Consider the following 168,798-nt stretch of genomic DNA (forward strand, 5'->3'; position numbering starts at 1 on the left):
GCGAGCTTCTGCCCGGCCTCGCGGATGGCGTCGACGTCGACAGTGTTGGCCACTGGCCCTCTCCCCTCGTCAGCCGCGCAGCCGGCGCAGCGGGTCGTTGAGATCCACCCCGAACTGCTGGAACCACTCCTCCGGGGTCACCTTGCCCGCCTCGGCCCGCCGGACCAGGTCGGAGCCGCCGAGCATCTCCTCCAGCAGCTCGCGCTGGCGCTCGGCGTGCGCCTCGTACGCGGCGTCGACGGCGGCCTGGAGCGACTCGGCGAGGCTGAAGCTGTCCAGCCGCATCGCCCGCGCGTTGATCTCGATGTCGCCGACCTTCATGTCACCGTCGACCGTCACCTGGACCAGGCCGTCCGGGCTCTCCCCGGTGACCCGCAGCTCGGCGCGCTGCCGCTGGAAGTCCGCGAGCCTGCGCTGCTGCTCCTGGGCCTGACGCAGGATGCCCTCGAGGCCGGCCGCGCCCATGCCGCCGGGCGTCCACGATGTGCTCAAAACGGTCCTCTCGTCGGCTGCGACGCTCGTGCCGCAGGTTACCGGATCCCCGCACGCCGGTCGGTCCCGCCGACCCGGCCGCTGCGCGAGCCCCTCAGACCGGCTCCGCCCAGGCGGTCTGGATGAGCTGCTGACCGTCGCGCCGGCGCACCAGCGTGCCCCGGCCCGGGGGCTGCGGGCTCGGCCGCAGCGTGCCGAAGACCGCGCCCTCCTCCCGGTTGCCGGACATCAGCAGGCCGGGCTGGTCCAGCTCGCGCAGGCGTTGCAGGACCGGCTCGTAGAGCGCCCGGGCGACGCCACCCACCCGCCGGGTGACGATCAGGTGCAGGCCGATGTCGCGCGCCTGGGGCAGCAACTCGTGCAGCGCGCTGAGCGGGTTGCTGCCGCCCGAGGCGACCAGGTCGTAGTCGTCGACCAGGATGTAGAGGTCCGGCCCCTTCCACCAGCTGCGGTCGCGCAGCTGCGCGGTGGTGACGTCCGGGCCGGGCAGCCGGTTGGACAGGGCGCTGCGGATCGAGCCGAGCCCCTTCGCGAACACCTGGTTCGACGGGGCGTAGTCGAGCAGGTGGTCGCCCTCGACCGCGCCGAGCAGGCCGCGCCGGTAGTCGGCGATGACCAGCCGTGCCTGCGCCGGCGTGTAGCGCTCCGTGATGCCCCGCGCGATCAGCCGCAGCAGGTTGGTCTTGCCGCACTCGGCGTCGCCGAAGACCGTCAGGTGCGGCTCGTTGACGAAGTCGAGGTGGACCGGGGCCAGCGCCGACTCGTTGACGCCGATCGGCAGGCCCGGGGCCGACCGGTCCACGATGCGCATCAGCTCGCCGACGGGCAGCTTGCGCGGCAGCAGCCGCACCTTCGGGGCCGGCCGACCGGTCCAGGCCGACGCGACGTGCCGGGACAGGGCGATGGACGCCTCGGTCAGGTCGTCGATGTCCCGGCGCCCGTCGATCCGGGAGATCGCGGTGAGGAAGTGCAGCTTGTCGCGGGTCAGGCCGCGCCCCGGCGAACCGGTCGGCACGTTCGCCGCCGCCCGCCGGTCGATCTCCGACTCGTTGGGGTCGCCGAGGCGCAGCTCCAGCTTCGTGCCGAGCAGGTCGCGCATGTTGATCCGGATCTCGGCCCACCGCACGGCCGTCAGTACCACGTGCACGCCGAAGCCCAGGCCCCGGTTGGCCAGGGTGGTGATGGTCTGCTCCAGCTCCTCGTACTCCTGGCGCAGGGTGTTCCAGCCGTCGACGACGAGGAAGACGTCGCCGAACGGGTCGTCGGCGAACTCGCCGGCCGCCCGGCGACGGCGGTAGCTCGCCACCGAGTCGATGCCGTGCTGGGCGAAGCGCGTCTCGCGCTCGTCGAGGACGGCCACCACCTCGGCCACCGTCCGACGGACCGCCTCGGTGTCGCGCCGCCCCGCCACGCCGGCCGTGTGCGGCAGCCCGTCCAGGCTGCGCAGCGCGCCACCGCCGAAGTCGAGGCAGTAGAACTGCACCTCGCGGGGGGTGTGGGTGAGCGCCAGCGAGGCGAGCATCGAGCGCAGCATCGTGCTCTTGCCGCTGAGCGAGGCGCCGACGATCACCACGTTGCCGCCCGCGCCGGCCAGGTCCACCAGCATCGGGTCGCGGCGCTGCTCGTACGGCCGGTCCACGACGCCCACCGGAGCGGCCAGCCGCCCGCGCCCGCCCCACGAGGCGGTGCAGAGCCCGAACTTCGGGTCGACGCTCAGCGGCGGCAGCAGCTCGCCCAGCCCGGGCGGCTCCGCCAGCGGCGGCAGCCACACCTGGTGCGCGGGGCGGCCCCGCCCCTTGAGCCGGTCGATCAGCACGTCCAGCATCGCCACGACCTTGCCGTCGGCGGGCTGCTCCGGCTCGGGCTCCGTGGCCACCGGCAGCGTCGGGTTCTGCACCGGTACGAAGTCCACCCCGTACCGGACGATCCGGCGCTGCACCAGCGCCCGGGACGACGCGGCGGCCTGCCCCGGCGCCCGGTACGGCCCGGACACGTACGCGGCCCGGAACCGCAGCATGGTGCTGGTGTCGGTCTTCAGGTAGCCGTGTCCGGGGGCGTTGGGCAGCTCGTACGCGTCCGGCACGCCGAGCACGATCCGGCTCTCCACCGCCGAGAAGGTGCGCAGGCCGACCCGGTACGACAGGTGGGTGTCCAGGCCGCGCAGCTTGCCCTCCTCCAGCCGCTGGCTGGCCAGCAGCAGGTGCACGCCGAGCGACCGGCCGAGCCGGCCGATCATCACGAAGAGGTCGATGAAGTCGGGCTTCGCGGCGAGCAGCTCGCTGAACTCGTCACAGATGATCAGCAGGCTGGGCATCGGTTCGAGCGGCTCGCCGGCCGCCCGGGCCTTCTCGTAGTCGTACCGGGAGACGTAGTTCCCGGCGGCCCGCAGCACCTCCTGGCGGCGGGTCATCTCGCCGGCCAGCGCGTCGCGCATGCGGTCGACCAGCGGCAGCTCGTCGGCCAGGTTGGTGATCACCGCGCTGGTGTGCGGCAGCGCGTCCAGCGAGGCGAAGGTGGCACCGCCCTTGAAGTCGACCAGGACGAAGTTCAGCTCCTCGGAGGAGTGCGTCACGGCCAGCGCGCCGACGATCGTACGCAGCAGCTCGCTCTTGCCGGAACCGGTCGCGCCGATGATCAGGCCGTGCGGACCCATGCCCTCGTGCGCGGACTCCTTGAAGTCCAGCTCCACCACGTTGCCGTCCGGTCCGACGCCGAGCGGGATGCGCAGCCGGTCGCGGTGGCTGCGCGGGCGCCAGGTCTGCTGCACGTCGACAGTCGCGGCGTCCCCGACGCCGAGCAGGTCGGGCAGCTCCATGCTGCGCGCCAGCGGCTCCTCCGACGTGGTCTGCTGCTGGGAGAGCCGGTAGGGGGCGATCTGCCGGGCCAGCCCCTCGGCGGCGGCCGCGGTGAGCCGGTCCGGCCGGCCGAGCCGGGACGAGGAGGCGCCGCGGACCAGTTCGAGGGAGCTGCCGTCGCCCACGTCGAGGCAGAGCAGCCAGCGGCCGGCGTCGCGGGGCACGGTGCCGGAGAGGTCGATCACGGTCGCCCCGAGCAGCCCCGGTCCCATGAGTTGGCAGGTCGCCGAGACCTCGCCGCCGTCGACCACCACCACGAGGTGCGCCGCGGTGGTCAGCGGCTTCGCCTCGGGGGCGAACCGGGGCCGGCCGGCCAGCTCACCGGCGAGCGCCTCCTCGGCCTCCGCGAGACTGGCGAAGACCATCCGGCGGGCGCCCGCGGCGTCGGTGCGGGCCGTGTGGTGGTTGTGCGGCAGCCACTTCACCCAGTCCCAGGCCGGCTGCCGGTCCGGCGCGGCGACGACGGCGACGACCAGGTCGTCGGGGGCGTGGAAGGTGGCGAGCTGGCCCAGCGCCGCCCGCGTCAGGTCGAGCACCGGCTCCCGGTCGCCGCGCAGCACCACCCGGCTGAACGCCCGCACCGAGAGCGCGGTCGGCAGGTCCGGCACGGTCGAGTGGGCGCGGACGAAGCGGCGCAGCGCGATGGCGCTCATCGGCTCCAGGTCCTCGACCGGCTTGGTCTCCGGGGGAACGATCTCCACGGCGAGGCGCTGCGGGCCGGTGGCGATCCGGGTCTCGCCGAAGTCGTCCTCGGTGATCCGCCGCTCCCAGAGCCGGCGCGAGGCGGCGATCGACCAGAGCGCGTCCGGCTCCGGGTGCCGCCACGCCATCGCGGCCCGCTGCTGCTCGGCGGCGCGCCGGGTGCGCTTGCGCATCTGGGCCAGGTAGCGCATGTAGTCGCGCCGGTCGGCGTTCAGCTCGGCCTTGTCGTTGTTGCCGTGGCTCAGTGACCCGATCGCCATGCCCAGCATGGACACGCCGAAGAGGCCACCGGCGATGTAGGTCATCGTGCCGCCGCCCCGGCCGGCGTAGAGGAACGCCATCGCGCCCACGCCGCAGACCATGGGCAGGATCATCAGGAGCTGCCCCATCCCGCGCGGGGTCGGCTCGGGCAGTTCCGGAGGCGACTCCAGCAGCACCTCGCCTCGCGGCAGCGCTGGCCCCGGCTGACGCGGGAGCCGGCGGAACACCACCGTGCTCACGGCTGTCTCCTCCCAGAAGCGGCCCTGATGAAGTTCGGCGAGCGACCGGAGTCGTCGGGTGGGCATCGTACGTGCCCGCCATCGTAGGTAATCTCCCGTGGGCGTCAGGAGCCCGTGCGTCGGCACCGCCGGCCCAGGGGCGATCGTAGAGAGCGCGAGGAGGCCACTGTGGCGACGAAGACGGCGACCGGCGGCCTGAGCCGGATCACCATCGTGGCGCCCCGCACCCGGATGGATCTCGCGCTGCCGTCGGACGTACCCCTCGCCGACCTGCTGCCGACCCTGCTCCGCTACGCGGGCGAGGACCTCGCCGACGAGGGGGTGCGGCACGGCGGCTGGAGCCTGGCCCGGCTCGGCGGCCAGCCGCTGGACGGCGGCCGCACGGCCACGCAGCTCGGCGTCCGCGACGGCGAGGTGCTCTACTTCAACCCCCGGTCGGCAACCGCGCCGGAGATCGTTTTCGACGACGTGGTCGACGCCGTGGCCACCGCCACCAACCAGCGCCCGGGCGCCTGGCAGGTCGGCACCACCCGTTCCTTCGCGGTGCTCTTCGCCGCGGCGGCGCTCGGCGCCGGCGCGGTGGCGGCGCTCTTCACGGGGCCGCCGCAGCTGCCCGGCGCGCTGGCCGCGCTGGTGGTCGCGGTCGCCCTGGTGGTCAGCGCGGCCGTGCTGTCCCGGGCCGCCGCCGACAGCGCGACCGGGTCGGTGCTCGCGGCAGTCGGTCTGGCGTACGCGGGCGTCGGCGGCCTGCTGCTGCTCGCCGGCGACCGCCCGCTGACCGGGCTGGCCGCCCCGCACGTGCTCCTCGCCGCGACGGCGGTGGTGGTCTGCGCGGCGGTTGCCGCGCTGGCCGTGGGCGACCGTCTTCCGCTCTTCTTCGGCGCGGTCGCGGTCGCCGCCGGCACCGGCTTCGGCGCGCTGGTCAGCCTGGCGTTCGACACCGACGCGCCGGCCGCCGCCGCGGTCGTCGCCGCCGTCGCGTTCGGCGCGGTGCCGGCGCTGCCGATGGCCGCGTACCGGCTGGCCCGGCTGCCGGTCCCGTCCATCCCGACCGGCCCCGACGACCTGAAGACCGACACCGAGTCGGTGGACGGCCGGCAGGTCCTCCAGCTCAGCGAGCGGGCCGACGAGTTCCTGACCGGCCTGCTCTGGACGGTGTCGCTGCTGGTGCTCGGCGCCCAGGTGGTGCTCGCGCTCGACGGCAGCCTGCCGGCGGTGCTGCTCTGCCTGGTGCTGGCGCTGCTGTCGCTGCTGCGGGCCCGGCCGTTCCTCGGTCGCGCCCAGCGCACCCCGGTGCTCTTCGCCGGCACGGCGGGGCTCGCCCTGACCGCCGCGGCGACCTTCGGCGGCGGCTCGACGGCGGTCCGCCTCGGCCTTATCCTCGGCGGGCTCGTGCTCGCGGCCGTGGTCAGCCTGATCTACGGCCTCACCGTGGCCGGGAAGCGCATCTCCCCGGTCTGGGGCCGGCTGCTCGACATCGTGGAGATCATGCTGATCATCGCGCTGGTCCCGCTCGCCGTCTGGGTCGTCGGCCTCTACGGCTGGATCGTCAACCTCCGCCCCTGACCCGCCCTGCCCGGGGGGGGGCCGCGCGGGCCGCGCGGGCCGCGCGGTGGGGGCCGCGGATCAGTCGGTCGCCTGCAGGGTGCTGACGGTGGTGGCGGCCGGAGCGGTGGCGTAGACCCCCGGGGCGTGCTCGCCGTCCACGGGGCGGGCCGGGGCGCCGCACCGGCGGGACACCTCCAGCACGGTCTTCTCCAGTGCCTGCACGTGGTCGTCGGGCGCCGCCACCCGGAGCATCGGCGGGGCGACCCGGCCGCCCGGCAGCACCACGGCGGCCAGGGTGTGCGACGGGGCGGAGGTGGCCGTCACCGCGTCCACGATCGGGCCGAACGGCGCGCCGGCCCGGGGCCGCAGGGCCAGGCAACGCTGCGTCCAGCCGCCGCCGCGCAGCCCGGTCCAGGTCTCAGAGGGCGGGGTCGGGGCCAGGTCCAGCCCGGCGGCCGAGACCACCGCCGCGCGCAGCTCCTCGCGGCTGAGCGGCTGGTGGGCGAGGCCGGCAGCGGTCAACGCCTTGCCCAGGCGGCCGATCCCGGCGGAGAGCGTGCGGTGCACGCCGGGCATGCCCCCGCCCCGGCTGACCGTCTCGACCCGGGCGTCGCGCACCGAGAGCCGCAGCGCCACCCAGACGGTCCGGTGGGCGGCCGGCGGCGCTCCCGGCGACGGATACCAGACCAGGGTGTGGGAGACCACCTGGGCCCGGGTGACCGGGCCGGTGAAGTCGGCGAGCACGCGCAGCGCCCGGTCCACCACCGACGCGTCCACCGAGCCGGCGGGCGCCCCGGCACGGCCCTGGAGCGCCACCGCCGCGAACCAGCCCTGCGCGTCCTGCCCGATGCCGAGCCGGGTGCCACGGTCGGTGAGCTCCGTCACGGTCAGCTCGGGGGCGAGGGCCGCCAGCCTGGGGTCGGCCCCGCCGCCGGCCGCGACGCTGCCCTTGGCCGCCTCCCGGCGGCGCCGCATCCGCCGGCGCAGCAGCAGGTCCTCGTACCACCAACGGCCGCCCCGGCGGGCGAAGGCCGCGACCGCCACCAGCAGCGACAGCAGCCCGACGACGGCGGCCAGCCAGACCGGCCCGCCCAGCGCCGCCCAGGCGGCCAGGGCGCAGAGCTCCAGCACCACGAGCTGCCCCACCGCGACCGGCCCGATCCGACCGCGGTCGCGCCGGTCGGCCGGTACGACCGGCCGCCGGGCGACGCCGGACGGCTGCGGTGCCGGACGACCGGGTGGCGCCTGAACCTGCGTCATCGCTGACAGTCCTCTCTGGACGGCGGAGCGTCCGCCGGATCGGGTCGGGCGCTGGTCACGTTGACCCGTCGACGGCCCCTTATCGTAGGGAAGCCCGCGACACCGACTCGGACCTGCTCGTCGCGGACCCACCCCGGCCGGAGGTAAGTCATGCGGACCCGCCGCGATCAGGTGCAGGCGTACCGCTTCGTCACCCGCCGGATCGTCTCGGCGCTGCTGTCGGGCGACCCGGAGACCAGCAACCTGCCGATGCGGCGGCTGGGCATGGCCGTCTTCGGCAGCACGATCGCCGCGGCCGTGGTGCTCGGCGGTGTCGGCGCGTACGGGCAGTTCACGGGCAACAAGGCGCCGCTGGAGCCGAACACCCTGGTCATCGAGCGGGAGACCGGGGCGACGTACGTCTTCGTCGACGGGCAGCTGCATCCCACCCTCAACTACGCCTCCGCCCGACTGATCATCAACGAGCCGGCCCCGCAGGTGCGCACGATGTCCCAGGCGTCGATCCGCGACCGGCCCCGCGGGCGTACGGTCGGCATCGTCGGCGCCCCGGACGCGCTGCCCGACAAGAAGTCCCTGACGGGCCTGCCCTGGTCCGTCTGCGACGTCCCCGACCCGGCCGACCCCCGCAACTCCGGCACCCGGGTGGTGATCGACCGTCCGCTGCCCGGTGGCGTGCCGCTGGGCGACCGGGCCGTGCTGGTGGAGGCCGACGGCCAGCGGCACCTGCTCACCGCGGACACCCGGTTGCAGGTGACCGGTGGCGACTCCGCGCTCGCGGCGCTGCGGATGGCCAACGCGCCCCGGCTGCGCGTGGGGCAGCAGTTGCTCAACGCCGTGCCGGCCGGGCCGGTCCTGCGCGAGCCGGCCATCGCCGGCGCGGACGAGGCGAGCACCCTGACCGAGCGCCCGGCCAGGGTCGGTCAGGTCTTCCGGGCGGCGGGGCAGCACTACGTGCTCACCAGGGAGGGCCTCTCCGCGATCGGGGAGATGAGCGCGCTGCTGCTGCTGCGCGACGGCGGCCAGGTCACCGAGATCACCCCCGCGCAGGCCGGCAGGCTCCTGACCGACCAGCGGGCGGAGGAGGCCGGGATGCCGCAGGCCCTGCCCGCGCTGCACCCGGTCACCACGGGCCGGACGGTCGTCTGCGCGACCTACCGGGCCGGCGCCGCCGGCGGCCCGCCCACCACCACGCTGGAGATCTTCGACCGGGTACCGCCGGAGCTGGCCGGCGCGGCGCCCGGCGCGGTGCCGGTGCGGCAGACCGCGCGGGACGGCGTGCGCACCGCCCAGGGCGTCCTGCTGCCCGGGGGCAAGGGCGTGCTGGTGCAGGCCATGCCCGGGGCCGGCGAGAGCGGCACGGCCGCCCCCGGTGCCACCGTCTACCTGATCAACGTCCTCGGGGTCCGGTACCCGCTCGGTGTCGGCGCCATGTCGGCGCTCGGCTACGAGGGGGTGCGGCCGCTGGCGGTGCCGGCGTCGCTGCTGGCCCTGGTGCCCACCGGGCCGACGCTGTCGCGCGACGACGCGCTCTCGCACTTCGCCCCCGGCCCCGCGCCCTCGGCCCAGCCGGCCCGCCCGGCGCGGCCGACGGGCGGCCCGGCCACCCCGTCGGGAGCGCCGGCGACGCCCACCGGCGGACCGGCGTCGGACGCACCGGTTTCGCCCGGCGCGTCCTCCCCCACCGCCAACGCGGAGGGCTGAGTTCGCACGGTCGGATCCGTGCCGGCGGCGGGTCGCCCGAGTCGCACCGGTCGACTAGCCTGACCCTGCCAACGGTTATCGACGATGACTACGGGGATGCTGCCATGACCGGGCGCACGACAGTCGATTTGATGTCCCTGGAGGACTTCCACCAGAAGTTGGCCAGCCGGCTGACCGAGGCGGAGAAGGCGTTGCGGAAGCTGAGCACGGAGATGCAGTGCCGGCCTCCCGCGCTGGGCTCGTTCGCCGACGCCACCCAGAACGCCCGCCGCTACTCCGACATCCACCAGTCCTACGTGGACCAGGTCGACCGGCTGCGCGCCGCCGTCAAGGCCGCGCAGAGCGCCACTGCGACGATCCTGGCCAACTACCGCACCGCGGAGGAGCGCAACGCGGCCAACGCGACCGACATCGCCGCGGCGCTGACCGGGGTGGACGACGCGTTGAAGCGGAAGGAGGAACCGCGTGTCTGAGTACACCCAGCGCTACGAGCCACTCAGTCACCAGCAGCTCTACGACGGCGTGATGGCCGGTCAGCCGGGCCAGGTCGACGGCGTCGCCGCTCAGTGGACCGCGCTCAAGGGCATGCTCGACGGGCTGTCCCGCGAGCTCAGCGGCGACCTCGACAAGCTGGCCAACACCTGGACGGGCTCGGCCTCACAGGAGTTCCAGCGCCGCCTGACGCTCGTCACCGACTACGCCGACAAGCTCGGCGAGGGCATGGCGGACGTGAGCCGGGGCCTGACCCTGATGGCCGCCGACCTGCGCACCGCGCGCGAGCAGGCGGAGAGCCCGGAAGAGACCGACGACCACGACAAGGCCGCCGCGGGCGCGGTCAAGGGCGCGATGTTCGGCGTCCCGGGCGCGCTGGTCGGCGGGCTGCTTGGCCACCAGCAGGACAAGGCGGAGCAGGAGAAGGCCCACCAGCGCATGGTCAAGGTGGTGGCCGAGCTGGCCGCCGGCTACGACCTCTCCGCCTACGGCCGCATCGTCCCGCCGCCGTCGCCGGACCCGGACACCCCGGGCGCGACCAGCCGCGACTCCACGACGACGCCGCGCAGGGCCCCCGACTCCACCACCCCGACGGCCGCGCCGACCACCAGCGGCCTCGCCGGGAAGCCCGGCGGCGCCACCGTCGCGGCCCCCGGCACGCCGAGCTCCGGGCCGGGCGGCGGCGAATCCGGGACGCTCGTCCCGGGCGCGGTCGGCGGCGGGCATCCGAACAGCGGCACGGTCGGCGGCACCCCGGGGGGCGTGGCCGCGGGCACCTCGCTCGCCGGCGCCGCGCTGCTCACCGGCACCGTCGCCGGTACGGGTGGCCCGGGTGGCACCTCGACGGCCTCGGCCGGTGGCGGTCCGGGCCTCCAGTTCGGCCCGCAGGGCGGCGGGGCTGCCGGCGGCGTGCTCGGCACCGGTGCCCTCGCCGGTTCGGCCGGCAACGCGCCGACCTCCTCGGTCCGCACCGCCGGCGGCAGTCCGACGGCGGACAACCGGTCCGCGACGGGGATGGGCCGGCGCTTCGACGGCACCCGGGACGCGGCGCGCCAGGGCATGGCCGGCGCGGGTGACCGGGCGGCCAGCGGGGCGGGGCGCCCGGGCGGCGCCCGAGGCGCGGCCGGCGGGGCCAACCGTCCCGGCGTCCTCGGCGCGGGGCAGGGGCCGCACGACGACGACAACGCCGACGGCCGGATGACCTGGCTGACGGAGGACGACATGGTCTGGGGCAACGGCGCGGACGCCGCTCCGCCCGTGGTCGGCGCCGACGGCTGACGCGGACCCGCACGACGACGGCCCATCCGGTGGTTCGCCCGCCGGGTGGGCCGTCGCACGTCCGGCCCGCCGCCCGGTGCCGGTCCAGGGCGCCGCCCCCGCGCGGTCCACTACGGACTTCGTGGCGCCGGTCACCGGATCCGGGCCGTCGCCGCGCTGCGCGGGCCGGGCACGGGCGGTAGGTTGGACGGGTGTCGTCCGTAGCGTCCGACCCGTTCTGGTCGGTCACGCTGCGCTCGCTACGCGAGCTGACCCGGCTGGCGGTCGCCGCGCTGGTGCTCGCCGTCGGCCTCGGCGGCGCGAGCGTCGCGCCGGCCCCGGCACCCTCCCCCGCCGCCCTCGGCCAGGCCGCGAGCGCCCGCGCCGCGCAGCCGCTGCCGCACCCGGCGCCGGCGGTCGAGCGGCTCACCGACGCCGCGGCCCCGCCGAAGGTCCGGCGGACCGACGCCCCGGCCGGCATCTCCGTCGTCCCGGCCGTCCGGCCGCACGTTCCGGCCCACGACCCCGGCCGCGGCGTCCCCGCCCGGCGCGGTCCGCCCACCGCCTGACCCGCCGGCTCCGCGTCCGCGGGCGCCAGTCCGCCCGACCGCTCTCGGCGGCGGCGCCGCTGCGCCCGCACCGGGCGCCGTGGGCGTCGTCCCCCGGCTCCGCCGGGCGGCCTCGCCGCGCCTGGCGCCGGAGGCGGCCACCGCCGCGGTACGCCCCGCGCCCACGATGCCCCACCGGCCCGTCCACCCGGGCCCGACCACGAAATCCCCTCGACCGACCGCGAGGTGCCGACCATGCAAACCGTGCTCTCCTTCGTACTGCCGGATGTCCCCCGGGCCGCCGTGATCTGGCTGAGCCTGCTCGGCGTCGTCGCCGTCACCGTGGCCGGCCTGCTGCTGCGCCCCGGCCGGCTCCGCTTCGACCCCGGCGCGCGGATCCGGCGCGCCGCGATGCCGAGCGAGCTGGAACGGGCCGAGGAGGCGCGCGACCGCTCCCGGTACGCGGAGGAGGTCGCGGTGGCCGCCGAACGAGCCGCCGCCACCGCCGCGCGGCTGCGGTCGGAGTGGCTGGCGGCCCAGGAGGAGGTGGAGACGGCCTGGCAGTCGTACGAGGCCGCCGAGGCGGACGTCCGCCGGCTCGCCGGCGCCGAGGCGATGCCCCTTCCGCGTACCGTCCGGACGCCCGCCGAGTACGCCGAGCGCGAGCGCTTCCTGCACCGGGCCGCGCTCGACGCGTACTGGCGCAAGGAGCTGTCGGTGGAGCAGCTCAGCGACGTCTTCGCGCACCGCGGCGGCTGGGACCCCCGACTGCACCCGGTCGAGCAGGAGCTGGTGCTGCGCAGGGCGGTACGCGACAACCTGCTCGCCCGGCAGCGGGCGGCCCGGGAGCGGGAGCAGGCCGCGTGGCGGGCCGCCGAGACCGCCGCCGAGGCGGCACGCAGCCTCCGGGACGAGGCGTTCGCCGCGGTCAGTCCTCCCTCGCGGGAGTCGCAGTCGCTGTTGCCGCTGATCGAAGCCGCCACGACCGAGCAGACCCGCGAGTTCCCGGCGGTCTCCGGCCGGGAGGCGCCGTCGGTGGCCCGGGGCCGGGCCGCCGTCCCCGCGTACTGACCGTCGGGCGGAACGGGTCCCGCTGGGCTAGCGTGGCGGTATGTCCAGGCAGGCGTGGGTCCTCGTCGGGGTCGTGGCCGTCGTCACGCTGGTCGGCGCGGTGGTGCTGGCCGTCCGGGTGATCCGCACCCGCCGGCTGCTCGGCACCCTCGGGGTCAGCGGCAAGGTCGCCTTCTACGGGGCGCTGCTCTACACCGTCCTGCCGATCGACCTGCTGCCCGACCCGATCTACCTGGACGACATGGCGGTGCTGACCGGCGCGCTGCTCTATCTCGGCCGGCTGGTCCGGCAGCGGCGCGCCGGGAGCCCTCCGGCGGCCGGCCTGCCGGACGTGCCGTCCGGTTCCGACCGGGCCCGCCGCCCCGTGCCGTGACCGGCACGGCGATGACGGGGCGATGACATGGCGGGAGACCACCGGCTGGCACCGGACGACGAGCGGGTCACCGCGTTCTGCCGCGAGCGGCACCTGGCCACCTTGACCACCCTCCGGCCGGACGGCACGCCGCACGTCGTACCGGTGGGGGTCACCTTCGACGCGACAGCGGGTCTGGCCCGGGTGATCACCGGCGGCGGGTCCCGCAAGGCACGGCACGTCGCCGCCGCCGGCCCCGGGGGCGCCCCGGTGGCCGTCTGCCACGTCGACGGGCGGCGCTGGCTCACCATCGAGGGGCGGGCGGTCGTGCGCTCCGACGGGCCCGCCGTCGCCGAGGCCGAGCGCCGGTACGCCGAGCGCTACCGTCCGCCCCGCCCGAATCCGGACCGGGTGGTCATCGAGATCGCGGTGACGCGCCTGCTCGGAAGTCTGTGACGGCCTGACCGGTTCGTACCGCCGACGCCCGGCGGCGCGCCGCGCCCCCTGCGGTCCCCCCTGGCCGGTTCGACGGCACCGCCGCGCCTTCGACGGCACCGCCGCGCCGGTGGCGTCGTGACGCGTGGCACCCGCGCCCCGGAATCCCGCCGCGCGTGCCGCCGTTGCACCTCGTCGTGCGGCCGGTACGCCCGGCCGAGGGCCCGGAATGCCCGCCGGCGAACCGCCGTTGCATCTCCGGGTACGCCCGCGCGCCGAGCGCGGCCGGCCGACGAATCCCCGAGCCGAGCGCCTTTCCCGGTGCTTGCGCCCCCGGTCCCCCCGGAGGCGTCAACCCCCGATTGGAGCCCGACCATGAACCCGATCGTGCAGAAGAGCGGCCTCTCCGTCGCCGGCCTGCTGGTGGCCGGCGGCTGTCTCACCGTGCCGGCCGTGGCCGCCGAGGCGGCACCGGCGGCGACCGCCCCCGTCGGCTCCGGATACGTCGGCCGGGACGGCCACCCGGGCCGCGCCGACCGGCGCGCCGAGCGCGTGCTGGGCGTCGAGTACCAGGCGCAGCCGAACTTCTACTACTGCGGGCCCGCCGCGACCCGGATCGCCCTGTCCGCGCTGGGCAGGCCCCTTCCGCAGGACGAGGTCGCGAGGCGGCTCGGCACCACCGAGGCCGGCACCGACTCGGCCCTGGACATCACCCGGGTGCTGAACGAGCTGACCGGCGGGAAGTACCGGACGACCGAGATCCCGGGGCCGGTGGCCAAGCCCGAGCAGGTCGAGCGGCTGCGCTCCGACGCCGTCGCGGCGCTCGACCAGGGCCGGCCGGTGGTGGCCAACATCAAGGGCACCGCCGTCGACACCGCCGGCAGCCCGCACTCGTACGAGGGCGGGCACTACCTGACCCTGGTGGGCTACCGGGACGGTGGCGCGCTGCTCCGGGTCGCCGACCCCGCCGCCCCGGAGGGCGAGTACTGGATGACGCTGGAGAAGGTCGCGAACTGGGTCGCCGAGCGCGGCTACTCCTCCTGACACCCGAAACCGACACCGACGGCAGGGGCCGGTCCTCCGTGCGGAGGGCCGGCCCCGCGCCCGTACGGCGACACCGGGGGATTCGACGGGCGCCTCGGGGGTACCAGAGCCACACAACCGACCGTTCCGCAACCGGTAGGGGCCGACATGACCAAGACAGAGCACAGCGCCGGTCAGGACGTCGTCGACGTCCTGACCGCGGACCACCGAGAGGTCGAGGCGCTCTTCGTACAGCTGGAGAGCCGGCAGGGCACCCCCGAGCACCGCCGGCAGCTGGCTGACGTGATGATCGCCGAGCTGATCCGGCACGCGGTCGCCGAGGAGATGTACGTCTACCCGACCGCCCGCAAGGCGCTGCCCGACGGCGACGAGATCGCCGAGCACGAGATCTCCGAGCACTCCGACGCCGAGCGGACCATGAAGCAGCTGGAGTCGCTCGACCCGTCCGACCCGCGCTTCGACGAGCTGCTAGCGCACCTGACCAGCACGATCCGGCACCACGTCCAGGACGAGGAGTCGGACCTCTTCCCCCGCCTGCGTGCCGCGGTCGCCCGGGAGGAGATGGTCGAGCTGGCCGAGAAGGTGGAGGCGGCCAAGAAGTCGGCCCCGACCCGGCCGCACCCGGCCGCGCCGGACCGGCCGCCCGCCAACAAGCTGCTCAACCCCGGCGCCGGCCTCGTGGACCGGCTGCGGGACGCGCTCAGCGGCCGCGCCACCTCGATGTCGGAGCTGCGCGAGAAGCAGCACTGACCCCCCGCGCCGCCGGTGGGCCGCGCCTCAGCGGGCGGGACCACCGGCGGCGCGGACCGACCTAGGGCTGCGGCGCGATCCGGCGCAGGCTGTCCGCCTCGGACACGATGACGGCCTCCATCGGGCAGGAGTCCGCCGCGTCCATCAGCGCGTCGTCCGGTGCCACCCGTTCGGCCACCGGGCGGGACAGGCCGCCCACCAGCACGAAGTGCTTCGGCGCGGTGCCCGCGCAGATCCCCGAGCCGATGCAGCGGGTCGGGTCGACGTGCACCCGCCACTGTTCACTCGTCGCGCTCACCGGGTCACCAGCTCACCGGCAGGGCGAGCAGGCCCCGGACCAGCAGGCCGCTCTTCCACGGCAGCTCCGATTCCGGTACGGCCAGCCGCAGGTTGGGCGTACGGCCGATCAGGGTCTCCAGGACGACCTGGAGTTCCATCCGGGCGAGCTGCGCGCCGACACAGTGGTGCACCCCGTGCCCGAAGCCGAGGTGGGGGTTGGCCTGGCGGGTCAGGTCGAGCCGGTCCGGCTCGGGAAAGACCGTCTCGTCGCGGTTGGCCGACGCGATCGACACCACCACCGGTTCGCCGGCGTGGACCAGTACGCCGCCGAGTTCGACGTCCTCGAGCGCGTAGCGGGCGAAGGCCGAGGACGCGCCGAGCGGCACGAACCGCATGAGCTCTTCCACCGCCGCCGGCACCAGGCTCGGCTCCGCCGTGAGCCGCTCCCACTCGTCGGGGTGGGTGAGTAGCACGTACACGAAGTTGGGGATCTGGGTCACGGTTGTCTCGTGCCCGGCCGCGAGCAGCCCGGCGGCCAGCCGGACCACCTCTTCCTCCGCGAGCCGGTCGTCCGCGTCGCGGGCCCGGACCATCGCGCCGAGCAGGTCGTCCGTGGGCCGCTGTCGACGCAGGGCGATCAGCTCGCCCATGTACGCGAACAGGTTGTCGATGTACTCCTGGGCCCGTTCGGGGCTGAGCGAGGTGGTCGACACGATCGCCTCGGACCAGGTGTGGAACCGGTCCTGGTCGGCCACCGGGACGCCGAGCAGGTCGCAGATGACCCGGATCGGCAGCGGGGTGGCCAGGTGCTCCACCATGTCGGCCGGTGGGCCGGCGGCGAGCATGCCGTCGACCAGTTCCTCGGCCACCTCCCTGGTGCGGGGGCGCAGCTCCTCCACGCGCCGGGCGGTGAACGCCTTCGCCACCAGCCGCCGCAGCCGGGTGTGCTCCGGCGGGTCCATCGACAGGATCCCGCCCTCCTGCCGCCGGGACGAGTTGCGCGGCTCGTCCCGGGTCACCGAGGCGGCCCGGCTGAACCGGGGATCGCCGAGCACCGTACGCACGTCGGTGTGCCGGGTGGCCAGCCACGCCGGCTCGCCGAACGGCATCCGGATCCGGGCGAGTGGTTCCTCCCGGCGCAGCCGGGCGTAGCGCGGATCGAGGTTGAGCCGATCGGGGTCGCTGAACGGGTAGCGCTGGGGGGCGGTCGTCTCGGGCGCCTCGGTCACCGGCTGACTTCCTCTCGTCACGGCACCCAGGAGGGGGCACCGGTCCGGTCGGGGGAGACTCGACGTTGAGTCATGTTCCGACTGCGGATAGTAGCGAGATTGGTCGATGCTTGCCAGCGGTCGGCGTCGATCCGTCAGAAAGCACGATCCCGGGCCACCGGTCTCGGCGACCCGGGAGTACCGGCGGCGTCAGCGAATCTGGTCGCCCTCGCCGGTGCGCGCCTGGGCCTGGTCGACGCCCTTGTCGATCTGCTCGTCGTACTTGCCGCCGGTGCGCTGGTCGACCGTGTCGCCGCCCTTCTCCATGCCCTGGTCGACCTGCTTGTCGTGCTTGTCGGCGAAGTCCTTGGCCTTGTCCATGAAGTCGCTCATCGCGGGGTCCTCCTCGAATGGGATCTGATCTTTGACTTCCCCCGGGTGGGGGGCGCAAACGCGACCGGACAGCCGACCGGCCGGAGCCGGCAAACGGTCGAACGGCACCGCGACGCCCGGCGTGCCCATCTAGCGTGAGAGGGGACGCGGGTGTCGGAGGGAGCGCGACCGGGTACCGACTCGCCGGAGATCGAGGAGGGCCGAAGTGGTCGCAGACGGTGCCGGGCAGACGCCCGAGGGGACGACGGGCCGGGGCGCGGGCCCCCGGCAGGCATGGACCGCGCTTCCCTGGCTGATCCGCTCGGCGGTGGTGTGGAGCGCCTGCCTGGTGGTGATCGTCGCCGGGCTGTACCTGCTGGGAAGGATCGCGGTCCTGCTCGCCCCGCTGGCCATCGCCCTCGCCGCCACGATCTTCCTCACCGCGCTGCTCGACCCGGTGCAGCTCGCGCTGCGCCGGCTGCGGCTGCCCGCCGCGCTGGCCGCCCTGCTCACGGTGCTGCTCCTGCTCGGCGTGCTGGTCGGCGTCGGCGCGATGGTCTGGAACCTGACCGCCAACCAGTTCGGCGAGCTGAGCCAGGAACTGGGGCAGGGCCTGCAACGGACCAGGGATTTCGTGACCTCCACGCTGCCGGTCAGCGACCAGCAGCTCGACCGGCTGCTCGACCAGGCCCGGCGGGGCGTCGGGGAGGGATCGGTCGACCCGGTGTCCGGCGCCCGGACGGCCGCCGAGGTGCTCGGCTCGGCGCTGCTGGCCCTCGTGCTGCTCTTCTTCCTGCTCAAGGACGGACGGTCCATGTGGCACTGGACGCTGTCCCGGATGACCGGGCCGAACCGGCCGGTGACCGCCGAGGCGGGACGGGAGGGCTGGCGGACGCTCGGCGCGTACAGCCGGGGCACCATGTTGATCGCCGCGATCGACGCGATCGGCATCGGCCTGGCGCTGGTCGTGCTCCGGGTGCCGCTGGCCTTCCCGCTGGCGTTGATCACGTTCTTCGGCGGCTTCATCCCGATCATCGGCGCGACCGTCGCCGGGGCGGTGGCGGTACTTGTCGCGCTCGCGGCGAAGGGACCGGTGACCGCGCTGCTCGTGCTGGCCGCCGTCATAGCGGTGCAGCAGATGGAGGGCAACCTGCTGGAGCCACTGATCATGAAGCGCCAGGTGCGCCTGCACCCGGCGGTGATCCTGGTGGCGGTCACCGCCGGCACCCTGATCGCCGGCATCGCCGGCGCATTCGTCTCGGTGCCGATCACCGCCGTCGTCTGGCGGATCATCGACACCGTCCAGCAGCACCGTGAGCGCCCCACCGCGCCGCCGCCCCCACCGGAGCCGGCCGGGCAGCCTGGGTGAGCCGGAGCAGCCCGGGGTGCCGCCCTCAGCGGGGCCCGGCGAGGTGGGTGGTGAACCAGCCGGCGGCCCGGTGGGCGACCTGCTCCAGGGTGCCGGGTTCCTCGAAGAGGTGGGTGGCGCCGGGAACCAACGTCAGCTCGGCCGTGCCCGGGAGCGCGGCGCGCGCCTGCTCGTTGAGCACGATCACCTGCTCGTCCAGGCCGCCGACCAGCAACAGGGTGGGCGCGCGCACCTGATCGAGGGCCGGGCCGGCCAGGTCGGGACGGCCGCCCCGGGAGACCACCGCGCCGACGAGATCCGGTCGGGCCGCCGCCGCCACCAGGGCGGCGGCGGCCCCGGTGCTGGCCCCGAAGAGCCCGATCGGCACCGCGCCGAAGGGCCGCTCCGCCGCCAGCCAGTCCACGATCGCGGCCAGCCGGCCGGCGAGCAGGCGGATGTCGAAGCGCAGCTCGGCGGTCCGGGCGTCCATCCGGTCCTCGGCCGGGGTCAGCAGGTCGACCAGCACCGTGCCGAGGGCGTTGCGGTTGAGCACGTGCGCCACGGCCGTGTTGCGCGGGCTGTGCCGGGAACTGCCGCTGCCGTGCGCGAAGAGCACCACGCCGGCCGGCTCCGCCGGGACCAGCAGGTCGGCGGGGAGTTCGGCCTCCCCCGCCGGGATCGCCACCGCGCTGCTGCGCACGTCCATGCCGCCTCCGTACGTCCTCGGGTCGTACCCCTCCGGTCCGCATACCCGTCCCCGGCGGCGGCAAGCGGCCCGGCGTTTGTCGCCGGGGGGCCCGGGTAGGCGGCGGGTGACCGCAGACCGTACCGGCGCAACCGCGCCCCGACGGATCGCGAGGATCGCCATGGCGCAGCAGCAGGGTGAGTCCCGGCCGCAGAGCACCGACCGGGAGCGGCGGGAACAGGACAGCGAACGCGGACGCGACTGGGCGGACGACGCGGCCCAGGCGCGTACGGCCGACGATCCGCGGGCGACGGCGCCCCGCGACGCCGCCGGCCGTCCGTCACAGGGCAAGCCGCTCTGACCGGCACCGCCGGCCCGCCGTGACGAACGCGGGCCGGCGGCCCGTCACGGTGCGCTCTCCGGCAGGCGGAGCAGGGGTGCCCGGCCCGGGGCCTGCTCCGGGACCGGCCCGGTGACCTCCGCCGGCGGGATCGGCATCGTCACCGGCCGCGCGCAGGTGACCCGGACCCGCTCGCCGTGGTGGCGCAGCTCCAGCACGTCCTCGGGGTCGCCGTGGCCCAGCGAGTACGTGGTCTCGTCCGGTCCGACGTCCACCTTCAGCCGCATCCCGCGCCACTGGAGCGAGAACTCCAGCCGTCCGAGCCGGCTGGAGAGCCTGGGCGCGAAGGACAGGTTGCCGTCGTGGTCGCGCAGCCCGCCGAACCCGGCCACCAGTGCGATCCAGGCCCCGGCGAGCGAGGCCATGTGCACCCCGTCGCGGGTGTTCTCGTTGAGGTCGTGCAGGTCCATCAGCGCGGCCTCGCGCAGGTAGACGTGCGCCAGCTCCGGGTGGCCCACCTCGGCGGCCAGCACCGCCTGGGTGCACGCCGACAGCGACGAGTCCCGCACCGTGCGGCGCTCGTAGTAGAGGAAGTTGCGCAGCTTCTGCTCCGGCGTGAACGCGTCGCCCCGCCAGTGCATGGCCAGGACCAGGTCCGCCTGCTTGATTACCTGCTTGCGGTAGAGGTCGAAGTACGGATAGTGCAGCAGCAGGGGGTACTTCTCCGGCGGGGTGCGCGCGAAGTCCCACTCCTGGAGCCGGGTGAAGCCCTCGACCTGCTCGTGGACGTCGATCTCCTCGTCGTACGGGATGTGCATGGCGGCCGCCGCGTCCCGCCAGGCCGCCGCCTCCTCGTCGGTGACGCCCAGGTGGAACGCCTCGTCCCGGTAGCGCATCACCGCCTCCGCGGCGGCGATCAGGTTCCGCTGCGCCATCAGGTTGGTGTAGATGTTGTCGTTCTTCACCGCCGTGTACTCGTCGGGGCCGGTTACCCCGTCGATGTGGAACTGGCCGTGCCGGTCGTGGTGGCCCAGCGACCGCCACAGCCGGGCGGTCTCCACCAGCAGCTCCAGCCCGATCTCGCGTTCCAGCTCGGTGTCCTGGGTGACCTGCACGTAGCGCCGCAGCGCGTCGGCGACGCCGGCGGCGATGTGGAAGGCCGCGGTGCCGGCCGGCCAGTACCCCGACGACTCCGGTCCCTCGATGGTGCGCCAGGGGAACGCCGCCCCCTCCAGGTTGAGCGTCCGGGCCCGCTCGTGCGCCGCGGCCAGGGTGCCGTGCCGCCAGTGCAGCGCGTCCCGCACGGCGGCCGGGTGGGTGTAGGTGAGCACCGGCAGGACGAACATCTCGGTGTCCCAGAACGCGTGCCCGTCGTACCCCGGGCCGGTCAGCCCCTTCGCGGCGATGGGCCGCCGCTCCGCCCGGGCGCCCGCCTGCAGGACGTGGAACATGCCGAACCGGACGGCCTGCTGGATCTCGGGGTCGCCCTCCACCACCACGTCGGCGGTGTCCCAGAACTCGTCGAGGTATTCGCGCTGCTCGCGGCGGAGCCCGTCCCAGCCGTCGAGCCGCGCCCCCGTCAGGGCAGCCTCGACCTGGTCGCGCATCGCCGGCAGCGACCGGCGGCTCGACCAGCCGTACGCCAGGTACTTGACCACGCGCAGCGTCTCGCCGGGCTGGAGCACGCACCCGATCGTGGTACGCACCCAGTCCTCGTACCCCTCGGACTGGCTGGTCGTGCGCCCCGGGGCGTACACCTCGTGCTCCATGGCGGCGGCCACCCGCAGCCCGGAGACCTTGGTCCGGTGGATCAGCAGCCCGCCGTCGGCGGTGGTGAGTTCCTCCTCGGCCTGCAACGGCGACTCCAGCACGGCCGCCACCCGCGGGTCCTTGCTCTGCGCGGGCAGCGTCTCGTTGGCCACCAGCTCCGATTGCAGGATCAGCCGCAGCGGGCCGTCCACCGCCTCGACCTCGTAGTTGATCGCGGCGACGGCGCGCTGGGTGAACGAGACGAGCCGGGTGCTGCGGACCTTGATCTCGCGGCCGGCCGGGGAGCGCCAGTGCAGCTCCCGGTGCAGGGTGCCGGCGCGCAGGTCGAGGACCCGCTCGTGGGCGAGGAGTTCGCCGTAGCGGACGTCGAGCGGTTCGTCGTCGACCAGCAGGCGGATCAGCTTGCCGTTGGTCACGTTGACGACGGTCTGGCCGGACTCGGGAAAGCCGAAGCCGGCCTCCGCGTACGGCAGCGGGCGCAGCTCGTAGAAGGAGTTGAGGTAGGTGCCGGGCAGGCCGTGCGGCTCGCCCTCGTCGAGGTTGCCGCGGAGCCCGACGTGCCCGTTGGAGAGCGCGAAGACCGACTCGGACTGGGCCAGTACGTCCATGTCCAGCCGGGTCTCCCGGACGTGCCACGGCTCGACCGGATAGGCGCGCTCCCGGATCACGCGGGCCGCCCGGCGTCGAGCAGGTCGGCGAGGTCGGTGACCACGACGTCGGCGCCGTGGGCGCGCAGCTCGGCGGCCTGGCCGACCCGGTCGACGCCGACCACGTAGCCGAATCCGCCGGCCCGCCCGGCGGCCACCCCGGCCAGCGCGTCCTCGAAGACGACGGCGTTCGCCGGGTCGACCCCGAGCAGCGCGGCCCCGGCCAGGAACGTGTCCGGGTGAGGCTTGCCCCGCAGCCCCTCGGCCCGGGCGACCAGCCCGTCGACCCGGGCCTCCAGCAGGGGTTCCAGGCCGGCCGCGGCCACCACCTCCCGGCCGTTCGCGCTGGCCGTGACGACCGCGCGGCGCAGGCCCGCGGCGGCCGCGGCCTTCAGGTAGGTGACCGAGCCGGGGTAGACGTCCACGCCGTGCACGCGCAGCCGCTCCAGCAGCAGCACGTTCTTGCTGTTGCCGACGCCGTTGACGGTCTCGGCGCCCGGCGGGTCGTCGGGTGCCCCCTCGGGCAGCACGATCCCGCGGGAGGCGAGGAACGTGCGCACCCCGTCGGCGCGGGGCCGGCCGTCGACGTACCGGTTGTAGTCCGGCCCGGGGTCGAAGGGGCGGAAGGGCTCACCGGTCGCGGCGGCGCGTCGACTCAGGAAGGCGTCGAACGTCTCGGCCCAGGCGGCGTTGTGCACCCGGGCGGTCTGCGTCAGCACACCGTCCAGATCGAAGAGGCAGGCGGTCACGTGAGCAGGTAGGCCCAGCACAGCTACGAACCTATCCAAACCTCCCCGCCCGCAAACCGCTTTCGGCCGGCTGTGCCGGCGGTTCAGTTCGGGCGCAGCGTCCAGACCACGGTCATCTCGCCGGTCGGCTTGCCCGCCTCGGTGGCGATCGCGACGACGACCGGGAACTCCGGCCGCCCGCCGGCCGCCAGCTCCGCGACCACCTCCGCCGGCGGCCGGCCGAGCCGCGCGGTGGCCAGCACCGGGCCCATGGCCAGCTTGCGGTACGCGATCTCGGCCCGTACCGCCAGCGGCGTGGCCCGGTCGAGCTGCGGCCCGAACGCGGCCAGCACGACCGCGCCGGAGGCGGTCTCGCCGAGGGTGAACATGGCTCCGGCGTGCGGGCCGCCGACGTGGTTGTGGGTGGCCGGCGAGTCGGGCAGCCGCACGGTCACCCGCACCCCGCCCTGCGCCTCCGGGGCCACCTCGACGAATTCGATGCCGAGCGTACGGGCGAACGGCACGGCTTCCAGGATGCCGGCCGCCACCTGGCGCGAGTCGATTGTCATGGCCCGACGTTACTAGCCGGTAACTTCGCCGGCAACCCCGCCCGGCGGGTGGGAACCGGGCCGGTCAGCGCCAGCCGACGTCGATCCGGTCGCCGCGCTCGTCGAAGAAGTGCAGCGCGTCCATGCGTACGGAGACGGCCAACGCGTGACCGGCGGAGACCGCGGGGTACGGCGCGAGCCGGACCGCGAGTTCGGCCGGGCGGCGGTGGTGCCGGCCCGGGTCGTTCAGCACGCTGGTGCGGGCCCCGGTGGTCGGGGCGGCGGCGGCCTCCTCCGCGGCGCGTCCGGTCAGCCGCTGCATGACCTGCCCGAAGCGGCGCAGGCCACGCTGGCCGCTCGGCGCGTCGACCCGGGTGCCCATCTCGTCCACGACGATCGCGGTGGCCCCGATGTCGAGGAAGGCCAGCGACTCGTGGCCGTGGTGTTCGAGGTAGCGGATCCGGCCGTGCAGCACGGGGCCCTGGGTGTCCGGGGCGACCGGGGTGAGCGCCTCGGCCCGCATCCCGACCACGATCCGCTCGCCGTGGTAGTGCGCGACCGCCCGGCTCCGGATGTCGTCCCAGGGCAGGTAGAGCGCCTGGTCGCCGAGGGTGAGCGTGACGTAGCGGTCCAGGTGGACGTAGACGGACGCCTCCAGCAGGTTCATCCGCGGGCTGCCGAGGAACGCGGCCACGTAGAGGGTCGCGGGGCGGCCGTAGACCTGGGTGGGGGTGCCGACGTCCTGGAGGACGCCCTTGCGCATGATGGCGACCCGGTCGGCCATGGTGAGCGCCTCGGCCTGGTCGTGCGTGACGTAGATGGTGGTGACGCCCAGCTCCCGGGTCAGGCCGGAGATCTCCGCCCGCAGCTCGGCCCGGAGCCCGCTGTCGAGGTTGGAGAGCGGCTCGTCCATCAGGAACAGCCCGGGGCGGCGGACGATCGCCCGGCCCATCGCGACCCGCTGGCGCTGCCCGCCGGAGAGCTGGCTGGGCTTGCGGCCGAGCACGTCGCCGATGCCCAGCGCGCTCGCCACGTCGGTGACCCGCTCGCCGCGCGGCTCGGGCTCCAGCCCGGCCAGCCGGAGCGGGAAGGCGATGTTGTCGCCGACGGTCATGTGCGGGTAGAGCGCGAAGTCCTGGAAGACCATCGCGATCCTCCGGTCGCGCGGCGGCAGGTCGTTGGCGAGTTCGCCGTCGAGCATCACCGCGCCCGACGTCGGGTCCTCCAGCCCGGCGACCATCCTCAGCACCGTGGACTTCCCGCAGCCCGACGGGCCGAGCAGCACCATGAACTCGCCGTCGTCGACGTCGAGGTTGACGCTGTCGACGGCGAGGGTGCCGTCCCTGAAGACCTTGGTGACATCCTTGAGCGCGACGGTGGTCACCGTGCCCTCCCCCCAGCTCGTCGACCGAACCCCGAATGACTGTGACCAGGATCATGCGATCCGCACATCGGGTAAACGTTCCATGTTCGGCTTGTGTCGGCCCTGTGACGCCGCCGGGCGGGCGACACGGTGGGTCAGCGGACCCCTCCGCCCTCCCGCGACCGGGGCGACCAGCCCGCCTCGGGCTCCTCGCCGAGGAAGACCCGCCGGACCACCCGCTCGGCGGCGTGGCCGTCGTCGAGCGCGCAGAACCGGGCCCGGAACCGCTGCCGGGCCTTGCGCGCCGTCTCCGAGTCGACCTCGCCGGCGCGGAACAGGTCGAGCAGGTCGGCGAAGTCGGTGGCCACCGCGCCCGGCGGCTCCGCAGTCACGTCGAAGTAGACCCCGCGCGCCAACCGGTACGCCTCCCAGTCGGGGGCGTAGACGACGATCGGCCGGTCGAGCACCGCGTAGTCGAACATCGCCGAGGAGTAGTCCGTGATCAGCACGTCCGCCACGAGGTAGAGCTCCTCGACGCGCGGGTGGTCGCTGACGTCGCGTACCCGGTCGCCCTCCGGGTGCCGGGCGGGCCGGTCCCGGTCGTGGAAGTAGTGGCTGCGCATCATCAGCCGGCCGGCCGGGCCGAGCACGTCGAGCAGCCGCTCCGGGTCGAACGGCGGCCGGTAGCCGGGCAGGTGCTCCCGGTGCGTCGGGGCGTACAGGACGACCTGCTCGCCGGGCCCGAGGCCGAACCCGGCGCGCAGCCCGCGCACCTCCTCCTCGGTCGCGGTGACCAGCCGGTCGTTGCGCGGGTAGCCGACCTCCAGCGTGGTGTACGAGGCCGGGTAGGCGCGCTCCCACATCTGGCTGGAGAAGCTGTTCGCGCTGACGCTGTAGTCCCACCGGTCCACCCGGCGCAGCAGCCCGGCGAAGTCCATCCCTACCGCGCCGATCGGGTACCGCTGCTGGTCCAGCCCCATCACCTTCACCGGGGTGCCGTGGTGGGTCTGCACGTGCACCGTGCCCGGCCGCTTGCGGACGTGGTCCGGGAAGTTGACGTTGTTCACCAGCCACCGCGCCCGCGCCAGCGCCCGGTAGTACGCGGGCGTCCCGGCGACGACGTGCTCGACGCCCTCGGGGACCGTGTGCACGCGGTCCCGCCGGACGATCCACACCCCGCGGACCTCCGGCGCGAGCCGCCGGGCCGCCTCGAAGATCGCGGCCGGGTTGTCCGAGTAGCCCCGGTACCAGTAGGCGGCGTAGACGGCCAGCCCCGGGTCGACCGGGCCGCGAAGCTCGGCCCGGTAGTACTCGCGCAGCACGGTGTCCCGGGCCAGCCGGGCCGCGCGCCGGACCCGGGGCGCGACCCGCCGCCTCGTGCCGCGGGCGGTGCGCCGGGCCGCGTCCCGCGCCCGGTACGCGGTGCGCAGCGCGCTGAACGTACGCCAGCGGCCGGCGGCCACCAGGCGGTGCTTGAGCCCCTCCGCGCCCCGCGGCGCCGGGTATCCGCCGGGCGGCAGCCAACGCGCGTGGTCGGCGGTGATCTGGGCGAAGAAGGCGGGCCGCAGCCCGGGCGCGATCCGCTCGCCGTTGCCGAGCACGGTCAGGTAGTGCCAGACCATCCGCTCGAAGACCGCCGGGCGCAGATCGTCGACGGCCGGGCCCCAGGAGTCCATCAGCCGGAACACCCGGTGCCACTGGTCGAACACCTCGAAGTGCCGGTCGCCACGGGTGCGCGTGATCGCGCCGGCCCGGCGCTGCCGGTAGTTGACGCAGACCCGGTCCAGCACGCCGATCCGCCCGGCGGCCATCAGCACCGGGTAGCTGAACGAGACGTCCTCGTACCAGCCGGGGGCGAAGCGCAGCCCCTCGTCGAGCAGGAACTCCCGGCGGACCAGCCGGTTCCAGGCGGTGTGCAGCAGCCGCATGGTCTCGGGCCGGTCCCGCAGCCGGAAGGTCTCCTCGCCGGGCGGCTCCGGAAAGACCTCCGTCATCGCGCTGCGGCTGGCGGCGTTGTTCCAGTGCGTCCGGACGTGGTCGACGAGGAGCACGTCGGGCCGGGTCGCACGCAGGCGCTCGGCGACCTCGACCAGGCAGTCCGGGGTGAGCCAGTCGTCGCCGTCGACGAACCAGACGTACTCGCCGACGGCCCGGTCCAGCCCGATGTTGCGGGCCGGACCGAGCCCGACGTTCTCCGTCAGCCGGACCGCGCGCATCCGCGGGTCCCGGGCCGCGTACTCGGCGAGGATCTCGCCGCTGTCGTCCGGCGAGCAGTCGTCGACGCCGATCACCTCGATGTCGGCGACCGGCTGGCCGAGGATGGAGTCCAGGCACTCGCGCAGGTAGCCCTGCACCCGGAAGGCCGGCACGACGAAGCTGATCAGTGTCATCGGCCGGCCCCTCCGTCAGCCCGGCGAGCGACCTCCCGCGCCGGCCAGGCCCACCGACGCCCGCGCGGCGCGGGCGGGCAGGACGACCCAGGCGAGGGCGACACTCCCCACGAAAACCATGAGAAGGTACGTACCGAGTGTAGCCATCCCGATACCCGCAATTCCGGCGATCGCGGCCAGGGCCAGCAGCACCGACCGCCCGTCCCAGCCCAGCGTGGCGTCGTGCAGCGGCGGGGCGACCTGCCGCTTCTCCAGCCGCGCGGTCAGGTCGTAGTGGTGCAGGGTCAGCACGAAGACGTACCCGAAGACCAGCCACGGTGGCACGTCGCCGACCACCCCCACCGCCACCGCGAAGAGGAACTCGCCGGCCCGCAACGCGGCCGGCACGAGCCAGTCCAGCGGCCCGGTGTGCGCCGTGCCGGCCCCGAGCCCGCCGGCCAGCAGCACCACCAACGCGACCGGCACCGCCCAGCGCAGGCCCTCCGCCCCCCCGCCGTCCAGGCTGAGCAGCGCCGCCAGCAGCAGCGCCGCCGGGCCCAGCGCCGCGACGATCGCCAGGGCCAGCGGCCCCGCCGGGCGGAACGCCGGCAGGAGCCGGGCCAGCGGGCCGTCGTCGCGGTGCAGGGTGGCGTCGACCGTGTCGAGCACCGGCACCCGCATCCAGCGGGCCCGCAGCGTGCGCAGCGCCCCGGTGTACGCGAACGCCAGCACCCCCCAGGCCAGCACCGCGTACAGGCTGACCAGCGGCCCGAACAGCGCCACGGTCAGCGCGATCAGCGCCCACCGCTCCCCGATCGGGAAGACCACCGTCCGCTTCAGCCAGTACGACACGGAGCCCGTGTCGGCCTGCACCCGGTTGGACGCGGCGTTGAGCTTGTCGCCGATGCCGCCGCCGGCGGTGCCGACCGACTTCGGCCGCCGGGCCGCCTCGTCGTGCAGCACGCCGTACCAGGTGTCCGTCATGTGCCGCACGGTCTGCAGCGTGATCGCGGCGATCGCCAGCGCCCAGCCGTAGCGGAAGCCGGCCTGCGTGGCCCCGTAGCCGAGGCCGGCGTAGACCACGTACTCCTTCGCCCGGTCGGCCATCGTGTCCAGCCAGCCGCCCCAGGCGCTGAAGTGCCGGGTGTAGCGGGCGACCTGGCCGTCCACGCAGTCCAGCACGAAACCGAGGTAGAGCAGCACCGCCCCGACGACCAGCGCCGGCCGGCCGCCGACACCGAAGAGCACGGCTGCGGCCACCGCGAAGGCCACCGAGATCATCGTGACGGCGGTGGGGCCGAGCCCGAGCCGGGCCGACGCCTTCGTCACGTACGGCGACCAGGTGCTGACGAAGAAGGTGGTGAAGAAGTCGTCGCGTTCCTTGACCGAGAGCCTCAGCTCGGCGCGGTCCTCGTCGACGGCGGCCACGGCCGCCTCCGCGGCGGCCAGCCCCGCCGGATCGGCCACCCGGTGCGCGACGAGCAGGCGTACGCGCTGGGCGAAGGTCAACGCGCCGAGCCCGGTGAGGCCGGCGAAGAGCCGGTCCACCGCGGGCCCGGCCGACGCCGCGCCGGCGGGCACCACCCGGGCGGCGGCCGCTCGGGCGGCGGCGGCGAGCGACGGCAGGTCGTCGACGCCGACCCGCAGCGCGCCGCCGAAGACCCCGGTGGCCCCGCCGTCCAGCCGCTCCGCCGGCCCGGCGTCGACCACCTGGCCGCGCTCCTCGCGGACGGCCGTGCGCCCGTCGCCGGGCGGGTCGGTGAGCACCAGCGCCACCGTCGGCCCGACCGGGCTGGTGGCCAGGTGCCGCAGGACGGCGGTGTGCGCGACCAGGTCGGCGCCGGTGACGAGGACCGGGCCGGTGGCCGCGTCGACCAGCGCGGCCAGCTCGTCCAGGTCGGCGGCGTGGCGCACCTCGTCCGCCCCGGCCCGGTGGAGCTGGCCGGTGAGCCGGTCGACGAGGCGCTCGCCCGAGCTGGTGGGCAGGCTCGCGGCCGGGGCGTCGGCGGCGAGCACGATCGCGAGCGTCACCGCGGGACCGCGGTGTGGTACGCGTCGAGCGCCTCGGCGATCGTCCCGTCGACGCTCAGCCGGCCCCCGTCGAGGTACAACCCCCGACGGCAGAACCGGGTCAGGTCCTTTTCGTTGTGTGACACCAGCACCAGAGTGCGCCCCTCCCCGAGCAGACGGTCGATCGTCGCATAACACTTCTTTCGGAACTCCGCGTCCCCGACCGCCGTCACCTCGTCCATGAGCAGGATCGGGTGCGGCAGGTGCGAGATGATCGCGAAGCCGAGCCGGACCTTCATGCCGGACGAGTAGTGCCGCACCGACGTGTCGATGGCGCGCTCCACCTGCTCACCGGCGAACGAGACGATGTCGTCGAAGTGCCGCCTGAGGTAGCCCGACGAGAGCCCGTGCAGTCCCCCGACCAGGTACAGGTTCTCCCGCCCGGTGAGGTCGTTGGAGAACCCGGCGGAGAGCTCCAGCAGCGGCGCGACGTCGCCACGCACCGTGATCCGGCCCTCGTCGGGGATCAGCACGCCGGCGATCAGCCGCAGCAGCGTGCTCTTGCCGGTGCCGTTGCGGCCGATCACGCCGACGGTCTCCCCCGCCGCCACGGAGAAGGACACGTCGCGCAACGGCCAGAACCGGCCGTCCGCGGCACCCCGCCGGCCGCGGTGGATGAACAGCTCCCGCAGCCGCAGCTGCCGCCGCCGGTTGCGGACGAACCGGATGCCCAGTCCCCGCGCCTCGATGATCGCGTCGGCCATCGTCACAGTTCCTTGAGCACGGCGGGTTCGAGCCGGCGGAACGACCACCAGCCGACGAGGAGCACCAGCAGGCTGACGCCGACGGTGGAGGCGAGCAGGCGCGGGTCGGGGAACTCGTCCGGGTACCAGACCGCGTGGTGCAGCTGGAAGATGCCGACCAGCGGGTTCAGCTCGTAGCCGACCTTCAGCCAGCCCGGCAGGTCCGCGTCCCGCACCAGGCTCAGCGGGTAGATGATCGGCGTGGCGTAGAAGAGCACCCGGATGACCAGCCGCATGAAGCGCTCGACGTCGCGCATCAGCACGTTGGCCGCCGAGAGCAGCAGCGCCAGCCCGACCAGCAGGACGGCCTGCACCGCCACCGCGAGCGGCAGGGCCAGCAGCGACCAGCCCGGCTCGATCCGGCCGTACGCGGCGTAGCCGACGGCGACGGCGACCAGGATCGGCAGGCCGGCGGCGTACTCGGCGAAGCGGCCGGTGACCCGGCCGATCGGGAAGACCTGCCGCGGCACGTTCATCGTCGTGATCAGGCGGGACTGGCCGGTCAGCGCGTTGGTCGCCTCGCTCAGCGCCGAGCTGGTCCACATCCAGGCGAAGATCCCGGTGATCAGGAACAGCGGGTACGAGTCGGCCGCCTCACCCAGGTGGCGGGTGGTGTCGCGGGAGTAGAGGACGCCGAAGACGAACCAGTAGATCGCCCCCATGCCGAGGGGTTCGATCAACGACCAGAGGTAGCCGAGCACGGACTGCTGGTACTTCACCGCGAGGTCGCGCCGGACCAGGATGCGCAGGGAGTTGCGGTGCGACCACAACGCCGCGACGCCAGAGGTCACCGCCGCCTCCCGCCTCACCGGACGGACGACAGGTTAGCAGTCGGTGAACGAGGGCCCTCTCAGCACTCGATCACGTTGACGGCCAGGCCGCCGCGCGCCGTCTCCTTGTACTTCACCTTCATGTCCGCGCCGGTCTCGCGCATGGTCTTGATGACCTTGTCGAGCGACACGTGGTGCACCCCGTCGCCGCGCAACGCCAGCCGGGCGGCCGTGATCGCCTTGATGCTAGCCACCGCGTTCCGCTCGATGCAGGGGATCTGCACCAGGCCCCCGACCGGATCGCAGGTCAGACCGAGGTTGTGCTCCATGCCGATCTCGGCGGCGTTCTCCACCTGCGCGGGGCTGCCGCCCAGCGCCTCGGCCAGCCCCGCGGCGGCCATCGAGCAGGCCGAACCCACCTCGCCCTGGCAGCCCACCTCGGCGCCGGAGATCGACGCGTTCTCCTTGAACAGCACGCCGATGGCGCCCGCCGCCAGCAGGAACCGGACCACCCCCTCGTCGGAGGCGCCCGGCACGAACCGGGTGTAGTAGTGCAGCACCGCCGGGATGATCCCCGCCGCCCCGTTGGTCGGCGCGGTGACGACCCGGCCGCCGGCCGCGTTCTCCTCGTTGACGGCGAGCGCGAAGAGGGTCACCCAGTCCATCGCCCGCAGCGGGTCGGCGGAATCGGACTCCGTCGCCAGGCTGCGGCGCAGCTCAGCGGCGCGGCGGCGGACCTTCAGGCCGCCGGGGAGCACCCCGTCGCGCGAGCAGCCCCGCTCGACGCACTCCCGCATCACCCGCCAGATCTCCAGCAGGCCGGCGCGCACCTCGCCCTCGCCGCGCCAGGAGAGCTCGTTGGCGAGCATCACGTCGCTGATCGACAGCCCCGTCGACGCGGTGACGCCGAGCAGTTGCGCGCCGGTCAGGAACGGGTGGCGCACCCGGGTGGCGTCCGGCTTGATCCGGTCCGCCCCGGCCGCCGCCTCGTCCACCACGAACCCGCCGCCGACCGAGTAGTACGTCCGCGCGCGCAGCTCCGCGCCGCTGTCGTCGTACGCGACGAAGGTCATCCCGTTGGGGTGGTACGGCAGCGACCGCCGCCGGTGCAGCACCAGGTCACGGCCGGGGTCGAAGTCGATCTCGTGCGCGTCCAGCAGGGCCAGCCGGCGCTCGGCGCGGATCCGGGTGATCCGCGCGTCGACCGCGTCGGTGTCCACCGTCTCCGGGGCCTCACCGGCCAGCCCGAGCAGGACCGCCCGGTCGCTGCCGTGGCCGTGCCCGGTGGCGCCCAGCGAGCCGAAGAGTTCGGCCTGCACCCGTACCGTGTCGGCCAGCAACCCGTCGGCCTTCAGCCCGGCGACGAAGGTGCGGGCGGCCCGCATCGGCCCGACCGTGTGTGAGCTGGACGGCCCGATGCCGACGCTGAAGAGGTCGAAAACGCTGATCATGAGTGCACTTCCTCGCCGTCGTCCCCTCGTGGGGGTCCGGCCCGGTCGTGGCCGGCCCGGTGCGGGCGGCCGTGCGGCACCCGGGGTGTGGGTGTCCGACCGGCGAGCCTACCCGCCCGACCCGACGCCCGCCCGCGTTCCGGACGGTCGGCGGTGCCGGCGGGCCGGCGGCTCGCCCCGGAGCCTCGCCCGCGGAGGAGTCGCGGCAGCGGCACGCGGGTAACCACCTACGGGTGAAACGCGCGCCGATCCTCCTCGCGACCGAGGGCGGGGTGGCCGCCCCTTTCTACCGTTGAGGGCAGACGCGGCGAACGCCGCAGAGTGGGAGTACGACGATGAGTCGCAAACTGGTCCGGCCCCGTCAGGGGCGCATGATCGCCGGTGTCTGCGCCGGCCTGGCCCAGCGTTACGGCAGGTCTGCCGGCTTCATCCGGCTGCTGTTCCTGCTGTCGCTGCTGCTGCCCGGCACCCAGGTGATCGTCTACCTGGTCCTCTGGCTCCTGATGCCGAACGAGGATCGCCACGCCGTTCGCTACTGACCTGTCCGCCCGCCGTCACCTCGGCCGGGATCGCGGCGCCCGCCCCGTTCACCGGGGCGGGCGTCGTCGCGTTCTTCCGGGACGGCCGTCAGGGGGCGGTGTAGGTGACGGTGACCTTCTCGTAGCCGAGGGAGCGGAGCAGCCCTTCGAGCATCTTGCGGGTGTTCTCCTCGGCCCGCTGGGTCAGGCCGCTGTCCCGCGCCGCGGTGGTGATCCGCTCCTCGGCGAGCTGGTAGACCTGCTGCTGGCGGTTGGGGTCGCCCTTCACCAGCTCGCCGACCCGGTTGAGCAGGCCCCGCTCCTCGGCGAAGACGTAGCTCTTCTCCAGGTCGAGGTTGGTCTTGCCGAGCTGCGGCGCCGGCAGCCTGATCTCCACCGACTTGCCGTCGGCCGACTCGACCACGGCCCCTTCCGAGATCTTGGTGAAGTCCACGTACGCCTCGACGCTGCCCGCCCCGACGAAGAGGGTGCGCTGGCTGAGCAGCCAGTCGGGCACGTTGCGCCGGTCGTTCTGGAGATCGACGACCACCTGGAAGTTGCCCTCCGCCGCGACGTAGCGGCTCAGATCCTGGATCGACTTCAGCAGCGGGGGCTGACTGCGGTCGGTCTGCTCCTTGGCGAACGGGTTGCGGAAGTCGGGCAGCAGACCGGTGGCCTGCACCCCGAGCAGCACGACCACCGCCATCGCCGCCGCGCCGAGCACCCAGAGCAGGCCACGGGCGGGCCCGCCCCCCGGCTGTGGCGCACCCGGCGCCGGCTCGGATGTGACGTCTGACCGATCCCGGAGCGCCTCGGCGGTCGGGTAGCCGGGGAACTCCCTCGTGGGCTCGTTGATCTCACCGTCGCGGGCCATGGCCCTCACCGTCCTCGTCAGACACGTCGTCTTGCATTGACGGTACGGCTCCCGTACGACAGCCGCTCGGCGAGCGGCGCAACCGGGCGCGGGCGCCCCGCACCGGAGGCGGACCCGCAGGTCAGGACGGTGCCGACGGCCGGTGGCGCCCGCTCACTCGATCGGCCCGGAGAGGACGAGCACCCGGGCGTGGATCTGGTTGCGCTGCTGGAGCGCCGCCCGCAGGGCGCGGTGCAGGCCGTCCTCCAGGTAGAGCCCGCCGTTCCACTGCACGACGTGCGGGAAGAGGTCGCCGTAGAAGGTGGAGTCCTCGGCGAGGAGCTTGTCGAGCGCCAGCTCGCGCTTGGTGGTGATCAGCTGGTCCAGGCGCAGCGGCCTCGGCGGGATCTCCGCCCACTGCTTGAGCGTCAGGTTGTGCTCCGGGTAGGGACGCCCGTCCCGGACCGCTCTGAAGATCACGACGGCACGCTCCCCTCCCCCTGGCCCGGCCGGCCCAGGAAACCGGTCGGGGTCGCGGCGCGACCCCGCGACCTGCGGCACCGTTGGCCGTGCCAGCGTAGCCGCCCGCGCCCCGCCGCGTTCTGCTCCCTGATGTCAGTTTCGCTACCCGGCGTCCCGTTCACAACCGGACGAAAACCACGGTTCGGTCAGCTCCACCGCCCGCGCCGGACGACCTCGCCCATCGGGCGGCGTCCCCGGCGCAGCGACGGTGACCGGTGGTCGGAGGCACGATAGCCCACCGTGACCGCCCCGACGGGCGCGTACTCCGCCGGCACCCCGAACGCCTCCCGGTACGCGTCGAGCCGCTGCGGGGGGATGCCGAAGAAGCAGGCCCCCAGCCCTTCGTCCACCGCGGTCAGCAGCATCAGCAGGGCGGCGAAGCCGGTGTCGACGTACCAGTAGGGCACCGGCCAGCGCTCCTCCGCCCGGTCCGCCCACCCCTTGTCGGGTTCCGCGTACCGCTCCAGGTAGGCCGAGCGGTTCGCGTGCGGGACGACGATCAGCGGTGCCCGGCGCATCCCGGCCAGCCACCGCTCCCGGCCGCCGCCGCCCGGGGTGGCCGCCGCCCAGAACCGCTCCCGGTCCTCCGGCGCCTCCAGCACCAGGAACCCCCAGCCCTGGGCGAAGCCGGCCGACGGCGCCCGGACGGCGTGGTCGAGCAGCCGCTCCACCACGTCGGGCGGGACCGGGCGGTCCGGGTCGTAGTTGCGCACCATCCGGCGCCGCCGGACCACCTCGCCGAACTCCACGTGCTCCCCCGCTCAGGCCCCGGGCCGTACGCCCCAGACGCCCCGCCAGGTCGCGCCCGGCTTCAGCGTCACCACGTCCCGCCCCGAGCGGAACGCGTCCGGCGGACAGGTCATCGGCTCCACCGCCACCGAACGGCGTCGCCGCTCGCCGGTGAGGGCGTCGCCGGTGAACACCTGCCACCAGCCGAACTCCCGGTCGGCCCAGATCCGCACGCCCGTGGTGCCGTCGGGGGCGACCAGGCTGACCGCCGAGCCCCCGTCGTCGTCGCGGATCACGTCGCCGAAGGTGAGGTCGAGCCGGGCGGCGCCGATCCGGCGTGGGCTGGTCCAGTCGTACTCGGTGCCGGCGACGGGGGTCACCCCCATCGGCAGCAGCCGCCCGTCCGCCTGCACCCGGGTCCGGGCCGGCAGCCGCATCGACAGGTCGTCCACCGCCACCCCGGGCACCCGCAGGTACGGGTGCACGGCGAAACCGAACGGCGCGGGCTCGGTGCCGAGGTTCGTCGCCTCGTGCTCCGCGCGCAGCCCGTCCGGGCCGACGCTCCACCGGGTCCGCAGCCGCAGCGGCCACGGGTAGCCGGGCTGCGGCGGCAGGTCGTAGCCGACCGTCACCGCGTCGGGCGACCGGTCCACCAGCCGCCACGGCACCCAGTTGACCAGGCCGTGGATGGCCACCCCCCGGTCCGGCTCGCTGAGCGGGAGCTGCAACGACTGCTCCCCGAAGGTGTAGCGCCCGTCGCGGATCCGGTTCGGCCAGGGGGCGAGCACCTGCCCGGCGCAGCCGGGGCAGATCTCGTCGACGTCGTACCCGTCGAGATGGTCGGTTCCGTCGTGCCGGTATGTCCGGATCCCACCGCCCACCTCCACGATGACGGCCTCGTGGCCGGCGGCGGAAATGGTCCACTGGGCGCCCGAGGGCGGACGCTGGTCGGGGGTGTCCATGCGGGGGACCCTAACGGTTCCGGCCCCGCCGTCGCTCGCCTCGGGCACGGCTGTCACGGGCGCTCGGCGCCGGGGGCCGCCGCCCGGTAGCGCAGCAGCACGGGGAACGCCACCGCGAGCAGCACCGCGAGCGCCGCGGAGAGCAGCCCGCCGCCCACCCAGGCGACACCGCCGCCGAAGCCGGCCGCGACCGCACCGGCCCGCAGGTCGCCCAGGCGCGGCCCGCCGGCGATCACCACCGTGTTGACGCCCATCAGCCGCCCGCGCATCCGGTCCGGCGCGTAGACCAGCAGCATCGACTGCCGCAGGACCGCGCTGACCAGGTCCGCCGCCCCGGCCACGGCGAGCAGCAGCACCATCAGCCAGAGCTGCCCGGCGAGCCCGGCCGCCGCCACCGCCAGCCCCCAGCCGACCACCGCCGCGACCAGCACCAGCCCCTGCCGGCGCAGCCGCCCGATCCAGCCGGAGGTCAGCCCGCCGAGCATCGCGCCCGCCGCGATCGCGCTGTAGAGCCAGCCGACCGCCGCGCCGCCGCCGAAGCGGGACTCGGCGATCTCCGGGAAGAGCGCGCGGGGCATCGCCAGCACCATCGCGATCAGGTCGATGACGAAGGAGAGCAGCAGCACCGGCGTGGTGGCCAGGTAGCGCAGCCCGTCGACGATGCTGGCCAGCCCGGCCCGCCGGGGGGTGGCGGCCGCGTCCGGGTCCGGCTCCGGCGGCATGGCCGGCAGCTTCGCGGTGGCCCAGACGGCGACCGTGTAGAGCACCGCGTCGGCGGCGTACGCGATCGGCAGGCCGAGGTCGGTGCCCCACCACGCGAAGATCAGGCCGGCGACCAGCGGGCCGAAGACCGAGGCGGCCGTGTAGGTGGTGAAGTTCAGGGTGGTCGCCGCCGGCACCAGCTCCGCCGGCACCAACCGGGGCAGGATCGCGTTGCGGGTGGGCGAGCTGACCGCGAAGGCGACCGACTGCACCGCCACCAGGGCGAGCAGCAGCCCCGGGCTGCCGATCCCGAGCGCCGCCTGCACCACCAGGCCGAACGTGGCGGCCCAGAGCACCGCCGCGGTCACCAGCAGCACCTTGCGCCGGTCGTGCGCGTCGGCCACCGCGCCGCCCCAGAGCCCGAAGACCAGCAGCGGTACGAACGCCGCGATCCCGATCAGGCCGACCCAGAGCGAGCTGCCGGTCAGCGCGTACATCTCCACCGGCACCGCGACCGCGGTGAGCTGGATGCCGAACATCGCGATGCCGTTGCCGAGCCACATCCGCCGGTACGCCGGCACGGCCAGCGGGCGCAGGTCGATGGCGAAGCGGCGCAGCCCCCGGGGCCGGGCGTCGCTGAGCTGGGTCACGGCGCCAGCCGCTCGACGATCCACCCTCCGGGACCGGCGAGCCGGAACCGCAGTCGGTCGTGCAGCCGGCTGGCCCGGCCCTGCCAGAACTCCACGGACTCCGGCCGCACCCGCAGCCCGCCCCAGTGCGGCGGGGCCGGGATCGGCTCGACGTCGGCGAACCGCTGCGCCGCCGCCCGGTACGCCTCGTCCAGCACGTCCCGCCCGGGGATCACCCGCGACTGGGTGCTGGCCCACGCTCCGAGCTGCGAGCCGCGCGGCCGGCTGGCGAAGTACGCCTCCGTCTCCGCGCGGTCGACCCGTTCCACCCGGCCGGCCACCACCACCTGGCGCTGCATCGGGAACCAGGGGAAGACGAGGCTCGCGTACGGGTTGGCGGCCGCCTCGGCGCCCTTGCGTGACCCGTGGTTGGTGAAGAAGACGAAGCCCTCGGGGTCGTACCCCTTCAGCAGCACGGTCCGCGCGCTGGGCCGCCCCTGCGCGTCGGCGGTGCCGACCACCATCGCGTTCGGCTCGGGGAGCCCGGCGGCGATCGCGTCGGCGAACCAGCGGCCGAACTGGGTGGGCCAGTCGGCGGCCAGGTCGGCCTCGGAAAGGCCCAGGTCCGCGGCGTACTCGTTACGCATGGCGGCCGGACGGACTGTGTCCCCCGTCACGTTCTCTCCCCCTCTTCCCGGCCCGGCCCACCCCCTGCGGCGCAGGCCAGCCCGTACCGCCCAGTGTCGCCGACGGGTCGGGACCGCCGCCGCCGGGGGATGTCGCGTGCGGCACAGTCCCAGCGGGTCGCGGATCCGGTTACCCAGCAGGCAAGATGTCACGAACACATCCCTGACGAGGGTCGCCTGAGGCGCTCGGCCGGCCGCGCCGGATGAGGGCCCGAGCGGGCGCATCGAGCAGACCCAGGAGAGCGACATGGCCGATTTCAAACCCGGGCTGGAGGGCGTCGTAGCCTTCGAGACCGAGATCGCCGAACCCGACCGTGAGGGCGGCGCGCTGCGCTATCGCGGGGTCGACATCGAGGATCTGATCGGCCAGGTCTCCTTCGGCAACGTGTGGGCGCTGCTGGTCGACGGGCGGTTCGGCCCCGGCCTGCCGCCGGCGGAGCCGTTCCCGGTGCCGGTGCACTCCGGCGACATCCGGGTGGACGTGCAGTCCGCCGTCGCGATGCTGGCCCCCTACTGGGGCCTGGACCAGCTGCTCGACATCTCCGACGAGCAGGCCCGCGAGGATCTCGCCCGGGTGTCGGTCACCGCGCTCTCCTTCGTCGCCCAGTCGGCGCGGGGTCTGGGCCTGCCGGCGGTGCCGCAGAAGGAGATCGACAAGGCCTCCACCATCGTCGAGCGCTTCATGAAGCGCTGGCGGGGCGAGCCGGACCCGCGGCACGTCAAGGCCGTCGACGCCTACTTCATCTCGGCCGCCGAGCACGGCCTGAACGCCTCCACCTTCACCGCCCGGATCGTCGCCTCCACCGGCGCCGACGCCGCGGCCTGCATCTCCTCCGGCATCGGCGCCCTCTCCGGCCCGCTGCACGGCGGCGCGCCGTCGCGCGTGCTCAGCATGCTGGAGGCGGTCGAGCGCAGCGGCGACGCCGAGGGCTACGTCAAGGGCGTCCTCGACCGCGGCGAGCGGCTGATGGGCTTCGGCCACCGGGTCTACCGGGCCGAGGACCCGCGCGCCCGGGTGCTCCGCCGCACCGCCAAGGAGCTCGGCGCGCCGCGCTTCGAGATCGCCGAGGCGCTGGAGAAGGCCGCCCTGGCCGAGCTCAAGGCCCGCCGGCCGGACCGGGTCCTCGCCACCAACGTCGAGTTCTGGTCGGCCGTGGTGCTGGACTTCGCCGAGGTGCCGGCTCACATGTTCACCTCCATGTTCACCTGCGCCCGGATGGGTGGCTGGAGCGCGCACATCCTGGAGCAGAAGAAGCTCCAGCGGCTGGTCCGCCCGTCGGCCCGCTACGTCGGCCCGGGCACCCGCAAGCCCAGCGACGTCGAGGGCTGGGACGCCATCCCGCACGGCGTCTGACGTCTTCCGCGAGGGCCCCCCGGCGATCGCCGGGGGGCCCTCGCGTGCCCGCGGCCCGCCAGCCTCGGCACCCGGGCACCCGGTACGGGTTGTGGCGTACGCCTCAAGGCCGCAGGTGGGACCGAGGGCCGGACGGCCGGCGGCGGGTGGGAGGATGAAGGCCGGCAGTGTCGCCGGACCGGGCCCGGATCCCGGCCGCGCCGTGCGCCTGAGCGCGCGTCCGCCGTCGATCCGCGCCCGCCTGAACCACCGGGCCCGCTCTCGCCCACGCGGAAGGATCTCGACAACCGTGGCTGACGCACCGACCATCCGGATTCCCGACGACCTCAAGCCCGCCGACGGGAGGTTCGGCTGCGGGCCGTCCAAGGTCCGTCCGGCGGCGGTCTCCGCCCTCTCCGACGTGGCGACGAGCTTCCTGGGCACCTCGCACCGGCAGAAGACCGTCCGCGACCAGGTGGCCCGGCTGCGCCGCGGTCTCGCCGACTTCTTCTCGCTGCCCGAGGGCTACGAGGTGGTGCTGGGCAACGGCGGCACCACCGCCTTCTGGGAGGTCGCGACGTTCGGCCTGGTCCGCGACCGGGCCCAGTTCGCCAGCTTCGGCGAGTTCGGCGCGAAGTTCGCCAAGTCCGTCAGGGACGCCCCGTTCCTCGGTGAGCCCACCGTCCGCAAGTCGGAGGCCGGCAGCGCCCCCACCCTGACCGCCGAGGCGGGCGTGGACGTCTACGCCACCCCGCACAACGAGACCTCGACGGGCGTCGCGGTGCCGATCAGCCGGGTGGCCGGGGCCGATCCCGGCTCGCTGCTGCTGGTCGACGCCACCTCCGGCGCGGGCGGCCTGGACGTCAACGTCGGCGAGACCGACTGCTACTACTTCGCCCCGCAGAAGTGCTTCGGCTCCGACGGGGGCCTCTGGCTGGCCCTGATGTCCCCCGCCGCGCTGGAGCGGGCCGGCGAGATCAAGGCGTCGGGCCGCTACATCCCGGCCTTCCTGGACCTGGTCACCGCGATCGACAACTCGCGGCTGGAGCAGACCTACAACACCCCGGCGCTGGCCACGATCTTCCTGGCCGCGGAGCAGACCGACTGGATGAACTCCCAGGGTGGGCTGGCCTGGGCGGCCAAGCGCACCGCCGAGAGCGCCGCGATCGTGTACGGCTGGGCGGAGCGCTCCGAGGTGGCGACGCCGTTCGTGACCGACCCGGCGCTGCGTTCCAACGTGGTCGCCACCATCGACTTCGCCGACTCCGTCGACGCCACCGCGATCGCCAGGGCGCTGCGCGCGAACGGCATCCTGGACACCGAGCCGTACCGGAAGCTGGGCCGCAACCAGCTGCGGGTGGCGCTCTTCCCGGCCGTCGAGCCGGCCGACGTCGAGGCGCTGACCGCGTCGATCGACCACGTGGTCGAGCGGCTCTGACCGCGGTCACGTTCGGTGGCCGGCGGAGCGTCGACGGCCACCGAACGTGATCATCGCCGCAGCTCAGTAACGACATGCGGGTGTCGCATCCCCCACCTCCGCGAAGATGCGCGTACGGTGGTGCGAGGACGCCCGGGTGGCCGGCTCGTGGCGTGACGGCCAGCGAAGCGGGACGGAGGCAACGCTATGCGCCCAGTACGCTTCGTCGCCCTCTCCGAGGACGGCCAGGCCCTGGTGCTCGCCGACGAGGTCGGGCGACTGCTCGCCCTTCCCATCGACGAGCGGATCGCCGGCGCCCTGCACGCCGAGCCCGGCGCCCCGCCGCTCGCGGTGGCCCCGGCGACCAGCGTCGACCCGGTCCCCTCACTCTCCCCACGGGACATCCAGGCGAAGATCCGCTCCGGCGAGTCCGCCGAGGACGTCGCCCGGATCGCCGGTGTGCCGGTCGACCGCGTGCTGCGCTACGCCGGCCCGGTGCTCCAGGAGCGGGCCATGCTCGCCCAGCACGCCCGGCGCACCCGGCTCAAGGGTGCCGAGAAGCCGACCCCGCTCGCCGAGGTGGTCAACGGCCGGCTGGCCCAGCATGGCATCGACACCGAGAAGATCTCCTGGGACGCGTGGCGCCGCGACGACGGCACCTGGCGGATCGTGGCGACCTGGCCGTCGGGCAAGGCGACCGCGCAGGCGATCTGGGATCTCGACAAGACCCGGCAGGCGGTCACCCCGCACGACGACATGGCGCAGTATCTCTGCGCCGAGCGCCCCACCCCGATCCTCGGCCAGGAGCCGGCACCGGAGCGGGGCGGCCACGCGCTGCCCGGCCCGTCGCGCGGCGAGCCGAGCCGGGGCGGGCACGGCCTGCCGGCTGCGGCCGAGCACGGCCGTTCCGGCCGCGACCCGATCCGGGCCGGGCGGGACGCCCTGCTCGCCTCCCTCGACCGTCCACTCGGCTCGTCCTCGGGCCGCGGGCTCGACCCGCGCTCCCCGGCCGCCCTGGCCGGGCAGGACGCGCCGCGGCAGCGGCCGGTCGGCGGCGGGGCGGCGGCGCTGCTCGGCGGCGGCCAGGGCTCCGCGTTCGACGACGACGCCGACGCACCCAAGGAGGTGCCGGCCGTGCCGTCGCTGGCGGTGCTCCGGCCCCGACGCACGGGCGCACCGGCGGCAGCGGCGGCCGGCGAGTCGGCCGACGCGGGCGGCAAGCCGCGCAAGCGCCTGCCGAGCTGGGACGACGTGCTCTTCGGCAGCGGCCCGGCGGCCCGCGAGTCCTCCTGACGCGCCACTCCGGCGACGGGTCCGTCGCCGGAGTGGACGCGAGGCGCGCGGGGTGCCGCCGTGGCAGGGTGGCCTCATGGAGTACACGAACCTCGGCCGTACCGGCCTGTCGGTCAGCCGCCTCTGCCTCGGCACGATGAACTTCGGGCCGCAGACCACCGAGCCGGACAGCTTCGCGATCATGGACCGGGCCCTCGAACTCGGCATCAACTTCTTCGACACCGCCAACGTCTACGGCTGGCAGACCGGCGAGGGGATCACCGAGCAGATCATCGGCCGCTGGTTCGCCCGGGGCGGTGGCCGGCGGGAGAAGGTCGTACTGGCCACCAAGGTCTACGGCAAGATGGGCGACTGGCCCAACGAGCAGGGCCTCTCCGCCCGGCACATCGTCCGGGCCTGCGAGGACTCGCTGCGCCGGCTCCAGACCGACACCATCGACCTCTACCAGATGCACCACGTGTCCCGCAGCACGCCGTGGGAGGAGATCTGGCAGGCCATGGAGACCCTGGTCGCCCAGGGCAAGGTGCTCTACGTCGGATCGTCCAACTTCGCCGGTTGGCACATCTCGGTGGCGCAGGAGGCTGCGGCGAAGCGGCACTTCCTCGGCCTCGTCTCCGAGCAGTGCATCTACAACCTGCTGACCCGCCACGTCGAGCTGGAGGTGGTACCGGCCGCGCGGCATCACGGCCTGGGCGTCATCCCGTGGTCGCCGCTGCACGGCGGCCTGCTCGCGGGCGTGCTGCGCAAGATGGCCGAGGGCGGGGCCGCGCGCGGCGCGACCGGTCGTTCGGCGGACGCGCTCGCCGCGCACCGGCCGACCATCGAGGCGTACGAGAAGCTCTGCGGCGACCTCGGCCACGACCCGGCGGACGTGGCGCTCGGCTGGCTGCTGTCCCGGCCCGGGGTGACCGCCCCGATCATCGGTCCGCGCACCACCGAGCAGCTCGACCGTTCCCTGGGCGCCCTGGCCGTCAACCTCGACCAGGAAACCCTCGCCCGCCTCGACGAGCTCTTCCCGCCCGTCGGCGCCGGCGGTCCGGGCCCCGAGGCCTGGGCCTGGTAGCCCTCCGGGCCGGCGCGTCGGCCGGGGGGTGCGCCCCGGGCGACGCGGGCTCCCCGCCGGCGCCTCCGCCCGACGGGTGCCTCAGAGGGGCCAGGCGGCCAGCCGGTCGTAACCGGGTCGGGGGCCGAGGTGGCTGCGGACGAGGACCATCTCGGTGGCCGGCCACCGCGGGCCCTCGTAGTCGTCCAGGGCCGCCACGTCGGCCGCCACGTCGAGCGGTGACAGGCGGTCGCCCGGGCGGGCGATCGTCAGGTGCGGGCGGAACGGCTTCTCGTCGTGCGGGAGGCGGGCGTGCCGCAGCCGCGAGCGGACCAGCCGGGCCAGCGCCACGACCGGCTCCAGCTCGCCCCGCAGGTCGACCCAGAGCACGGTGAACCGGCCCCGCCCGAACCGCCCGCCGCCGGCGAGGCGGAGCCGGGGCGCAGCGGGGCGACCGTCGCGGGACCACTCGGCGGCGAGCCCCAGCGCGCTCTCCACCTCGACCAGCCGCTCCGCCTCGACGTCGCCGAGGAAGGCGAGGGTGACGTGCGCGTGGGCCGGGTCGGCGAGGCGGACGTTGCGCCCGGCGGCGGCCGCCGCACCGACCCGCAGGCGGGCGACCCGCTCACCGAGGTGCGCGACCGCCTCGGGCGGCGGGTAGACCGCGACGAAGAGCCGCATGCGGAGGCGCCCTCAGCGGTGCCGCTGCCGGTGGCCGGCCCGGGCGGCGGGCAGGGTCAGCCCGGCGGCGTGCAGCACGCCCTCCACCCGGACCCGTTCCAGCTCCCGGTCGACGCCCTCCAGCTCGCCCAGGTGCTCGGCGATGCCGAGCGCCCGGCAGGCCGCCCGGAGCCGGTCGTCGTACGCCTGGAGGACCGTGCCGTGCCAGACGGACCGGCGGCCGTCGGGGCCGACCCGCTGGACGCGGAGCCGGCGCAGGTCGGCGGCGAGTTCCTCCAGCGGGCGCCGGTCGGCCCGGTCTAGCTCGGCGAGGTCGACGTCGCGGGCCAGCGCCTCGGCCCCGACCGCCCGGTTCAGCCGGGCGATGGTGCGCCGCTCCTGCCTGCGCTCACGCCACTCGGCGTAGCCGCAGGCCACCCGGTCGATGATCTCGTCGGCGCAGAAGAGCGCGGCGATCGCCGCCGGCAGGCTGGCCACGGCGACGAAGGCCAGGACCAGCAGCAGCGCGCGTCCGAGCTCCACACATCGACGCTAAGCCCCCCGACCCCCGACCGCCACCGCTTTCGTGTCATCCGCAGAGCCCGGAACGGAACGGGACGGGTCGCCCCGCTCCGACGGCGGGGACGCTCAGCAGTCGGTGGAGGTGACGTAGAAGCGCGGCATCGGCAGGACGCGGAAGCGCAGCCGGGCACCCGAGCGGCGCAGCTGCCAGGTGAGCGCGACCAGCGCGGTCGCCAGCGAGATCAGCCCGCCGATCCAGATGCTGGCGCCGGCACCGTACGTCTCGGCGACCCAACCGATCAGGGGCGCCCCGACCGGGTTGGTGCCGAGGAAGACGAGCACCCACAGGGCCATCACCCGGCCGCGGAACGCGGCGTCCGTGCCGAGCTGGACCCGCTGGTTGGCCGCCTGGGCGAAGAACACCATGAAGAAGCCGGTCGGCAGCAGCAGCGTGACCACCATCCAGTACGCCGGGGCGAGCCCCACCAGGGTGCCGAAGGCGGCGCAGCCGACGGCCGCGCCGAGTACCAGCCAGACCGACGGGCGGCTGCGCCGCCCGGTGCCGGCGAGCGCCCCGACCAGCGCGCCGACCGCCAGCGCGGTGCTGAAGAGCCCGAACGACGCCGCCCCGGTCTCGAACACGGTCTTGGCCAGCGCGGCGAGGGTGAGCTGGAAATTGAACAGCGACATGCCGATCACCGACATCACCGCCATGGGCAGCAGCAGGTCGGGCCGGCGCCAGACGTAGCGCAGACCGTCGACCACCTTGGCCGAGGCCCGCTCGTCGCGCGGCGGCAGCGCCTCCCGGTGCAGGTCGGCGGGGCGCATCCGGATCACGGTGACCAGCGGGGCGACCGAGCTGAGCGCGGTGAACAGGAAGACCGGCCCGACGTCGAACGCGGCGATGGCCAGGCCGGCGACGGCCGGACCGACGATCCGGGCGGAGTTGAACACGGCCGCGTTGAGCGAGAGCGCGTTCGGCAGCAGCGAGGTGCCGACCAGTTCGGAGACGAAGGCCTGCCGGACCGGGGTCTCCACGGCGTTGGCGACGCCGAGCAGTGCCGCGAACGCGAAGACGTGCCAGAGCTGCACGAGGTCGGTGATCACCAGCAGGCTCATGCCGAGCGCCAGCACGGTCCAGAACGCGTTCGCGACGAAGAGCAGCATCCGCTTGTCGTAGCGGTCGGCGAGGCGGCCGGAGAGCAGCGTGAGAAGCAGGACCGGGGTGAACTGGAGTGCGGTCACCACGCCGAGCGCGGTGGCGGAGTTGTCGGAGAGCTCGAGGACGAGCCAGTCCTGGGCGATGAACATCATCCAGACGCCGATCAGTTTGATCAGCTGCCCGGACGCGAAGAGCCGGTAGTTGCGGACCTGTAGGGACTGGAACATCGTGCTCAGCTTCGCCTGCACTCTCGGTGCGCCTCCTCGCGGTCGTACGCGTCATCGACGTCGGACGGCGCGGTGGCACGACGCGCGGGTCAGGCGCGGGCGACCTGCTGGAGGATCTCGGCCGCCTGCCGGAGGGTGTCCCGCTCGGCGTCGGTGAGCTCGGCCAGCCGGTGGGCAAGCCACTCGTCACGGACCCGCTCGAACTGGTCGAGCACGGCCCGTCCTCCCTCGGTCGCCGCCAGGATGACCTGCCGGCCGTCGGTCGGGTGGGGGGTGCGCTGCACGAGGCCGCGCTCCTCCAACTTCGCGACGATCTTGGTCATCGTCGGCGGCTGCACCCGTTCCACGTCGGCCAGTTCCCTGGGCGTCAACGCGCCCGCCAGCCGGAGACTGGTGAGCGCGGAGAGCTGGGTGACCGTGAGGTCGCCGACCGGTCGGGCCTGGCGGACCCGCCGGTTGAGCCGGGTGATCGCATCACGCAGCTGAGGTGCCAGCTGCGCCGGTGGCACGCGCTTCGCCGTCACCGTCCGCTCCGTCACGATAGTTAGCCTAACTAATTAGCCTGGCGAATGAGCTGCGATATGACCATGCTCACGAGAAGTTTGCCCTGCTCCGGGCCGGGTATCCGATTCGGATTCCCGGCCCGGGGCTATCGGCTTACCGGCCCGGAGCCTTCCGGCCGGAGCCGAGGGTCAGAGCACCACGGATTCGATCGGCCCGCGCAGGAAGTAGAGCACGAAGAGGGCGGCCACCCCGTACAGCAGCGGGTGGATCTCCCGGGCCTTGCCGCGGGCGAGCTTCACCACCACGAAGGTGATCAGGCCGGCGCCGATGCCGTTGGAGATCGAGTACGTGAAGGGCATCAGCACGATCGTCAGGAACGCCGGGATGGCGATCTCGTAGTCGGACCAGTCGATCGTCCGCACCGCGGTCATCATCAGGAAGCCGACCACCACCAGCGCGGTGGACGCCGCCTCGAACGGCACCACCACGACCAGCGGTGCCAGGAACATCGCCAGCAGGAACATCGCGCCGGTGACCAGGTTGGCCGCGCCCGTCCGGGCGCCCTCGGCCACACCGGCGGCACTCTCGATGTACGACGTGTTGCTCGACGTGCTCGCCGCGCCACCGGCCGCCGCCGCGATCGAGTCGACCAGCAGGATCTCCTTGGCCCGCGGCGGGGTGCCCCGCTCGTCGAGCATCTTCCCCTCCTGGCCGACCGCGACCATCGTGCCCATGGTGTCGAAGAAGTCCGTGATCAGCAGGGTGAACACGAACATCAGCACGACCACCCAGCCGGCGCGGCCCCACGAGTCGAACACGTTGAAGTTGCCGAGCAGTGACAGGTCCGGCACGTCAACCCAGCTCTTCGGCAGCTCCGGGACGTTCAACGCCCAGCCCTTCGGGTTGGGCTTGCCATCGACGAAGGACGGCCCGATGTTCGCCACCGCCTCGACGATGATCGCCAGCACGGTGGAGCCGAGGATGCCGATCAGGATCGCGCCCCTGACGCGGCGCACCAGCAGCACGATGGTCAGCAGCAGGCCCACCACGAAGACCAGCAGCGGCCAGCTGGCGAGCTTGCCGCCGATGCCCAGGCTGACCGGGACGGTGCTGTTCTGCACGTCCGGCACCCGGCGCACGAAACCGGCGTCGACCAGGCCGATGATGGTCAGGAAGAGGCCGATGCCGACGCCGATCGCCGTCTTCATCTGCGTCGGCACCGAGCGGAACACCGCCGTACGGAGGCCGGTCAGCACCAGCACCGCGATGATCAGGCCCTCGATGACCACGAGGCCCATCGCGTCCGCCCAGGTCATCTCCGGGGCGATCTCGTACGCGACCAGCGCGTTGACGCCGAGGCCCGCGGCGAGCGCCAGCGGGAACCGGCCGACCACGCCCATCAGGATGGTCATCAGGCCGGCTACCAGGGCGGTTGCCGCGGCGAGGGCGGGAATGGGGAGCTTCTGGCCGTCGCCGTCGACGGCACCACCGATGATGAGCGGGTTGAGCACCACGATGTACGCCATCGTGAAGAAGGTCGCCAGGCCACCGCGTACCTCGCGGCTCATCGTCGAGCCGCGGGCGGAGATCTCGAAGAACCGGTCGAAACCGTTCCGGGGGTGCGCTTGGTCGGGTGGTGTGCCGTTCTCGGGCGGCGCTACTGCCATCAGGTCCTCGCAGGTGATCTTCCGTTTGTCGCGCGCATCGTCGCAGATCACCGGCCGGCAGGAAAAGTTGATCGCGTACGCTTGCCGCGTGCCGAAGGAGCAGCCCCCGCGGCCCGAGCCGCTCGACCCGCCGATGGTGCCGTTCGCCCTCGCCGGAATGGTGGCCTGGGCGCTCGCCGGGCTGGTGCTGCTGGTGTTCTTCCGCGACTGGCTGGTCACGCACGATCACCAGGACTGGTTGTGGACCTGCCTGGCCGGTTTTCTGTGGGGCTTCCCCGGTCTCGCCGTGATGATGCGGCACGACGCCCACCGCCGTCGCCGCCGCGCGGGCCGCTGACCCGCGGCGACGCCGGCCCGGCGGGGTCGCGCCGGTGCGTCAGGGCTGGCCGTACGGCTCCGCCGGCTCGGCGGCCTCGACGGAGCCGGACGCCCGGCTGACGGCCATCGGCTCCACCGCGCTGTCGTCGTAGACCGTCGGCATCTCGTCGACCGGGGTCTCGGCGACGTCGATCAGGGCCTCGGAGTGCGCCCCGCAGCCGTGGTCGGCGCTGACCACCCGGCCGTCGTCGGGGGCGTAGAAGTTGCCGCACGCCCCGAAGGCCCGCCGCAGGGCGCCGGCGAGCGGCAGGTAGAAGCCGCAGGTGCCGCAGCGCGCGGCGGCGGGTGCGGCGGTCGAGATCGGGGCGGACGGGCCGTGGTCGCCGTCGTACCAGCGCTGGGCGGCCTCGCTGCGGCCCTCGCGGGAGAGCACCCGGGACCGACCGAGGCCGAGCTCCCAGGCGGTCTCCTCGACGGCGGGGTCGTCGGAGAGCAGGTAGCCCGGCTGGAGCCGGTCGTCGTCCGGCGGGGTGGGCAGCAGGTCGCCCGGCCCGAGGTCGCCCGGCTTGAGCCGCTCCTGCCACGGCAGCCAGCCGGGCGCGAGCATCGCGTCGGCGCCGGGGAGCAGCACGGTCTCGCAGACGGTGACCTGCCGGCTGCGCGGCACGCGGGTCACGGTGACCGCCCACCGCCAGCCCCGGTAGCCGGCGAGGCGGCACTCGAAGTAGTGCGTGACGAGCCGGTCCCCCTCCGCGACGGCCTGTAGGTGGTCGCCGATGTCCGAGGCGTCGACCTCGGTGATGGCGTCGCGGGCCACCTCGACGGCGGCGGCGCAGACCTGGTCGAGACGAGCGGCACGGGCGGAGGCGGGCCTGGTCACCAGACCATTGTTCCCCATGGGTACGGCCGACCGACAGGCACCCGCCGAGGACGTTCTGGGACAGTGGTGCCGCGTGGACGGACCGGATGGGCGAGGATGGTGCACATGCCGCTGTTCTCCCGCTCCGGGCGGTCCGTATTCGGGCGGACCGTCGGCACCGGCATCAAGGCCGTCCGCCTGCTGTTCCGCGGCTCGGTCAGCGGTGGGCGCTGGATGACCCGCCGGGCCGGGCGAGCCCGTGCCCGGGGCGCCGGCGGCGAGGTCGGCATGGTCCGCCTCTTCGACCTGCACGCGGTCTCCTGCGCCGGCGACACGCTGATCGCCATCGGCCTGGCCGGCACGATCTTCTTCAACGTCCCGCTCGGCGAGGCCCGCAGCAAGGTGGCGCTCTACCTGCTGGTGACCATGGTGCCGTTCGCCATGCTCGCCCCGGTGGTGGGGCCGCTGCTCGACCACTTCCGCCACGGCCGCCGGTACGCGCTGGCCGCCACCATGCTCGGCCGGGCCTTCCTGGCCTGGCTGATCTCCGACTACATCCACGGGTTCGGCCTCTACCCGGCGGCCTTCGGCGTGCTGGCGCTCTCCCGCGCCTACGGGGTGGCCCGCTCGGCGGCCGTACCGCGGCTGTTGCCGGAGGGGCTCGGGCTCTCCCAGGTCGGTGCCCGGGCCAGCGTCTACGGCACCGTGGCCGGCGCCCTGGTCGCCCCGATCGGCCTGGCCGCCTTCTGGTTCGGGCCGCAGTGGCCGCTCCGGGTGGCCTCGATCATCTTCCTGGTCGGCATGGTGATCTCCCTGCGCCTGCCGCCGAGGGCCGACTCCGAGCCGCCGGAGCGGGTGCCCCGGCCGCTGCGGGCGCTGGGGCGGCGCACCGGTGACCGCCCGCTCGGCCGGGGGCGCCCGGCCGGCCGGCTCGTGATCGCCACTCTGATCAACTCGGCGACGCTGCGCGCGGTCTACGGCTTCCTCCTGCTCTTCCTGGCCTTCGCGATCAAGGCCGGCGACCTGACCACCGTCGTCTTCGGCCGGGACCTGGGCGACGAGGGGGCGCTGGGCCTCGTCGGCGCGGCGCTGGCCGTGGGCACCTTCCTCGCCACCGCGATCGGCACCCGGCTACGCATCCACCGGCCCGCCGCGATCCAGTCCAGCGGCATGATCATCGTGGGCGGCGTGGCGATCCTCGCCGCGTTGATGTTCTCGCTGCCGATGGTCGCCCTGCTCTGTCTGGTGACCTCCATGGTCAGCGGCATCGCCAAGCTCGCCGTCGACGCCTCGATCCAGGAGCGCATCCCGGAGCGGCTGCGGGCCAGCTCGTTCGCCCATTCCGAGACGGTGCTCATGCTCGCGTTCGTCGCCGGGGGCGGGCTGGGCCTCGTACCCTTCGACGGCCGGATCGGGATCGCCGTCGCCGCGGGGGTCGGCACGGTGGCCGCCGTCCGGGGCGTGGTGGTGGCGGGTCGCCTGCGCGCCGAACGGCTGGCCGGTCGGCCGCTCGCCGACGACGAACTGGCCGACGAGACCGACGAACCCGGCGGGGACGACGGGACCGGCAGCGGCCCCACCGCCGACCGCGGCACCGGGGCCGAGGCCGAGGCCGAGGCCGAGGCCGAGGCCGAGGCCGACTCCGGGACCGGGGTGGCGCCCGTCTCGCCCGCGCCGGCGCAGGCCGGCCGGCCGCTGGACGACCCCGCCCTGGCCCCGCCGGGCTACCACATCTACCGCCCGTCGTCGGCGGTCGGCGGGCCGGGCGGCACGGACGACGAGACGCGGCGGGAACCGCAGGGGCCGCTACCGTGACCGGTCTGCTCGTGGTCACGGCCGTGCCCGCCGAGGCCGAGGCGGTCCGGGCGGGCCTCACCGACCCGTCCGCGACGGTGGTCCCGGTGGGGGTCGGGCCGGCGGCCGCCGCCGCCACCACCGCCCGCCTGCTGGCGCTCGCCGAGGCGGCCGGTCGGCCGTACCGCGGGGTGCTCAGCGCGGGCGTGGCGGGCGGCTTCGCGGGTCGGGTGGAGGTGGGCGCCACGGTGCTCGGGACCACGGCGGTCGCCGCCGACCTGGGTGCCGAGTCACCCGCGGGCTTCCTCGGCGTGGACGAGCTGGGGATGCCCCCGGAGTGGCTCGGCGGCGGCTCCACGCTCGCCGCCGACCCGGGACTGCTGGCCGCGCTGCGGGCCGCGCTCCCGACGGCCACGGTCGGCCCGGTGCTCACCGTCAGCACGGTGACGGGGACCGCCGCCAGCACCGACGCGCTGCGCCGCCGCCATCCCGACGCGGTCGCCGAGGCCATGGAGGGGTACGGCGTCGCCGTCGCCGCCGGGCAGGCCAACGTCCCCTTCGCGGAGCTGCGTACCGTCTCCAACCCGATCGGCCCCCGCGACCGCGACGCCTGGCGGATGCGCGAGGCGCTCGCCGCCCTGACCGCGGCCGCCACCGCCCTGACCGCGCCTCACCCGGCCTGACAGGGCCTGACCGGCCTCAGCCGGCCCGACCTGTCTGGCCCAGCTGGCCCAGCTGGCCGGACGGTCGATACCCGGTAGCGGGCCGGCGGTCGAGCCGTAGCGCCCACGGCCGGCTCGCCTCGAACCGGTAGCCGCAGGCGAACAGCAGGTCGGCCCCGGCGGCCTCGACGATCGCGTGGGCGGTCCGGATGCCCGACCGGTCCATCTCGTCGGCGAGCATCCCGACCAAGCGACGCCCGATGCCGAGCCGGCGACAGTCCCAGGCGACGAGAACGCCGTCGAGAACCACCTCTCGTTCGTCGCTCGGGTCGTCGCCGTACATCAGGTGCGGGCTGCGCTCGTGGGCCCGCAGTTCACCGACCAGCTCGCCACCCGGCAGCTCGGCCACGAACCGCCACGACGTCGCCGGCAGGCCGTCGCCCGCCACCCGACGCAGCCGGACCGTGCGCCGGATCTCCTCGGCACGCCGGCGCCGGTCCCGGTAGCGACGGTTGCGCTCGTAGGTGGCGGGCGGTAACGGTAGCGGCCAGAGCGCCGGCGGCAGCTTGTACCAGCTCGCCCACCAGGCACCCGGCCAGTCCTTCGGTTCCCGCACCTCCCAGGCGTCGAGGTGAGCCGGATAGCGGCGCCCCGCCCCGTCCCGCAGCGCGTCGTGCGGCACCGCCTGCAACGACAGGCCCGCCGTGGCATCGGCTGGGCCGGCGGTCGCGGCTGGGCCGGCGGTCGCGGCGGTCGCGGCGGTCGCGGCTGGCCCGGCGGTGTCGCGCACGCCGATCACCACCTCCCCTCCGGCGGCCCGGACCAGCCGCTCCACCGTGCGGAACCGTGGATCAGCAGCCCGGCCCGACTCGATCCGGGCCAGGGTGGCCTGGGGCACCCCCGAACGCTCGGCCAGCTCCCGCTGGCTCAGGTCCGCCCGGCGGCGTAGGGCCCGCAGGGCCGTGCCCAGGTCGACGGCCTCCGTCAGCTCTGCCACGGGAACATGCTCCCCGGCGCGGCGGAGAGTTCTCAACACCCGCCCGCAACCTGTGGACAAGCCTGTGGACAACCTCGCCCGTCCTCGGCGGACCACGCCACCACATCAATTCCTTCCGGCCGAGCCGGCCCGGCCGAAGAGGGAGGACGAGGTCGCTGCCACGACGCTTTCGAGCTGAATCGTCTACGACATCAGGCGCCGCTTGCCACCCGCGCCGCCTGACGATCCCCACCCTTCAACGCTGGTAGCTGGAGCCAAACGGCAGCGCCTGACGGCGGAGAGACGGAGATGGGCGGAAGGCTGCAGGCGGCCGGACTTCACTGGTGTCCGGAGCCGGGGTGGCGGGCGCGAGTACGGCTGAGTCGTTTGTGACATCAGCTCGAAAGGGGCCACGGGACAAGGTCTCCCGCAGAGCGGCACACGCGGTCCTCTCCGCCCGGCGCGGCGAAGCGGGCCCAGTTCACAGCGGACCCGGCTCACACCGGGCCCGGCTCACACCGGGCCCGGCACCGTCGGGCGCCCGCGCGGGGCGGGGCTACGGTGGGGGCGTGGCGCTCTCGCTGGCGATCTCGCCCTGCCCCAACGACACGTTCGTCTTCCACGCCCTGGTGCACGGTCTGGTGCCCGGCGCCCCGCCGGTCGACGTCACGTACGCCGACGTGGACGTCACCAACACGGCCGCCGAGCGGGGGGCGTTCGACCTGGTCAAGGTCAGCTACGCGGCGCTGCCGTGGCTGCTGGACGACTACCACCTGCTGCCCTGCGGGGGTGCGCTCGGCCGTGGCTGCGGCCCGCTGGTGCTGACCCGCGGCGACGGCTCCGGACACCCCGACCGGCCCGCCGGCCCCGGCCCCGGCCCCGGTATCCGCGCCGGCGCCGGTGACGGCCGCCCCGATCTGTCCGGCGCGACGGTGGCGGTGCCCGGCGACCGGACGACGGCGTACCTGCTCTTCCGGCTCTGGGCGGCCGACCGCCCGCCGGCGCGGATCGAGGTCGTGCCGTTCCACGAGATCATGCCGGGGGTCGCCGACGGCCGGTGGGACGCCGGTCTGGTCATCCACGAGGCCCGGTTCACCTATCCGCGGCACGGGCTGACCGCCCTGGTCGACCTGGGCGAGTGGTGGGAGGCCGACACCGGCCTCCCGATCCCCCTCGGCGCGATCCTGGCCCGACGCGGCGCGGTCGACCCGCGGGCCGCGGCGGGGTGGATCCGCGAGTCGGTCCGCCGGGCCTGGGCCGATCCGGCCGCCAGCCGGGAGTACGTGCTGACGCACGCGCAGGAGATGGAGCCCGACGTGGTGGACCGGCACATCGGCCTCTACGTCAACGAGTTCACCGCGGATCTGGGGGACGCGGGGTTCGCCGCCGTGGAGGCGCTGCTCGGCCGGGCCGCCGACGCCGGGCTGGTGCCTCAGACCTCCAGCTCGCTGGCGACCGCGTGGACCAGCTGAGCGATCTTCTGTGCCGTCTTGCGGTCCGGGAAGCGGCCCCGGCGCAGGTCCGGCTGGACCTTCGCCTCCAGCACCTTGATCATGTCCTCGACGAGGCCGTGCAGCTCCTCGGCCGGCCGGCGGCGCAGCTCCGCCATCGACGGCGGGGCGTCGAGCAGCTTGACCCCCATCGCCTGCGCGCCCCGGCGGCTGTCGACCACACTGAAGTCGACCCGCTGGCCGCCCTTGAGGTCGGTGACGCCCGCCGGCAGCGCGCCCTTGGGCAGGAACACGTCGCCACCCTCGTCACTGGTGACAAAGCCGTATCCCTTGGCCGCGTCATACCACTTCACTCGACCCGTCGGCACCTGTGAACCCCTGCTTCGCTCGAGCTTGACGTCTACCGCCCCAAGGCTAGCCGGATCATGCCGTCCAGCGCCGCCGGGAATCCGGTGAGATCATCCAGCACCACCTCCGCCCCGGCGCCACGCAGCTCCTCCGCCGGGCAGGGGCCGGTGGCGACGCCGATCCCGGGCACGCCGGCCGCCCGCGCGGCCACCATGTCCGCCACGTGATCGCCGACGTAGTGGGTCGCGCCGTGCTCGCGCAGCGCGGTCGCCTTTCCCTCCGCGAAGAGGTCGCCGGCCACCTCGTCGACCACCATTCCGAGATGGTCGAGGTGCAGCCGGGCCAGGCGGCCCAGCTTGGCGGTGACCACCAGCACCCGGCCGCCGCGCTCGTGCACCGCCTCGATCGCGGCGGCGGCGCCCGGAAGCGGGACGGTGGGCGTGATGGCGTACGCCGGGTACAGCTCGCGGAAGGTACGCACGGCCGCGTCGACCTGCTCCGGCGGGAACCAGCGGGCGATCTCGGTACGCAGCGGCGGGCCGAGCCGCGACACGACGGCCTCGGCGTCCACCCGCACCCCCGTGCGGGCCGTCAACGCCCGGAAGGCGTCGGCGATGCCGGGACGCGAATCGACCAGGGTCATGTCGAGGTCGAAGCCGACCGTGAGCGCTGCCATGCGGAGAAGGTACCCGCCCGGCCCGGGTCAGCCGGACGTCCGAGGGGCGGGATGACCCCCTGCCGGGCTAGCGTGGAACGACGATGACCACCTCACTCGCCGACCACCTGCGGTCGCTGCCCGACGAGTCGCTCGCCGCCCTCCTCCAGCTGCGGCCGGACCTCGTCGTACCCGTGCCCGCCGACGTCTCCGCGCTCGCCATCCGGGCCCAGTCCCGGGTCTCGGTGGCCCGCGCGCTCGACGGGCTGGACCAGTTCACCCTGCTCGTGCTGGACGCCGCCCGGCTGACCCGGCACCCGGGCGAGGGAACCACCTCCACCGACACGGTGCTGGCCATGGCCACCGCCGGCCCGCACCCGCCCGCACCCACCGCCGTGCGCGCCGCGCTGGGCCGGCTGCGCGCGCTCTTCCTGCTGTACGGCCCCGAGAGCGGCCTGCACGTGACGGCCGGCGTCGACGAGGTCGCCCCGTACCCCGCCGGGCTGGGCCGACCGGCGGCGGAGCTGGACCCGCGGGCGGCGGCGCTCTGCACGGACCCGGCGAAGCTGCGGCGGACGCTGCTGGCCGCGCCTCCCTCCGCCCGGGCGATCCTGGACCGGCTGGCCGGCGGGCCACCCGTCGGGAGCGTGCCGGCCGGCGCGTTGCAGGCGCCGGCGGTCGGCGCCGAGGACGACCTGCCCCCGGACCCGACCAACGGCGGCGCGCCCACCGGCTCGCCGGTGCGCTGGCTCGTCGACCACCACCTGCTGGTGCCGGTCTCCGGCGGGACGGCCGGCGCCGCCGGCACCGTCGAGCTGCCGCGGGAGGTCGGCCTGCTGCTTCGCCGCGACAGCGGCCCACTCGGCCCGCTGCGCAGCAGCCCACCGCCGGTGGCCACCGCACCGCGCGAGCCGAAGGCCGCCGACTCTGCGGGCGCCGGCCAGGCCATGGAGGTGGTACGCCACACCGAGGCGCTGCTGGAGCAGCTCGCCGCCGACCCCGCCCCGGTGCTCCGCTCCGGCGGCGTGGGCGTACGTGACCTGCGCCGACTGGCCCGGGCGGTCGGGGTGGACGAGCCGACCGCCGCCCTGCTGCTGGAGGCGGCGTACGCGGCGGGGCTGGTCGGCGAGGTCGACCTGCCCGGGGCCACCACCGCCCGGTACGGCGCGGACCAGCAGGTCCTGCCCACGGCCGGGTACGAGGTGTGGCGGGCGGGAACGCTCGCGCAGCGCTGGGACCAGCTCGCCCGGGCCTGGCTGACCATGACCCGACAGGCCGGACTGGTCGGGCAGCGCGACGACCGGGACCGGCCGATCACGGTGCTCTCGGCCGAGGCGGAACGGGCCGGCGCGCCGGCCGCCCGCCGGGCCGTCCTCGGGGTGCTCGCCGACCTGGAGCCGGCCACCGGACCCACCCCCGAGGAGGTGCTGGCCCTGCTCGACTGGCGGGCGCCGCGGCGCAGCCGGGGGCGGGAGGGCGCGCACCGCGAGGTGCTGACCGAGGCGGCCACGCTCGGCGTGACGGGGCTGGGGGCGCTCACCTCGTACGGACGGCTGCTCGTCGCCGACGTGACGGAGACCGACGAGCGGGGCGGCGACGACCCGCTCGGCCTGCGGGCCGAGGCCGGCGACGCGACGAGCGCCGTACGCGCGCTGGACGCCCTGCTGCCCGCCCCGGTCGACCACTTCCTCGTGCAGGCGGACCTGACGGTCGTGGTGCCCGGCCCGCCCGACCCGGCGCTCGCCGCCGAACTGGAGGTCGTGGCCGAGCACGAGTCGGCCGGCGGGGCCAGCGTGCACCGGGTCACCCCGGCCAGCGTGCGCCGGGCCCTGGACGCGGGCTTCTCGGCCGACGACCTGCACGCCCTGTTCCGGCGGCGCTCCCGCACGCCGGTCCCGCAGGGGATGACGTACCTGGTGGACGACGTGGCCCGCAAGCACGGCGGGCTGCGGGTCGGCTCCGCCGGGGCGTACGTGCGCAGCGACGACGAGGCGCTGCTGACCGAGGTGCTCGCCGACCGGCGGCTGGAGTCGCTGGCGCTGCGCCGGCTGGCGCCCACGGTGCTGTCGACGCCCTACCAGGTCAACCGGATGCTGATGGCGCTGCGCGACGCCGGGTACGCACCGGTGCCGGAGGACGCGAGCGGCGCCGCCGTGCTCGCCCGCCCGAAGAGCCGGCGGGCCCCGGCCCGGGTGCCGGTGACGACGAGGTCGCTCGACCCGCTGACCACGCCGAAGCTGGCCATGCCCCGCCTGCTCGGGGTGGTGGAGCAGATCCGGCGGGGTGACGCGGCGGCCCGGGCCGCGAAGCGGGCACCGGCGGTGGTGCGGGGCGGCGCCGGGCGCACCGGTCCGGCGCCGGTGCATTCCCACAGTGACGCCCTCGCCGTGCTCCAGCAGGCCATCCGGGACCGGGCGCTGGTCTGGGTCGGGTACGTCGACGCGCACGGGGCGACCGCGTCCCGGCTGGTCCGGCCCGTCTCGATCGGGGCGGGCTACCTGCGCGCCGAGGACGAGCGGACGGAGATGCTGCACACCTTCGCCCTGCACCGGATCACGGCGGCCGCGCTGCAGGACTGAGCGGGGCCGGGGTCAGCGCCGGCTGCGGCGTACCGTCCCGACGACCGAGACGGCCAGCAGCAGCGCGAACCCGGCCCCGGCCGACTCGCCGACCGAGGCGACGAAACCCTGCCGGAGCACCAGCCAGCCGAAGAGGAACCAGCCGAAGAGCACCACCGCGGCGACCGCGTACGCGACGACGGTGGCGGTGGAGACCTCCTCGGCGGGGGACGGGTCGCGTTCAAGCGCGTGTTTCCGGGCCACTTCGCGGTCGACCGTCATCTCCAGCCTCCCCGTCCGGTGCGACGTCTGGCGTCCAGCGTGTCACCCCGGTGACGCGAGTGACAGGGGATAAAACCCGGATCGGACGAGTTGTGCGACCTCGGGCGGCGCGGACGGCGGGGCGACTCAGGTGCCGGGACGGCGACCGAACAGCACGACCTTGCTGCCGATCTTGCCCAACCGCCAGTAGCGGACGGCGTCGTCCGGGAGCAGGTTGATGCAGCCGTGTGAGCCGATCGACTTGTCGTGCAGGTAGGTGGTGGTCTGGTGGTAGCCCATCCCCTGGGTGAAGTGCTGCCAGTACGGCAGCCAGACCTCGTACGGGTCGGACCACTCCTTGACGTTGCGGTAATTGATCTTGAAGGTGCCGGCCGGGGTGCGGTAGCCGGGCATGCCCGTCCGGGTCACCGTCGGCTTCTCGATCACCTTGCCGTCGCGCATCACCCAGGTGGTCTGCCTGGTCAGGTCGATGCAGAAGGTGGTGCCCGAGCCGGCCCGGCAGCGCGCGGTGTCGGTGGTGGCGAGGCGCTTCGCCACGTCGTACGTGGTGGGCCCGGCCCGGCCGTGGGCGGGGCGGATGTCGTACCGCTTCTGGAACTTCTTGATGGCGGCGCAGTCGAGGGCGGTCTGCCGGCCGTCCACCCGCACGGGGCCGAAGTCGCCCAGCCGGGCGAGGTACGCCTCCACCTCGCGCTGGTGCTCGCCCTGCGGACAGCCGGCGACGGAGGGCGACGCGGCGGGCTTCCGCACGGGACGGGTCGGCTTCGGTGCGCTCCGGGCCGGCGTCGGCCTGGCCTTCGGCTTCGGCGGCGCCGTGGCGGGCCGCGCCCGCTGGTCCGGCCCGGGCGAACCGCTCGCCCCCGTTACCCGCTCCGCAGCCCCGACCGGGACGGGCCCCCCGCCCCCGCCTCCGTCGGCCTGCGGATCGAACGCGCACGCACCGGCGCCGACCAGCGTGACCAGCGCCAGGGCGACGAGGCGGGTGGTGGACCGGACGTATTTCATGGCGCCTCCCCTGACACGTGTCACTTTGACAGACGTTGCGAGTACCGCTCCGGTTGCGCCCGGTGCCCAGATTTTTCCGCCGCCACCCGCGTGCGTGCAACACTGGTGGGTCGGCCCGGGGCGGGTCAGTCGCCTCCCGGACAGCCGACGACCCGAGTCGGAGGAGAGGCACTGGCGTGAGCGGTGGACCCCTGATCGTGCAGTCGGACAAGACCCTGCTGCTGGAGATCGACCACCCCGACGCGCAGGCGTGCCGGATGGCCATCGCCCCCTTCGCCGAGCTGGAGCGCTCGCCGGAGCACGTGCACACCTACCGGCTGACGCCGCTCGGGTTGTGGAACGCGCGCGCCGCCGGCCACGACGCCGAGGGCGTGGTGGACTCCCTGATCAAGTACTCCCGCTACCCGGTGCCGCACGCGCTGCTGGTCGACGTGGCCGAGACGATGGACCGGTACGGCCGGCTCCAGCTCGCCAACGACCCGGCGCACGGCCTGGTGCTGCGGGCGCTGGACCGGCTGGTGCTGATCGAGGTCGCCAAGAGCAAGAAGCTCGCCGGGATGCTCGGCAACCGGCTCGACGACGACACGATCGCGGTGCACCCGTCCGAGCGGGGCCGGCTCAAGCAGGCCCTGCTCAAGCTCGGCTGGCCGGCCGAGGACCTGGCCGGCTACGTCGACGGCGAGGCGCACCCGATCGAGCTGGCCGAGGCCGGCAAGGACGGCCGGAAGCCGTGGACGCTGCGGTCGTACCAGCGGGAGGCCGTGGAGGCGTTCTGGGCCGGCGGGTCGGGCGTCGTGGTGCTGCCCTGCGGCGCCGGCAAGACGCTGGTCGGGGCGGCGGCGATGGCCGAGGCGAAGGCGACCACCCTGATCCTGGTCACGAACACGGTCGCCGGCCGGCAGTGGAAGCGGGAGCTGATCGCCCGCACCTCGCTGACCGAGGAGGAGATCGGCGAGTACTCGGGCGAGCGCAAGGAGATCCGCCCGGTCACCATCGCCACGTACCAGGTGCTCACCTCGCGGCGCGGCGGCGCCTTCACCCACCTGGACCTGTTCGGCGCCCGCGACTGGGGCCTGGTCGTCTACGACGAGGTGCACCTGCTGCCCGCGCCGATCTTCCGGTTCACCGCGGACCTCCAGGCCCGCCGCCGGCTGGGCCTCACGGCGACCCTGGTACGCGAGGACGGCCGGGAGGGCGACGTGTTCAGCCTGATCGGCCCGAAGCGGTACGACGCGCCCTGGAAGGACATCGAGTCGCAGGGCTGGATCGCCCCGGCCCAGTGCACCGAGGTACGCGTCACGCTCACCGACGCGGAACGCATGTCGTACGCGACGGCGGAGGCCGAGGAGCGCTACCGGATGGCGGCCACCGCCCGCACCAAGCTGCCCGTGATCAAGGCGCTGGTCGACCGGCACCCCGACGACCAGGTGCTGGTGATCGGCGGTTACATCGACCAGCTGCACCAGCTCGGGGAGTACCTGGACGCGCCGATCGTGCAGGGCTCCACCACCAACAAGGAACGCGAGCGGCTCTTCGACGCGTTCCGCTCCGGCGAGGTACGCACCCTGGTCATCTCGAAGGTCGGCAACTTCTCCATCGACCTGCCCGAGGCGGCGGTGGCGATCCAGGTGTCGGGCACGTTCGGCTCCCGCCAGGAGGAGGCGCAGCGGCTCGGTCGGGTGCTGCGGCCCAAGGCCGACGGCCGGCAGGCGCACTTCTACACGGTCGTCTCCCGGGACACCATCGACACGGAGTACGCCGCCCACCGGCAGCGCTTCCTCGCCGAGCAGGGGTACGCGTACACGATCGTCGACGCCGACGACATCCTCGGCCCGAAGCTTCCCAGCGTCGACTGACCCGGGTCGACCCGACGTCGCCGGCCCACCCGGTCGTTCCCGTGCGTCCCGGGGCTCCGGTTGCCCTCCCGCGCGCTTTGGAGCTGATGTCGTGAACGACTCACCCGTACGGCCGGGCTCCTTGCCGGTCCCGGCTCACCGGCTCAGGGCGGTCTCCCGTTCCATGTGGGACAGCTTCTCGGGGTTGCGTACGGCGTAGATCCCGGCGATGCGGCCGCCGTCGATCCGCACGGCCAGGACCGTGTCCAGCTCGCCCCCGAGTTGGACGATCAGCGCCGGGTGGCCGTTGACCTGCGCGGGCCGCCACGACGTGCTGCCCGCGACCCTGCCCCACCCGCCGGCCAGCAGGCGGGCCACCTTGTCGGCCCCGACGATGGGCCGCGGGACCGCCTGCTTGACGCCGCCACCGTCGCCGAGCAGGACCACGTCCGGCGCGAGGACGTCGAGCAGGCTCTGCAGGTCGCCGGTCTCGACCGCCCGCTGGAACGCGTCGAGCGCGTACCGCGTCTCGGCCGCGGAGACGACCCGGCGGGGCCGGCGCGCCGCGACGTGTGCCCGTGCCCGGTGGGCGATCTGACGGACGGCGGCGGGGTTCTTGTCGACGGCTTCGGCGATCTCGTCGTAACCGAGGTCGAAGACCTCGCGCAGCACGAACACCGCCCGTTCCGTCGGTGCCAGCGTCTCCAGCACCAGCAGCATCGCCATCGATACGCTGTCGGCCAGCGCGACGTCCTCGGCGACGTCCGGAGTCGTGAGCAGCGGCTCGGGCAGCCAGGGGCCGACGTAGGACTCCCTGCGGCGGCTCAGCGTACGCAGTCGGACGAGTGCCTGGCGGGTGGTGACGCGGACCAGGTAGGCGCGCCGGTCCCGGACCGTGTCCAGGTCGACGCCCGCCCACCGCAGCCAGGTCTCCTGCAGGACGTCCTCCGCGTCGGCGGCCGAGCCGAGCATCTCGTACGCGACGGTGAAGAGCAGGTTGCGGTGGGCGAGGAACGCCTCGGTGGCCGGATCCGGGCGGTCGTCGGCGGCGGTCTGCGGCGTGCCCACCATGGGTCGCTCCTGTTCCCTCGGCTGCGTCGCCCATCAGATGCCGGAACCGGCCGTTCTGTGACACCGCCGGCTGTGTCGGTCGTCACCGGACGGCACCGTCACACGCCGCCGCTGGCCGGCATCTCGTGTTCGTCCAACCGAACGCCAGGAGTGAGGGACGGAAGCATGGACGCCCGATTCAACCTGTTCGACAACGAGACCGCCATGAGGTTCGCCAAGCGCTTCGCGAACGCCGGCACGGTGATCCAGCAGTCGCCGCTGCCCAGGGCCACGCAGGAGCTGGTGTCGCTGCGGGCCAGCCAGATCAACGGCTGCGGCTGGTGCATCGACATGCACACCAAGGAGGCCGCGGCCGCCGGCGAGAGCGCCGTCCGGCTCCACCTGGTCGCCGCCTGGCGCGAGTCCACCGTGTTCACCGAGGCCGAGCAGGCCGCGCTGGCCCTCGCCGAGGAGGGCACCCGGCTCGCCGACGCCCACCAGGGCGTGTCCGACGAGACCTGGGCCCAGGTGCGCGAGCACTACGACGACGACCAGACCGCCGCGCTGGTCGCCCTGGTCGCACTGATCAACGCGGCCAACCGGATCGCCGTGATCGTGCATCAGCGGGGCGGTTCCTACCAGCCGGGCATGTTCGGCGCCGCGTTCGACTGATCCGGGAACCGGCCCGGCGCGGGATAGCCGGTCCGGGGCCGACGGTGGCGGCCGGTCGACGACCGGCCGCCACCCGCGTACCGCGTCAGCCGGCGCCGCCGGCCCGGAACGCGACCCAGGCGTCGCTCATCCGGTCCGCCTGACCCGGGGTGAACATGTTCATGCAGGAGTCCTGCGTGTAGTCCATGAAGTTGTGGATCGGGTCGAGCCCGGGTGCGGTGCAGGTGTCCGCGCCCACCGGGCAGTTGAACTGCGGTGCCGCCTCCCGCGGGGTGTCCGCCACGAAGTCGCCGGCGGCGGAGCAGCCGTGCGCGAAGGTGTGCTCCAGCATCAGCCAGTGCCCGACCTCGTGCGTCAGCGTGTCGCCGAGGGCGTACTTGCCCGCCGTGCCGCCCGGCATCGACTCGTCGAGCATCACCACGCCGTCGATGTGGTCGCGGCCGTTGTTGTAGCCCTTCGGGAAGTACGCCCAGCCGAGCAGGCCGTCGCCGATGTTGGCCGCGTACACGTTGAGGGTCTCGGAGTCGCCGGTGTGCAGCGCCTTCTTCATGTCGCGCTCGTTCTTGCCCGGCACGACCGTGTACCAGGCGCTGTTCACCGTCCACGTCGTGTCGACCAGGTCGAACCGGAACGGGGTGTCGGAGGCGTTCGCGGCGGTGCGGCCCGCGAACGAGTCGTTGAGCACCTTCATCTGCGCCGCGATCAGGGTGTTCCACCGGGTCGTCTCGGCCGCGCTCAGGGCATGATCGGAGATCATGTGGAAGACCGTCGGCACGGTGACGCTGCCGTCGGCCAGGCGCGGGGCGTCCTTGATGACGCCGTAGGCGTTCGCCTCGTTCTTGGCGTACAGCTCCGGCTCCTGCGCGGTGGCACCCTCGGCGAGCCGGGCCGCGCCGTGGCCGTGGCCGTGGGCGTCCGGCTCGCACTCCGCGGCACCCGGCGAGACGGGCACGGGCGCCGCCGACACCGCGCCGTAGGCGCCACCGGACGCCAGGAACGTGGCGGCGGTGGCGGTGAGGACCGCGAGTCGGAAGATGGGTCTCCTGTGCATCGGTGCACCTTTCAGGAATGGAGGCGGTGCGGAGTCGACGCGGGGTTGTCACGACCTGGTCGATGACGTCGTCTTCCGGTATGAGACCACGTCGATGGCGCCGGCGACAGACCTGCGGAAAGAGCTGGTTCTCCCTGTAACGGCAGGGCGTCGGGGAGCGCTGATCGGAGGCGCGCGAGACGCGCCGAGCCCTCTTCGCGCGTACCGGTCGCGGGCCGTCTCGTCCTTTCCGGACGGTCACCGGCGGCGGACCCGGTGGTGGAGGTGGGCGCGGACCCCGCCCGTCAGAGCACCCGGGTGATCTGCTCGGCGGCGATCCGGGCGTCGAGCCGGGCCGGGTCGAGGTTGGCACAGAGCACCACCGACGCGCCGACGGCCAGCGGCGCCAGCAGCCAGTACACCGGCTGTTCGTGCTCGGCGACGTCGACCAGCAGCCGGTCGCCGGCCCGCAGGTCGAGGCGCTCCGCCACGGCCAGCGCGACGCTGCCCCACTGGCGGTAACTCGTACCGTCGGGGCTGGCCGCGTGGGCGCTCGTCAGCGGGGCGGACGAGGACAGCGCGTCGGTGTGCCGGCCCACCTCGGCGAGCCAGTCGCGGTATTCCTCGGGCGCCTTGGCGCGCGGGGTGACACCGAGGGAGAGGACGAAGCGGTGCCGCGCCTCCGGCACGTCCTCCAGCCAGTCGTCGAGCCGCTCGGCGCTGACGAAGACCGCGTCGTACGGCTCGTCGGAGCCCGGCTCCACCGGCGGCAGGCCGGCGGTCGCCCGGGGGCGGAAGGAGACCGCCACCCCGGCCGACCAGGCGCCCAGCAGCACGGCGGCGCTCTGCCAGTGCGCCGGGAGCAGTACGGCCGCCCGGTCGCCGACGCCCAGCCCGCAGCCCTCGCGCAGCAGCCCGGCGGCCCGCGCCGCCCAGCCGCCCAGTTCCGTCGCGGTCAGGTCGACCCGCTCACCGGTCGCGTCGTCGAGGTAGGTGAGCAGCGGCCGGTCCACCTCCGCCGCCCGGCCACCGGTCAGCGGTTCCCGGACGAGGGCATCGGTCATGTTCATGTCGCACTCCTCGGCAGGCTGCCGCCACCCTACTCAACGGGCTACGGGCCGGTAGGGCTCGACGCGTCGCCCCGGACACCGGCGCCGACACGGTGCGGGCACTCCGCGGGCACCAGGCGTTCCCCCGGCGCGCGGCGACCGGGTCGACGTCGCCGGCGGGCGGGTACGCGCCCGCGCGCCGGCGACGTCGGACGGCTCAGGGAGCGACCTGGCCGCCCCAGGAGGTCGCGACCGCGCCCCCGGCCGGCTGCCAGTGCCGGTCGACGAGCGTGCCGTCGGTGCCGCGGGTGTAGACGTGGGTCTCGTCGCGCCAGGCCAGCGCCACCGGGTCGGTGGTGGCGCCGGTCCCGCCGCTGTCGATGGTCACCGCGCCGCCCGGCCGCCACGACAGCCGCCACAGGGTGCCGTCGGCGGAGCGAGCGAACACCTGCTGTGTCTGGCCCTGCCGGACTGCCCAGGGCGTGCCCACGACGTTGCCGCCCCAGTTGTCGGTGTAGACCCGGTCCAGGTCGTGCGAGTAGAAGCGGTGCTCGACGCTGCCGTCGGCGGCCCGGTAGAAGACGTGCTGCTGGTCGCCGAAGGCGAAGCCGGTCGGGTCGGAGTGGACCCTGCCGACGCCGCCCCAGTCGTCCAGCCTGGGCAGGTTGTTGGCGATCTTCGGGTACCAGACCCAGTGGCGCAGGGTGTTGTCGCTGCCGCGCGCGAAGACGTGCTGTTCGTCGTGGAACGCGTACGCGACCGGGTTGCCGACCACGTCGCCGCCGTGCCAGACGTCCCGGCGGACCGTACCGTCGAGTTCCTGCCACCAGTGGTGCAGCCTGCCGTCGGTGCCGCGGCCGAAGACGTGCTTCTGCCCGTTCAGGTAGAGCATGCCGGTCGGGTCGCCGGCCAGGCCCGCACCCCAGTCCTCCTGACGCACGCTGCCGCCCGGGGCCCACCACCAGTGCCGCAGGTTCCCCTCGGGGGTACGGGCGAAGACGTGCTGCTCGCCGCCGACCGGGAAGCCCGCCGGCCGGCCCGCGATCGGACCACCCCAGGTGTCGCGGTGGATCGAGCCGTCGGCCGGCTCCCGCCACCAGTGCGAGAGCGTGCCGTCGGGGGCGCGGTCGAAGTGGTGCCGCTGCTCGCCGGAGACGTACCCGCGCGACGCGCCCGGCTCCTGGCTGGCCCACGGGTCCCCGGAGGGCGGCACCTGCGGCGTGGCCAGGGAGACCGGACGGCCGAAGTTCGGTGTGCCGTCGGCGTTCCAGACCACCGGCTGGGCGCGGGTGGTGCGGCCGTCGTAGGTGTACGCCGAGCTGGTCTTGCCGTGGTAGACGATCCAGTCCTGGGTGCCGTCGGGCGAGCGGAAGAAGCCGTTGTGCCCGGGGCCGAAGACGCCGGCCGCGTCGTTGCGGGAGAAGACCGGGCCGGGGTGCTGGCGCCAGTTCGACACCACGAGCGGGTCGGCGCCGTCCGCGATCGACTTCATCCAGAGCTGGTAGTCCGGCTTGCCGGTGTCGCAGGCGGAGTAGACGAGGAAGAGGCGCCCCGGGCCGCGCAGCCCGGTCGGCCCCTCGCGTACCTCGTGGCAGCCGCCGTCGGCCGGCAGCGCCACGCGGTTGCCGGTGGTGGTCCACGGCGAGGTCATGAGCCGCAGGTAGAGCTGGGCCGGACCGCCCATGCCCCGGCCCGGGCCGGTCCAGGCGAAGTACGTCCGGCCGTTGTGCGTCACCGGCTCGCCGTCGATGGCGTACTCGCCGTAGTCGGCGATCCGGCCCTTGAAGTGGTACGGGCCCAGCGGGTCGTCGCCCTCGGACTCGATGACGTAGTTGCGGTGGTTGGCGTCGACGCCGTCGCTGGCGGTGTAGTAGATGTACCAGCGGGGCCCCTCGGGCCGGACGAAACGGTGGATCGAGGGGGCCCAGACCTGCTTGTTGCGGCTCGGGTCCGGGTCCCGCCACACCGTCCGCTCGGGCGCGGTGGCCAGGCCCGCCAGCGTCGGTGAGGTCCAGATGCCGATCCGGTCGCCGAGGGTGGTGGAGAGGAAGTAGGCGCCGTTGAAGTACGTCATGGTGGGGTCGGCGCCCCCGTTGAGCTGGCCGCGGAACAGGGTCGAGGCGGCGGCGGGCTGCGCTGGCAGGGCCAGCAGCGGCAGGACGCACGCGAGGGCCAGGAGGCGGGCGATGAGCCGTTTCATGGGCGATCCTCCGACTGGACGCGCGCCCGACACAGACTGAATTTTCTTTCACGCCGGCCGCGATTGTTGTCGGATACTAACAGCGAGAGTCACGCACGTCGATGAAGGCGTTCCCCGGCGGGCGGATCACCGGGGCACCCCCGGGCACCGACATGAAGGGTCAGCGGGCAGGCAGCTCGGGGCCGCCGCCGAGCAGCGGGGCCAGCAGGTCGCCCTGCTTCTCGACCCGCCTCAACACCTCGCCCGCCGTGTACGGCTTGGCCGCCGGCCGCTTCCCCGCCGCGCCCGCCTCGACCTCGTCCCAGGTCAGCGGGGTGGAGACGGACGGCACGGACTGCGCCCGCAGCGAGTACGGCGACACCGTCGTCTTGGCCGCGTTGTTCTGGCTCCAGTCGATGAAGACCTTCCCCGGCCGCAGGTTCTTCGCCATCTTCGACACGACGAGCCGCGGGTGCGCCCCCTCCAGCTCCCGCGCGATCCGCTTGGCGTACGCCGAGACGTCCTCGGCGTCCTGGGTGCCGGCGATGGGGCAGCAGAGCTGCATGCCCTTCTTCCCGGACGTCTTCGGGTAGCTGTCGATGCCGTCCTCGGCCAGCCGGTCGCGCATCAGCAGCGCCACCTGGCAGCACTGACGCAGCGCCGCCGGCGCCCCGGGATCGAGGTCGACGACCATCATGTCGGGGTGCTCACCGACCCGCCACTGCGGCGTGTGCAGCTCCAGGGCGGCCAGGTTGGCCAGCCAGACCAGGGTGGGCAGGTCGTCGGCGACCACGTAGTCGATGGTCTCCCGCCCCTTGCTCGACCCGGGCACGGGCAGCGTCTCCAGCCGCACCCAGTCGGGGGTGGCGGCCGGGGCGTTCTTCTCGAAGAACGAGCCCCCCGCGACCCCGTTGGGGAACCGGATCCGGGTCAGCGCCCGACCGGCCAGGTGCGGCAGGAGCACCGGGGCGATCCGGGTGTAGTAGTCGATCACCTCGCCCTTGGTGAACCCGGCGTCGGGATAGAGCACCTTGTCCAGGTTGGACAGCTCCAGCGCGCGTCCCTCGACCTCCACCCGCAGGCGCTCACCCGGCATCCTCGACCTCCTCGGCGGGCTTGTCCGGTCGCAGCCGGAGCACCCGGGGGAACCGCAGTCGCCCGTCGGGGGTGCGCTGGCCGTACTTCACCTCCACCACGACCACGGGAGTTACCCAGATCGCGCCCCGGGCATCCTCGCGCGGCACGTCGTCGGCGAACGGCGACACGCCGCCGCGCAGCGGCTCCAGCTCGCGCAGCAGTTGCCGCTCGATGGCCGCGCCGATGCCGCCGCCGACCCGCCCCCGGTAGGTGAGCCGTCCGTCCGGGCGCGGCACGCCGACCAGCAGGCCGCCGATCCGGCGCGCCCCGGGCCGCCAGCCGCCGACCACGAAGTCGCCGGTGACCTCCAGCTTCACCTTCACCCAGTCCGGCGAGCGCACGCCGGGCCGGTAGACCGACTCGACCCGCTTGGCCATCACCCCCTCCAGGCCGTGCTCGCCGGCCGCCTCGTAGGTGGCCGGGCCGTCGCCGAAGACCGGCGGGACCGCCCACCGCGCGCCGCCGAGCGCCAGGCCGTCGAGGGCCTCCCGCCGCCGGGTGTACGGCCAGCCGGTCAGCTCCTCGCCGTCGAGGCGGAGCAGGTCGAAGATCATGTACGTCACCGGCATGACCGCCGCCAGCCGGGCCGCCTTGTTCCGGTCGCGGACGTGCATCCGCTCCGCCAGGGCCGTGAACGAGGGCTGGCCGCTCTCGCCGAGCAGCACCACCTCGCCGTCGAGCAGGGCGTCGCCCACCTGCTCGGGCAGGGTGGCCAGCTCGGGGTACGCGGCGGTGATCTCCACGCCGCTGCGGGCGTACAGGTGCTGCCCCCCGCCGGAGATGTCGGCCAGCGCGCGCACGCCGTCCCACTTGAACTCGTACGCCCAGCCGGCACCCGCCGGGAGCTGCCCGGTCATCGCGAGCATCGGCTTGAGCGGCGCGCCGGGCACCTCCCGACTGTACTTGCGCACGGAAGCGGTCGCGTGTCCTTCGATCATTTGCGATCCTTGGCTGGACGGGCGAGAGGAGCACGGGGATGCGGGCCATCTGGAAGGGAGCCGTCTCGTTCGGGCTCGTCTCGATCGGGGTCAAGCTCTATTCGGCCACCGAGGAGAAGGACATCCGCTTCCACCAGGTGCACCGGAAGGACGGCGGACGCATCCGCTACAAGCGCACCTGCCAGGTCTGCGGCGAGGAGGTCACGTACGACGACATCGCCAAGGGCTACGACATCGGCGGCGGCGAGATGGTGATCCTCACCGACGAGGACTTCGCCGAACTGCCCCTCTCCACCTCGCACGCGATCGACGTGCTGGAGTTCGTCCCGGCCGATCAGGTCGACCCGATCCTCTACAACAAGGCCTACTTCCTCGAACCGGAGGGCACCGCCACCAAGCCGTACGTGCTGCTGCGCGACGCGCTCACCGACTCGGAGCGGGTGGCGATCGTCAAGGTGGCGCTGCGTCAGCGGGAGCAGCTCGCCACGCTGCGGGTACGCGAGGGCGTGCTGCTGCTCAACACGATGCTCTGGCCGGACGAGATCCGCAAACCCGACTTCGGCTTCCTCGACGAGGACCTGAAGGTCCGTCCCCCGGAGCTGGCGATGGCCAGCTCGCTGATCGACTCGATGGCCGGGGAGTTCGAGCCCGACGCCTTCACCGACGACTACCGGGCGGCGTTGCAGGAGGTCATCGACGCCAAGGTGGAGGGCCGCGAGGTGGTCCAGCCGGAGGAGGTGGAGGAGGCCCCGGCCGCCGCGGTGGACCTGATGGCGGCGCTGAAGGCGTCCGTGGAGCGGGCCCGGGCCGCCCGCGGCGAGGCACCGGCCGGCGGGGGCGGGGAGCCGACCCCGATCTCGGCGGCCCGCTCGGCGCAGAAGAAGGCCGCCGAGAAGAAGGCCCCGGCCAGGAAGACGGCCGAGAAGAAGGCCCCGGCGAAGAAGACGGCCGCGAAGAAGGCCACCCCGAAGAAGGCCGACGAGGGCGAGAAGAAGCCCGCCGCCAAGAAGGCCGCGCCGAAGAAGACGGCCCGCAAGACCGCCTGACCGCCCGGGAGCACCCTTCGTACGCGTACCGCCCCGCCCTCCGGGCGGCCCGAGGCTTGCCTTGACGCCGGTGACAAGGTCTAGCGTCGGTCGGGTCGGACGAGGGAGGTCGGATGCTGATCGGTGAGCTGGCGGAGCGCGCCGGCACGAGCACCCGGGCCCTGCGCTACTACGAGACGCACGGCCTGCTCCGGGCGGCCCGCTCGGCCAACGGGTACCGGGTCTACGCCGAGACGGAACTGCACGTCGTACGCGAGATCCGGGCGCTGCTCGCGGTGGGCTTCGGCCTGGACGACATCCGCCCGTTCGTCGCCTGCCTGCGGGCCGGCAACGCCTCCGGTCACGTCTGCCCCGACTCGGTGGCCGTGCTGCGGCGCAAGCTGGCCGAGGTCGACGCCGGCATCGACCGGCTGCACGCGGTCCGCAGGGAGCTGCGCGACCAACTCGCCCACGCCATCACCCACCGGGAGGAAACATGCTCGAAACTGCGCCGGACGGCTCGCTGACCACCGTCACCGACGACACCTTCGCCACCCTGGTGCTCGCCGCCGACCTGCCGGTGGTGGTCGACTTCTGGGCGGACTGGTGCCCGCCTTGCCGGGCCATCTCCCGCAGCCTCGCCGAACTCGCCGCGGAGTTCGCCGGGCGGATGGTGGTCGCCACGATCGACACCGACGCCAACCCCTCGGCGACCCGCACCTACGGCGTGATGTCGCTGCCCACCCTCCTGGTCTTCCGCCACGGCGAGGTGGTCGGCTCGATCGTCGGGTCCCGCCCGAAGCAGCACCTGCGCCAGGCCCTCGCCCGGCATCTCGACGGCTGAGCCGCCGCCGGCGCGGCGCGGTCTCGCCCGGCGTGCTCCACCGCGGGTACGCTCCGCCGGCCACCGCCGCGAGAGGAACCCCATGCCGTACACCCCCGACCTGGACCGGCTGCTGACGCCCGGCGCCCGCTTCGCCGACGCGCACGCCACGTACGTCATGGAGGCGCACCCGGTGGGCGACGTCGTACTGCCGACGGGGCGGGTGGTCGGCTGCGACCCCGTGGTCTGCCCCGACGACGAACCGTTCACCGTCGGGGTGGCCCCCGGCCGCTACCCGGCCCGGGCCTGGGTCGCGGTGGTGCGGGGCGAGAGCACCGAGGCCGACCGGCGGGTGGCCGCCCTCGAACTGGTGGTGCACGACGAGCCGGCGGTCCGCTGGGAGATGGCGCTCGTCGGCGACCAGGACCTCACCACGCTCAAGCCCGACGCCTGGTTCGGCTACGGCGTGGACACCGGCACGGGCACCCTGGCCGACCCGACGGCGCTGGCGGTCCTGGAGAACTGGGACGAGGACGCGGTGACGGCGGTCTTCGGGGTCGACGCCGTGTCGGACGGGCCGGTGCCCGGGCTGGTCACGGCGGTGCTCGACGAGGCGACGGGGGCCAACCTGGTGACGGTCTGGTCGGGGTGGGGCGACGGCTGTTACGGCACCTGGATCGGGCGGACCGCCGACGGTCGGGTCACCTCGTTCGTGACCGACTTCATGGTGGTGCCGGGGCCGGCGTGAAACGCGTGTCGGGAGCGACGGCCGTCGAGGCGGCGCGGTGGGCGGCCGGACGGGTACCGTGTGCGTCGGCTTTCCCCCGGCACTCCGATGCCGGCCACCACCTTCGCAGCAGGGAGTCGACGCCGTGAGCGAGCGTACGCAGAACCGGTCCCAGAAGTCGGAGCGGCGGCTGGCCGCCCAGTTGGCCGCGCAGAAGGCGGCCGAGGCGAAGCGCCGCCGACAGGCCTGGGCCGGCGGGCTCGCCGGCGTCGCCGTGGTCGCGGTGCTGATCACCGTCTTCGTGACGATCGGGCGCAACGACGGCGGCGACAAGGACCAGGCGGCGGCCACCCCCTCGACGGGCGCGTCCGCCAGCGCCCCCGCCGCCGACGCGCCGGGCGCTCCCCCGAAGCTGCCGGCGGGTGCGGACCCGGCCCTGGGCAGCAAGCCGACGGTCGCCGCCGGCAAGGGCGAGCTGAAGAAGCTCACCGTGACCCCGCTGATCAAGGGCACCGGCCCGGCGGTGCAGAAGGGCCAGACGATCACCACGAACTACGTCGGCGTCTTCTACAAGGACGGCAAGGAGTTCGACTCGTCGTGGAGCGGCGGGCAGCCGGCGTCCTTCCCCATCGGCGTCGGCCAGGTCATCCCCGGCTGGGACCAGGGCCTCGTCGGGGTCACCGTGGGCAGCCGGGTCCAGCTCGACATCCCGGCCGAGCTGGCGTACGGCAACAACGCCGCCGGCGGGCGTCCGGCCGGTCCGCTGCGCTTCGTGGTGGACGTGCTCGCGGCCCAGTGACCCGGTTTACCGGCTGATTCGCCCGGGATGTCGCCCGGCGTTGATGCAGTGGCCCACACAGGGCTTCCGGCCCCTCGCCCACTCGCAGTAGGTTCAGCGTCACCCCGGACGGTCCGGCCGTCCGGGGCGATGACGGACCGGACGCGGAGGTGCACGTGACGGCGCTGGACGACGCGGGGCGGGCCGCCCGGGTGATGTGGACCCACTTCGAACCGGTGCACGCGGTCACCTACTTCCATCCCCGCGCCCGGGCCGCCTTCGAGGCGGTCGGGCTGCGGGGCTTCTGGCGCGGCTACTTCGCCGGCCGGGCCGCGCCCCTCGGGGCCGTCGAGCCCGCGCCCGTGGTCGCGGCGTTCTTCAACTTCGCCCCGCACACGGTGGCGCGCGCGCTGCCGGCCGTCTGGCGGCTGGCCACCCCCGAGGAGGCGCTGCGGGCGCGGCTCACCGGCGCGGTGCAGGCGCTGGCCGAGCTGACCTACGAGCTGCCGGAGTCGCACCTGGTCGAGGCCGCCGAGCTGCTGGAGGCCGCCGCCGCCGAGGCGGAGCCCGCCGGGCGGGTGCTCGGCGCCGCCAACGCCGCCCTGCCGCGTGGCGAGTACCCGTTGGCCCGGCTCTGGCAGGCCGCCACGACGCTACGGGAGCAGCGCGGTGACGGGCACGTGGCGGCGCTGGTCGCGGCCGATCTCGACCCCGTGGAGACGCTGGCGTGGCGGGTCGCGCTCGACATCTCCCCGCTGAACCTGCTCGGGCGGGGGTGGAGCGAGGAGCAGTGGGGCGCCGCCCGCGCCCGGCTGGTCGAGCGGGGCTGGCTGACGCCGGAGGGCGAGCCGACCGAGCAGGGCCGCGCCCGGTTCCAGGTGATCGAGGACGCCACCGACGCCGCCGCCGCCCGCCCGTGGCGGACGCTCGGCCCGGAGCGCACCGCCCGGCTGCGGGAGCTGCTCGTACCGATCGCCCGCGCCGCCCACACGGTCATCCCGGGCGAGAACCCGATCGGCCTGCCCGCGCTGCGGGACTGAGGGCCGGCGTCGGCCCGGCACGGGCACGGCGGGCGCCGCGCCCGTGGGGCAGGATGGAACCGTGGCGGATGCGGTGATCTTCGACCTGGACGGCGTGATCGTGGACTCCGAGCCGGTCTGGGAGGAGGTCCGGCGGGCGTACGTCGCGGCGCACGGCGGCACCTGGCAGGCCGACACGCAGCGGCGGCTGATGGGCATGAGCACCGGCGAGTGGGCCCGGTACCTCAGCGGGGAGCTGGGGGTCGACCGGAGCGCCGAGCAGGTCGCCGCCGAGGTGGTCGAGGAGATGACCCGGCGGTACGCGCAGCGCGTACCGCTGATCGACGGGGCCGACGAGGTGGTGCGCCAGCTGGCGCGACGGTGGCCGCTGGGACTGGCCAGTTCGTCGCCGACGCGCCTGATCGCGGCGGCGCTGGCCGCCACGGGGCTGACCGACGCGTTCGGCGCCACGCTGTCGACCGAGGAGACCGCGCGGGGCAAGCCGGCTCCGGACGTCTACCTGGCCGTCGCCGAGCGGCTGGGCGTCGAGGCGTCCCGCTGCGTCGCCGTGGAGGACTCGTCCAACGGCGTACGGTCGGCGGCCGCCGCCGGGATGACGGTGGTGGCGGTGCCGCACGGGGCATACCCGCTGGATCCCGACGCCGAGCGGCTCGCGGCGCTGGTGCTCGGCTCGGTCGGGGAGCTCACCCCGGAGGCCGTGGATCGGCTCGGGTAGCCGGCCCCTGGCCAGGGGCTGTTACCGCGCCTCCCGGCCCGCTCACCCCGCAGCCGACGTCACCGCCCAACCGGCGGTGACCGCCGATCGCCGCCTGCTGCTGGTGGCCACCGGAGCCCTCGTACTCGACATCACCGCCCAACCGGGCGGTGATCAGGACGCCATGGACGTTACCCGGCAGTTTAAGGGTCCATGGCGTCCTGATCACCGGTGCGCCGGACGCGGCAACGCCGCAGGCGGTGCGCTCGCGCAGGCCGTGCTCCGCCGCGGGCAGTGCGCTCACGAGGGCCGTGCGCTCGCGGGCGGTGTGTGCGGCGCGGCGCCGCCGCAGGGCGGGGGCTCGGTGGTGGCGCCCGTCCCGTCCGCGCGGTCCGCCTCGGTGGGCGTCCGGGTTTGTCCGGTTCGCGCCGGTCGGGATCGGCATGGGCGCGCGTCCGCCGGGTACCGCAGCCGACGGCGCCCCGGCCGGGGCCGCCGGGTGAGGAGACGGGGATGAAGGCGATCGTGTACGAGCGCACCGGCGACGCCTCGGTGCTGCGACTGGTCGACCGGCCGGTGCCGGAGCCCGGCCCCGGCGAGGTGCTGGTGCGGGTGGCGTTCTCCGGGGTGAACCCGACGGACTGGAAGGCCCGCGCGCGGGGACCCCTGCCGGACGGCTGGCAGACCCCCGGTCAGGACGGCGCCGGGGTGATCGAGGCGGTCGGCGAGGGCGTCGACCGGGACCTGATCGGCGAGCGGGTCTGGCTGTGGGAGGCGGCGTGGCAGCGGCCGTACGGTACGGCGGCCGAGTACACGGTGGTGCCGGTCCGGCAGGCGGTGCCCCTCGGCGACGCCTCCTTCGAGCTGGGCGCCTGCCTGGGCATCCCCTTCCTCACCGCACACCGCTGCCTGACGGCCGGCGAGTACACGCCGGACCGGCTGCACGCGGGCGCGCTGAGCGACCACACCGTGCTCGTGCAGGGCGGGGCGGGCGCGGTGGGCAACGCGGCCATCCAGCTCGCCCGCTGGGCGGACGCCTGTGTGGTCGCGACGGTCAGCAGCCCGGAAAAGGCGCAACTGGCGGCGGCGGCCGGCGCGTCCTTCGTGGTCAACTACCGGGAGCAGGACGTGGTCGAGGAGGTCCGCAAGATCGCCCCCGACGGGGTGCACACGATCGTCGAGGTCTCCGCGGCCCGCAACGCCGCCGACGACGTACGGCTGCTCCGGCGCGGTGGCGCGGTCTGCGTCTACGCCGACGACGGCGGGGACGAGGTGACGCTGCCGATCCGGCAGTCGATGGCGCCGAACGCGCGCTGGCAGTTCGTGCTCGTCTACACCGAGCCCAAGGCCGCCAAGGCCCAGGCCGTGGTCGACGTGGCCGCCGCCGCGGCGCAGGGTGGCGTCCGGGTCGGCGAGGAGGCGGGGCTACCACTGCACCGGCACCCGCTCTCGGCGGCCGCCGCGGCGCACGAGGCGGTGGAGAACTCCGTGGTCGGAAGGGTGCTGCTCGCCACCGGCGGGGAGGGGTGACTGCGGCGCGGGGCGAGCCGGGCCGGCAGTACGGCCAGCGTCAGCGCAGGCGGCGCCCGCACCACGCCGGGCTGGGGGTATTTCCGCGTCATCGGGACAGAGGCGAACAACTTTCGCAAGAATGACGGGGCGGGTAAACCGCGTAGAACGGGCGGCCCCGGCGCGGTGCGAACGCCGGGGCCGCCCCTGGGGAGGGATTTCAGGAGTGGTCCCTACCCTCTACAGGCGACGGTGCGCCTGAAGTCGTTACGACGCGGTGAGCTCCCGGACGGTCAGCTCGCCCCCGGCGTACCGGGAACGCACCACCTTCTTGTCGAACTTGCCGACGCTGGTCTTCGGCACCGCGTCGATGACGGCCCAGCGCTCCGGCAGCTGCCAGCGGGCCACCGAGCCGGCCAGGAACTCCCGCAGTTCCTCGACCGTCGCCGACGCCCCCTCGCGCAGCACCACGGTGGCCAGCGGTCGCTCGCCCCAGCGCTCGTCGGGCACCCCGACCACGCAGGCCTCCAGCACCGCCGGGTGGGCCATCAGGGCGTTCTCCAGCTCGACCGAGGATATCCACTCACCGCCGGACTTGATGACGTCCTTGGCCCGGTCGGTGAGGGTGATGTAGCCGTCCGGCGAGAGGCTACCGACGTCACCGGTGCGCAGCCAGCCGTCGCGGAACTTCTCCCCGTCCGGGGCGTCGTCGCCGACGTACCGGGCGGTCACCCACGGCCCCCGTACCTCCAGCTCGCCGACGGACGCCCCGTCGGCCGGCAGCGGCTCGCCCAGCGGGCCGACGATCCGGGCCTCGACCCCGGCGGGCACCCGCCCCTGGGTGTAGCGGTAGCGCCAGGCCTCCTCGGTGCTCGCGCCGGCCGGCGGCCGGGAGACCGAGCCCAGCGGGGACATCTCCGTCATGCCCCAGGCGTGGATGACGTCGATCCCGTGCCGGTCCGCGAAGGCGTGCATCAGCGCCGGGGGGCAGGCCGACCCGCCGACGATCACCTCGCGCAGCGAGGAGCTGTCCACGTCGTGGCCGTCCAGGTGGGCCAGCAGGTCGTTCCAGATCGTCGGCACCGCGCCGGCCAGGGTGGGCCGCTCGGCGGCGATCATGTCCGCGATGGGCCCGGCCTGGAGGAACCGGTCCGGCATGATCAGCGACGCCCCGGAGAGGAAGGCCGCGTACGGCAGCCCCCAGGACATCGCGTGGAACATCGGCACGATGGCCAGCTCGCGGTCGGTCGGCCCGAGGCCGAACCCCTCCGGCATGCAGACCTGGAGCGAGTGCAGGTAGATCGAGCGGTGCGAGTAGGCCACGCCCTTGGGGTTGCCGGTGGTCCCGGAGGTGTAGCAGAGGGCGGCGGCGTCGCGCTCGTCCACCTCCGGCCAGTCGTAGACCTCCGGGCGGTCGGCCAGCAGCGCGTCCCAGCGGTGTACGACGATCCGGTCGCCGGCCGCCCCGGTGAGCGGGGTCGGATCGCCGTCGCCGACCACCACCACGTGCCGCACCGTGGTCAACTCGCCGATGACCCGGGCGAGCAGCGGGATGAGCGTCGAGTCGACCAGCACCACCCGGTCCTCGGCGTGGTTGGCGATGTAGGCGACCTGGTCCGGGAAGAGCCGGATGTTGAGGGTGTGCAGCACCGCGCCCATGCTGGGCACCGCGAAGTACGCCACCAGGTGCTCGGCGTTGTTCCACATGAAGGTTGCGACCCGCTCGTCGCCGGTGACGCCGCACTCGTCGCGCAGCGCGTGGGCCAGCCGGGCGGCCGTCCGCCCGACCTCGGCGTACGTCATCCGGCGCGGTTCGCCGCCCGTCCACGTGACCACCTCGGCCAGGCCGTGCACGCTCGCGCCGTGGCCGAGGATCCGGGAGACCTGGAGCGGGGCGTCCATCATCGTGCTACGCATGGGTAACAAGTTAGTGTCGCCGGTCACAGCTTGGGAACCCTGGAATGCCGCCCGCCCCGGGGCCGGCCCCGTAAATTGTCCGGGTGAGCATCTCCTGGGCCGATTCGTACGTGGGACAGCTGCGCGCCCTCGCCGGTGACCGGACGCTGATGTTCGTCGGCGCCCGCGCCGTGGTGCGTGACGACGCGAAACGCCTCCTGCTGATCCGGCGCTCCGACAACGGGCAGTGGGCCCTGCCGGCCGGGGCCATGGAGCTGGGCGAGTCGATCGCCGACTGCGCCGTCCGCGAGGTGCGCGAGGAGACCGGGCTGCGCGCGCTGCGGGTCAGCGCCTTCGCCCTCTACACCGGTCCCGACCGCACCCACACCAACATGTACGGCCACACGTACCAGATCTTCACGACCGCGTTCCGAATCGACGAGTGGGACGGCGTGCTGGCCCGGGTCACCGACGAGACGACCGACGCCGGCTTCTTCCACCGGAGTCAGCTCCCGGCCCCGCTCTCCGCGAGCGTTTCCGAGACCCTCGCCGACCTGGACGTCTTCGAGCAGACCAACCGCCTCATCCTCAAGTGAGCACACCCTGACGGTCCCCGCCCGCGGGCGCGGCCCGGCCCGGCCAGCCCGCTGGCCCGGCCCGGCCCGGCCCGTCAGAGCATCGTCTGGCTCTTCGCCTCCATCTCGGCGGCGGCCTCCTCCCTGGACTCCCTGGCCAGCGGCCTGCCGCCGGGCGCCGGAGCCTCCCCGCCAAGGCCGTCCGTGCCGCCGGTGGCGCCGCCCGGCCCCGCGCCGCGCAGCTTCTCGTTCGGCAGCGCCAGGGTGACCAGCACCGCCACGATCGCGATCAGGCCGGTGGTCAGGAAGACCAGGTGCAACGACTCGACGAACGCCGCCTGGACGGCCGCGCGCACCGGGACGGGGAGGGCCATGATGGTGGCCGGGTCGTTCACGGAGACGTCCGCCGCGCCGCCCGCCGCCACCGCGGCCCGCTGCTCCGGCGGCAGTTGGGCGATCGCGCCGGGCAGCCGGGTGGCCAGCTCCGAGGTGAGCCGCGACGACAGCACCGCGCCGAGGATGGCGACGCCGAACGAGCCGCCCAGCGACCGGAAGAACGTAGCCGACGACGTGCCCGCGCCCAGGTCCCGCATCGACACGGAGTTCTGTACGGCCAGGATCAGCGACTGCATGCAGAGCCCCAGCCCGACGCCGATCACGACCATGAAGCCGAAGGCCACCCAGAGCGAGGTGGCCACCTCCAGCCGGGTGAAGAGCAGCATCCCGGCCAGCAGCACCGCCGCCCCGGCCACCGGGAACCACTTGTACCGCCCGATCCGGCTCATCGCCCGGCCGGTCAGCACCGAGGTGATGATGATGCCGGCCATCATCGGCAGCATCAGCAGCCCGCTGCGGGTCGGCGAGGCCCCCTTGACGATCTGGAGGTAGAGCGGGATGAAGATGATCGACCCGAACATCACCAGGCCGAGCACGAAGCCGGCCGAGTTGGCCAGCGCGAACGTGGCGCTGCGGAACAGCCGCAGCGGCAGGATCGGCTCCGCCACCCGGGCCTCCTGGAGCACGAAGAGCACCCCGAGCACCGCGCCCGCCACGAAGAGGCCGACGATCACGCCGGAGCCCCAGGCGTACTCGTTGCCGCCCCAGCTCAGCGCGAGCAGCAGGCAGCTCACCCCGGCGACGAGCAGCCCCGCGCCGAGCCAGTCGACCGAGTGCTCGCGCCGGGTGAACGGGATCAGCCGCAGCACCCGGGAGCACACGACGATCGCCAGGATCCCCAGCGGCACGTTGATGTAGAAGATCCACCGCCAGTCGGTCTCGGCGAAGTAGCCGCCGACCAGTGGGCCGGCGACCGACGAGACGCCGAAGACCGCCCCGAACAGCCCCTGGTAGCGGCCGCGTTCGCGGGGCGACACCACGTCCGAGATGATGGTGAACGCGAGCGTCATCAGGCCGCCGGCGCCGATGCCCTGGATCCCCCGGGTCACGATGAGCTGGGTCATGTCCTGCGACAGGCCGGCCAGCAGCGAGCCGAGCAGGAACGTGCCGATGGAGAAGAGGAAGACCGGGCGCCGCCCGTAGAGGTCGGCCATCTTGCCGTAGAGCGGCGTCGAGGCCGTGGAGGCCAGCAGGTACGCGGTCACCACCCACGAGTAGTGGTTGATCCCGCCCAGTTCGCCGACGATCGTCGGCAGCGCCGTACCGACGATCGTCTGGTCGAGCGCGGCCAGCAGCATGCCGGTCATCAGGCCGAACATCAGCAGCCGGATCTGGCGCCTGTCGAACGTCGGGGCTTGCGTGGTCATCTGGCCTCTTTTCCCCGCTCACCCGAAACATGCGCGCGACCGGTTTCCACCTCGTCGGTCGTGAGGTCGGCGGCGCACCGGCCACCGCCCCACGCTCAACGATCGGTCAGCGGGACGCGTGCGCGTCCCGGGCGAACTCTGCCACGATCCGGGCGCAGAAGGCGGGCAGGTCGTCCGGCTTGCGACTGCTGACCAGACCGCCGTCCGCGACCACCTCCTCGTCGACCCAGGTCGCGCCCGCGTTCGTCAGGTCGGTGCGCAGGCTGGGCCAGGAGGTGATCCGCCGGCCCCGCACCACGTCCGCCTCGATCAGCGTCCACGGCCCGTGGCAGATCACCCCGACCGGCTTGCCGGCGTCGAAGAACGCCCTGACGAAGCGGACCGCGTCCGGGTCCGTGCGCAGGAAGTCGGGGTTCGCCACCCCGCCGGGCAGCACCAGCGCGTCGTAGCCGTCCGCGTCCGCGTCGGCCGCGGTCACGTCCACGTCGTACGCCTTGGACTGGTCCAGGTGGTTGAAGGACCGGATGCTGCCGGGCTTGAGCGAGACCAGTTCCGCCGTGGCGCCGGCCTGCTCGACCGCCTCGCGGGGCTGGACGTACTCGACCTCCTCGACGCCGTCGGCGGCCAGGAAGGCGATCCGCCTGCCCTGAAGTGTGTTCGCTGTCATCGTGGTGTCTCTCCTCTCCGGGGTTCCTTCCGTCCCTTCCCGGCGGCCGACGCGCGAAACCGGTCCCCGGTGGCCCCAGGTTTGACGCGGATGCCCGGGGGGACCCGGGACGGCATGGCAGGAGGAGCAGCGGAACAGCGCCGGCTCGCGGGAGTGGTGGAGGGCTGGCTGGGGCGTCCCGTCCTGGTCGTCGGCGACGCCATGCTCGACGACTGGCGGTTCGCCGAGTCCGACCGGCTCTGCCGGGAGGCGCCCGCCCCGGTCCTCACCCTGCGCCGGCGGATCTCCGCGGCCGGCGGGGCGGCGAACACCGCCGTCAACGTCGCCGCGCTCGGGGGGCGGGCGGTGCTGGTGGCGCCGGTCGGCGCGGACGTCGCCGGTGACGAGCTGCACGACTGCCTCGACCGGGCCGGCGTCTGGGACCGCACGGTCAACCAGCCGGGCCGCCCGACGCCGGTGAAGCGGCGCATGCTGGCGGGGAACCAGATCCTGCTGCGGGAGGACTCCGGCGACCCGGACGACGCGCTCGACGACGACGGGGTGGTCCGCCTGCTCACCGCGCTGGACTGTGCCACCGAGGAGCTGCGCGCCGCCGGCGGCGCGGCGCCCACCCTGGTGGTCTGCGACTACGGCCTGGGCGCACTCTCCGCACCGGTGCGCGCCTGGCTGGTCGCCCACCGCCCGCGGTACGCGACGGTCGCGCTGGACGCCCACGACCTCGCCGACTGGCGCGGCCTGGCCCCCACCGTGGTGACCCCGAGCTTCGCCGAGGCGACCCGGCTGCTCGCCCGGGCCGCCGGCGCCCGCCCGGCGCCGGGCGTCGAGCTGCACCTGGACCACCGGGGCGACGCCCCGGCCGACGGCCCCTCCGAACTCACGGTGGGCGTCTCCCCCGGCCGCGCCGCAGCGCAGCAGAGCCCGGACGCGCCGGGGCCGACCGACCCCGTGGCGGGCCCGACCGGCGGTGCGGGCCCCGGGCTCGGGGCGACCGGGGAGCCGACCGCCGGCGAGGGGCGGGTGGCGATGACCGGGGACGGACTCACCGTGACCGGCACCGGCGTCACCGTGAACGCCACGGCCGGCGAGGGCGTCGACCGGGCCGTACTGGCCGGGTCCCGCCTCGCCGAGCTGCGCGCGCACACCGGCGCCGACGTGGTGGCGGTGACCCTGGACACCGACGGCGCGGTGGTCGGCGGAGCGGACGGCGAGCCGCGGCGCAGCCACAGCACGCCGGTGCCGGCCAGCCACGCGGTCGGCGCGGGCGACGCCTACCTGGCGGCGATGACGCTGGCCCTGGCCGCCGACGCGCCGCTGCCCACCGCCGCCCAGCTGGCCCAGCTCGCCGCCACCATCACCGTCTCGGACACCGGCACCTGCGTGTGCCGCCGGGAGGACCTGCTCGCCGTCCTCGGCGCGCCCGTCGTGGAGGCGGGGCACCGGGCGCTGGTCGACGCCGAGGAGCTGGCCGCGATCGTCGCGGAGCACCGCCGGGCGGGCCGGGCGATCGTCTTCACCAACGGCTGCTTCGACGTGCTGCACCGCGGCCACGTGCGCTACCTGGAACAGGCCCGGGCGCTCGGCGACCTGCTGGTGGTGGCGGTCAACTCCGACGGCAGCGTGGGCCGGCTGAAGGGCGCGGACCGGCCGGTGAACCCGGTCGAGGACCGGGTCGCCCTGCTCGCCGCGCTGGCCTGCGTCGACCACGTGGTGGTCTTCGAGGAGGACTCCCCGGCCGGGCTCATCGAGACCGTCCGCCCGGACGTGTACGTCAAGGGCGGCGACTACCCGCCGGAGATGGTGCCGGAGGCGCCGTTGGTGCGCCGGCTCGGCGGGCAGGTGCGCACCCTCGGGTACGTGCCGGACCGCTCCACCTCGGCGATCATCGACCGGATCCGGGCGCACGGCCAGGAGGCCCAGGGCGACTCTCCCCTGACGAGCAAGCCGTCGTGAACCGCCCGCTCGACCCCGGCACGGCCGACGGGTTCCGCGCGGAGCGGCTGCTCGACGTGCTGGTCCCGACCCGCAACCGTCCCGCCGAGCTGGCCGTCACCCTCGCCGGGCTGGCCGCCCAGGAGGAGGTGTCCGGCTTCGGGGTGGTGGTCAGCGACCAGTCCGACGGCGACGCCGCGTACCGGCATCCGGCGGCGGCCACCATGGTCCGGGCGCTGCGCCACCGGGGGCACCCCGTGCTGCTGACCCGTCGGCTGCCCCGGCGAGGGCTGGCCGAGCACCGGGCGTACCTGCTGGCCGCCTCGGCCGCCCGGTACGTGCTCTGCCTCGACGACGACGTCTGGCTGGAGCCCGGCACGCTGCGCCGGCTGGTCGCCGCCATCGAGGAGTTGGGCTGCGGCTTCGTCGGCAACGCGGTGCACGGGCTGTCGTACGCCGACGACGTCCGGCCGGAGACGCACCGGCACTACGAGGAGTGGACCGGCCCGCCCGACCCGGAACGGGTCCGCCCGGGCACCCCGCAGTGGGAGCGGGCGGCGATCCACTCGGCGGCGAACCTGCTGCACGTCACGCGGGCGCTGGACCTGCCGCCGGGGGCCTGGCGGGCGTACAAGGTGTCCTGGATCGGCGGCTGTGTGCTCTACGACCGGGCGAAGCTGCTCGACTCGGGCGGGTTCGACTTCTGGCGGCGGGTGCACGAGAAGCACCAGGGCGAGGACGTCGCCGCCCAGCTCGCCGTCCTGGCGCGGCACGGCGGCGCCGGGGTGCTGCCCAGCGGCGCGTACCACCTGGAGTCGCCGACCACGGTCGTCGACCGGGACGTCGAGGCGTGGGAGGTCGTGCTCGCCGAGGACGACGCGGCCCAGCCGGCCTGAGTCGGGCGCTCAGGGGGCGCCGGGCCCCGGGCGGAGGAGTTCGCGGGCCGCCTCCACGACCTCGACCACCGGCACGTCGGTGACGAAGGAGTCCCGGTGCGGGCACTCGCCGTCACCGGGGCGGTGCGGGTAGATCCCCGGGGTGCAGTCGACGCCGCAGACCGGGCAGAGCACCGTCCACGAGCTGATCGGCCGGTGCCGGCCGCGCAGCGGGTTCGCCACGGTGATCAGGTTGCCGACCCAGTAGATCCCCACGGTGGCGGTGCCCACGGCGGCGGCCAGGTGCAGCGGCCCGGTGTCGTTGGAGACCACCAGCTCGCAGTCGGCGTAGCAGCCGGCCAGACCGCCGAGGCCGAGCGTGCCCACCTGCGGGCGGACCGGCACCCCCGCCGCCGCGACCACCCGGTCCACCACCTCCCGCTCGGACGGGGTACCGGTGACCAGCACCTCGTACCCGTCGCCCACCAGTTCCCGGGCGACCTCGGCGAAGCGCTCGGCGGGCCAGCGCCGCCGGGTGTCGGTGGCGCCGGGGTGCAGCGCCACCCTCGGCCGCTCGGCCGGGCCGAGCACGTCGGCCGCCTCGGCCCGGTCGGCCCCGGTCACGGCCAGCGCCGGGACGATCGTGGTGGCGGGCGCGCCGACCAGCGCGGCCACCTCCAGGTAGCGGATCACCTCGTGGTGGTAGTAGACGTACCGGATCCAGCGGTCCAGCGGCGGCGCGTCCTCGGCCCGGAGCCCGGCCGTGACCCGCGCGCCCAGCGCGGCCACCAGCGGGTTGGAGTTGGCACCGCCGCCGTGCAGCTGCAACGCCAGGTCGAAGCGCTCCGCGCGGGCCGCGGCGAGGAAGTCGTCCAGCGCCGGTTCCGGCTCCCCCGGCTCCGGGTAGCGGATCCCGGGCGCGGGCGGCACCACCAGCACCCGGTCAACCGGGCCGGGCCGGTCGCGCAGCAGCTTCGCGTGCCACGGCGCGCCGATCAGCACGATCTCCGCCTGCGGGTACGCCGTCCGCAGCGCGTCCAGCGCCGGCAGTACGAAGATGAAGTCGCCGAGCGCGTTGGCGCGCAGCACGGCGATGCGCCCGACGTCGGGCACGAGCCCGGCGGCCCGGCCGAGCAGGTCCGGGGTGACCACGCGCCGCTACGGCCGGTCGGTCTCGCCGAGGGCGATGTCCGGGCGGTGCATCTCCCGGTCCGCGGCCGGGTCGACGACGCTCGGCGTGTCCCCGGCGGGGCGGGGGCCGGTGCGGCCGACGGTGATGGTGCGCGGCGCGGGCCGGGCGGCCCGGGGCAGCCGCACCCGGAGCAGGCCGTGGTCCATGACCGCGTCGATGGTGTCGGGGTCCACCCGGGACGGCAGGTCGACCCGGTACTCGAAGCCCCGGGTCTCGAAACCGCCCGGGATGCCGTGGTCGGCGTTGACCTCGGCCTCGGAGCGGGCCCGGACGCAGAGCTCGCGGTCGTCCAGCTCGACCGCCACCTCCTCCGGAGCCACCCCGGGCAGCCGCACCACGACCTCCCAGCCGTCGGCGGTCTCGGCCAGCTCGACGTCCGGCGGCCCGGCCCGGCCACCGACCAGCCGGCGCAGCTCCGACCGCAGGGACTGGAGTTCGCCCATCGGGTCCCAGCCCTGCTGCCGGCCGCGCCAGCCCCGACCCGACCCGCCACCCTGCTCGCTCATGCCGCCCCCTCCGCTGCGCTCGCTGATGGTTCGATGACCCGCTCGCCGCGCCCGCTCATGCCGGGCCGCCGATCCGCTGGGTGGCCGCCGGGGGTCGCAGTGAGCTGGGCGCGTCCAGACCGGCCTCCCGGTCCACGCCGACGCCGAGCCGGTCGACCAGCTCCCCGCCGAGCCAGGCGCTGACGCCGAGGATGGCCAGCGCGACCAGCTCGATGGCGATCAACGCGCCGCCAGCGCCCCGGGAGTCGGCGTTGAGCCGGACCACCCAGATCGCGGCGAAGAGCAGGATCACCGCCACGTTGGCCGCGGCGTGGGTCAGCGCCACCCGCTTCGCGCGGGTGCCCGACGGGATGGCCAGCAGGTCGAACGTCCCGGCCACCGCGGCCAGCAGGCCGCCGACCAGGCCGACGGTGATGTTCCAGTACGCGACCTCGCCGAGGAAGTCCGGCCCGCCGACGGTGTCCACCACGTCGAACAGGACCGCGGTGACCAGCAGGCCGACCGGGAACATGACCAGCATCGGGTGGACGGGATGGCCCAGCACCTTGAGTCGGCTCTCCATCGGGCCTCCACTGCTCGGTTTCTCCGGGCGCGTCGGGTGAGGCGGTACCCCCGCCCCGCAGGGGCAAACCTCGCGCTGGTCGCGCTCTCCTAGGCTGGCGGGCGGCGGGTACGCCGCCACCGGGGTCAACGCACGGGGGAGGATCACGTGACGGTGGAGATCACCTCGCACGAGGAACTACGCGAGCTGCTGGGCGAGCCGACCCCCCGGGCGCTGGGGAAGGAGCGCCCCGCCCTGCACGCGCGGGACCGGGACTGGCTGGCCGCGTCGCCGTTCTGCCTGGTGGCGACGGCCGACGCGGACGGCGGCTGCGACGTCTCGCCGAAGGGCGACCCGCCCGGCTTCGCCAAGGTGCTGGACGACCGGACCATCGCCATCCCGGAGCGGCCGGGCAACCGGCGCGCCGACGGCTACCGCAACATCCTCGACAACCCGCACGTCGGGCTGATCTTCATCATTCCGGGGCGCACCGACACGCTGCGGATCAACGGCCGGGCCCGGCTGGTCCGCGAGGCTCCGTGGTTCGACGACATGGCGGTCGAGGGGCACCGCCCGGTGCTGGCCGTGGTGGTGGAGATCGAGCAGATCTTCTACCACTGCGCCAAGGCGTTCCTGCGCTCGCGGCTGTGGCAGCCGGAGAGCTGGCAGCCGGACGCGCTGCCGTCCCGGGCCCGGCTGGTCAAGGAGGTCGAGTACCCGGCGGCGGACCTCGATGACCTGGAACGCCACTACGGCCCGGCCTACCTCGCCACGATGTACCGCTGAGTCCGCGGAACGGCCACCGCTGACTGCGAACGGTCGGCCGTGGCGACGCCGGACGATTGCTAAAGACATCTTTATAAAGATAGTTTTAGCGTATGTCGCTGCCCGAGGTGAAGCTCTCCGACCCCAAGGCCCTGCGCGGCTACGCGCACCCGCTGCGGATGGCCCTCATCGGCCTGCTGCGCCAGCAGGGCCCGATGACCGCCACCCAGGCCGCCGAGCGGCTCGGTGAGAGCGTGCCGAACTGCTCGTTCCACCTCCGGCAGCTCGCCAAGTACGGGCTCGCCGAGCGGGCTCCCGGGGCCGACGCCCGGGAGCGGCCCTGGCGGGCCACCGCCCTCAACACCTCGTGGGACGACGCCTCAGACGACCCCGGGACGCGGGCGGCCGTCGACGAGCTGAACGCCGTCCAGCTCGCTCTCTACACCCGGCGCGCGGAGGAGTTCCTGGCCCGGCGGGCCGACGAGCCGACGGCCTGGCGGGCGGTCACCGGGTTCAGCGACCGGCCGCTGCACGTCACCGCCGACGAGCTGGCCCGGCTGACGGAGCGCGTCGAGGCCCTGCTCGCCGAGTACGACGACCGGATCACCGATCCCGCCCGACGGCCGGCCGGCAGCCGGAAGGTCAGCCTCATCCACCTGGCGCTCCTCGCCGACCCGCCGCCGGCCGAGACCCCCGACCCGGCCGCCCCCGGCTCCGCCGCCGACGGTCCGGACCGGCCGGGCTCCACCGCCGACGCCCCGGCCGACGGTCCGGGCCGCCCAGGCTCCGCCGCCGGCGTCCCGGCCGACGGGCGCCCGGGCGGAGAGGACGTCGCACGGTGAGCGCCGAGGCGGCCACCACCCCGGTCGCCGCCGGACCCGGCGGCCCGACCCGGCACGGTCCGCTGCCCCGGCTGCTGCGCGAGCGGGTGTTCCGCCGGTTCTGGTCGGCGCAGACCGTCTCCTACTTCGGCGACGAGGTCTCCACCCTGGCCCTGCCGCTGCTGGCCGTGCTGGTGTTCCAGGCGAGCCCGGCCGAGATGGGCTACCTGACCGCCGCCGCGCTCGCCCCGAACCTGCTCTTCTCGCTGCTCGCCGGCGCCTGGGTGGACCGGCACCCGTACAAGCGCAGGCTCATGATCCTCACGGACCTCGGGCGGGCGCTGCTGCTCACCGCCGTGCCGGTGGCGTACCTGCTGGACGTGCTGACGATGCCGCAGCTCTACGTGGCGGCCTTCGCGATCGGCACGCTCGCCGTGATCTTCGAGGTCGCCCGGGGACCGCTCTTCGTCTCCGTCGTCGGGCGACCCGACTACGTCGAGGCCAACACCCTGCTCAACGGCAGCCGGGCGATGTCCCTGGTGGCCGGGCCGAGCATCGGGGGCGTCCTGGTGCAGGTGCTCACCGCCCCGATCGCCCTCGTCGCCGACGCCCTGTCGTACGTCGTGTCCGCGTACTTCCTGGTGCGGATCCGGCCGCCGGAGCCGGCGCCCGCCCGCGGCGGCGGACTGGCCCTCGGCGCCGGGTTGGGCTTCATCGCGCGGACGCCGATGATGCGCGCGATCCTGCTCGGCACCACCACCGTCAACCTGTTCAACTTCATGTTCAGCGCGCTCTTCGTGCTCTACGCCACCCAGGCACTCGGCCTCTCGCCCGGCCTGCTGGGGGCGGTGCTGGGCGCGGGCGCCGTGGGCGGCCTGATCGGTGCGGCGCTCACGGGCCGGCTGGTCCGCCGCCTCGGCGTCGGGCCGACGCTGCTGGCCGGCTTCGTCCTCTTCCCCGCCCCCATGCTGCTCATCCCGCTCGCCGGCGGGCCGACACCGCTGGTGGTCGGGATGCTCTTCGCCGCGGAGTTCCTCTCCGCGCTCGGGGTGATGCTGCTCGACATCACGGTCGGCTCCGTCCAGACCGCCCTCACCCCGGAGTCCCTGCTGGCCCGCGTCGCCGGGGCCCGACGCACCGTCAACTACGGCGTCCGGCCGATCGGCGCACTGCTCGGCGGCGCGCTCGGCAGCACCCTCGGCGTGCGGCCGGCGCTCTGGATCGCGACCGCGGGCGCGCTCGCCGGGGTGCTCTGGGTGGCCCTCTCACCCGTCCGCAACCTGCGCGGACTCCCCGACACCGCCGACTGACCGGCCGTCCACTGTGGCGGTTCGGGCAGGTCCGGCGGTTAGCCGTCCTCGTCGGGGGTAGGGAGTTCGTCAGACGAGGACGGCTCTTACCCAAGGAGAACGTTCGACCTGACGAGGAGGATTGCCATGACCACGAAGGTCGAGAAGTCCATCGAGGTGCAGGTTCCGGTCAGCACCGCGTACAACCAGTGGACGCAGTTCGAGGAGTTCCCCCGCTTCATGGGCGGCGTGCGTGAGGTGCGCCAGCTCGACGACAGGCGGATGCACTGGGTCGCCGAGATCGGCGGCGTGCAGCGCGAGTGGGACGCCAGCGTCCTGGAGCAGGTGCCCGACCAGAAGGTGTCCTGGGCGGCGACCGAGGGCGTGACCAACGCCGGGGCGGTCTACTTCCAGCCCATCGGCGTCGACCGCACCATGGTCAGCCTGCACCTCGAATACGAGCCCGAGGGCCTGCTCGAGAAGGCCGGCGACAAGCTCAACATCATCGAGCGGCAGGCCGAGTCCGACCTGCGGAAGTTCAAGTCGTACATCGAGGAACGGGGCGTCGAGACCGGCGCCTGGCGCGGCACGGTCGACAGCGGCGTCGGGGTCGGCACGCCGGGCGTCGAGCACGCCGCAGCCACCCGCGGCGACAGCGGCAGCGCCGGGGTCTCCGGCAAGGCCGTGGCGGCGGGCGCCGCCGTGGCCGGGGCCGCGGCTGCCGGAGTCGCCGCGGCGGCCGCGAAGCGTGGCTCCGACTCCGACTCCGATGTCCGGCCGGCGACCACCGACACGGAGTACGTGGTGACCGAGGTGACCGAGGTCGAGGTCGTCCCGGAGACGGGCCCCGCCGGCTACCCGCACCGCACCCTCTGATCGCTCTCGTACGCCTGCTCCTGTCAGCGGACGGCCCGGGTCCCCGTGACCCGGGCCGTCCGCTCGTCCCGGCCCCGTCCGGCCCTCCGGCGGCGCGTCAGTGCGCCTCCGCGAGCACCGTCCAGAGGTGGCCGTCCGGGTCGGCGAAGGTGCCCGTGTAGCCCCACGGCTGCGGACCCGGCTCGACGACGACCTCCGCACCGGCGGCGCGGGCCCGCCCGACGACCTCGTCGACCTCGGCCGGCGTCGCGGCCGGGAGGCTGACGAGGCACTCGCTCTGCCCGCGCCCGGCCACCTCGCGTCCGCCGATGACCCAGCCGAAGCCGCCGGTCGGCACCAGCATGATGCGGAGGCCGTCGTTGAGCGCGTACTGCAACGGCTCGGGGACGCCGTCCTCGGCCGGCTCCCCGACGACCTCCAGGCCGAGCCCCTCGGAGTAGAAGCGGTACGAGGTCGGGCGGTCGGCGATCGGCAGGGCGACGACGACGGGTGCGTACTGCATGAGGCTGCCTCCTGAGCGTGGCGGACTGCGTACGGTCAGTGTGCGGGCCGACGGGCGGTGCCCGTGGTCACGGCACCTCGCCCCGTCCTCCACGGTCGGCACCCGTGCGCGTCACCGGATCGGTCACGCCGGGAGGGTAGCGACCACGACCGACATCACCGCCCCGGCGACGGAGCCTCCGGGACTCCCTCCGTCGGCACGGAACGGGGTCAGCGAGCGTCGTCCCGGGCGTGCCGACCGCCCGCGGCCGGTGCCGCCGGGATCGCGCCCTGCGCGGTGTGCCGGGCGGCCCGCTCGGAGATCAGCTGCCCGAACAGCCCACTGGGCCGCCCGCAGTCGCCGCAGATGAAGTTCTCGTCCAGGCGCCCGCCGCCGCAGTGGTCGCAACGACCCCGGTCGCGCGGGTCGTGGTACGCCCGCAGCGCCTCCACCAGGGCGCGGGCGACGGGGGCGCTCAGCGACAGCCTCGACTCCACGCCCCGCAGGCCGATGAGCAGCTCGCCCTGCCGTGGCGCGGCCGGGTCGAGCGCGTCGACGCGAACCACGAAGTCGCGGAGGGCGGCCAGGACGTCATCGGGTGCCGGCATGGATCGACCGTACGGCACGCCTCGCCACCGCGGCGGCCCGGAGGGAAGGGCGGAGGCGATCGGGGTCGCCGGTGTGCCAGGCCTCCCACGAAAGCTGAGAACACCGGCCCCACCAGCCGTGATCAGGACGCCATGGACCCTGAACCGTCGGGTTACGTCCACGACATCGTTCCGATCCCCCCCCCCCCCGCCCGGAAGGCATTCCACAACGTGGCGGCGGACGATACCGGTGTCACGTCGGCTTCGCGCGGTCCGGAGAGCGGATCTCCTCGTCGAGGAGGGCCGGGATGCGGTGTGGTCGACCTTGGGAAACGGCGAAGCCCAGGTCGTTGACCTGGGCTTCTACACCGAGCCGCCTGACGGAATCGAACCGTCGACCTACGCATTACGAGTGCGTCGCTCTAGCCGACTGAGCTAAGGCGGCAACGATCAGCAAGTGTACGGCACGTACCGCGCGCCGGCCGAGCGGGTTCCCCACGCGGACGTCCGGGCACGATCCGTCGTCCGCCGGACAGCGACCGCCGCCGCCCGGGACTACGCTGCGGCGGGTGAACGACGATCGCGCCCTCGACGTGGAGCCGCAGGACGGCCCGGCGGAGAGCCCGTACGCGAGCGAGGCGGCCGGCGGGCGGGCGGCGCGCCGGCCGCGCGGCACCGATCCCCGGGAGCTGGGCTTCACCCCGCGCAAGCCGGTGCCGTGGCTCGCGCCGTTCCTGCTGATCAGCACCGGCATCCGTACGCTGCTGGCGATGCTCTTCGGGGCGTACCTGGACAAGCGGGAGCTGCAGAACTCCCTCGACGCGGTCATCGCGAGGCAGGTCGGGCCGGACGGCGGGCTCTGGCTGGACTACGTGGCCGACCTGGGCGACGGCTTCAACGCCACCTACTCGGTGGCCTACCTCATCGCCCAGCCCGAGCTGGAGGTCGACGGGCACCGGCTGCCGCGCGCGCAGACCCTGGTGATGGGCGGCGACCAGGTCTACCCCTCGGCGGCCTACGAGGCGTACGAGGACCGGTGCAAGGGGCCGTACCAGGCCGCGCTGCCGGTCACCCCGCCCGAGCGGCCCACGCTCTTCGCGGTTCCCGGCAACCACGACTGGTACGACGGCCTGACCGCCTTCCTGCGGCTCTTCGTCCGCTCCCGGGACCGGCACTTCGGCGGCTGGGACACCGGCCAGTCCCGCTCGTACTTCGCGGTGGAGCTCCCCGCCGGGTGGTGGCTGCTCGGCCTCGACGACCAGTCCGGCTCGTACCTGGACGACCCGCAGCTCACCTACTTCGACCGGGTCGCCGAGCGGCTGGGCCCCGACAGCCGGGTGATCCTGGCCGTGCCGGCGCCGACGTGGGTCAAGGCCGTCGACCACCCCACGGCGTACGACTCGATCGACTACTTCATCCGTACGATCGTCGCGCCCACCGGTGCCCAGGTGCGGCTGCTGATCTCCGGCGACCTGCACCACTACGCCCGCTACGCCGGCCCGGACCGGCAGCTCATCACCTGCGGGGGCGGCGGCGCGTACCTCTACCCGACGCACAAGCTCCCGGAGCGGATCGAGGTGCCGCCGCCCGACACCCTCGCCCGGCGGGCCAGCACCTCCCGCCCGTACGAGCTGGTCGGCCGCTACCCGGAGGCCGCCCGCTCCCGGCGGTACGCCTGGGGGATCTTCCCCCGGCTGCCGCTGCGCAACCCGGGCTTCACCACCCTGCTGGGCACCCTGCACACGCTGCTGATGCTGGCGATGGCCGGCGTCGCGAGCAACCCGGCGGGCACCGAGCAGCGGCTCTTCAGCGTGCCGCTGATGGCGATGCTGATCGTCACGATGCTCGGCGCGGCGTTCTTCGCCAAGCCGCCCAGCTCCGGCGGGAAGCGGCACGCCCGGCACTGGATCCTCGGGGTGGGCCACGGCCTGGCCCAGATCGGCCTGGCCACCGCCGGCACCTGGGCCTGGCTGGCCCTGCCCTTCTACGACTGGCCGTGGCCGCTGCCCGTGGTCGCCGCGGCGGTGCTCTACGGGCCGCTGAGCGGGCTGGCCGCGAGCCAGCTGGTGGCGGCGTACCTGGTGCTGGCGGGCGCGTTCGGGGTGAACGTCAACGAGCTCTTCGCCGGCCAGGGGATCGAGGACGCCAAGGCGTTCCTGCGGCTGCGCATCGACCCCGACGGCAGCCTGACGATCTACCCGATCGCCGTCGACCGGGTGGCCCGCGACTGGCAGGTCAATCCCGACCAGTCCCCCGAGTCCTCCTGGCTGGCCCCGAAGCAGCCGCTGCGCCCCCGCCTGGCCGAGCCCGCGACCACCATCACCTGAGAGGCACCCGTTCCGCTGCGGCCGGCAGCCGGGCCCGGTCACCGCCGCCAGTCGAGCGGCGACGGCCCGCCACCACCCGCGGGGCGGGAGGAGAGCCGGCGAAACGCCGCCTGGACAGCGGCCAGGAACCGGGTACTCGCACCGAGGTCGCTCATCAGCGTGGCGGTACGTCGTTGCACGGTGCGGTACCCGACCCCGATCTGGCGGGCGATCGCCTCGTCGGTCAATTCGGAAAGAGAGGTTGTCGAACCGGGCGCGACGTCAGCCCGTCAGGCGGGGCTGGTCCGGGTGTCGTAGGCCCTACGCGGGCCGCATGAGCCGGCCTTGCTGCACTCCTTCAGGAAGCTGCCGCCACCGGCGTAGAGCGGATGTTCGTACTTCAGGCAGCACATCAGGCGGCCGCACGCGCCGGAGATGCGCAGCGGGTTTAGCGGCAGGTCCTGGTCCTTCGCCATCCGGATGGTGACCGGCTCGAAGTCGGTGAGGAAGGTGGCGCAGCAGAGGTCCCGGCCGCAGGAGCCGATGCCGCCCTGCACCCGTGCCGAGTCCCGCGCGGAGAGCTGGCGCAGCTCCACCCGGCAGTGCAGGGTGGCCCCGAGGTCCCGGACCAGCGCCCGGAAGTCCACCCGGTGCGGGGCGGTGAAGTAGATGGTGCTCCGCTCGCCGCCCCCCTCCGCGGCCCCGAGCACGTGGTCGATCGCCACCACCTTCATCGGCAGGCCGTGCTCCCGGATCAGCCGCTTCGACGCGACCTTGGCCTCGGCCTTGCGCCGGCGCAGTGCCTCGTCGCGGCGCAGGTCCTCCTCCCCGGCCAGCCCGGCCAGGCGGGGGAAGCCGGAGGTCTCCTCGGTGACCCACTGGGCCGCCCAGACGCACTCGGCCACCTCGGGCCCGTCGTCCGTCGGCACCAGCACCTTGTCCCCGACCTGGGGACGCAGGTCGCCCGGGTCGAGGTAGTAGAGGCGCCCGTACCGCTGGAAGCTGACCGCGCAGAGCATGCCCATGCCTCACACCCTACGACGACTCGGCGCCGCCGGCCGGACCGGCGGTCGCGACCCGACTACACCACGCATCCGTCCACCTCTGGGCTACCAGCCGATCCGCGTCGGGGTGTCGTAGCGGGCGGGCTCGGCCGCCGGGGGCCGCCAGCGGGACTCGGCGAGGCTCGGCGCCCACTGGCGCAGCAGCGTCTCGGCCCCGTCGTAGGCCACGCAGAGCACGGCCAGCACCCGCGCGGCGATCTCGGCGGCCTCGATGCCGCCCGGCCCGGTCGGCTCCCGGCCCGCCGGCGCGCCGCCCGGCACCGACGTGGCCGCGACCACGGCCACCGCCTCGGCGGAGCGGAGGACGTCGGCGAGCGCGCGGGCCAGCGCGAGCCGGCTGCCCTCCACCCAGTCGGCGAGGGCGTCGGCGTAGCCGGCGGTCGACTCAAGCCGGCCGACCAGGCTCTCCGGCCCCTCGTCGAGGTGGCGCAGCAGCGCCGCCCGGGTCTGCCCGTACGCCGACCAGGCCGGGCCGGACCAGAGCACCGGGTCGGTCAGCGCGGAGCAGGCGTCGTCGTAGCCCCGCACCAGCCGGCGGGTGCTCTGCCCGGCGGCGGCCAGCGGTGCCGGATGCAGGTCGAGGAAGTGCCGGACGGCCTCGCCGGGCAGCACCTGCATCCGGCGCAGCAGCGGCCAGACCCGGTGTCCCTCGGGCGCGCCGGCGGCGAGCAGCGCGTCGACCCGGCGCAGCAGATCGACGCCGGGCTCGGCGAGCCGGTCCAGCGCGTCCATCACGCCTCCCCGGTCAACCGGTAGCGCGCGGTGCGGTCGGCGTCGGTGTAGTGGTCGGCGGCTGCCCGCACCGCCGCCGCGGCGGCGGCCAACCGCTGGGCTGCGGCGTGCGCCTCCCGGGCCCGGTCGCCGGTGGCGACGGTCCACTGCCGGTGCAGGGCCCGCCCGATCTCGCCGGGGCGGCCGGGGGCGTCGGCGCCGAAGGCGGCCTGCGCCGGGTCACCGGCGGTGACCGTGCGGGACACGGCGGTCATGGTCTCGCTCGCCTCGTCGAGCCGGGCGGCGAGGGCGCGCAGGCTCTCCATCTCAGGCTCCCGCCAGCGGACGGTAGGCGGTGAAGGTCTCGTTGTGCAGCTTCTCGCGGGCCCACTGGGCGGCGTCGGCCGCCGCGGTGACCGCCGCCTGCACCGAACCGGCGACGTCGCGCGGACTGCGGGTGTGCAGCGGCCCCAGGAAACGGACGTCGGTGATCCGCCCACCGGCGGTGACCACCACCTCCACCAGCCCGTCGGGCGAGCGCACGGTGACCTCGACGGTCGCCACCGCCTGGTCGAACTCGGCCTGGAGCGACTCGATCCGGCGGTAGCGCCGCACCGCCTCCTCGATCCAGGCCTCGTCGATCTCCCCCCGCGGCATCGGCGGACTCCTCCCGGGACAGGGAATCACTCTGTGTGCCGCCACCGTCACCGCGGCACACGGACCGTACCGCACAGCAATTGCGGCTGTCGATGCCTGTGGACGACGGGTCCGTCCGGCGGGGCGCCCTGGCGGTCGGGGTGTTCAGCCCTTCCAGAGCGAGAGCATCATCGCCTCCAGGGCGATCCGGGGCTTGACGTTCGCCTCGATCGCCGCCCGGCACTCCAGCACGGCCTCCAGGCGGCGCAGCGCGCCCTCGGCGTCCCACTTCTGCGCGCCGGCGGCGGCCAGCTCGGCGGTGTCGGTGTGCACCGGCGACACGGGCGCGCGCAGCGCCATGGTGAGCGCGTCGCGGTAGAAGCCGGCGAGGTCGACCAGCGCCCGGTCCAGCGCGTCGCGCTGCGCGCGGGTGGCCCGCGACTTCTGCCGCTTCTCCAGGTCCTTCAGCTGCCCCGCGGCCCCCCGGATCGCGCCGGCCGCGCCCCGCCCGGTGCCGCCCGCGCCGAGCGCGGTCTCCAGCGCCGCCCGCTCGGTCGCGGCGGCCTCGGCCACCGACGCCTCGGCCTCCGCCTCGGCCGCCTCGATCAGCGCCGACGCCGCGTCGAACGCGGCACCCACGCCGGTCAGCCGGCGCGGCACCGCGAGCACGGCCTCCCGGCGCTTGCGCGCCTCCGGGTCGCGGGCCAGCCGACGGGCCCGGCCCACGTGCCCCTGCGCGGCCGCCGCCGCCCAGCGCGCCACGTCGGGCACGACGCCGTCCCGGCGGGCCAGCATCTCGGCCACCGCGTCCGGCGCCGGCTGTCGCAGCGGTACGACCCGGCAGCGCGACCGGATGGTCACCGAGATGTCGTCCGGGTGGGTGGACGGGGCGCAGAGCAGGAAGACCGTACGCGGCGGGGGCTCCTCGACGGCCTTGAGCAACGCGTTGCCGGCGGCCTCGGTGAGCCGGTCGGCATCCTCGATGATCACCACCTGCCAGCGTCCGCCCGACGGGGTGCTGGCGGCGCGCAGCACCAGCGCCCGCATCTCGTTGACGCCGATGGAGAGCCCCTCCGGCACCACCATCCGGACGTCGGCGTGGGTGCCGGTCATCGTGGTGTGGCAGCCGGGGCACCCGCCGCAGCCGGTGCCGTACGCGCACTGCAGGGCGGCGGCGAAGGCCCGGGCGGCCACCGACCGGCCCGACCCGGGCGGCCCGGTGAAGATCCAGGCGTGCGTCATCCCCGCCCCCGGATCGGCCGCCCGCGCCTCCGGGTGCGCGCCGCCGGCCTCCTCGGCGAGCGCGTCGGGCTCGTCCCCGACGGCGTCGGTCGGGGGCGGGACGGCACCGGCGCGCAGCACGGCCGCCGCCGCGGCGGCGGCACGGCGCAGCGTGTCGACCGCCTCCTCCTGCCCGACCAGGTCGGCGAAGACGTCCGGCATCAGGTCCGGTGCTCCATCGGTACCAGCTCCGATTCGGATAACTCCGGCTGCACCGAGGTGTCCGGCCCCTGCGCGGGGCGCGGGTGCACGATGCCGCCGGGGCTGCCGAGCATCGCCTCGACCCGGCGGGCCACCTGCCCGACGATCTCCTCGGCGGGGCGGGACGCGTCGAGCACCAGGTAGCGCTTCGGGTCGGCGGCGGCGAGGTCGAGGAAGGCGTACCGGACGCGCTCGTGGAAGGCGACCGACTCGGCCTCCAGCCGGTCCGCCGCCTCGGCGCGGTTCGCCACCCGGGCCAGGCCGGTACGCGGGTCGACGTCCAGCAGCACCACCAGGTCGGGCTTGAGCCCGCCGGTGGCCCAGGAGGAGAGCCAGGAGACCTCGTCGACGGGGAGCGTCCGCCCCGCCCCCTGGTACGCCAGGGACGAGTCGACGTACCGGTCGCTGATCACGACCGCGCCCCGGACGAGCGCCGGCCGGACGACGGTGGCCACGTGGTGCGCCCGGTCGGCGGCGTAGAGCAGCGCCTCGGCGCGGGGCGACGGCACGTCGGAGCCGGGCGCGCCGAGCAGCAGCGACCGGATCCGCTCGCCGACGGCGGTGGCGCCGGGCTCCCGGGTCACCACCACCTCCCGCGCCTGCCCACGCAGCCGCTCGGCGAGCGCGGCGAGCTGGGTGGACTTCCCCGCGCCCTCGCCGCCCTCGAAGACCACGAAGAGCCCGGCGGAGACGAACGACTCGGACGGCATCAACGGGCGGCCCCGGATCGAGCCCCAGAGGTCGGCCAGGACGGGGACGCCCTTCTTGTCGTCCATCTGCCCGAACGCGCTGATCCCGGCGAAGATGCCGGCGGCACCGGCCGCCAGCAGCAGCAGCCGGGTGGACGAGATCGAGACGCCCAGGTCGGCCAGCTCCAGCCGGCGCGAGCCGCCGACGCCGGCGAGCAGGCTGCTCAGGCCGATCGCCAGGATGAGCACCAGCCGGGTGCCGATCTGCACCACCGCGAAGACCCGGCCGCGCACCTCGTCGGCGATCTCCCCGCCGAGCAGGGTGGTGCCGGAGAGGAAGGCCATGCCGGCGCCCGCGCCGACCAGGATCGCGCCGACCATCGCCATGGAGAGGTGGATGGCGAAGGCCAGGGCCATCACCGAGGCGCTGGCCAGCACGATGCTCATGCCGAACCAGCGCCGCCGGGACATGTCCTTGACGATCATCGGGCCGAGCCCGATGCCCAGCGCGAGGCCGACGAAGATGGCACCGAAGAGCAGGTAGAAGGCGGCGTCGCCGGCGCCGAGCGAGGTGGCGAAGAACTTGGCGGTGCCGATCACGATGCCGCCGCCGGCGAACGCGCCGAAGATGCCGAGCACCAGGCCGCGGACCAGCGGGGTCTGGCCGATGTAGCGCCAGCCCTCCTTGAACTGGCGCACCATGCTCTGCTCGGTGCGCTCCCGCTCGTCGGCCTGCCCCTGGCTGATCTCCTTGATGCCGTACGCCACCACCAGTGCGGTGGCCAGCCGGGAGAACGCGTTGAACCAGAGCGCCAGTTGGGCCGGCTCGGCCCAGCCCGGCGTCGCGCCCCCGGTGGCCGCCCGCACGATGCCGTCGAGCGCGGCGAGGATCAGCGCGGCGAGGACCGGGGTGAGGCCGTACGTGGTGATCAGCGTGAGCTGGTTGGCGGCCTCCAGCCGGGCGCGCGGGATCAGGTTGGGGACCGCGGCCTCCTTGGCCGGGATCCACAGCAGCGTGAGCGACTCGATCAGGAAGGTGGCGATCGCCGCCCAGAGGACCACCGTCCCGCCCGGGGCGCCGAGCAGGGCCACCAGCGGGATCGAGGCGAAGAGCAGGAAGCGCAGCACGTCGCAGATGACCATCGTCCAGCGCCGGTCGAAGCGGTCGGCCAGCACGCCGGCGATCGGGCCGAGCACCAGCGCCGGCAGCAGCCGGATGGCGATGACGCCACCGAAGGCGGCGCCCTTGGCGGTGCTCCCCTCGACCTGGGAGGCGGCGAAGACGCTGGTGGCGAGGAGGCCGAACCAGTCACCGAAGGACGCCGCGCCGAGCACGATCCAGAGCCGGCGGAACGGGGTGATCCGCAGTACGGAGCGGATGCCCGCGTAGCCGGAAAGGTCGGCCCCGGGCTTCTCGGCGGCGCCGCCGGGCGGGTTCGAGGACGGCGACACGCCGGGCGACTCGCCGTTGAACTGGCTTTCGATGGCCGTACCTCCACGTGCCGGCCCATCGCTGGGCAGTCCCGCTGGAACACTCTAGACCCGGCGGGGACCCGCCCCGCCGCGACATTCTCCTGTTCGCCGAGCCTAGGCCGCCGCGACCACCGCCCGCAGCCCGGACAGACGCGAGGGTATTTCGCATTGACCGTCGGACAGTTAGCGTGCACACGTGGCCATCGAAAGCGACAAACTTCGTGACCGCCTCGACCGGGCGACCGCGCACCTCGACCCGCCGTACGCCGTCGTCGACCTCGCGGCCTTCGACGGCAACGCGGCCGCGCTGGCCGAGCGGGCCGACGGCAAGCCCGTCCGGATCGCCAGCAAGTCGGTCCGCGCCCGGGAACTGATCGGCCGGGCGCTGGCGCGACCCGGCTGGCGGGGCGTGATGGCCTTCACCCTGCCCGAGGCGAGCTGGCTGGTCCGCGCCGGGGTGACCGACGACGCCCTGGTGGCGTACCCCACGGCCGACCGGGGGGCGCTGGCCGCGCTCGCCGCCGACCCGGCGCTCGCCCGCGCCGTCACGCTGATGATCGACGGCACCGACCAGCTCGACCTCGTCGACGCGGTGTGCCCGCCCGGGCGCCGCCCGCAGCTGCGGGTCTGCCTCGACCTCGACGCCTCGTGGCGACCGCTGGGCGGGCGGGTGCACGTCGGGGTGCGCCGCTCGCCGGTGCACAGCGCCCGGGCGGCCGGGCGGCTCGCCGCCACCGTCGCGGGCCGGGCGGGCTTCCGGCTGGTCGGGCTGATGGCGTACGAGGCACAGATCGCCGGCCTCGGCGACGCGCCGCCCGGGCGGGCGGTGCTCGGCTCCGCGATCCGGCTGGCCCAGCGCCGGTCGTACCGCGAGTTGCTGGCCCGCCGGGGCGCGGCGGTGGCCGCCGTACGCGAACACGCCGACCTGGAGTTCGTCAACGGCGGCGGCACCGGCAGCGTGGCCGCGACCAGCGCCGATCCCGCGGTCACCGAGGTCACCGCGGGGTCGGGCCTGTACGGGCCGACGCTCTTCGACGCGTACCGCGCCTGGCGCCCCACCCCGTCGGCGGTCTTCGCCTGCGCGGTGGTCCGCCGCCCGGGGCCCGGCCTGGCCACCGTGCTCGGCGGCGGCTGGATCGCCTCCGGCCCGGCCGAGGACAGCCGGCTGCCCCGCCCGTGGTTGCCGGAGGGCCTGAGGCTGATCGGCACCGAGGGCGCCGGCGAGGTGCAGACCCCGCTGGCCGGCGCGGCGGCGGGCGCGCTGCGGGTCGGCGACCGGGTCTGGTTCCGGCACGCGAAGGCCGGCGAGCTGTGCGAGCACGTCAACGAGTTGCACCTGGTCGAGGGTGATGCGGTCGTGGCCACCGTGCCCACCTACCGGGGCGAGGGTCACGCCTTCCTCTGACCCGCCGGCCCGTCGCCTCCCGGGCCGCCCGCGCACCCTGGTGCGCCGCCGGTCGCGCCCGGGGGGGGCGGGTACGCCGCCGTCGGGGTCAGCCGGGCTGGTTGGCGTCGGCCGGGGCGTCGACCTGGCGGTGCAGGTACTCCCGGATCAGCGCCTTCGCCTCGACCAGCACCCGGTCGTCGCCCTCGGGCAGCCGGCGGAACGCCAGCTTGATCAGCGCGTCGGCGGCCTCCACCGCGATCTCCAGATGGAACCGGAGGTCGGGGACGTCCAGCCCGAAGCGCTCGGTGAGCACGCGGGCCAACTGGTCCGCGATCACCCCGTTGTTGTCCCGCTGCTCGTCGAGCAGGTGCAGGTCGACCACGTCGCCGAAGTGCAGGGTACGGAAGCCCGGGACGGTGCGGTGCATCGTGATGTACTCGTCGATCCCCGCGTCGACCCCGTCCCACCAGTGGGTCAGGTCGTCGGCGGCGAAGCGCTCGTCGAGCCGCTGGAGGTAGGACTCCATCGTGCGCAGGGTCAGCGCCTGCACGATCGCCCGCTTGTCCGGGAAGAACTGGTAGACCGACCCGATCGCCACCTCGGCACGCTCGGCGAGCAGGGTGGTGGTCAGCCCCTCGTACCCCACCTCGTCGACGAGTTCGGCACAGGCGTCCAGCATCCGCTGGACCCGCGCGACACTTCGACCCTGCACCGGTACGCGGCGCAGCGGCCCGGCTGTGGCGGCTGGTGTTGACACTCGCCACCCCCCTTCGACGGATGAACCTATCTACATGTCACGGGTTCGTGACTACCGGTACAACGAGCAAACCTCGATTGCGGTATTTACCTGCAACAACGTTCCTGATATGAAGACAGTTCGCATTCATGTCGAGGAGCGCGCATGGCCGGCACCACACCGCCAACCGCGGCCCCCTGGGCCAACTGGGCCGGCAACCAACGGGCCACCGCCACCGCCATCCTGCGCCCCACCTCCCTCGCCGACGTCACCGAGGCCGTACGCGCCGCCGCGTCCGACGGGGACCGGATCAGGGTGCTGGGCAGCGGCCACTCCTTCACCGCCGTCGCGGTCACCGACGCGCGGCGGATGGAACTGACCGAACTGGCCACCAAGGTACGCGTCGACGTCGATCGCCGACTGGTCACCGTACCGGCCGGCACCACCCTGCGCGCGCTCAACGACCTGCTCGCCGCGCACGGCCTGGCCCTGCCCAATCTTGGCGACATCGACGCGCAGACCATCGCCGGGGCGATCTCCACCGGCACCCACGGCACCGGCGCCGCCTACGGCTGCCTGTCGACGTTCGTCGAGGCGCTCACCCTCGTCACGGGCACCGGCGAGGTGCTGCGCTGCTCGGCCGACGAACACCCGGACGTCCTCGCCGCCGCCCGGGTGTCGCTGGGCGCGCTCGGGGTGCTCGTCGAGGTGACCCTGCGCTGCGTGGACGCCTTCGTCCTCCTCGCCCACGAGCGGCCGGCGCCGCTGCGAGCCGTGCTCGACGAGCTGCCGGCGCTGGTCGGGGAGCACGACCACGCCGAGTTCTACTGGTTCCCGTACACCGACCGGGTGCAGGTCAAGACCAACGACCGGGTGCCCGCCGACGACCGGCCGCTGCCCCGGTGGCGCGCCTGGCTGGACGACGAGTTCCTCTCCAACACCGTCTTCGCGGGCGCCTGCCGGCTCGGCCGGGCCGCCCCGGCGCTCGCCCCGGGCATCAGCGCCGTCTCCGCCCGCGCGCTCACCGAACGCCGCTACACCGGCCGCTCCGACCAGGTCTTCTGCACCCCGCGCCGGGTCCGCTTCGTGGAGATGGAGTACGCCCTGCCACGCGACGCCCTCCCCGAGGCGCTCGACGCGCTGCGGCGCATCGTCGACGGGCTGCCGTTCAAGGTGCTCTTCCCGGTGGAGGTGCGGTTCACCGCCGCCGACGACATCTGGCTCTCCCACGGCCACGGGCGCGAGTCGGCGTACGTGGCCGTGCACCAGTACGTCGGCATGCCGTACGAGCCGTTCTTCCGCACCTTCGAGCGGGTCGCCGCGGGCCTCGGTGGCCGACCCCACTGGGGCAAGCTGCACTGGCGCGACGCGGAGTCACTCGCGGCGATCTACCCCCGCTGGGCGGACTTCCAGGCGGTGCGCGCCCGCCTCGACCCGCACCGCCTCTTCACCAACCCCCACCTGACCCGCGTCCTCGGCTGACGCCTCCGCCCGCCCGTCCCGGCCCGGTGCTCAGTCGGTGCTGGTGGTGGCCTTCTTCGGGGCAGCCTTCTTCGCCGGGGCCCGCTTGGCGGTGGTGGCCTTTGCCGTCGTGGCCTTCTTCGCGGCCGTCGACTTGGTCGCCGCGGCCGTCTTCTTCGTCGCCGCGGCCTTCTTGGCGGGCGCCTTCTTCGCGGCGGCCTTCTTCTTCGGCGCCGGCCCCTTCGCCCGCTTCTCGGCGAGCATCTCGGAGGCCTCCTCGATGCTCAGCGCCTCCGGGGTCTGGCCGCGCCGCAGCGAGGCGTTGGTCTCGCCGTCGGTCACGTACGGGCCGAACCGCCCGTCCTTGATGACCAGTGGCTTCTCGGTGAGCGGGTCGACGCCCATCTCCCGCAGCGGCGGCGCGGCGGCCCGACGCTGGCGGGCCTTGGGGGCGGCCAGCAGGGCCAGCGCCTCGTCCAGCGTGACGGTGAACATCTTCTCTTCGGAGTCCAGCGAGCGGAACTCGTCGCCCTGCTTCACGTACGGCCCGTAGCGGCCGTTGTTCGCGAGCACCTCGGCCCCGTCCGGCGCCACACCCACCAGCCGGGGCAGGCTGAGCAGCTTCAGTGCCTCGTCGAAGGTGAGCGAGTCCGGCGACTGGGAGCGCAGCAGCGACGACTTGCGCTCGCCGCTGGCCACGTACGGACCGTAGCGGCCCGACTTGAGCAGGATCGGCTCGCCGGTGGCCGGGTCGTCGCCGAGCTTGCGCTCGCCCCCGCCGCCGAGGAACAGCTCGTGCACCTTCTCGGGGGTCAGCTCGTCCGGCGCCAGCCCTTCGGGGATCGGCGCCCGGTCACCCTGACCGCCGCCCTCCTCGCCCTCGGCGGCCGGCGCCTGCTGCTCGCCCGGCACCGCCCGCTGGAGGTAAGGCCCGTAGCGGCCCACCCGCACGACGACCTCGCGGCCCTCGTCGTCGGTGAAGAGCGGGATGGAGTTGACGCTGCGCGCGTCGATCTCGTTGAGGTTCTCGGTGACCAGCTTCTTCAGCCCGCCCGAGCGGGCGATGTCCTGGTCGCCGGCGCCGGTGGCGCCGCCGAAGTAGAAGGCGGTGAGGAAGTCGACGGCGGCATGGTCGCCGCCGGCGATCTCGTCCAGCTCGTTCTCCATGCTGGCCGTGAAGTCGTAGTCGATCAGGCGCGGGTAGTGCCGCTCCAGCAGCCCGATGACGGCGAACGCCAGGAACGACGGGATCATCGCCTGGCCACGCTTGACGACGTACCCCCGGTCCTGGATGGTCTGCATGATCGACGCGTACGTCGACGGGCGGCCGATGCCCAGCTCCTCCAGGGCCTTGACCAGCGACGCCTCCGTGTAGCGCGACGGCGGCTGGGTGTGGTGGCCCTGCGCGTTCAGCTCGTCGGCGGTGAGCGGCTGGTCCTTGACCAGGGTGGGCAGGCGGCGCTCGGCGTCCTCGGCCTCGGCGTTCTCGTCGTCGCTGGACTCGACGTACGCCCGCAGGAAGCCCGGGTCGGTGATGGTCTTGCCGGTGGCGCCGAAGTCGGCCTCCTCCTGGGCGGAGGAGACGGCGCGGATGCGCACCGAGACGCTGGAGCCGACGGCGTCGGTCATCTGCGAGGCGATCGTGCGCCGCCAGATCAGCTCGTAGAGCTTGAACTCCTCGGCCGACAGCTCCTTGGCCACCTCGCCCGGGGTGCGGAAGTTGTCGCCCGCGGGACGGATCGCCTCGTGCGCCTCCTGCGCGTTCTTCACCTTGCCGGTGTAGCGGCGCGGCTCCGGCGGCACGCTGCGCTCGCCGTACAGCTCGACGATCTGCCGGCGTGCCGCCGCGATGGCGGTCTCCGACAGGTTCACCGAGTCGGTACGCATGTAGGTGATGTAGCCGTTCTCGTAGAGGCGCTGCGCGGTGCGCATCGTCTGCTGCGACGAGAACCGCATCTTGCGGGCCGCCTCCTGCTGGAGGGTGGAGGTGATGAACGGCGCGTACGGGCGCCGCCGGTAGGGCTTCTCCTCGACCCGGGTGACGGTGAACGGCCGCCCCGCAAGGCGGGCCGCGAGACCCCGCGCGCCCCCCTCGTCCAGGTGGACCACGCCGGCGCCGGCCCGTACCCGGCCGGTGGTCGGCTCGAAGTCCTTGCCGGTGGCGATCCGGTCGCCGTTCAGCGCGACCAGGGTGGCGTTGAAGTTGCGCGGCCCCTCGCCGGCCCTCGCCACGGCCAGCGTGGCCAGGATGTCCCAGTACTCCGCCGTGCGGAAGGCCATCCGCTGCCGTTCGCGCTCCACCACGATCCGGGTCGCCACGGACTGCACGCGGCCGGCCGAGAGCTTCGGCATGACCTTCTTCCACAGCACGGGCGAGACCTCGTAGCCGTAGAGACGGTCGAGGATGCGCCGCGCCTCCTGGGCGTCGACCAGGTCCCGGTCGATCTCGCGGGGGTTGGCCACGGCGGCCTGGATCGCGGGCTTGGTGATCTCGTGGAAGACCATCCGTTTGACCGGCACCTTGGGCTTGAGCGTCTCCACCAGGTGCCAGGCGATCGCCTCGCCCTCGCGGTCCTCGTCCGTCGCCAGGAAGATCTCGTCGACCTCCTTGGCCAGCTTCACCAGCTTGCTGATCTGCTGCCTGCGGTCGGCGGAGACCACGTAGAGGGCGTGGAAGCCGTTGTCGACGTCGACCCCGAGCCGGGCCCAAGGCTCGCCCTTGTACTTGGCGGGCACGTCGGCGGCGTTGCGCGGAAGGTCCCGGACGTGGCCGAAGCTGGCCTCCACGACGTACCCCGGGCCGAGGTAGCCCGAGATCGTCTTGGCCTTCGCCGGTGACTCGACGATGACCAGACGGGTGGTTCCAGCTTTGCTCGGCACGTCTCTCCCCGACCTCACTCCCGCTCACAGCCGGCGGCGCCCGGTTCGGGCGCTTTCGACCCGCCGACCCCCGGCGGTCCGGATGTCCAACGTAACGCGCCGCCCGCGTTTCGGGTTTCGCGGGCGGCAATCCGCCCGGCGGGGCAGCCCCTGCTCTCCCGCGGCGGCTGGTCGTGCCGGACGGCGCCACCGTACACCGTGCGTGTGCCGCTGGGCGGGACACTGTGACGATGGCGGGCCTCCGGCCAGGTCGCCACCCGGCCGTTTCCTGCGGAATTCCGCGTCCGGCTGTCCCCCATCGGACAGGAGGCCGCGGGTCAGGAACGGGCCGGCCAGGCCGCCGCGGGGGCGGCCGGTGGCGGGTCGCCGACCAGCTCGGCGAACCGGGCGAGTCGTCGGCGACCGGTGACGCGGTACGCCGGGCCGCCCTCGGCGCGCCCGAGCAGGGTGCCGGAGAGGCCGACCGCGTCGAGAGCGCCGCCCACCGGTTCCCAGCCCTCCCCGTCGGCGGCGCCGAGCCGGAGCAGGAGGCCGGCCGGCTCGACGGCCCCCGCCGCGGCGAGCCAGAGCCGCAGCCGCCGGCCGTTGAGGTGGAAACCGGCGGGGGGCCGCTTGCCGGCACCGCGCAGCCAGGCCACCGCGAGCGGCATCAGGGTGCGGGCGTACGAGGTGCGCACCGCGTGCCGACCGTCGGCGGTCGCCTCCCAGGTGGCCGCCACCCCGCGCAGCGCCAGCTCGGCGACGAGCACGTGCACCCGCCAGGCGGCGTCGACCACCACCGAGAGCCGGGCGGTGCCGCCCATCCGGACCACCTCGCCCGGGCCGGCCAGCAGCCCGGCCAGGTCGGCCACGGACGGGTCGGCCGTCTCCGCGCCGAAGAAGGTGAGCTGCCGGACGGAGTCGTCGACGTCGGTCGGGGAGGGCGGGGCCGCGCGGCGCGGGACCGGCGCCGCACGGTCCGGGTCGGCGGCCGGGAAGCGCACCGGCAGGGCCGGGCTCTCCGGGGGGTCACCGGTACCGCTCAGCGACACTCCGGCACCTCGTCGAAGGCGCGTTTCAACTCCTCGGAGCTGAGCCGGCTGGTGTCGAGCGCGCTGGCGTCGTACTCCTTGTTCAGGGTCTCCACGGCGGCCCGGACGCCGTCGTAGAAGACGGTGGGCTGGCCGGTGCCCAGCCCGTCGATGGTGTCGCGGGCCCGCCCGTACGCGTCGCGCATCTTCTCCAGCGAGTCGCGGAAGCCGGCGGAGACCTCCGCGCCGTGCTCGGCGTCCGGGATGCCGGCCTCCTCCACCTTGCGCCGGGCGGTCTCGCTGGCCCGCTCCGCGCCGCCGAAGAGCCGCACCAGGTTCTCCTTCGCCTGCGCCGGGGTGGTCTGGGCGGTCATCTGCTGGTCGGTGCTGTTGGTCAGCTTGCTGATCTCGGCCCGCCAAGGGGTGAGCGCCGAGCAGACCGACGCCGCCCACGCCTGAGGGCTGGGACCGCCGCCGCATCCGGTGGCCACGAGTACGAGCGTGGCCAGGACCACCGTGAGCTTTCCGGCTGTCGCCCGGCACGTGCGCATGCGTTGCAGCGTACGGCCTCTGTCGAGCCGGGGCAGCGGTCAGGTTTGCCGGCGGTACGGGGGTCCCCGGTCGGCCGCGCGGGCCGACCGGGGACCGGTGCCGGACGGATCAGGCGTTGACCCGCTCCGGCCGCTGGCCCGGGTTGCCGGCGTCGGAGTCCGCGTCGGACATCGCCACACCCTTGCGCTTGCTGAACACCACCGCCGCGACGATGATCAGCGTCGCCACCACGGCGATGCTGATCCGCAGGGCGGTGTTCCGCTCGTCGCCGACGCTCCAGGCCACCACGGCCGGCGCGATCAGCAGCGAGACCAGGTTCATCACCTTGAGCAGCGGGTTGATGGCCGGCCCGGCGGTGTCCTTGAACGGGTCGCCGACGGTGTCGCCGATGACCGTCGCGGCGTGCGACTCGGAGCCCTTGCCGCCGTACGCGCCGTCCTCGACGAGCTTCTTGGCGTTGTCCCAGGCGCCGCCGGAGTTGGACAGGAAGACCGCCATCAGCGTGCCGGCGCCGATCGCACCGGCCAGGTACGCCGCCAGCGCGCCGGGCCCGAGGCCGAAGCCCACCGCGATCGGCGCGAGGATGGCGAGCAGGCCGGGGGTGATCAGCTCGCGCTGCGCGTCCCGGGTGCAGATGTCGACGACCTTGCCGTACTCGGGGCGCTGGGTGCCGTCCATGATGCCGGGCAGCTCGCGGAACTGCCGGCGTACCTCCATCACGACCGCGCCCGCCGAGCGGGAGACCGCGTTGATGGCCAGCCCGGAGAAGAGGAACACCACCGCCGCGCCGATGATCAGACCGACCAGGTTGCGCGGGTTCGCCACGTTCAGCGAGTTGAGGATCTCGGCACCGACGTCGCCCACTCCGGCGTCGGCGTACGCGGTGCTCAGCGTGTCGGTGTACGAGCCGAACAGCGCCGTCGCGGCGAGCACCGCCGTGGCGATCGCGATGCCCTTGGTGATCGCCTTGGTGGTGTTGCCGACCGCGTCCAGCTCGGTCAGCGTCCGGGCGCCGTGCTCGTCGATGTCGCCGGACATCTCCGCCACGCCCTGGGCGTTGTCGGAGATCGGGCCGAAGGTGTCCATCGCGACGATGACGCCGACCGTGGTGAGCAGGCCGGTGCCGGCCAGCGCCACGGCGAACAGCGAGAGCGTGATGGAGCTGCCGCCGAGCAGGAACGCGCCGAACACGCCGGCGCCGATCAGCAGCGCCGAGTAGACCGCCGACTCCAGGCCGACGCTGATGCCGGCGAGGATGACGGTGGCGGCGCCGGTCTGCGAGCTCTTGCCGATGTCCTGCACCGGGCGCCGGTTGGTCTCGGTGAAGTAGCCGGTCAACGCCTGGATCGCCGCGGCCAGCACGATGCCGATGACGACCGCGCCGATGGCGACCACCCGCGGGTTCTCGTCGACGTCGGTCAGCCCGCCCTCCAGCTCGGCGAAGGTGGCCGGCAGGTACGCCCACGTGGCGATCGCCACGAGCACCGCGGAGAGGACCGCCGAGATGTAGAACGCCCGGTTGATCGCGGTCAGGGCGTTGCGGTCGGAGGCGCGCAGCCGGGTGATGAAGACGCCGATGATCGCGATGAGCACGCCGATGGTGGAGACGATCAGCGGGAAGACCAGGCCCTGCTCGCCGAAGGCGGCGCGGCCGAGGATCAGCGCGGCGACCAGGGTGACCGCGTACGACTCGAAGAGGTCGGCGGCCATGCCGGCGCAGTCACCGACGTTGTCGCCCACGTTGTCGGCGATCGTGGCGGCGTTGCGGGGGTCGTCCTCGGGGATGCCCTGCTCGACCTTGCCGACCAGGTCGGCGCCGACGTCGGCGGCCTTGGTGAAGATGCCGCCGCCGACCCGCATGAACATGGCGAGCAGCGCGGCGCCGAAGCCGAAGCCCTCCAGCACGGTCGGCGCGTCGGCGCGGTAGAAGAGCACGACCAGCGCGGCGCCGAAGAGGCCGAGACCGACGGTGAGGAAGCCGACCACGCCGCCCGTACGGAAGGCGATCTTCATGGCGGCCTCCCGGCCGCCCTCACGCTCCCGGGCGGCGGCGGCGACCCGCAGGTTCGCCCGGGTGGCCAGCCACATGCCGGCGCCGCCGATGAACGCGCTGAACAGCGCGCCGACGACGAAGAAGGCGGACCGGCCGATCTTCACGGCCGTCTCGCTGCCGTCGGTGTCGTGCACCGGCAGCAGGAAGAGCAGCACCACGGCGACGACCACGAAGATCGCCAGGGTCCGGAACTGCCGGATCAGGTAGGCCGAGGCGCCCTCCTGGACCGCGCCGGAGATCTCCTGCATTTTGTTGGTGCCCTTGCCGGCGGCCAGTACGGCCTTCGTCAGTGCGCCTGCGAAGGCGAGCGCCACCAGCGCGATCACCGCGGCGATGACGACGTACGTGACGTTGTTTCCGGTGAGGGAGATCCCGCCGCCCTCGGCGGCCAAGGTGTCGGACATCTGTGTCCTCCTGTACCGAACGCTCGCGCCGGCCGGTGGAGACGCACCGCCCCGGCGCCTGGATGCGGAGTCGCAAGCGCGCGCACCCCACCCCGACGGACCAGCGTACGAACACCGTTCCCGCTGGCCGCGGGATGGATCACTTGCTGACAACCCGCGTACTGTAGCCGTCCGCAGTGTTGGAGGTCACACCGAGGGGGCACCGTGGCGCGATGATCTCTGTCGCTGTGTTATGAGGAAAAATCTGATATAGGAGTCGATCCATGACAAGGAGGCCGAGCCCCCTGCCGGGGACGCGGCCTCACGCGTACGACGCCCTCCGCGAGGGCAGGTGGGTCGGCTCAGCGGCCGACGGGCCAGACCATCCGCACCTCGGTGCCGATACCCTCCTCGACCGGGCGGACCTGGAGATCCTCCACGAACCCGGCCAGCAGCGCGAAGCCGACGCCGGTGGTGAGGTCGTCCTCGTCGAGCGACTCGTTGGCGAGCTGGTCGGCGTCCAGCGCGGCCAGGCCGAGGCCGGCCTCGATCGGCGCGCGGTCCACGACCCGCACGGCGTACGACCCCGAGTCGGACATCTCGACGAGCACCGGCTCGGGCACGCCGTACTGCCGGTGCAGGGCGACGGCACGGGTGCACGCCTCGCCGATGGCCAGCCGCACCTCGTCGAGCAGCTCCTCACGGACCCCGGCCCGCCGGGCGACCGCCACCCCGACCAGGCGCGCGGTGCGCACGTGCACCGGGGCCGGCGAGAACGAGAGCCGGACCGTGGCCATCAGACGCCAGCGCCGGCCGGATCGGCACCGATCGCCGCGTCCACCGTGGGATGCAGCGGGAAGACCTGGTCGAGCGCCGTGATCCGGAAGATCTTGAGCAGCGGCTCCTTGTCGCAGACCAGCGCGAACGAGCCGCCGGCCGCGCGGAGCCGTTTGAGGGCGCCCACCAGCACGCCCAGCCCGGTGGAGTCGAGGAAGTCCACCCGCCCGAGGTCGACCACGACGTGGCGGGCCCCGCCGTCGATCATTTCGAGGAGCCGTTCCCGCAGCCGGGGGGCGGTGTAGACGTCCACCTCACCGCCGACCTCGAGCACCGTGTGCTCTCCCACGGTGCGGGTCGCCAGCGACAGCTCCATCGGTCCTCCCTCGCAAGAGCCGTAAACTCTCCTGGGCATCTAACCATCCCCGCCGGAGGACGGCTCCAGCTCACCGGCGGAGGCCTCCCCTTACCCCCACCCCACGCTTTTCATCTCCGAACACCAGTGCGAGAGTGCAGGACGTGACCTCCGGCTCGACACCGCCAGCACCGCGCCCCGAGCCGGTGCCGTCGCCCGAGGCCACCGTCTCCGCGGGTGCCGGCGGCCGGCGCGGGCCCGCCGACCTGCTGGGCCGGCTGCGCGCCCGCGGTGCCGGCGCCGACCCGGTCACCCACGTCGAGCGGGTGCCGGCACGGGCCGGCGAGCCCGCCCCGTGGCCGCACTGGGCGCCGCGGGAGCTGCGTGCGGCGTTCGCCCGGCGCGGCGTGACCGCGCCCTGGCGGCACCAGGCGGAGGCGGCCACCCTGGCGTACGACGGCCAGCACGTGGTGGTGGCCACGGGCACCGCGTCCGGCAAGTCCCTGGCCTACCAGCTCCCCGCGCTGGCCACCCTGCTCGCCGACCCCCGGGCCACCGTGCTCTACCTGGCACCGACGAAGGCGCTCGCCGCCGACCAGTTGCGCGCCGTCGCCGAGCTGGAGCTGGAGGGGGTACGCCCCGCCTGCTACGACGGCGACACCCCGCGCGCCGAACGGGAGTGGATCCGGCGGCACTCCCGGTTCGTGCTGACCAACCCGGACATGCTGCACCACGGCATCCTGCCGGGGCACGCCCAGTGGTCCGGTTTCCTGCGCCGGCTCACCTACGTGGTGATCGACGAGTGCCACACCTACCGCGGCGTCTTCGGCTCGCACGTCGCGCACGTGCTGCGCCGCCTGCGGCGGCAGTGCGCCCGGTTCCGGAGCACACCCGTCTTCGTGCTGGCCTCGGCGACGTCGGGCGATCCCGCGACGGCCGCCGGGCGGCTCACCGGCCTGCCCGTCGCCGCCGTCACCGAGGACACCTCGCCGCGCGGCGGCGTGACGTTCGCGCTCTGGGAGCCGCCGCTGCTGCCACCGGACTCCGCGGCGGACCAGCAGGCGGACCTCACCCAGGTCCGCCGGTCGGCGCTGCGGGAGACGGCCGACCTGCTCGCAGACTCGGTCGCCGAGGGCGTACGCACCCTCGCCTTCGTACGCTCCCGGCGCGGCGCCGAGGTGGTCGCGGCGAACGCCCGCCGCTCCCTCGACGAGGCGGTGCCCGGGCTCGGCGCCCGGGTGGCCGCCTACCGGGCCGGCTACCTGCGCGAGGAGCGACGCGAGCTGGAGCGCGCGCTGCTGCACGGCGACCTGCTCGGACTGGCCTCCACCAACGCGCTGGAGCTGGGCGTCGACCTGGTCGGGCTCGACGCGGTGCTGATCTGCGGTTACCCCGGCACCCGGGCCTCGCTGTGGCAGCAGGCCGGCCGGGCGGGGCGCTCCGGGCAGGAGGCGCTCGCCGTGCTGGTCGCCCGGGACGACCCCCTCGACACCTATCTCGTGCACCACCCGGAGGCGCTGTTCGGGCGGCCGGTGGAGGCGACCGTGCTCGACCCGGCCAACCCGTACGTGCTCGCGCCGCAGCTCGCCTGCGCGGCGGTCGAGGCGCCGCTGACCCCCGCCGACCTGGAACTCTTCGGCGACGGCGCGAAGGAGGCCGTGGACCAGCTGGTGGCGGCGGGGGCGCTGCGGCAGCGGCCGACCGGCTGGTACTGGCGGCACCCGGAACGGCCGGAGGTCGATCTGCGCGGCGAGGGCGGCGCGCCGGTCTGCGTGGTGGAGGCGGCGACCGGGCGGCTGCTCGGCACCGTCGACGGCGGCTCGGCACACTTCCTGCTCCATCCCGGCGCGGTCTACCTGCACCAGGGCGTCTCGTACGTGGTCGACTCGCTCGACCTGGCCGACGGGTGCGCGCTGGTGCACCCCGAGGAGCCGGACTGGTCCACGCACGCCCGGGACGTCACCTCGCTGTCGGTGGTGTCGGTGCGCTCGTACGTGGACGCCGGGCCGGTCGGGCTCTTCCTCGGCGAGGTCGACGTGACCAGCCAGGTCGTGTCGTACCAGCGGCGGCGCATCGCCACCGGCGAGGTGATCGACACCCGACCGCTCGACCTGCCGGCACGGGAACTGCGTACGGTCGCGGTCTGGTTCACCCTGTCGCCGCGGTCCCTGGCGGCCGCCGGCGTGGAGCCCGCCGACGTGCCGGGCGCGCTGCACGCCGCCGAGCACGCCGCGATCGGGCTGCTGCCGCTCACCGCCACCTGCGACCGGTGGGACATCGGCGGGCTCTCCACGGCGCTGCACCCGGACACCGAGGCCCCGACGGTCTTCGTCTACGACGGGCACCCGGGCGGGGCGGGCTTCGCCGAGCGCGCGTACGGGACGGCGGCGGCCTGGCTGCGGGCCACCCGGGACGCGATCGCCGAGTGCGGCTGCGAGGCCGGCTGCCCGTCCTGCGTGCAGTCCCCCAAGTGCGGCAACGGCAACAACCCGCTCTCCAAGCCGGACGCCGTCCGGGTGCTGGACGTGGTGCTCGCCAACCTGCCCGACGGCGTGCCGGCCCCCCGCGCGGCCGGCGACGGGACGGGCGGCGCGACACCGGCCGGTTCCGTGACCTCCGGCGAAGCCGCCGCCACGGACGGTGAGGGCGCACCCGACCACGGCGGCGTCCCGGGCGGCGTCCCGGGCGGCGTCCCGGGCGGCGTCCCGGGCGGCGTCCCGGGCGGCGGGAAACAGGCATAGAACCCGCCCCGGCGGGGCAAGTGACGATATGGGAGCGCTTCCATCGGTGCTCGCGGATCCCTGTCGTCCTTCCCGCCCGAAGGAGGAATCGTGGCCGACACCATCGCCGAGACCGTCGACCTGCTCTACACGATCGACCAGGAGAAACTGACACCCGACCAGCAGATCGCCCTGGGATCCGCGCTGGCCACCCTGGCGCAGGCCGAACGACTGGACCAGATCAACGAGCGGCTGCGCAGCATCCACCAGGTGCTCAACGCCTGGGCGCTGAAGGCGACCGTCGACGGGGGCCGGTGAGCCGGGCCGGCCGGCCCCGGTGGCGCCCCTCGGCTCCGAGGCGGCCGGCCGGCACCGGCGCGGCGATTCCACCCCGACGCCGGCACGACCACGGCTCTCCCACCCTCGTTGATCCGCCTGAGAGATCGGGTACGCGGCCGGCGGGGCTGGCCTGACGGCGGTGGGCGGCACACGACCTGCCGCAGGTGGCCTGCTCGAAGCTGTGCGACACTCCGGCCACCCCTCGAAGGAGATCCCATGCAGTTCGACAACTTGCAGGCCCAGCAGCAGTTCCACATCCGGCAGCGGCTCCGGATGATGGTCAACCAGTACGAGGTCCACGCCGTCGCCCCGGACGGCTCCGAAGGTGGGCTGCTCGGGTTCGCCCAGCAGAAGCGGCTCGCCTTCAAGGAGCAGGTGACGATCTACACCGACGACTCGAAGCAGCAGCCGCTGCTCGGGTTCAAGGCCCGTCAGCGCCTCGACATCGGCGCCACGTACGACGTGACCGACCACGCCGGCAACCCGATCGGGCTGTTCCGCAAGGACTTCGCACAGTCGCTGCTCCGCTCCACCTGGCACGTCGAGCAGGCCGGCCTGCCGCAGGTCACGGGCCAGGAGCGCAGCATGCCCGTGGCGCTGCTGCGCCGGTTCGTCGACTCGCTGTCGTGGCTGCCCTACCACTTCGACTTCGTCGCCGGCGGCCAGCCGGTCTTCTCCGTCATCAAGCAGTGGGGCCTGCGCGACCGGTACGTGGTCCAGATCCAGCACCCGCAGGTCGACCGCCGCCTCGTGATCGCGATGGCCATCGCCCTCGACGCCCTCCAGGGGCGCTGACCCACCCGGGCCGGGATGCCGACCACCGTCACCCCGGCCCGCCGGCACGGCACGGGCCGCGCCCGGTGCCGTTCCGGGCAAATCGGCGGGTGCCGTCCGGGCGATCGGCGGGTGCCGTCCGGGTAGTCGGTCGGTGCCGTCGGGCGATCAGCCGGTGCGGTCGGGCGATCGGCCGGTGCGTCCCCGGCGTCTGCTCGAGTCCGTCCCGGACGCTGCCCCTCGGCCCGGCACCGTCCCTGCGGGAAGCGCCCACCCCGCTCCCGGCTCGCTCAACCGCCGCCTCTCGCCGGCCGCCCCGCGGTCAGGCACGGACGGGACCGGCTCGGGCGCCAGCCCGCGCGGCCCGGGTCAGGCCGGGCAGCGGTTCGACGATCACCTCGGCGGTCACCAGGACGTCGAGGCCGTCGAGTCGGCAGGCGAGGAGCCGCCCACCGTTGGCGTTGGCGATCTCGGCGGCCCGCCGGCAGGCCAGAGGCTCGCCCAGCAGGGCCTGACCCGCTCCCGCCAGCGCGCCGAGGTCCGCCGCCACCCGGGCCTGCTGCCGGGCCGTGCCGGCCGCACCGACGGCGGCGCCGAAGATCCCGGCCACGACGAACGCCAACCCCACGGCGAGCACGCAGACGGTCGCCCCGCCCCGCTCCCCCGCCTGCCGCACCGCGCTCCCCCGCACCGACGTCGCGCTGGTCGGGGCCTCCAGGCCGCGCCGGGACGCCCTCGCGACACCGGTCATGGCCCACCCCCCGGCGCCACGGAGCCCGGGACTCCCGCCTCGGCGACCCCGGGCTCCATCGCCGCGACCGCCGTCGCGGTCACGGAGATCCGGGGCAGCCGGGAGCCGAGCGCGCGTACGGGCGCCCGCACGGTCGCGACGACCTGCCGGCCGTCGACGGTGACGGTCACCTCGGCACCCTCCGGAACCGCGCCGCCGACGGCGGCCGCCCCGTCGGCGCCCCGGGAGGCGGCCAGCGCCGCCTCCCGGGCCGCGTGCAGGCAGCCCGCCCTGGTGCCGACGGCGTTGACCGCCGACAGACCCGTGAGCAGGAGCAGGAGGAGCGCCGGCAGGCCGGCCGCCAGTTCGGCGGTGAAGGAACCCCGATCGCGGCCAGCCGGCCGGCGCCGGGTCACTTGAGTGCCCGGTCGATGACAGCGGTCAACGCGGACTGCACGTTGCCCGAGGTCAGCACCTTCAGCAGGATTCCGGCGAAGGCGACCGCGGCGAGGGTGCCGACGGCGTACTCGGCGGTGTTCATTCCCGCGTCCCCGCGCAGGCGGGACAGGAGTTTGCGCACGTGCGTCTTCCTTTCCTAGAGGGGGTGGTCAGAGCACGTCGCCGAGGACGGCGACGATCACCGGCACCAGACCGGCGAGAATGAAGGCCGGCAGGAAGCAGAGCCCCAACGGCAGGACGATGAGCACGCCGGCGCGACGGGCGGCTGCCTCGGCGGCCGTGGCACGGTCGGCGCGGAGGTCGTCGGCGAGGCGGGTCAGCGCCCCGGCCAGCGCGGCTCCGCTGTTCGCGCTGCGGAGCACCGCGGCCGTCAGCCTCTCGGCCCCCGGCACCGCCGCGAGCGGGGCCCACGCCTCGTCGGGGCCGCCGCCGAGGCGCAGCAACCGGCCCACCCGGGCAAGACGGTCGGCCAGCGGACCGTCGAGCGCCTCCGCCACGGCGAGGACCGACCTGTCCACCGGCGCTCCCGCCCGCATCGCCGCCGCGAGCAGGTCGGCGGCGAGTGGAAGATCCGCTGCCTCCCGCAACCGCCGAACCCGGGCGGCCGGCGGCTCGATCCGCCGGAGCAGCCGGTCGAGCAGCAGCACCGTCGGGCCGGCTCCCACCACTCCGGGCCAGCCGCCGACGACGACGGCCACCGCCACGCCGCCCAGGCACGCGGCGAGGCGAATGACGTCCGGCTGCCGCCAGCCTCGGACGCCGCTCGTCGCGTCGTCTCCCGAGCCGGCCGGTGGGCGGGGCGCGGCAGCCGGACGTACGCCGGCCGGCGCCCTGCGCAGCGCACGCAGGCGGCGCAGGGGCCGCCTACCGGCGACGAGCATCGCGGCGAACAGGGCCACCGCCACCACGAGGCCGACGGCCAGCGCCACCCGAGGCATCAGGTCACCCGTCCCGGCGCCGCGCCGAGCCGCTCGGCCCAGAACAGCCCCGCGACCTGGAGGGCGATCGCGGCGACCGCGCATGCCCCTCCGACCGGGGTGTGCAGCAGCACCGACACCGGGTCGACGCCGATGCCGTAGCCGAGTCCGATGCCGCCGAGCGGGAGGGCGGCGAGCAGCCACGCGGTGGCCCGAGCGCCGGCGGCCTGGGCCTCCGCCGCGGCCAGTCCGCGGTCGGCCGAACGGGCGTCCGCCTCGATCCGCTCCAGCAGTTCCGCCAGCGGCGCACCCGTCTGGTCGGCGAGGCGGACGGCCGCGCGGGCCAGCCGTTCCAGCCGGCACGACCCAGCGCGCCCGTCGCCGGTGGCCGCCTTCTCACCCGGGCTGCCGGCCTTCGTCGTGCCGGGGGTGAGCCGCTCGGCGGCGACCGGAACCGGAAGGCCGGCGCGCAGGTCCGCGGCCAGTCCGCAGAGCTGGTCCAGCCGACGCCGTCGGGTCCGGAAGGCGTGCTGGCCGTCCCGCCTGCGCAGCAACGCGCGGGCGGCCAGCACGCCGTAGCCGCCGAGGGCCACTGCCGCTACCGGACCGGCCAGCAGCAGGCCCGCTCCGCCGCCGACCGAGGCGACCAGCAACAGGACGCGCCGGGGCGAATCCGTGAGCGGGCTCGTCCGGAGCCGGCCCGGCCGCCCGCCCTCGCCGGTCGGATCGGCCACCGCGGTGGGGCGGCCGGGTGGGACGGCCGCCGGGGCCGGCGTTCCCCCGGGGCGACGGGCGTCCCGCCGAACGGGTGGTCGGTCCCGGCCCGGGTCGCCGGGACGGGCGGGTTCCGGCCGGCGGGTCGGGCCTCGGGTCGTGCCGTTGATCCACAGCCCTGGCGACCGCTCGGCCATGTCCCGCGGCTCCCGCCGCGTCGCCCCGCGCGGCCCGGGCGCAGCCCGGTCCTGCACCGGCTGACCGGTCACCGGTGGGCCCGCCGCCTCGGCCTGGCGCGCTGGGGCCAACCGGGGCGCGGGCACCGGACGACCCGCGGGTGCCAGGTCAGGAACCGCCGTCGGGTGGGGCGCGTCGGCCGCGATGCCTGGACGGGCGACCCGAGTCGGCGGGTCGGAAGATCCGGCTCCTGCCGGCAGAGGTCGATCGGCCGGTGCGCCCGGTGCAGCCGGGTGTGAAAGGCGCCGGTCGTCGCGTGCCTCGGCGATCTCGGCATCCTGCCAGGGCGTCCGGCGCAGTTCCGTGACCCAATCGACGAGCGGGTCGTCCGCGCCGGTCCGCGCGCTCCGCCGGACGCCGTTGGCCGGCCGGCCCCGCCGGCCGTCGCGCACAGCCCCGGCCCCCAGCACCGCGACCACCGCCGCGAGCAGTGCGGCCAGCGCATACGGGGCGGTCACCTCGGTCCCGCCGATCCGGGCCACGGTTCACACAGGACCGGCGGCACCGGTACGGCCCGCTCCCGCAGCAGTGCCACGAGCGCACCGGCGGCGGGGCCCGGACCGCGCCCGCGTACCCAGGCGGGAACCGCGGTGACCAGCCGATCCGGGCCCTCGGGCAGCAGCAGGCAGATCGACTCCAGCACCCGCCCCTCGGCGCTCCTGCGCACCTGGAGCAGCACCTGGAGCGCGGCGGCCACCTGGGCATGGAGCGCGGCGCGAGGCAACCCGCCGAGCATCCCGAGCGCCTCCAGGCGGGCCGGCACGTCCGAGGGAGCGTTGGCGTGCAGCGTGCCGGCCCCGCCGTCGTGGCCGGTGTTCAGCGCGGCGAGCAGGTCGACGACCTCCCCGCCCCGGCACTCTCCGACCACCAGCCGGTCGGGGCGCATGCGTAGGGCCTGACGCACCAGGTCGGTCAGCCCGACCGCGCCGGAGCCCTCCACATTCGCCGTCCTCGCCTGCAACCCGACGACGTGCGGGTGTCGGGGGTGCAGCTCGGCCGCGTCCTCGACCAGCACGATCCGTTCGGTGGCCGGCACCAGCCCGAGCAGCGTGTTCAGCAGGGTCGTCTTGCCCGTGCCGGTGCCCCCGGCCACCAGGTACGCCAGCCGCGCCGCCACCAACGCCGACAACACCGGCGCCACCGGGCGGGGCACCGTCCCCTGCCCCACCATCTCGTCGAGGCTGAAGGGTCGCTGCCGGAAGGTGCGCAGGGACAGGTAGGGACCGTCGGTCGCCACCGGTGGCAGTACGGCGTGCAGCCGGGTGCCGTCGGGGAGCCGGGCGTCCGCGTACGGGGAGCCGTCGTCGAGCCGCCGGCCGGCGCTGGCGGTGAGCCGCTGGGCGAGCCGGCGCACGTCGTCCACCGTGCCGAGCGGCACCGCGACCTGGTGCAGGCCCCGCCCCCGGTCCACCCAGACGCGGACGCCGTTGACCAGCACGTCGGTGACCTCCGGGTCGGCCAGCAGCGGGGCCAGCGGACCGGCGCCCACCAGGTCGTCGCGCACCTGGTCGGCCATCCGCAGCACGGCCGTGTCGCCGAGGACGGCAGCGGTCGGCTCCGCCCGTACGGCGGACACGATCGCGGCGGGCGTGACCGGGGTCGCCGCTGCCGCGATGCGCTGCCGGACGCGGGCGGCGAGGGTGTCGCCGTCGGAGGGCCCGGTCACGCCGCACCCGCCGCCGGCGCGCCGGTCAGCTCGGCGACGAGCCGCTGGCAGAGCGCCGCCAGCGGCCCCCGGCCGTGCGCGGCCGGCGCCTCGCCCCGCTCCAGCCCCCGGACGAGCGCCGGCTCCGGCCGCAGCGTGCCGGCGAGCGGGAGCGCGAGGGCCCGGGCCACGACCCATTGCACAATAACGGGCTCCCGATTACGGTGCCGCCATGGCACCCCGACGCGCAGCGAAGTACCGCCGGATCAGCGACGACCGCGAGGGCCGTGAGCTGGGCATTACCCGTCAGGACGAGGACCTTGATGCGCTGGCCGAGCGCGAGAACCTGGTGTACGTAGCGGACTACGTCGACAACGACATCAGCGCCTCCACCCGGTCAAAGAAGCGCCGAGACGACTACGAAGCCATGCTTGCCGCTGCGCGTGCCGGTGAGTTCGAGGTCATCGCCGCGTACACCACCGGTCGCCTGACCCGCCGCCCTCGTGAGCATGAGGACCTGATCGATCTCGCCGTGGGTCACGGGATCGAGTTCAAGTACATCCGGTCGCCATCGTTCGACCTGACCACCGCGCAGGGCCGACGCATCGCGCGAACCCTCGCTGCTCAGGACGCGGGTGAGGCCGAAGAGATCGCGGAACGGGTAGAGCGAGACGTCAGACGCCGGGCTGAGGCTGGCGAATTCCACGGCGGTACGCCGCCCTTCGGCATCGACGGCGACCGCGAGATCGTCAAGGGCAAGCTGCGGTACGTCAGGTTCCGGCACCACACCACCGACGCGCCACGGGTGCGCGATGCAGTGCGCCGGCTGTTGGCCGGTGAGACGGCTTACGGGATCGCCAAGGAATTCGGGATGCAGCGCCGGACCCTGCTGCGTGCCTTGGTAAATCCCGCCATCGCTGGGCTACGCGAGTACAACGGTGAGCTGTTCCCGACGCCTTGGGAGCCGATCGTGGACCGCGACGACTGGGAGCGGGTGTGCGAGATCCTGGCGGTCCCGTCCCGGCGCAAGAGCGAGACCAACCAGCGCAAGTACATGTTGTCGGGGCTGGTCTACCACGAGTGCGGGCACCGGATGACCTCGACCAGCGCAACAAGCAGCGACGGAAAGACCTACGAGTGCACCAAGGTCTCCGGGGGGTGTGGACGAGGGCGGATCGTCATGCACCCGCTTGAGTCGTACATCGCTGAACAGGTCTTCGTTCGGCTCGACTCTCCCGCGCTACGGGCAGCTATGGCCCGCGACCGGGAGGGCGTGGACGACACCGAGCGGGAGCTACGGAAGGCCGTCCAGGACGATGAGGACTCCTTGACGCGCCTCGGGGACGAGCGGGACGACAACCTGATCAGCGAAGCCGAGTACCGCCGACGCCGGGCACGACTGACAGACCGCCTGGAAGCCAACCGCGCCGCGCTGGACAAGGCAACCAGGAAGCGCGCCCACACCCGCCTGCCGTCCGGAACCGAGTTGCGCAAGGTCTGGGCCGGCCGCGACGACGTATGGAAGCGCACCATCCTCGCCTCCGTCATCGAACGCATCGAGATCGGCCCCCAGCCGATCAACCCGGAGACGGGCCGGTTGTTCACCAGCGCACCCCCTAGGCGACGAGGTGAGGACGAGGACGCCTGGCGTCAGCGGTTCGAGCTTCACCGGGCGAAGGTGTTTTCCGAGCGGGTCACCGTGACGTGGCTGGTGTGAGGGGCCACGGATTCCGCAACTGCCGATTCTGTTCCAAATGGAATTGACTAACGTAAACCCCGGATAAAACACTCAGTGCGATAATGCCAGTATGGCAAGCATTGACTTGGTCGCTCGCCTCCGCCGGATGACCGATCTGACCGAGGCCGACGAGACCTACACAAGTGATCTGCTCGGGCTGATGATCGATGACCTGGGTATGGAGATGGCTGCCGCCCAGGTGTGGCGGGAGAAGGCGGCTAAGTACGCTGGCCTGGTGGACGTGACCGAGAGCGGATCGTCGCGGCGGCTGAGCCAGCTCTACGACCAGGCGCTCAGCGTGGGGAACTCCTTCGTGCCGGACCCGACCGACGACACGCGGGGACGTTCCTTCACCGTGGACGTGGAGCGAGCATGAGCACGTTGTTGGAGACTCAGCGGCGTATGACGCTCGCACTGATCGACCACGACCCAACGGAAGCGGTCCTGATTCCGCGTGTGAAGACCTTAACGGGGTCGGGGGCGTCCACGTACACCGACGGACCGCCACGGGCCCCTCAGCGGTTCAAGTTGTCCCTGCTCAACTACGATCAGCGCCCGGATGTCACGCTGGCGGGGGGTGTGGTCCGCAAGGCGGATTACCACCTGATCGGTCCACACGACATGGAGATCGAGATCGGGGACCACTGGACCGGGCCGGATGGCACACGGTACGACGTGGGGAACCTCCTCGAGGGGTGGGGCTACATGAGGAAGGCTTCCGTGGTCCGGACGCTGAAAGGCGAAAGGGTGGTTCCTGCGCTATGAACGAAGAGGAAGCGGGCAACGGTAGGGCACCCGTCCACACTGGCGTCGGCGGGTCACCGTGACGTGGCTCGTCTGATCCGGTAACCGATGTAGTCGGGCAGCTTTCGAAGCCCGACCAATGAAGCCTTACCCCAGTAGGACAGCCATATCCGTAAGCCGGTGGCTAGCCGGGGATTCGGCAGGAACTTCCGAGTCGGCAGGTTTAGGCCGGAACGATGCCAGGACAAGCCCGCAGAATCCACGAAGTTGATGGAACAGTAGAACTCTTCTTTCAACAAGTCAGAGTCACGAACGGGCCACCGCAGCGCGGCAGTCCAGGCCACGTCGTCCTGGACCACCGAGAAGAGAGCGGGTTCCTCACCGATTGCGTCAAGGTAGCCCGTCACGTAGAGCCGAACCGTCAGGTTGAAGATCGGCATGCTGCTGTAGTTGTTGATTAAGCAGCCGACGTGCGTGATCTCATCTGACCGCTCCCCGTCCCTCTTCATTACCACCGGCCGAGCAACCACCAACCTCGCCTGTGCCGCCTCGTTATCGCGCTGCTCCTCGCGACGTACGCGGATCTCATGGCGGAACAGCAGCCCCGTGAAGATCACGGCGGCAGTCGACATCACGAGACCGGCCAGACTTCCCCATGCCTGCATCCAGTCGGTGATCTTTGGGACCTCTTCAGCAGCGAGCACCGAACCAGGGTAGGGCCGCCTGTCCACTCTGGCTTCCGTCCGCCATCCTGACGAGGTGACCACTCCCTCGCAGCCTGCCGCCCCAGCCCGGTCCTTTGCCCGAGATGTCTTCGTAAACGTTCTCGCCAATCTGATAGCTGCCGCGATCATCTACCTCTTGGCAGTTCTTAGCGGCTACCTGAAGTCGAACCCGCTCATCCTTATCCTGGCGTTCTTAGTCGTGGCGTTTGCGTGCATCCCCGCCGGCCTGTACTCGACGCTCTGGTCCGACCGACGTCATACGAGAATAGGCGACCTATGGGCCTTGGCTTCATTTGTGGCCATCGCGGCCGCAATTGCTACATGGAAGATAGCCGACATGCTCCAGCAATAGCAGCAGGCCGATGAACGGCACGGCGTGAGCAAGTCAACCGTTCACCGCATGATGTCGAGCCAGTCCTGGACGTAAGTCTCCAACATTTGGAGCCCTAAGTCTAAGACTATGTGGGAGGAGGGTTAGACCAGGTGAGCGCCCCTCTTACGTTGGCCGGGCAACGGACCAACCAAGGAGGGCACCATGACCGATCCGACCACCGCTGACGCCAATCCGACCCCCGCGAAGAAGGCGAAGGCCACCGCGGCTGAGCCCGAGTTCGCGCCGAAGGTCACCGACAAGGGGCGCCTGGACCACTCCGACTGCGGACACGAGCGCACTCTGGCCGGTCGGTCGGCCTGCCGGGCGAACCACAAGGCCGCTCAGGAATCCGCCGCCAAGTGACCCGCACGATGCTCGCCTACGTGCGGCGGTCGAAGAAGAACCGCAAGCGACCCGACGATCCGGCGTACGGGATTGAGGCACAGCGCACGATCATCGAACGGGCTGCCGATGCGAACGGCTGGCGGTTGGTGTGGGCTCCTGCCGACGATGGTGCTACGGGTGCCCACACCCGCCGGGCTGGCCTGACATGGGCCCTGGATCAGCTCGCGGCCGGACACGCTGACGGCCTGGTCGTCGCCAAGCTCAACCGGCTGTCGCGGTCGGTGGCGGACTTCGCCGAGGTGCTACGGGTGGCGAAGAAGCAGCGGTGGTCCGTCGTCGCGCTCGACCTAGGCATCGATACGTCTACCGTTAACGGTCGTTTGGTGTCCAACATCGTCATGAGCGTCGCCGAGTGGGAACGGGAGATCATCAGCCAGCGCACCGTGGAAGCGCTCGCGGAGGCCAAGGAGTCCGGCGTCAAGCTGGGTCGTCCGATCCTCGTACCGAAGCCCGTCATCCGGCGCATCCGCCGGCTGAGGTCCAGCGGCCGCACCTTGCGGGCCATCGCTGACCAGCTCAACGCCGATCAGGTGCCGACCGCGCACGGCGGCGACCGGTGGCACAGCTCCACGATTCGGGGCGTTCTCAGCCGGTCCGGCGGAGATCCGCACGCCCGTACCCGTCCGACGACACCCGTCCCGGTGGGTTAACGCCTCTGCGGCGATCTGGACCGCCTCTGTTGCCCGACCGGCACGGGGGCGGTCAACCCCGCCGATTGCACGAAGATCGACCGACGAGCCACGGCGTCGCCTCGGGCATCGAGCTGGTACCCGTCGAGCCAGATCCACCCGTCGTAGGTCACCCAGTCGAGCACGCGGATGACCCGGAAGAAGATCGGGTTGATGAACTGCACGCTGGCCTCTCGGGTCACGTGGAGCAGGTCACCAGCGCGGGGTGTGGTCACCGCCAGCCCCAGAGATGACGGAACCTGCGCCACGCCCTGATCTGATCGCGAGCGGCCTCGACCGCCGGACACTGACCGGCTTCCGTGCACTGACCGCAGCGGCCGTGACGGTGGTAGTCCAGCCGAGACCAGGCCATTTGCACCAGGAACGGCACTTCTCGCATCTCGCCCCCCGGGGTCGGGTTACTGCGGCACCCCGCCCCACCGAGCCCAGCTCCACCAGGGCGGGGGCACCGCGTGACCGATCACACACCGTCAGGCATGGGGGTGTCAAATTAGGGACCCCCGATCGGGGATCCCCTTTCGGGGAGATGAGTCCGTGCATACGTTCAGGGCATGGATCGAGGGCCGGGGGACCTGATGGGGCCCTACGAGATCGCCCAACGCTTGGGCGTCACCCGATCGCGGTTTCAGCAGATCGTGAACCGGCCCACCTTCCCGAAGCCGTACCGGGAGCTACGCGGCATGAAGGTGTGGCTGGCCGAAGACGTCGAGGCGTGGATCAAGGAGTACCGCCAGCCTCGCCCGACCGACGAAGACTGACCGGCTGGGCCCAGGCGCGGACGGCGCACACTTTCAGCTTCGTGTACGGTCAGCCCCATTTGCGGCTAGGCAGCACAGGGGGAGCCTTGAACCTGCCAGATTTGGACGCCACGGACTACGCCGCCTTCGGCAGCTACCTTGCCATCTTTGTAGGTGGTTTCTTGGCTTGGCGGCAGCTACGGCACTCTCAGAAAATCCACCGCGAGCAAACCCGACCTTACGTCATCGTGGACTTCGAGTTCCGGAGCATTCTGGTCTACCTAACGATCCGCAACATCGGCACGACTATCGCCCGAGACGTGCGGATAACCTTTGACAAGAAGCTTGAGTCATCCCTCGGCAAAGACTCCGAGCTGAACGATTCGCCGCTATTCCGCGAGCCCATCCCGATGATCGCACCAGGTAGGAAGATCAGCGTCTTGTTCGACAGCTACAACAGTAGGGCGGGGGATAAAGAGCTTCCCATGCAGTACACCGTCACACTGAAGTACAGAGACACGGACGGCAAGCGCCACGTCGACCCGCCCTACCCCCTCGATCTCGCCATGTATGAGGGTTCATCGCTTGAGCCCAAGGGCATCCCCGAACTCGTGGATGAAGTGCAGAAGGCGCGAAAGACGATGGAGAAGTGGACCCAAGGCATAAAGGGGCTTCGGGTCCACACCATCGATCATGAGAAGTACGAGAACCGAAACGTTCGACCTCACATCCTGCGACACGCCGGCCAGGTCCGGCGCGAAAAGGGATGGCTAGGACTCGGCCGCTGGGCGCTCGATCGACAACTGCGCATCCACGGCTGGAAGCGTTAACCCGCACGGCGGCGTGCCGGGTGTGGTGATCGTCAGTGACCACACCCGGCTACCGCAAACGTCCGTCGACTGATCAGCCGGCGTTGCCGAGCACCAACCGCGTGCCCTCGCTGATCTCAGTCGCCCACTCAGTCACCTCGGGCTCACCCAGCGGCTCGCCCCCGGCCGCACGCCACCGGCTGGCCAGAGCGTCCTTGACGACATCGACGGGCTGCCCTCCGTACTCCTCGAAGACCGAGTCGAGGACTGGCTGCATCTGGCGGTTGAAGTTCTCGACCGCCTCGCGACCGATCTTGTCAAGGGCGTTCTGGTCGAAGCTGAAGCTGGCCAAGGCGATCTCCGTCCGTTGGTGGGTACTCCTCTGTGGAGGCCAACCCACTCGGCAGGTAGAGCATTCCCCGGGCCGAGACGATCACCGACGCCACCGGAATAGCTCAGCCACGGCCTTGATGATGCTCGGCCGGTCCTTCGGGTCGGTGCCGCGAAGGGCCAGGGCTGTGATGACGATCTTCCCGGCTACCGGCACTCCGATAGCAGCAGCAACGACATACGGGCTTGCCCCGACGAACGGCTCAAGATTCGTGAGCCCCACGATTCACGTCTCCTCGCTTCAGACCGAGCGAGGCACGCAGGACTCAGCTCGGCCACGACAGGCCAAAGGCTGAGGCCCCGCGCCGACTGCGCAGAATCCCAGGTGTTCCTCTGGCCCTCGTCAGTTTCAGCAGAGTCTTCGGGGTCGCATCTCGCCGGTCGTCGGCACCGACGGGACGCTGATTCGAGGGCGGGCCAGACGCCGTCCACGGGGGGACGGACACTTGCCAACAGCGTACCGGGTCAGCACAAGACCGCATCACGGCTCGCACCGTCAGAACTGCCTCCTCCTACGCTGCCCCTCCGGCAACGTCGACGCAGGGTCAGCGCCCGACCCCTCGTCACGATCAGCATCCCGAGCGTCCAGTGGGCGTCGTTGTAGGTAAGGAGCACCGCCCGACCGACGAGGACTGACCGGGCAGGACGTAGCCCGCCCGGCCAACCACCAGCCGATCACGGCGATCGGCGGAACCACGACCCCAAGCGGAACAGCTCCCCGAGCGCCTTGAGTACGGCAGGCAGCCGATCCGGCGGAATCTTGAACAGCGCCACCACGGCGACGATCAACCTCGGCACGGCGTAGACCCCGGCGAGCACAATCAGAGCCCAGGGTCCAGCAGTCAGAATCGGCTCGATGACCGATAGCGCCACTGTCTTGCCCTCCCTCACTCCGGTCGAGTGAGGCGCGCAGGCTCAGCTCGACCAGTACGTAATGACTGGTGAAGCCGAGTTCCTGCGCCGATTGAGCAAGATCTCAGAGTGGTGCTTACGGGTCTTACGTGGCGGTGGCTCCTCCATCCCCTGACCCCCGCCAATCGGCAGCGGAGCGGGGTGACCCTGGAGCTGCAATTCTCCGGGGTCGATGGGTTCTCTATCTCGGTGTTGATCCGTGTCCAAGCGGACCGACAACCAGCAGCATACCGGGCCCGCGCGACACGATGCGAGCGTGAAGGACTCTCAGGTCACGCTGACGCCCGAAGATGGCCGAGGCGAGGTGGCCGGATCGCTGATAGTCCGCCGGCTGTCCAACACCCCGACCGTGACGGTGGGAGGCGCTGGCTAAGGGTGTTCAGTTGGCCGTAGAGGCGTTGGCACCGTGCGGCGGACGTACCGGACGGGTGCGCCGGGGATCAGTACGGCTGGACGGTGATGACACGGTTGGCGAAGAGAGCTGATGAGCGGCTGGTCCGGTACTTGGGTATGAAGTTGTACACGCCGGGGAACAGCCCGTCCACGAAGACCTGCACCGAGCTGCGCCCGTGCACCGCTACCGTTCCGGTTGTCGTCCCTCCGCCGATCGAAAGGCTGTCGAGGTCGTCCGGTGCGATAGCGAAGCTGCCGTCAGACCTCATGATCTCGACGCCCATGAGCGCCGTGCCTCCGGCAGGTGCCTCGATGTAGGCCGTGAGGGTTACGATCGCCCGGCCGGTCTCGCCAATCGTGACGTTGTTGAGGACCGGACCCACACCATCGCTCAGGTTGGCGTAGGTCGTGGACGAGGTCGTTCCGACAGTGTTCATCACCGCCTTCTTCGGCCCGAAGATGAAGTCTTCGAGCTTGACCAACTCCCCCGCCTCGTTGACCACCGCGAGCCCGTAGTCCCCGTCGCTCAGCTCGCCCATCTCGGCTTTGACCGGCCCATAGGTCCGACCGTTGTTCACCGTCGAGCCCGGCCCGCTGGGATCGCCGTGGATGCGGATGCCTGCGCGGGGTGTCGCGCCCGTGCCGCCACCAGCGATTACGACCTTGCCGCCTGCGCCATCTCCGCTGATCTCAACCGATACGAAGCTCATGCCGGTTCTCCTTCCGGAGGAGTGACCATGTACTCCCACGGCACGAGCAGCGCTGCGAAATGGTCCGGGGGCAGGTGCTCCTGGACGGCGTACGCCCCAGCAGCGTCCATAGCCACCGCCACTGCCGCCCACGCCGCATCTCGGGCGGGGCCGGGCGTCTTGATGTCCACAGCCGAAAGGGCCGCTGCCTTGGCCTGACTGCGTGCCACAGACCATGTCGGGTGAGACAATCCGTTCGGCACGTTCCGCAAGGCGGCGGCGTCGACCGCGCGGGCCTGGGCCTCCGGCGTCAGTGCCGCAGGGATGCCATCAATGAATTCACCTAGCGTCATGACGCTTCCTCTCTTTCGTACACGACCCCAGGGCCGTAGAACCCCACGGGACGCCCCTCCATCGGCCAGCACGAGCCATCCACCCCCGGTGTGGGCAGGCCCATCCGCCGGGCGACCACACCCGCTCGCTGGGTGAACACCGGTCCGTGATCAAACTTGGAGCCCACCGCCTGGTGGACCATCTCGTGGATCAGCAGGTCCGCTACGAGAAGCGGGTACGGCAGCAGGTCGACGCGGACAGCGAGCCGTCCGTCGTCCGCCCAGCCGGCAAGGCGGTTCTTCCCCTTCGCGTCTGTGATGACGTGGGCAGCGAACAGAAGGGGTGGGACCAGCTCGCCTCCGAAAGCCTGAGCGTTGAGGTAGTCGTACAGCTTCTTGAGTTCCATCACTCATCGGTCCTCAGGTAGTGGGGCATCCGGTCCTCGTCGTCCACAACATCGGGCGGGATTCCGGGGTCTTTGAGGCGGGGAGGACCACCGGCAGGCGTGGGCGAGGTGTCCTGCCCGGTGCCGAGCCGCTGCTTGACCGTGGCGAGCGCAGAGTCGAGCAGGGTGAGAACCTCAGCCGGCGTGTGCGGGTTGGTCGCCAACTCGGCGAGGACCTTGCCCAGGACTTCCGGCCTCGGCTTGGGGGCAGAGAGCGTGGCCTCCTTGTGCCTACGCAACGCCTCAGCTTCGACCTGCTCCTTCCGCCACTCGGGTGTCCGACCAGAAAACGAACCTCGTCTGTCCCGCGGCTTTCCCTTAGCCAGTTCCTCGTCGTCCCACTCAGACACAGGCTTGTAACCGGCCTCCTCCAACATGGCGAGGTCTCGTTCCAGGTCGTCGCCTCTCCGGAGCCGCTTACGGATCTCCTTCGGCTTCCGCGACAGTTCCCGCTTGCCCACACCGCACCTCCCGTGTGCGAAGGGAGGGCCAAGCGCGGTAGCTCGGCCCTCTCCCTGGTTGTCAGTTCCCCTGCTCCTGCGCCTGGCGCACGTAGTCGCCGAGCGTGCGACCGGAGTTCGCCATGACGACGAACCGCCCCCGCAGGTCCGCCTCGGCCTCTTTCTGAAACTCGTGCAGCGGCTTGGCGTGGAGGTCAGCGAGCTGGTTGTCGTCCTCGGTCAGCGACCGGTGCAGGTTGGACAGGCGTTCGTGTTCCTTGACGAAGTTCCGCATCCTGCCCTCGGCTTCCTGGGGCGTGATGCGTCCTTCCTCCAGGTCCGTCTTGAGCTGCCGAAGCTCCTTCGGCCCCTCCTTCTTCGCCCGGTAGACGAGCTCCTCGTCAGCCTCGTCCCGGGCCTCGATCCCGGCCCGATACTGCTTCTTCCTCTGGATCCGCCACTCCTTCCGAGCAGCGGCATAAGCCCGCTCCAGGACGTCGCGGTCGGCGGCGTTGAGTTCCGCCCGGTCGATCTCTGCGCGCATGTCAGCGAGCCGCGTGACGTTGAGGTTCATCAGTAGCTCCCGTGTGGTGAAGGCGCCTGCTGGTCGGTGTCGACGTGCGCCAGGTGGTCGATCGGGTCGGTCTGGTAGATCGCCCGGAGCCTCTCCGAGGCGGTCGGCTCGTGCGGGTACGGCTGCGGGTCGCCGTCCACACCGCCGAACTCGCTTCCGCCCGTGCGATCGACGAGGGAGTTCAGGTGGTTGGTGGCCGACTGGTAGGGGTTCATGACTTGCTCCCCATTGCGGGCTTGCTCCCCACTGCGAGCCAGCGGTTGAGGTCAACGCCCTGCTCCTCGATGTCGGCCTGGTCCCCGGCCAGCACCTCCGCAGTCCGGTACGCCTGCCGGGCCTTCGCATGCAAGATGGCGTCCTCCACCTCGCTGATCGTTCGATGGAACAGGCCCAGCGCGGTCACGCGCCCCTCTTCGTCAGCCCTCTCGTGCGGCATTCGCCACTCCTTCGTTAGTCATGCGGCTTTCCCATTCCTTGTCCACCAGCCAGCGAACGGTTCCCGCCAAGGAATCCGAACGCCGCGCGGCAAGACTCTTCAACCGGAACCGCTGCGCCTCTGACATCGAGACATCGAGCGACACCGGGAACTCCGGCAGTTTCCCCCGAGCGCCCATAGCGCTCCTTCCGGTCCGTCAAAACGTTCCGGGAACCATTTTGCCGCACATTCTGGGAGTTTGATTCAGGAGCCGTTCGCCTAGACGAACGGCGTTAACTAATTGAGGGCGTCGGACGACCGAGGTAGGCTGCCAGACATGGGGTGGCAGGCATGGCTCAGTGGGCACGAATACGACCTTGAAGACCTCGCACGTCTCTTCGCTTCCGGGGACACGCGAGTGATTCGGGATGGCGAGGGCCACTATCTAACCTCGTCCGTTATCGATGATCGCCCTCAAGGTGTGGCATTCTACGAAGCAGCACAGATCGCGTTAGCGCTTGTGAACGGCGCTGGACGAGCACACGACAGCTCTTTCAAACCCGTCAGGCTCACGGGCAGGTACACCGATGGCGACAAGACGCACCACGTCGTCAGCGTCGAGGGCATCGAAACGAGGAGCCGCGCAGGAATCGCCACCGTTACCATCCCCGGTCAGGCTGTAGCGCCACCACCGCCACCGCCCGGCCCCACCCTTGTCGCCTTAGCGATCCAGCATCCAGACGTCTCGGATGCCCTAATGCTGCTTGGCAAGCCCGAGCCGCTGAACTGGGTCGAGCTATACAAAGTCTTCGAGGTCATCCGTGACTCGGTCAAGCCCACACCGCTGGACAAGTCGGGCTTGGCGACGAAGGACGAGATCAGCGCGTTCACCGGCTCGGCCAACAGGCCGGACGTCAGCGGCCCCGACGCGAGACACGCCCGCATGGGCGGCGGCCCGCCACAGCGGCAGATGACCCTTAGGGAAGGCCAGGACTTCATTAGCCGACTGGCTAAGGCGTGGATGGAGTCGCTGCAGTAATTATTTGCGCCGCCTGGTAATCGACTGGCAGGGACGGCCGATTAGGCGTACGGTGGCCGGCTGTGACGGACGAAGAGCGGGAGTTGATCCACGACCTCTTGAAGCAACTGCGGGTCGCCGAGCGGTGGGCGGAACAGGACTCGCCCCCGGTTGAGCCGGGCAGCTCGCTGGCAACGGATAACGCGCGGACTGACCCCCACCAAATCAGCCACGCCGTCATCTACTCCATCGGGGTAGCCGTGGACCACCTGCATTCGATGCGGATGGCGCTAACCGGCACGGGTGACGGGAAGATAGGTCTCCACACCTACGCTCCTTTCACCCTGACGCGCGGCGCCCTGGAGAACGCCTCTGCCGCGATCTGGATGCTGGCTCCCGGCAACCGCCAAGAGCGCATCCGACGCCGCCTCTGGTACGAGTTGGCAAGCATCAAGCAGGCCGAGTCCCTGATCAAGGAGGCCCACCGCCCAGACGGCGGAACGATCCAGCGCCGGAGGGATCGGGTGTTTGGTCTTGCCGACGCAACCGGCATCGATCGCGCGAGACTGAAGGGGAAGCCGTTCTACGAGGACTACCTAACCGAAGCAGGCCAGGTTACCGAGCTTGTCGACGGCGAGACCAACCTCGTCTACATCATGTGGAAGATGTGCAGTGCTGTAGCGCACGGCGACAGCTGGATGCTCCCCTTCTTTGACTTGGAGATGGTCGGGTCGCACGAGCCAGGCGTCGGCACCTACCGGGTCACAGCTCCCACAGAACTGCTGCATTCGGGGGTACGGGCTGCGATCCTCCTGGTCGACCGGGCCCAACACCTCCTGGCTCAGCGAGGCACCGCCCACCTCTAACAGGAATCGCACGTTGGCTGTCCACACCGCCGGTCACGCTTCGTGGTCGGATCCTCAGCCCGCCTCAGAGAGGTTGGCACAGTCGCGGATGCACCGACCGCTGGGGCAGATCAAAGGCATGAGTCCCCAGAGGAGTTACACCGCCGCAGAGAAGCCCAACCACGTGCCCCGGGACTGCCCCGAGTGCGGAGAGCAGGAGGAGGTCCGCGGCTGGACCGAGGAAACCCGCATGGGCGTTATGGACACTCTCTACCTACCGAACGATGCCTGCACCAACACCGACTGTTCTCGCGGCCGGCGGTCCGGGCGCTGGTGATGGCGAGGCCGGAGATGTGAGAAGGTCGCGCCTCGGCGATGATGCCCCTCGACGTCAACCTAGGAAGGCGATCACCTTGGAAGCAGACATTCAGTACGCGCTGATGAAGGCGGCCTACGAGGCCTGGGAGACCAACCAGGGGCAGCAGGTGGAGGGCTTCGACAACATCATCGTTATCCCTGACGCCGTTTTGGCCGAGGCCGAGGCCCTCGCCGCCGCTGAAGGTGCAGTCCTAGACCAAGGTCCGCTGCCCAAGTTCTGGATTGAGCATGAAGGCCGGCGCGCGCAGATCGCATGGATCGTCAGACCGCACACTCCGCCCGTCGAGAGGTGACCGCTGCCCGGCCGAGCCCCAAACCATCGTGGGAGCCGTTCGGGTATGCCCCGGACCCGTACCCCGATCCCCGACCGGGCGTGCCACGGTCTGTGGACGCCTGGAGACGGTTGCCGCGCGTGCTGATGGGCCGGGTGGGTCGCCCCGGACGGTGGCCGTCAAGATAGGCCGGTGACCAAGCTCTTGGACTGGATCGCTCGGCGGCTGGCCCTATGGATGACAGCCAGCGCGGCTCTGACCCTGGTCTCCGGTGTATTGATCCTCAACGCACAGGCCGGCATCGATTGGGGAGATGCCCCGGCTTGGGCGGCCTTCGCCGTCTCGCTCGGGGGTACGGGCATCGCCCTTCACGCCGCACGGTCTTCCAAGACTGCCGCACGGGCCGCCGAGGTCTCAGCCCAGGCGGGCGTGCGTCAAGCAGCCGCAGCAGAAGAGCAGGTTTCCATCGCGAGGCGGACCTTGGAGTTAGCCGAGCAACAGGGTGACCCGAAGGAGGCGCCGGTTCTCATGGATCGGCTCAGGGATGCTCTCACCGAGGAGCCTCCGTATGTTGCCTGGTGGCTTGGGCAGCGATCGAAGAACACCTACATTCTGCGCAACATCGGCACCGACACCGCCCGCACGGTAGAGATCGACCAGTCGCGGATCAAGTGCGCTGTGAGGGGTGCTACGACGGCCGACGAGATCGCACCACAAGCCTCGATCGAGATCCTCCTGATGCCCGCGTGGGGAGCGCCGAAGCCCAATGAGCTCTGGGTGCGCTGGGACGGCCACCCGGATTGGAAGGCGGTGCCGCTCCCGTAATCGAGGCCACCACACCCCCCGCCGAGAGATGGCCGGTGTACTACGAGCGGCCGCCGCGCCGGTGGCTTGGTCTGATGACCTACTGCTGCGAGGATCGACGCGTGGCTGATGACTTCGAGAAGACTGACCGGAACCTCAAGGTCACCTTGGACCTTGACAACCATCTCACCTGGGGCGAACTGATCCGCTTCGTCAACCTGGCACAGAGCGCGGGCAACGTGTCGCCGGACCAGCCGGTAGGCATCGAGTACGACCCGAACGAGTCGCTGCCGCTGATCAACGGCCTGTTCGTCTACCTCGACGCCGAGAGCATGTCGCAGGGCTCTTGATCGAACCTTCAGCCCGCCCCAGAGACGTTGGCAGGGTCCGGGGTCATGTGGGACACCCGCGACGGGTGGACGGGGCTCTGCACGCCTCTGAGCACGCTCCACACACGCGATGGGTCGGGTTGGTGGACGGTTCCAGCCACTAGAGCACCGACAGTCGAAGCGCCGACCCTTTATCTTCAGGAGTTGTCTCGACGCTCGACCCACTCCGAGCGGGACATGCATCACCGGGTGGACGGGGTTGGGTGTCCCGTCCCACGGCGTGTGTATGTATGGGGACATTGGGACACCATTGATCAACACAACGTTTTCCCTGGTCAGGGGGCCTATTGATCGGTCGTCGCTTTGGATCATGGGACACTCCCCCAACGGCCGACGACAGCCGCCACAACGTCCCTGACCAGGCAAAACGGGGTGTCCCACGGTGTCCCACGATCAGTAGGACGCGGGCGATTCTTAGGGTCTCTGACCAGGCAGAATGCACTGTCCCACGGGTGTCCCATGATCAAAGTGGGACAGCGTGGGACACTTGGCCCGCACAAGCCCCTGACCAGGGATAACGCCGCTTTGGGTGTGGGACACCCGTGGGACAGCGGGGTCATGCCGCCGTAGGCCAATCGTTCTGGTGTTCCTTGATGACGCGGCTTGCCGTGGACTTTGGGATGCCGAGCTGTTCTTCGACCACACGAGCGGACGGCTTGGCACCCGTCTTCTCCCACAGCTTCTTGATCTTGAGCCAGTGGACGCTCTCGCTGCGCTCGGGAGTCAGCGCGGTCCACGGCCACTTTCCGCCCCGGTTGAGCTTCGCGGGCCATTCCCTGTCGGCATCTCGCGGGCCGCGCCAGTGGCTCAGCGTGCCATCGTTGCCGAGGTACAAGCCGAACTCCGGCCACCGCATCCACACCGACGACCCAATCGGCCTCTTGGGACGCTGACCGCCGGCCGCAGCGTGTGGTGTGTGCGCCTCGGTGATGAGCGCGCACGACTCCCGGAGTTCATTGAAGAACCCCGTAACCTGGTTGGCTATCTCGTCGTCCCGCTCGTCCCCCATGAAGGACTTGTAAAGCGGACCGATGCCGAGGACCCCCGCCCCGGACAGTTCCACCAGGCCCGTGAGTTCTTCCTGGTTCGCCTCGTCGCGCAGGTCCCAGCCCTCAGGCTTCGAGATAACGCGAAACCGGGAAGGGTCGAAGCGCTTGCCCGCAGCCCCGATAAGGCTCGACAGCTCACGTCGCAACTGACCCTTGCCGTTCTCCAGGTCCACGAGCAGGACGGGCACCGGTTCGATATCTTGCCCGGTCAGCGGGTGGATTCCGCAGCTTACCTGCATCAGCCACTGCCTAATGAGGGTCGACTTGCCTGCGCCTTCCGTTCCAGTGAGAACCAGGCGGTCCCCGTACTCCAGCATGTCCGGAACTACCCACTCATACGAGGCGCTGTTGCCCGAGTCGATGAAGGAGTCGGCGTCAGGAATCCGGCGCAACCGGTTGCAGTACTCCTGGATTGCCTCGCGGGCCTCTTCGTCTGACATTTCATCGAAGTCCCACAGATCCTCCGCCCTTTCAATGGCTAGGTCCATGTCGTACTCTCGTGCGAGGACTTCGACTACGCGGCTCCCGCCGATATTCAAGGCGAATAGCTCGGCCTGTCCCCGGCTCTTTGGTTGCACGGCTTCGTTATCGGGCATTATGGTTCACTTATCCTTCGTCGTTCGCCTGAGGGCTCTCGCATTCGCACTGCGGGAGCCCTCACCTCTTTCCGAGGGCCGCGATCTTGTCCAGGGTGGGCCGGTCTTCGATCCGGTCGGGCAATCCCTGCTTGCGGGCACGCTTGATGGCGTCCTGCGCCGCGACCTGTCCGAACGTCTCCGGCGTGTACCACTCCGACTCAGGCCACGACAGCGACCCGTTGAAGCTGAAGTCGATCTTTCGCCTGGTCGCCATCGACCGGAGCGCCCGACGGAAGCCGTCGTTCTCGCGGGCCTGCTTGAAGATGCTCACGACAGCTCCCGCCACGGGTTCTTGCTCGCGTCGTGCGGCTTGGCCAGGACTTCCTCGGTGAACAGCTTGGTAAGGGGGATGCCGACCAGCGAGGGAAGGTCTTTGATGACCTCGGGCCTCGGGCGGGTGTACCCGGCCAGCACGTTGAGGAAGTGGCGCTCGCCCACTCCAAGCTGCTCAGCAAGGTCTCTCAGGATGTAGCCACGACGCCGCAGCAACAGGCGTGCGGGCTGGGGACCGAATCGGGAAGGCACGAGGGGTGTTCCTGTCTCCCGCCCCTATGGACGGACCGAGGACCCCACCAGGCGTCGGTAAGCGGGTAGTAGCCCCGCCTGGCGGATCTCCTCGGTTGCAGACAGAAGCAGCGTCGATCCTGCGCCACCTCGTTACCCCGGAACGACCGCCCGTACGGCGTCCGGTGTGGGACAACCATACCCCCAACACCCAACTAGCCAGGGGCTCTGAGTTCGTCACAGTCCATAGCGGGTGCTCGCACCGCTAGATACCCCGACCCGCACGGGTCCGCGCCTCTGGGGCGACCTCAGGGGCCTCCATGGAGGGTCGTCGCGCGCATGGCGGCGGTCGGGTACGCTGCTTGACGGGCAACCCGCCGGGGAACGGTTGGGGGGTCCCTCGGGTCAACCTGCCTCTATATAGCAAGACGAACGGCGCAAAGGTTGGCTACGAGAATATATTTGGCGCTCTGTGCTCCGGCGGCAGAGCTGCCCAGTTAAGTCCTTACCGAGTGGTAGGTAGCACCATCAGCAAGACCTGAGACGGGAGTGCCGTCTCGGTACTGAGATCCACGATCGCCGGAACGCGGACTCAGCCAGACCAGTGTTCACGCACTGGCCGGGCTGGGTTGACGCACCCTCGCCCGACCAGGGAGGAGGGGTAAGAAGTGTGGATTGCCAACCTTGAGATGTTGGTCAACTCGGGTCCCGAACTGGTGCTGGCTGCCATCGGTCTGCCAGTCGCAGGAAAGCTCATCGCCCTAGCTGTAGCCACGCGGGGCACTGACCCCAAGGACCGGCCGACCATCATTAAGGCGGTGGCCGAGCTGTTCCGATGGCGTCGGTGAACTTGACCTCTAAGCCAGCGCCCACCACGCATCGAACGGGTCTGGTCGGGGCGGTACGTGGTCGTACTCGGTCAGGTACTCGGGCCAGTAGCCTTCGTCGGTCCGCTGGCCTGGGATCTGCGGTCGGCCTTCCCGACGACGGGCAACCTTACCCAGATCAGCGTCGTCATCGGGAAAGCTGGTCAACAGCTCTCTTGGCGACGCAAGAGGCAAGTGAAGGAAGGACGTGGTGGAGAGCCCATCGGCAGGGATGATCGGCAGATCAGCCGGTGCTCTCCTACCCACGCCGACGTACCTGACCCCGCATCCTTCGCGGTTGTCACTTGCTCGACGACAGGCTGCCCTTGCTTGAGGGGTTGCGGGGTGGTTGCAGTAGCGGTGGCCGATGCGAGGCATGTTTCCTCCGGGTGCCCGTTGTCGTGCCATGCGACACCTCCGCCGCTCCCAGCCGGCCCGGCGCGGGACCCCGCACGATCACCGACATCGCGGCGCAGTGCGGGCCGGCGGCAGCCACCACCCGGGCCGCGGCGGCGGTGGCCCGCAGCTCGGCCGGGACCACCACGTACGCCTGGTCGGCCGCCTGGAGCGCGGTGACGGCCGCGTCGTCCAGTTGCCGGGGCAGGTCCACCACCACGAAGTCCCGGCCCCGCCGGGCGGCGTCGACGGTGGCCGCCATCGCCTGGGCGGGAAGGGCCAGCAGGTCGCCCCGGTCCCAGGAGAGCACCACCAGGTCGCCCCGGCTCGGCAGGGCTCGTACCAGCGCCGGGGCGTCCACCCGCCCGTCCGCGCCGGTCAGTGCCGGCCAGCGCAGCCCCTCCAGCTGCTCCCAGCCGAGCACCAGGTCGAGCCCGCCGCCGAGTGGATCGGCGTCGACGAGCAGGGTGCGCAGCCGGGTCCGGGCGGCCGTGACGGCGAGCGCGCCGGCAAGGATGCTCGCTCCGGCGCCTCCTCGCCCGCCCAGCACGGCGACGATCCGGGCGCCGCCCCGCTCCACGCCCTCGGGCCCGCACTCAGCGAACCGGTCGACCAGCCACGGCTCGGCGGCGGGCAGCGTCGCCACGTGCTCGGCGCCGATCAGCTCGGCGACCTGCCAGCCGGGATCGAGCTCCCCGGACCTGCCGACCAGCACCATCCGTGACCGCTGCGGCAGCCGCGCCCGCAGGCAGGGTTGGGCCTGGTCGGCCCCGACCAGCACGAGCGGGGCGGGCAGCCAGCGGGTGCGGGCCGCCGCGGGGTCGGCGGCGAGCTCCAGCTCGACACCGCCCGCGGCGGCGAGGCGGAGCAGGTCGTCGAGCAGGTCGTCGTCCGAGGTGACGAGCAGCGGCAGGCGCCGGTGCGGCGGGACGGAGGTACGGGGTGGCATCGTGGCCTCCAGCGGTCGGGCTCCGGGGTTGCTGACGGAGACCCTGCTCGCGAGCCACCCCCGATCGCGGCCCCGCCCGCACGGCCTGTGGACAACCGGGCGCCCTGTGGACGACGTCCGCAGCGCGAGTCGATCTGCTATGCGCGGCCGGCCGTCGGCAGCGGGTGCCGCCACAACGACCTCACCGCCGCCCGGAAGCCGACGACCCGCGCGGGCTCCGAGTGGCCTCGCCCGGGGTGGTCCGCGTCCGGCTGGAGCGCGAAGCCGAGGCCGACGTGGTCCTCGGAGGTGGGAGAGACTGACCACGTGCGGGAGAGCAACGATCGGATCTGGGGCGGCCTGCCCGAAGAGGCCCGCGACCGCATCGACGAGCTCATCTGTCGTCGCCACACGGTCAGGGCGATCAGGCTCCTGTGGCGGGACGCCGGTCTCGACCCCGCGCCTTCGCTGCACCAGGCGACGGACGTGGTGGAGGAACGCAGACACCGACTCACGGTCCAGGGACGGTTGGATCCCGAGCCACCGCCGGCGCCGATGTCGCGGATCGTCGAGAGGGTCGAGGCGATCGCGGAGCCGGTGGTGGCCGTCGAGGCACTGTGGGACGGAGACACGGCGCGCTGGGGTGTCTCGCTCGTCGCCGTCGTGCGTCGGCCGGGCCGGCACCATCCCCGGTACGACGAGGAGCACCTGTGTTTCCTCGACGGGCGCGGCGCGCCTCCGTCGGTGGGCGCCGGTCCGCGCACCTTGGCAGGCGCCGAAGCGGTGCAGAAGGGTTCGGAGTTGGCGCGGGCCCTCGGCGTGCCCTTCCACTTCTTCCGAGCGGACGACCAGGACGTCGACCCGCCGCGGTGGTGGGACTCCGACAGCCACGGATCGTCGGCAGCGGGGAAGTGCGGATGACCGCCCCCTGACCCTGTAGATCAGGATTCCGCGCACGGGCCGACCCGTCGTCTCGGAAGCGAAGGGCCCCACGAAGCCGAATCGTCATGTCGCACACGCCAAGGCGAACGGCCCAGCGGCCTCGACTAGCTTTGCCGCCTCGGTCGAGGCGTGTCCGGGGAGTGGCCCCGGAGCGAGCAAGACGATCTGTGAGCTGCGGTGGAGCGCTCCCCGGGAAAGGGACGACCCCCGTCGGGGGGAAAGTGACCTGACGTAGCAGCGAGTGTGATCAAGTGCCGTACCGGGTGGTCAGACGCATCGGCTGTGCCGCCGAGCATGATCGAGAGTCGCCACGCGGTACGGCGTTCGCTGACGATCCGCTGACTCTCGGATGACGGGCTGCGGACGTCCGAGGACGGCCGGCGGCTGTCTGTTGTCGCCGCTCATCCTCCACCGTTGACGGCCGGCTTGCGTAAGGGTGGCTGTACGGTCGCGATGAATCATCGGAAACAACGGGGAGGCGGGGATGATCCAACCAGCTCGCGCAGTCGCATTGACGGCGTTAGCCGCCCTGTGGGATCAGGGATGTCCATCCCCTCGCCCAGTAACCGTGAGCGGCTGGTCGACGTCGGACTACGCCGTTGGCAGAGCTTCCATCGGCGACACCCTCGTAGCCGTCACCCATCGCGCGAGGACAGGATCCGCGACCTGGTGCGTGGGTTAGTCCAGGCATTCGAGGCCGAACCGCGCTTGGTCGGCCGGCTGGTCAAGGACTATGAGTGCGTCGCGGAGGCGCTCGCTACAGCCGCCGCTTCCTCAACGCGGGAGCCTTGATCCCCCGAACCGTCAGTTTAAAAGATCGTTTCCCGCTGTCGTGATCTGTCCGGAACTCCTGCTCAGCGGCAGTGCCTTGGTGCCCGACCATGACCGCTGCTGACCGTCTGGGACACGGGCTACTGGCACGCGGCTGGCACGGCACCGATGGGTGCGCGGTTGCCCGGCGGCGTTTGGCTTACCGCCCCCGGCCTTCGGTCGGGGGCGGCTTGCCGTGCCGCTGGCTCTCCGCGCGGCCTGGACGTTCGTGTACCCGGTGGCAAGCCGCGGAGCGGCGCGGCAGCCGAGCGCCCTGACATCGACGACGGCCGGCCACGCTGGCGCTCGTCACGGCCCAATCTGTTGCTCACGGCCATTCCGACGCCTGGCGCGATAGTCAAGGACCCCGTTGGTGGCCATTAGGGCCAACGCGGCCAGTAACAGCACAGCACTGATCCATCGGCCCGGAGTGCGCCAAGTGCTGGGCGTGACCTCCGTGAGGTTTCCTAGCCCCAGCAGAACGTAGAAGCCCATGCATGCTGCCCCTGCGGCCCACAGCCGGGGGTGGTGCAGGGTCCGCCTGAACAGCCGAACCGTTGACGCGCGCTGGCTGTGGATGACCACCCAGGCAGCGCACCCGACCAGGGCGACAGCGGCGCTGGCGAGCAGGATGTCCACGGCCGTTGCGCCCGCCTCGTAGGTCGTCACGGCATCACGGTAGCGGCACCGCACAGCTGCCGGCCTCGGGCACTTGGACAGCCGTCGTCTCTGGTGCGGCGGGCTGCGGCGGGCGATGCCGGCCGGAGGCCGCCAGCAGCGCGCCGCAGCCCGCCCCGTGCGCCGCGCTTGCGCGGCGCCTTGATCCTGATGAGAACGTTTCGGCAGTGCCGCCGCTTGAACGCGCTGCTGACGTCTCGCTTACAAGCTTTGGGCGTCCCGTCCGCACACGTCCGGCAACGTCTGCATGCTCGGAGCTTCGTCCATGCCAGCGCTTGTCAGCGTGCCGCCGTCCGGCGGCGTTGCTGTCAGTGTTGCTGCTCGACAGCCGTCCCCAGTCCCAGGCGATGTCGCGCTTGCCCATGCGGGTCCGCCAGTTACCCTCTCGCCATGAATCGCGCCTACCTGCTCATCCTCGGGGAACGAGACGCGATCGCATGGGTGCTACAACAACAACGGACGGCGTTCCCTTCGAGGGTGAAGCCTCGGAGGGAGGTAGCTGCGCTAGCAGTCGGAGACGACCTGTATATCTACGCGACTCGTGGCGCGTGGCATAACCCAGCCCGTGACCGAGGGCGCATCATCGGACACGCAACCGTGGCGAGCACCGTCGGCCCTCTCGACGAGCACCTTGAGATCGCCGGCCAGCGGTTCGGCTCGGGTTGCCTCCTTCGTGTCACCGGAGTTGTCCCTTACCCCGGCGGCGTCGAGCTCGCGCCGCTGGTGCCTCAGATGAAGGCCTTCCCTAGTTCTGATGCCTGGAGTAGCTACCTCCGCAGGCCTCTCCTCGAACTGCCGGCCGAGGACGTTGCCCTCCTCCGGCATCAGCTTGACCACCAACTTAGGCGACCTGCCGACGCCTTGGAGGGGTACCTGGGGCGGCGGTCACGCGTGGCGTCCACATAGGCCGCGCCTGCGGTGATGGGTCCGTCTGAAGCTCCAGAGAGCTGACTGAGCAGGACCGGCAAGCCGCCAGGGCGCTGGGCGGACAGGGTCCCCCTGCCTGCCGGTAAGCTCTGCCCATGACGTCGGAGCAACTGCCCGTTTACTTATTGCTTGGGCGGTCTAGTTACGCCCTTACTATCTTTTCTGAGGACGAACTGGCCACAATCAGGCCAATAGAGCGGAGCGGCAAGCTCTACCTTGAGTGCCTAGCAAGCGGCAAGATGCGCTTGGCTAAGCCGGAGGAGGTCGTTCGGCAGCTTTACATAAACCGACTCATCAATGTTTACGGTTACCCCGAGGACCGGATCGCGGTCGAGCGGGCAGTCTATTTCGGCTCCACCGTACACAAAAAGGCCGCCGATATTGTCGTCATGGATAAGGACGATCCGAACGCCGCGTACATCATCGTCGAAGTCAAAAAGCCTAAGCGTCGCGACGGCGAAGAACAGCTAAAAAGCTATTGCAATGCCGAGGGAAGCCCAATCGGCGTGTGGACAAACGGTGGCGAAGAACTCATCCTGCATCGGTCGAATCCGAACATCTTCCGCTCCTTGTCAGCACTCCCCGCAGCGCATCAGACCTTGGAGGATCTTCTTGACGAGCGATGGACGCTAGATGACCTCATCCGCGAGAACAAGCTAGTCCGAGAGAAGACGACCCTCAAAGAGATCGTCCTCAGCATGGAAGACCTGGTTCTCGCTAACGCGGGAGTGGACGCATTCGAGGAGGTCTTCAAGCTGATCTATGCGAAGCTCTTCGACGAGTCAGAATCTGCGCGCCGCCGCACGCGGAAGCTCGAGTTCCGCGCCGGGCTAAGCACTCCCAATGATCTATACGAACGGATCAATGCCCTCTTCCTCAAGGCAAAGGACCGCTGGCCGGGTGTCTTCTTGGACGGCGAACGCATCGACCTCGCACCCAATCACCTCGTCACTTGCGTATCATTCCTTCAAGACGTCAAACTGTTCAACTCAAATCTTCAAGTTATTGACGAGGCATTCGAATACCTGTCGACCGAGGTGGGCAAGGGGAAGAAGGGCCAATACTTCACCCCGAGGCACGCCATCGATATGTGCGTAAAGATGCTGAATCCTACGTACGACGAATACGTCATCGATACGGCAGCCGGCTCATGCGGGTTTACCGTTCATTCGATCTTCCATGTATGGGGCGACGAGTTTTCTGCGGCGGGCCCTGAGCCTTGGCAAGCAGAGTTCGCGCGAGAAAAGGCCTATGCGATTGATTTCGATCCCCGATCGATTAAGATCGCCAAGGCCCTCAACCTAATCGCAGGCGATGGTCGGACGAACGTCTATCGCGCAAATACTCTTGATCCGCTGAACTGGTCGGATGACGTGCGCGTTGGATTGCAGCCACGACTGGCCAAGCTAGGTAATCACCAGCAGGATAGGCCCAACCGTGAGCGGATGCGGCTTTTTGACTTCGACCTTGTCCTTACGAATCCCCCGTTCGCCGGAGAGCTGGTCGATTCACGCCTGATTCACCAATACGATATTGCCCAGAAGAGTAACGGTACCTGGCCGACCAGCATCGGGCGGGACGTACTCTTCATTGAGCGGAACCTTCAGTTCCTGCGACCTGGTGGACGCATGGCGATCGTCTTGCCACAAGGCAGGTTGAACAACAGCAGCGAGAAGAGCCTACGGGAGTGGATCACGCAGCATGCTCGGATTCTCGCCGTAGTCGGCTTGCAGGTCAACACCTTCAAGCCTCACACGGGAACCAAGACGAGTGTCTTGTTTCTCCAGAAGTGGAATGAGGACCCGTCGCGAGGGCCGCTGTGTCCCCGCGTCGATGACTATCCTGTCTTTTTCGCGACTAGCCAGCTTTCGGGTAAGGATAATCGGGGAGATTACCAGTACTTGAAGAGCGAATCTCGCGAAGTCCTAACCGATCTGTACGACCACCCGATTCTAGAGCACGACCTCTTCGATATGCGGGAGGTGGTCAAAAAGCAGTTCAGACGCTTGGAGCCCCTGTGTGCCACCTCGTCGGATCGCGAAAGCCTGGTAGCACGTCGAGACGAGCTCCTGGCCCGCCTTCCAGAGCGAGAGACTATCGCTGAGGCGTTCGGTCGGTGGGCTCAGCAGCAGGGCTTCGCTTTCGCTCAGGGCGGTAAGTAATGGCGACGTGGAGTTCGCTCAATCTAAGAGAGGCGCAAGGCTCGTTTCGGCTTGACGCGGAGTTCTGGCAACCGGACTTCGTCCAAAATGAGGCGATGCTTCGCGGGATGAAATGTCGCAGGCTAGACGAGATCTGCAGAGACGTGCGCAAGGGGATCTTCTACATCCTTGCGGAAGACTACGTCTCCGACGGTGTCCCCTTCTATCGCTCTGCGAATGTGGGTGACATCCTTCCTAAGGAGAATGATTTAGTCTTCATCTCTGAAGAGCGGGATGCCGCCGACTGGAAGACTAGCTTGGGCAGAGGGGACGTTGTTCTAGCCAAGACGGCCCGCATTGCAGCTAGCCTTGTCATGCGCGATCGCATTAATATCAGCCAAGATGTGATCGGCCTTAGAGTAGACAAGGAGGCTGTAAACCCCGCGTATTTGACAGTCTTCCTTTCGTCGGCTCCCGGTCTGCTTCAAATGCGGCGATGGTTCCAAGGGCAAGTGCAGGGCCACCTGTCGCTGCCTGACGTTCGCGGCATGCTCATTCCAATCATTTCTAACGGGGCTCAAGAGCTGATCGAGGGCCATGTCCATTCCGCTGCGCGCCTGCGTTCCTCTGCCGAGTCAACGCTAGAGGAAGCTTCCTCGGTACTGGCTGAAGGAATCGGAATCTCTCATTTGCGCCCTGGGCTTCGCCCTACCTACGGGGTGCAGCTGAGTGAGTTGAGCGCTGCTGGACGGATGGACGCGGAGTACTTTCAGCCGCATCTGCGTGAACTCGTCGAGCGATTGGGACGAGATGGAACCACCGTGGCGGACTTTGCAGTTCCGGCTAAGAACAAGTTTCTGAGCGAAGCGCACGGTGACACTTTCCGGTATATCGAGATCGGAGGGGTTCGCCGCGATGGTCTTGTTGATGCCGAGGAGATCGTGGTGGACGATGCTCCGAGTCGCGCCCGATGGATCGTACGTGCTGGCGATGTAGTTACTTCGACAGTGAGGCCGAAGCGGCGCCTAACCGCCGTCGTGTCTCAAAGCCAGAACGGTTTCATCTGCTCTAGCGGATTTTCCGTCTTGCGCCCACGGGGAGTACCGTCTGAGGTTCTGCTCACCTTCCTACGCCTGCCTCTTGTCTGCGAGCTACTAGACCTCATGACCACCGCATCAATGTACCCAGCATTGCGGCCAGACGATTTTCTCAAGCTCCCGATGCCCCGCGTGGCTGAGGATCTTTCTGCGCGTATCGCCGGGTTGGTTCGGGATGGCTGGAATCTGTTGAAGGAGGCAGACGGGGAACTGGCTGCCGCCCGCGGCGTACTAGCTCAGGAGTTGGGTTAGTTCACTCACCCGCTACACGGCGCATTCGCCATCCCGTCGCCGTCGACCCGCCCTCCTGGGGAGCGGGCCGCCGCCCGGCCCGCCACGTCAAGCGGACCTTGACGGCTCGTACGGACGCTGGCGGGTCGGGCGGTGGGTCTGCTCGGCTCGTCCCGGGTCGATGGCAGGCGGGATGGCCTACCGGAACCACCCACGGACGGTGACCCGCCGACGCTGCCCCGGCCATCCTGGAGCCGGAGCGCCCTCGCCGGGAGGCGCAGTGACCGCAACCCCGCGACCGCCGCCAGTTCGCCGACGCGGTCGGCGTGCGCTCCTCTACGCTGCGCGGGCTTGTGGCCGCGCAGCCCGGCCGGCTGCCGGCCCACCTCTCACCACTCAACGGTCTGTCGTTCTGCGGCGGCCCTCCGGGCTTCCCCGCTCTCCGCGCCAGCCGCCGGGCGTCAGGCGTGACGGCCGCAGAGCAACAGCGGCGGCGGCCGGCGCGCGCCCAGGCGGCGGCGCGTGCGGCCCGTCAAGGGCCGCCTTGAAGACGTACAGAAAGTTTGAACCACATCGCCGGCAGCCGGCTGTCCCGTCACGGGACATGCTTGTCAGTCGCGTCCCACCAGATGCTTGACATGATCGGAAGGCTCCATTGCGCGAACCCGCAGTGGGTGCGCTTCGAGGAGGACCTGCCGGTCAGTCATCGGCCAGTGGCAACCCGAGGCTGTCCAGTAGTGCGAAGAACATCTCCTCGGCGAGGACATAGCGCTTCCACGGCAGACGTAGCAGGGCGCTGACGCCTGGAGGGCGCCTACTGGCGAGGATCTGCCGGACCGGTCCGACGGGCACTAAGTAGCCGGCCTCCCTCGCCCACTGAGTTGCCCGCTCGGCCGCTTTGGCGGGCGGCAGCCCGAACCCGGCGATCATCCGCAGAGCCTGTCGGTTCGCATCAGCCTTCGACACACCCTGCATGACCAGGTGATCACGCTCGAACAAGCGCGCCGTATCGGCGTCCAACCACGCCTCCCACCGACCGTGGAGCTGGCTGAGCCCTGCTAGCTGGCCGTAGTCGCTGTCGGCTATGAAGGCGGCCAAGACCGGAGCCTGGGACTCCTTCACCAGCCGTGGCAGCACGTCGTCGGCGTCCTTAACCACCACGTTGTCGGGCATGCTGTACACCTGCCACCCGTCGCCTCGTCGCGCGCCGTCGTGTACACGAAGCACGGCGTTCCGGTCGGTCAGCGCGACGAGATCCCGCCCGTTGCGCTGTACAGCGATCAAGGTGCCCAGTACCCCATGCAGCCGCCACCCTTCAGCCCTCGCGTCTGCGGTCCTCAAATTGCCCAGCACTCTAGGCCGAACGTCAGGCATGTCCTGGGACGGATCCGTCAAGCATGTGGTGGGACTAGACACGCCGGCAGCCGGCCGCCACCTTGGTTACTGGGACCGGCCGAACTCGGCGTAGTGCGGCTGGTCATCGTCGAGTGCGTCGAGTGCAGCTCGCACCCTGCGTGCCATGGACGGTCGGAGAAGCGGCAACGCGTCGTCGTAGGCCAGGAACCGTAGGCCTTTGAGTTCGTCGTCGGTGGGCTTGAGGGCAGCGGCCTGGCCCTCGTCGAGCTGCCCCCCGTCGAAGATGAACATGATCCCGTCGGGCCAGACGCCATGGGCGGGAATCCAGTCGACGACCAGGAGTCGATTGACGGGCAGGTCGAGCCCGATTTCCTCGCGGATCTCCCGGCGACACGCGGCCAGCGGCGACTCATCGGCGTCGGCTATGCCTCCCGGGATGTCGAGGAACGGCTTGTATCCCGGCACTACGAACAAAACCCTGCCAGCGGGATCACGGATCAGGGCCCCACCAGCCACCCGCTTGCGGGGCAGCCGCCCGGCAATGCCTGGGTTGAACTCTCGTTCCGGCTCGCCCTCGGCGAGGAGGTCGTCAGCCAACGTCACGGCCTTACCGTACTGAAATTCGAGCAGCGGCACCTCATGCACCTCAACTGGCCAGGAGGAGAGCAGCGCGCTGCTGGAAGGTCCTGACGGCAGGTTGCCGCTCGTACGGTGCGAGCTGCTGTCGAAGCTGTGTCAGGTGCTCGCGGGACCGATGGGACGTCAGCCCGGCAGCCGATTCGACTGCCGTCGTGGCGAAGGTTGTTGACTGCTCGACGTCTCCGTCAAGGAGTGCCACGCGAGCCAACTGGACGGCACCGTAGACGCGCCGCCGAGCTTGGTCCTTCGTGTTGTCCCAGACCAGTTGCAGCATGGGCCGCGCTTCCTTGGCCTTGCCGAGCTCAACCCAGCACGTGCCCACATGGCGTACGGTGCCGCTACCGGGCTTCCTGCTGTCCGCGCTGCGCCAGCTGCACGCCGAAGCCGGCGATCCGGACCCGCGAACGCTCGTCTTCCGCGACCGGGTCGGGCGCCCACTGCGCCGGTCCAACTTCCGCCGTCGGGTCTGGCTGCCCTCGCTGGTGCGCGCCGGGCTGCTCGGCCAGGTCCTCAACACCGGCCCGCATCGGTACCGCGCCGTCTGGCCGGACCGGGAGGGTGTCGAGTGGTCCGCCGAGTTCACCACCGAGCGGGAAGCCGTCGCCTGGGTGGCGACGAAGGCCATTGGCGGAATGCGGTTCCACGACCTGCGGCACGCCTACGCCACCTGGCTGGTCACCGACGGCGTCCCGATCAACCTGGTGCAGCGGGTCATGGGCCACGAGCAGGCGTCAACGACGCTCAATCGTTATACGCACACCCCGGACGACTACGCCGCCCGCGTCCTGGCGGCCTTCGACGGCTCTGCTGCCTTCCTGCTGCCTCCGGGCGAGAATTCGCCCTCGGAGAGCGGTTCTGACGGGAATGGAGACGACCTGTGACCTGCGTCGGAGCGCTCCCGCCGGAAAGGGACGACCCCCGTCGGGGGGAGACGGGGGTCGTCGAAGGTTCGGCTCCGGGGGGGTCGAGCCGAACCCACTCAGCGGTCACGGGGGGGTGCGACCGCCGAGGGTCTGCTGTTGTACGAGACGTGAACACTCGTCGTACCGACAAGTCTGCATGAGCGGCCTGTTTACGTCGAGTGGTGCCATCTCCACTCCCTGCGAAATAAACTTCGCACGGTGTGACCGTCATCACAGCGGGTGGAGGCGACGGGGTCGGCCCGCAGGTCCGAGGGGGCATCGGGCCCCGGGCACCCGCCGACCATAGACCATCCGGCTAGACTTTCGCGCCGTGGGCCGAAGCGCCGCTTTCTTCGATCTGGACAAGACCGTCATCGCCAAGTCGAGCGCCCTGGCGTTCGGTCGGCCGTTCTACCGGGACGGCCTGATCACCCGCCGTGACGTGGTCAAGTCGGCGTACGCGCAGCTGATGTTCCGGCTGGGCGGCACCGACGAGCAGACCATGGCCAGGACCAGGGACTACCTCGCCGCGCTCTGCAAGGGCTGGCAGGTGGAACAGGTCCGTCAGATCGTCGCGGAGACGCTGCACGAGCTGATCAACCCCTACGTCTACGCCGAGGCCGCCGCCCTGATCGAGGAGCACCAGGCCGCCGGCCGGGACGTGGTCCTGGTCTCCGCCTCGGGCGAGGAGATGGTCCGGCCGATCGGCGCGCTGCTCGGGGTGACCGACGTGATCGCCACCCGGATGGGTGTGGTGGACGGCCGCTACAGCGGCGAGGTCGAGTTCTACGCGGCCGGCCCCAGCAAGGTCGACGCGGTCGGCGAGCTGGCCGCCGAGCGCGGCTACGACCTGGCCGACTCGTTCGCCTACTCCGACTCGTACAGCGATCGGCCGCTGCTGGAGTGCGTCGGCCACCCGTCGGTGGTCAACCCCGACCGGCAGCTGCGCCGGCTCGCGGTCGAGAACTCCTGGCCGGTGCTGGAGTTCCGGCACCCGATCCCGCTGGGCCGGCGGCTGCGCGAGCGCCCGGCCGTGCCGGTCGCCGCCGCGGCGCTCGGCGTGGGCGTGGGCGTCGCCATCGGCATCGCGTGGTACGGCCGCCACCGCCGCACCCGCACTGCGGCCGCGCCCGCCGCCTGAGCCGGCGGGCCGGCAGGCCGGCAGGCCGACGCCCGGCAGGCAGGCCGACGCCCGGCAGGCCGGCAGCGACAGCCAGCCCGCCGCCTCGACCCGTCACACCGACGCCGCCCGGCCAGTCCACCGCCCCAACCCGGCAGACGACGGCCCCCGGGCAGGCGGACGCGCGGCGGTCAGGTCGCCGCGAGGACCTCGTCGCCGATGGTGGTGAGCTGCTCGGCGCCGACCTCCACCGCCGCCATGTAGTGCCGCAGCCAGGAGCGCAGCCCGTCCTCGGTGCCGGTGGCGAAGGCGCCGGCCGAGCCGACGTACTCCGGCTCGCGCTCGTGGTGTCCGACGTCCACGGCGAGCAGGCCGCGCGGGTCGAGCCCGCTGGAGAGCAGCACCAGCCGGGCGGCGCCCCGGGCCACCACCCCCGACGGCCCGGCGAAGGGTCGCAGGTTGAGCAGTTCGCCGTGCACGACGGCGGCCAGCACGAGCGGCGAGACCTTCGTGCCGCCGGTGACGAGCCCGGCGAGCGCGTCCAGCCTCGCGGCGACCACCGGGTCCGCCACCGGCCGGCCCAGCTCGGCCTCGGTGACGACGTCGCGGGCGGCGAGCACGTGCAGCCGCGCCAGCGCCTGGCGGGGCGCCCTCGGCCAGAGGTCGGAGAGCCCGGGCAGCGCCCCGGCCACCCGCAGCGCGCCCTGGACCACCGGTTCGGTGACGGTTCCGGCGCGGACCGCCTCGCGATCGCGGGCGTACCCCTCAAGGGCGGCGCTGGCCACCGCGGACCGGAGGCTGACCTCGGCCGCGACCTGGCCACCGTGCCGGCGCAGCGCGCGGTGGCCCAGCGCCTGGTCGAAACGCTCGCGGGCCCGCTCGACGGCGGGAGCGATGTCGGCGAGCGCGAGCAGCGGGGCGAGCGGGTCCGAGGTCACCCCGTCACGCTATCGACTGCCCGGTGCGCCCCGTCGACGAGCCGCGCGGAAGCGACCGCCGCCACCCGGACCGTGGTCGGCGGGGGTCCTCCCCCCGGCGGGATCCGTCGATGAGGTGGCTCCGCGTGCGCCCGGATCGCCGCCCGGCGCGCGGCGGGGGCCGCTCGGCGCGCGTGGGCCGGACCGGCGGTCGCCCGTACCGCCCGCCCCGACTAACCTCGTGCCCTAGAGAGACGCAGGTCACCCGAGCGACAAGGGAGCACGGCATGAGCGAGGCATTGGCAAATCTGCTGAACGAGACGCGCCAGTTCCCCCCGCCGGCCGAACTCGCCGCGGACGCCAACGTCACCGCCGACGCGTACGGGGAGGCCGACGCCGACCGGCTGGCGTTCTGGGAGCGGCAGGCCGGGCGGCTGACCTGGGCGCGGCAGTGGGACCAGGTACTCGACTGGTCGAAGCCGCCGTTCGCGAAGTGGTTCGTCGGCGGGCAGCTCAACGTGGCGTACAACTGCCTGGACCGGCACGTCGAGGCGGGCCTCGGCGAGAAGGTCGCCATCCACTGGGAGGGCGAGCCGGGCGACACCCGGACCATCACGTACGCCGACCTGCACCGGCTGACCTGCCAGGCGGCCAACGCGCTGACCGACCTGGGCGTCACCGCCGGCGACCGGGTGGCGATCTACCTGCCGATGGTCCCGGAGGCGGCGGTCGCGATGCTGGCCTGCGCCCGGATCGGCGCGACCCACAGCGTGGTCTTCGGCGGCTTCTCCGCCGAGTCGCTGACCAACCGGATCCAGGACGCCAGCGCCAAGGTGGTGATCACCGCCGACGGTGGCTACCGCCGGGGCAAGCCGTCGGCGTTGAAGCCGACCGTGGACGAGGCCGTGGCGAACTGCCCGTCGGTGGAGCACGTGCTGGTGGTACGCCGCACCGGCGAGGAGGTCGCCTGGTCGGGCAGGGACCGCTGGTGGCACGAGACGGTGGAGACCGCCCCCATCGAGCACGCCGCGCAGCCGTTCGACGCCGAGCACCCGCTCTTCATCCTCTACACCAGCGGCACCACGGCCCGGCCGAAGGGCATCCTGCACACCACCGGCGGCTACCTGACCCAGACGTCGTACACGACGCACGCGGTTTTCGATTTGAAGCCGGAGACCGACGTCTACTGGTGCACCGCCGACATCGGCTGGGTCACCGGGCACTCCTACATCGTCTACGGCCCGCTCTCCAACGGCGCCACCCAGGTGATGTACGAGGGCACCCCGGACACCCCGCACAAGGGGCGGTTCTGGGAGATCGTCGACAAGTACAAGGTCAGCATCCTCTACACCGCACCGACGCTCATCCGCACGATGATGAAGTGGGGCGACGACATCCCCGCCGGGTACGACCTCTCCTCGCTGCGGCTGCTCGGCAGCGTGGGCGAGCCGATCAACCCCGAGGCGTGGATGTGGTACCGGCAGCACGTCGGCGGCGGCGCGCTGCCCATCGTGGACACCTGGTGGCAGACGGAGACCGGGGCGATCATGATCTCGCCCCTGCCGGGTGTCACGGCGACCAAGCCCGGTTCCGCGATGACGCCGCTGCCCGGGATCGTCGCCGACGTGGTCGACGACCAGGGCCAGCCGGTGCCGAACGGCGGCGGCGGATACCTGGTGCTGCGCGAGCCGTGGCCGTCGATGCTGCGCACCATCTGGGGCGACGACGACCGGTTCATCGAGACGTACTGGTCGCGGTTCGAGGGCATGTACTTCGCCGGGGACGGGGCGAAGAAGGACGCCGACGGGCACGTCTGGCTGCTCGGTCGCGTCGACGACGTGATGCTGGTGTCCGGGCACAACATCTCGACCACGGAGGTGGAGTCGGCGCTGGTCTCGCACCCGTCGGTGGCCGAGGCGGCGGTGGTCGGCGCGACCGACCCGACCACCGGGCAGGCCATCGTCGCGTTCGCCATCCCGCGCGGCACCACGGACATCGCCGGCGACGCCGGCGAGAAGCTCATCGCCGAGCTGCGCAACCACGTGGCCAGGACGCTCGGCCCGATCGCCAAGCCCCGCCAGATCATGCTGGTGCCGGAGCTGCCGAAGACCCGTTCCGGCAAGATCATGCGCCGCCTGCTGCGGGACGTGGCCGAGAACCGCTCGCTCGGTGACGTCACCACGCTCCAGGACTCGTCCGTGATGGAGCTGATCTCGTCCGGCATGGGCGGCAAGTCCGACGAGGACTGACCCGTACGCCCCGATGGGTGGCGGTCCCACGCGGACCGTCACCCATCGTCGTTTCTTACGGGTGTGCGACCGGCCGGATGCGCGCTGTCACATCGGTCGGTCGGGTGAGCCGGGAGAAGCTGAACGGACACAGGCGGACGTCGACCCCTGTCTTTCCCCTGTTTCCTGATTTAGGTTCACGCGGATCGGGTCGGTTCGACGGACGTCACATCGGTCGATGCCGGGCCGCTACCTCCTCCCCCATGCCCGAGAAACGGAGTGGCATGAACAGAAACCCGCAATCCGGGTCGCGTCGGCGCCTGCTCGTCGCGTTGCCCGCCATCGCCCTCGCCGCGGCCTCACTCACCGTGACGAGCGGCGCGGCAGGGGCGGATCCCGCCCCCGCCCGAGCCACGATCGGGACGGACGAGTACTACATCAACTACGCGGAGCCCGCCGTCCAGCCGGACAGCAGCGGCCGCGAGGTCAAGGGCAAGGGCGGCGTCTACGCTCCGGCGGTCGAGGAGGCGCGCGCGTACGACCGCAAGTTCGCCCGCGGCAACCCGGTCGCCGCCGAGCAGCTCGCGAAGCACGAGGCCAAGGCGATGAAGACGGGCAAGAGCCCGCGGCAGCTCAAGAAGGCCCCGAGCACCCAGACCGCCAAGCTGCTGACCCTGCTGGTGGAGTTCAACGACCAGGCCAACGACGACTTCACGGGCGTGATGGTCCCGAAGACGGTGTTCGAGGACCGCACCTGCGTCCCCGGCACCGTGCAGAACGGGCCCAGGCACAACAGGATCCCGAACCCGGCGAACCTGCCGCACGAGGACAACAACTCGATGTGGGTGCCGGACTTCTCGCCCACCCACTACGACAAGATGCTCTACACCAAGAAGGGCATCACCGAGCGGGTCCGCAAGGACCTGCGGGGCCCGGACGGCAGGCGGGGCATCGACCTCAGCGGCCGCACCATGCACAACATGTACCTGGAGATGTCCAAGGGCGCCTACACGGTCGACGGGCAGGCCAGCCCGTGGATCACCGTTCCGCACTCCGAGGGCTGGTACGCGGCCTCGCGCTGCTTCCAGGACGAGAACGGCAACTGGGTCCCCGGCCGCCAGCAGTCGATGAACGGCCACCCGGACAACCCGCAGGGCGCCGGCCGACTGGCCACCGACGCGATCGACGCCCTGGCCAAGACGGACCCGAACTTCCCGTGGGCCGACTACGACATCGAGGACCAGGGCGACCGCGACGGCGACGGCAACCTCTTCGAGCCGGACGGCGTGATCGACCACCTGGTGCTGGTGCACGCCGGCCAGGGCAAGTCCCGCGGCGGCGGCGCCGAGGGCACGTACGCCGTCTGGGCGCACTCGTCGACGGTGACCGGCGGCTACACCATCCCCGGCACCGACCTCCAGGTCTCGAACTACATCGTGCAGCCGGAGGACGCCGGCGTCGGCGTCTTCGCCCACGAGTTCGGCCACGACCTGGGCCTGCCGGACCTCTACGACACCTCCGGCAACGCCGACTCCGACGTCGACTTCTGGGACCTGATGGCCTCGGGCTCGCACTCGGGCGAGATCTTCCAGGCGCTGCCGACGCACATGGGCCTCTGGGACAAGTGGGTGCTCGGCTGGGCCGACCCGCTCACCCTCGCCCCGGGCTCGGACCCGCGTGCCGTGCAGCTCGGCCAGACCTCGCGCACCCCGCGCGGCACCGAGGACGGCATCAAGGTCGACCTGCCGGACAAGGTGATCACGCTGGCCACGCCGCACAGCGGCGCGAACATGTGGTACTCGGGCGCCGACCAGGACTGGGCGGACGTCAAGATCACCCGCCAGGTGGCGGTGCCCGCGGCGGCCGACGCGAAGTTCTGGATGTGGAACAACTTCGTCATCGAGGCCGACTGGGACTACGGCTTCGTCGAGCTCTCCACCGACGGCGGCACCACGTGGGCCGAGCAGAAGGTCTACGACGCGGCCGGCAACCTCGTCACCACCAACGACGGCTACGCCGACCCGAACGGCCGGATGGTGGACTTCGGCAACAAGAAGTACGGCCTGACCGGCGACACGCACGGCTGGCGGCACGACTACGTCGACCTGTCGGCGTACGCCGGGCAGAACGTGCAGGTCCGGCTCCGCTACGCCACGGACGAGGCGTTCGCGGAGCGCGGCTGGTTCGCCGACGACTTCTCGGTGACCGGCGGCGGCACCACCACGTGGAGCGACGACGTCGAGGGCGGGGCCAACGGCTGGACGGCGACCGGCGGCAGCTTCGTCGACACCACCGGCCAGGGCTGGCACATCGACAGCGGCACCTCGACCCAGTCGCACTACTACCTGGCCGAGTGGCGCAACTTCGACGGCTTCGACAAGGGCCTGAAGTACACCTACGACACGATCTACTCGCGCGACGCGTGGAAGGTCGACCGGGTCGCCTACAACGCCCCGGGCATGCTGGTCTGGTACCGGGACACCGCGCTGGGCGACGTCAACCACACCACGGCGCAGATGACCGCGCTGCCCAGCTACGGCGCCAAGGGTGGTCTGCTGATCGTCGACTCGCACTTCGACCCGTACCGCCGCAAGGGCGAGGCGGCCGTCAAGGACCCGTCGGTGCTGGACAACCTGCCCAGCCGCCCGCAGTCCGCGAACGCGGCCTTCTCGCTGAACCCCACGTACCCGTTCAAGGAGTGCCTGGAGGCGGCGGACGAGCCGTACAGCGAGTACTGCACGAGCTTCGGCCGGCAGGCGCCGGTGCGGGGCTTCACCGACGCGAAGGGCTGGTACCCGGGCATCGAGATGCGCGACGGCTCGCCGTACGCGCGGGACAACGACGCCTCCGTGGTCATCCCGTCGAAGGGCAACGCGCCGTACACCACCCGGGTCACCAACCCGGACGGTACGCCGGCGACGTCCTACTACGGGGTCAGCCTGGGCAGCGGCATCGTGCTGGGCAGCGGGAACCCCGGTGACCAGGGCGTCTCCTACGGCGTCACCATCACCATCAAGCGCACCGCCCGGGACAACTCGTACGCCACGGTGTACGTCACCCCGGCGCGGAACTGACCGCGGGTCGGTCGCGCGACATCCCGACGGGGCCCGTCCGGAGCACACCGCTCCGGGCGGGCCCCGCTCGTCCGGAAGGGTGGGCGAGCCGAGCCGATCACACATTTCGCGTATTCGATCACGCCTATCGAGGCGTGTCTCTTCCCCGCCGGTCGGGGTCGTCTTCCCTGTTCACGACCCCTGGAGAAGGGGCCGACTGTGACAGTGAAAAGCGTTCCCATCAAAACTTTGCAACAAATCGACGCATGCACCTTCCCACCGGTCACACGAGTGTCTATGTTCACCATTGGTCCCACTAGTGGGACCGGTCTCACCGGCCCCTACCCCCGTTGGGCCGGTTCCCTCACACCGGAGGTACCACGTGCGCAAAGTCGCAGTGGGTCTGCTCGGGCTTTCGCTGACGGCGACGGGACTGGCGGTCGGCACTTCCGCCAGCGCCGCCCCGCAGCCGAAGTTGCCGACGGCTGCTCCGTCGGTCGCCGAGCCAGCCCATGTCGACCACGACCTGCCGAACCCGCTGGAGGACAAGCGTCGCGCCCTGCGCCAGGAGGGCCTGAGCGACGTCATCTCCGGCCGGTCGAAGCCGCAGAAGGTCAACGGCAGCACGGTCGTCAAGGTCGGCAAGACCCAGGCCGAGGGGGCTGCCGCCCGCTCGACCCGGGCCAACGCCGCCACGCAGACGGAAGACCAGTACGTCGAGCTCTCCCGGGAGAAGACCGACCGGATCTTCGTCATCCTGGCGGAGTTCGGCAACGAGCGGCACCCGAACTACCCGGACCAGGACACCGACCCGGACACCCCCGGGCCGACCCGGTTCGACGGGCCGCTGCACAACGAGATCCCGCAGCCGAACCGGGCGGTGGACAACTCCACCGTGTGGCAGGCGGACTACAACCCCGACTACTACCGCAAGCTCTACTTCGGCACCAACCCCGGTGACGAGTCCGTCAAGCAGTACTACGAGGCCCAGTCCTCGGGTCGCTACAGCGTCGACGGCAAGGTCACCGACTGGGTGAAGGTGAAGTACAACGAGGCCCGCTACGGCCGCTCCGGCGGCTACCCGTGCGCCTCGAACGTCTGCAACAACACCTGGGCCCTGGTCCGCGACGCCGCCAACCAGTGGGTCGCCGACCAGAAGGCCGCCGGCCGCACCGACGCCCAGATCGCCGCGGACCTCAAGGCGATGGACCAGTGGGACCGGTACGACCACGACGGCGACGCCGACTTCAACGAGCCGGACGGCTACATCGACCACTTCCAGATCGTCCACTCCGGTGGCGACGAGGCCGACGGTGACCCGTACCAGGGTGAGGACGCCATCTGGAGCCACCGCTGGTACGCCTTCGCGTCCGACCAGGGCTCGACCGGCCCGATCAGCAACCCGGCCGGCGGCACCCAGATCGGCAACACCGGCATCTGGATCGGCGACTACACCATCCAGCCGGAGAACGGTGGCCGGAGCGTCTTCTACCACGAGTACGGCCACGACCTCGGTCTGCCGGACGACTACAACGTCACCAGTGGTGGGGACAACAACAACGAGCACTGGACCCTGATGGCCCAGAGCCGGCTCGGCGCCAAGGAGGACGCCGGCATCGGCGACCGCGGCGGTGACCTGGGAGCGTGGAACAAGCTCCAGCTCGGCTGGCTCGACTACGAGGTGGTCGCGGCGGGGCAGAAGCGGACCATGACCCTCGGCCCGCAGGAATACAACACCGACGAGGCGCAGGCCGTCGTCGTGGTGCTCCCGAAGCGCGAGTACACGTTCGAGCACGGCGCGCCCTTCGCGGGCACCAAGCAGTTCTTCTCCGGCAACGAGGACGACCTCAACAGCACGATGACCCGGACCCTGGACTTCACCGGGAAGTCGTCGGCGTCGCTGTCGATGAAGGGCCGCTACAGCATCGAGGCCGACTACGACTACCTGTTCTTCGAGGCCTCGCTGGACGGCGGCCAGTCCTGGGTGACCCTGCCCGGCACGGCCAACGGCCAGCCGCTGAAGGAGATCTCCCCCGGACGCTTCGCGCTGGACGGCAGCAGCGACGGCAAGTGGGTCGACATCGCCATCCCCATGGACGTGGCGGCGGGCAAGGTCGCGCAGTTCCGGCTGCGCTACCAGACTGACGGCGGCGTCTCCGAGGGTGGCTTCTACGGTGACGCGCTCACCGTGACGGCCGACGGCCAGACCGTCCTCTCCGACGGTGCCGAGACCGGCGCCGAGGGCTGGACGTTCGCCGGCAAGTTCGAGATCGCCGAGGCGAGCTACACCCGGGCCTACGACAACTACTACATCGCGGGCACCCGGCAGTACATCTCGTACGACAAGTACCTGAAGACCGGCCCGTACTTCTTCGGCTACTCGAACACCCGCCCGGACTACGTGGACCACTACGCGTACCAGGAGGGTCTGCTGATCTCCTACTGGAACACCCGGTGGGCGGACAACGACACGTTCGTGCACCCGGGTGAGGGTCGCAACATGATCATCGACGCGCACCCGCGGCCGATCTACAACCTGAGCGGCGCCCCCTGGCGGGCCCGCGTCCAGGTCTACGACGCGCCGTTCAGCCTGAAGAAGGCCGACTCGTTCACGCTGCACCTCAACAGCCAGCCGCAGTACATCCGTGGCCAGGCCGCGCAGCCGCTGTTCGACGACACCAAGCAGTACTGGTTCCCGGAGCTGCCGAACCACGGCGTCAAGCTCCCGGCCACCGGCACCAAGATCAAGGTCCTGGAGAAGAACGGCGTCTACACCAAGATCCGCATCTCCTGAGTCCGCTGATCCCGCAACACCCGCACCACGCGATGCCCGGGCAGGTCACCTGCCCGGGCATCGCCCGTCTCCAGCGGCCGGGCGGCCCGACGGCCGGGCGGCCCGACGGCCGGGTCGGGGAGTCCTGCGAGCGATTCCGGCCACCCCACGGGTCGGCGCGGGAACCGGCCGGCGTCGGGGTCCTAGGCTGTCTGCCATGACCGAGCAGCGCGGCGGGCCCGTCGACGAGTCCTGCGTCCTCACCGAGGGGCCGTGGACGCACCGGTTCGTCGGCGCCAACGGCAGCCGCTTCCACGTCGTCGAGGCCGGCGCCGGCCCGATGGTGCTCTTCCTGCACGGCTTCCCCGAGCACTGGTGGGCCTGGCACGAGATGCTGCCGGCGATCGCCGACGCCGGCTTCCGCGCCGTCGCGGTCGACCTGCGCGGCTACGGCGCCAGCGACAAGCCGCCCCGGGGATACGACGGCTACACGCTGGCCGCCGACGTCGCCGGGCTCATCCGGGCCCTCGGCGAACGCTCCGCGACCGTGGTGGGCACCGGCGTCGGCGGCATGATCGGGTGGACGGCGGCGTCGTTCCACCCGTCGCTCGTGCGCCGGCTGGTGGTGCTCGGCGCCCCGCACCCGCTCCGGCTGCGGGCCGCGATCTTCGCCGATCCGCGCGGGCAGTTCGCCGCCGCCACGCCCGCGCTGAAGTTCCAGCTGCCCCGCTACGAGCACGTGCTGACCCGCGACGACGCGGCACCCGTGGCGGAGATGCTGCGCCGCTGGGGCGGGCAGCGCTGGGTCGGCGGGCCGGGCTTCGAGGCGTACGCGGCCCGGTGCCGGGAGGCCATGCGCATCCCGCAGGCGGCGTTCTGCGCCCTGGAGGGCTACCGCTGGGCCTTCCGCTCGGTGCTCCGCCTGCACGGCTACCGCTTCGTCCGGCTGATGCAGAAGCCGCTGGTCACGCCGACCCTCCAGCTGCACGGCGCGCTCGACGAGGCCTCCCTGCCGCGTACCGCCCTGGGCTCCGGCCGGTACGTGGTGGCGCCCTACGAGTGGCGGCTCCTGGACGACGTCGGGCACTTCCCGCACCTGGAAGCCGGCGACGTGGTGCTGGGCGAGATCCTGCGCTGGGCGAAGTCCTGACTCAGACCCGCTGCTCGCGCAGGTCGGCCACCTCGGTCGCCGGCGCCCAGCCCTGGTAGACGCCGAAGTCGAAGACCTCCAGCCCCATCGCCCGGGCGACCGGCCAGCGCCCGCCGGTGTACTCCACCCGCAGCCAGCCGTCGTGCTCGCCGAGGACGATGAACGGCTGCCCCTGCCAGGTGCAGGTGGTGCGGACGTACGCCAGGTCGTCGAGCTCGGTGGCCGGCAGCACGCGGACGTACCGACCGGGGCGGATCTCCTCGAAGCCCTCACCGGGTTCCGGCTGGTAGAGCCGGACGTCGTCCCCGTCCGGGCTGGCCTGGTATTCCCGGCCCCGCCAGCGGGCCACGTAGCCGTCGCGCGTCACCGCTCACCGACCTGTCGCCACCGCAGCGCGTCCGTGTCGAGGATGGCGATCACCCGTTCGGTGCCGTCCGCGCCGATCCGCCACAGCTGTGCCCCGTGCGGCAGCCGGGCGCTGTCCACCTTGAACTCCGCGACCACGTCGCTGCTCTCCCCGGGGGCGAAGCCGTTGCCGCGGAACGGCGGGCGCTCGATGACCCAGCCCTCCATGGCCCGCATGGCGGCCTCGTTCTGCCCGCCGTACGGGATCCGGTAGAGGCTGGGACGGTGCGCGGGCCAGCGCAGCACGTAGATCTCCTCGGCGTCCCGGCCGAAGGGGGAATCCGGGTAGCCCAGGCCGAGCGCGTCGTGCAGCTCGGCCGGGGTGTTCAGGTGGGCCAGTTCGCCGGCCCGGTGCACGAAGCCGGAAACCCGGTCGTAGCCCCGCTCCAGGTAGTAGGCGAGCTGGCTGGGGGCGACCGCCTTCTGCATCACGATCGGACGCGCCGGATCCGAGGCGGGCGGGGCGTAGCGGGGGCGGCTCACCGGTTCCTCGGCGGCGGGGGGCTCGGTCTCCGCCCCGACGTCGTCGCCGAGCCCCACCTCGGCCGCCCAGTTGGCCAGCCCGACGATCTGCTCGCCGGGCAGCTTCGCCCCGACCGGGGTGCCCGGGTTGACCGCGAACGACCAGGACTCGTCCGGCCAGCGGCGGATCAGCTGGACGAACTTCACCCCGATGGTCTCGACCGCCGCGTCGGTGTGGTCGGCGAGCCGCTCCGGGGAGGTGTGCACCACCACGAAGGTCTCGCCGTCGAGCTCCTGCGTACGCCAGACGAAGCCGGGCTCGCCGGGACGGCTGCCGGGCGCGGAGTCGGCCGCCACCGGCAGCAGCACGCGGGCCAGCAGCAGGGTGGAGAGGAAGGTGTCGGTGCTGCCGGCACCGGCGGCGTCGAGAAGGTTCTCCTCCACCTCGTTGGCCGGCTGGAAGTCGGCCGGTACCGCCTCGGGCGGCGGCGCTTCCTCGGCGACACCCCCGGCCGCGGGCTCGTCGACGGCGGGCGGCCCGGCGGTGAGCCCGGTCCCGTCGTCGCGGGTGGGGACGTCGACACCCGAGGGCTCCGCCCCGCCGGTGACCGGCGCGCCGTCGCGGACACCCGCGTCGGCCGAGGCCGTTGCCGGCGCTGCCGGGGTGCCTCCGCCCGGAGCCGGCGGGAAGAGGCGGGCGGTCGCCGGCTCCGCCGACGGGGCGGCGGGCTCCGCCGACGCGGGCGCGACGTCGACCGGGTCGGCGGACGCGGCCACCACCTCGGGCCGCCGGCGGACCGGTTCGAACAGCGAGACGGTCTCCTCCGACGCCACCGAGGGTTCGTCGGCGGGTGGCCCGGTGAGGTCCCGCGCCTCGATGACGGTGCCCTCGATGACGATCGGCGTGAAGCCGCGCCGGGCGGCGGGCGGCGCGGAGACCGGCTCCGCCACCGGGTCCGACCCGGCGGGCTCGGGGACGGGCTGCCGGCGCGGCAGCGCCTGGGTCTCCTCCTCGGCCGGCTCCGGCCGGCGCCCGACGTGCGGCGGGGGCGACCCGGGGGGCCGGAGTTCCCGGGTGGCCTCCTCGTCGGGTGCCGGCCGGCGCGGCGGCAGCACCTGGGTGGCCTCCGCGACCGGCATCGCGAAGGCCCGCGTCGGTTCCCCGTCGGCCGGGGCACCCGGCATCGCGAAGGCCCGGGTCGCTTCCCCGTCGGCCGGGGCACCCGGCATCGCGAAGGCCCGCGTCGGTTCCCCGTCGGTGGGGGCGGCCGGGATCGGGTGGGTCGGTTCCTCCTGCGCCGGCACCGGCTCGGCGAGCGGGCGGCGGCGCGGGAACGGCTGCGCGCCCGGCGCCAGGCGGGACGGCGGCGCCGCCCGCTCGCCGGAGCGCAGCGCCTCCTGCCGGTACGCCGCCGCGCGGCCCGACGCCGGTTCGAAGAAGGACCGGTTCGGCCGCTCCGGGGGCTCGCCGGCGGGGCGGCCGTTGGTGGCCGGCGCGGGCGGGGCGTCCGGCGTCGACAGGCCCCTCGGGCGCTCGGTGAGCGGCGCGGGGCGGGGCGGTGGGAGCCGGTCGGCGGCCGCCACGGCGTCGAACCGCGCGGGTCCACCCGCCGCCGGTTCGCCGTGCCGGGAGTCGCGCTGCTCCGCCGGGAACGGCGGTGAGGCGAGCGGGAACGCCGCCGGCCCGCCGGACCGGGCGGGGGACCGACCGCCGGTCGGCGCAGCGGTCACCCCGGCCCCGGACGCCCCGCCGGCCGGCACGGAGCCGGTGCTCGGGCTGGTGTCCGGCCCGCCCCCCGCGTCGGGGCCGCCGGCGTGGGCCCGGGTGCGGGCGGCCGTCTCGACCCGTTCCAGCCGGGCCCGTGCCCCCATCGTCCGGCCGGGCAGCCGGACGTCGCCCCGGGAGAGCTGGGCGACGAACCACGCCGGCAGGTAGCCCTCAATGGGCAGGCCGGGATTCACCGTCAGCCACCACTCGTGGTTGGGCCAGCCGTCGGCCAGGTCGGCGTAGGCGATGCGCCGGACGGTGCCGCCGTTCTCGCCGAGGCAGGCCCGCACGGCGGCCCCGGAGGTGAACGCCAACACGTGGGTCCGGCCGCCGGTGGTCCACGTCCCCCAACCCATCGGCGCCCTCCCGGCGAGCGCCTCGGCGGAGACGGGCAGCAACAGCTCGGTCCGGGCCAGGACGCGGAAGTAGAGCTGCTGGTCGTTCGCACGCAGCGCGTCCCGCATCGCCGCCTCGGCGTCGGTGGCCGGCTCCCACTCGGTCACGGCCACCCCTCCTCCCGCGCACAGGCCATAGGTATCGCGTACAACCTACAAGGTAGAAGCAAGATCACAATGGCTGGCCGGCGGCGGTGCGCCCGGCTCCCCGGAGGCGCTAACATCCCGTTCCGGAGTCGACACAGTACGGAGGCGGTCGATGTCCCCGTCCCCCGCGAGCCCGCTCCTGGCCGCCCTCACCACCGCGTTGCTCACCGCCGTCCCCGCCGCTCCGGCGGCCGCCGGCGGCCCGGCCGCCGCCGCGCGCTCCGCGCCCGTTCCGCCTCTCGCCCGGTCGGCCCCCGCCTGCGCCTCGCCCCTGGCCCCGGCCCGGCCGGTCTCCGCGCCCCCCTGGCCCCAGCAGCGGTACGCGCCGGAGCGGTTGGCGCCGTTCGCCACCGGGGCGGGGGTGACGGTGGCGGTGGTCGACTCCGGGGTGGACGCGCGGCACCCGCAGCTGAGCGGCCGGATCCTCGACGGCACCGACCTGCTCGACCCCGGGGGCGACGGCAGCCGGGACTGCGCCGGTCACGGCACCGGTGTGGCGAGCATCATCGCCGCCGGACCCCGCGACGGGGTGGCGTTCCGCGGGCTGGCGCCGGACGCCCGGATCCTGCCCGTACGCGTCAGTGAGCAGCAGGTGGTCGAGGGGCGGGAATCGGGGCGTACGGTCAGCGCCGGGGAGTTCGCCCGGGCGATCCGCTGGGCGGTCGACCACGACGCCGACGTGCTCAACCTCTCCGTCGTCCTGTACGCGGACGACCCCGCGGTGCGGGCCGCCGTCGGCTACGCGGTCGACCGGGACGTGGTCGTGGTGGCCGCCGCCGGCAACCTGCACGACGCCGGGGATCCCCGCCCCTACCCCGCCGCGTACGACGGGGTGCTCGGGGTGGGGGCCATCGGGCTGGACGGGGCCCGCGCGCCGTTCTCCCAGACCGGCTCGTACGTGGATCTGGTCGCCCCGGGCAGCGAGGTGCTGATGGCCGCCCCCGGCCAGGGCCACCACCGGGCGGAGGGGACCAGCTACGCGGCGCCCTTCGTGGCGGCCACCGCAGCGCTGCTGCGGCAGTACCGGCCGGAGCTGAGCGCGGCGCAGGTGGCGCAGCGGATCATGGCGACCGCCGATCCGGCCCCGGGCGGCGTCCGGGGCGGCGGGTACGGCGCGGGGGTACTGAACCCGTACCGGGCGGTCACCGAGACCGGCGGCGGGATTCGGGAGCGGTCGCGCCCGGCCACCGCGCTGGCCGACGACCGGGCCGAGCCGGCGCTGGCGGCGCAGCGGGCCCGGCGGGCGACGGCCCGGGACAGGGCGCTGCTGGTGGCGGGGGTCAGCGGGGCGGCGGTGGCCCTGGCGGTGCTGCTGACGCTTGTCGTGCCGCGCGGCGCCCGTCGCCGCTGGGAGCCGGCCGGCCCCGCCTGAGCGCGCCCACCGGTAGCGGGCCGACCCGACGACGCGCCGGTGGTGGCGTCGACCGGTGAGGGTCGGCGCCACCACCGGGCGGAGCTCACTGGAACAGGCCGACGTTCTTCTTCTCGGTGTCGAGGTAGTCGGCCGCGGAGTCGCCGACCGCGAGCTTGATGTCGCGCAGCATGGCCTGAAGGTCCTGCGAGGCCGAGCGCCAGCGGCCCTGCCGCTGCTCGTATGCCTGCCGGGCCTCGCCCGACCAGCTCGCCACGAGCGGGGCGGCGTCCCGTTCGAGCTGGCCGAGCTGCGAGTCGAGCGCGTTCAGCGCCTTCTGGATGTCCGCGTTCGCCTGCTGGAGGGCGGCGAAGTTGACGACGAGTACACCGTGGTCCATCGGATGTCTCCTCCCCCGAGACCGGGTCAGAGCGGCAGCTGGATGCCGCCGCGGTTGGTGGTGGACACCCGGCTGGCCGCCTCGGCGTCCGAGACGTCGTAGTGCTGACCGGCCGTGCGGATCGCGCCGGCGGTCTCGCGCAGCGCGCGTTGCAGCGCCGCCTGGTCCTGCGCCCACTGCTGCTTGACCTGCTCGAACGAGCGCCCACCGGCACCACGCCAGGCCTGCTGCAACACCTCCAACTCCGCCATCAGGCTGCTCAGCATGGACTGCAGGGACTGGTCGACCTGCTCGAACTTCGCGGCGGTCTGCTGCATCACCGCTGCTTCTGCCTGGGTCTGGGACACCCGGGACGTCACCTCGTCTCCTCGGTAGTGGCTGGCCGTGCGCGCGCCCGCTCACCGGACGCGCCGCTCACGCCGCCCCGCGTCGAGCACGGCGGGCGCGGACTCAGCGAAACTCGTCGCTGACGGTAGCGGTCCGATAGCTTTTCTGCTACCCCGCCGCCCTCCCCTGTGGACGACCCACGACCCCCTCGCGGCGGGCGCGCCCCTTACGATGGGCGGCGTCGATGTCGCGGCGAGTGACGGTTCGAGGAGGCGCGGTGACGGTGACCACCGGTCCGGGCCCGCACCGGACGGCTCGCGTCCACGAGCCCGGCCCGCCCGTCGTGGCCCCCGTGCCGATCGCGCCGGCCGGTCCCGCCGGAGGCCCGCCGGGACCCCGGACCGACCTTCCCCCACAGTGGATTCCGGCGGCCCGGCGGCGCGGTGCCGGCGTACGGGCCGGTCAGGTCGTCGCCACCCAGGTGGCGGTCGCCGCCGTGGTCGCGGCGGCCGGTCGGGGCGTGCCCGCGACGGCGGTGGCGGTGGCGGTGGCCGCGCTGCTGCTGCCCGTGGCCTGGGTGCGGCTGCGGGGGCGCTGGCTCCACGAGTGGCTGACCACCGGCCTGGGCTACGCGACCCGGCGCCGCGCCCTGTCCCCGGCCGCCGGCCCGGCGGCCCTGCTGAGCCTGGTCGACCCGGGTGCCGTCGTCCGCCCCGCCGAGCTGGCCGGCACGCCGGCCGCCGTGCTGGACGACGCCACGGGCATGGTGGCCCTGCTGGAGGTCGGCGACCCGGCCAACCTGATCGGCGACGTTCCCGGCACCCTGCCGGCACCGGCGTCGCTGCTGCCGGCGGCCGCGCCCGACGGCCCCCCGGTCCGGCTCCAGCTCCTGTTGACCGGCGCACCGGCGCCGACCGTCGGCGCGGGTGGCGGCACCGTCGGCACCTCCTACCGCCAGCTCACCGACGGGCGGCTCCCCGGCCGGGACCGGGCAGTGCTCGCCGTCCGGGTGCTCCGCGTCGAGGGCTGGACCGGCGAGGAGCTGCGGCGGGCGCTCGCCGGCACGATGCGCCGGATCATCCGCCGGCTCGGGCCGGCGACCGCCCGGCCGCTGGGCGAGCGGGCGACGCTCCGGGTGCTGGCGGAGTTGGCCCACCACGACGCCCACCCCGCGCAGGAGTCCTGGCAGGCGGTTCGCGCGGGGGACCTGCTCCAGACCACCTTCCGGCTGCTCCGCTGGCCCGACCCGGCCGCCGACGCCGGCCGGCGGCTGGTGTCCCGGCTGCTCGCGCTGCCCGCGACCGCGACCACCGTGTCGCTCTGCGCCGGGCCGTGGGCCGGCGCCGACCCGGCGGCGGCGCCGATCGAGCTGACCGTACGGCTGGCCGCCGCCAGCCCGGCGGAGCTCTCGACGGCGGCGCAGTCGCTGCGGCGGCTGGTGGCCGAGTCCGGCGGTGAGGTGCGCCGCCTCGACGGTGAGCAGCTCGGCGGGCTGGCCGGGACGCTGCCGCTAGCGGCGCCGGGCGGGCCGGGCCCGGGGCCCGCACCGGCCGGCCTGGAGCTGCCCCTCGGCGCGGCGGGGCTGATGGTCGGCACCAACCGGCACGGTGGCGCGGTCACCGTCCGGCTGTTCCGGCCGGAGAGCACCCGGGTGGTGCTCGTCGGCGGGGTACGCGCGGCGCAGCTCGTCACGGTACGGGCCATGGCGCTCGGCGCCCGGGTGGTGGTGCAGACCGTCCGTCCGCGCGGGTGGGAGCCGTTCGTGAGGGGCGTCGGCACCCCCGGCGCGATGATCCCGGTGCTCCCGCCCGGCCGGCCGGTGGCCGAACCGGGTACGCCGCTGCGCCCGCTGCTGGTGGTGGTCGACGCCGGCCCGACGCCCGCCGGCCCGGAGCCGGGTTTCCCGTGGCAGACGACGCTGCTCGTCCGCGACGAGCTGACCCCCGCCGACGCCGACGCGCTGGGCCGGGCCGACCTGGCGGTGCTGCAACCGCTCGACCCGGCCGAGGCCGCCGTGGCCGGCGCCGCGCTGGGCCTGGGCGGATCGGCGGAGTGGCTGACCCGGATCCGCGACGACATGGTGGCGGTGGTCAACCGCCGGGCGTTGCGCTGGGCGCTGCTCTCTCCGACCCCGATCGAGTCGCAGCTGGTCGGTCGCCCCTCCCGCCGCTGATCCCGGCGCGGCCGACGGACGGTGTCGCGGGTTTCCCGGGTGGCCCGTCCGTGACACGATCCCGGCCATGGGTTTCCTCAAGGGGCTGCTGATCCGGCTGGGCAGCACGGTGCTGGCCTTCTGGCTGGCCACGCTACTCATCCCGGGCATCACACTGGATTCGGCGTCCGCCGTCGAGGCGGTGACCACGCTGGTCCTCGTCTCGGTGATCTTCGGAGTGGTCAACGCGGTGCTCCAGCCGATCATCAAGACCGTCGGCTGCGGCTTCTACCTGCTGACCCTCGGGCTGATCGCGCTGGTGGTCAACGGGCTGCTGTTCCTGCTCACCAGCTGGATCGCCGACCAGGCCGGGCTGCCCTTCCACGTCGACGGCTTCTGGCCGGAGGCGGTGCTCGGCGCGCTCCTCGTCGGGATCGTCACCTGGATCCTGGGCGCCGTTCTCGACCGCGACTGACCCGGTCCGTGGCCGGCCGGCCGCGGCGCGGGAGAAGCGACCGACCGGTGGACGGGAATCCCCGGGGCGGCACGCGGGTGGGCGGGCTAGCGTCACCGGCATGTTCACCCTGACCCGCGACGACGGCTACCTGCTCAGCACCGATCCGGACCGCATCGACCTGGACCTGGTGCACCACTGGCTCTGCACCGACGCGTACTGGGCGATCGGGCGGGACCGGGAGACGGTGGCCCGGGCGTTCGCCGGGTCCGTGCCGTTCGGCGTCTACCGTCCGGGCGACGGCCGACAGGTCGCGGTCGCCCGGGTGGTCACCGACCGGGCGACCTTCGGCTGGCTCTGCGACGTCTACGTGGATCCCGCCGAGCGGGGGCGCGGGCTGGGCAGCTGGCTCGCCGGGGCGGTCCGCGACCACCTCGCCGCCCTGGGCGTACGCCGGATCCTGCTGGCCACCTCCGACGCCCACGGCGTGTACGCGAGGGTCGGCTTCGCCCCGATGACCGATCCGCACCGCTGGATGCAGCTCGACCAGCGGGACCGGGCGGTGAACCCGGTCACCGGCAAGGATCCGGACGGCTCACCGCCCCTTACGGTGGAGGCGTGACGCCACTCCGCCTCGGCTACCTCTACGGCATCGTGGCGTACCTGCTCTGGGGGTTCTTCCCGCTCTACCTGAAGCTGATGCGCCCGGCCGGGCCGATGGAGATCCTGGCCCACCGGATCGTCTGGTCGGTGGTCTTCGTCGCCCTGCTGCTGGGCGCGCTGCGCAACGTCGGGTTCCTGCGGGCGCTGCTGCGCCGGCCCCGGGCGTTGGCGGGCATCGGCGCCGCCGCCGCGCTGATCGCCGTGAACTGGGGCACCTACATCTACGGCGTCAACTCCGACCGGGTGGTGGAGACGGCCCTGGGCTACTTCATCAACCCACTGGTGGTGGTGCTGCTGGGCGTGACCGTGCTGCGCGAACGGCTGCGCCCGGCGCAGTGGGGGGCGCTCGGCATCGGCGCGCTGGCCGTGGTCGTGCTGGCCGTCGACTACGGCCGGCCGCCTTACCTGGCGCTGGTCCTGGCGCTCAGCTTCGCCGGGTACGGCCTGGTCAAGAAGCGCCTGGGGCTGCCCGCCGCGGAGGGGCTCTTCGTCGAGTCGGCGGTGCTGGCGCTGCCCGCGCTGGCCTACCTGGGCTGGCTCACGGCGGGCGGCGACGCGACCTTCGGGCGGGTGTCGGTCGGGCACACCGCGCTGCTCGTCTCAGCCGGGGCGGCCACCGCGATCCCGCTGCTGCTCTTCGCCGGGGCGGCGAACCGGCTCCCGCTCACCGGTCTCGGCATGATCCAGTACCTCGCCCCGATCCTCCAGCTGGGCTGCGGCGTGCTGATCTTCCACGAGCCGATGCCGCCCGCCCGGCTCGCCGGCTTCGCCCTGGTCTGGGCCGCGCTGATCGTCTTCACCGTCGACGCCCTGCGCCACTCCCGACGGGCCCTCGCCGCCCGCCGGGCCGAGGCCCTCGCCGCGACCCGCTGACCGGCCCACCGTCAGCCGGGGCGCCGACGGCCGACCGGCCGGCGCGCGCCCGCTCAGCGGAGGTCGTAGGCGAGTACGGGGGTGCCGTCCGCCCGGAGCAGCTCCAGGCGGACCAGCTCGGCGTCGGTGAACCGGGTCGCCCCGGCGATCCGCAGGTCGTCGCCGGGGGCGGCGAGCCACGAGCCGACCTGCTCCGTCGCGCCCTGCGGGCCGTACGCCACCAGCCGGAAGGTGTACGCCTTGGTGTAGCCGGCCTTCGCGTCGTACCCGCAGCGCATCCTCACCTCGGTACCCCAGTCGGTGCCGCTGAGGGCGATCTGGGCGTGCACCGGCACGGCGCCGGCCACCGGCTGCATGGCGACCATCGGCACCTCCGCGGCGGGCGGGGTGGCCGCCTGGCGGGGCAGCAGGGCGGCGGTGCCGACGCCGACGACCAGGGCCAACGCGGCGGCGGCGAGTGCGGTGGAGGCGTACCGGCGGCGGACGGCTGACCGCTCGCGGCGCCGGCGCTCCCGCGCGGCGGCGAGCAGCTCGGGCACCCGGGGGTTCTCCGGCGGCGGCAGGAACCGCTCCAGCCCGGCCGGGTCGAGCCGGCCGAGCAGCCCGGGCAGGACGGCTATCTGGGCGACGGCCTCCCGGCAGGTGGCGCAGCCGGCCAGGTGCCGCTCGTAGGCGGCCCGTTCGGCGGGGGCCAGCGCACCCAGCACGTACGCGCCGTCGTCGTGCGCGAACTCGCACCGGGTCATCCCGTCACTCCCATCTCGGCCAGGACCAACCGTAGTGAGCGCAGGGCGTAGTGGGTGCGGGACTTGACGGTGCCCGGCGGCACGCCCAGCCGGGAGGCGGCCTCCGCCACCGACCGCCCCTGGTAGAAGCACTCCACCAGCACCTCCCGGTGGGAGGGGCTGAGCCGGCCCAGCGCCTCGGCGACCATCCATGCCTCCACCGCGCGCTCCGCCTCGTCCACGGTCTCCGGCGGCTCGGGCAGCTCGTCGGTGTAGACCTCGCCGACCCGGGCGGAACGCCGCCGCCAGGCGTCGATGGCGAGGTTGCGGGCGGTGGTGAAGAGCCAGGCCCGCACGGAGCCGCGCTCCGGGTCGAGCGACTCCGGGTGCCGCCACGCCCGCAGCAGGGTCTCCTGCACCAGGTCCTCGGCCCGCTGCCGGTCACCGTTGACCAGCCGGAGGGCGTGCGCGTACAGCGCCTCCGCGTGCTCGTCGTGCAGCGCGCGGAGCAGTTGGGCGTCGTGGTCGGTGATGGCGGTCTCCTCGCTGTCGGCGCGAGCCCGGCGGTGGCGTCCGCAGGGGAATACGTGCCGTCGCCCCGGTCGGTTCAGCCGCAGGTCACGGCGGGCGTCCCGGCCGAGGTGTTCACGCCCGGTTCACGCGGTCGCCGACGCCCGCTCACCGCGCCCTCCTAGCGTCCGGCGGGTACGCACGCCAGCGGCTGCTCCGGCGTGCACCGACCCCCTCCAGGAGGCTCCTTCCATGAGCGACCGTCCCCGGCTGCTCCCGTTGCTCGGCGCCACCCGCCACGGCAGCCGCGACGCCATGACCTGTCTGTACCGGTGCGGCAACGCGTGCGACCACCCGGTTCCCAACACCTCCGGCAACGCGTACTTCGGGGACGTGGTGAACGCGGAGGTGTCCCGGCGCGGCGTGGTCCGGGCCGGCGCGGCCGGCGCGCTGGTGCTCGGCTTCGGCGGCGCGGCCGCCGGCGCCTGCCGTACCGGTTCACGGAGTGGAGAAGACCATGTCCGACACCCT

General features: G+C 72.8%; 162 protein-coding genes, 1 tRNA gene and 7 pseudogenes (1 of these 170 cut by a window edge). 73 read left to right on the forward strand and 97 right to left on the reverse strand.

What is annotated here, in order from left to right; translation table 11 throughout:
* From V6V16_RS02745 to eccCa, 3 genes are all read right to left on the reverse strand, one after another.
* Positions 1-53: the 5' end (the start) of a hypothetical protein gene (locus V6V16_RS02745; protein ID WP_334559168.1), read on the reverse strand. Its footprint begins 241 nt before the window's first position; only the first 53 of its 294 coding nucleotides appear in the window; its start codon is at positions 51-53; its stop codon lies beyond the left edge, outside the window.
* Between the two features lie 16 nt (positions 54-69).
* Positions 70-492, reverse strand: a complete 423-nt coding sequence (locus tag V6V16_RS02750) for a YbaB/EbfC family nucleoid-associated protein (protein WP_334559169.1) — start codon at positions 490-492, stop codon at positions 70-72.
* A gap of 94 nt (positions 493-586) precedes the next feature.
* Positions 587-4,549, reverse strand: coding sequence for a type VII secretion protein EccCa (eccCa, locus tag V6V16_RS02755; protein WP_334559171.1), 3,963 nt, complete (start codon positions 4,547-4,549; stop codon positions 587-589).
* 168 nt (positions 4,550-4,717) lie between these two features.
* Between eccCa and eccD the strand changes: the two genes are divergently transcribed.
* A complete protein-coding gene (gene eccD / locus V6V16_RS02760) occupies positions 4,718-6,115 on the forward strand; it encodes a type VII secretion integral membrane protein EccD (protein ID WP_334559173.1) in 1,398 nt (465 codons plus the stop codon).
* Positions 6,116-6,175: 60 nt separating this feature from the next.
* Here eccD and V6V16_RS02765 read toward each other — a convergent pair whose 3' ends face one another.
* Positions 6,176-7,357, reverse strand: a complete 1,182-nt coding sequence (locus tag V6V16_RS02765; RefSeq protein WP_334559175.1) for a type VII secretion protein EccE — start codon at positions 7,355-7,357, stop codon at positions 6,176-6,178.
* Between the two features lie 150 nt (positions 7,358-7,507).
* Here V6V16_RS02765 and eccB point away from each other — a divergent pair, with 150 nt between their 5' ends.
* The 9 genes from eccB (at position 7,508) to V6V16_RS02810 (ending at position 15,007) form a co-directional block, all read left to right on the forward strand.
* Positions 7,508-9,058, forward strand: coding sequence for a type VII secretion protein EccB (eccB, locus tag V6V16_RS02770; protein ID WP_334559176.1), 1,551 nt, complete (start codon positions 7,508-7,510; stop codon positions 9,056-9,058).
* 131 nt (positions 9,059-9,189) lie between these two features.
* Positions 9,190-9,531, forward strand: coding sequence for a hypothetical protein (locus V6V16_RS02775; protein WP_334559177.1), 342 nt, complete (start codon positions 9,190-9,192; stop codon positions 9,529-9,531).
* Entirely contained in the window at positions 9,524-10,828 is a 1,305-nt protein-coding gene (locus tag V6V16_RS02780; RefSeq protein ID WP_334559178.1) for a WXG100 family type VII secretion target, read from the forward strand. Before V6V16_RS02775 ends, V6V16_RS02780 begins: the two co-directional genes overlap by 8 nt.
* 191 nt (positions 10,829-11,019) lie before the next feature.
* On the forward strand, positions 11,020-11,376 hold the full coding sequence (locus V6V16_RS02785) for a hypothetical protein (protein WP_334559180.1): 357 nt from the start codon (positions 11,020-11,022) through the stop codon (positions 11,374-11,376).
* Positions 11,377-11,610: 234 nt separating this feature from the next.
* Complete coding sequence (locus V6V16_RS02790; protein WP_334559182.1) at positions 11,611-12,426, forward strand: hypothetical protein; 816 nt, start codon at positions 11,611-11,613, stop codon at positions 12,424-12,426.
* Positions 12,427-12,466: 40 nt separating this feature from the next.
* Positions 12,467-12,799 (forward strand): YkvA family protein, encoded by a 333-nt coding sequence (locus V6V16_RS02795; protein WP_334559183.1) that lies wholly within the window; start codon positions 12,467-12,469, stop codon positions 12,797-12,799.
* A 27-nt stretch (positions 12,800-12,826) separates the two neighbouring features.
* Positions 12,827-13,234, forward strand: a complete 408-nt coding sequence (locus V6V16_RS02800; protein ID WP_334559185.1) for a pyridoxamine 5'-phosphate oxidase family protein — start codon at positions 12,827-12,829, stop codon at positions 13,232-13,234.
* Between the two features lie 354 nt (positions 13,235-13,588).
* A complete protein-coding gene (locus tag V6V16_RS02805) occupies positions 13,589-14,257 on the forward strand; it encodes a C39 family peptidase (protein WP_334559186.1) in 669 nt (222 codons plus the stop codon).
* A 147-nt stretch (positions 14,258-14,404) separates the two neighbouring features.
* On the forward strand, positions 14,405-15,007 hold the full coding sequence (locus tag V6V16_RS02810; RefSeq protein WP_334559188.1) for a hemerythrin domain-containing protein: 603 nt from the start codon (positions 14,405-14,407) through the stop codon (positions 15,005-15,007).
* Positions 15,008-15,068: 61 nt separating this feature from the next.
* On the opposite strand, the gene V6V16_RS02815 is transcribed toward V6V16_RS02810, so the two are convergent.
* The 3 genes from V6V16_RS02815 to V6V16_RS02825 all read right to left on the reverse strand — a co-directional run bounded on the left by V6V16_RS02815 (position 15,069) and on the right by V6V16_RS02825 (position 16,887).
* The gene (locus V6V16_RS02815; RefSeq protein ID WP_334559190.1) at positions 15,069-15,305 is read right to left on the reverse strand and encodes a ferredoxin; all 237 of its coding nucleotides are present in this window, start codon (positions 15,303-15,305) and stop codon (positions 15,069-15,071) included.
* 4 nt (positions 15,306-15,309) lie between these two features.
* Positions 15,310-16,515 (reverse strand): cytochrome P450, encoded by a 1,206-nt coding sequence (locus V6V16_RS02820; RefSeq protein ID WP_334559192.1) that lies wholly within the window; start codon positions 16,513-16,515, stop codon positions 15,310-15,312.
* A 189-nt stretch (positions 16,516-16,704) separates the two neighbouring features.
* On the reverse strand, positions 16,705-16,887 hold the full coding sequence (locus V6V16_RS02825) for an antitoxin (protein WP_334559194.1): 183 nt from the start codon (positions 16,885-16,887) through the stop codon (positions 16,705-16,707).
* A 205-nt stretch (positions 16,888-17,092) separates the two neighbouring features.
* On the opposite strand from V6V16_RS02825, the gene V6V16_RS02830 reads away from it, so the two are divergent.
* Positions 17,093-18,235, forward strand: coding sequence for an AI-2E family transporter (locus V6V16_RS02830; RefSeq protein ID WP_334559195.1), 1,143 nt, complete (start codon positions 17,093-17,095; stop codon positions 18,233-18,235).
* 25 nt (positions 18,236-18,260) lie between these two features.
* Here V6V16_RS02830 and V6V16_RS02835 read toward each other — a convergent pair whose 3' ends face one another.
* Positions 18,261-18,920 carry a dienelactone hydrolase family protein gene (locus V6V16_RS02835; RefSeq protein ID WP_334559197.1) on the reverse strand — a complete coding sequence of 220 codons (660 nt, stop codon included), beginning with the start codon at positions 18,918-18,920 and terminating at the stop codon, positions 18,261-18,263.
* 160 nt (positions 18,921-19,080) lie between these two features.
* Here V6V16_RS02835 and V6V16_RS02840 point away from each other — a divergent pair, with 160 nt between their 5' ends.
* Positions 19,081-19,260: a hypothetical protein gene (locus V6V16_RS02840; protein ID WP_334559199.1), complete on the forward strand. Its 180-nt coding sequence runs from the start codon at positions 19,081-19,083 to the stop codon at positions 19,258-19,260.
* Between the two features lie 44 nt (positions 19,261-19,304).
* Here V6V16_RS02840 and V6V16_RS02845 read toward each other — a convergent pair whose 3' ends face one another.
* The 9 genes and pseudogenes from V6V16_RS02845 to V6V16_RS02885 all read right to left on the reverse strand — a co-directional run bounded on the left by V6V16_RS02845 (position 19,305) and on the right by V6V16_RS02885 (position 31,698).
* Positions 19,305-21,677 (reverse strand): glycoside hydrolase family 65 protein, encoded by a 2,373-nt coding sequence (locus V6V16_RS02845; protein WP_334559201.1) that lies wholly within the window; start codon positions 21,675-21,677, stop codon positions 19,305-19,307.
* Entirely contained in the window at positions 21,674-22,426 is a 753-nt protein-coding gene (locus V6V16_RS02850) for an HAD-IA family hydrolase (RefSeq protein WP_334559202.1), read from the reverse strand. The genes V6V16_RS02845 and V6V16_RS02850 overlap by 4 nt, the downstream gene beginning before the upstream one ends.
* A 62-nt stretch (positions 22,427-22,488) precedes the next feature.
* Positions 22,489-22,953, reverse strand: a complete 465-nt coding sequence (locus V6V16_RS02855; protein WP_334559203.1) for a DUF4442 domain-containing protein — start codon at positions 22,951-22,953, stop codon at positions 22,489-22,491.
* Positions 22,954-23,017: 64 nt separating this feature from the next.
* Positions 23,018-24,316 (reverse strand): ABC transporter ATP-binding protein, encoded by a 1,299-nt coding sequence (locus tag V6V16_RS02860; protein WP_334559204.1) that lies wholly within the window; start codon positions 24,314-24,316, stop codon positions 23,018-23,020.
* 134 nt (positions 24,317-24,450) lie between these two features.
* Positions 24,451-26,685, reverse strand: a complete 2,235-nt coding sequence (locus V6V16_RS02865; RefSeq protein WP_334559206.1) for a bifunctional glycosyltransferase/CDP-glycerol:glycerophosphate glycerophosphotransferase — start codon at positions 26,683-26,685, stop codon at positions 24,451-24,453.
* 15 nt (positions 26,686-26,700) lie between these two features.
* Positions 26,701-28,695 (reverse strand): DUF5941 domain-containing protein, encoded by a 1,995-nt coding sequence (locus tag V6V16_RS02870; RefSeq protein WP_442934018.1) that lies wholly within the window; start codon positions 28,693-28,695, stop codon positions 26,701-26,703.
* A pseudogene (locus V6V16_RS02875) lies at positions 28,692-29,297 on the reverse strand (ABC transporter ATP-binding protein); the annotation flags it as partial. The pseudogene V6V16_RS02875 and the gene V6V16_RS02870, both read right to left, overlap by 4 nt.
* A gap of 143 nt (positions 29,298-29,440) precedes the next feature.
* On the reverse strand, positions 29,441-30,268 hold the full coding sequence (locus V6V16_RS02880; RefSeq protein WP_334559209.1) for an ABC transporter permease: 828 nt from the start codon (positions 30,266-30,268) through the stop codon (positions 29,441-29,443).
* A gap of 59 nt (positions 30,269-30,327) precedes the next feature.
* The gene (locus V6V16_RS02885; protein ID WP_334559211.1) at positions 30,328-31,698 is read right to left on the reverse strand and encodes an L-serine ammonia-lyase; all 1,371 of its coding nucleotides are present in this window, start codon (positions 31,696-31,698) and stop codon (positions 30,328-30,330) included.
* 335 nt (positions 31,699-32,033) lie between these two features.
* On the opposite strand from V6V16_RS02885, the gene V6V16_RS02890 reads away from it, so the two are divergent.
* On the forward strand, positions 32,034-32,237 hold the full coding sequence (locus V6V16_RS02890) for a PspC domain-containing protein (RefSeq protein ID WP_334559213.1): 204 nt from the start codon (positions 32,034-32,036) through the stop codon (positions 32,235-32,237).
* A gap of 88 nt (positions 32,238-32,325) precedes the next feature.
* Here V6V16_RS02890 and V6V16_RS02895 read toward each other — a convergent pair whose 3' ends face one another.
* From V6V16_RS02895 to pdxH, 6 genes are all read right to left on the reverse strand, one after another.
* The gene (locus V6V16_RS02895; protein ID WP_334559214.1) at positions 32,326-33,090 is read right to left on the reverse strand and encodes a DUF4230 domain-containing protein; all 765 of its coding nucleotides are present in this window, start codon (positions 33,088-33,090) and stop codon (positions 32,326-32,328) included.
* A gap of 153 nt (positions 33,091-33,243) precedes the next feature.
* The gene (locus tag V6V16_RS02900) at positions 33,244-33,549 is read right to left on the reverse strand and encodes a type II toxin-antitoxin system VapB family antitoxin (RefSeq protein ID WP_089002310.1); all 306 of its coding nucleotides are present in this window, start codon (positions 33,547-33,549) and stop codon (positions 33,244-33,246) included.
* A 188-nt stretch (positions 33,550-33,737) separates the two neighbouring features.
* Positions 33,738-34,340 carry a nitroreductase family protein gene (locus V6V16_RS02905; protein ID WP_334559215.1) on the reverse strand — a complete coding sequence of 201 codons (603 nt, stop codon included), beginning with the start codon at positions 34,338-34,340 and terminating at the stop codon, positions 33,738-33,740.
* Positions 34,341-34,352: 12 nt separating this feature from the next.
* Positions 34,353-35,282, reverse strand: a complete 930-nt coding sequence (locus tag V6V16_RS02910; RefSeq protein ID WP_334559217.1) for an aldose 1-epimerase family protein — start codon at positions 35,280-35,282, stop codon at positions 34,353-34,355.
* A gap of 53 nt (positions 35,283-35,335) precedes the next feature.
* On the reverse strand, positions 35,336-36,634 hold the full coding sequence (locus V6V16_RS02915) for an MFS transporter (RefSeq protein ID WP_334559219.1): 1,299 nt from the start codon (positions 36,632-36,634) through the stop codon (positions 35,336-35,338).
* A complete protein-coding gene (pdxH, locus tag V6V16_RS02920; protein ID WP_334559401.1) occupies positions 36,631-37,260 on the reverse strand; it encodes a pyridoxamine 5'-phosphate oxidase in 630 nt (209 codons plus the stop codon). Before pdxH ends, V6V16_RS02915 begins: the two co-directional genes overlap by 4 nt.
* Positions 37,261-37,546: 286 nt before the next feature.
* Between pdxH and V6V16_RS02925 the strand changes: the two genes are divergently transcribed.
* The 4 genes from V6V16_RS02925 (at position 37,547) to V6V16_RS02940 (ending at position 42,405) form a co-directional block, all read left to right on the forward strand.
* A complete protein-coding gene (locus V6V16_RS02925; RefSeq protein ID WP_334559220.1) occupies positions 37,547-38,653 on the forward strand; it encodes a citrate synthase 2 in 1,107 nt (368 codons plus the stop codon).
* 289 nt (positions 38,654-38,942) lie between these two features.
* Positions 38,943-40,070: a phosphoserine transaminase gene (gene serC / locus V6V16_RS02930; RefSeq protein ID WP_334559221.1), complete on the forward strand. Its 1,128-nt coding sequence runs from the start codon at positions 38,943-38,945 to the stop codon at positions 40,068-40,070.
* Positions 40,071-40,256: 186 nt separating this feature from the next.
* On the forward strand, positions 40,257-41,342 hold the full coding sequence (gene sepH, locus V6V16_RS02935; protein ID WP_334559222.1) for a septation protein SepH: 1,086 nt from the start codon (positions 40,257-40,259) through the stop codon (positions 41,340-41,342).
* 76 nt (positions 41,343-41,418) lie between these two features.
* Positions 41,419-42,405 (forward strand): aldo/keto reductase, encoded by a 987-nt coding sequence (locus V6V16_RS02940; RefSeq protein WP_334559224.1) that lies wholly within the window; start codon positions 41,419-41,421, stop codon positions 42,403-42,405.
* Positions 42,406-42,486: 81 nt separating this feature from the next.
* Here the strand turns inward: V6V16_RS02940 and thpR are convergent, their stop codons facing one another.
* The 5 genes from thpR to V6V16_RS02965 all read right to left on the reverse strand — a co-directional run bounded on the left by thpR (position 42,487) and on the right by V6V16_RS02965 (position 47,126).
* A complete protein-coding gene (thpR, locus tag V6V16_RS02945) occupies positions 42,487-43,065 on the reverse strand; it encodes an RNA 2',3'-cyclic phosphodiesterase (protein WP_334559226.1) in 579 nt (192 codons plus the stop codon).
* 12 nt (positions 43,066-43,077) lie between these two features.
* Positions 43,078-43,587 (reverse strand): hypothetical protein, encoded by a 510-nt coding sequence (locus tag V6V16_RS02950; RefSeq protein ID WP_334559228.1) that lies wholly within the window; start codon positions 43,585-43,587, stop codon positions 43,078-43,080.
* Positions 43,588-43,692: 105 nt separating this feature from the next.
* The gene (locus V6V16_RS02955; protein ID WP_334559230.1) at positions 43,693-44,976 is read right to left on the reverse strand and encodes an MFS transporter; all 1,284 of its coding nucleotides are present in this window, start codon (positions 44,974-44,976) and stop codon (positions 43,693-43,695) included.
* 68 nt (positions 44,977-45,044) lie between these two features.
* The gene (locus tag V6V16_RS02960) at positions 45,045-45,494 is read right to left on the reverse strand and encodes a MarR family winged helix-turn-helix transcriptional regulator (protein ID WP_334559232.1); all 450 of its coding nucleotides are present in this window, start codon (positions 45,492-45,494) and stop codon (positions 45,045-45,047) included.
* 153 nt (positions 45,495-45,647) lie between these two features.
* Complete coding sequence (locus tag V6V16_RS02965; RefSeq protein ID WP_334559234.1) at positions 45,648-47,126, reverse strand: NCS2 family permease; 1,479 nt, start codon at positions 47,124-47,126, stop codon at positions 45,648-45,650.
* Positions 47,127-47,214: 88 nt separating this feature from the next.
* Here V6V16_RS02965 and V6V16_RS02970 point away from each other — a divergent pair, with 88 nt between their 5' ends.
* Positions 47,215-47,463 (forward strand): DUF2530 domain-containing protein, encoded by a 249-nt coding sequence (locus tag V6V16_RS02970; RefSeq protein WP_334559403.1) that lies wholly within the window; start codon positions 47,215-47,217, stop codon positions 47,461-47,463.
* A gap of 39 nt (positions 47,464-47,502) precedes the next feature.
* On the opposite strand, the gene V6V16_RS02975 is transcribed toward V6V16_RS02970, so the two are convergent.
* Positions 47,503-48,342 carry a DUF3027 domain-containing protein gene (locus V6V16_RS02975; RefSeq protein ID WP_334559235.1) on the reverse strand — a complete coding sequence of 280 codons (840 nt, stop codon included), beginning with the start codon at positions 48,340-48,342 and terminating at the stop codon, positions 47,503-47,505.
* 87 nt (positions 48,343-48,429) lie between these two features.
* Here V6V16_RS02975 and V6V16_RS02980 point away from each other — a divergent pair, with 87 nt between their 5' ends.
* Both V6V16_RS02980 and V6V16_RS02985 read left to right on the forward strand, forming a co-directional pair.
* Positions 48,430-50,118: an MFS transporter gene (locus V6V16_RS02980; protein ID WP_334559236.1), complete on the forward strand. Its 1,689-nt coding sequence runs from the start codon at positions 48,430-48,432 to the stop codon at positions 50,116-50,118.
* The gene (locus tag V6V16_RS02985) at positions 50,115-50,780 is read left to right on the forward strand and encodes a futalosine hydrolase (protein WP_334559237.1); all 666 of its coding nucleotides are present in this window, start codon (positions 50,115-50,117) and stop codon (positions 50,778-50,780) included. Before V6V16_RS02980 ends, V6V16_RS02985 begins: the two co-directional genes overlap by 4 nt.
* 16 nt (positions 50,781-50,796) lie before the next feature.
* On the opposite strand, the gene V6V16_RS02990 is transcribed toward V6V16_RS02985, so the two are convergent.
* Complete coding sequence (locus V6V16_RS02990; RefSeq protein ID WP_334559239.1) at positions 50,797-51,756, reverse strand: GNAT family N-acetyltransferase; 960 nt, start codon at positions 51,754-51,756, stop codon at positions 50,797-50,799.
* Positions 51,757-52,304: 548 nt separating this feature from the next.
* Between V6V16_RS02990 and V6V16_RS02995 the strand changes: the two genes are divergently transcribed.
* Complete coding sequence (locus V6V16_RS02995) at positions 52,305-53,207, forward strand: 1,4-dihydroxy-6-naphthoate synthase (protein ID WP_334559241.1); 903 nt, start codon at positions 52,305-52,307, stop codon at positions 53,205-53,207.
* Here V6V16_RS02995 and V6V16_RS03000 read toward each other — a convergent pair.
* Positions 53,168-53,554 (reverse strand): cold-shock protein, encoded by a 387-nt coding sequence (locus V6V16_RS03000; protein ID WP_204925856.1) that lies wholly within the window; start codon positions 53,552-53,554, stop codon positions 53,168-53,170. The genes V6V16_RS02995 and V6V16_RS03000 overlap by 40 nt on opposite strands.
* A 32-nt stretch (positions 53,555-53,586) precedes the next feature.
* The gene (locus V6V16_RS03005) at positions 53,587-54,210 is read right to left on the reverse strand and encodes an HAD family hydrolase (RefSeq protein ID WP_334559243.1); all 624 of its coding nucleotides are present in this window, start codon (positions 54,208-54,210) and stop codon (positions 53,587-53,589) included.
* An 83-nt stretch (positions 54,211-54,293) separates the two neighbouring features.
* On the opposite strand from V6V16_RS03005, the gene V6V16_RS03010 reads away from it, so the two are divergent.
* Positions 54,294-56,768, forward strand: a complete 2,475-nt coding sequence (locus V6V16_RS03010) for a helicase-associated domain-containing protein (RefSeq protein WP_334559244.1) — start codon at positions 54,294-54,296, stop codon at positions 56,766-56,768.
* 12 nt (positions 56,769-56,780) lie between these two features.
* Here the strand turns inward: V6V16_RS03010 and V6V16_RS03015 are convergent, their stop codons facing one another.
* The gene (locus V6V16_RS03015) at positions 56,781-57,029 is read right to left on the reverse strand and encodes a hypothetical protein (protein WP_334559245.1); all 249 of its coding nucleotides are present in this window, start codon (positions 57,027-57,029) and stop codon (positions 56,781-56,783) included.
* Positions 57,030-57,155: 126 nt separating this feature from the next.
* Positions 57,156-58,034 carry a L,D-transpeptidase family protein gene (locus V6V16_RS03020; RefSeq protein WP_334559246.1) on the reverse strand — a complete coding sequence of 293 codons (879 nt, stop codon included), beginning with the start codon at positions 58,032-58,034 and terminating at the stop codon, positions 57,156-57,158.
* Positions 58,035-58,210: 176 nt separating this feature from the next.
* On the opposite strand from V6V16_RS03020, the gene V6V16_RS03025 reads away from it, so the two are divergent.
* On the forward strand, positions 58,211-59,890 hold the full coding sequence (locus V6V16_RS03025; protein WP_334559247.1) for a DNA repair helicase XPB: 1,680 nt from the start codon (positions 58,211-58,213) through the stop codon (positions 59,888-59,890).
* Between the two features lie 135 nt (positions 59,891-60,025).
* On the opposite strand, the gene V6V16_RS03030 is transcribed toward V6V16_RS03025, so the two are convergent.
* Complete coding sequence (locus V6V16_RS03030) at positions 60,026-60,940, reverse strand: RNA polymerase sigma-70 factor (RefSeq protein ID WP_334559248.1); 915 nt, start codon at positions 60,938-60,940, stop codon at positions 60,026-60,028.
* Positions 60,941-61,105: 165 nt separating this feature from the next.
* Here V6V16_RS03030 and V6V16_RS03035 point away from each other — a divergent pair, with 165 nt between their 5' ends.
* On the forward strand, positions 61,106-61,591 hold the full coding sequence (locus V6V16_RS03035; RefSeq protein ID WP_334559249.1) for a carboxymuconolactone decarboxylase family protein: 486 nt from the start codon (positions 61,106-61,108) through the stop codon (positions 61,589-61,591).
* A gap of 85 nt (positions 61,592-61,676) precedes the next feature.
* Here the strand turns inward: V6V16_RS03035 and V6V16_RS03040 are convergent, their stop codons facing one another.
* The 5 genes from V6V16_RS03040 to ligD (V6V16_RS03060) all read right to left on the reverse strand — a co-directional run bounded on the left by V6V16_RS03040 (position 61,677) and on the right by ligD (V6V16_RS03060) (position 67,876).
* On the reverse strand, positions 61,677-62,642 hold the full coding sequence (locus V6V16_RS03040) for a zinc metalloprotease (protein WP_334559250.1): 966 nt from the start codon (positions 62,640-62,642) through the stop codon (positions 61,677-61,679).
* Positions 62,643-62,926: 284 nt separating this feature from the next.
* Positions 62,927-63,691, reverse strand: a complete 765-nt coding sequence (locus tag V6V16_RS03045; protein ID WP_334559251.1) for a TIGR03089 family protein — start codon at positions 63,689-63,691, stop codon at positions 62,927-62,929.
* 196 nt (positions 63,692-63,887) lie between these two features.
* Entirely contained in the window at positions 63,888-65,870 is a 1,983-nt protein-coding gene (locus tag V6V16_RS03050) for a family 43 glycosylhydrolase (RefSeq protein WP_334559252.1), read from the reverse strand.
* Positions 65,871-66,030: 160 nt separating this feature from the next.
* Positions 66,031-66,945, reverse strand: a complete 915-nt coding sequence (gene ligD / locus V6V16_RS03055) for a non-homologous end-joining DNA ligase (protein WP_334559253.1) — start codon at positions 66,943-66,945, stop codon at positions 66,031-66,033.
* Positions 66,935-67,876, reverse strand: coding sequence for a non-homologous end-joining DNA ligase (ligD, locus tag V6V16_RS03060; RefSeq protein WP_334559404.1), 942 nt, complete (start codon positions 67,874-67,876; stop codon positions 66,935-66,937). Before ligD (V6V16_RS03060) ends, ligD (V6V16_RS03055) begins: the two co-directional genes overlap by 11 nt.
* 86 nt (positions 67,877-67,962) lie before the next feature.
* Between ligD (V6V16_RS03060) and ku the strand changes: the two genes are divergently transcribed.
* From ku to V6V16_RS03100, 8 genes and pseudogenes are all read left to right on the forward strand, one after another.
* Complete coding sequence (gene ku, locus V6V16_RS03065) at positions 67,963-68,970, forward strand: non-homologous end joining protein Ku (RefSeq protein ID WP_334559255.1); 1,008 nt, start codon at positions 67,963-67,965, stop codon at positions 68,968-68,970.
* A 113-nt stretch (positions 68,971-69,083) separates the two neighbouring features.
* A complete protein-coding gene (locus V6V16_RS03070) occupies positions 69,084-69,476 on the forward strand; it encodes a MerR family transcriptional regulator (protein ID WP_334559257.1) in 393 nt (130 codons plus the stop codon).
* The gene (gene trxA / locus V6V16_RS03075) at positions 69,446-69,793 is read left to right on the forward strand and encodes a thioredoxin (RefSeq protein WP_334559259.1); all 348 of its coding nucleotides are present in this window, start codon (positions 69,446-69,448) and stop codon (positions 69,791-69,793) included. The genes V6V16_RS03070 and trxA overlap by 31 nt, the downstream gene beginning before the upstream one ends.
* Before the next feature lie 82 nt (positions 69,794-69,875).
* On the forward strand, positions 69,876-70,520 hold the full coding sequence (locus V6V16_RS03080) for a DUF4241 domain-containing protein (RefSeq protein ID WP_334559261.1): 645 nt from the start codon (positions 69,876-69,878) through the stop codon (positions 70,518-70,520).
* Positions 70,521-70,607: 87 nt separating this feature from the next.
* Positions 70,608-71,298, forward strand: a pseudogene (locus V6V16_RS03085) (FKBP-type peptidyl-prolyl cis-trans isomerase).
* Positions 71,299-71,492: 194 nt separating this feature from the next.
* Complete coding sequence (locus tag V6V16_RS03090; RefSeq protein WP_334559406.1) at positions 71,493-72,317, forward strand: SCO6745 family protein; 825 nt, start codon at positions 71,493-71,495, stop codon at positions 72,315-72,317.
* Positions 72,318-72,378: 61 nt separating this feature from the next.
* Entirely contained in the window at positions 72,379-73,032 is a 654-nt protein-coding gene (locus tag V6V16_RS03095; RefSeq protein ID WP_334559265.1) for an HAD family hydrolase, read from the forward strand.
* 492 nt (positions 73,033-73,524) lie between these two features.
* Entirely contained in the window at positions 73,525-74,541 is a 1,017-nt protein-coding gene (locus V6V16_RS03100; RefSeq protein WP_334559267.1) for an NADPH:quinone reductase, read from the forward strand.
* 246 nt (positions 74,542-74,787) lie between these two features.
* Here the strand turns inward: V6V16_RS03100 and V6V16_RS03105 are convergent, their stop codons facing one another.
* Positions 74,788-76,422 carry a fatty acid--CoA ligase gene (locus V6V16_RS03105; RefSeq protein WP_334559407.1) on the reverse strand — a complete coding sequence of 545 codons (1,635 nt, stop codon included), beginning with the start codon at positions 76,420-76,422 and terminating at the stop codon, positions 74,788-74,790.
* 98 nt (positions 76,423-76,520) lie between these two features.
* On the opposite strand from V6V16_RS03105, the gene V6V16_RS03110 reads away from it, so the two are divergent.
* On the forward strand, positions 76,521-77,012 hold the full coding sequence (locus V6V16_RS03110; protein ID WP_334559269.1) for an NUDIX domain-containing protein: 492 nt from the start codon (positions 76,521-76,523) through the stop codon (positions 77,010-77,012).
* Between the two features lie 74 nt (positions 77,013-77,086).
* On the opposite strand, the gene V6V16_RS03115 is transcribed toward V6V16_RS03110, so the two are convergent.
* Both V6V16_RS03115 and V6V16_RS03120 read right to left on the reverse strand, forming a co-directional pair.
* Positions 77,087-78,754 (reverse strand): MDR family MFS transporter, encoded by a 1,668-nt coding sequence (locus V6V16_RS03115; protein ID WP_334559271.1) that lies wholly within the window; start codon positions 78,752-78,754, stop codon positions 77,087-77,089.
* 106 nt (positions 78,755-78,860) lie between these two features.
* Positions 78,861-79,421, reverse strand: a complete 561-nt coding sequence (locus tag V6V16_RS03120; RefSeq protein WP_334559272.1) for a type 1 glutamine amidotransferase domain-containing protein — start codon at positions 79,419-79,421, stop codon at positions 78,861-78,863.
* A gap of 114 nt (positions 79,422-79,535) precedes the next feature.
* Between V6V16_RS03120 and rfaE2 the strand changes: the two genes are divergently transcribed.
* Positions 79,536-81,371, forward strand: a complete 1,836-nt coding sequence (rfaE2, locus tag V6V16_RS03125; RefSeq protein ID WP_334559273.1) for a D-glycero-beta-D-manno-heptose 1-phosphate adenylyltransferase — start codon at positions 79,536-79,538, stop codon at positions 81,369-81,371.
* A complete protein-coding gene (locus tag V6V16_RS03130) occupies positions 81,368-82,246 on the forward strand; it encodes a glycosyltransferase family 2 protein (RefSeq protein WP_334559275.1) in 879 nt (292 codons plus the stop codon). Before rfaE2 ends, V6V16_RS03130 begins: the two co-directional genes overlap by 4 nt.
* A 9-nt stretch (positions 82,247-82,255) precedes the next feature.
* Here V6V16_RS03130 and V6V16_RS03135 read toward each other — a convergent pair whose 3' ends face one another.
* The 3 genes from V6V16_RS03135 to V6V16_RS03145 are packed head-to-tail and all read right to left on the reverse strand — an operon-like array spanning position 82,256 to position 84,485.
* Positions 82,256-83,377 carry a glycosyltransferase family 9 protein gene (locus tag V6V16_RS03135; protein WP_334559277.1) on the reverse strand — a complete coding sequence of 374 codons (1,122 nt, stop codon included), beginning with the start codon at positions 83,375-83,377 and terminating at the stop codon, positions 82,256-82,258.
* Between the two features lie 6 nt (positions 83,378-83,383).
* Entirely contained in the window at positions 83,384-83,923 is a 540-nt protein-coding gene (locus V6V16_RS03140; protein ID WP_334559279.1) for an Hsp20/alpha crystallin family protein, read from the reverse strand.
* A gap of 55 nt (positions 83,924-83,978) precedes the next feature.
* Positions 83,979-84,485, reverse strand: coding sequence for a DUF2231 domain-containing protein (locus V6V16_RS03145; protein ID WP_334559280.1), 507 nt, complete (start codon positions 84,483-84,485; stop codon positions 83,979-83,981).
* 147 nt (positions 84,486-84,632) lie between these two features.
* Here V6V16_RS03145 and V6V16_RS03150 point away from each other — a divergent pair, with 147 nt between their 5' ends.
* From V6V16_RS03150 to V6V16_RS03165, 4 genes and pseudogenes are all read left to right on the forward strand, one after another.
* Positions 84,633-85,250 carry a pyridoxamine 5'-phosphate oxidase family protein gene (locus V6V16_RS03150; protein WP_334559281.1) on the forward strand — a complete coding sequence of 206 codons (618 nt, stop codon included), beginning with the start codon at positions 84,633-84,635 and terminating at the stop codon, positions 85,248-85,250.
* A 92-nt stretch (positions 85,251-85,342) separates the two neighbouring features.
* Positions 85,343-86,071, forward strand: coding sequence for a helix-turn-helix domain-containing protein (locus V6V16_RS03155; protein ID WP_334559283.1), 729 nt, complete (start codon positions 85,343-85,345; stop codon positions 86,069-86,071).
* Between the two features lie 62 nt (positions 86,072-86,133).
* Complete coding sequence (locus V6V16_RS03160; RefSeq protein ID WP_334559408.1) at positions 86,134-87,360, forward strand: MFS transporter; 1,227 nt, start codon at positions 86,134-86,136, stop codon at positions 87,358-87,360.
* A gap of 126 nt (positions 87,361-87,486) precedes the next feature.
* Positions 87,487-87,936: pseudogene (locus tag V6V16_RS03165) on the forward strand (SRPBCC family protein); the annotation flags it as partial.
* A gap of 376 nt (positions 87,937-88,312) precedes the next feature.
* On the opposite strand, the gene V6V16_RS03170 reads toward V6V16_RS03165, so the two are convergent.
* The 3 genes from V6V16_RS03170 to V6V16_RS03180 all read right to left on the reverse strand — a co-directional run bounded on the left by V6V16_RS03170 (position 88,313) and on the right by V6V16_RS03180 (position 89,728).
* Positions 88,313-88,717, reverse strand: a complete 405-nt coding sequence (locus V6V16_RS03170; protein WP_334559285.1) for a VOC family protein — start codon at positions 88,715-88,717, stop codon at positions 88,313-88,315.
* 209 nt (positions 88,718-88,926) lie between these two features.
* On the reverse strand, positions 88,927-89,304 hold the full coding sequence (locus V6V16_RS03175) for a hypothetical protein (RefSeq protein WP_334559287.1): 378 nt from the start codon (positions 89,302-89,304) through the stop codon (positions 88,927-88,929).
* A 350-nt stretch (positions 89,305-89,654) separates the two neighbouring features.
* Positions 89,655-89,728, reverse strand: a tRNA-Thr gene (locus tag V6V16_RS03180).
* A gap of 148 nt (positions 89,729-89,876) precedes the next feature.
* On the opposite strand from V6V16_RS03180, the gene V6V16_RS03185 reads away from it, so the two are divergent.
* Positions 89,877-91,610, forward strand: coding sequence for a metallophosphoesterase family protein (locus V6V16_RS03185; protein ID WP_442934022.1), 1,734 nt, complete (start codon positions 89,877-89,879; stop codon positions 91,608-91,610).
* Between the two features lie 38 nt (positions 91,611-91,648).
* On the opposite strand, the gene V6V16_RS03190 is transcribed toward V6V16_RS03185, so the two are convergent.
* From V6V16_RS03190 to tmk, 7 genes and pseudogenes are all read right to left on the reverse strand, one after another.
* A complete protein-coding gene (locus tag V6V16_RS03190; protein ID WP_334559290.1) occupies positions 91,649-91,837 on the reverse strand; it encodes a hypothetical protein in 189 nt (62 codons plus the stop codon).
* A gap of 132 nt (positions 91,838-91,969) precedes the next feature.
* Positions 91,970-92,614 (reverse strand): annotated as a pseudogene (locus V6V16_RS03195) (PSP1 domain-containing protein); the annotation flags it as partial.
* 84 nt (positions 92,615-92,698) lie between these two features.
* A complete protein-coding gene (locus V6V16_RS03200) occupies positions 92,699-93,385 on the reverse strand; it encodes a hypothetical protein (RefSeq protein WP_334559293.1) in 687 nt (228 codons plus the stop codon).
* Positions 93,385-93,690 (reverse strand): hypothetical protein, encoded by a 306-nt coding sequence (locus V6V16_RS03205; RefSeq protein WP_334559294.1) that lies wholly within the window; start codon positions 93,688-93,690, stop codon positions 93,385-93,387. The genes V6V16_RS03200 and V6V16_RS03205 overlap by 1 nt, the downstream gene beginning before the upstream one ends.
* A gap of 1 nt (position 93,691) precedes the next feature.
* Positions 93,692-94,021: a YbaB/EbfC family nucleoid-associated protein gene (locus V6V16_RS03210; RefSeq protein WP_334559295.1), complete on the reverse strand. Its 330-nt coding sequence runs from the start codon at positions 94,019-94,021 to the stop codon at positions 93,692-93,694.
* 144 nt (positions 94,022-94,165) lie between these two features.
* On the reverse strand, positions 94,166-95,443 hold the full coding sequence (locus V6V16_RS03215) for a DNA polymerase III subunit delta' (RefSeq protein ID WP_334559296.1): 1,278 nt from the start codon (positions 95,441-95,443) through the stop codon (positions 94,166-94,168).
* Positions 95,443-97,506, reverse strand: coding sequence for a dTMP kinase (tmk, locus tag V6V16_RS03220; protein WP_442934023.1), 2,064 nt, complete (start codon positions 97,504-97,506; stop codon positions 95,443-95,445). Before tmk ends, V6V16_RS03215 begins: the two co-directional genes overlap by 1 nt.
* 334 nt (positions 97,507-97,840) lie before the next feature.
* Between tmk and V6V16_RS03225 the strand changes: the two genes are divergently transcribed.
* Positions 97,841-99,049, forward strand: a complete 1,209-nt coding sequence (locus tag V6V16_RS03225; protein ID WP_334559298.1) for an amino acid deaminase/aldolase — start codon at positions 97,841-97,843, stop codon at positions 99,047-99,049.
* An 88-nt stretch (positions 99,050-99,137) separates the two neighbouring features.
* On the opposite strand, the gene V6V16_RS03230 is transcribed toward V6V16_RS03225, so the two are convergent.
* On the reverse strand, positions 99,138-99,710 hold the full coding sequence (locus tag V6V16_RS03230; protein WP_334559300.1) for a TetR/AcrR family transcriptional regulator: 573 nt from the start codon (positions 99,708-99,710) through the stop codon (positions 99,138-99,140).
* 222 nt (positions 99,711-99,932) lie between these two features.
* Here V6V16_RS03230 and V6V16_RS03235 point away from each other — a divergent pair, with 222 nt between their 5' ends.
* Positions 99,933-101,249 (forward strand): D-arabinono-1,4-lactone oxidase, encoded by a 1,317-nt coding sequence (locus tag V6V16_RS03235; RefSeq protein WP_334559302.1) that lies wholly within the window; start codon positions 99,933-99,935, stop codon positions 101,247-101,249.
* A 30-nt stretch (positions 101,250-101,279) separates the two neighbouring features.
* Here V6V16_RS03235 and topA read toward each other — a convergent pair whose 3' ends face one another.
* The 6 genes from topA to V6V16_RS03265 form a co-directional block, all read right to left on the reverse strand.
* Positions 101,280-104,108 carry a type I DNA topoisomerase gene (gene topA, locus V6V16_RS03240; RefSeq protein ID WP_334559303.1) on the reverse strand — a complete coding sequence of 943 codons (2,829 nt, stop codon included), beginning with the start codon at positions 104,106-104,108 and terminating at the stop codon, positions 101,280-101,282.
* Between the two features lie 317 nt (positions 104,109-104,425).
* Positions 104,426-105,139, reverse strand: a complete 714-nt coding sequence (locus V6V16_RS03245) for a hypothetical protein (protein WP_442934019.1) — start codon at positions 105,137-105,139, stop codon at positions 104,426-104,428.
* The gene (locus V6V16_RS03250) at positions 105,130-105,669 is read right to left on the reverse strand and encodes a hypothetical protein (RefSeq protein WP_334559304.1); all 540 of its coding nucleotides are present in this window, start codon (positions 105,667-105,669) and stop codon (positions 105,130-105,132) included. The genes V6V16_RS03245 and V6V16_RS03250 overlap by 10 nt, the downstream gene beginning before the upstream one ends.
* Positions 105,670-105,778: 109 nt before the next feature.
* Complete coding sequence (locus V6V16_RS03255) at positions 105,779-108,127, reverse strand: sodium-translocating pyrophosphatase (RefSeq protein WP_334559305.1); 2,349 nt, start codon at positions 108,125-108,127, stop codon at positions 105,779-105,781.
* Positions 108,128-108,468: 341 nt separating this feature from the next.
* On the reverse strand, positions 108,469-108,903 hold the full coding sequence (locus V6V16_RS03260; protein WP_334559306.1) for an ATP-binding protein: 435 nt from the start codon (positions 108,901-108,903) through the stop codon (positions 108,469-108,471).
* On the reverse strand, positions 108,903-109,259 hold the full coding sequence (locus V6V16_RS03265; RefSeq protein ID WP_334559307.1) for an STAS domain-containing protein: 357 nt from the start codon (positions 109,257-109,259) through the stop codon (positions 108,903-108,905). The genes V6V16_RS03260 and V6V16_RS03265 overlap by 1 nt, the downstream gene beginning before the upstream one ends.
* Positions 109,260-109,402: 143 nt before the next feature.
* On the opposite strand from V6V16_RS03265, the gene V6V16_RS03270 reads away from it, so the two are divergent.
* From V6V16_RS03270 to V6V16_RS03280, 3 genes are all read left to right on the forward strand, one after another.
* Complete coding sequence (locus tag V6V16_RS03270; RefSeq protein WP_334559411.1) at positions 109,403-111,979, forward strand: DEAD/DEAH box helicase; 2,577 nt, start codon at positions 109,403-109,405, stop codon at positions 111,977-111,979.
* A 90-nt stretch (positions 111,980-112,069) separates the two neighbouring features.
* Positions 112,070-112,276, forward strand: a complete 207-nt coding sequence (locus V6V16_RS03275) for a hypothetical protein (RefSeq protein ID WP_334559308.1) — start codon at positions 112,070-112,072, stop codon at positions 112,274-112,276.
* Positions 112,277-112,513: 237 nt separating this feature from the next.
* Entirely contained in the window at positions 112,514-113,092 is a 579-nt protein-coding gene (locus tag V6V16_RS03280; protein WP_334559309.1) for a hypothetical protein, read from the forward strand.
* Positions 113,093-113,393: 301 nt separating this feature from the next.
* Here V6V16_RS03280 and V6V16_RS03285 read toward each other — a convergent pair whose 3' ends face one another.
* The 7 genes and pseudogenes from V6V16_RS03285 to V6V16_RS03315 form a co-directional block, all read right to left on the reverse strand.
* Entirely contained in the window at positions 113,394-113,822 is a 429-nt protein-coding gene (locus V6V16_RS03285) for an Rv3654c family TadE-like protein (protein ID WP_442934020.1), read from the reverse strand.
* On the reverse strand, positions 113,819-114,217 hold the full coding sequence (locus V6V16_RS03290; protein WP_334559311.1) for a TadE family type IV pilus minor pilin: 399 nt from the start codon (positions 114,215-114,217) through the stop codon (positions 113,819-113,821). Before V6V16_RS03290 ends, V6V16_RS03285 begins: the two co-directional genes overlap by 4 nt.
* Positions 114,214-114,342, reverse strand: coding sequence for a DUF4244 domain-containing protein (locus tag V6V16_RS03295; RefSeq protein ID WP_208418639.1), 129 nt, complete (start codon positions 114,340-114,342; stop codon positions 114,214-114,216). Before V6V16_RS03295 ends, V6V16_RS03290 begins: the two co-directional genes overlap by 4 nt.
* Positions 114,343-114,409: 67 nt before the next feature.
* The gene (locus V6V16_RS03300; RefSeq protein ID WP_334559414.1) at positions 114,410-115,141 is read right to left on the reverse strand and encodes a type II secretion system F family protein; all 732 of its coding nucleotides are present in this window, start codon (positions 115,139-115,141) and stop codon (positions 114,410-114,412) included.
* Between the two features lie 56 nt (positions 115,142-115,197).
* Positions 115,198-116,025, reverse strand: a pseudogene (locus tag V6V16_RS03305) (type II secretion system F family protein); the annotation flags it as partial.
* A 557-nt stretch (positions 116,026-116,582) separates the two neighbouring features.
* Positions 116,583-117,794 (reverse strand): TadA family conjugal transfer-associated ATPase, encoded by a 1,212-nt coding sequence (locus V6V16_RS03310; protein WP_334559317.1) that lies wholly within the window; start codon positions 117,792-117,794, stop codon positions 116,583-116,585.
* Positions 117,791-117,964, reverse strand: a pseudogene (locus V6V16_RS03315) (septum site-determining protein Ssd); the annotation flags it as partial. The pseudogene V6V16_RS03315 and the gene V6V16_RS03310, both read right to left, overlap by 4 nt.
* 41 nt (positions 117,965-118,005) lie before the next feature.
* Here V6V16_RS03315 and V6V16_RS03320 point away from each other — a divergent pair.
* The 3 genes from V6V16_RS03320 to V6V16_RS03330 all read left to right on the forward strand — a co-directional run bounded on the left by V6V16_RS03320 (position 118,006) and on the right by V6V16_RS03330 (position 120,276).
* Positions 118,006-119,490, forward strand: coding sequence for a recombinase family protein (locus tag V6V16_RS03320; protein WP_334559319.1), 1,485 nt, complete (start codon positions 118,006-118,008; stop codon positions 119,488-119,490).
* 127 nt (positions 119,491-119,617) lie between these two features.
* Positions 119,618-119,887: a hypothetical protein gene (locus V6V16_RS03325; RefSeq protein WP_334559321.1), complete on the forward strand. Its 270-nt coding sequence runs from the start codon at positions 119,618-119,620 to the stop codon at positions 119,885-119,887.
* Positions 119,884-120,276 carry a hypothetical protein gene (locus V6V16_RS03330; protein WP_334559323.1) on the forward strand — a complete coding sequence of 131 codons (393 nt, stop codon included), beginning with the start codon at positions 119,884-119,886 and terminating at the stop codon, positions 120,274-120,276. Before V6V16_RS03325 ends, V6V16_RS03330 begins: the two co-directional genes overlap by 4 nt.
* Before the next feature lie 53 nt (positions 120,277-120,329).
* Here the strand turns inward: V6V16_RS03330 and V6V16_RS03335 are convergent, their stop codons facing one another.
* The gene (locus V6V16_RS03335) at positions 120,330-120,959 is read right to left on the reverse strand and encodes a hypothetical protein (RefSeq protein ID WP_334559324.1); all 630 of its coding nucleotides are present in this window, start codon (positions 120,957-120,959) and stop codon (positions 120,330-120,332) included.
* Between the two features lie 55 nt (positions 120,960-121,014).
* Here V6V16_RS03335 and V6V16_RS03340 point away from each other — a divergent pair, with 55 nt between their 5' ends.
* The 3 genes from V6V16_RS03340 (at position 121,015) to V6V16_RS03350 (ending at position 122,408) form a co-directional block, all read left to right on the forward strand.
* Entirely contained in the window at positions 121,015-121,332 is a 318-nt protein-coding gene (locus V6V16_RS03340) for a hypothetical protein (protein ID WP_334559325.1), read from the forward strand.
* Positions 121,333-121,515: 183 nt separating this feature from the next.
* The gene (locus V6V16_RS03345; RefSeq protein WP_334559327.1) at positions 121,516-121,716 is read left to right on the forward strand and encodes a hypothetical protein; all 201 of its coding nucleotides are present in this window, start codon (positions 121,516-121,518) and stop codon (positions 121,714-121,716) included.
* Positions 121,713-122,408 (forward strand): recombinase family protein, encoded by a 696-nt coding sequence (locus V6V16_RS03350; RefSeq protein ID WP_334559329.1) that lies wholly within the window; start codon positions 121,713-121,715, stop codon positions 122,406-122,408. The genes V6V16_RS03345 and V6V16_RS03350 overlap by 4 nt, the downstream gene beginning before the upstream one ends.
* Here V6V16_RS03350 and V6V16_RS03355 read toward each other — a convergent pair.
* A complete protein-coding gene (locus tag V6V16_RS03355) occupies positions 122,405-122,662 on the reverse strand; it encodes a hypothetical protein (protein ID WP_334559416.1) in 258 nt (85 codons plus the stop codon). The genes V6V16_RS03350 and V6V16_RS03355 overlap by 4 nt on opposite strands.
* 336 nt (positions 122,663-122,998) lie before the next feature.
* Between V6V16_RS03355 and V6V16_RS03360 the strand changes: the two genes are divergently transcribed.
* Both V6V16_RS03360 and V6V16_RS03365 read left to right on the forward strand, forming a co-directional pair.
* Positions 122,999-123,205, forward strand: coding sequence for a helix-turn-helix transcriptional regulator (locus V6V16_RS03360; protein ID WP_334559331.1), 207 nt, complete (start codon positions 122,999-123,001; stop codon positions 123,203-123,205).
* Between the two features lie 227 nt (positions 123,206-123,432).
* Positions 123,433-124,014, forward strand: a complete 582-nt coding sequence (locus V6V16_RS03365; protein ID WP_334559332.1) for a hypothetical protein — start codon at positions 123,433-123,435, stop codon at positions 124,012-124,014.
* 73 nt (positions 124,015-124,087) lie between these two features.
* On the opposite strand, the gene V6V16_RS03370 is transcribed toward V6V16_RS03365, so the two are convergent.
* From V6V16_RS03370 to V6V16_RS03410, 9 genes are all read right to left on the reverse strand, one after another.
* Positions 124,088-124,345: a hypothetical protein gene (locus V6V16_RS03370; protein WP_334559333.1), complete on the reverse strand. Its 258-nt coding sequence runs from the start codon at positions 124,343-124,345 to the stop codon at positions 124,088-124,090.
* A gap of 713 nt (positions 124,346-125,058) precedes the next feature.
* Positions 125,059-125,256, reverse strand: a complete 198-nt coding sequence (locus V6V16_RS03375; protein WP_334559334.1) for a hypothetical protein — start codon at positions 125,254-125,256, stop codon at positions 125,059-125,061.
* A 479-nt stretch (positions 125,257-125,735) separates the two neighbouring features.
* On the reverse strand, positions 125,736-126,398 hold the full coding sequence (locus V6V16_RS03380; protein ID WP_334559336.1) for a hypothetical protein: 663 nt from the start codon (positions 126,396-126,398) through the stop codon (positions 125,736-125,738).
* Entirely contained in the window at positions 126,395-126,730 is a 336-nt protein-coding gene (locus tag V6V16_RS03385) for a hypothetical protein (RefSeq protein WP_334559338.1), read from the reverse strand. Before V6V16_RS03385 ends, V6V16_RS03380 begins: the two co-directional genes overlap by 4 nt.
* The gene (locus V6V16_RS03390) at positions 126,727-127,116 is read right to left on the reverse strand and encodes a hypothetical protein (protein ID WP_334559339.1); all 390 of its coding nucleotides are present in this window, start codon (positions 127,114-127,116) and stop codon (positions 126,727-126,729) included. The genes V6V16_RS03385 and V6V16_RS03390 overlap by 4 nt, the downstream gene beginning before the upstream one ends.
* Positions 127,116-127,616 carry a hypothetical protein gene (locus V6V16_RS03395; protein WP_334559341.1) on the reverse strand — a complete coding sequence of 167 codons (501 nt, stop codon included), beginning with the start codon at positions 127,614-127,616 and terminating at the stop codon, positions 127,116-127,118. Before V6V16_RS03395 ends, V6V16_RS03390 begins: the two co-directional genes overlap by 1 nt.
* A 61-nt stretch (positions 127,617-127,677) precedes the next feature.
* Positions 127,678-128,169 carry a hypothetical protein gene (locus V6V16_RS03400; RefSeq protein ID WP_334559342.1) on the reverse strand — a complete coding sequence of 164 codons (492 nt, stop codon included), beginning with the start codon at positions 128,167-128,169 and terminating at the stop codon, positions 127,678-127,680.
* Positions 128,169-128,384, reverse strand: coding sequence for a hypothetical protein (locus V6V16_RS03405; protein WP_334559343.1), 216 nt, complete (start codon positions 128,382-128,384; stop codon positions 128,169-128,171). Before V6V16_RS03405 ends, V6V16_RS03400 begins: the two co-directional genes overlap by 1 nt.
* A complete protein-coding gene (locus V6V16_RS03410; protein ID WP_334559344.1) occupies positions 128,381-128,605 on the reverse strand; it encodes a hypothetical protein in 225 nt (74 codons plus the stop codon). Before V6V16_RS03410 ends, V6V16_RS03405 begins: the two co-directional genes overlap by 4 nt.
* A 316-nt stretch (positions 128,606-128,921) precedes the next feature.
* On the opposite strand from V6V16_RS03410, the gene V6V16_RS03415 reads away from it, so the two are divergent.
* From V6V16_RS03415 to V6V16_RS03435, 5 genes are all read left to right on the forward strand, one after another.
* Positions 128,922-129,623, forward strand: coding sequence for a hypothetical protein (locus V6V16_RS03415; RefSeq protein WP_334559346.1), 702 nt, complete (start codon positions 128,922-128,924; stop codon positions 129,621-129,623).
* A 62-nt stretch (positions 129,624-129,685) separates the two neighbouring features.
* Positions 129,686-130,468 carry a hypothetical protein gene (locus tag V6V16_RS03420; protein WP_334559348.1) on the forward strand — a complete coding sequence of 261 codons (783 nt, stop codon included), beginning with the start codon at positions 129,686-129,688 and terminating at the stop codon, positions 130,466-130,468.
* A gap of 392 nt (positions 130,469-130,860) precedes the next feature.
* A complete protein-coding gene (locus V6V16_RS03425) occupies positions 130,861-131,118 on the forward strand; it encodes a hypothetical protein (protein WP_334559350.1) in 258 nt (85 codons plus the stop codon).
* Positions 131,119-131,289: 171 nt separating this feature from the next.
* A complete protein-coding gene (locus V6V16_RS03430) occupies positions 131,290-131,922 on the forward strand; it encodes a hypothetical protein (RefSeq protein WP_334559351.1) in 633 nt (210 codons plus the stop codon).
* Between the two features lie 101 nt (positions 131,923-132,023).
* Complete coding sequence (locus V6V16_RS03435) at positions 132,024-132,251, forward strand: hypothetical protein (RefSeq protein ID WP_334559353.1); 228 nt, start codon at positions 132,024-132,026, stop codon at positions 132,249-132,251.
* 595 nt (positions 132,252-132,846) lie between these two features.
* On the opposite strand, the gene V6V16_RS03440 is transcribed toward V6V16_RS03435, so the two are convergent.
* The 4 genes from V6V16_RS03440 to ssd all read right to left on the reverse strand — a co-directional run bounded on the left by V6V16_RS03440 (position 132,847) and on the right by ssd (position 136,692).
* Positions 132,847-133,935 carry an AAA family ATPase gene (locus V6V16_RS03440; RefSeq protein WP_334559355.1) on the reverse strand — a complete coding sequence of 363 codons (1,089 nt, stop codon included), beginning with the start codon at positions 133,933-133,935 and terminating at the stop codon, positions 132,847-132,849.
* A gap of 61 nt (positions 133,936-133,996) precedes the next feature.
* The gene (locus V6V16_RS03445) at positions 133,997-134,248 is read right to left on the reverse strand and encodes a hypothetical protein (protein ID WP_334559356.1); all 252 of its coding nucleotides are present in this window, start codon (positions 134,246-134,248) and stop codon (positions 133,997-133,999) included.
* Entirely contained in the window at positions 134,245-134,502 is a 258-nt protein-coding gene (locus V6V16_RS03450; protein WP_334559357.1) for a helix-turn-helix domain-containing protein, read from the reverse strand. Before V6V16_RS03450 ends, V6V16_RS03445 begins: the two co-directional genes overlap by 4 nt.
* A gap of 1,146 nt (positions 134,503-135,648) precedes the next feature.
* On the reverse strand, positions 135,649-136,692 hold the full coding sequence (gene ssd, locus V6V16_RS03455; protein ID WP_334559359.1) for a septum site-determining protein Ssd: 1,044 nt from the start codon (positions 136,690-136,692) through the stop codon (positions 135,649-135,651).
* 306 nt (positions 136,693-136,998) lie between these two features.
* Here ssd and V6V16_RS03460 point away from each other — a divergent pair, with 306 nt between their 5' ends.
* Positions 136,999-137,592, forward strand: a complete 594-nt coding sequence (locus V6V16_RS03460; protein WP_334559360.1) for a hypothetical protein — start codon at positions 136,999-137,001, stop codon at positions 137,590-137,592.
* Positions 137,593-138,732: 1,140 nt separating this feature from the next.
* Here the strand turns inward: V6V16_RS03460 and V6V16_RS03465 are convergent.
* Positions 138,733-139,092: a hypothetical protein gene (locus tag V6V16_RS03465; RefSeq protein WP_334559362.1), complete on the reverse strand. Its 360-nt coding sequence runs from the start codon at positions 139,090-139,092 to the stop codon at positions 138,733-138,735.
* Positions 139,093-139,605: 513 nt separating this feature from the next.
* Positions 139,606-139,938 (reverse strand): hypothetical protein, encoded by a 333-nt coding sequence (locus V6V16_RS03470; protein ID WP_334559364.1) that lies wholly within the window; start codon positions 139,936-139,938, stop codon positions 139,606-139,608.
* A gap of 185 nt (positions 139,939-140,123) precedes the next feature.
* Between V6V16_RS03470 and V6V16_RS03475 the strand changes: the two genes are divergently transcribed.
* A complete protein-coding gene (locus V6V16_RS03475) occupies positions 140,124-142,190 on the forward strand; it encodes an N-6 DNA methylase (RefSeq protein WP_334559366.1) in 2,067 nt (688 codons plus the stop codon).
* Positions 142,190-143,518, forward strand: a complete 1,329-nt coding sequence (locus V6V16_RS03480) for a hypothetical protein (protein ID WP_334559367.1) — start codon at positions 142,190-142,192, stop codon at positions 143,516-143,518. The genes V6V16_RS03475 and V6V16_RS03480 overlap by 1 nt, the downstream gene beginning before the upstream one ends.
* Before the next feature lie 678 nt (positions 143,519-144,196).
* On the opposite strand, the gene V6V16_RS03485 is transcribed toward V6V16_RS03480, so the two are convergent.
* The 3 genes from V6V16_RS03485 to V6V16_RS03495 all read right to left on the reverse strand — a co-directional run bounded on the left by V6V16_RS03485 (position 144,197) and on the right by V6V16_RS03495 (position 145,766).
* Positions 144,197-144,838 (reverse strand): hypothetical protein, encoded by a 642-nt coding sequence (locus V6V16_RS03485; RefSeq protein ID WP_334559369.1) that lies wholly within the window; start codon positions 144,836-144,838, stop codon positions 144,197-144,199.
* Positions 144,839-144,937: 99 nt separating this feature from the next.
* Positions 144,938-145,489, reverse strand: coding sequence for an NUDIX hydrolase (locus tag V6V16_RS03490; protein ID WP_334559370.1), 552 nt, complete (start codon positions 145,487-145,489; stop codon positions 144,938-144,940).
* A 10-nt stretch (positions 145,490-145,499) separates the two neighbouring features.
* On the reverse strand, positions 145,500-145,766 hold the full coding sequence (locus V6V16_RS03495; protein ID WP_334559372.1) for a hypothetical protein: 267 nt from the start codon (positions 145,764-145,766) through the stop codon (positions 145,500-145,502).
* Between the two features lie 13 nt (positions 145,767-145,779).
* On the opposite strand from V6V16_RS03495, the gene V6V16_RS03500 reads away from it, so the two are divergent.
* Together V6V16_RS03500 and V6V16_RS03505 are read left to right on the forward strand one after the other, a co-directional pair.
* On the forward strand, positions 145,780-146,373 hold the full coding sequence (locus V6V16_RS03500) for a tyrosine-type recombinase/integrase (RefSeq protein ID WP_334559373.1): 594 nt from the start codon (positions 145,780-145,782) through the stop codon (positions 146,371-146,373).
* Between the two features lie 352 nt (positions 146,374-146,725).
* Entirely contained in the window at positions 146,726-147,535 is an 810-nt protein-coding gene (locus V6V16_RS03505) for an HAD family hydrolase (RefSeq protein ID WP_334559374.1), read from the forward strand.
* 170 nt (positions 147,536-147,705) lie between these two features.
* Here V6V16_RS03505 and V6V16_RS03510 read toward each other — a convergent pair whose 3' ends face one another.
* On the reverse strand, positions 147,706-148,452 hold the full coding sequence (locus V6V16_RS03510) for an oxidoreductase (protein WP_334559376.1): 747 nt from the start codon (positions 148,450-148,452) through the stop codon (positions 147,706-147,708).
* A gap of 266 nt (positions 148,453-148,718) precedes the next feature.
* On the opposite strand from V6V16_RS03510, the gene acs reads away from it, so the two are divergent.
* From acs to V6V16_RS03530, 4 genes are all read left to right on the forward strand, one after another.
* Positions 148,719-150,680, forward strand: coding sequence for an acetate--CoA ligase (gene acs, locus V6V16_RS03515; protein ID WP_334559378.1), 1,962 nt, complete (start codon positions 148,719-148,721; stop codon positions 150,678-150,680).
* A 263-nt stretch (positions 150,681-150,943) separates the two neighbouring features.
* Positions 150,944-153,733: an immune inhibitor A domain-containing protein gene (locus V6V16_RS03520; RefSeq protein WP_334559380.1), complete on the forward strand. Its 2,790-nt coding sequence runs from the start codon at positions 150,944-150,946 to the stop codon at positions 153,731-153,733.
* Positions 153,734-154,109: 376 nt separating this feature from the next.
* Entirely contained in the window at positions 154,110-156,506 is a 2,397-nt protein-coding gene (locus tag V6V16_RS03525) for an immune inhibitor A domain-containing protein (protein ID WP_334559418.1), read from the forward strand.
* Between the two features lie 196 nt (positions 156,507-156,702).
* Positions 156,703-157,635 (forward strand): alpha/beta fold hydrolase, encoded by a 933-nt coding sequence (locus tag V6V16_RS03530; RefSeq protein ID WP_334559382.1) that lies wholly within the window; start codon positions 156,703-156,705, stop codon positions 157,633-157,635.
* A gap of 1 nt (position 157,636) precedes the next feature.
* Here V6V16_RS03530 and V6V16_RS03535 read toward each other — a convergent pair whose 3' ends face one another.
* Positions 157,637-158,002 (reverse strand): hypothetical protein, encoded by a 366-nt coding sequence (locus V6V16_RS03535; RefSeq protein WP_334559384.1) that lies wholly within the window; start codon positions 158,000-158,002, stop codon positions 157,637-157,639.
* On the reverse strand, positions 157,999-160,773 hold the full coding sequence (locus V6V16_RS03540; protein WP_334559387.1) for an SseB family protein: 2,775 nt from the start codon (positions 160,771-160,773) through the stop codon (positions 157,999-158,001). Before V6V16_RS03540 ends, V6V16_RS03535 begins: the two co-directional genes overlap by 4 nt.
* A 151-nt stretch (positions 160,774-160,924) precedes the next feature.
* Between V6V16_RS03540 and mycP the strand changes: the two genes are divergently transcribed.
* Complete coding sequence (gene mycP / locus V6V16_RS03545) at positions 160,925-162,184, forward strand: type VII secretion-associated serine protease mycosin (protein ID WP_334559388.1); 1,260 nt, start codon at positions 160,925-160,927, stop codon at positions 162,182-162,184.
* Positions 162,185-162,269: 85 nt separating this feature from the next.
* Here mycP and V6V16_RS03550 read toward each other — a convergent pair whose 3' ends face one another.
* Both V6V16_RS03550 and V6V16_RS03555 read right to left on the reverse strand, forming a co-directional pair.
* Positions 162,270-162,563, reverse strand: coding sequence for a WXG100 family type VII secretion target (locus V6V16_RS03550; protein ID WP_334559389.1), 294 nt, complete (start codon positions 162,561-162,563; stop codon positions 162,270-162,272).
* A gap of 26 nt (positions 162,564-162,589) precedes the next feature.
* Entirely contained in the window at positions 162,590-162,910 is a 321-nt protein-coding gene (locus tag V6V16_RS03555; RefSeq protein ID WP_089003743.1) for a WXG100 family type VII secretion target, read from the reverse strand.
* Between the two features lie 224 nt (positions 162,911-163,134).
* Between V6V16_RS03555 and eccE the strand changes: the two genes are divergently transcribed.
* From eccE to rarD, 4 genes are all read left to right on the forward strand, one after another.
* Positions 163,135-165,063 (forward strand): type VII secretion protein EccE, encoded by a 1,929-nt coding sequence (eccE, locus tag V6V16_RS03560; RefSeq protein ID WP_442934021.1) that lies wholly within the window; start codon positions 163,135-163,137, stop codon positions 165,061-165,063.
* A 67-nt stretch (positions 165,064-165,130) separates the two neighbouring features.
* Positions 165,131-165,517, forward strand: a complete 387-nt coding sequence (locus V6V16_RS03565) for a phage holin family protein (protein ID WP_334559390.1) — start codon at positions 165,131-165,133, stop codon at positions 165,515-165,517.
* 100 nt (positions 165,518-165,617) lie between these two features.
* Positions 165,618-166,118, forward strand: coding sequence for a GNAT family N-acetyltransferase (locus tag V6V16_RS03570; protein ID WP_334559391.1), 501 nt, complete (start codon positions 165,618-165,620; stop codon positions 166,116-166,118).
* A complete protein-coding gene (rarD, locus tag V6V16_RS03575; protein ID WP_334559393.1) occupies positions 166,115-167,032 on the forward strand; it encodes an EamA family transporter RarD in 918 nt (305 codons plus the stop codon). The genes V6V16_RS03570 and rarD overlap by 4 nt, the downstream gene beginning before the upstream one ends.
* Before the next feature lie 53 nt (positions 167,033-167,085).
* Here the strand turns inward: rarD and V6V16_RS03580 are convergent, their stop codons facing one another.
* Positions 167,086-167,778 carry an anti-sigma factor family protein gene (locus tag V6V16_RS03580; RefSeq protein WP_334559395.1) on the reverse strand — a complete coding sequence of 231 codons (693 nt, stop codon included), beginning with the start codon at positions 167,776-167,778 and terminating at the stop codon, positions 167,086-167,088.
* Complete coding sequence (locus V6V16_RS03585) at positions 167,775-168,269, reverse strand: sigma-70 family RNA polymerase sigma factor (protein WP_334559422.1); 495 nt, start codon at positions 168,267-168,269, stop codon at positions 167,775-167,777. The genes V6V16_RS03580 and V6V16_RS03585 overlap by 4 nt, the downstream gene beginning before the upstream one ends.
* 250 nt (positions 168,270-168,519) lie before the next feature.
* On the opposite strand from V6V16_RS03585, the pseudogene V6V16_RS03590 reads away from it, so the two are divergent.
* Positions 168,520-168,798 (forward strand): annotated as a pseudogene (locus tag V6V16_RS03590) (phosphatase); the annotation flags it as partial.

Origin of the sequence: Micromonospora sp. CPCC 205561 (assembly GCF_036906775.1) — a bacterium.
Lineage (GTDB): Bacteria > Actinomycetota > Actinomycetes > Mycobacteriales > Micromonosporaceae > Micromonospora.

What these genes read in the sequence shown, in the direction of transcription:
- sepH (WP_334559222.1), top strand. Translation starts at nt 40,257, where the DNA reads ATGCGCCCAGTACGCTTCGTCGCCCTCTCCGAGGACGGCCAGGCCCTG.
- V6V16_RS03415 (WP_334559346.1), top strand. Translation starts at nt 128,922, where the DNA reads ATGGGGTGGCAGGCATGGCTCAGTGGGCACGAATACGACCTTGAAGAC.
- eccE (WP_442934021.1), top strand. Translation starts at nt 163,135, where the DNA reads ATGTCGCGGCGAGTGACGGTTCGAGGAGGCGCGGTGACGGTGACCACC.
- V6V16_RS03300 (WP_334559414.1), bottom strand. Translation starts at nt 115,141, where the DNA reads ATGCTCGTCGCCGGTAGGCGGCCCCTGCGCCGCCTGCGTGCGCTGCGC.
- V6V16_RS03015 (WP_334559245.1), bottom strand. Translation starts at nt 57,029, where the DNA reads ATGACGGTCGACCGCGAAGTGGCCCGGAAACACGCGCTTGAACGCGAC.
- ligD (WP_334559253.1), bottom strand. Translation starts at nt 66,945, where the DNA reads ATGCCGGGTGAGCGCCTGCGGGTGGAGGTCGAGGGACGCGCGCTGGAG.
- V6V16_RS02890 (WP_334559213.1), top strand. Translation starts at nt 32,034, where the DNA reads ATGAGTCGCAAACTGGTCCGGCCCCGTCAGGGGCGCATGATCGCCGGT.
- V6V16_RS03550 (WP_334559389.1), bottom strand. Translation starts at nt 162,563, where the DNA reads ATGGACCACGGTGTACTCGTCGTCAACTTCGCCGCCCTCCAGCAGGCG.
- V6V16_RS02895 (WP_334559214.1), bottom strand. Translation starts at nt 33,090, where the DNA reads ATGGCCCGCGACGGTGAGATCAACGAGCCCACGAGGGAGTTCCCCGGC.
- V6V16_RS03155 (WP_334559283.1), top strand. Translation starts at nt 85,343, where the DNA reads ATGTCGCTGCCCGAGGTGAAGCTCTCCGACCCCAAGGCCCTGCGCGGC.
- V6V16_RS03260 (WP_334559306.1), bottom strand. Translation starts at nt 108,903, where the DNA reads ATGGCCACGGTCCGGCTCTCGTTCTCGCCGGCCCCGGTGCACGTGCGC.
- rfaE2 (WP_334559273.1), top strand. Translation starts at nt 79,536, where the DNA reads ATGGCAGGAGGAGCAGCGGAACAGCGCCGGCTCGCGGGAGTGGTGGAG.
- V6V16_RS03035 (WP_334559249.1), top strand. Translation starts at nt 61,106, where the DNA reads ATGGACGCCCGATTCAACCTGTTCGACAACGAGACCGCCATGAGGTTC.
- mycP (WP_334559388.1), top strand. Translation starts at nt 160,925, where the DNA reads ATGTCCCCGTCCCCCGCGAGCCCGCTCCTGGCCGCCCTCACCACCGCG.
- V6V16_RS03520 (WP_334559380.1), top strand. Translation starts at nt 150,944, where the DNA reads ATGAACAGAAACCCGCAATCCGGGTCGCGTCGGCGCCTGCTCGTCGCG.
- V6V16_RS03030 (WP_334559248.1), bottom strand. Translation starts at nt 60,940, where the DNA reads ATGGTGGGCACGCCGCAGACCGCCGCCGACGACCGCCCGGATCCGGCC.
- V6V16_RS02840 (WP_334559199.1), top strand. Translation starts at nt 19,081, where the DNA reads ATGGCGCAGCAGCAGGGTGAGTCCCGGCCGCAGAGCACCGACCGGGAG.
- V6V16_RS03005 (WP_334559243.1), bottom strand. Translation starts at nt 54,210, where the DNA reads ATGGCAGCGCTCACGGTCGGCTTCGACCTCGACATGACCCTGGTCGAT.
- V6V16_RS03200 (WP_334559293.1), bottom strand. Translation starts at nt 93,385, where the DNA reads ATGGACGCGCTGGACCGGCTCGCCGAGCCCGGCGTCGATCTGCTGCGC.
- V6V16_RS02810 (WP_334559188.1), top strand. Translation starts at nt 14,405, where the DNA reads ATGACCAAGACAGAGCACAGCGCCGGTCAGGACGTCGTCGACGTCCTG.
- V6V16_RS02795 (WP_334559183.1), top strand. Translation starts at nt 12,467, where the DNA reads ATGTCCAGGCAGGCGTGGGTCCTCGTCGGGGTCGTGGCCGTCGTCACG.
- V6V16_RS03010 (WP_334559244.1), top strand. Translation starts at nt 54,294, where the DNA reads ATGACCACCTCACTCGCCGACCACCTGCGGTCGCTGCCCGACGAGTCG.
- V6V16_RS03325 (WP_334559321.1), top strand. Translation starts at nt 119,618, where the DNA reads ATGACCGATCTGACCGAGGCCGACGAGACCTACACAAGTGATCTGCTC.
- V6V16_RS03045 (WP_334559251.1), bottom strand. Translation starts at nt 63,691, where the DNA reads ATGAACATGACCGATGCCCTCGTCCGGGAACCGCTGACCGGTGGCCGG.
- V6V16_RS03385 (WP_334559338.1), bottom strand. Translation starts at nt 126,730, where the DNA reads ATGACGCTAGGTGAATTCATTGATGGCATCCCTGCGGCACTGACGCCG.
- V6V16_RS02885 (WP_334559211.1), bottom strand. Translation starts at nt 31,698, where the DNA reads ATGATCAGCGTTTTCGACCTCTTCAGCGTCGGCATCGGGCCGTCCAGC.
- V6V16_RS03090 (WP_334559406.1), top strand. Translation starts at nt 71,493, where the DNA reads ATGTGGACCCACTTCGAACCGGTGCACGCGGTCACCTACTTCCATCCC.
- V6V16_RS03405 (WP_334559343.1), bottom strand. Translation starts at nt 128,384, where the DNA reads ATGAACCCCTACCAGTCGGCCACCAACCACCTGAACTCCCTCGTCGAT.
- V6V16_RS03070 (WP_334559257.1), top strand. Translation starts at nt 69,084, where the DNA reads ATGCTGATCGGTGAGCTGGCGGAGCGCGCCGGCACGAGCACCCGGGCC.
- V6V16_RS03580 (WP_334559395.1), bottom strand. Translation starts at nt 167,778, where the DNA reads ATGACCCGGTGCGAGTTCGCGCACGACGACGGCGCGTACGTGCTGGGT.
- V6V16_RS02925 (WP_334559220.1), top strand. Translation starts at nt 37,547, where the DNA reads ATGGCCGATTTCAAACCCGGGCTGGAGGGCGTCGTAGCCTTCGAGACC.
- V6V16_RS03145 (WP_334559280.1), bottom strand. Translation starts at nt 84,485, where the DNA reads ATGGAGAGCCGACTCAAGGTGCTGGGCCATCCCGTCCACCCGATGCTG.
- V6V16_RS03410 (WP_334559344.1), bottom strand. Translation starts at nt 128,605, where the DNA reads ATGCCGCACGAGAGGGCTGACGAAGAGGGGCGCGTGACCGCGCTGGGC.
- V6V16_RS03345 (WP_334559327.1), top strand. Translation starts at nt 121,516, where the DNA reads ATGACCGATCCGACCACCGCTGACGCCAATCCGACCCCCGCGAAGAAG.
- V6V16_RS02855 (WP_334559203.1), bottom strand. Translation starts at nt 22,953, where the DNA reads ATGACAATCGACTCGCGCCAGGTGGCGGCCGGCATCCTGGAAGCCGTG.
- V6V16_RS03175 (WP_334559287.1), bottom strand. Translation starts at nt 89,304, where the DNA reads ATGCCGGCACCCGATGACGTCCTGGCCGCCCTCCGCGACTTCGTGGTT.
- V6V16_RS03080 (WP_334559261.1), top strand. Translation starts at nt 69,876, where the DNA reads ATGCCGTACACCCCCGACCTGGACCGGCTGCTGACGCCCGGCGCCCGC.
- ku (WP_334559255.1), top strand. Translation starts at nt 67,963, where the DNA reads ATGCGGGCCATCTGGAAGGGAGCCGTCTCGTTCGGGCTCGTCTCGATC.
- V6V16_RS03265 (WP_334559307.1), bottom strand. Translation starts at nt 109,259, where the DNA reads ATGGAGCTGTCGCTGGCGACCCGCACCGTGGGAGAGCACACGGTGCTC.
- V6V16_RS03040 (WP_334559250.1), bottom strand. Translation starts at nt 62,642, where the DNA reads ATGCACAGGAGACCCATCTTCCGACTCGCGGTCCTCACCGCCACCGCC.
- V6V16_RS03495 (WP_334559372.1), bottom strand. Translation starts at nt 145,766, where the DNA reads ATGCTGCAACTGGTCTGGGACAACACGAAGGACCAAGCTCGGCGGCGC.
- pdxH (WP_334559401.1), bottom strand. Translation starts at nt 37,260, where the DNA reads ATGCGTAACGAGTACGCCGCGGACCTGGGCCTTTCCGAGGCCGACCTG.
- V6V16_RS03215 (WP_334559296.1), bottom strand. Translation starts at nt 95,443, where the DNA reads ATGCCGGACGTCTTCGCCGACCTGGTCGGGCAGGAGGAGGCGGTCGAC.
- V6V16_RS03205 (WP_334559294.1), bottom strand. Translation starts at nt 93,690, where the DNA reads ATGGAGAGCCTGCGCGCCCTCGCCGCCCGGCTCGACGAGGCGAGCGAG.
- V6V16_RS02790 (WP_334559182.1), top strand. Translation starts at nt 11,611, where the DNA reads ATGCAAACCGTGCTCTCCTTCGTACTGCCGGATGTCCCCCGGGCCGCC.
- V6V16_RS03140 (WP_334559279.1), bottom strand. Translation starts at nt 83,923, where the DNA reads ATGAGCGAGCAGGGTGGCGGGTCGGGTCGGGGCTGGCGCGGCCGGCAG.
- V6V16_RS03400 (WP_334559342.1), bottom strand. Translation starts at nt 128,169, where the DNA reads ATGAACCTCAACGTCACGCGGCTCGCTGACATGCGCGCAGAGATCGAC.
- V6V16_RS02865 (WP_334559206.1), bottom strand. Translation starts at nt 26,685, where the DNA reads ATGACACTGATCAGCTTCGTCGTGCCGGCCTTCCGGGTGCAGGGCTAC.
- V6V16_RS03280 (WP_334559309.1), top strand. Translation starts at nt 112,514, where the DNA reads ATGCAGTTCGACAACTTGCAGGCCCAGCAGCAGTTCCACATCCGGCAG.
- V6V16_RS03440 (WP_334559355.1), bottom strand. Translation starts at nt 133,935, where the DNA reads ATGCCCGATAACGAAGCCGTGCAACCAAAGAGCCGGGGACAGGCCGAG.
- V6V16_RS02980 (WP_334559236.1), top strand. Translation starts at nt 48,430, where the DNA reads ATGCCGCTGTTCTCCCGCTCCGGGCGGTCCGTATTCGGGCGGACCGTC.
- ssd (WP_334559359.1), bottom strand. Translation starts at nt 136,692, where the DNA reads ATGCCACCCCGTACCTCCGTCCCGCCGCACCGGCGCCTGCCGCTGCTC.
- V6V16_RS03320 (WP_334559319.1), top strand. Translation starts at nt 118,006, where the DNA reads ATGGCACCCCGACGCGCAGCGAAGTACCGCCGGATCAGCGACGACCGC.
- acs (WP_334559378.1), top strand. Translation starts at nt 148,719, where the DNA reads ATGAGCGAGGCATTGGCAAATCTGCTGAACGAGACGCGCCAGTTCCCC.
- V6V16_RS03360 (WP_334559331.1), top strand. Translation starts at nt 122,999, where the DNA reads ATGGATCGAGGGCCGGGGGACCTGATGGGGCCCTACGAGATCGCCCAA.
- V6V16_RS02975 (WP_334559235.1), bottom strand. Translation starts at nt 48,342, where the DNA reads ATGGGGAACAATGGTCTGGTGACCAGGCCCGCCTCCGCCCGTGCCGCT.
- thpR (WP_334559226.1), bottom strand. Translation starts at nt 43,065, where the DNA reads ATGCGGCTCTTCGTCGCGGTCTACCCGCCGCCCGAGGCGGTCGCGCAC.
- V6V16_RS03475 (WP_334559366.1), top strand. Translation starts at nt 140,124, where the DNA reads ATGACGTCGGAGCAACTGCCCGTTTACTTATTGCTTGGGCGGTCTAGT.
- V6V16_RS03480 (WP_334559367.1), top strand. Translation starts at nt 142,190, where the DNA reads ATGGCGACGTGGAGTTCGCTCAATCTAAGAGAGGCGCAAGGCTCGTTT.
- V6V16_RS03235 (WP_334559302.1), top strand. Translation starts at nt 99,933, where the DNA reads ATGGCCGGCACCACACCGCCAACCGCGGCCCCCTGGGCCAACTGGGCC.
- V6V16_RS02765 (WP_334559175.1), bottom strand. Translation starts at nt 7,357, where the DNA reads ATGACGCAGGTTCAGGCGCCACCCGGTCGTCCGGCACCGCAGCCGTCC.
- V6V16_RS03565 (WP_334559390.1), top strand. Translation starts at nt 165,131, where the DNA reads ATGGGTTTCCTCAAGGGGCTGCTGATCCGGCTGGGCAGCACGGTGCTG.
- trxA (WP_334559259.1), top strand. Translation starts at nt 69,446, where the DNA reads ATGCTCGAAACTGCGCCGGACGGCTCGCTGACCACCGTCACCGACGAC.
- V6V16_RS03255 (WP_334559305.1), bottom strand. Translation starts at nt 108,127, where the DNA reads ATGTCCGACACCTTGGCCGCCGAGGGCGGCGGGATCTCCCTCACCGGA.
- V6V16_RS03210 (WP_334559295.1), bottom strand. Translation starts at nt 94,021, where the DNA reads ATGCCGCGGGGGGAGATCGACGAGGCCTGGATCGAGGAGGCGGTGCGG.
- V6V16_RS03100 (WP_334559267.1), top strand. Translation starts at nt 73,525, where the DNA reads ATGAAGGCGATCGTGTACGAGCGCACCGGCGACGCCTCGGTGCTGCGA.
- V6V16_RS02775 (WP_334559177.1), top strand. Translation starts at nt 9,190, where the DNA reads ATGTCCCTGGAGGACTTCCACCAGAAGTTGGCCAGCCGGCTGACCGAG.
- V6V16_RS03115 (WP_334559271.1), bottom strand. Translation starts at nt 78,754, where the DNA reads ATGACCACGCAAGCCCCGACGTTCGACAGGCGCCAGATCCGGCTGCTG.
- V6V16_RS03380 (WP_334559336.1), bottom strand. Translation starts at nt 126,398, where the DNA reads ATGAGCTTCGTATCGGTTGAGATCAGCGGAGATGGCGCAGGCGGCAAG.
- V6V16_RS02835 (WP_334559197.1), bottom strand. Translation starts at nt 18,920, where the DNA reads ATGGACGTGCGCAGCAGCGCGGTGGCGATCCCGGCGGGGGAGGCCGAA.
- V6V16_RS02800 (WP_334559185.1), top strand. Translation starts at nt 12,827, where the DNA reads ATGGCGGGAGACCACCGGCTGGCACCGGACGACGAGCGGGTCACCGCG.
- V6V16_RS03230 (WP_334559300.1), bottom strand. Translation starts at nt 99,710, where the DNA reads ATGCTGGACGCCTGTGCCGAACTCGTCGACGAGGTGGGGTACGAGGGG.
- V6V16_RS02910 (WP_334559217.1), bottom strand. Translation starts at nt 35,282, where the DNA reads ATGGACACCCCCGACCAGCGTCCGCCCTCGGGCGCCCAGTGGACCATT.
- V6V16_RS03250 (WP_334559304.1), bottom strand. Translation starts at nt 105,669, where the DNA reads ATGCGCACGTGCCGGGCGACAGCCGGAAAGCTCACGGTGGTCCTGGCC.
- V6V16_RS03295 (WP_208418639.1), bottom strand. Translation starts at nt 114,342, where the DNA reads ATGAACACCGCCGAGTACGCCGTCGGCACCCTCGCCGCGGTCGCCTTC.
- V6V16_RS03050 (WP_334559252.1), bottom strand. Translation starts at nt 65,870, where the DNA reads ATGAAACGGCTCATCGCCCGCCTCCTGGCCCTCGCGTGCGTCCTGCCG.
- V6V16_RS02940 (WP_334559224.1), top strand. Translation starts at nt 41,419, where the DNA reads ATGGAGTACACGAACCTCGGCCGTACCGGCCTGTCGGTCAGCCGCCTC.
- V6V16_RS02805 (WP_334559186.1), top strand. Translation starts at nt 13,589, where the DNA reads ATGAACCCGATCGTGCAGAAGAGCGGCCTCTCCGTCGCCGGCCTGCTG.
- V6V16_RS03570 (WP_334559391.1), top strand. Translation starts at nt 165,618, where the DNA reads ATGTTCACCCTGACCCGCGACGACGGCTACCTGCTCAGCACCGATCCG.
- V6V16_RS03285 (WP_442934020.1), bottom strand. Translation starts at nt 113,822, where the DNA reads ATGACCGGTGTCGCGAGGGCGTCCCGGCGCGGCCTGGAGGCCCCGACC.
- V6V16_RS02965 (WP_334559234.1), bottom strand. Translation starts at nt 47,126, where the DNA reads ATGGCAGTAGCGCCGCCCGAGAACGGCACACCACCCGACCAAGCGCAC.
- V6V16_RS03020 (WP_334559246.1), bottom strand. Translation starts at nt 58,034, where the DNA reads ATGAAATACGTCCGGTCCACCACCCGCCTCGTCGCCCTGGCGCTGGTC.
- V6V16_RS03390 (WP_334559339.1), bottom strand. Translation starts at nt 127,116, where the DNA reads ATGGAACTCAAGAAGCTGTACGACTACCTCAACGCTCAGGCTTTCGGA.
- V6V16_RS03530 (WP_334559382.1), top strand. Translation starts at nt 156,703, where the DNA reads ATGACCGAGCAGCGCGGCGGGCCCGTCGACGAGTCCTGCGTCCTCACC.
- V6V16_RS03105 (WP_334559407.1), bottom strand. Translation starts at nt 76,422, where the DNA reads ATGGACGCCCCGCTCCAGGTCTCCCGGATCCTCGGCCACGGCGCGAGC.
- eccB (WP_334559176.1), top strand. Translation starts at nt 7,508, where the DNA reads ATGCGGACCCGCCGCGATCAGGTGCAGGCGTACCGCTTCGTCACCCGC.
- V6V16_RS03170 (WP_334559285.1), bottom strand. Translation starts at nt 88,717, where the DNA reads ATGCAGTACGCACCCGTCGTCGTCGCCCTGCCGATCGCCGACCGCCCG.
- V6V16_RS02825 (WP_334559194.1), bottom strand. Translation starts at nt 16,887, where the DNA reads ATGAGCGACTTCATGGACAAGGCCAAGGACTTCGCCGACAAGCACGAC.
- V6V16_RS03330 (WP_334559323.1), top strand. Translation starts at nt 119,884, where the DNA reads ATGAGCACGTTGTTGGAGACTCAGCGGCGTATGACGCTCGCACTGATC.
- V6V16_RS03120 (WP_334559272.1), bottom strand. Translation starts at nt 79,421, where the DNA reads ATGACAGCGAACACACTTCAGGGCAGGCGGATCGCCTTCCTGGCCGCC.